The sequence below is a fragment of the Rhizobium lentis genome (genome assembly GCF_017352135.1).
Classification (GTDB): Bacteria; Pseudomonadota; Alphaproteobacteria; order Rhizobiales; family Rhizobiaceae; genus Rhizobium; species Rhizobium lentis.
The window spans coordinates 4,199,209-4,424,997 of sequence record NZ_CP071454.1 but is presented as its reverse complement, the minus strand read 5'-3'; the positions used below and the strand labels follow the sequence as shown (position 1 = coordinate 4,424,997).

Annotated in this window: 212 protein-coding genes, 1 tRNA gene, 9 pseudogenes and 2 riboswitches (2 of these 224 cut by a window edge); of the genes and pseudogenes, 108 read left to right on the top strand and 114 right to left on the bottom strand. The window is 61.0% G+C overall.

Annotated features, from left to right (window positions below; translation table 11 throughout):
• A protein-coding gene (locus J0663_RS21610; RefSeq protein ID WP_207242377.1) for an SDR family oxidoreductase crosses the window boundary here: on the top strand, positions 1-382 show its 3' portion. The gene continues 383 nt to the left of window position 1, outside the view; only the last 382 of its 765 coding nucleotides appear in the window; the start codon falls outside the window, past its left edge; the stop codon is at positions 380-382.
• A 303-nt stretch (positions 383-685) separates the two neighbouring features.
• Here the strand turns inward: J0663_RS21610 and J0663_RS21605 are convergent, their stop codons facing one another.
• From J0663_RS21605 to J0663_RS21585, 5 genes are all read right to left on the bottom strand, one after another.
• Positions 686-1,468, bottom strand: coding sequence for a glucose 1-dehydrogenase (locus J0663_RS21605; protein WP_207242376.1), 783 nt, complete (start codon positions 1,466-1,468; stop codon positions 686-688).
• Between the two features lie 180 nt (positions 1,469-1,648).
• Positions 1,649-2,437, bottom strand: a complete 789-nt coding sequence (locus J0663_RS21600; RefSeq protein WP_207242375.1) for an SDR family oxidoreductase — start codon at positions 2,435-2,437, stop codon at positions 1,649-1,651.
• 78 nt (positions 2,438-2,515) lie between these two features.
• Positions 2,516-3,994, bottom strand: a complete 1,479-nt coding sequence (locus J0663_RS21595; protein ID WP_207242374.1) for a sugar ABC transporter ATP-binding protein — start codon at positions 3,992-3,994, stop codon at positions 2,516-2,518.
• A gap of 132 nt (positions 3,995-4,126) precedes the next feature.
• The gene (locus J0663_RS21590) at positions 4,127-5,056 is read right to left on the bottom strand and encodes a sugar ABC transporter substrate-binding protein (protein WP_039620119.1); all 930 of its coding nucleotides are present in this window, start codon (positions 5,054-5,056) and stop codon (positions 4,127-4,129) included.
• A gap of 116 nt (positions 5,057-5,172) precedes the next feature.
• Positions 5,173-6,153, bottom strand: coding sequence for an ABC transporter permease (locus tag J0663_RS21585; RefSeq protein ID WP_207242373.1), 981 nt, complete (start codon positions 6,151-6,153; stop codon positions 5,173-5,175).
• Positions 6,154-6,363: 210 nt separating this feature from the next.
• On the opposite strand from J0663_RS21585, the gene J0663_RS21580 reads away from it, so the two are divergent.
• The 4 genes from J0663_RS21580 (at position 6,364) to J0663_RS21565 (ending at position 10,633) form a co-directional block, all read left to right on the top strand.
• A complete protein-coding gene (locus J0663_RS21580; protein ID WP_207242372.1) occupies positions 6,364-7,173 on the top strand; it encodes a transketolase in 810 nt (269 codons plus the stop codon).
• Entirely contained in the window at positions 7,173-8,129 is a 957-nt protein-coding gene (locus J0663_RS21575) for a transketolase family protein (RefSeq protein WP_207242371.1), read from the top strand. The genes J0663_RS21580 and J0663_RS21575 overlap by 1 nt, the downstream gene beginning before the upstream one ends.
• 65 nt (positions 8,130-8,194) lie before the next feature.
• Positions 8,195-9,661: an FGGY family carbohydrate kinase gene (locus J0663_RS21570; RefSeq protein ID WP_207242370.1), complete on the top strand. Its 1,467-nt coding sequence runs from the start codon at positions 8,195-8,197 to the stop codon at positions 9,659-9,661.
• Positions 9,662-9,682: 21 nt separating this feature from the next.
• Complete coding sequence (locus tag J0663_RS21565; protein WP_207242369.1) at positions 9,683-10,633, top strand: sugar-binding transcriptional regulator; 951 nt, start codon at positions 9,683-9,685, stop codon at positions 10,631-10,633.
• Positions 10,634-10,866: 233 nt separating this feature from the next.
• On the opposite strand, the gene moaA is transcribed toward J0663_RS21565, so the two are convergent.
• A complete protein-coding gene (gene moaA, locus J0663_RS21560) occupies positions 10,867-11,913 on the bottom strand; it encodes a GTP 3',8-cyclase MoaA (RefSeq protein WP_207242368.1) in 1,047 nt (348 codons plus the stop codon).
• Positions 11,914-12,101: 188 nt separating this feature from the next.
• Here moaA and J0663_RS21555 point away from each other — a divergent pair, with 188 nt between their 5' ends.
• Together J0663_RS21555 and J0663_RS21550 are read left to right on the top strand one after the other, a co-directional pair.
• Entirely contained in the window at positions 12,102-12,476 is a 375-nt protein-coding gene (locus tag J0663_RS21555; RefSeq protein ID WP_207242367.1) for a gamma-butyrobetaine hydroxylase family protein, read from the top strand.
• Positions 12,477-12,504: 28 nt separating this feature from the next.
• Positions 12,505-13,695, top strand: a complete 1,191-nt coding sequence (locus J0663_RS21550; protein ID WP_207242366.1) for a low temperature requirement protein A — start codon at positions 12,505-12,507, stop codon at positions 13,693-13,695.
• 76 nt (positions 13,696-13,771) lie between these two features.
• On the opposite strand, the gene J0663_RS21545 is transcribed toward J0663_RS21550, so the two are convergent.
• On the bottom strand, positions 13,772-14,239 hold the full coding sequence (locus J0663_RS21545) for a MarR family winged helix-turn-helix transcriptional regulator (protein WP_207242365.1): 468 nt from the start codon (positions 14,237-14,239) through the stop codon (positions 13,772-13,774).
• Between the two features lie 47 nt (positions 14,240-14,286).
• Here J0663_RS21545 and J0663_RS21540 point away from each other — a divergent pair, with 47 nt between their 5' ends.
• Positions 14,287-15,261 carry an alpha/beta hydrolase gene (locus J0663_RS21540; RefSeq protein ID WP_207242364.1) on the top strand — a complete coding sequence of 325 codons (975 nt, stop codon included), beginning with the start codon at positions 14,287-14,289 and terminating at the stop codon, positions 15,259-15,261.
• Between the two features lie 35 nt (positions 15,262-15,296).
• Positions 15,297-15,908: a pyridoxamine 5'-phosphate oxidase family protein gene (locus J0663_RS21535; protein WP_207242363.1), complete on the top strand. Its 612-nt coding sequence runs from the start codon at positions 15,297-15,299 to the stop codon at positions 15,906-15,908.
• A 56-nt stretch (positions 15,909-15,964) separates the two neighbouring features.
• On the opposite strand, the gene J0663_RS21530 is transcribed toward J0663_RS21535, so the two are convergent.
• Positions 15,965-17,032, bottom strand: a complete 1,068-nt coding sequence (locus J0663_RS21530; protein ID WP_207242362.1) for a GGDEF domain-containing protein — start codon at positions 17,030-17,032, stop codon at positions 15,965-15,967.
• A gap of 170 nt (positions 17,033-17,202) precedes the next feature.
• Between J0663_RS21530 and J0663_RS21525 the strand changes: the two genes are divergently transcribed.
• On the top strand, positions 17,203-17,547 hold the full coding sequence (locus J0663_RS21525) for a hypothetical protein (RefSeq protein ID WP_207244575.1): 345 nt from the start codon (positions 17,203-17,205) through the stop codon (positions 17,545-17,547).
• Between the two features lie 116 nt (positions 17,548-17,663).
• On the opposite strand, the gene J0663_RS21520 is transcribed toward J0663_RS21525, so the two are convergent.
• On the bottom strand, positions 17,664-19,271 hold the full coding sequence (locus tag J0663_RS21520) for a fumarate hydratase (RefSeq protein ID WP_207242361.1): 1,608 nt from the start codon (positions 19,269-19,271) through the stop codon (positions 17,664-17,666).
• A 257-nt stretch (positions 19,272-19,528) separates the two neighbouring features.
• Here J0663_RS21520 and J0663_RS21515 point away from each other — a divergent pair.
• Positions 19,529-20,354: pseudogene (locus tag J0663_RS21515) on the top strand (VCBS domain-containing protein).
• A gap of 227 nt (positions 20,355-20,581) precedes the next feature.
• Here the strand turns inward: J0663_RS21515 and fumC are convergent.
• Positions 20,582-22,036, bottom strand: a complete 1,455-nt coding sequence (fumC, locus tag J0663_RS21510) for a class II fumarate hydratase (RefSeq protein WP_246590411.1) — start codon at positions 22,034-22,036, stop codon at positions 20,582-20,584.
• A gap of 415 nt (positions 22,037-22,451) precedes the next feature.
• On the opposite strand from fumC, the gene J0663_RS21505 reads away from it, so the two are divergent.
• Complete coding sequence (locus tag J0663_RS21505; RefSeq protein ID WP_207242360.1) at positions 22,452-24,362, top strand: L,D-transpeptidase family protein; 1,911 nt, start codon at positions 22,452-22,454, stop codon at positions 24,360-24,362.
• Positions 24,363-24,584: 222 nt separating this feature from the next.
• Here the strand turns inward: J0663_RS21505 and J0663_RS21500 are convergent, their stop codons facing one another.
• Entirely contained in the window at positions 24,585-25,295 is a 711-nt protein-coding gene (locus tag J0663_RS21500; protein ID WP_207242359.1) for an HAD family hydrolase, read from the bottom strand.
• Between the two features lie 229 nt (positions 25,296-25,524).
• Between J0663_RS21500 and rpiA the strand changes: the two genes are divergently transcribed.
• The 3 genes from rpiA (at position 25,525) to J0663_RS21485 (ending at position 27,174) form a co-directional block, all read left to right on the top strand.
• Positions 25,525-26,223 carry a ribose-5-phosphate isomerase RpiA gene (gene rpiA / locus J0663_RS21495; RefSeq protein ID WP_207242358.1) on the top strand — a complete coding sequence of 233 codons (699 nt, stop codon included), beginning with the start codon at positions 25,525-25,527 and terminating at the stop codon, positions 26,221-26,223.
• 15 nt (positions 26,224-26,238) lie between these two features.
• Positions 26,239-26,796: a DUF2059 domain-containing protein gene (locus J0663_RS21490; protein WP_207242357.1), complete on the top strand. Its 558-nt coding sequence runs from the start codon at positions 26,239-26,241 to the stop codon at positions 26,794-26,796.
• 93 nt (positions 26,797-26,889) lie between these two features.
• A complete protein-coding gene (locus tag J0663_RS21485; protein ID WP_207242356.1) occupies positions 26,890-27,174 on the top strand; it encodes an acylphosphatase in 285 nt (94 codons plus the stop codon).
• Between the two features lie 39 nt (positions 27,175-27,213).
• Here J0663_RS21485 and J0663_RS21480 read toward each other — a convergent pair whose 3' ends face one another.
• The gene (locus J0663_RS21480; RefSeq protein ID WP_246590330.1) at positions 27,214-27,432 is read right to left on the bottom strand and encodes a hypothetical protein; all 219 of its coding nucleotides are present in this window, start codon (positions 27,430-27,432) and stop codon (positions 27,214-27,216) included.
• A gap of 201 nt (positions 27,433-27,633) precedes the next feature.
• On the opposite strand from J0663_RS21480, the gene gor reads away from it, so the two are divergent.
• Positions 27,634-29,019 (top strand): glutathione-disulfide reductase, encoded by a 1,386-nt coding sequence (gor, locus tag J0663_RS21475; RefSeq protein WP_207242355.1) that lies wholly within the window; start codon positions 27,634-27,636, stop codon positions 29,017-29,019.
• A 22-nt stretch (positions 29,020-29,041) separates the two neighbouring features.
• On the opposite strand, the gene J0663_RS21470 is transcribed toward gor, so the two are convergent.
• Positions 29,042-30,331: a vWA domain-containing protein gene (locus J0663_RS21470; protein ID WP_207242354.1), complete on the bottom strand. Its 1,290-nt coding sequence runs from the start codon at positions 30,329-30,331 to the stop codon at positions 29,042-29,044.
• Positions 30,332-30,552: 221 nt separating this feature from the next.
• Here J0663_RS21470 and J0663_RS21465 point away from each other — a divergent pair, with 221 nt between their 5' ends.
• Complete coding sequence (locus J0663_RS21465) at positions 30,553-31,926, top strand: class II 3-deoxy-7-phosphoheptulonate synthase (protein WP_207242353.1); 1,374 nt, start codon at positions 30,553-30,555, stop codon at positions 31,924-31,926.
• A gap of 57 nt (positions 31,927-31,983) precedes the next feature.
• On the opposite strand, the gene J0663_RS21460 is transcribed toward J0663_RS21465, so the two are convergent.
• From J0663_RS21460 to J0663_RS21420, 9 genes are all read right to left on the bottom strand, one after another.
• The gene (locus J0663_RS21460) at positions 31,984-33,822 is read right to left on the bottom strand and encodes an ABC transporter ATP-binding protein (protein WP_207242352.1); all 1,839 of its coding nucleotides are present in this window, start codon (positions 33,820-33,822) and stop codon (positions 31,984-31,986) included.
• Between the two features lie 177 nt (positions 33,823-33,999).
• Entirely contained in the window at positions 34,000-35,889 is a 1,890-nt protein-coding gene (locus tag J0663_RS21455) for a bifunctional sugar phosphate isomerase/epimerase/4-hydroxyphenylpyruvate dioxygenase family protein (RefSeq protein WP_207242351.1), read from the bottom strand.
• 145 nt (positions 35,890-36,034) lie between these two features.
• Complete coding sequence (locus tag J0663_RS21450; protein WP_207242350.1) at positions 36,035-36,763, bottom strand: ABC transporter ATP-binding protein; 729 nt, start codon at positions 36,761-36,763, stop codon at positions 36,035-36,037.
• Between the two features lie 2 nt (positions 36,764-36,765).
• On the bottom strand, positions 36,766-37,512 hold the full coding sequence (locus J0663_RS21445; RefSeq protein ID WP_207242349.1) for an ABC transporter ATP-binding protein: 747 nt from the start codon (positions 37,510-37,512) through the stop codon (positions 36,766-36,768).
• Positions 37,509-38,489, bottom strand: a complete 981-nt coding sequence (locus J0663_RS21440; RefSeq protein ID WP_207244564.1) for a branched-chain amino acid ABC transporter permease — start codon at positions 38,487-38,489, stop codon at positions 37,509-37,511. The genes J0663_RS21445 and J0663_RS21440 overlap by 4 nt, the downstream gene beginning before the upstream one ends.
• Before the next feature lie 2 nt (positions 38,490-38,491).
• Positions 38,492-39,370, bottom strand: a complete 879-nt coding sequence (locus tag J0663_RS21435) for a branched-chain amino acid ABC transporter permease (protein WP_207242348.1) — start codon at positions 39,368-39,370, stop codon at positions 38,492-38,494.
• Between the two features lie 58 nt (positions 39,371-39,428).
• Positions 39,429-40,565: an ABC transporter substrate-binding protein gene (locus J0663_RS21430; RefSeq protein WP_207242347.1), complete on the bottom strand. Its 1,137-nt coding sequence runs from the start codon at positions 40,563-40,565 to the stop codon at positions 39,429-39,431.
• An 84-nt stretch (positions 40,566-40,649) separates the two neighbouring features.
• The gene (locus J0663_RS21425; protein WP_207242346.1) at positions 40,650-41,477 is read right to left on the bottom strand and encodes a shikimate dehydrogenase family protein; all 828 of its coding nucleotides are present in this window, start codon (positions 41,475-41,477) and stop codon (positions 40,650-40,652) included.
• Positions 41,478-41,649: 172 nt separating this feature from the next.
• Positions 41,650-42,600, bottom strand: a complete 951-nt coding sequence (locus J0663_RS21420) for a LysR family transcriptional regulator (RefSeq protein ID WP_207244563.1) — start codon at positions 42,598-42,600, stop codon at positions 41,650-41,652.
• A gap of 170 nt (positions 42,601-42,770) precedes the next feature.
• On the opposite strand from J0663_RS21420, the gene J0663_RS21415 reads away from it, so the two are divergent.
• Positions 42,771-43,169, top strand: a complete 399-nt coding sequence (locus J0663_RS21415) for a GFA family protein (RefSeq protein ID WP_207242345.1) — start codon at positions 42,771-42,773, stop codon at positions 43,167-43,169.
• 18 nt (positions 43,170-43,187) lie between these two features.
• Here J0663_RS21415 and J0663_RS21410 read toward each other — a convergent pair whose 3' ends face one another.
• Entirely contained in the window at positions 43,188-43,718 is a 531-nt protein-coding gene (locus J0663_RS21410) for a DUF1003 domain-containing protein (RefSeq protein WP_207242344.1), read from the bottom strand.
• 187 nt (positions 43,719-43,905) lie between these two features.
• On the opposite strand from J0663_RS21410, the gene J0663_RS21405 reads away from it, so the two are divergent.
• Both J0663_RS21405 and J0663_RS21400 read left to right on the top strand, forming a co-directional pair.
• The gene (locus tag J0663_RS21405; protein ID WP_207242343.1) at positions 43,906-45,585 is read left to right on the top strand and encodes an NAD+ synthase; all 1,680 of its coding nucleotides are present in this window, start codon (positions 43,906-43,908) and stop codon (positions 45,583-45,585) included.
• A gap of 60 nt (positions 45,586-45,645) precedes the next feature.
• The gene (locus J0663_RS21400; RefSeq protein WP_207242342.1) at positions 45,646-46,473 is read left to right on the top strand and encodes a TolB family protein; all 828 of its coding nucleotides are present in this window, start codon (positions 45,646-45,648) and stop codon (positions 46,471-46,473) included.
• On the opposite strand, the gene J0663_RS21395 is transcribed toward J0663_RS21400, so the two are convergent.
• From J0663_RS21395 to J0663_RS21370, 5 genes are all read right to left on the bottom strand, one after another.
• Positions 46,470-47,534: a 3-deoxy-7-phosphoheptulonate synthase gene (locus J0663_RS21395; RefSeq protein WP_207242341.1), complete on the bottom strand. Its 1,065-nt coding sequence runs from the start codon at positions 47,532-47,534 to the stop codon at positions 46,470-46,472. The genes J0663_RS21400 and J0663_RS21395 overlap by 4 nt on opposite strands.
• Positions 47,535-48,138: 604 nt before the next feature.
• Positions 48,139-49,977, bottom strand: coding sequence for an esterase/lipase family protein (locus tag J0663_RS21390; protein ID WP_207242340.1), 1,839 nt, complete (start codon positions 49,975-49,977; stop codon positions 48,139-48,141).
• A 164-nt stretch (positions 49,978-50,141) separates the two neighbouring features.
• A complete protein-coding gene (locus J0663_RS21385; protein WP_207242339.1) occupies positions 50,142-51,098 on the bottom strand; it encodes a hypothetical protein in 957 nt (318 codons plus the stop codon).
• Between the two features lie 798 nt (positions 51,099-51,896).
• Positions 51,897-52,478: a hypothetical protein gene (locus J0663_RS21375; protein WP_207242337.1), complete on the bottom strand. Its 582-nt coding sequence runs from the start codon at positions 52,476-52,478 to the stop codon at positions 51,897-51,899.
• A 58-nt stretch (positions 52,479-52,536) separates the two neighbouring features.
• Positions 52,537-54,414 (bottom strand): methyl-accepting chemotaxis protein, encoded by a 1,878-nt coding sequence (locus tag J0663_RS21370; RefSeq protein WP_207242336.1) that lies wholly within the window; start codon positions 54,412-54,414, stop codon positions 52,537-52,539.
• A gap of 317 nt (positions 54,415-54,731) precedes the next feature.
• A riboswitch (cobalamin riboswitch) is annotated at positions 54,732-54,917 on the top strand.
• A 42-nt stretch (positions 54,918-54,959) separates the two neighbouring features.
• Here J0663_RS21370 and bluB point away from each other — a divergent pair.
• On the top strand, positions 54,960-55,649 hold the full coding sequence (bluB, locus tag J0663_RS21365; protein ID WP_207242335.1) for a 5,6-dimethylbenzimidazole synthase: 690 nt from the start codon (positions 54,960-54,962) through the stop codon (positions 55,647-55,649).
• An 8-nt stretch (positions 55,650-55,657) separates the two neighbouring features.
• Here the strand turns inward: bluB and J0663_RS21360 are convergent, their stop codons facing one another.
• On the bottom strand, positions 55,658-56,749 hold the full coding sequence (locus J0663_RS21360; protein ID WP_207242334.1) for a DUF2865 domain-containing protein: 1,092 nt from the start codon (positions 56,747-56,749) through the stop codon (positions 55,658-55,660).
• Positions 56,750-57,031: 282 nt separating this feature from the next.
• Here J0663_RS21360 and J0663_RS21355 point away from each other — a divergent pair, with 282 nt between their 5' ends.
• The 3 genes from J0663_RS21355 to J0663_RS21345 all read left to right on the top strand — a co-directional run bounded on the left by J0663_RS21355 (position 57,032) and on the right by J0663_RS21345 (position 59,079).
• The gene (locus J0663_RS21355) at positions 57,032-57,394 is read left to right on the top strand and encodes a YciI family protein (protein WP_207242333.1); all 363 of its coding nucleotides are present in this window, start codon (positions 57,032-57,034) and stop codon (positions 57,392-57,394) included.
• Positions 57,391-58,629 (top strand): RNA polymerase sigma factor, encoded by a 1,239-nt coding sequence (locus J0663_RS21350; protein WP_207242332.1) that lies wholly within the window; start codon positions 57,391-57,393, stop codon positions 58,627-58,629. Before J0663_RS21355 ends, J0663_RS21350 begins: the two co-directional genes overlap by 4 nt.
• A gap of 78 nt (positions 58,630-58,707) precedes the next feature.
• On the top strand, positions 58,708-59,079 hold the full coding sequence (locus J0663_RS21345; protein WP_207242331.1) for a VOC family protein: 372 nt from the start codon (positions 58,708-58,710) through the stop codon (positions 59,077-59,079).
• A gap of 112 nt (positions 59,080-59,191) precedes the next feature.
• On the opposite strand, the gene J0663_RS21340 is transcribed toward J0663_RS21345, so the two are convergent.
• Positions 59,192-59,788 carry a demethoxyubiquinone hydroxylase family protein gene (locus J0663_RS21340; protein WP_207242330.1) on the bottom strand — a complete coding sequence of 199 codons (597 nt, stop codon included), beginning with the start codon at positions 59,786-59,788 and terminating at the stop codon, positions 59,192-59,194.
• Positions 59,789-59,918: 130 nt separating this feature from the next.
• On the opposite strand from J0663_RS21340, the gene J0663_RS21335 reads away from it, so the two are divergent.
• Positions 59,919-60,452: a ribonuclease H family protein gene (locus tag J0663_RS21335; RefSeq protein ID WP_207242329.1), complete on the top strand. Its 534-nt coding sequence runs from the start codon at positions 59,919-59,921 to the stop codon at positions 60,450-60,452.
• A gap of 172 nt (positions 60,453-60,624) precedes the next feature.
• Here J0663_RS21335 and J0663_RS21330 read toward each other — a convergent pair whose 3' ends face one another.
• Entirely contained in the window at positions 60,625-61,266 is a 642-nt protein-coding gene (locus J0663_RS21330) for a GntR family transcriptional regulator (RefSeq protein ID WP_207242328.1), read from the bottom strand.
• Positions 61,267-61,441: 175 nt separating this feature from the next.
• Between J0663_RS21330 and J0663_RS21325 the strand changes: the two genes are divergently transcribed.
• From J0663_RS21325 to J0663_RS21295, 7 genes are all read left to right on the top strand, one after another.
• Positions 61,442-62,866, top strand: a complete 1,425-nt coding sequence (locus J0663_RS21325; protein ID WP_207242327.1) for a M20 family metallopeptidase — start codon at positions 61,442-61,444, stop codon at positions 62,864-62,866.
• On the top strand, positions 62,859-64,544 hold the full coding sequence (locus tag J0663_RS21320) for a M28 family metallopeptidase (RefSeq protein WP_207242326.1): 1,686 nt from the start codon (positions 62,859-62,861) through the stop codon (positions 64,542-64,544). Before J0663_RS21325 ends, J0663_RS21320 begins: the two co-directional genes overlap by 8 nt.
• 45 nt (positions 64,545-64,589) lie before the next feature.
• Complete coding sequence (locus J0663_RS21315; RefSeq protein WP_207242325.1) at positions 64,590-65,444, top strand: transporter substrate-binding domain-containing protein; 855 nt, start codon at positions 64,590-64,592, stop codon at positions 65,442-65,444.
• Between the two features lie 81 nt (positions 65,445-65,525).
• Complete coding sequence (locus J0663_RS21310) at positions 65,526-66,248, top strand: ABC transporter permease (RefSeq protein WP_207242324.1); 723 nt, start codon at positions 65,526-65,528, stop codon at positions 66,246-66,248.
• A complete protein-coding gene (locus J0663_RS21305; protein ID WP_207242323.1) occupies positions 66,248-66,988 on the top strand; it encodes an ABC transporter permease in 741 nt (246 codons plus the stop codon). Before J0663_RS21310 ends, J0663_RS21305 begins: the two co-directional genes overlap by 1 nt.
• Positions 66,985-67,752: an ABC transporter ATP-binding protein gene (locus tag J0663_RS21300; RefSeq protein WP_207242322.1), complete on the top strand. Its 768-nt coding sequence runs from the start codon at positions 66,985-66,987 to the stop codon at positions 67,750-67,752. The genes J0663_RS21305 and J0663_RS21300 overlap by 4 nt, the downstream gene beginning before the upstream one ends.
• A gap of 34 nt (positions 67,753-67,786) precedes the next feature.
• Entirely contained in the window at positions 67,787-68,644 is an 858-nt protein-coding gene (locus J0663_RS21295; RefSeq protein WP_207242321.1) for a transporter substrate-binding domain-containing protein, read from the top strand.
• Between the two features lie 79 nt (positions 68,645-68,723).
• Here the strand turns inward: J0663_RS21295 and J0663_RS21290 are convergent, their stop codons facing one another.
• Positions 68,724-71,036 carry an NADP-dependent malic enzyme gene (locus tag J0663_RS21290; RefSeq protein WP_207242320.1) on the bottom strand — a complete coding sequence of 771 codons (2,313 nt, stop codon included), beginning with the start codon at positions 71,034-71,036 and terminating at the stop codon, positions 68,724-68,726.
• Between the two features lie 249 nt (positions 71,037-71,285).
• Here J0663_RS21290 and J0663_RS21285 point away from each other — a divergent pair, with 249 nt between their 5' ends.
• Entirely contained in the window at positions 71,286-72,725 is a 1,440-nt protein-coding gene (locus tag J0663_RS21285) for an FAD-binding oxidoreductase (RefSeq protein ID WP_207242319.1), read from the top strand.
• Positions 72,726-72,944: 219 nt separating this feature from the next.
• Here J0663_RS21285 and J0663_RS21280 read toward each other — a convergent pair whose 3' ends face one another.
• Both J0663_RS21280 and J0663_RS21275 read right to left on the bottom strand, forming a co-directional pair.
• Complete coding sequence (locus J0663_RS21280) at positions 72,945-73,826, bottom strand: protein-L-isoaspartate O-methyltransferase family protein (protein WP_207242318.1); 882 nt, start codon at positions 73,824-73,826, stop codon at positions 72,945-72,947.
• Between the two features lie 202 nt (positions 73,827-74,028).
• Positions 74,029-74,778 (bottom strand): histidine phosphatase family protein, encoded by a 750-nt coding sequence (locus J0663_RS21275; protein WP_207242317.1) that lies wholly within the window; start codon positions 74,776-74,778, stop codon positions 74,029-74,031.
• Positions 74,779-74,817: 39 nt separating this feature from the next.
• On the opposite strand from J0663_RS21275, the gene J0663_RS21270 reads away from it, so the two are divergent.
• The 3 genes from J0663_RS21270 (at position 74,818) to J0663_RS21260 (ending at position 77,189) form a co-directional block, all read left to right on the top strand.
• Positions 74,818-74,976 carry a hypothetical protein gene (locus J0663_RS21270; RefSeq protein WP_207242316.1) on the top strand — a complete coding sequence of 53 codons (159 nt, stop codon included), beginning with the start codon at positions 74,818-74,820 and terminating at the stop codon, positions 74,974-74,976.
• On the top strand, positions 74,952-75,791 hold the full coding sequence (locus tag J0663_RS21265; protein ID WP_207242315.1) for a UDP-2,3-diacylglucosamine diphosphatase: 840 nt from the start codon (positions 74,952-74,954) through the stop codon (positions 75,789-75,791). Before J0663_RS21270 ends, J0663_RS21265 begins: the two co-directional genes overlap by 25 nt.
• 177 nt (positions 75,792-75,968) lie before the next feature.
• Complete coding sequence (locus J0663_RS21260) at positions 75,969-77,189, top strand: MFS transporter (protein WP_207242314.1); 1,221 nt, start codon at positions 75,969-75,971, stop codon at positions 77,187-77,189.
• Here J0663_RS21260 and dgcA read toward each other — a convergent pair.
• Positions 77,141-78,124, bottom strand: coding sequence for an N-acetyl-D-Glu racemase DgcA (gene dgcA / locus J0663_RS21255; RefSeq protein WP_207242313.1), 984 nt, complete (start codon positions 78,122-78,124; stop codon positions 77,141-77,143). The genes J0663_RS21260 and dgcA overlap by 49 nt on opposite strands.
• A gap of 99 nt (positions 78,125-78,223) precedes the next feature.
• Here dgcA and J0663_RS21250 point away from each other — a divergent pair, with 99 nt between their 5' ends.
• The 5 genes from J0663_RS21250 (at position 78,224) to J0663_RS21230 (ending at position 83,656) form a co-directional block, all read left to right on the top strand.
• Positions 78,224-79,393, top strand: a complete 1,170-nt coding sequence (locus J0663_RS21250; RefSeq protein ID WP_207242312.1) for an ABC transporter permease — start codon at positions 78,224-78,226, stop codon at positions 79,391-79,393.
• A 1-nt stretch (position 79,394) separates the two neighbouring features.
• Positions 79,395-80,240: an ABC transporter ATP-binding protein gene (locus J0663_RS21245; protein WP_207242311.1), complete on the top strand. Its 846-nt coding sequence runs from the start codon at positions 79,395-79,397 to the stop codon at positions 80,238-80,240.
• 8 nt (positions 80,241-80,248) lie between these two features.
• Positions 80,249-81,619 (top strand): MlaD family protein, encoded by a 1,371-nt coding sequence (locus tag J0663_RS21240; protein WP_207242310.1) that lies wholly within the window; start codon positions 80,249-80,251, stop codon positions 81,617-81,619.
• A gap of 24 nt (positions 81,620-81,643) precedes the next feature.
• Positions 81,644-82,255, top strand: a complete 612-nt coding sequence (locus J0663_RS21235) for an ABC-type transport auxiliary lipoprotein family protein (RefSeq protein WP_207242309.1) — start codon at positions 81,644-81,646, stop codon at positions 82,253-82,255.
• 147 nt (positions 82,256-82,402) lie between these two features.
• A complete protein-coding gene (locus J0663_RS21230) occupies positions 82,403-83,656 on the top strand; it encodes a sensor domain-containing diguanylate cyclase (protein WP_207242308.1) in 1,254 nt (417 codons plus the stop codon).
• 140 nt (positions 83,657-83,796) lie between these two features.
• Here J0663_RS21230 and J0663_RS21225 read toward each other — a convergent pair whose 3' ends face one another.
• The 3 genes from J0663_RS21225 to J0663_RS21215 form a co-directional block, all read right to left on the bottom strand.
• Entirely contained in the window at positions 83,797-84,672 is an 876-nt protein-coding gene (locus tag J0663_RS21225) for a D-alanyl-D-alanine carboxypeptidase family protein (RefSeq protein ID WP_207242307.1), read from the bottom strand.
• Positions 84,673-85,177: 505 nt separating this feature from the next.
• Positions 85,178-85,738, bottom strand: coding sequence for a cysteine hydrolase family protein (locus J0663_RS21220; protein ID WP_207242306.1), 561 nt, complete (start codon positions 85,736-85,738; stop codon positions 85,178-85,180).
• A gap of 126 nt (positions 85,739-85,864) precedes the next feature.
• Positions 85,865-92,956 carry an apolipoprotein A-IV repeat region-like domain-containing protein gene (locus J0663_RS21215; protein ID WP_207244562.1) on the bottom strand — a complete coding sequence of 2,364 codons (7,092 nt, stop codon included), beginning with the start codon at positions 92,954-92,956 and terminating at the stop codon, positions 85,865-85,867.
• Positions 92,957-93,420: 464 nt separating this feature from the next.
• Between J0663_RS21215 and J0663_RS21210 the strand changes: the two genes are divergently transcribed.
• Both J0663_RS21210 and J0663_RS21205 read left to right on the top strand, forming a co-directional pair.
• The gene (locus J0663_RS21210) at positions 93,421-93,804 is read left to right on the top strand and encodes an Hpt domain-containing protein (RefSeq protein WP_207242305.1); all 384 of its coding nucleotides are present in this window, start codon (positions 93,421-93,423) and stop codon (positions 93,802-93,804) included.
• Positions 93,805-94,059: 255 nt separating this feature from the next.
• Entirely contained in the window at positions 94,060-94,380 is a 321-nt protein-coding gene (locus J0663_RS21205; protein WP_003540151.1) for a 2Fe-2S iron-sulfur cluster-binding protein, read from the top strand.
• Between the two features lie 322 nt (positions 94,381-94,702).
• Here J0663_RS21205 and J0663_RS21200 read toward each other — a convergent pair whose 3' ends face one another.
• Complete coding sequence (locus J0663_RS21200) at positions 94,703-95,329, bottom strand: DUF922 domain-containing Zn-dependent protease (RefSeq protein ID WP_207242304.1); 627 nt, start codon at positions 95,327-95,329, stop codon at positions 94,703-94,705.
• A 102-nt stretch (positions 95,330-95,431) separates the two neighbouring features.
• On the opposite strand from J0663_RS21200, the gene folP reads away from it, so the two are divergent.
• Genes folP through folK form a run of 3 tightly spaced genes read left to right on the top strand, consistent with a single transcriptional unit; the run spans position 95,432 to position 97,174 of the window.
• On the top strand, positions 95,432-96,301 hold the full coding sequence (gene folP, locus J0663_RS21195; protein WP_207242303.1) for a dihydropteroate synthase: 870 nt from the start codon (positions 95,432-95,434) through the stop codon (positions 96,299-96,301).
• Positions 96,298-96,663: a dihydroneopterin aldolase gene (gene folB, locus J0663_RS21190; protein WP_207242302.1), complete on the top strand. Its 366-nt coding sequence runs from the start codon at positions 96,298-96,300 to the stop codon at positions 96,661-96,663. The genes folP and folB overlap by 4 nt, the downstream gene beginning before the upstream one ends.
• On the top strand, positions 96,656-97,174 hold the full coding sequence (folK, locus tag J0663_RS21185) for a 2-amino-4-hydroxy-6-hydroxymethyldihydropteridine diphosphokinase (protein ID WP_207244561.1): 519 nt from the start codon (positions 96,656-96,658) through the stop codon (positions 97,172-97,174). The genes folB and folK overlap by 8 nt, the downstream gene beginning before the upstream one ends.
• 79 nt (positions 97,175-97,253) lie before the next feature.
• On the opposite strand, the gene J0663_RS21180 is transcribed toward folK, so the two are convergent.
• The 4 genes from J0663_RS21180 to J0663_RS21165 all read right to left on the bottom strand — a co-directional run bounded on the left by J0663_RS21180 (position 97,254) and on the right by J0663_RS21165 (position 101,137).
• Positions 97,254-97,805 carry a hypothetical protein gene (locus J0663_RS21180; protein ID WP_207242301.1) on the bottom strand — a complete coding sequence of 184 codons (552 nt, stop codon included), beginning with the start codon at positions 97,803-97,805 and terminating at the stop codon, positions 97,254-97,256.
• A gap of 209 nt (positions 97,806-98,014) precedes the next feature.
• On the bottom strand, positions 98,015-99,097 hold the full coding sequence (locus J0663_RS21175; protein ID WP_207242300.1) for a YcjF family protein: 1,083 nt from the start codon (positions 99,095-99,097) through the stop codon (positions 98,015-98,017).
• On the bottom strand, positions 99,094-100,566 hold the full coding sequence (locus J0663_RS21170) for a YcjX family GTP-binding protein (RefSeq protein ID WP_207242299.1): 1,473 nt from the start codon (positions 100,564-100,566) through the stop codon (positions 99,094-99,096). The genes J0663_RS21175 and J0663_RS21170 overlap by 4 nt, the downstream gene beginning before the upstream one ends.
• A 76-nt stretch (positions 100,567-100,642) precedes the next feature.
• Positions 100,643-101,137, bottom strand: coding sequence for a SixA phosphatase family protein (locus J0663_RS21165; RefSeq protein WP_207242298.1), 495 nt, complete (start codon positions 101,135-101,137; stop codon positions 100,643-100,645).
• A 275-nt stretch (positions 101,138-101,412) separates the two neighbouring features.
• Here J0663_RS21165 and dksA point away from each other — a divergent pair, with 275 nt between their 5' ends.
• Entirely contained in the window at positions 101,413-101,832 is a 420-nt protein-coding gene (dksA, locus tag J0663_RS21160; protein WP_008525884.1) for an RNA polymerase-binding protein DksA, read from the top strand.
• Between the two features lie 90 nt (positions 101,833-101,922).
• On the opposite strand, the gene J0663_RS21155 is transcribed toward dksA, so the two are convergent.
• Positions 101,923-102,558 carry a DUF1062 domain-containing protein gene (locus tag J0663_RS21155; RefSeq protein ID WP_207244560.1) on the bottom strand — a complete coding sequence of 212 codons (636 nt, stop codon included), beginning with the start codon at positions 102,556-102,558 and terminating at the stop codon, positions 101,923-101,925.
• 393 nt (positions 102,559-102,951) lie between these two features.
• A pseudogene (locus J0663_RS21150) lies at positions 102,952-103,976 on the bottom strand (flagellar biosynthetic protein FliO).
• A 308-nt stretch (positions 103,977-104,284) separates the two neighbouring features.
• Here J0663_RS21150 and cckA point away from each other — a divergent pair.
• Positions 104,285-106,888 (top strand): cell cycle histidine kinase CckA, encoded by a 2,604-nt coding sequence (cckA, locus tag J0663_RS21145; RefSeq protein WP_207242297.1) that lies wholly within the window; start codon positions 104,285-104,287, stop codon positions 106,886-106,888.
• A gap of 259 nt (positions 106,889-107,147) precedes the next feature.
• Here cckA and J0663_RS21140 read toward each other — a convergent pair whose 3' ends face one another.
• Complete coding sequence (locus J0663_RS21140) at positions 107,148-108,074, bottom strand: pseudouridine-5'-phosphate glycosidase (protein ID WP_207242296.1); 927 nt, start codon at positions 108,072-108,074, stop codon at positions 107,148-107,150.
• Positions 108,075-108,162: 88 nt separating this feature from the next.
• A complete protein-coding gene (locus J0663_RS21135) occupies positions 108,163-109,107 on the bottom strand; it encodes a carbohydrate kinase family protein (protein WP_207244559.1) in 945 nt (314 codons plus the stop codon).
• A gap of 229 nt (positions 109,108-109,336) precedes the next feature.
• Here J0663_RS21135 and recA point away from each other — a divergent pair, with 229 nt between their 5' ends.
• Both recA and alaS read left to right on the top strand, forming a co-directional pair.
• Positions 109,337-110,425: a recombinase RecA gene (gene recA / locus J0663_RS21130; protein ID WP_207242295.1), complete on the top strand. Its 1,089-nt coding sequence runs from the start codon at positions 109,337-109,339 to the stop codon at positions 110,423-110,425.
• A gap of 153 nt (positions 110,426-110,578) precedes the next feature.
• The gene (gene alaS / locus J0663_RS21125; RefSeq protein ID WP_207242294.1) at positions 110,579-113,233 is read left to right on the top strand and encodes an alanine--tRNA ligase; all 2,655 of its coding nucleotides are present in this window, start codon (positions 110,579-110,581) and stop codon (positions 113,231-113,233) included.
• A gap of 90 nt (positions 113,234-113,323) precedes the next feature.
• Here alaS and J0663_RS31350 read toward each other — a convergent pair.
• A pseudogene (locus J0663_RS31350) lies at positions 113,324-113,600 on the bottom strand (hypothetical protein).
• Positions 113,601-113,788: 188 nt separating this feature from the next.
• Between J0663_RS31350 and J0663_RS21120 the strand changes: the two are divergent.
• Positions 113,789-114,640 carry an AraC family transcriptional regulator gene (locus J0663_RS21120; RefSeq protein WP_207242293.1) on the top strand — a complete coding sequence of 284 codons (852 nt, stop codon included), beginning with the start codon at positions 113,789-113,791 and terminating at the stop codon, positions 114,638-114,640.
• 29 nt (positions 114,641-114,669) lie between these two features.
• On the opposite strand, the gene J0663_RS21115 is transcribed toward J0663_RS21120, so the two are convergent.
• The 3 genes and pseudogenes from J0663_RS21115 to J0663_RS21105 form a co-directional block, all read right to left on the bottom strand.
• Positions 114,670-115,296 carry a glutathione S-transferase family protein gene (locus tag J0663_RS21115; RefSeq protein ID WP_207242292.1) on the bottom strand — a complete coding sequence of 209 codons (627 nt, stop codon included), beginning with the start codon at positions 115,294-115,296 and terminating at the stop codon, positions 114,670-114,672.
• Positions 115,297-115,376: 80 nt separating this feature from the next.
• Positions 115,377-115,823 (bottom strand): annotated as a pseudogene (locus tag J0663_RS21110) (GNAT family N-acetyltransferase).
• Between the two features lie 68 nt (positions 115,824-115,891).
• On the bottom strand, positions 115,892-117,103 hold the full coding sequence (locus J0663_RS21105; RefSeq protein WP_207242291.1) for an NADP-dependent isocitrate dehydrogenase: 1,212 nt from the start codon (positions 117,101-117,103) through the stop codon (positions 115,892-115,894).
• A gap of 476 nt (positions 117,104-117,579) precedes the next feature.
• Between J0663_RS21105 and J0663_RS21100 the strand changes: the two genes are divergently transcribed.
• The 10 genes and pseudogenes from J0663_RS21100 (at position 117,580) to J0663_RS21055 (ending at position 127,931) form a co-directional block, all read left to right on the top strand.
• Positions 117,580-119,619, top strand: coding sequence for an FUSC family protein (locus J0663_RS21100; protein WP_207242290.1), 2,040 nt, complete (start codon positions 117,580-117,582; stop codon positions 119,617-119,619).
• A 4-nt stretch (positions 119,620-119,623) separates the two neighbouring features.
• Complete coding sequence (locus J0663_RS21095; protein ID WP_207242289.1) at positions 119,624-120,451, top strand: RNA methyltransferase; 828 nt, start codon at positions 119,624-119,626, stop codon at positions 120,449-120,451.
• Complete coding sequence (gene murI, locus J0663_RS21090) at positions 120,432-121,232, top strand: glutamate racemase (RefSeq protein ID WP_207242288.1); 801 nt, start codon at positions 120,432-120,434, stop codon at positions 121,230-121,232. Before J0663_RS21095 ends, murI begins: the two co-directional genes overlap by 20 nt.
• Before the next feature lie 75 nt (positions 121,233-121,307).
• The gene (locus tag J0663_RS31820; RefSeq protein WP_207242287.1) at positions 121,308-121,754 is read left to right on the top strand and encodes a GNAT family N-acetyltransferase; all 447 of its coding nucleotides are present in this window, start codon (positions 121,308-121,310) and stop codon (positions 121,752-121,754) included.
• 149 nt (positions 121,755-121,903) lie between these two features.
• Positions 121,904-123,415: a helicase HerA domain-containing protein gene (locus J0663_RS21080; protein ID WP_207242286.1), complete on the top strand. Its 1,512-nt coding sequence runs from the start codon at positions 121,904-121,906 to the stop codon at positions 123,413-123,415.
• A gap of 225 nt (positions 123,416-123,640) precedes the next feature.
• Positions 123,641-124,258, top strand: coding sequence for a 30S ribosomal protein S4 (gene rpsD, locus J0663_RS21075; protein ID WP_009994534.1), 618 nt, complete (start codon positions 123,641-123,643; stop codon positions 124,256-124,258).
• A 71-nt stretch (positions 124,259-124,329) separates the two neighbouring features.
• On the top strand, positions 124,330-125,259 hold the full coding sequence (locus J0663_RS21070) for a glutaminase (protein ID WP_207242285.1): 930 nt from the start codon (positions 124,330-124,332) through the stop codon (positions 125,257-125,259).
• A gap of 59 nt (positions 125,260-125,318) precedes the next feature.
• Positions 125,319-126,191: a tRNA 2-thiocytidine(32) synthetase TtcA gene (ttcA, locus tag J0663_RS21065; protein WP_207242284.1), complete on the top strand. Its 873-nt coding sequence runs from the start codon at positions 125,319-125,321 to the stop codon at positions 126,189-126,191.
• A gap of 47 nt (positions 126,192-126,238) precedes the next feature.
• Positions 126,239-127,065: pseudogene (locus J0663_RS21060) on the top strand (inositol monophosphatase family protein).
• A gap of 41 nt (positions 127,066-127,106) precedes the next feature.
• The gene (locus J0663_RS21055) at positions 127,107-127,931 is read left to right on the top strand and encodes an inositol monophosphatase family protein (protein WP_207242283.1); all 825 of its coding nucleotides are present in this window, start codon (positions 127,107-127,109) and stop codon (positions 127,929-127,931) included.
• 60 nt (positions 127,932-127,991) lie between these two features.
• On the opposite strand, the gene J0663_RS21050 is transcribed toward J0663_RS21055, so the two are convergent.
• The 5 genes from J0663_RS21050 to J0663_RS21030 form a co-directional block, all read right to left on the bottom strand.
• A complete protein-coding gene (locus J0663_RS21050; RefSeq protein ID WP_246590410.1) occupies positions 127,992-128,453 on the bottom strand; it encodes a GNAT family N-acetyltransferase in 462 nt (153 codons plus the stop codon).
• A gap of 46 nt (positions 128,454-128,499) precedes the next feature.
• A complete protein-coding gene (locus tag J0663_RS21045; protein WP_207242282.1) occupies positions 128,500-129,777 on the bottom strand; it encodes a multidrug effflux MFS transporter in 1,278 nt (425 codons plus the stop codon).
• 35 nt (positions 129,778-129,812) lie between these two features.
• Entirely contained in the window at positions 129,813-131,018 is a 1,206-nt protein-coding gene (locus J0663_RS21040) for a multidrug effflux MFS transporter (RefSeq protein WP_207244558.1), read from the bottom strand.
• A gap of 137 nt (positions 131,019-131,155) precedes the next feature.
• On the bottom strand, positions 131,156-131,491 hold the full coding sequence (grxD, locus tag J0663_RS21035) for a Grx4 family monothiol glutaredoxin (RefSeq protein WP_011425564.1): 336 nt from the start codon (positions 131,489-131,491) through the stop codon (positions 131,156-131,158).
• Positions 131,492-131,659: 168 nt separating this feature from the next.
• Positions 131,660-131,884, bottom strand: coding sequence for a hypothetical protein (locus J0663_RS21030; protein ID WP_207242281.1), 225 nt, complete (start codon positions 131,882-131,884; stop codon positions 131,660-131,662).
• Positions 131,885-132,045: 161 nt separating this feature from the next.
• Here J0663_RS21030 and J0663_RS21025 point away from each other — a divergent pair, with 161 nt between their 5' ends.
• Complete coding sequence (locus J0663_RS21025) at positions 132,046-133,236, top strand: hypothetical protein (RefSeq protein ID WP_207242280.1); 1,191 nt, start codon at positions 132,046-132,048, stop codon at positions 133,234-133,236.
• Between the two features lie 99 nt (positions 133,237-133,335).
• Here J0663_RS21025 and J0663_RS21020 read toward each other — a convergent pair whose 3' ends face one another.
• The 4 genes from J0663_RS21020 to J0663_RS21005 are packed head-to-tail and all read right to left on the bottom strand — an operon-like array spanning position 133,336 to position 136,537.
• On the bottom strand, positions 133,336-134,055 hold the full coding sequence (locus tag J0663_RS21020; RefSeq protein ID WP_207242279.1) for a transporter substrate-binding domain-containing protein: 720 nt from the start codon (positions 134,053-134,055) through the stop codon (positions 133,336-133,338).
• 12 nt (positions 134,056-134,067) lie between these two features.
• Complete coding sequence (hpaI, locus tag J0663_RS21015; RefSeq protein ID WP_207242278.1) at positions 134,068-134,832, bottom strand: 4-hydroxy-2-oxoheptanedioate aldolase; 765 nt, start codon at positions 134,830-134,832, stop codon at positions 134,068-134,070.
• Positions 134,833-134,840: 8 nt separating this feature from the next.
• Complete coding sequence (gene hpaH / locus J0663_RS21010; protein WP_207244557.1) at positions 134,841-135,623, bottom strand: 2-oxo-hept-4-ene-1,7-dioate hydratase; 783 nt, start codon at positions 135,621-135,623, stop codon at positions 134,841-134,843.
• 20 nt (positions 135,624-135,643) lie between these two features.
• A complete protein-coding gene (locus J0663_RS21005; RefSeq protein ID WP_207242277.1) occupies positions 135,644-136,537 on the bottom strand; it encodes an intradiol ring-cleavage dioxygenase in 894 nt (297 codons plus the stop codon).
• A gap of 254 nt (positions 136,538-136,791) precedes the next feature.
• Between J0663_RS21005 and J0663_RS21000 the strand changes: the two genes are divergently transcribed.
• From J0663_RS21000 to J0663_RS20955, 10 genes are read left to right on the top strand one after another with little or no spacing between them, the layout of a single operon-like run.
• Positions 136,792-137,526 (top strand): GntR family transcriptional regulator, encoded by a 735-nt coding sequence (locus J0663_RS21000; protein ID WP_207242276.1) that lies wholly within the window; start codon positions 136,792-136,794, stop codon positions 137,524-137,526.
• On the top strand, positions 137,526-138,347 hold the full coding sequence (locus J0663_RS20995; protein ID WP_207242275.1) for a sugar phosphate isomerase/epimerase family protein: 822 nt from the start codon (positions 137,526-137,528) through the stop codon (positions 138,345-138,347). Before J0663_RS21000 ends, J0663_RS20995 begins: the two co-directional genes overlap by 1 nt.
• Before the next feature lie 48 nt (positions 138,348-138,395).
• Positions 138,396-139,064, top strand: coding sequence for an amino acid ABC transporter permease (locus tag J0663_RS20990; RefSeq protein WP_207242274.1), 669 nt, complete (start codon positions 138,396-138,398; stop codon positions 139,062-139,064).
• A 9-nt stretch (positions 139,065-139,073) separates the two neighbouring features.
• A complete protein-coding gene (locus J0663_RS20985; protein WP_207242273.1) occupies positions 139,074-139,724 on the top strand; it encodes an amino acid ABC transporter permease in 651 nt (216 codons plus the stop codon).
• 44 nt (positions 139,725-139,768) lie between these two features.
• The gene (locus tag J0663_RS20980) at positions 139,769-140,593 is read left to right on the top strand and encodes a transporter substrate-binding domain-containing protein (protein WP_207242272.1); all 825 of its coding nucleotides are present in this window, start codon (positions 139,769-139,771) and stop codon (positions 140,591-140,593) included.
• Positions 140,594-140,600: 7 nt separating this feature from the next.
• Positions 140,601-141,374: an amino acid ABC transporter ATP-binding protein gene (locus J0663_RS20975; RefSeq protein WP_281403856.1), complete on the top strand. Its 774-nt coding sequence runs from the start codon at positions 140,601-140,603 to the stop codon at positions 141,372-141,374.
• A 19-nt stretch (positions 141,375-141,393) separates the two neighbouring features.
• Positions 141,394-142,254: a shikimate dehydrogenase gene (locus J0663_RS20970; RefSeq protein ID WP_207242271.1), complete on the top strand. Its 861-nt coding sequence runs from the start codon at positions 141,394-141,396 to the stop codon at positions 142,252-142,254.
• 15 nt (positions 142,255-142,269) lie between these two features.
• Positions 142,270-142,638: a 5-carboxymethyl-2-hydroxymuconate Delta-isomerase gene (locus J0663_RS20965; protein ID WP_207242270.1), complete on the top strand. Its 369-nt coding sequence runs from the start codon at positions 142,270-142,272 to the stop codon at positions 142,636-142,638.
• A gap of 31 nt (positions 142,639-142,669) precedes the next feature.
• Positions 142,670-143,119, top strand: coding sequence for a type II 3-dehydroquinate dehydratase (aroQ, locus tag J0663_RS20960; RefSeq protein WP_064712615.1), 450 nt, complete (start codon positions 142,670-142,672; stop codon positions 143,117-143,119).
• A gap of 2 nt (positions 143,120-143,121) precedes the next feature.
• Positions 143,122-144,159: a Gfo/Idh/MocA family protein gene (locus J0663_RS20955; protein ID WP_207242269.1), complete on the top strand. Its 1,038-nt coding sequence runs from the start codon at positions 143,122-143,124 to the stop codon at positions 144,157-144,159.
• A gap of 233 nt (positions 144,160-144,392) precedes the next feature.
• Here J0663_RS20955 and J0663_RS20950 read toward each other — a convergent pair whose 3' ends face one another.
• From J0663_RS20950 to J0663_RS20935, 4 genes are all read right to left on the bottom strand, one after another.
• Positions 144,393-144,626 carry a BolA/IbaG family iron-sulfur metabolism protein gene (locus J0663_RS20950; RefSeq protein ID WP_004676237.1) on the bottom strand — a complete coding sequence of 78 codons (234 nt, stop codon included), beginning with the start codon at positions 144,624-144,626 and terminating at the stop codon, positions 144,393-144,395.
• Between the two features lie 19 nt (positions 144,627-144,645).
• Complete coding sequence (purL, locus tag J0663_RS20945) at positions 144,646-146,877, bottom strand: phosphoribosylformylglycinamidine synthase subunit PurL (protein WP_207242268.1); 2,232 nt, start codon at positions 146,875-146,877, stop codon at positions 144,646-144,648.
• Positions 146,878-146,997: 120 nt separating this feature from the next.
• Positions 146,998-147,576, bottom strand: a complete 579-nt coding sequence (locus J0663_RS20940) for an acyloxyacyl hydrolase (RefSeq protein ID WP_207242267.1) — start codon at positions 147,574-147,576, stop codon at positions 146,998-147,000.
• Between the two features lie 122 nt (positions 147,577-147,698).
• Entirely contained in the window at positions 147,699-149,117 is a 1,419-nt protein-coding gene (locus tag J0663_RS20935) for an aminotransferase-like domain-containing protein (RefSeq protein WP_207242266.1), read from the bottom strand.
• An 81-nt stretch (positions 149,118-149,198) separates the two neighbouring features.
• On the opposite strand from J0663_RS20935, the gene J0663_RS20930 reads away from it, so the two are divergent.
• Positions 149,199-149,456: a DUF1127 domain-containing protein gene (locus J0663_RS20930; protein WP_207242265.1), complete on the top strand. Its 258-nt coding sequence runs from the start codon at positions 149,199-149,201 to the stop codon at positions 149,454-149,456.
• A gap of 24 nt (positions 149,457-149,480) precedes the next feature.
• Here J0663_RS20930 and J0663_RS20925 read toward each other — a convergent pair whose 3' ends face one another.
• From J0663_RS20925 to J0663_RS20895, 7 genes are all read right to left on the bottom strand, one after another.
• Positions 149,481-149,879, bottom strand: coding sequence for a hypothetical protein (locus J0663_RS20925; protein ID WP_207242264.1), 399 nt, complete (start codon positions 149,877-149,879; stop codon positions 149,481-149,483).
• Positions 149,880-149,975: 96 nt separating this feature from the next.
• Complete coding sequence (gene purQ / locus J0663_RS20920) at positions 149,976-150,647, bottom strand: phosphoribosylformylglycinamidine synthase subunit PurQ (protein ID WP_207242263.1); 672 nt, start codon at positions 150,645-150,647, stop codon at positions 149,976-149,978.
• Complete coding sequence (locus tag J0663_RS20915; protein ID WP_207242262.1) at positions 150,644-151,198, bottom strand: RNA 2'-phosphotransferase; 555 nt, start codon at positions 151,196-151,198, stop codon at positions 150,644-150,646. Before J0663_RS20915 ends, purQ begins: the two co-directional genes overlap by 4 nt.
• 39 nt (positions 151,199-151,237) lie before the next feature.
• Positions 151,238-151,483, bottom strand: coding sequence for a phosphoribosylformylglycinamidine synthase subunit PurS (purS, locus tag J0663_RS20910; RefSeq protein ID WP_207242261.1), 246 nt, complete (start codon positions 151,481-151,483; stop codon positions 151,238-151,240).
• 15 nt (positions 151,484-151,498) lie between these two features.
• Complete coding sequence (gene purC, locus J0663_RS20905) at positions 151,499-152,263, bottom strand: phosphoribosylaminoimidazolesuccinocarboxamide synthase (protein WP_008526002.1); 765 nt, start codon at positions 152,261-152,263, stop codon at positions 151,499-151,501.
• Between the two features lie 250 nt (positions 152,264-152,513).
• Positions 152,514-154,826, bottom strand: a complete 2,313-nt coding sequence (locus tag J0663_RS20900) for a putative bifunctional diguanylate cyclase/phosphodiesterase (protein WP_207242260.1) — start codon at positions 154,824-154,826, stop codon at positions 152,514-152,516.
• Between the two features lie 80 nt (positions 154,827-154,906).
• Positions 154,907-155,461: an RBBP9/YdeN family alpha/beta hydrolase gene (locus J0663_RS20895; RefSeq protein ID WP_207242259.1), complete on the bottom strand. Its 555-nt coding sequence runs from the start codon at positions 155,459-155,461 to the stop codon at positions 154,907-154,909.
• 177 nt (positions 155,462-155,638) lie between these two features.
• Between J0663_RS20895 and J0663_RS20890 the strand changes: the two genes are divergently transcribed.
• Positions 155,639-156,442 carry a DUF2189 domain-containing protein gene (locus J0663_RS20890; RefSeq protein WP_207242258.1) on the top strand — a complete coding sequence of 268 codons (804 nt, stop codon included), beginning with the start codon at positions 155,639-155,641 and terminating at the stop codon, positions 156,440-156,442.
• Positions 156,443-156,568: 126 nt separating this feature from the next.
• Positions 156,569-157,027, top strand: a complete 459-nt coding sequence (locus tag J0663_RS20885) for a low affinity iron permease family protein (RefSeq protein WP_207242257.1) — start codon at positions 156,569-156,571, stop codon at positions 157,025-157,027.
• Between the two features lie 92 nt (positions 157,028-157,119).
• On the opposite strand, the gene purB is transcribed toward J0663_RS20885, so the two are convergent.
• The 5 genes and pseudogenes from purB to J0663_RS20860 form a co-directional block, all read right to left on the bottom strand.
• Entirely contained in the window at positions 157,120-158,427 is a 1,308-nt protein-coding gene (gene purB, locus J0663_RS20880) for an adenylosuccinate lyase (protein WP_207242256.1), read from the bottom strand.
• Positions 158,428-158,497: 70 nt separating this feature from the next.
• Entirely contained in the window at positions 158,498-158,983 is a 486-nt protein-coding gene (locus tag J0663_RS20875; protein ID WP_207242255.1) for a hypothetical protein, read from the bottom strand.
• Between the two features lie 2 nt (positions 158,984-158,985).
• Positions 158,986-159,711, bottom strand: a complete 726-nt coding sequence (locus tag J0663_RS20870) for a DUF2259 domain-containing protein (protein ID WP_207242254.1) — start codon at positions 159,709-159,711, stop codon at positions 158,986-158,988.
• Positions 159,708-160,385 (bottom strand): ribulose-phosphate 3-epimerase, encoded by a 678-nt coding sequence (rpe, locus tag J0663_RS20865; RefSeq protein ID WP_207242253.1) that lies wholly within the window; start codon positions 160,383-160,385, stop codon positions 159,708-159,710. The genes J0663_RS20870 and rpe overlap by 4 nt, the downstream gene beginning before the upstream one ends.
• Before the next feature lie 64 nt (positions 160,386-160,449).
• Positions 160,450-161,531, bottom strand: a pseudogene (locus J0663_RS20860) (branched-chain amino acid ABC transporter substrate-binding protein).
• A gap of 180 nt (positions 161,532-161,711) precedes the next feature.
• Between J0663_RS20860 and J0663_RS20855 the strand changes: the two are divergent.
• Both J0663_RS20855 and J0663_RS20850 read left to right on the top strand, forming a co-directional pair.
• Positions 161,712-162,206 (top strand): flavin reductase, encoded by a 495-nt coding sequence (locus J0663_RS20855; RefSeq protein WP_207242251.1) that lies wholly within the window; start codon positions 161,712-161,714, stop codon positions 162,204-162,206.
• A gap of 31 nt (positions 162,207-162,237) precedes the next feature.
• Positions 162,238-162,558, top strand: a complete 321-nt coding sequence (locus J0663_RS20850) for a TfoX/Sxy family protein (protein ID WP_207242250.1) — start codon at positions 162,238-162,240, stop codon at positions 162,556-162,558.
• Positions 162,559-162,635: 77 nt separating this feature from the next.
• Here J0663_RS20850 and J0663_RS20845 read toward each other — a convergent pair whose 3' ends face one another.
• The 5 genes from J0663_RS20845 to J0663_RS20825 all read right to left on the bottom strand — a co-directional run bounded on the left by J0663_RS20845 (position 162,636) and on the right by J0663_RS20825 (position 167,448).
• Positions 162,636-163,058, bottom strand: coding sequence for an NUDIX domain-containing protein (locus J0663_RS20845; RefSeq protein WP_207242249.1), 423 nt, complete (start codon positions 163,056-163,058; stop codon positions 162,636-162,638).
• Between the two features lie 7 nt (positions 163,059-163,065).
• A complete protein-coding gene (locus J0663_RS20840; protein ID WP_207242248.1) occupies positions 163,066-164,565 on the bottom strand; it encodes a DEAD/DEAH box helicase in 1,500 nt (499 codons plus the stop codon).
• Positions 164,566-164,722: 157 nt separating this feature from the next.
• Entirely contained in the window at positions 164,723-166,045 is a 1,323-nt protein-coding gene (locus J0663_RS20835; protein WP_207242247.1) for a peptidoglycan DD-metalloendopeptidase family protein, read from the bottom strand.
• 105 nt (positions 166,046-166,150) lie between these two features.
• Positions 166,151-166,978 carry a ferritin-like domain-containing protein gene (locus tag J0663_RS20830; protein WP_207242246.1) on the bottom strand — a complete coding sequence of 276 codons (828 nt, stop codon included), beginning with the start codon at positions 166,976-166,978 and terminating at the stop codon, positions 166,151-166,153.
• Positions 166,975-167,448: a peroxiredoxin gene (locus J0663_RS20825; RefSeq protein ID WP_207242245.1), complete on the bottom strand. Its 474-nt coding sequence runs from the start codon at positions 167,446-167,448 to the stop codon at positions 166,975-166,977. Before J0663_RS20825 ends, J0663_RS20830 begins: the two co-directional genes overlap by 4 nt.
• 125 nt (positions 167,449-167,573) lie before the next feature.
• Here J0663_RS20825 and J0663_RS20820 point away from each other — a divergent pair, with 125 nt between their 5' ends.
• Positions 167,574-170,972: a YhdP family protein gene (locus J0663_RS20820; protein ID WP_207242244.1), complete on the top strand. Its 3,399-nt coding sequence runs from the start codon at positions 167,574-167,576 to the stop codon at positions 170,970-170,972.
• A 13-nt stretch (positions 170,973-170,985) separates the two neighbouring features.
• Here J0663_RS20820 and J0663_RS20815 read toward each other — a convergent pair whose 3' ends face one another.
• Together J0663_RS20815 and tyrS are read right to left on the bottom strand one after the other, a co-directional pair.
• Complete coding sequence (locus J0663_RS20815; protein WP_207242243.1) at positions 170,986-172,647, bottom strand: alpha-amylase family protein; 1,662 nt, start codon at positions 172,645-172,647, stop codon at positions 170,986-170,988.
• A 534-nt stretch (positions 172,648-173,181) separates the two neighbouring features.
• Complete coding sequence (gene tyrS, locus J0663_RS20810; RefSeq protein ID WP_207242242.1) at positions 173,182-174,438, bottom strand: tyrosine--tRNA ligase; 1,257 nt, start codon at positions 174,436-174,438, stop codon at positions 173,182-173,184.
• Positions 174,439-174,568: 130 nt separating this feature from the next.
• Here tyrS and J0663_RS20805 point away from each other — a divergent pair, with 130 nt between their 5' ends.
• Positions 174,569-175,687: an anhydro-N-acetylmuramic acid kinase gene (locus tag J0663_RS20805; protein ID WP_207242241.1), complete on the top strand. Its 1,119-nt coding sequence runs from the start codon at positions 174,569-174,571 to the stop codon at positions 175,685-175,687.
• 44 nt (positions 175,688-175,731) lie between these two features.
• Positions 175,732-176,220, top strand: a complete 489-nt coding sequence (locus tag J0663_RS20800; protein WP_259665855.1) for a GNAT family N-acetyltransferase — start codon at positions 175,732-175,734, stop codon at positions 176,218-176,220.
• Positions 176,221-176,254: 34 nt separating this feature from the next.
• Here the strand turns inward: J0663_RS20800 and J0663_RS20795 are convergent, their stop codons facing one another.
• A complete protein-coding gene (locus tag J0663_RS20795) occupies positions 176,255-176,932 on the bottom strand; it encodes an alpha/beta hydrolase (protein WP_064705075.1) in 678 nt (225 codons plus the stop codon).
• A 217-nt stretch (positions 176,933-177,149) separates the two neighbouring features.
• Between J0663_RS20795 and J0663_RS20790 the strand changes: the two genes are divergently transcribed.
• The 8 genes from J0663_RS20790 to sufA all read left to right on the top strand — a co-directional run bounded on the left by J0663_RS20790 (position 177,150) and on the right by sufA (position 184,667).
• Positions 177,150-178,316: a cysteine desulfurase family protein gene (locus J0663_RS20790; protein ID WP_207242239.1), complete on the top strand. Its 1,167-nt coding sequence runs from the start codon at positions 177,150-177,152 to the stop codon at positions 178,314-178,316.
• A 168-nt stretch (positions 178,317-178,484) separates the two neighbouring features.
• Positions 178,485-179,954: a Fe-S cluster assembly protein SufB gene (sufB, locus tag J0663_RS20785; RefSeq protein ID WP_207242238.1), complete on the top strand. Its 1,470-nt coding sequence runs from the start codon at positions 178,485-178,487 to the stop codon at positions 179,952-179,954.
• Between the two features lie 60 nt (positions 179,955-180,014).
• The gene (locus J0663_RS20780; protein WP_207242237.1) at positions 180,015-180,356 is read left to right on the top strand and encodes a GIY-YIG nuclease family protein; all 342 of its coding nucleotides are present in this window, start codon (positions 180,015-180,017) and stop codon (positions 180,354-180,356) included.
• A gap of 100 nt (positions 180,357-180,456) precedes the next feature.
• Positions 180,457-181,215 carry a Fe-S cluster assembly ATPase SufC gene (gene sufC, locus J0663_RS20775; RefSeq protein WP_207242236.1) on the top strand — a complete coding sequence of 253 codons (759 nt, stop codon included), beginning with the start codon at positions 180,457-180,459 and terminating at the stop codon, positions 181,213-181,215.
• Positions 181,216-181,239: 24 nt separating this feature from the next.
• A complete protein-coding gene (sufD, locus tag J0663_RS20770) occupies positions 181,240-182,514 on the top strand; it encodes a Fe-S cluster assembly protein SufD (protein ID WP_207242235.1) in 1,275 nt (424 codons plus the stop codon).
• 12 nt (positions 182,515-182,526) lie between these two features.
• Positions 182,527-183,768, top strand: coding sequence for a cysteine desulfurase (locus J0663_RS20765; RefSeq protein WP_207242234.1), 1,242 nt, complete (start codon positions 182,527-182,529; stop codon positions 183,766-183,768).
• Between the two features lie 12 nt (positions 183,769-183,780).
• Positions 183,781-184,161, top strand: coding sequence for an SUF system Fe-S cluster assembly protein (locus tag J0663_RS20760; RefSeq protein ID WP_018854912.1), 381 nt, complete (start codon positions 183,781-183,783; stop codon positions 184,159-184,161).
• Between the two features lie 113 nt (positions 184,162-184,274).
• A complete protein-coding gene (gene sufA / locus J0663_RS20755) occupies positions 184,275-184,667 on the top strand; it encodes a Fe-S cluster assembly scaffold SufA (protein WP_064685465.1) in 393 nt (130 codons plus the stop codon).
• Between the two features lie 115 nt (positions 184,668-184,782).
• On the opposite strand, the gene J0663_RS20750 is transcribed toward sufA, so the two are convergent.
• From J0663_RS20750 to J0663_RS20730, 5 genes are all read right to left on the bottom strand, one after another.
• Positions 184,783-185,088 carry a flagellar basal body protein gene (locus tag J0663_RS20750; protein ID WP_207242233.1) on the bottom strand — a complete coding sequence of 102 codons (306 nt, stop codon included), beginning with the start codon at positions 185,086-185,088 and terminating at the stop codon, positions 184,783-184,785.
• A 206-nt stretch (positions 185,089-185,294) separates the two neighbouring features.
• Entirely contained in the window at positions 185,295-186,086 is a 792-nt protein-coding gene (locus tag J0663_RS20745) for an amino acid ABC transporter ATP-binding protein (RefSeq protein WP_207242232.1), read from the bottom strand.
• The gene (locus J0663_RS20740; RefSeq protein ID WP_097599285.1) at positions 186,083-186,751 is read right to left on the bottom strand and encodes an amino acid ABC transporter permease; all 669 of its coding nucleotides are present in this window, start codon (positions 186,749-186,751) and stop codon (positions 186,083-186,085) included. The genes J0663_RS20745 and J0663_RS20740 overlap by 4 nt, the downstream gene beginning before the upstream one ends.
• Positions 186,748-187,389, bottom strand: coding sequence for an amino acid ABC transporter permease (locus tag J0663_RS20735; protein WP_097599286.1), 642 nt, complete (start codon positions 187,387-187,389; stop codon positions 186,748-186,750). Before J0663_RS20735 ends, J0663_RS20740 begins: the two co-directional genes overlap by 4 nt.
• Positions 187,390-187,486: 97 nt before the next feature.
• Positions 187,487-188,320, bottom strand: coding sequence for a transporter substrate-binding domain-containing protein (locus J0663_RS20730; protein ID WP_375337259.1), 834 nt, complete (start codon positions 188,318-188,320; stop codon positions 187,487-187,489).
• A 222-nt stretch (positions 188,321-188,542) separates the two neighbouring features.
• Between J0663_RS20730 and hutC the strand changes: the two genes are divergently transcribed.
• From hutC to J0663_RS20710, 4 genes are all read left to right on the top strand, one after another.
• The gene (hutC, locus tag J0663_RS20725) at positions 188,543-189,250 is read left to right on the top strand and encodes a histidine utilization transcriptional repressor HutC (protein WP_207244555.1); all 708 of its coding nucleotides are present in this window, start codon (positions 188,543-188,545) and stop codon (positions 189,248-189,250) included.
• Positions 189,251-189,279: 29 nt separating this feature from the next.
• Positions 189,280-190,209: a LysR family transcriptional regulator gene (locus tag J0663_RS20720; protein ID WP_207242230.1), complete on the top strand. Its 930-nt coding sequence runs from the start codon at positions 189,280-189,282 to the stop codon at positions 190,207-190,209.
• 103 nt (positions 190,210-190,312) lie between these two features.
• Positions 190,313-191,668 carry an LLM class flavin-dependent oxidoreductase gene (locus J0663_RS20715; protein WP_207242229.1) on the top strand — a complete coding sequence of 452 codons (1,356 nt, stop codon included), beginning with the start codon at positions 190,313-190,315 and terminating at the stop codon, positions 191,666-191,668.
• Complete coding sequence (locus tag J0663_RS20710) at positions 191,665-192,183, top strand: flavin reductase family protein (protein WP_207242228.1); 519 nt, start codon at positions 191,665-191,667, stop codon at positions 192,181-192,183. Before J0663_RS20715 ends, J0663_RS20710 begins: the two co-directional genes overlap by 4 nt.
• On the opposite strand, the gene J0663_RS20705 is transcribed toward J0663_RS20710, so the two are convergent.
• Positions 192,180-193,343 carry an aminotransferase gene (locus tag J0663_RS20705; RefSeq protein ID WP_207242227.1) on the bottom strand — a complete coding sequence of 388 codons (1,164 nt, stop codon included), beginning with the start codon at positions 193,341-193,343 and terminating at the stop codon, positions 192,180-192,182. The two genes, J0663_RS20710 and J0663_RS20705, sit on opposite strands and share 4 nt — an antisense overlap.
• Positions 193,344-193,469: 126 nt before the next feature.
• Between J0663_RS20705 and J0663_RS20700 the strand changes: the two are divergent.
• Positions 193,470-193,720: pseudogene (locus tag J0663_RS20700) on the top strand (arginase family protein); the annotation flags it as partial.
• Here J0663_RS20700 and J0663_RS31335 read toward each other — a convergent pair.
• From J0663_RS31335 to gcvT, 5 genes and pseudogenes are all read right to left on the bottom strand, one after another.
• Positions 193,720-193,894: pseudogene (locus J0663_RS31335) on the bottom strand (IS481 family transposase); the annotation flags it as partial. The pseudogenes J0663_RS20700 and J0663_RS31335 overlap by 1 nt on opposite strands.
• Positions 193,884-194,924 carry a GH25 family lysozyme gene (locus tag J0663_RS20695; protein ID WP_207242226.1) on the bottom strand — a complete coding sequence of 347 codons (1,041 nt, stop codon included), beginning with the start codon at positions 194,922-194,924 and terminating at the stop codon, positions 193,884-193,886. The pseudogene J0663_RS31335 and the gene J0663_RS20695, both read right to left, overlap by 11 nt.
• Before the next feature lie 213 nt (positions 194,925-195,137).
• Positions 195,138-198,002, bottom strand: a complete 2,865-nt coding sequence (gcvP, locus tag J0663_RS20690; protein WP_207242225.1) for an aminomethyl-transferring glycine dehydrogenase — start codon at positions 198,000-198,002, stop codon at positions 195,138-195,140.
• Positions 198,002-198,364 (bottom strand): glycine cleavage system protein GcvH, encoded by a 363-nt coding sequence (gene gcvH, locus J0663_RS20685; RefSeq protein WP_207242224.1) that lies wholly within the window; start codon positions 198,362-198,364, stop codon positions 198,002-198,004. The genes gcvP and gcvH overlap by 1 nt, the downstream gene beginning before the upstream one ends.
• A 27-nt stretch (positions 198,365-198,391) precedes the next feature.
• Complete coding sequence (gene gcvT, locus J0663_RS20680) at positions 198,392-199,528, bottom strand: glycine cleavage system aminomethyltransferase GcvT (RefSeq protein WP_207242223.1); 1,137 nt, start codon at positions 199,526-199,528, stop codon at positions 198,392-198,394.
• A 157-nt stretch (positions 199,529-199,685) separates the two neighbouring features.
• A riboswitch (glycine riboswitch) is annotated at positions 199,686-199,778 on the bottom strand.
• Between the two features lie 158 nt (positions 199,779-199,936).
• On the opposite strand from gcvT, the gene J0663_RS20675 reads away from it, so the two are divergent.
• Both J0663_RS20675 and J0663_RS20670 read left to right on the top strand, forming a co-directional pair.
• Positions 199,937-200,317, top strand: coding sequence for a hypothetical protein (locus J0663_RS20675; protein WP_207242222.1), 381 nt, complete (start codon positions 199,937-199,939; stop codon positions 200,315-200,317).
• A gap of 71 nt (positions 200,318-200,388) precedes the next feature.
• Complete coding sequence (locus J0663_RS20670; RefSeq protein ID WP_207242221.1) at positions 200,389-201,405, top strand: DUF1775 domain-containing protein; 1,017 nt, start codon at positions 200,389-200,391, stop codon at positions 201,403-201,405.
• A gap of 72 nt (positions 201,406-201,477) precedes the next feature.
• Here J0663_RS20670 and J0663_RS20665 read toward each other — a convergent pair whose 3' ends face one another.
• Positions 201,478-201,744 (bottom strand): hypothetical protein, encoded by a 267-nt coding sequence (locus J0663_RS20665; protein ID WP_207242220.1) that lies wholly within the window; start codon positions 201,742-201,744, stop codon positions 201,478-201,480.
• Positions 201,745-201,864: 120 nt separating this feature from the next.
• Here J0663_RS20665 and crcB point away from each other — a divergent pair, with 120 nt between their 5' ends.
• From crcB to J0663_RS20630, 7 genes are all read left to right on the top strand, one after another.
• Positions 201,865-202,242: a fluoride efflux transporter CrcB gene (gene crcB / locus J0663_RS20660; protein WP_207242219.1), complete on the top strand. Its 378-nt coding sequence runs from the start codon at positions 201,865-201,867 to the stop codon at positions 202,240-202,242.
• Positions 202,243-202,336: 94 nt separating this feature from the next.
• Positions 202,337-203,335, top strand: coding sequence for an RluA family pseudouridine synthase (locus J0663_RS20655; protein WP_207242218.1), 999 nt, complete (start codon positions 202,337-202,339; stop codon positions 203,333-203,335).
• Positions 203,332-203,985 carry an HAD-IA family hydrolase gene (locus J0663_RS20650; protein ID WP_207242217.1) on the top strand — a complete coding sequence of 218 codons (654 nt, stop codon included), beginning with the start codon at positions 203,332-203,334 and terminating at the stop codon, positions 203,983-203,985. The genes J0663_RS20655 and J0663_RS20650 overlap by 4 nt, the downstream gene beginning before the upstream one ends.
• A gap of 10 nt (positions 203,986-203,995) precedes the next feature.
• The gene (locus tag J0663_RS20645; protein ID WP_207242216.1) at positions 203,996-204,781 is read left to right on the top strand and encodes an ATP12 family chaperone protein; all 786 of its coding nucleotides are present in this window, start codon (positions 203,996-203,998) and stop codon (positions 204,779-204,781) included.
• A 67-nt stretch (positions 204,782-204,848) separates the two neighbouring features.
• Positions 204,849-205,307 (top strand): calponin homology domain-containing protein, encoded by a 459-nt coding sequence (locus J0663_RS20640; RefSeq protein ID WP_207242215.1) that lies wholly within the window; start codon positions 204,849-204,851, stop codon positions 205,305-205,307.
• A 34-nt stretch (positions 205,308-205,341) separates the two neighbouring features.
• Positions 205,342-206,874, top strand: coding sequence for an acyl-CoA carboxylase subunit beta (locus J0663_RS20635; RefSeq protein ID WP_207242214.1), 1,533 nt, complete (start codon positions 205,342-205,344; stop codon positions 206,872-206,874).
• Between the two features lie 159 nt (positions 206,875-207,033).
• Positions 207,034-207,426 (top strand): DoxX family protein, encoded by a 393-nt coding sequence (locus J0663_RS20630; protein ID WP_207242213.1) that lies wholly within the window; start codon positions 207,034-207,036, stop codon positions 207,424-207,426.
• A 45-nt stretch (positions 207,427-207,471) separates the two neighbouring features.
• Here the strand turns inward: J0663_RS20630 and sugE are convergent, their stop codons facing one another.
• The 7 genes from sugE to lipB form a co-directional block, all read right to left on the bottom strand.
• A complete protein-coding gene (gene sugE, locus J0663_RS20625; RefSeq protein WP_207242212.1) occupies positions 207,472-207,786 on the bottom strand; it encodes a quaternary ammonium compound efflux SMR transporter SugE in 315 nt (104 codons plus the stop codon).
• A 161-nt stretch (positions 207,787-207,947) separates the two neighbouring features.
• On the bottom strand, positions 207,948-208,415 hold the full coding sequence (locus J0663_RS20620; RefSeq protein ID WP_207242211.1) for a YaiI/YqxD family protein: 468 nt from the start codon (positions 208,413-208,415) through the stop codon (positions 207,948-207,950).
• 10 nt (positions 208,416-208,425) lie between these two features.
• Positions 208,426-208,899, bottom strand: coding sequence for a GNAT family N-acetyltransferase (locus J0663_RS20615; protein WP_207242210.1), 474 nt, complete (start codon positions 208,897-208,899; stop codon positions 208,426-208,428).
• A 142-nt stretch (positions 208,900-209,041) separates the two neighbouring features.
• On the bottom strand, positions 209,042-211,051 hold the full coding sequence (locus J0663_RS20610) for an acetyl-CoA carboxylase biotin carboxylase subunit (protein ID WP_207242209.1): 2,010 nt from the start codon (positions 211,049-211,051) through the stop codon (positions 209,042-209,044).
• A gap of 108 nt (positions 211,052-211,159) precedes the next feature.
• Positions 211,160-211,864: a hypothetical protein gene (locus tag J0663_RS20605; RefSeq protein ID WP_207242208.1), complete on the bottom strand. Its 705-nt coding sequence runs from the start codon at positions 211,862-211,864 to the stop codon at positions 211,160-211,162.
• A 97-nt stretch (positions 211,865-211,961) separates the two neighbouring features.
• Positions 211,962-212,882, bottom strand: coding sequence for a DMT family transporter (locus tag J0663_RS20600; RefSeq protein ID WP_207242207.1), 921 nt, complete (start codon positions 212,880-212,882; stop codon positions 211,962-211,964).
• 79 nt (positions 212,883-212,961) lie between these two features.
• Entirely contained in the window at positions 212,962-213,675 is a 714-nt protein-coding gene (gene lipB / locus J0663_RS20595; protein ID WP_207242206.1) for a lipoyl(octanoyl) transferase LipB, read from the bottom strand.
• Positions 213,676-213,865: 190 nt separating this feature from the next.
• On the opposite strand from lipB, the gene J0663_RS20590 reads away from it, so the two are divergent.
• Positions 213,866-213,950: transfer RNA gene (locus J0663_RS20590), tRNA-Leu, on the top strand.
• Positions 213,951-214,293: 343 nt separating this feature from the next.
• Here the strand turns inward: J0663_RS20590 and J0663_RS20585 are convergent.
• The 6 genes and pseudogenes from J0663_RS20585 to J0663_RS31330 all read right to left on the bottom strand — a co-directional run.
• The gene (locus tag J0663_RS20585; RefSeq protein ID WP_311043605.1) at positions 214,294-214,608 is read right to left on the bottom strand and encodes an HNH endonuclease; all 315 of its coding nucleotides are present in this window, start codon (positions 214,606-214,608) and stop codon (positions 214,294-214,296) included.
• The gene (locus J0663_RS20580) at positions 214,595-215,143 is read right to left on the bottom strand and encodes a DUF1643 domain-containing protein (RefSeq protein WP_207242205.1); all 549 of its coding nucleotides are present in this window, start codon (positions 215,141-215,143) and stop codon (positions 214,595-214,597) included. The genes J0663_RS20585 and J0663_RS20580 overlap by 14 nt, the downstream gene beginning before the upstream one ends.
• Positions 215,144-215,510: 367 nt before the next feature.
• Positions 215,511-215,798: a hypothetical protein gene (locus J0663_RS20575; protein ID WP_207242204.1), complete on the bottom strand. Its 288-nt coding sequence runs from the start codon at positions 215,796-215,798 to the stop codon at positions 215,511-215,513.
• Between the two features lie 256 nt (positions 215,799-216,054).
• Positions 216,055-216,408: a hypothetical protein gene (locus tag J0663_RS20570; protein WP_207242203.1), complete on the bottom strand. Its 354-nt coding sequence runs from the start codon at positions 216,406-216,408 to the stop codon at positions 216,055-216,057.
• A 119-nt stretch (positions 216,409-216,527) separates the two neighbouring features.
• The gene (locus tag J0663_RS20565) at positions 216,528-216,869 is read right to left on the bottom strand and encodes an NIPSNAP family protein (protein ID WP_207242202.1); all 342 of its coding nucleotides are present in this window, start codon (positions 216,867-216,869) and stop codon (positions 216,528-216,530) included.
• A 537-nt stretch (positions 216,870-217,406) separates the two neighbouring features.
• Positions 217,407-217,571: pseudogene (locus J0663_RS31330) on the bottom strand (CopG family transcriptional regulator); the annotation flags it as partial.
• A 128-nt stretch (positions 217,572-217,699) separates the two neighbouring features.
• On the opposite strand from J0663_RS31330, the gene J0663_RS20560 reads away from it, so the two are divergent.
• Positions 217,700-218,344, top strand: coding sequence for a methyltransferase family protein (locus tag J0663_RS20560; protein WP_207242201.1), 645 nt, complete (start codon positions 217,700-217,702; stop codon positions 218,342-218,344).
• Positions 218,345-218,403: 59 nt separating this feature from the next.
• Here the strand turns inward: J0663_RS20560 and J0663_RS20555 are convergent, their stop codons facing one another.
• From J0663_RS20555 to J0663_RS20545, 3 genes are all read right to left on the bottom strand, one after another.
• Positions 218,404-218,769 (bottom strand): hypothetical protein, encoded by a 366-nt coding sequence (locus tag J0663_RS20555; RefSeq protein ID WP_207242200.1) that lies wholly within the window; start codon positions 218,767-218,769, stop codon positions 218,404-218,406.
• A 300-nt stretch (positions 218,770-219,069) separates the two neighbouring features.
• Positions 219,070-219,582, bottom strand: coding sequence for a BON domain-containing protein (locus J0663_RS20550; protein WP_207242199.1), 513 nt, complete (start codon positions 219,580-219,582; stop codon positions 219,070-219,072).
• Positions 219,583-219,652: 70 nt separating this feature from the next.
• Positions 219,653-220,147, bottom strand: coding sequence for a peptide deformylase (locus J0663_RS20545; RefSeq protein WP_207242198.1), 495 nt, complete (start codon positions 220,145-220,147; stop codon positions 219,653-219,655).
• A gap of 240 nt (positions 220,148-220,387) precedes the next feature.
• Here J0663_RS20545 and mgtE point away from each other — a divergent pair, with 240 nt between their 5' ends.
• Positions 220,388-221,800 carry a magnesium transporter gene (gene mgtE, locus J0663_RS20540; RefSeq protein ID WP_207242197.1) on the top strand — a complete coding sequence of 471 codons (1,413 nt, stop codon included), beginning with the start codon at positions 220,388-220,390 and terminating at the stop codon, positions 221,798-221,800.
• A gap of 65 nt (positions 221,801-221,865) precedes the next feature.
• A complete protein-coding gene (locus J0663_RS20535; RefSeq protein WP_011425479.1) occupies positions 221,866-222,258 on the top strand; it encodes a MerR family transcriptional regulator in 393 nt (130 codons plus the stop codon).
• Positions 222,259-222,284: 26 nt separating this feature from the next.
• On the opposite strand, the gene J0663_RS20530 is transcribed toward J0663_RS20535, so the two are convergent.
• Together J0663_RS20530 and J0663_RS20525 are read right to left on the bottom strand one after the other, a co-directional pair.
• The gene (locus tag J0663_RS20530) at positions 222,285-223,274 is read right to left on the bottom strand and encodes a heparan-alpha-glucosaminide N-acetyltransferase (RefSeq protein WP_207242196.1); all 990 of its coding nucleotides are present in this window, start codon (positions 223,272-223,274) and stop codon (positions 222,285-222,287) included.
• Complete coding sequence (locus tag J0663_RS20525; protein WP_207242195.1) at positions 223,274-224,038, bottom strand: DUF599 domain-containing protein; 765 nt, start codon at positions 224,036-224,038, stop codon at positions 223,274-223,276. Before J0663_RS20525 ends, J0663_RS20530 begins: the two co-directional genes overlap by 1 nt.
• A 244-nt stretch (positions 224,039-224,282) precedes the next feature.
• Here J0663_RS20525 and J0663_RS20520 point away from each other — a divergent pair, with 244 nt between their 5' ends.
• Positions 224,283-225,686 (top strand): L-serine ammonia-lyase, encoded by a 1,404-nt coding sequence (locus tag J0663_RS20520; protein WP_207242194.1) that lies wholly within the window; start codon positions 224,283-224,285, stop codon positions 225,684-225,686.
• Between the two features lie 60 nt (positions 225,687-225,746).
• On the top strand, positions 225,747-225,789 hold the 5' portion of the coding sequence (locus J0663_RS20515) for a DUF1489 family protein (RefSeq protein WP_207242193.1). The gene runs 395 nt beyond the window's last position; only the first 43 of its 438 coding nucleotides appear in the window; it begins with the start codon at positions 225,747-225,749; its stop codon lies beyond the right edge, outside the window.

The window sequence follows — 225,789 nt, the reverse complement described above, 5'->3', positions numbered from 1 at the left end:
GGCGATGGGCGAGGGCGGATCGCTGATTTTCACCTCCACCTTCGTCGGCTACACCGCCGGCATGCCCGGCATCGGCGCCTATGCGGCAAGCAAGGCCGGTCTGATCGGTCTCGTGCAGGTGCTTGCCGCCGAACTCGCGTCGCGCAAGATCCGCGTCAACGCCCTTCTTCCCGGCGGCACTGATACGCCGGCCAGCATCACCAATGCGCCTGGTGCGACGGCGGAAGTGCTCGCTTTCGTGGAGGGGCTGCATGCGCTGAAACGCATGGCGCAGCCGGAAGAGATCGCCAATGCCGCGCTCTTCCTGGCGTCCGACCTGTCGAGCTTCGTGACGGGGACGGCGATGCTGGCGGATGGTGGGGTTTCGATCAGCCGGACGTAGGGTTGGTGAGGGGGCATTTGGCTCAGGCAATGAAGGGTGTGCCGTGTGGCCCCCTCATCTGCCTGCCGGCATCTTCTCCCCGCTGGGGAGAAGCGGAATCGCGGCGGCGCCTCGCTCCATTTGAGACGTTGCGATAGGTGTGGCTACCGTGCGTCTTGCTCCCCCTTCGCCCCAGCGGGGAGAAGATGCCCGGCAGGGCAGATGAGGGGGGTGAGGAGCGGAAGCGACGAACGCCTTGAGCGGCAAGCGAAAGGCAAATGACGTCAAGGTTCCGTCCAATTTCAGTGCCGCCACCCTTCACGCTTACGACATAATCAACCCGCCATCGACATTGATCGTCTGGCCGGTGATGTAGGCGGCGTCGTCGCTGGCGAGGAAGGTGACCAGGCCGGCGACGTCCTCGCCGGAGCCGGCGCGTTTCATCGGGATGCCTTCGACCCATTCCTTCATCAGTTCGCCGGGGCCGTAATTGCCGAGCAGCTTGCCCCAGGCCTGGTCGTTATAGGCCCACATATCCGTCTCGATGATGCCGGGGCAGAAGGCGTTGACGGTGATGTTTTCGGTCGCGACTTCCTTCGCCAGGCTCTGGGTGATGCCGACCACGCCCATTTTCGAGGCGGCATAGTGCGGCGTGAAGATGAAGCCGTCACGGGCCTGGCCGGAGGCGGTGTTGATGATGCGGCCGCCGCGCTTGTGCTTGCGCATTCGCGCAATGGCCTCCTGGGCGCAGAGGAAGACGCCCTTGGTGTTGACGGCCATGACCTTGTCCCATTCGTTTTCGGTCAGGTCCTCGACGCGGGCGATGGTGATGACGCCGGCGTTCTGGATCGAGACGTCGACGGTGCCGAATTCCTTTTCGGCCGTATCGTAAAGCGCCGTGACGCTCGCCTTGTCGGTAACGTCGCCAATGAAGGAGATCGCCTTGCCGCCTTCGGCCCTGATCCCTTCGGCAACGCCGTGGACCAGATCCTCATTGGCCGAGACGACGAGATTGGCGCCTTCGCGCGCAAAGCGCCTGGCGACGGCGGCGCCGATGCCGCGGCTGCCCCCGGTGATGACGACGGTCTTGTTTTCGAATCGTTTCATGCTCTTTCCTCGTATTCTCACACAAACGGCAGATCCGGGCGCGAACGACGGCCCCCGGCGTGAAGGGCGGGCAGACGGCGATATCGCACGCCGTCCTGCCCGTTATTCCCTTCAGCGCCTCGGTCTCAGCCAGGGAGGGAGCGAGACCGTTCACTTTCCAGCTGCCGGCTACTCATCGCATCACCAGCAGCAGAAACCGCCGTCGACGAGAAGATCGACGCCGGTCACGAAACTTGCCGCATTCGACAGCAGGAACACCGCCGGACCGACCATCTCGTCGACAGTTGCCATGCGCTGCATCGGCGTCTGCTCTTCGAAGAGCTTGGTCTGATGCACCATCTCCGGGCGGGTGTTCATGGGAGTTGCCGTGTACCCCGGGGAGATGGTGTTGACGCGGATGCCGCGGCCGACCCATTCCATGGCCAAGGACTTCGACATATGGATGACGCCCGCCTTGGAGGCGTTGTAATGCGCCTGGCTCAGCCCCCGGTTCACGATCACGCCGGACATGGAGGCGATGTTGACGATGGAGCCGCGTCCATTCTTCAACATGGCGCGGGCCTCGGCCTGGCAGGACAGGAATATGCCCTTCAGGTTGATATCCATCAGCGTCTGATACTGATCCTCTTCCATCTCTTCCGCCGGATTGGCGTTGGCGATGCCGGCAGCGTTGACGGCAAGGGTCAGCGCGCCGAGATCCGCTTCGGTGCGCGCGACGGCGTCTGCAAGGGAAGATTTGTTCGTGACGTCAGCCGCGATCTGGATCGAGCGGCGGCCGGCGGCGCTGATGTGTTCAGCCGTCCTGGCCAGCCCGTCATCGGTCCGGCGGTCGAGCAGCGCGACGTCGGCGCCGCATTGCGCAAGGCCGATGGCAATGCGCTGCCCGATGCCGCTCCCGGCACCGGTTACAATGGCAACCTGGCCGCTGAGGTCGAAAAGCTTCGGGGCGTTCAGAGTGATGTCGGACACCGCTCTTCCTTTCTCTGTCTGTTTTGTTTTCACGCAATTCCTGACGCAAAACCGCTGCACACTTTTGCTGGAATTGCTTTAGATGGTCGCTAACTCCATGACCGAGACGTCGTTTGCCTGGTCACGATCGAGGATGCCTGCCTGCTTGCCCTGGGCAAGCACGAGAATGCGGTTGGAAACTCCGAGAACCTCCTCGAGGTCCGAGCTTACGACGATGACCGCCACACCCTGTTTGGCAAGGTTGACGATGATGTCGTAGATGCCGGCGCGGGCGCCGACGTCGATGCCTCTCGTCGGTTCGTCGAGGACCACGACCTTGGGATCGCGCAAGAGCCACTTCGCGATCACGACCTTCTGCTGGTTACCGCCGGAGAGATCGGAGGCGTGTTGCTCGGCGCGGCCCTTGACGCCGAACTTGGCAACTGCCTTTTCTGCGAAGGAGCGCTTGAGGCGCGGCGTGATCCAGCCACCGCCGAGTTTATCCAGATTGGCGTAGATGATGTTTTCGCTGATCCGGTGGCCGACGATGAGGCCCTGCTCCTTGCGGTCTTCCGGAACCATTACGATGCCTTTGGCGATGGCGTCGGCCGGATCGCGCAGCCTGAGTTCCTCGCCTTCCAGCCTGATCGAGCCGGCATTGATCGGATCCGCCCCCGAAATCGCCCGCACCAGTTCTGTGCGGCCGGCGCCGACCAATCCGGCGATCCCGAGAATTTCGCCTGCCCGCACCTCGAAGGTGACGTCACGGAACGAATTGTCCGGCGAGCTCAACCCGGAGACTTGAAGTACCGGACGATCCGTCGGAACGGGCAGGGTAGGGAACAGGCGGTCAAGCGGGCGTCCGACCATGCTCTCAACGATCGTTCGCACCGGGGTGGCGCTGTCCGAGAATTCCTGCACCCGCTCGCCGTCGCGAAGAACGACAATCCGGTCGGTAATCTGCTTGATCTCTTCCATGCGGTGGGAAATGTAGACGATGCCCACGCCTTCCGAGCGAAGCTTGCGAACCTGTTCGAACAGAGCTTCCGTCTCGGCGCCGCCAAGGGCGGCCGTCGGTTCATCGAGGATCAGGAGCTTGGCGTTGAGAGCCAGCGCCTTGGCGATCTCGATGAGCTGTTGATTTGCGGTGGAAAGGCCGGCGACCATCCGCGTTGCCGGTATATGGAGGTTCAAGCGCGCGAGCTGGTCCTGGGCCCGGCGGACCATCTGAGCCCGGTCGACGACGCCGTTCTTCATCGGCCAGCGTCCGATGAAGACGTTTTCCGCGATCGACAGCTGCGGCAGAAGCTGCAGTTCCTGGTGGATCAGCACAACGCCCTTGTCGATCGCTTCCCGCGGGGTGGCAGGGGCATAAGGCTGCCCCAGCCATGTCATCGATCCCTCGGAGGGTGTGCGTGAGCCGGCAATTATGCCCGACAGCGTCGACTTGCCCGCTCCGTTTTCCCCGAGAAGCGCAACCACTTCACCGGGATAGACGTCCAGGCTGACATTCTTCAGCACCTGGAGCGTTCCATACCACTTGGATATGCCCCTCAGGGAAAGAACTGGATCAGTCACGGGCACACCTCCTCAAGACCTCGACTTCATTAGAGCGCCGTGCGTCCGTTTGGACGCACAAAGGACGCTCTCACACTTTGAATCTACGCATCTTGCCTTCCGAAAATCGATTCCGATTTTCGGGCCGATGCGTTACGGATGGTTGGCGATGAAGCCTGCGACGTTTTCCTTGGTTGTCAGCGTGGCATCCAGGAGCTGTACGGGGGGTACCTTTTCGCCGGCGACAAGCTTGGCGGCATTTTCGACCGCGTCGCGGCCCATCTTCTGCGTCTGCTGGGTTGCCGTTACGTTGAAGACGCCCTTGCTGAGGGCTTCGAGAGCCGCGGTGTCGCCATCGAAGCCGCCGACTACGATCTTCTGCGAGGGGTTTGCGACCTTGATTGCCTGAGCGGCGCCAAGCGCGAGGCCATCGGCCTGTGCGAAGACGATCGAGACATCAGGGTTTGCCTGCAGCATGTTCTGCATGATCTGGAAGCCTTCGTCCTGGCTCCAGATGTTCGAATATTGCTCGGCGACAACCTTCACATCCGGATAGGCCTTGAGCGATTCAGCGCAGCCCTTGGAGCGGTCGACTTCCGGGGTCGTGCCCTTCTGGCCGTGGATGATGACCATCTTACCCTTGCCGCCGGCTTCTTTCAGGATGTAATCGCATACCGCCTTGGCCGATGCGACGGAATCCGTTGCGAGGAATGTATCGCCCGGCGCGCCCTCGGCGTTGCGGTCGACGTTGACTACCGGGATGCCGGCGTTCTTCGCGAGCTTGACCGGAACGGTCGCAGCGGCGGCACCTGCCGGAATGTAGATCAGCGCGTCGATCTTCTGGGTCAGAAGATCCTGAATCTGGTTGACCTGCGTCGGCCCGTCGCCCTTTGCATCGACCGTGATGACTTCGATGCCGCGCTTCTTGGCTTCGGCCTCGACTGATTGCTTGATCTGGTTGAAGAAGTTTGCCTGAAGGTTGGCGACGGCCAATCCAAGTTTCTTCAGCTCCGCCGCGTGGACGGGACCGAGCATGAGACCGAGCAGTGCAGCGGACGCAAGCATGGTGCGCGCAATTTTCATTGTAGTTCCTCCGTTTTTGATGGGACCCTAGGGTATGTCCTCCCCCTCGGGTGATTGCTCCGCCCCGAATTTCCGGGACGGAATTCCGTGCCCGCCAACGCGGCGGACGATGCGCGTCAGGCGCGACGCCGACGAATGGTCTCTGCGCCTACCGCAAGCACGATGACGATCCCGATGATCACTTGCTGCAAGAAGGGCGAGACGTTGAGAAGGTTGAGGCCGTTGCGAAGCACACCGATGATCAGCACGCCGATCAGCGTTCCGCCGATGCCGCCTGCGCCGCCGGAGAGCGAAGTCCCGCCGATGACGACGGCAGCGATGGTGTCCAGCTCATAGCCAAGGCCGCTGGACGGCTGGACGGAATCCAGGCGGGCGGCGAGCACGATGCCGGCAAGCCCGGCAAGGACTGCGCTCACGACATAGACGGCTATCGTCACCAGCGGGACGTTGATGCCGGCCAGCCGCGCGACTTCGGGGTTGCCGCCCACCGCATAGAGCATGCGGCCTTCGGACCGGAAGTGCAGGAAGAGCCAGGCCGCAAGAACGACCGCGAGCATGAGGAAGACCGTGGCAGTCATGACGCCGAAATGGCGATCGATTGCCAGCATCATGAACCAGTCGGGGAAGCCGACGATCTGCTGGCCGTCCGTGATCATGTTCGCAACGCCGCGCGCCGCCGACATCATAGCTAGCGTGGCGATAAAGGCCGGAACCCTGAACTGCGTCACCAGAAGCCCGACGATCAGGCCCGAAACGGCCGATGCGATCAGGGCAAAGGCGATCCCGACGGGCAGCGGCAGACCAGCAACGTTGGCGGTCCAGCCCATGACCATCATCGCCAGGGCGAGGGCCGAGCCGACGGACAGATCGATGCCGCCGATCAGAATGACGAAAGTCATTCCAACCGCCATGATGCCGAGGACGGTGATCTGGTCGAGGATATTGAGCCCGTTCCGGACCGAAAGAAACGTGTCCGTGCTGAAGCTCAGAAAGATGGACAGCGCCAGTAATCCCACGAGCGGACCGGTGGCTCCCTTGAGCTTGCCGAGCCAAGCTCCGGAGGAAAGCCTGTGTTCATTGATATCGAGCGCCACCATTGCTCCTCCCATGCTTAGGCATGTATCCGATATTTGTGCAAGCAAGAATAATTATTCACTAGTGCCGGAAAATTCATTAACAAGTTGCTTTCCGGCTGTCAACAAGATTTGCAGTAATGTACGCTTCCTTTTGCCCGGTTAAAGGGCTTGACTAATCGGTCGGTTATGCAAAAATATTGAGTAATGAATATTTATGCACATGAGGAGCCCATGGATACGACAGAACTTGAGCGCATCGCCCGCGAGATCCGATTGCGTGATCTCCAGGCGGTCTTTGAAGCGGGCGCCGGCCATATTGGAGGGGAGATGTCGGTCATCGACATTCTGACGGCGCTCTATTTTCGTGTGCTGAAAGTCTGGCCGGATCAGCCGAAGCATCCCGACCGCGACAGGTTCGTTCTGTCAAAGGGACATACGGCCTGCGCTCTCTATGTGACGCTCGCAAAGCGCGGCTTCATTCCGGAGGAGGAGATTTCCACCTTCCTGCAGCCGCATTCGAGGCTGAACGGGCATCCGAACTGCAACAAGGTCCCTGGCGTCGAAACGAATACCGGGCCGCTCGGCCACGGTCTTCCCGTCGCAGTCGGAATGGCAAAGGCCGCCAAGCTCTCCGGCGCTCGATATCACACCTATGTCGTCACCGGCGACGGTGAGATGCAGGAGGGTTCCAACTGGGAAGCGATCATGGCGGCAGCGCAGTTCAAGCTCGACAACTTGACCTTGATCATCGATCACAACAGGTTCCAGCAGGGCGCTGCGCTTGCCGAAACCAATGATCTGGCTCCGTTCCGTCCGAAGCTCGAAGCGTTCGGCTGGGAGGTCACCGAGATCGACGGCAACGCTATAAGCGAAATCGTTCCGGCTCTCGAACACCGGGGATCTGCGCCGCACTGCATCGTCGCCCACACCAACAAGGGCCACGGAATCTCCTTCATGCAGGACCGGGTCGAGTGGCATCATAAGGTGCCGAGCAAGGAACAATACGAAATCGCATTGGCAGAATTGTCGGAGGCACTGTGATGAACGCGCCAGTAAACCCACCCAAGCTCCACGATTGCCGCGACGCATTCGCCTCTACGCTCGAGCGGCTGGCCGGCGAAAATGAAACGATCGTTGCCGTCTGCAACGACTCTGTCGGCTCCTCCAAGCTCGGCGGCTTCAAGTCGAGGTTTCCGGAGCGCCTCGTCAATGTCGGCATCGCGGAGCAGAACATGGTCGGCGTCGGAGCAGGCCTTGCCAATGGCGGACGGCTGCCCTTCGTGTGCGGCGCTGCTCCGTTTCTGACGGGGCGGTCGCTGGAGCAGATCAAGGCCGACATTTCCTACTCGAACGCCAACGTCAAGCTGGTGGGGATCTCGTCCGGGATGGCATATGGCGAACTCGGTCCGACTCATCACTCGATCGAAGACTTCGCCTGGACGCGGGTGCTGCCCAATCTCCCGGTCATCGCGCCCTGCGACCGGATCGAAACCGCTGCTGCCGTGGCCTGGGCAGCGACCTACAGCGGGCCTTGCTTCCTGCGCCTGTCACGGGTCGGTGTGCCCGACCTTCTTGCGGAAGGTCACACGTTCGAACTCGGCAAAGCGAATCTCCTTCGCCAGGGTTCGCAAGTCACCCTGATCGCCAATGGCACCTTGACGCATCGCATCGTGAAGGCTGCCGAGATTCTCGCAGACCGCGGCATCGATGCCAGGGTGCTCAATCTCGCAACGGTTCGTCCGATCGATGAAGAGGCCATCATCGCCGCAGCCAGGGAAACTGGAGCGATCGTCACGGCCGAAGAGCATTCGATCTTTGGCGGGCTCGGCTCCGCGGTGGCCGAAGTGGTGGTCGACCATGCCCCGGTGCCGATGAAGCGCCTCGGCGTTCCCGGCGTCTACGCCCCGACCGGTTCGGCGGAGTTCCTGCTCGACGAATTCGGGATGGCGCCGCCCGCAATCGCCGACGCCGCGCAGTCGCTGATCAAGCGTAAGTAATTGGGATCACGTGACCGGCCGGGCGCCTTCGTCGCTCGGCCGCCACCTGATCTGGGGAGGGTAGAATGCGGGCAATTCTGGCAATCGACCAGGGCACGACCAATTCAAAGGCAGTTCTCGTTTCCGAAAAGGGAGAGATCGTCGGCAGAGGTTCGGCGCCTGTCGGCATCTCCTATCCGAAGCCGGGCTGGGTCGAGCAAGACCCGCGCCGGCTTTATGCATCGGTCTGTGAAGCCGTCGACGCCTGCCTGAAGGCCAGTCCTGATATCGCTATCGAGGCTGTTGCCATTTCCAACCAGCGCGAGTCGGTCACCGCCTGGGATGCCGATACCGGAGAGGCGCTTGGACCGGTGGTGAGCTGGCAGTGCCGCCGGACGGCCCAAGATTGCGAACGTCTCATTGCCGAAGGCCACCTTGACCGGGTGCAGGCGCTCACGGGCTTACCATTGGATCCAATGTTTCCAGGTTCGAAATTTCGATGGCTGCTCGACCGTGTTCCAGCCGGGCGATCGGTGCGGCTGGGGACGATCGACAGCTGGCTCATCCACTGCCTGACGGGCGGACACCGGCATGCCTGCGACGCTTCGAACGCCGCCCGGAGCCAGTTATTCAATCTTAGGGAGCAGAGATGGAGCGAGGAACTCGGCGGGATCTTCGGCGTCGACATCGCGCTCCTGCCCGAGGTCCTCGACAGCTCCGCCGATTTCGGCAGAACCCAAGGATTGCCAAGGGTGTCGGATGGCACTCCCATCATGGCCGCGATCGGAGACAGCCACGCTGCCCTGTTCGGTCATGGGGCATTCAAGCCAGGCGACGGCAAGGTGACCTTTGGGACCGGCTCTTCGGTCATGACGACGCTTTCGCGATTCATTCCTCCGCGTAGCGGTGTCACGACTACTGTCGCATGGCGTATCGGGGGAAAGCCGACTTTCGCTTTCGAAGGCAATATTCTCGTTTGTGCCGCCAGCCTCCCGTGGATGGCCGATATTCTCGGCCTTGCGGATGTGGCTGCCCTTGTCGAACTTGCGGCGAGCGCCGAGCCGGGCGGACCTGGCTTCGTGCCGGCGTTCGTGGGACTGGGTGCGCCTTACTGGAATGCCAATGCCCGCGCCCTGTTTTCCCAGATCAACTTCAATACGACGCGTGCGCAGATGGCGCGGTCGGTAACGGACTCCATCGCCTTGCAGGTGCATGACGTTATTGCGGCCATGCGGGCACAGAGTCACGGCGCGCTTGGTGCGCTCTATGTGGATGGTGGACCGAGCCAGAACCGCTTCCTGATGCAATGCGTCTCGAACCTCATCGAACATTCCGTGATCCAGTGCGAAGCACCAGAGGCGTCGGCCTTGGGCGCTGCCTATCTGGCGGGGCTGTCGCTCGGCATGTGGAGCGATCTCGACGTTGTCACGGCGCTGCCGCGAAACACTGAGATCATCGAGCCGCAACCCGTGGATCGGGCGTTACTTCTCGAGACCTGGAATGATGCGCTCGCCCGCTCGACGTCCCACGAAACACAGGCTAAAGGTGAATAAAAATTCAATCTGGGATTAGCGATGACTCGCCTCAACGAACTCCGCCTCATTTCAAGGGTCGCCCAGATGTACCACATAGAGGGGCGGCGACAGGCGGAGATCGCTCAGCACCTTCGCCTGTCGCAGGCCACCGTGTCGCGCATGCTCAAGCGCGCCGAGGCTGAAGACATCGTGCGAACCAGCGTGATCCCTCCCGTCGGCACCTACAGCGAGCTCGAGGGCGCCCTTCGCGAGAAATACGGCCTGCCGGAGGCGATCGTCGTCGAGTGTTCGGAGGATCGCGACGGCGCCATCATGGCCCGTATCGGCGAGGCGGCGGCTCATCTCCTGGAGGTGACGCTTGCACCGGGGGAGATCATCGGCGTTTCGAGTTGGAGCCAGACCATTTTCAAGATGGTCGAGAACATCCATCCGCAGAAGAGCGCTCAGGCGAAATACGTCGTCCAGACCCTTGGAGGCATGGGCGATCCTTCCGTGCAGACGCATGCGACGCAGTTGACTACGCGGCTTGCACGGCTGACGGGCGCCGAGCCGAAACTTCTGCCTGTTCAGGGCGTTACGTCGTCGAGAGAGGCAAAACTCCTGATGCAGGCCGACCCGTTCGTCCGCGAGACGATGGATCTGTTCGGCAGCATAACGCTTGCGATTGTCGGAATCGGAGCCGTCGAACCCTCCGAACTTCTCGCACGGTCGGGTAATATCTTTTCGTCCCGGGAACTGTCCGATCTTGCGGAGGCGGGAGCCGTCGGCGATATCTCGCTTCGCTTCTTCGATAAAAACGGCAAGCCGGTCAAGACACCTCTTGATGATCGGGTCATCGGGCTTCCACTCGAGGAGCTCGAACGGGTGGACCGGGTCATTGCGCTTGCCGGCGGGGCCAAGAAGACCGATGCCATTGCCGGCGCGCTCCGCGTGGGGGTCATCGACATGCTGGTTACGGACAAGTTTACCGCGCAGCGATTGATCGATTGAAGCGGCAACTGAGGTGAGTAGTGCACCGCGGGAGCGTTGAAGGAGCTGCCGCAAGGCTGCCTGGTGCCAGTCTTGCTTTGGGTGTCCAGCGCTCACCTCGTCCTTCGCGCGCCTCGCAGGTCAGGCTGAGGGAGTTTGCCGCACCGCATTCCGGCCCTTCGCGTGGGCTCAGGCGCTCGGCCCTACGATCGATTCGCTGGATCGATTGCTCGCCGCTTTGCGGGGACCGCGCCTCACCCACCCGTAACACTCATATGCCGCGCCACCGCCGGGCGGTTATGCGTGCGGTCGATGATGAAGTCGTGACCCTTCGGCTTGCGGGTGATGGCCTCGTCGATGGCGGCGTGGAGGAGGGCGTCGTCTTCGGTGGCGCGCAACGCCGCCCGCAGATCGGCGGCGTCATTCTGGCCGAGGCACATGTAGAGCGTGCCGGTGCAGGTGAGACGGACTCGATTGCAGCTCTCGCAAAAATTATGGGTCATCGGCGTGATGAAGCCGAGGCGGCCGCCGGTTTCCTCGACCCTGACGTAACGCGCTGGGCCGCCCGTCTGGTAGTCGATGTCGGTTAGGGTGAACTGCTGTTCAAGATCGGCGCGCAACTTCGAAAGCGGCAGGTACTGACCGGTGCGGTCTTCTTCGATCTCGCCCATCGGCATGGTTTCGATGACGGTCAAATCCATGCCGCGGCCATGGGCGAAGCGCAGGAGCTCCGGAATTTCGGCGTCGTTGAAATCTTTCAGCGCCACGGCGTTGAGCTTTATCTTCAACCCGGCTTTCTGTGCGGCGTCGATGCCTTCCATGACCTTTGCGAAATCACCCCAGCGGGTGATCTTGCGAAACTTGTCGGGATCGAGCGTATCGAGCGAGACATTGATGCGGCGCACGCCGCAATCGTAAAGCTCGTCGGCATGGCGGGAGAGCTGCGAGCCGTTGGTGGTCAGCGTCAGTTCGTCGAGGCCGGAGCCGATCTTCTCGCCGAGCCGGCGCACCAGATACATGATGTTCTTGCGCACCAGGGGCTCGCCGCCCGTCAGCCTGATTTTCTTCACGCCCTTGGCGATGAAGGCGGAACAGAGCCGATCGAGCTCTTCCAGCGTCAGAAGGTCCTTCTTCGGCAGGAAGGTCATGTTCTCCGCCATGCAATAAGTGCATCGGAAATCACAGCGGTCGGTGACGGAGACGCGGAGATAGGTGACCGCCCGCCCGAAAGGATCGGTCATCGGATGCGCATCTGCCACCAGCGGCGATGCATTGCCTATCGTTCCCACTCTCGTATTCACCCGTTCCTCCGCCTCAGACCTTTGCCTTCCGACTGTCGTCGCGAAGGTCTTGGCTGTTTCAAGCGATATCTTTCAGTGTGTGCATATGTGATTGCCCCGTCAAGGGAAACAGATTTCGCATACGCTAATTTGCGCTTGCCTCTAAAATGGCGAAAGCCTACTTCTCCAAGGCAAAGAGGGTGATAGAGATGAGCGATATCTGGCCGACCGAACTCCGCGTCTCGAAAGACAGGCAGCGGCTTCTGGTGAGCTTCAATGACGGGCAGAGCTTCGACCTGTCGGCCGAGCTCCTGCGTGTGTTGTCGCCTTCGGCCGAGGTGCAGGGTCATGGACCAGGGCAGAAGGTGACGGTATCGGGAAAACGCAACGTTGCGATCATCTCGATGACGCCGACCGGCAACTACGCTGTCAGAATCGGTTTCGACGATATGCACGACACCGGCATTTACACCTGGACTTACCTGCGCGAACTCGGCGAACGCGGGCCCGAACTGTTTTCGGCCTATGAGGACGAGCTCAGGGAGAAGGGCATGAACCGCGACACGGCGGAAAGGCCGCGCTGAACTTCAAAACATGGCCATCGGGGGGCACATGGCGAAAGCGAATAAAAAGAACTGGCTGCGCGCCAAGGGCAGTGCTGCCGGCAGCAAGGTGACCTTCCTCGAACTGTTCTTCGACCTGGTCTTCGTCTTTTCGATCTCGCAGCTTTCGCATGCGCTTGCCGCACATTATACGCCGCTCGGGGCTGTCGAGGCGGCCTTGATGACCTTCGCCGTCTGGTGGGTGTGGATCTTCACCGCCTGGGTGACGAACTGGCTCGATCCCGACAAGATGCCGGTGCGCGGCATGCTGGTGGCGCTGATGATGCTCGGGCTGGTGCTTTCCGCTTCCATTCCCGAGGCCTTCGGCGATAAGGGGCTGCTCTTTGCCGGCGCCTACGTGGCGATGCAGGTCGGCCGCTCGCTGTTTGCGACCTATGCGATGACACGCGTCGACCGGGCCAACACGCTGAATTTCGTCCGTATCACCGCCTGGCTCATGGTGGCAGCCGTCTTCTGGATCGCCGGCGGGCTCATGGAACATGAGGCCCGGCTGATCGCCTGGGTGATTGCGCTTGTTATCGAATATGCCGGGCCGGCCGCGGGTTTTGCCGTGCCGGGGCTCGGCCGCTCGACGCCGAGCGACTGGGACGTATCCGGTGCGCATATGGCCGAGCGCTGCGCGCTCTTCGTCATCATCTGCCTTGGTGAAGCAATCCTCGTTTCCGGCCGCACCTTTTCCGAGCTGCCGATCTCCGGTCTGACCAGTCTTATCTTCGTCACCGCCTTCATCGGCACGGTCGCCATGTGGTGGCTTTATTTCCGCTTCGGCCACGGGCGCGCCGCCCATCGCATCGAGCATGAGGAGACGCCGGGAGCCTTGGCACGGCAGGCCTTCACCTATGGGCATATTCCGATCCTGGCCGGCATCATCGTGCATGCGGTGGCGGTGGAGTTCATGTTCTCGCATCCGCATGAGACGGGAGATTTCGGTACCGCCGCGGCGGTGCTCGGCGGCTCCGGCCTGTTCCTTGTCGGCAATCTCTGGTTCAAGGGCGCGACCAGCGGACAGTTGCCTCTGTCGCATCTTGCGGGCCTCGTGCTGGTGATCCTGCTTGCCTTCGCGGCCCCCTTCATCGAGATCTATCTGCTCGGCATCCTGGCGACGCTGGTGCTGATCATCGTTGCTGCCTGGGAATACCGGTCGCTGAGCGGCACGTCGGCGGCACCCTCACTGCATTGATCGTCAAGCGCCTCGCATCGAACCCGGCTCGTGCAAGGCGCTTGAGGTCCTTGTTATGCATGTCGTCCGACATGCATCAATCGTCGTCGCTGAGGTCCTTTAGCAGCACGGTGATGATGCGTTCCATCGAGGTGGCGGTCGCCATGCATTGTTCGATCGGCTCCTCGGAGAGCGTGCGTTCGATAAGATCGGTCTGGATCACCATCGCCGCCTCGGTCAGCCGACGGCCTTCCCCGGTGAGATAAAGGCGCAGCACGCGCTTGTCGCGCTCGTCGCCGCGCCGCTCGATCAGGCCACGTTTTTCCATCTGCGGCAGCAGCATGCTCATATTGGAGCGGCCGACGAGAAGCTTGCGCGCCAGCTCCTGCTGCGAAATTCCCTCGAAACGATAGAGATTGACGAGGATATCGAGGTGCGGCGGCTTGATGTCTAGATCGGCAAGCGAGCGCGCCAGGGATTGTTGCATGAGCTGGCAGGCGCGAGCCACCGCGATCCAGCTGCGAAAACGCGGATGATCCCAGGGAAGGGATTGATTTTTGTTCATCGTTGTACTTTATTGTTCAGTGTTGAACATGTTTTTGGATTCCCACTATGGCAAATTTCGCACTCAAGGTCATCCGCCTGGGGTTCTCTGCTCTGCAGGCGGTTTCGCCGCGGCTGGCGGGCAGGGCGGCATTCCTGCTGTTCTGCCGCACGCCATCGCCGCGGCCGAAGGGAAAGAAGGCGAAGGCGGCGCATGCGGCGGGTGAGGCGCGGCTTGCCGGCGCGGAGCGCTTCGTCCTCAGGCTTGCCGGCGGCGCCAAGGCGCATGCCTATCGCCTGAATGGCGGCGCGATCGGCCAGCGCAAGCGCTATCTCGTCACGCATGGCTGGGGTTCGAGTGCCGTCTACATGGCCGATCTCATATCGATGCTGGCGGCAACGGGTGCCGAGGTGGTGGCACTCGATTTTCCCGGTCACGGGCGCGCGGGCGGACGCTTCCTGCATATGGGGCTTGCGGTCGAGGCAATCGCGGCAGCAGGGGAGCGATTCGGCACCCTCGATGCGGTGATCGGCCATTCCTTCGGGGGTGCCGCGCTGATGGTCTCGGCGGCGGGCCTGATTCCCGATGCGACGCCGGCCAGCTGCGAGCGGCTGGTTCTGATAGGTGCGCCGAGCGAGATGGCCTGGCTCTTTACCGATTTCGGCTGGATGATCGGGCTTCGCCCCGCGGCGCAGGCCGCGCTGGAAAATGAGGTCCATCGCGTCAGCGGACGGAGACTCGAGGATTTCGATGTGGGCGATACGGCCGGTATGATCGGTTCGCCTTTGCTCGTCATCCACGCCGAGGACGACAAGGAGGTGTCGCCGGCCCACGCCAGGCGTTATGGCGCGGCGGGCAAGAGTGTGCGCCTGGTCTGGGCGAACGGATTCGGGCACCGGCGCATCGTCAGCGCGGCTCCTGTGCTCGGCGCGATTGCGGCCTTTCTCGCAGGCGACGCAGACGAGGAGGCAGACGAATGCATCAAAAAAGATGCGGAGATCATTCCGTTTTTTGAGCTTCCGGCGAGGCGCGCGGCATTGTAGCGTCCGTGGCAAGATCAGTCGCGGCGGGACGCCTCATGAAAATCATCGACAGCATCGAAGAGCTCAATACGATTTACGGCGCCGGCCTGTCGGAGGCCTCGGTCGACAAGGTGACCAAGCGGCTAACGCCGCTCTATCGTGAGATGATCGAAATCTCGCCGTTTGCAGCACTTGCGACCGTTGGGCCGGAAGGGCTCGATTGTTCGCCGCGCGGCGATCTCGGCGGTGTGGTGCGCGTCGTCGACGACGAGACGCTGCATCTGCCGGATTGGCGCGGCAACAATCGGGTCGATTCGCTCTCCAACATCGTGCGCGATCCTCGGCTTGCGCTGATGTTCCTGATCCCCGGTTCGAACACGACGATGCGCATCAACGGCCGTGGCGTCGTCTCGAACGACGAGGCGCTGCTTTCGAGTTTCGATATGGATGGTAAGCATCCGCGCACCGTCGTTGTCATCTCTATCGACGAGGTCTATTTCCAGTGCGCGCGCGCCGTAATGCGAGCCGAGCTCTGGAATGCCGAGCACTTTGCCGATCCGGCGGGGCTGCCGACGCCGGGTCAGATGCTGAAGGCCGCGGTCGGCGATTTCGACCAGGAAACCTACGACCGGGAATGGCCCGGGCGCGCGGCGAAGACGATGTGGTAGGTGTGATACCTGGTGCCGTCACCTTACGGTGACAGCGTGCGCGGTCCGGACTGTGGTCAGGCCTTATAGATCAGCCAGCTCTTGCTGAAGTCCTTCTGCATGCCGTTCTCATAGAGTACTATGCAGTTGCGCCCGGCGTTCTTGGCGCCGTATAGGGCGATGTCGGTCTTGCTGTAGAGTTCGCCGGCATCCTCGGCATTCGAAGCCATGCAGACGCCGATCGAGACGGTAATCGGGCCATAATTGACCCGCGTGCGGGAATTCTTGAAAGGCGTGGTTTCCAGCGTGTGACGGATGCGTTCGGCGATCGCCGTCACCTCCTCGGCTGTGTTGCCCTCGATAATCAGCGCGAACTCTTCGCCGCCGGCACGGGCGACGAAGACGTCGCGCCGGACATTGCTGCGGATGACGGAGGCGACCGTCGCCAGGATCTTGTCGCCGACGGGATGGCCGTAGGTGTCGTTGATCTTCTTGAAGTTGTCGATGTCGGCGAGCATCAGCGCCGTCACCGGCCGCATGCCGGGATTGTTGAAGACGGCGGCAAGGCGATCGTCGAAGGCGCGGCGATTGGAAAGGCGCGTCAGCGAGTCGGTGTTGGCGATGCGCTTGTATTCGTCCAGTTCCTTGCGCACCTGATCCATCTCCTGCGAGCGCTGGACGACGTCCTCGACAGTGCGTTCGCCATGGGCCATGGTATCGCCGGTCGCCTGGCTCAGAAGTTCGATGGCGCTTTCGATCAGTTCGACGCTGGCATTGCTCTTGGAAGTGATGCGCTTGTGGGTCTCTCCGAGCAGCCTGGTATAGCTTTCGAGCGAGCTCTGCTCCTGCCTCAGGATCCGCAGCAGGCCATCGAGTTCGCCCGATATGCGCGAATGGGCGTCGTCGAAGACGCGGGCGGGGCTGTTGGTGAAATATTGCGCGCCGAGCGCGTCGAGTTCGGCCTGGGTCGCCTGGCTGCCGAGAGCTGCGAGTTCGCGGGTGAGCGCCGGATTAGAGCCGATATAGGCCTCATAGAAGAGTTCGTAATTGCGGGGTATCGGCGCGACGCCCATCGAGCGCATGGCATAGGTGATCTGGCCCGCTACGTCGGGGACCTGCACCTTAGGCGCGACAGCCGTATTCATCCGGCGAACTCCTCATATATTCGAAGGCAATATTTTATTTGTTAGCTTAAATTTCTTGGGAAAAGATTAAAGCGACATATACCAAAGATTACATACGACAAATTCGCAACGAGCCAATACTTTGATCAGGCCTATGATTCTTCATCGGAAAACGTATTTTGAGCGGGACAATGCATACCCGCACAGCGGGAATGGTGTTTAAAAAACTTGCAGTTCTTTCTCGCCGGGGATCGTATTCATCCTGTCGACAGTTGGTTTTGGTCGTCTACTATTTCAGCGCGATTATTTCGAAGCGATATTTCTCAGCGGCAATTCCGGCTGCTGCCAGCAAACTCCGGCGTGAGATCATGGAAAGGTCCCGTCCCATCTCTTTCGTCATCCTTGCTTTCATGCTCCTCGCAGGCGGCGCCTTCTTGCTGGAGCACACCGGCCTCTTTGCCGGTGCACTCCGGACGGAGATCCTGGCGCGGGTGGATGAGGGAGAGGTGGTAAAAGCTACGGGCATTCAAAAATAACCGCGCAAAGGGCGTGCTGTGCAGCAGCCCTTATCCGACACTACGGGCCACCGACCGGGTTGAAGGCCGTTGCTTCACAAACCTCTTCATCTGCCTTCAATGTCACGATCACACAACTATCCCAAATTCAGCTCCTGAAAGAAATCATTGCCCTTGTCGTCGATGACGATGAAGGCGGGGAAATCTTCGACCTCGATCTTCCAGACAGCTTCCATGCCGAGCTCATGATATTCGAGCACTTCGACCTTGCGAATGCAGTCCTTCGCCAGACGGGCGGCGGGTCCGCCGATCGAACCCAGGTAGAAGCCGCCATGTTTCTTGCAGGCCTCGCGTACAGCCCGCGAGCGGTTGCCCTTGGCGAGCATAACCATCGAGCCGCCGAAGGACTGGAACTGGTCGACGTAACTGTCCATGCGGCCGGCTGTCGTCGGGCCGAAGGAGCCGGAGGCATAGCCCGCGGGCGTTTTGGCGGGACCGGCGTAATAGACCGGATGGTTCTTGAGGTAATCGGGCATGCCTTCGCCCTTTTCCAGCCGCTCGCGGATCTTGGCATGGGCGAGGTCGCGGGCGACGATGATGGTGCCGGTCAGCGAAAGGCGCGTCTTGACGGGATGCCTGGAAAGTTCGGCCAGCACTTCGGCCATCGGCTTGTTGAGGTCGATATGTACGGTCGATTCCGACAGTTTCGCCTCGTCGATCTCGGGCATGTATTTCGACGGATCGGTCTCGAGCTGCTCGACGAAAATACCGTCGCGAGTGATCTTACCCTTGGCCTGGCGGTCGGCGGAACAGGAAACGCCGAGGCCGATCGGCAGCGAGGCTCCGTGGCGGGGCAGGCGGATGACGCGGACGTCATGACAGAAATACTTTCCGCCGAACTGCGCGCCGACGCCCATTTGCTGGGTCAGCTTGTGGATTTCCTTCTCCATTTCGACGTCGCGGAAGGCGTGGCCGCTCTCGGAGCCTTCGGTGGGCAGCTCGTCGAGATAACGCGTCGAGGCAAGCTTGACCGTTTTCAGGTTCATCTCGGCCGAGGTGCCGCCGATCACGATCGCCAGATGGTAGGGAGGACAGGCTGCCGTACCCAAGGTCAGGATCTTCTCCTTAAGGAAGTCGATCATCCGGTCGTGGGTCAGAAGCGAGGGCGTTCCCTGATAGAGGAAGGTCTTGTTGGCCGAGCCGCCACCCTTGGCGACGAAGAGGAAGTCGTAAGAATCCGTGCCTTCCTCGTAGATATCGATCTGCGCCGGCAGATTGTTCTTGGTGTTCCTCTCCTCGAACATCTTTATAGGTGCGAGCTGCGAATAGCGCAGGTTCTTCTTCTCATAGGCGTCGAGAACACCCTTGGACAGCGCTGCCGCATCCTCGCCCTCGGTCCAGACCCTGCGGCCCTTCTTGCCCATGATGATCGCCGTTCCGGTATCCTGGCACATGGGCAGGACGCCGCCGGCGGCGATATTGGCATTCTTCAGAAGATCGTAGGCGACGAAGCGGTCGTTGTCGGTTGCCTCGGGATCGTCGAGGATCGCGGCGAGCTGCTTCAGATGGCTGGGGCGCAGCAGGTGATTGATGTCGGCAAAGGCGGTTTCGGCAAGGAGACGCATGCCTTCCGGCTCGACAGTCAGGATTTCCTGGCCCTTGAAGGTATCGACCGAGACGTAATCACCGCTGATCCTGCGATAGGGGGTGGCATCCGCGCCGAGGGGGAAGAGATCGTCAGCCATCGAAGTGACCTTTCTGGAGGGCGAGCGTCGCTAGATTGGAAGCGGTCTAAATCTCCCGCGTGGCAAAAGCAATCAGGATGCGGCAGACTTTGGGGTGAGGGCATGTCGTGTCGCGTTTTGCTGTCGGCACGCTACACACGGTAAGCGAGTGAAAGGTAAGGTGAATTCGAAATCTGCCAGGAGACGGACGACTTCAGGTTGCCTTCTGTGTGAGGCAAGTTCATATTCCCCGCAGCGTTAACCTGCCGGGGCTTCCGATGACAAATGCAAAGCCAACTGCTGTCGACGACCTTCTCGTTTTTTTCGAACACGATTGGATCCGGGGGGATCTGCTGCGCCTCGCCAGCGATCCCGAGGGAGCGGACATGTATGCTCGCTTCGTCAATGGCGTGCGGATCGACGCCAAGCATGGGCCTGACCACGACGATCATAAGGGGCCAGTACGGAACCTTCAAGGTGAAACCCGACGGTCACTTCACGTACGAATTGGACTACACGCTCGACGTCGTGAAGAATTTAGGGAAATACGATCAGCTCATCGAGAAGCTGAGCTACAAGATGTCCGATGGCTCAGGGGGCACCGACCTCGGCGTACTGACCCTTGCGATCGACGGCGTCAACGAGGGCGAAAAATACCACGAAACCCTGGATTTCGACGATATGGGCGTCACGTCAAGGGCGGATAATTTCTCCCTCCCCAATTACCGGGGTTTTGCGCTCGCCGTAAACGGAAGCCACGAAGTGACCCTCCTGAATGGCTTCGTCTACGATACGATCCCGGGCGTGGATGCCATCACCGAGGATGGGTTCAGCGATACCGTTCTATCCCCAGGGTCGGCGCCCGTGACCTTGAAATTGCTCGATGGCGGAGAGTTCACCTTTCAGAGTGTTTCGATCGCCGAATTGTCGGCAGCGCCCTTCCACCTGACGCTCACTGCCCTGAATGACGGGCAGATCGTCTATCAGCAAGAGATCGAGGTCACGGGCCCTAACCTCGAAGTCAATCTCGAAGATATCGAAGAAATACGTTTCGACTTCATGGGCAATTCCGTCGTGATGGACAATTTTTCACTGTTGGTTTGAAGCTTGGCGTAGGGTGCGACGGGGTGCCCTCGGCCGTCCCGGCATGCGGCTGGGTTTATCCGCGTCGGCTGGAAGGAGAGACGGTTACCACAATCTCCCCCTTTCTGTGCTCGTCACAAGAACCCAGTGCGCCTAAGTCCTTGGGAGCGGGAGACCCTTTCCGTTGACGTATTACTTCATTCACGGCGCAGACGCTGCGTGGCTGGATTCCTGTGACATCCCTCGGATCAAGTCCGAGGACAGGAATGAGGGAGGAGAGGTAAGCGCCCCAGCGCCTCACCTCTGCTACCTTGCTTCGGCCCGATCATCGTTTCCGGGCGGACGATCTCGTCATACTCTTCCGACGTCACCAGGCCGCTGGCGAGCGCTTCTTCCTTCAGCGTCGTGCCGTTCTTATGCGCGGTCTTGGCGATCTTGGCGGCGGCGTCGTAACCGATCTTCGGGGCAAGCGCGGTCACCAGCATAAGCGAGCGTTCGAGGCCGGCCTTGATGTTGTCCTCGCGCGCCTCGATGCCGACGACGCAATTATCAGTGAAGGAGACGGCAGCGTCGGCGAGCAGCTGCACCGACTGAAGGAAATTATAGGCCATCATCGGATTGTAGACGTTGAGCTCGAAATGGCCCTGGCTGTCGGCGAAGGTCAATGCGGCGTGATTGCCGAAGATGTGGATGCAGACCTGCGTCAGCGCCTCGCACTGGGTTGGATTGACCTTGCCGGGCATGATGGAAGAGCCGGGCTCGTTTTCCGGCAGTGCCAGCTCGCCGAGACCGGCGCGTGGGCCGGAGCCGAGCAGGCGGATGTCGTTGGCGATCTTGAAGAGAGCGGCAGCCGCCGCATTGATGGCGCCATGGGAAAAAACCATGCTGTCATGCGAAGCGAGTGCCTCGAACTTGTTCGGTGCGGTGACGAAGGGCATGCCGGTGATCTCGGCGATCTCGTCGGCGACCTTTTCGGCAAAGCCAACCGGCGCATTGAGGCCGGTGCCGACGGCGGTGCCGCCCTGGGCAAGCTCGCAGAGACCGGGGAGGGTCATCTCGATGCGCTTGATGGCCGAGCCAACCTGGGCGGCATAACCGGAAAATTCCTGGCCGAGGGTCAGCGGCGTCGCGTCCTGGGTATGAGTGCGGCCGATTTTGATGATGTGGCTGAATTCCGTGACCTTCATGTCGAGGGCGGCATGCAGGTGCTTCAGCGACGGCAACAGGTGATGGGCGATCCGTTCGGCGCAGGCGATATGCATGGCCGTCGGATAGGTATCGTTCGACGACTGGCTCATGTTGACGTGATCGTTCGGATGCACCGGCTTCTTGGAACCCATGACGCCACCGAGCATTTCTATAGCGCGGTTGGAGATTACCTCGTTGGCGTTCATGTTGGACTGGGTCCCGGAGCCGGTCTGCCAGACGACCAGCGGGAAGTGTTCGTCGAGCTTGCCGTCGATCACTTCCTGAGCGGCGTCGACGATCGCCTTGCCGAGCGCTGGGTCGAGCTGACCGAGCGACATGTTGGCGCGGGCGGCGGCCTGTTTGACAATGCCGAGTGCACGCACGATCGACAGCGGCTGCTTTTCCCAGCCGATCTTGAAATTGCCGAGGGAACGCTCGGCCTGGGCGCCCCAATAGCGGTCGGCGGCAACGTCGATAGGACCAAAGGTGTCGGTTTCGGTGCGGGTCGCGGTCATGGTCTTGCCTTTCACACGCTGTTTTCTGGCATCTTCGAAAGATGAGGTCTTATAGGTTGGAAATCCGGACAAGAAAACCAGATGTCGCTCGAAATATGAAAGTGGCGTTCATGTTAAAGCCGGGTGGCGCGTGCCTTTTCGGTCACGCTGGAAATTATATGCATCGGACCGTTTTCGCCGCACTGGTCTGTCAGCGAAAAATCGGTAAAAAATTAACTAATAATTTCATAATTTTGTGTGAACTGCTGTGCGGCGCCGCGCCGGATTTCCGTCACACAGATTTGAGTCCGCCGGCGCTGGCGGCGAAGGCCGGTTTCTGATCAATGAGGCCCTACGCTACTTGAGTTTCGCGGGATTTGAGCTTGAGCCTTTGAGCTCGTGACAAGAACAGCATGACACCGGGACTGGAATATATATGACGTTCGTTTTGAAAGGCGCGGTATCCGCATTGGCAGTTTCCTGCGGTTTGGCAGTCATGAATGCTGCCCCCGCTCATGCCTATACGCTGATGGATATGCTGCGCGGCGACAGGCAGCGGACCCAGAGTACCATTTTCATGGATCAGACGCCCGGCCGACCGGTGCCGCGGGACGCTGCCGGCGGTTCGCTCGGCGGGGTCGATCCCGAGGCGCCGCTGCCGAAAGTGAGCGGACCGCGTTACTACACCTATAAGACCGAAACGCTGCAATTCGTCGATACCAGCAAGTTCGCCGATCCCGTCGTCACCGGTGCGGTTGCCGATGTTTCGCTAGGTGGCGATGCCGGCCAGGAGCCGGTCGTGCAGCGCCGCTTCCTGGCGCAGGCCAAGGTTCGCGCCAATGCCGACGTCGCCAAGGCGCTCGAAGCCTATTATGGCGATAGCCGCAATCCGCTCATCTGGGTCGAGGGCAACCAGATCAACGAGCGCGCCAAGTCGGCGATGGCGACACTTGCCGATGCAGCTTCTGTCGGTCTCGATCCGGCCGATTATGCGCTGCAGACGCCTGACATCGATCCGGCCAATCCCGATCCCGCCGCCCGCGACCGGGCGCTGACGCAATTCGAACTCGATCTCTCGGCTAAGGTGCTCGCCTTCATTCAGGACACGTTGCGCGGCCGCATCGATCCCAACAAGATTTCCGGCTACCACGATTTCCAGCGCAAGGTGGTCAATCTGGCGCCGGTGCTGAAGCTTATCCGCATGAGCCCCAATGTCGGCGCCTACATCGCCAGCCGCTCGCCCGACAGTCCACAATTTGAGGCGCTGAAGGCCGAGCTTGCCAAGCTTCGTGCCGCCGATGGCAGCAACGAGGAGCAGATCGTCATTTCGCTCCAAGGGCTGCTGAAGCCCGGCGACAGTTCACCCGAAGTTGCCAATATCGTCAAGGCGATCCAGAAGCACGGTTCCGAGACGCTGAGGACCGATCATGCGGCGACGCTTGCCGCATATGCCGGCAGCAGCGACTACTCGCCCGATATCGTCGCCCTGGTCGAGGGCTTCCAGAAGGAGCGCGGACTGAAGTCCGACGGCGTTATCGGCCAGGCGACGGTGCGTGCCATGACCGGCGGTGACACCAACGCGTCGAAGATCGACAAGCTCATCGTCGCCCTGGAGCAGGTGCGCTGGCTGCCGGAGGATCTCGGCTCGCGCTACGTCATGATCAACCAGCCGGCCTACATGGCCTACTACCACAATGACGGCAAGGAACAGCTGTCGATGCGCGTGGTGGTCGGCGGCAAGAACAATCAAACCTATTTCTTCAACGACCAGATCGAGACGGTGGAATTCAACCCGTTCTGGGGCGTGCCGCAGTCGATCATCATCAACGAGATGCTGCCGAAGCTGCGCTCGGATCCGAACTATCTCGACCAGCTCGGCTATGAGGTCGAGGTGAACGGCCATGCCGTCGCATCGTCCAGCGTCGATTGGTATGGCTCGACCGACAGTGTGTCGGTGCGCCAGCCGCCCAGCAGCGACAATGCGCTCGGCGAACTCAAGATCCTGTTCCCGAACAGCCATGCGATCTACATGCACGACACACCGTCCAAGAGCTTCTTCAAGCGGGACATGCGGGCTCTGAGCCACGGTTGCGTTCGCCTTGCCAATCCGCGCGCGATGGCCGCCGCGGTGCTCGGCACGACGGTCGACGATGTCGCCAAGCAGATAGCCAGCGGGCAGAACCATGCAGTGAAAGTTCCGCAGAAGATCCCGGTTTACGTCTCCTATTTCACCGCCTGGCCGAACAAGGACGGGGTTGTGGAGTATTTCGATGACGTCTACGGCCGCGACGCTTATGTCGAAAAGGCTTTTGACGCGACGACCAAGGCGCGTGGGGCGCAGATTTGACGTAAGGTTTATTCGCTTATGGAGCGGGCGGTCTTCGGGCCGCCCGTTTCGTACACAAGAAATAAGGGGGAGAAGATATGCCGTGTGGCCCCCTCATCCGCCTGCCGGCACCTTCTCCTGGGTAGAAGAAACGTTGCGGTAATGCCTCGCTCCTGATCAGGCGTTTCATGTGGCTGCAGCCGCGCCGCCACGATCGCAAAGACATCGGTCTGATCGCCAGCCTCAGACCGCGACCTTTGTCGCAAACTCCCGCAACAATCTCTCCACCAGTTCCGGCGTAAGTTCGTCGAAATGCATGATGATCTGATCCGGATCGAGGCTTGAGACCGGTACGTCGGAATAGCCGAAAGGCACGGCGATCGACGGAACTCCGGCATTCTTGGCGACAGCGATGTCGTTGATGCTGTCGCCGATCATCACGGTGCGGGCGATGTCGCCGCCGGCGCGGTCGACGGTGCCGGTCAAGTGGCGGGCGTCGGGTTTGCGGTATTCGAAAGTATCGCCGCCGGTGATAGCGTCGAAATATTGGGTGAGATCGAGCTTGTCGATCAGGCCGAGCGCCAGGCTCTCCATCTTGTTGGTGCAGACGGCGAGGCGGTAACCCGCCGAGCTTAGACGGTCCATCGCGGCGACCAGGCCAGGATAGGGTTCGGTACGGCCGGGCATGTTGCCGGCATAATGGGCGACGAAGCGCTCTACCAGCGGCGGCAGGGCGTCCGCCTCCAGTGGATGACCCCGCAGCCGGCAGGCGCGCTCGATCATCACGCGGGCGCCCTGGCCGACGAGATGGGTGAGGTCGTCATAGCTGACCGGTTCGAGGCCGAGGGCTGCGATCGTATGGTTCAGGCTCTCCACCAAATCCGAGTGAGTGTCGAGAAGGGTGCCGTCGAGATCGAAGACGACGAGCGTCGCGCGAGCAGGTGCAGGGGCCAAGATCTTGCCTCGTTGAGCTGTGGGTCGTCCCAGGTGGCGAAAGCTCATCTGGGGTGACAGGTCATTTCTGGGTAGGCGATCGCGCGGCGGAAAGCAACGTCCGGGTGAGGGCCGGGAAAGCCACAGGCGTTTGTTTCGGCTTTTCATTTTCCGTGATGATTTTGACTTTCGTTTGCCAGACGAGCCGTGTAAACAGCACATCCAACGCAACAATTGGAGCTGGCGGCGCATGGATGCCCGCGAAATGAAGATCAAGGCCGCCGAGGCCGCGCTCGGTCATGTCGAAAGCGGGATGCGTCTCGGCATCGGCACCGGGAGCACGGCGGAAGAATTCGTCCGCCTGCTGGCGGAGAAGGTCGCGGGCGGCTTCAAGGTCGAAGGTGTTCCGACGTCCGAACGAACCGCGCGGCTCTGCGTCGAGCTCGGTGTTCCGCTGAAGTCGCTTGACGAATTGCCGGCACTCGATCTGACGGTCGACGGTGCAGACGAGGTCGATCCGGCGCTCCGGCTGATCAAGGGCGGCGGCGGCGCGCTGCTGCGCGAAAAGATCGTCGCCGCGGCTTCGCAGCGGATGATCGTCATCGCCGATGAGAGCAAGCTGGTCGACACGCTCGGCGCTTACCCGCTGCCGATCGAGGTCAATCCGTTCGGTCTGGTCTCGACTCGGATCGCCATCGAAAAGGTTGCCGCCCGGCTCGGTCTTTCCGGCGAGCTTACCCTGCGCCAGTCCGGTGACGGAGAGTTTACCACGGATGGCGGGCATCACATCATCGATGCATCTTTTGGCCGCATTCCTGATGCAGAGGCGCTTTCGAGCGAGCTGAATTCCATACCCGGCGTCGTCGAACACGGGCTCTTTATCAATATGGCGGCACTTGCGATCATTGCCGGTCCTGCGGGTGCACGCACGCTGCAGGCAAACAGATAACAGGAGCATACACTCATGATGAACATTGCAGGTCTTGGCCGTCTCGCCGCTGCGACCCTCGTTCTTTCCGGGCTTGCCTTCGGCTCCGCCGTCAAGGCGCAGGAGGTCTCCGAGGAGCAGCTGAAGGCGTCTCGAGCCGCGATCGACGCCATCGGCGCCACCGCCCAGTTCGACAATATCCTGCCCGGTCTTGCCGAGCGCCTGAAGGCCGGCCTGATCCAGGATTCGCCGAACTACCAGGATATCATTTCGTCGACGGTCGACGCACAGGCGCTGAAGCTGGCGCCGCGCCGCGGCGATCTCGAAAAGGAGGCGGCGCTGACCTATGCCAAGACCTTCACGATCGACGAGCTGAAAGCGATCGCCGAGTTCTATAATTCCGACGTCGGCAAGAAGCTGCTGCGCGACGGCCCGGTCGCGTCCCGCGAAACGGCGAAGGCTGCCGACATCTGGGCGCAGGGCATTTCCCGCGACCTGGAAAAGCAGAGCAATGCCGAGTTGTCCAAGGTCATCAAGGCCCCGCCGCCGGCAACGGACAGCCCGGTTGCTCCGGCTCCGGCTGCCCAGCAGTAAGGCCTGCCCGTCAGAATTTGCGAAAGCCCGGCATCGTCCGGGCTTTTTTGTTATGATGGCCGGCAAATACCAGTGAAGCTTTGGTGAGGCTACATGTCCGATCATTACGAGGCTGTGCGAGTGCGGATATCAGGCAGGGTCCAAGGTGTCGGTTTTCGCATGTGGACGCGCGATGAGGCGTTGCGGCTGGGGGTAACCGGCTGGGTGCGCAACGAAGCGGACGGATCTGTCTCCGCCTTGATCGCTGGAGCGGATAGTGCGATCACGACGATGATCGAGCGTCTGAGGCGCGGGCCTGCAGGGGCATTGGTCTCAAGCCTCCAGACGGAAGCGGCTCAGCTCGGAAATATGCCGACGGATTTCCGCATCACCGGCTGACAGCGGCAAATCCTCGCGAGCGAAATACGCTCCTGGCGTTCAGTCCCAATCCTTCGAACTCTTGGCCAATTGCCATACACCAGTCTCATCCGGCTCTACGCGCTTGTTACCGCGGTAGAAGATCGGCAGTCCGGTTTTCTTGTCCATGGCAAAGCGGCTTGGCGCGAATTTCTCGCCCTCGTGGCCCTGAATGGCGAGGTTGAGGGCTTCCTTGAACTTGCCGGCTCTGCACAGGTTGGCGAAAAGGGTTTGATCCATCGTTTGCTCCGGCATCCTTTCAGTCTCGTGCATTGCCTGCCAGCCTCCGCCGACGGGGTCAACCGTAAACGGTGACCGAGTGAGCTTCCGATCAAGATTCGGCAACGGAGTACGGGAAGACTGAGGAGCGGGCTTTTGTTTTCACAACGATCGCCCCTATATCAGGAGCGTCCTTCCTGCGATTCCCTTCCGGAGCTCCTCATGTCTTCCTACGACTACGACCTCTTCGTCATCGGCGGCGGTTCTGGAGGCGTGCGGGCTGCACGTGTCGCTGCTTCGCTTGGCAAGAAGGTGGCGATCGCGGAAGAATACCGCTATGGCGGCACATGCGTCATCCGCGGCTGCGTGCCGAAGAAGCTTTTCGTCTATGCCTCGCAGTTCCATGAACATTTCGAAGATGCGGCCGGATTCGGCTGGACCGTCGGCGAAAGCAGCTTCGACTGGAAGAAGCTGGTGGCGGCCAAGGATGCCGAAATCGCGCGGCTGGAAGGCCTCTACAAGAAGGGCCTCGCCGGGGCCAATGCCGAGATCCTGGAAACGCGTGCAGAGTTGGTCGATGCGCATACGATTCGGCTCAAGGAGAGCGGACAGACGGTGACGGCAAAAACGATCGTCATCGCCACCGGCGGTAGGCCGAACCCGCATGTGGCTCTTCCCGGCCACGAGTTCTGCATCTCCTCCAACGAGGCCTTTCATCTCGAAGAGCTGCCGAGATCGATCGTGATATCGGGCGGCGGCTATATCGCCGTCGAGTTCGCCAATATTTTCCACGGTCTCGGCGTCGAGACGACGCTGATCTATCGCGGTGCCGAAATCCTCTCGCGCTTCGATGAGGATTTGAGGCGCGGTCTGCACGAGGCGATGGTCGCCAAGGGAATTCGTATCCTTTGCCACGATGCGCTGCAAAAGGTCTCCAAAGGCGAGGGCGGTCTCACTCTGGAGACGATGAACAATGGCACACTCCAGGCAGGCGCCGTCCTGCTGGCACTCGGGCGCGATCCGAATACCGAGGGCCTCGGCCTTGAGGCGGCCGGCGTCGCCGTCGATGAGCGCGGCGCCATTATCGTCGACGACTATTCCCGCACCAATGTCGAAAACATCTATGCGCTTGGCGATGTCACCAATCGGGTACAGCTGACGCCGGTGGCGATCCACGAGGCCATGTGCTTCATCGAAACCGAATACAAGAACAATCCGACACGACCGGACTACGAGCTGATCCCGACCGCCGTCTTCTCGCAGCCCGAGATCGGCACCGTCGGCCTCTCGGAAGAGGAGGCGGGCAAGCGCTATAGCGAGCTTGAAGTCTACCGCGCCCAGTTCCGGCCGCTGAAAGCGACGCTTTCGGGCCGGCCCGAACGGATGATCATGAAGCTGATCGTCGATGCGGCGAGCCGCAAGGTAGTGGGTGCGCACATCCTCGGCCACGATGCCGGAGAGATGGCGCAGCTGCTCGGCGTGACACTGAAGGCCGGCTGCACCAAGGACGATTTCGATCGGACGATGGCGCTGCATCCGACGGCCGCCGAAGAACTCGTCACCATGTATGCGCCGAGCTATCGCATTCGCGACGGACAGCGCGTCTGAACGCTCTTGGAGCAGATGTGCACTAGCTGGTGATGCGCGGTGCGCGAATGGCCTTGAGGAAAAGCGCCTTCATGGCGTCGGCGATACCTTCGGTCGGCGTCACCTCGAAATAGAGGCCGGGCGAGGCGCATGCCTGCATCTTCGTCGGGATCTCGCTTTGGAAGGGCTTGATCCAGGTGTTGTACCAACTGTTCTTTGGCAGCGGGAGATAGGTGGTATAGAGCACGGCGATCCGAACACCCTTATCCTTCAGCGGCTGGCAGAACGAGGTGTCGATCGGCTCCTGGCAGCGCTTGCCGGTGGGCTTTTTGGTGCAGGTCTTCGGCTTTTCGCTATCGCCGACGCCGTCCGAAACGAAGAACAGGATTTTCTGTGGCGTGGTCGAAGTGCTGCCGTCGCCGGGCGCCGTGATGATGGTCTTCATCTGGGTCAGCGCATTGTCGAAGCTCGTCTGTTGGTCGTTGTTGTAGCCCTGATATGGAATGGTCATCAGATCGACTGCATCGGTGTAGATGCGCACTTGGTCGAGATTGTCCGTCGGCTCGGATATGGTCGTCAGTTTGGCGTCTTCGGCCTTCGTGCCGAAGGTGTAGACGCCCATGCGGAACTGGTTGTTGGAAACGCGCGTGGTCTTGGCGGTCTGCGTCAGTTCCTTGGTCGCCTGGCGCACGACGTCGATGCGCATGCTGACGCCGAGTTTCTTGGCGAGATTGTAGTAATTGTTGCTGTTCTGCGTCTCGTGGCAGGCGAAGGCGCAGCTGTCGCTGGTATTCTTTTCCATCGTCGCGACGTCGCTCGCGGTGGCGCCGACGCCCATGGAAGGCGTGTTGTCGAGGAGGATGTAGAAATCCATGAAGGAGGCGGTCTGATACTCGGCCGTTGCAGTGCCGGAGATCGTGATCGAATCCTTGCCGAAAACCCGCATGAAAGTGGTGGGCATGGTTGCGCTGAAGGAAACCTGCGAATGCAGCTTATTGGTTGCCTTGGTGACGTCGATGCCGAGATCGACGTCAATCTCGGACAGCTCTCCCGACACCTGGGACATGAAGATATCGCGGGCATCGCTTTTCCCGAGCGAGATCGTGCCGTTACCGCTCATCGTCATGGCGGCTGCCACGGCGCCGGATTTTTCGGCGATCGAGCCGACGGCGGCGGCATCGGCGGCGGCGTAGAGCTGCGTCCTCAAGCTCAGTGCGTGGGCGAAATCTACTGCCATGCCTGCCGTGCCGAGGAGCGGCACCATCAGCAATGCGGTCATGATGCCGAAATTGCCCGAGCGGTCCGAGATGAAACGCGGCGGAAGGATCGCCATGACATGTCCCCAAAACGATGAAATTCCGCTCGGTTCTACATTCAAAGTCTAAAATATGGGGAAATCGACATGGTATATTCTGGTTTAACCGGGGGAATGCGGACTGTAGGGCGGGGCGATGACCTTCGGCGATTGGCCTTTGCAAGGCTGATCTAAAAGTCTATAAGCCGCCGGATATTAAGACAGGGCATCCTAGGGCGGATGTGAATGAGGTGAGTGAGATGGCAGAGAATTGGACCCCGAGCAGCTGGCGGCAAAAACCGATCCTGCAGGTTCCCGAATATCCTGATGCAGCCGCTTTGGCGGCAACGGAAGCCACGCTCGCCAGCTATCCGCCGCTCGTCTTCGCCGGTGAGGCGCGCCGCCTGAAGAAGCATCTCGCCAATGTCGCCGAAGGCAACGGCTTCCTGCTGCAGGGCGGCGACTGTGCCGAGAGCTTCGCTGAACACGGCGCCGACAATATCCGCGACTTCTTCCGCGCTTTCCTGCAAATGGCCGTCGTGCTGACCTTCGGCGCGCAGTTGCCGGTCGTCAAGGTCGGCCGCATCGCCGGCCAGTTCGCCAAGCCGCGTTCGTCGAATGTCGAGAAGCAGGGCGATGTCACGCTGCCGGCCTATCGCGGCGACATTATCAACGGCATCGAGTTCACCGAGGAGTCGCGCATTCCGAATCCGGAACGCCAGGCCATGGCCTATCGCCAGTCGGCCGCGACGCTGAACCTTCTGCGCGCCTTCGCGATGGGCGGTTACGCCAACCTCGAAAACGTGCATCAGTGGATGCTCGGCTTCGTCAAGGACAGTCCGCAGGGCGAGCGCTACCGCAAGCTTGCCGACCGCATCAGCGAGACCATGGATTTCATGAAGGCGATCGGCATCACTTCGGAAAACCATCCGAGCCTGCGCGAGACCGATTTCTTCACCAGCCATGAGGCGCTGCTGCTCGGCTACGAGGAGGCGCTAACCCGCGTCGATTCCACCTCGGGCGATTGGTATGCCACATCAGGCCATATGATCTGGATCGGCGACCGCACGCGCCAGGCCGATCACGCGCATATCGAATATTGCCGTGGCATCAAGAACCCGATCGGCCTGAAATGCGGCCCGTCGCTGCAGGCCGATGATCTGCTGCAGCTGATCGACATCCTGAATCCCGGCAACGAAGCCGGGCGTCTGACACTGATCTGCCGCTTCGGCCACGAGAAAGTCGCCGAGAACCTGCCGCGTCTCATCCGCGCCGTCGAGCGCGAAGGCCGCAAGGTCGTCTGGTCGTGCGACCCGATGCACGGCAACACGATTACGCTCAACAACTACAAGACCCGTCCTTTCGAGCGGATCCTGTCGGAAGTCGAAAGCTTCTTCCAGATCCACCGCGCCGAAGGCACGCATCCCGGTGGTATCCATGTCGAAATGACCGGCAAGGATGTGACGGAATGCACCGGCGGCGCCCGCGCTGTCACTGCCGACGACCTGCAGGACCGCTACCACACCCATTGCGATCCGCGCCTCAACTCCGACCAGGCGCTCGAGCTCGCCTTCCTGCTTGCCGAGCGCATGAAGGGCGGCCGCGACGAGAAGCGCCTGGTTGCCAACGGCTGAGACGGGGCCGGAAACGGATAAGGAAAACCCGGCGCGACGCCGGGTTTTTTATTGCCTCTAGATACTCGCCTGAACGCTGTGCAGGTTGGCGTAGACGCCTCCTTGCGCCATCAGGTCGTCATGAGTGCCCTGTTCGGCGATGCCGTCGGCCGTCAGGACCAGGATGCGATCGGCATGGCGGACGGTCGACAGGCGGTGGGCGATGACGAGGGTAGTGCGACCGTTCGCCAGGCTGAGCAGTGCCTGCTGCACCGCCCGTTCGCTCTCGTTGTCGAGCGCGCTGGTCGCCTCGTCAAAGATCAGGATCTCCGGATCTTTGAGGAAGGCGCGGGCGATGGTGATGCGCTGGCGCTGGCCGCCCGAGAGCTTGACGCCGCGCTGGCCGATATCGGTGTCATAACCGTGGGGCAGGGCCATGATGAAGTCGTGCGCGTTGGCAGCACGCGCAGCCGCTTCCAACTCGGCGTCGCTGGCGCCGGGTCTGCCGTAGCGCAGGTTTTCCGCAACGGTGCCGGCAAAAAGATAGACATCCTGCTGCACCACCCCGACATGGCGCCGGAGCGAGGCCAGCGTCACGTCGCGGATATCGGTGCCGTCAACACGGATCGCCCCCGCCTCGACATCGTAGAAGCGCGGTATGAGCGCGCAGAGCGTGCTCTTGCCGACCCCCGAAGGACCGACCAAGGCAACGAATTCTCCGGGGGCGATAGTGAGGGAAAGTCGCTCCAGCACCCGCGGACCATCGGCCTCGTAGCCGAAGGCGACGTCGGAAAAACTGATCTCGCCTTTTGGCGCCGGCATCGGACGGGCGTCCGGTCGATCGGTGATATCGGGATCGATTTCCAGGATCTCCATGGCCCTGATGAAGCCGGTATAGCCCTCCTGCCAGAGGCGCACAAAATTGGCGAGCCGCTGCACGGGATCGACCAGCACACCGACGCAGAGCAGGAAGGTCAGCATATCCGGGACGGTCAGGTCCGCCGTCAGGATGCGCAGGCCTCCCGCGACGATCACCAATATGGTGACGAGCTGGGCGAAACTTTCCGTGCCGACCGAAAACCAGGCTTCGCTGCGGTAGCCGTCGGCGCGGCTTTGCAGGAAGCGCTGGTTCTGCTCGGCGAAGCGCTCTCTTTCCAGCGCCTCGTTGGCGAAAGACTGGACGACGCGGATGCCCGCAAGCGCATCCTCGACGCGCTCGTTGACGGCGGCGATCTGCCGTTTGCTGGTTTCGAGTGCGCGGTTCATGCGCCGGTTGAAATAGAGCGCATAGATCACCGCTACGGGCGTGAGCAGCAGGATGAGAGTCGCCAACAGCGGGTCGATGAAGAACAAGACCAGCATGGCGCCGCCATATTTCAGTATGGCGATGGAGATATCCTCGGGGCCGTGATGAAAGAGCTCGCCCAGCCACAGGGAGTCATTGGTGATGCGGCTCATCAACTGTCCGGTGCGCTGGCGGTCGTAGAAGCTGAACGAGAGTTTCTGGCAGTGCTCGAAAAGTTCCTGCCGCACCGTCGCCTCGATGCGGGCTCCCATGACGTGGCCGCGATAATCGACGAAGAAGATCGCGACTATCTGGACGGCCAGAACGGCGAGCATCACACCGCCCATCGCAAGGATCTGAGCGAAAGCCTCCGGGGCATCCGGCAGAGCGAGAAGACGGCTGGTGACGATGTTGGCGCAGAGCGGCAACGCCACGGCGGTGCCGGCGACGAGGACGGCGCAAAGCAGATCCGCCAGCAGCAAAGGCAGATGCGGGCGATAGTAGGAGAGGAATTTGCGCATGCGCGACCAGCGCCGCTCGCGGCCGACGGCGTTTGAATCGTTGCGGAAGAAATTCAGGAAAAGGTTATGACGGCGCGAGCTTTTCCTCGCGCGGGAGAACCGAATATTCATGAGGCAGAATGTCCTTGTGGGCGATGTTTCCTTTCTGTTTGGACAGGGTCGCTCTCATGTCAGTCTCCCAACGGTTGAATAAATTGAGCCTGTAGTATCACCGATAACAGCTTCCGGTTCAACGCGGCGACGCGAGGAGATCGGCAGGTGTTGTCGAGGGGCAACAGCTTCGGGTCATCAAGCTTTCGGCATGCCGTCCGGCCTCAGGTGCTTCTTCTGGGCTGCGATTCGAAAAATCGCATTGGCCGCTCCGTAGCCTGCATAGCCCCGACGCTGTACGATCTCGAAGAAGAAACCCTCGCCGAACGTCGGGCTATAGAGCTGGAAATACTCTCCGTGCTCGTCCCGGTCGTACAGGATATTTTCCGCCTTCAGCCGATCGCTGAGTTGCGTATCCAATCCGAAGCGCGCTTCGAGGTCGTCATAGTAATTCGGCGAAATCGCGAGTGGTTTGAAACCGTTCTGCCGCAGGCTGGCTGCTGTCGCGAAAATATCGTCGGTATGGAACGCAAGGTGTTGCACGCCGGAGCCGAACGTCTCGGCCATGAAATGGCCAGCCAGCGTACGCCTGTTTTCCGCGCCGTTCAGCGTAATGCGCAGCAAGCCTGATGCATTTTCGACCACCTGACTGCGTACCACTCCGGCGGGATCTATGATGTCGACCATCGGCGTTTTCTGCGCTTCGAAGATCGCGGTGTAGAATAGGAGCCAGGTCGGCATCTCGTCATAGGCGACCGTCTGCGCAACGTGGTCTATATGGAGCAGATGGGCGGAAACGACCTCGGTTTCGTCTTCAACGGGCAAAAAATCGATTTCCGAAAACCGGCCGAGATTGCTTTTGTCATCTATCAGGTAGATCACCCCTCCGCCTACGCCGCGGATTGCCGGGATTTCCACCTCGCCCGGCACGACCGGTTGGCAGAAGGGCTCCGCGTCGAGGGCGACGGCCCGTTCGAGAGCATTCGTGGCATCGTCGACCACCAGCGCGAGCGCATAAGCGGACGTTCCATGGATGGCAAATGAGGAGCCGGCAAAACCATGTCGATCCGTATTGATGATGAGACGTATATCGCCTTGCCGGTAAAGGCTTACGTCCTTGCTCCGATGGACGGCCTCCTTTTGGAAGCCTAAGGTTTCCAACATGCGGACAAGGTCGGCTGCCTCTTCCTCGTCTGCCGAAAATTCCACGAAGGCAATGCCATTGACGATGGCGCGCGGTGGCATCGGCTGTATCGACAGATCTGGGACGGCGCGTGCACGCCGGACCTGATCGGCAAGATAGATCAGCGAACGATGTCCGTCCGTGGCGATCGAGCGCGTGGAGCCTCCGCGGAACTGGTCGTTGAATATTTCCAGAGAAAAGTAGCCGTCATAGCCAGTATCGGCGACGGCGGCTGCGAACGCCGCAACAGGGAGATCCCCTTCGCCTGGCATGTTGCGGAAATGCCGGCTCCAATAAAGCAGATCCATATCGATCAAGGGCGCATCGGCAAGCTGCACCATGAAGAGCTTTTCCTTGGGAATCGATCGGATCGAGTTGATATCGACCTTGCGCGAAAGCGTGTGGAAACTGTCGAGGATCAGGCCGACATTCGGATGATCGGCCCTGCGTACGATTTCCCAAGCATCCCGATGATCGTTGATGTGCTTTCCCCAGGCGAGGGCTTCGTATCCGACTTTCAAGCCACGCTTGGCCGCCCGCTCGCCGAGCTCGTGAAAATCTGCCGCTGCCCGATCGATGCCGCCGAGTGCGGCGGAAGAAACATTGGAGCAAACGAGGATTAATTCGGTTGCGAGTTGCTGCATCACGTCGAATTTGCGCTCGGCGCGGTCGAAGGTGCGGCTGCGGAGGGGCTCGGGCATGCCCTCGAAATCACGGAAAGGCTGAAAGAGCGTGATCTCCAGTCCGTGGTCGCGGACCATCCTGCCGACATCCGCAGGGCTCCCATCGAAGGCCAAGAAGTCATTTTCGAAGACTTCCACGCCGTCGAAGCCCGCTCTGGCGATCGCCTCCAGCTTTTCCGGGAGTTCGCCGCTGGTCGATACTGTCGCAATCGAAGTTTTCATGGGGCAACTCCACTAGCAGCCAATCACCTTGCCCTTCGGATCCTAGTTCCACAGCGTTGGAGCCAGGAAATCCATCCACCAAAGCCGCCGGCTCGCGCCGCACCGGATCGGGCAGTCACCCAAGCTTGCGACGACGCCTAGCGCTTCAATGTGCATGTTCGGTCTCGATGTGGCCGCCGAGGAAGAGCTGGCCGACGCGCGGGTCGGCGAGCAGGGCGGTCGCCTTGTCGTGCATGCGGGTCTGACCGAGCTCGAGGACGAGGCCGTAATCCGACATGGCAAGCGCCGATTTGGCGTTCTGCTCCACCATCAGGATGGTAACGCCCTGGTCGCGCAACCGGATCAGGGTCTGGAAGACCTCTTGCACGAGATTGGGCGACAGGCCGATGGAAGGCTCGTCGATCAGGATCAGCTTCGGGTCGAGCAGGAGGGCACGAGCCACCTCCAACTGCTTCTGTTGCCCGCCGGACAGTTCGATGGCCTTGCGGTTGCTGAACTTGCGCAGCATGGGGAACTGGTCCATCACCATGTCGATGCGCTGGCGCACTTTCGCTTGGTCGCTTGCGGTAATGCCGCCGAGCTCCAGATTGTGGTAGACCGAGAGCTGCGGGACGACGTTGCGTCCCTGCGGAACGTAGGTGACGCCGTGGGCGATCATCTGGCGCGGCGTTTGCCGGGTCACATCCTTGCCGTCGAGCAGGATCTGGCCCGAATGAATGTTCAGGAGGCCGAAAATCGCCTTGAAGACGGTCGACTTGCCGGCGCCGTTCGGCCCGATGACGGTTGTGATGGACGCCTTCGGGATCGAGAACGACACGCCGTTCAGGATGGTGATCTTGCCGTAGCCGCCTTGGATGTTTTTCAGTTCAAGCATTTTCAGCCTCCGAGATAGGCGTCGATGACGGTCTGGTTCGACCGGATTTCGTCCGGCGTGCCTTCTGCGATGATGCTGCCTTCGGCGAGAACGATGATGCGGGAGCACAGGCTCATTACGAACTCCATATTGTGCTCGATGACGACGAATGTCGTTCCGTGTTCGGCATTGTAGGCGATGAGCCGATCCTTGAGATTGGCGAGCATCGTCAGGTTGACACCGCCGGCCGGCTCGTCGAGCAGGACCAGGCTCGGCCCCGCCATGAAGGCCATGGCGGCGTCGACCAATTTCTGCTGGCCGTATGAAAGAGAGCCGGCTAGCGTGTCTTTCAGGTGACCGAGACGGAAGAAGGAGATCATCCTTTCAGCTTCCGCCGTCAGGCCGGCATCACCCGGTCCGAAGAGGCGCGACAGCATCGTGCCGTGATGTTCCTGTCCGGCAAGGATGATATTGTCCAGCACAGACATTTTCGGAAAGACCGAAAGCTGCTGGAATGTGCGCCCGACCCCGAGCTTGTTGAGGTCGGAGGCGCGCATGCCGGAGACGTTCCTGCCGTTGACGGCCACATCGCCGGTATCCGGGGTCAATTGGCCGAGGATGCAGTTGAAGAGCGTCGACTTGCCCGACCCGTTCGGGCCGATCAGCCCCAGGATTTCGCCTTTGCCGACTTCGAAGGAAACATTGTCGACGGCGCGGATTCCGCCGAAGCTCTTGCCGATATTGCGAACGGAGAGAATGGGCGCGTTCATTTCAGGCTTGCTCCTTCGGCCATGTCTGCACGGACCTGCTTTTTCGGCCAGAGTTTTGCGCGGATCCTGGCGCCGACGCCGATCAGTCCTGAGGGGACGAAAATGAGCATGACGATGACCAGCGCCGAATAGATGATGAGATAATATCCTTCGGTGAAGCGCAGGACCTCCGGAAGCAGAATGACGACGCCCGCTCCCACCAGCGGCCCAAAGAAATATCCCGCGCCGCCGACGATGACCATCAGCAGGATGCGTAGGGAATGCGCGAGCGCGAAGGAGCCGGGTTCGATGAACTGCACGAGGGGGGTGATCAAGGCTCCAGCCAGCCCGCCATAGGCTGAGCCGATCGCGAAGGCGAGCAGGGTGATGCGGCGAGTGTCGACGCCGAGGCTCTCGGCGCGTACGGGATTTTCACGCAACGCCTTGAAGGCGCGTCCCCACGGCGAGCGAACGATACCCCACATGGCGAGTGCTGCGAGCACCGTGACGGCAAGCGTGAAATAGTAGAACGGCAGCTGCTTCATCGTCGAGAACAGCCCGAAGTCCGGACGCGGCATGCCGACGAGACCAATGCTGCCGCCGGTCAGCCAATCCTCGTTCCTGAGGACGAGGAAGACGAGCGTGTTGAAGGCGAGCGTCACGAACGCCAGGAAGTGACCCTTGACGCGTAGCGCCGGATAGCCGAGCAGCAGACCGACGACGAAGCATGCGAAGAGAGCCAGCGGCATCGCCACGATCCAGTGCCAGCCGGCCAGCGTCAGCAGCGCGGTGATATAGGCGCCGATCGCCATGAACGAGGCTTGCGCCAGCGAAATCTGGCCAGCATAGCCGAGCGTCAAATTCAATCCCATGGAGGCGATGGTAAAGATCATCCACGAGGTCAGCACATAGATGATGTAGTTCTTGTGGCCGATCGGCGCGGCGATGGCGAGCGCCAAGAGCGCGATGATTATGAGCAAGCGCAATTTGGGAGTCATCATCAGACCGTCCTCCCTTCCGACGTTCCCAGGATACCTTGCGGCCTGACGAGGATGATGACGATCAGGAGAACCAGGGGCAGGGCGGCGCGGTACTCCGCGGTGACGTAGGCGGCTGTCAGGTTGTCGAGAACGCCGATTAGCAGCCCTCCGACCAGCGCGCCGCGAATCTGGTTGAAGCCGCCCACGATCGCCGCAATGAAAGCGATCAGGCCGAGCGTTTCACCATTCGAAAACTTGGCGAGATAGACAGGCGTGATCAGATAGGAGGCGAGGGCGGCGAGCGCGGCATTGATCAGGAAGGTATAGAGGATCATCCGCTTGACATCGACGCCGAGGATCTCCGCGACGCCGGGATTTTGCGCGGTAGCCTGCATGCAGCGCCCAGTGCGCGTGCGGTTCAGGAACAGCGTGAGGAGGACGACGATACCGAGGCAGAGTACGAGGTTGAATATGTCCTGCATCGAAAGGATCGCGCCCAAAACGTCGATGGGGTCGTTCGGGAACATGGCGGGGAACGGCTGGGCCTCCGCCGAGTAGAACTCCTTCACGCTTTCCTTCAGCAGGATGCCCAGTGCCATTGTCGCGATGATCAGTGTGATACCACCATGGGGAAGGATGGGCTCTACCATGAGCTTTTTGAAGAGGACGCCGAGAATGACCATCGACAGTACGAGGCCGGCCAGCAGGGCCATCCAGAACGGCATTCCGAGGATGCTCATGCAGGCCAGCACGAAAAAGGCAGGCAGCATCACGAACTCGCCCTGGGCGAAGTTAACGGTTTGCGCGGCCTGCCATACCAGCGTAAAGCCGATGGCGACGAGCGCGTAGATGGAGCCGGTCGCCAGACCGGACAAGAGAACCTGTAGGAATTGGGACATCGTGCCACTCTTTCGATGGCCGCGGCAGGACAGGCTGCCGCGGCGAAGCGGAGGTTGATCAGTTGGCGGGGACCGTGCCGATGACCGCAGCCTTGCCGTCCTTCACCTGCACGATGAAGCTCGGACGCGACATTTCTCCCTTCCCATCCCAGCAGGTGTCGAGAAGGATCTTCGGATAGTCCGCCGCCTTCAGGCACAGACCATGCATCTTTTCGGCGAAGGCTTCACCGTCCAGCTCGCCGACCATCTCGGTGACGTATTTGGTCGTCCACGTTCCGATATAACCCTTGATCGCGTCATGGGTGGGCTTGCGCTTGAAAATCTCTTCGAATTTCTTGTCGAAGGCGCCGATGCCCGGAACGTCCGTTGCCGCGGCGGTTAGGCCGACATGGGCGATCGCGCCATCGGCGGCCGGGCCGGCCAATTCCACCACCTTGGCTTCGGTAAGCGTAACCTCTCCGACGAGCGGCATGGCCAGGGACTGCTTCCTGGCCTCGATCAGGAAACGCGCCGATTCCTCCTGATTCATGTAGACGAAGACGGCATCCGGCTGGGCCTGCTTCAGTTTGGCGATATCGGCGGCGTAGTCGGCCTGGCCCTGTTCGGACGAGACGTCGGCGACGACCTCGATACCGGTTTTCTTCATCTCGCTTGCGAAAACATCGTGGCCGCCCTTGCCGAATTCATTGTTCACCCAGGCGATGCCAACCTTCTTGGCCTTGAGCGTGTCGGTGAAATAATTCGTCAGCGCGGGAATGCCTTTCTGGGAACCAGACGACGTGCGGAAAACAAAGGGATTGCCCTTCTGGACGATGCTCGGCGATTCCGACCCGACGAATTGCGGCGTGCTGTTTTGCTGTGCCACCAGCATGTTGACCATCGTCGAACCGGAATAGATCGTGCCGAGGATCGCATATGCTCCCTCATCGATCGCCTTCTGAACGAGCGCGCGCGAAACCTGAGGGTCGGTCTGAGTATCATATTCGCCGAGTTCGATCTTCTTGCCGAGGATTCCGCCTTCGGCATTGATTTCCTCGACCGCGATCTTGACGCCGTCACGCCAGTTGGTGCCAGCAGGAGCGCCGGCGCCGGACAATTCGACGACCATGCCAAGCTTCACGGTATCTTCGGCTCGGGCCGCGCCCGCTCCGATGAGCAGCGTGGACGAGATTGCGAGCAGATATTTACGGTACATGCAGTCCTCCCAGTAAAAACAGACCGGTTCTTAAGGGCGCCGTCTCCACGCGCCACCGGCCTTCACGTCAGCAGGAGACGAAAGTCAGTCTCGTTTCAAGCCTACTTCCCGTTCGCTCGGTCGCGTCAGCAGGAAGTCCACAAGCGTCGCGGCCTGCGCGTCGAACATTCCGGCACCCGTCATGGTTCGGCATCCGCGCCGCCGCGCCTCCTCGATCAGCGGCGGAACTTCCGGTTTTGTGACCACGCAGGCCACGAATTGTCGCGATTCCAGTTTGGATACGTCGATCGGCAGGGGATCCTCCGGCCGCATGCCGAGGGGCGTGGCATTGGCAACGAGATCGTAGCCTGCCGGATCTGCGCTGCCGACGACAAGCCGACCGCGATAATACCTGTCAAGCTTGGCGATGACGGCGTCTCGCCGCTCGCGGTCGATGTCGTGGATCGCAAGCAATGACGCCCCGCGTCTCATGATTTCGAGCGCGATAGCCGCTCCCGCCCCACCGCATCCGATCAGCAGGCATTTGCGGCCGGCAACGGCAAACCCCTGTCTTTCGATCCCGTCCAGATATCCCAACCCGTCGGTATTGTCTCCGTGCCAGCCGTCATCCAGCCGCCGCACGACATTGGCGGCTTCCACGAAAGCAGCGCGATCCGTCGCCGTTGCACATAAACGGAATGCCTCCTGCTTGTGCGGAACGGTCACGAGGATTCCGCCTATGTTGCGAACCGTATGCAGCGCCTGGAAAAGGGTAGGTAGATCGGCGGCGGCCACATGCATCGGTACGACGACGGCTTCTTCACCCTGGTCAACCAGAAGGCGGGTGAGGACGCTTGGCGATCGCACCTGGTCGATGGGATCACCCACCACTGAAAAAAGCCTTGTGCTTCCCGAAGGAATGAAACCTGTCATCGATCGTCCATCTCATCGCTGGAAGTCGAGCATCGACCCAGCGGTTGGCCGATCTAACTCCCGAGAAAAATCTAGCGATAGCTGGCCGGTAGATCGAGTATCATTTTTGCAGCCTTCCATAACATGATGTTAATGGCGTGCGTAAGCCATAACGAACGGATGGTCAGCGGCTTCATCTATCGCGATGTTGCTGAAGAGGTTTCCTTCGCTTCGAGGATCCGGCAGCCTTGATCGAACTCGCGCTTTTCATCTCGTGGCGCAAAAGCTGGCGAAAGTGCTCGGCATAAGCGGACAGGGGCAGGTCCCTGCGGTAGGCGATGTAGGTATGAAAGATACTGTCGGCGTCGATTTCGATGCTCTTCAATCCCCGAACCATGCCATGCGCCACGGTGAATTCATCAATGATAGCTATACCGAGACCGGCAGCGACAAGGCTGCAAACCGTCGTGCCGAAGCGGGCCTTGATGTTCATCCGGTAATCGATGCCGTTGTTGATAAACATTGCCGCCATGATCGCCCCATAGGGATCCTTGGGATTGATGCCGATCAGCGGATGGTCGGACATTTCCAGCGGCGTAATCTTGTCCTTTGCGGCTAAAGGGCTGGTCTCCGGAACGATGCATAACAGCCTGCCACTTGCCAGCGGCTCGAATTCTATCAGCGGATGGTCGAAGCGGGACGAGATGGCGACCAATTCGCCGCGTCCGAGGAGCAAGTAGTCTATCGCCTCCTCGATTTTGAGAATGTTGACGTCGAGCGAGAGATCCGGAAAGCGTTGCCGCAGCTTCGCGATGGCCCGCGGAACCATGACGTTGGCGATGCTCGGCACGGATGCGATGCAAAGCTCTTGGCTCTGGCCGCGGCCGAGGCCTGCCACGGCCGACTGCAGATCGTCGATCTTTCGATGGACGGTGTCGAGCAGATCGAAGATGTTGCGTGCCTGCGAGGTCGGTACGTAGCGTCCGGCACGCCTGTCGAACAGCCTGATGCCGAGGGAATCCTCGGTATACTTCATGAGGCGGCTGAGGCCGGGCGCCGAGACATTCAGCAGCCGCGCGGCGCCCGCGATGCTGCCGGTGACCATGATGGCCCTTATTACCTCAATTTGTCGTAAAGTCAGCATCGACAGCCAAGCCATGGTGAAATGCAAGAACGACCAGCATGCCTTACCGGCCAAAGCTTTCGCAAGAGTGGGATTGGTGCCTTCAAGAATCCTGATCGTTCGTTCAGGGAAACGGATTTGACGCCGTCTGCGATCGGCGGCACCCTGGCGCAAGCAAAGGGAGACGACCTATGAGCGAAGAACATACAGGCGGCTGTCTTTGCGGCGCCGTTCGATTTTCAATTCGGGGGAAGCCCGGACCCGTCGTCGGTTGCCACTGTTCGCAATGCCGCCGTCAGACGGGATTTTATTATGCCGCAGTCAACGTGCCGCGCACGGCGCTTTCGGTGGAAGACGAAAAGGCAGTCCGCTGGTATCGGTCAAGCGAAGAGGCGCGGCGCGGCTTCTGCTCGAATTGCGGCTCCGCATTGTTCTGGCAGGGTGACGGACGGTCGGAAGTCTCGGTGATGGCTGGAGCCTTCGACGAACCGAGCGGCCTTGCCTTCAGCCACCATATCTACTGTGCCGACAAGGGCGATTTCTACGAGATAACCGACGGCCTACCGCAATATGATAGGTATCCCGTCTAGTTGATTGCGTATGCCGCGTCAGGTCTTGGCTGCAAGCGCTGCGCTAAGACGGGCTACATCTTCGCGCAGCGCCGTCAGTTCGGTCAGCACGCTCATGTCGATCTTCTGGTGCAGCGACAGCACTTCGAGCTCGGCCTTGAGATTGACTTCGTAATCCTTGGCGGCCTCGAAGCGGTCGCGCTCGGCCTGGCGGTTCTGCGACATCATGATGATCGGCGCCTGAATGGCGGCGAGCATCGACAGGATGAGGTTGAGAAAAACGAAGGGGTAGGGGTCGAAGGCGCCGCTCGCCATGACGATGGTGTTGACCACCGTCCAGACGACGAGGAAGGCCAGGAAGCCGAGGATGAAGGACCATGAACCGCCGACACGGGCGATGCTGTCGGCGATACGTTCTCCAAACGAGGCCTCGGCAGAAAAGGCGGCGTTGACGTCGGTCGAGATGATCTTGCGCTCGTGCGCTTTCGCCAGCACGCGCTTTTCCGTGTCGCCGAGTTCGTCGGTCGGTTTGTCAAAATGATGGTGCACGAAGGTCGAGAAGTTATTCATGGCCTGTTTCCGATGACCGTTATCGATGCTGACGCTTTCGCGCGTCAGTATTCCGCTCCGCCGGCAAATTGCAATGCATCGGTGCCATAGCCCCCAGCGCTCTGTTCACAAAAAATTCGTGCGCCCGATGCAACCCTTTGGCCGCGAACGTGTTGCGGTAACGGGAGCCGCAGGCTAAACAAATGACATGACACAGGAAAACGCTCTCTCCGATATCTTTCGCATCGCTATCGGCCAGCTCAATCCGACGGTCGGCGATGTCGCCGGCAATCTTGCCAAGGCGCGGGAAGCCCGCGCCGATGCGGGTCGGGAAGGCGCGCATCTGCTCGTCCTGACCGAGCTTTTCATCTCCGGTTACCCGCCGGAGGATCTGGTGCTGAAGCCGGCCTTCATCCGCGCCTGCTGGAAGGCGGTCGAAAGTCTTGCAGCCGACACCGCCGATGGCGGGCCGGGCGTCGTCATCGGATTCCCCAGGCAGGACGAGACGGGGCGTTATAATTCCGTCGCCGTGCTCGACGGCGGCAAGGTGATCGCGGTGCGCGACAAGGTCGATCTGCCGAATTACGGTGAGTTCGACGAGAAGCGCGTCTTTCATCAGGGTGCCATGCCTGGGCCGGTGAATTTTCGTGGCATCAGGCTCGGCATTCCGATCTGCGAAGATATCTGGGGTGATCTCGGCGTCTGCGAGACGCTGGCCGAAAGCGGGGCCGAGATCCTGCTGTCGCCGAATGGTTCGCCCTATTATCGCGGTAAGGTCGATATCCGCCATCAGGTGGTGCTGAAGCAGGTGATCGAGACCGGCTTGCCGCTGATCTACGCCGCCCAGCTCGGCGGCCAGGACGAGCTCGTCTTCGATGGCGCGAGTTTCGCATTCAACGCCGACAAGTCGCTTGCCTTTCAGATGAGCGAGTTCGAAACGGCTCTTGCAGTGACGACGTGGAAGCGCGGTGATGCCGGCTGGCACTGCGCCGAAGGGCCGGTGGCACGTATTCCCGAGGGTGAGGAGGCTGATTACCGCGCCTGCCTGCTCGGTTTTCGCGATTACGTCAACAAGAACGGCTTCAAGACCGTCGTGCTCGGCCTTTCCGGCGGCATTGACTCGGCGATCTGCGCGGCCATCGCTGTCGATGCGCTGGGCGAGGAGCGGGTGCGCACCGTCATGCTGCCCTACCGCTATACGTCCGAGGATTCGCTGAAAGATGCGGCCGATTGCGCGAAAGCGCTCGGCTGCCGCTATGATATCGTGCCGATCGAGCAGCCGGTTACCGGCTTCAGCAATGCGCTGTCCGATCTCTTCGAGGGCACAGAGAACGGAATTACCGAGGAGAACCTGCAAAGCCGCGCGCGCGGCGTCATTCTCATGGCGATTTCCAACAAATTCGGCGCGATGGTGGTGACGACGGGCAACAAGTCGGAAATGTCGGTCGGCTACGCCACGCTCTATGGCGACATGAATGGCGGCTTCAATCCGATCAAGGATCTTTACAAGATGCAAGTCTATGCGCTGGCGCGCTGGCGCAACGAAAACGTGCCGCCGACTGCGCTCGGGCCGTCGGGCGAGGTGATCCCGCATAATATCATCGACAAGGCACCCTCGGCCGAGCTTCGCCCGGACCAGAAGGACCAGGATTCGCTGCCGCCCTATCCCGTCCTCGACGATATTCTCGAATGCCTGGTCGAGAAGGAGATGGCGGTCGAGGAGATCGTTGCGCGCGGTCATGACGTCGCGACCGTTCACCGCGTCGAGCACCTGCTCTATCTCGCCGAATACAAGCGCCGGCAGTCGGCGCCCGGCGTGAAGATCACCAAGAAGAATTTCGGCCGCGACCGGCGTTATCCGATCACCAACCGGTTCCGGGATCGCTGATGGCATCGAAATTGCCGATGCGATCGGACCGTTGGCGCGATCGGGTATCACGGAGGAAACATGCGCAGCTCGGTCGAGATCTATAATGTCGGGACGGGCAGGGCTCGCGAGGTCTGGCAGACCGACAAGCTGGTGGAGGCGCCGAATTTCTCGCCGGACGGTTCCTACCTGCTGTTGAACGGTGACGGGCTGCTCTATCGACTGCCGCTCGACGGCGGCGAATTGGTGAGGGTCGACACCGGCTTTGCCGTCAACTGCAACAACGACCACGGCATTTCGCCGGACGGTACTCAGATCGTTATTTCCGACAAGACGGAATTCGGCAAGTCGGCGATCTATACCCTGCCGATCGAAGGCGGCACGCCGCGCCTCGTTACCGAAAACCAACCGTCCTACTGGCACGGCTGGTCGCCGGACGGGCGTCAACTTGCCTATTGCGGCATTCGTGAAGACCTCTTCGACATCTATACGATTTCCGTCGATGGCGGCGCCGAGACGCGGCTGACGCATGGCGAGGGACGCAACGACGGACCGGATTATTCCGCCGACGGGCAATGGATCTATTTCAATTCCAGCCGCACCGGGTTGATGCAGATCTGGCGCATCCATCCCGATGGCACCGGCCTCGAGCAGGTAACGTCGGACAATCAGGGCAACTGGTTTGCCCACCCGTCACCGAGGAGTGACAAGGTGCTGATCCTGTCCTATGACCCCTCGGTTTTCGATCATCCCCGCGATCTCGACGTGCGGCTGCGTTTGATGGACATGGATGGCGGCAACCTCAAGACGTTGTTCGAGCTTTTCGGCGGGCAGGGCACGATCAACGTGCCCTGCTGGTCTCCTGATGGCGGAGAATTCGCCTATGTGCGCTATTTCCCGGCCGGCTAAGCCGCTGCCGCTTTGCGCCGCGCGCCAGCGGCTCTCGCCAGATCTTCCAGCGCTGTCACCGACATGTCCCAGCCAATGCAGCCGTCGGTGATGGATTGGCCGTAGACCAGCGGCTTGCCGGGAACGAGATCCTGGCGGCCGGTGACGAGATTGCTTTCGATCATCATGCCCTTGATATGCTGGTTTCCGGCGGCAAGCTGCGAGGCGACGGATCTGACGACGCGTGGTTGGTTCATCGGATCCTTGCCACTGTTGGCATGGCTGGCGTCGATCAGGATACGCGGGGTCAAGCCGAGCTTGACGGCTTCGGCGGCAACGGCCGCGACGTCGGTTGCTTCAAAGTTCGGCTGTTTTCCGCCGCGCAGAATGACGTGGCAGTCCTCATTGCCCGTTGTCGAGGCGATAGCGGCCTGTCCGTCCTTGGTGACGGCCGGGAAATGATGCGGCTGCGACGCGGCGGCGATGGCGTCGAGTGCGACCCGCGCGCCGCCATCGGTGCCGTTCTTGAAGCCGATCGGGCAGGAGAGACCGGAGGCGAGCTGGCGGTGGATCTGGCTTTCGGTCGTACGCGCGCCAATCGCGCCCCAGCTGACGAGATCGGCGATGTATTGCGGCGTAATAGTATCGAGGAATTCGACGCCGGCCGGAAGACCCATGGCATTGATGTCGAGCAGCAGGCGCCTGGCAATTCTCAGCCCTTCCTCGATGCGGTAGCTGCCGTCGAGATGCGGGTCGTTTATCAGGCCCTTCCAGCCGACGGTCGTGCGGGGCTTTTCGAAATAGACGCGCATGACGATCTCAAGATCGTCGATGAAACGGCGTCGCTGTTCCTCCAGCCGGGCTGCATAGTCCCGCGCGGCAATCGGGTCGTGGATGGAGCAGGGGCCGATAACCACGATCAGGCGATCGTCTTCGCCCTGAAGAATTTTATGGATCGCATCACGATTGCTGGTCACGGTCTCGGTGACGACAGCGTCGCGATGAATTTCCGCAATGACATCGGCAGGTTTGGTGAGCGGCGTGATCTCGCGGATTCGCAGATCATCAATGGTATCAGACACGGCATGGCTCCTGTTTGGTCATACCGTGCGGAATAAAAAAGCCGCCAGGTAGACTAGCGGCTGTTCGGGTTGTCGTCGCGTCGACTTCAGTTACGCATAGACCCGCATCCGCTGGGAGCAGCGGTAGCAATAAAATCGCGAGGCGTAGATTGAAGTCGTCGACATCAAGCGTATGTAGCGTCGCGGCCATCCATTGTCACGCAATATTTGCGGTCGGAAATCAGGAGTTCGCGGGCAGGTCGCTAAGGCCTGTGATCAGTTGCGATCTATGAGGTGACGCACAGTGCCGGCGGCCAGTCGATGGGCCGCGGAGCTCACGAAAGCCTGCAGATTCCCCAATCGCCAGAGATGTGATTCTTGAGGTGTCGGCGAATCAGCAGGCGCCGACCGAATGGCACGTCGTTATGCTTTGCGATCGGTTCAGGTTGGCGGATGGTGCGTGTGACGGCTGTCGTCCTGCCGTCTCCTTCGAGACTTGGGGATTTCAGCCATGCCAGGGGTGCGTTTCGCGCGGTCTTGGCCTGTCTCAGCGCTGTCCCCGTCGCCGATCTGGCAAAATTGGTAATTTGCCGGCCGAACCCATATATTGACGCGCGGCTGCGGCTCAGCCGAACTGCTCGACGCGGCGAGTCGTCGGCGGTGCTGTTGTTGCCCGCAGAGACCCCTTTGACGGTAGTTGCTGCAGCAGCCAGGCCGCGGTCTGTGCGGTGATCGTGACGTGCTTGTCGTTGTTGCTGCCGATCCAGGCAGTCAGATCCGACGTCGCATCGCCGACGCTGCCGATCAGGTCGTCGTTGCTGTACACGTCGAGCGAACTCAGGGACAGCGCGCTGATGGTCGGCACGAAACAAGCCGAGTCGTAATTGATTGTCGAAGGATAACCGCCGTTGTCGAGCTCGTAGCCGAGGGTGCTGAAGAACGTGTCCGTTCCACCCGGCGCCGATTCGTACTCGGGTGTTTGCTGACCCTCGCCACAAACAGTGACGAAGGTACCTCCGCCGCCGGGAAATTCGAGCTTGAGCTGGCACACAGCATTGGGGAACGTGGTCTTGTTTCCTTCATCATCGTACACGGTGGCGGTGAGCCCTGGTGACGTCATCACATACAGGGCCAAACTGGCCACTATCCCGCCTTCGGCCGAGAGCACGTAATCGGAAGCCGGCGTCCCGTTCAGCGAGCCGTCGGTCGCGCCGTTTGAAACGCCGAGCAATGTCGGCCGCTTGGGAAAATTGCCGTTCGCCGACAGATTGTTCGACAGGTTGGCGCGCAGCGGAGAGACGCCTGTGGTGATGTCGGTGTAGGTCGTCCCATTGACCCAGTAGATCAACATTTCCTGGGCAGCGTTGCTGTTCAGCAGCGCCGCCGGCGCCTCCACCGATGGATCCTGTGTATAGAGCCAGACAATCTGGATGAAGCCCTGCACGCCGACGGGCACGGATGCACCCAGGTGCGGCGTGTCATACGAAACGTAATAGCTGGTCTGGTGCGGAATGTTGTTGGTCTCCATGTAGGCGAGTGCGTAGCGGGCCACGAGGCCGCCCATGCTGGCGCCGCCGACGACGAGCTCGGTGTCGGACGAGGTCATGTTGATCGCATACTGAACCGCTGCCATTACAACGCCCGCATTGGCCTCGACATACGTCATGCCGTCGTCGAAGCCGATCAGTACCAGATCGTATCCCTGTGCGAGCAGATCCTGGGCCAGGTTCTGCTCGTTGAAGATATTCCACAACGTGTTGATCGAATAGCCGCCGGGGAAACCCTCGGCCATCAGCAGCGGATTTGTCAGTGTCGTGTTGCCGCTGCCGTAAAACACGTATGCATAGCCGGTCGCAGTTACACCCTGGAACGTGATCGGTGAATAAAGCGACCACGTCTCGTCCGGTATCGGTGCACTTTGCTTGGCAATGGTGAGCCGACAGCCAGTGGCATGGCGACCGGCTCCGGCCAGTCGCACACGAATGCACCGGTGACCGGCGCTCGGATACATAACATCCACGGGCTCGTCGAGCTTCACATTGCGATAGCCGGTACCGTCATCGAAATCGATTTCGAACTCCCGCGGCGTTAGACCTGTATTGTCAATCACGAGATCGCTTGGCACTACGTAGCGCATCTGTAGTCCGTCGTGGCGTTCGGGGAGCAGTCGAAGGATGTGGTATTCCTGCTTGCACAGCGGTGCGGCGAAGAATGCCGCCTTGTCCTCGAGCGATCCCGGTGCAGGTGTCGGCAACGAGCCGCCTGCACGCACAAAGCGCGACAGTTCGTCGGCGAAAGCTTGGCACGGCGTTCCGTAGCGAATATTTGCTATCGCCACCGGCATGAGACCGCACGCGCGGTGGCGCGCGGCGCGCCTCGATCTCCGCCGGCGAAGGCACTGGCGCACCCGCAATGGCGCCGCGATGCAATTCGGAGTAGAGCCACCGCCAATGCCGGGGTTCAACTGGGTCCCTCTGTACGCCGTCGAGCATCGATTCCACGTCGGGCCGGCGCATCAGTGGCCAGCGAAACACACCGCCATGCAGAATGCTGGGATCAGCGAACTCATGCATTCGCGAGCGAATCGTTCGCACTCGTTCGAATGCCGCTCTTGTGTGTCCGGGGGTGTCAGCCATTGCGTGCCTCCATCCGGGATTCCTTCGGTCTCGGGCCCAACTGGCGTGCCACGGCTGCGACGCCGACCGAAGCGGTGTCGCTCGACATGTTCTCGAAGCAGAGGCTTTGGTTATCCGAGAAATCGATCTCGACGCCCGGATACCAGCTTCCGCCGCCCTTGAAATTGGTAATTTTCACCCACCAGCCGTTGTCGAGGCTGCAGGTCAGCACCGGTTCGTCTCCGAATGTCGCCTGCCAGGTGCCCGACGCTGAGAAACCGATTTCCGAGAAAGGCGCGCCAATGACCGATGCCGTCACCACGCATGTGAGGGGACCTGACAGCGCGACTTCGATGCTGATGGAGCCTTCGCCTGATCCGATCGGAAAGTGATCCCACTGGAAGCCGCCCTGAACCAGTAGGGTGCTCGAGTTCATGGTGACCGTCGGGGTGGCGCCATTGTCGCCTTCATTATTGAGGCTGTGCCATGCGGAGACGTTGAAGAAATCGAATCGGCCGGTTGCCCCATTCTCCAGCCTTGGCATCAACGCCGGAATATCGACAGCCGTGTTCGTCGCCCAGAACGCCGCGCCCGAAGTGTCGTAGAAGACCAGGTTGGCGTCGACCTGGACTGTCAGATAACCCGGTGAGGCGTTGTTTGTGTTGGAAGCCCATAACAGATCTGAACCGTCATAAATGACCAGGTTGCCGTCGGTCTGCACTTCGAAGCGAGCGGCTACGCCAAGACTTGTTCCCGACGCCCAGTACGGAAAACCCTGGAAGCTTGAATTAGCTACAGGTGGCGGCCCTGCGACTTGGTACAGCACCAAGTTTCCGTCAGTCTGCATCACAAGGACGTACGACTCGTTTGCGCTGATTGCCCACTGGTTCGACTGCATGCTGGTTCCGACTGGTATTTCGCCGCGCGGCGCCGCGATCTGATCTCCGAGCGTGACTGTCAAAGGGTCCATCTAAGCCTCCTGCTGTATGCGATTGATCGAAGCCGTAGGCCATCACACGCCGTGTACCACGCCGGGAGCGTGTTTCCTAAAGCCGGTGAATCTACCTTCGGTTGATCCGACAATAGCCTAGGATGGCGCTGACGCCACCGCCCGCTCTTATTTATCGTAGGTTGTGGTTAATCGTTAATATCTACGCATGATAGAAGTTTGAATAAAGTACGCGGGCACAAAGCGCTTAGCGGACAGAAAAAACCAGCGCTCAAACAAAGAGACAGAGCGGCGAAGGCGGTTCCGAGTCCGCGTTTCGCAGGGCCAGGCTTATGCTATGGCTAGGGCCTGTGATCAGCTAAGGAGAATGATGGCGTTGTATGGCGCCGAGGAAGTTGGTTGCGCGCTTGTCGTAGCGGGTTGCGATGGGCCGGTACTGTTTGAGCTTTGCGAGGAAGTTCTCGATGAGATGCCGGGCCTTGTAGAGTTCTGTGTCGAGTTGCGTAGTTGTGGCCTCCACGGCCAGGCAGGAAATCTTTGATCCTTTCCATTGATCAACGCAGCAACGCATAACGACGTGCCATTTTGGTGCCTTCTGATTCGCCGACACCTCAAGAGGCACATCTCTGGCGATTTGGGAATCTGCAGGCTTTCGTGAGCTCCGCGGCGCATCGACTGGCCGCCGGCACTGTGCGCAACGTCATTGATCGCAACTGATCACAGGCCTTTAGTTCTGAAAACACAGCGCGTGTCGCCCAGAGGCGTGCCGCTTCCGGGCAATGCGATCTTTAATTGACGCGATAAACGCGGCTTTTCAGATCAGAGGGCGTCGACGTTCACGCCGATGGTGACGGCGCCGATCGGCGTTCCCGTTTCGTCGGAGATGGTGACGCTTGCCTGCGACTGGAGTGTCTGGGTCGATTCATCCTTTTCGATCTCATCGACGAAGACGGCATCCTTGCCGGCGCCGTAGGACTTCTGGAATTTCGCCTCGTCGCCCTGCCAATAGTCGGAAGTGACGTCGCTTTGACCGACGTTCAGCCCTTTTGCGTCCATCACAAAGATTTCGGTGATCTTGCCGCCCGACGCTTCTTTCTTCGCCTGTAGGAATTTCGACAGCGCATTGCCGAGCACGCCATCGATCATCGAGTGGTCGGAGCCATCGACCTCGGCGCGCCACTTCTTGTCGAGGGCCTCGATGTCGGCCTCGCTCAGCTTGGCGTTGGCAGCATCCTGCGCCTTGATGGCCTCGATGATGGTGGGATCGTTCAGCCAGGGCTTCACGTCGCTCTTCACGTAGTCGGCGATCGGGGCAAGCTTGGCATCCTCTGCCATCGATACGTCCATGGGCGCAGCGAATGCGGCAGAGGCCAAAAGCAATGCGGTCACAACTCTCTTCATAACTGTTCCCTTCCTGTGATCAGTTGCTGAGAAATAAGGCTATCGGGCGAGGACGACGTCAGAACTCCTCCCAGGCCCCGGGAGAAGCGGCAAGGGCGGCATTTCCTGCATGCCGCGGCGTGACGGCTCTCGATTCTGGACGTGCTTGACGGGCGCTCGGCTGAACGGGCTTGGGCTGGCTTGCCCCAGGCGCGCCGACGACGAAGCGGCCGGCCGAATCCTGCAGCTGGCGTCCCTGTGACAGCAGTTCCTGGCAGGCTGCGTTCGTTTCTTCAACCATCGCCGCGTTCTGCTGCGTCGCGTGATCCATCTGGTTGATCGCCCCATTGATTTCCTGCAGACCGGTCGCCTGTTCGCGATAGGATTGAACGAGGGAGGCGATACTGTCGCTGATGCGGTTGATCTGCTCTTCGATCTTCAGGAGAGCATCGCCGGTCTCGTTCACCAGCCCGACGCCCGCGGCGACCTCCTGGCCCGAAACATTGATCAGGTTCTTGATTTCCTTTGCCGCGTTCGCCGATCGCTGGGCGAGTTCCCGAACTTCCTGCGCGACAACCGCAAAACCCTTGCCCGCCTCGCCGGCGCGCGCGGCCTCGACGCCGGCATTCAATGCCAACAGGTTCGTCTGAAAGGCGATTTCATCGATGACGCCGATGATCCGGCCGATCTGGCTGGAGGAAGTCTGGATCCGGTCCATCGCTCCGATCGCGTCGCGCACCACCGTCGCCGAGATGTGAGCGCTGCGCTTCGTTTCTTCGACCAATTGTCCGGCGTTTTCAGCGCGCTGCGACGATGTCTTTACCGTCGTGGTCACTTCATCCAGCGCGGCGGCGGTCTGTTCCAGTGCTGCCGCCTGCTGTTCGGTCCGCTTGGCGAGCTGATCTGCCGAGGAGGCCAGCTCGCTCGACCCGCCTTCAACCGCGACGGAAGCTATCTTTATCTCTGTCAGCGCCGCCGCGACGGCCTGGACCATGTTGTTGAAATCCTGCCGCAGCTTATCGAATTCAGGACCGAGATCGGCAAGCTGTATCGAGAAGTCGCCGGCGGCAAGCTTTTCCAATGCGTTCGCAAGGGTGGTCATCACCAGCCGCTGCCTGTTGCTGGCTTCTTCCGTCAACAATGCGTTGCGGGCCCGTTCAGCGTCGAACGAGGCGCTCTGCTCGGCAGTGGCCTGGTCTCTTTCGACCTTTGCGATCGCCTCGTGACGAAAGATTTCCAGCGCACGAGCGAGAAAGCCGATTTCGTCGCCATTTTCCTTGTAGGTGACGGGGGAGGCGAGGTCGCCTTTCTGCAAAGCGCCGATACGTTCGCTGAGGATCCTGAGTGGCCGGCCAACGAGGCTGCGCATGGCAAGAAGAAAGGCGATGACGGCGAGGGCGGTGATGACCGACTGCGTGAGCAGCGAAACGAGAACCTTCTGGCGGACTTCCGAAGCGATTTTTTCGACAGACCAGTTCGTGACGATGTAGCCGGTTGTCTTGCCTGATTTGTCCAACGGCAGCGGCGCGATGATCGTGACCAAGTCGGCGGATATCTCGCCGTCGTAGATTGTCGTTTTATCGGGCTTCGCGTTGAGCCGCTTGGCCAGATCGGCCGGTGTGGGCAGACCGGAAATGCCATCGCGTGTCCAGACATCGACGGTGGCTGGCTCCGCGTTGAAGGCGGCAAACTGCACAAGGTCGAGCGAGGGGTCGTCGCGGTACAGCGAATAAGCCTCGCGAACGGCGTTCGCCTTGCCCCATTTGACGCCCCCGGCGGCCACGGACGCAAATTGTTCCGCATCCTTGGACCAGTTTGCCTTGGCGCCGTCGATCAGGGCCTGGGTTTCATACAGCCATGTGTAGGTGGCGAAAGCGGAAATGCCGCAGAGATTGACGGCAACGATTATCGCCGCCAGCTTGGCTGTCAGGGGCATCGTTCTCAAAAATCGAAGCATTCGCGGGGCCTGGAATTGCAGCTCGGTCCAGCATATTCGCGACCGGCGTATCAACAGGGCATCCACGCTGACGGTTACATCACGAGCATTCATGCCCATGTCAGAGTTGCAACCCAAAACGCGCAAAGGCAGTGTGTATTTGATGTGTGAATAAATCATAAAGTAAAAAAGGATGCCTAGGCACGCGCAGGCTATTCCCCTCCACACCCGACACATCGCCGAGCGGGGCTCCGCCCGTCGGCGATCCGCCTCGATAATCTGTTTTCGACGTCGGCTCGAGCTCGGTCTGCCCACACTTGCCGCCGCGCCGCTTTCCTGAAATAGATGCGCCGTCAGGTGCCCGCTTTCCGGCGGGAGAATCGGGAATCCGGTGCAAGACCGGGACGTGCCCAACGCTGTAAGGCCGACGCCTGCCGCTTCATCTGCCACTGGCTTCTGGCCGGGAAGGCTGCGGCAGACGGATGACGCCAAGTCAGAAGACCGGCCTGGCAAGATAGACCCAACCCGCGCGGACGGCGGGCGGTTGCGTTGTTGGGGATTTGACGATGCGACCCTTTGACGAGGATGGCCTTTCGGCGGCATCCGGTTTTTCCATGGCGGAACGTGAGGCCGTCTATCACGCGATCATGACGCGGCGGGACGTGCGCAGCCAGTTTCAGCCCGATCCTTTACCGGAGGATGTCGTGGAGCGGCTGCTGACGGCTGCCCATCACGCGCCCTCTGTCGGCTTCATGCAGCCGTGGAATTTCATTATGGTTCGAAGTGCCGAGGTCAGGGCGCGGGTGCGCGATGCCTTCATGAAAGCCAATGAGGAGGCGGCGCTGCTGTTCGAAGGCGAGCGGCGGCAGGCATACCGGGCGCTGAAGCTCGAAGGCATTGTCGAGGCGCCACTCGGCATATGCGTGACCTGCGATCCGACACGCAGCGGTAGCGTGGTGCTCGGGCGCACCCACAATCCGCGCATGGATTCCTATTCGACCGTCTGCGCCGTCCAGAACCTCTGGCTAGCGGCGCGAGCGGAAGGCGTCGGCATCGGCTGGGTCAGCATCTTTCATGAGGACGACCTGAAAGCGATTCTCGGCATACCCGATCATATCGAGGTAGTCGCCTGGCTCTGCGCTGGCTTCGTCGAGCGGCTTTACGACGAGCCCGAGCTCGCAGCCAAAGGCTGGCGGCAAAGGCTGCCGCTGGAAGAACTGGTCTTTCACGATGGGTGGGGACGAAGGGAACGTTGATGCCGCAGTCATTGCTGCTGGGGCTGTGGGCCAGGCGTTGCCGGGTTGGCAAGATCGATCGTGCCTTGGTCGCCGGCAAGGAATTGCGGGCCGACCTGGCGGACCTTGTTTTGCGTGGGGTCGTAAGGACGTTCCGGGACGGATGGCTGCGGCGGCGAGGCTGCCGCGCCATCTTTGGCCGACGGTTTGGCGCGGATGGTGGTGATCGAGCCCTGCTGCGGCGGTTGGCCGAGTGCCTGTTTGCCGCGCATCTCATCATAATAGGCGGTGAGATTGCAGGCGCAGGCGTTTTTCTCGCCGGGTGCGCGGTTCTTGTAGGCGAATGCGTTCTTCATGGCGCTGTAGGGCGTGCCTGTGGCGACCGAGATCATGTTGGAGGCTTCGGTGCTGGTCACATCGCGGTAGAAGAGCTCAGTTTCAATGCCGGGACACATCTTGGCGCAGGTCTCGGCGTCCCGGCCGAAATCGACCGAGGTGGCGTTCGAGCTGATGGGGAAGAAGCCGCCGTCGCAGCTGCGCACGCACATGGTGCTGACGGGTGAAAGCATCTCGGCCTGTGGCAGGCCGTAACGCGGATCGAACTCTTCACCGCCGCCGAGTGGAATGAAAGTGTCGCCGCGCATCGCCTGTTCCTCGATGCTGGGGGCGGGATCGTTGGCGCTGCGCTCGGACGGCGCATAGAAATTCTCGCTGTTGCAGCCGTTGCGCTCCAGAGCGGCCATCAGTTCGCGGCGCGCACCGTCATCCCCCTGGCTGCGCAGCTCATCGCGGCGATCCTGGAGATAGCGGATATTGTCGATCATCCGGGCTTCGGCCTCCGAGAGCTCCGCGCAATAATCGGCATTCTCGCCGCCGATCACGACCATGCTGCCCGAAGTGCAGCCGTAGCTGCGCATATCGTTTCGCACCTTGCGCAGCTCGAGGTTCTGCTCGGCCATGGCGCTGGCATATTGGCGTGCTTCCGGCCCGTTATTGTTGCCGATCGATCGCGGCAGGTCGGCCAGCCGGCCGCGCAGGTCGCTGCAGAGGCTGCCGGACTGCGCGGCGGCGGGGGCTGCCAACGCAAGCAGAAGAGCAAGAGACAGGTTTCGGCGTTTCACGGCGTCGTCCGGGAATGAGAAAGTGTCCATCAGTCAAAGGCGGCGTCCATCCGCCGCGCGTTGGGCTCTTAACGTGTTTCTCTTAATAAGCTCGGATAAATTCCTACCGCATTTTCGAGATCTTATCCAGAAGAAGCGGTGATCTTCCCTTAGGGGAAGTCGCGACTGCTTTGCGTCCGAAGCGCATACTGAAGCCATTAACGGCAGTTCCCTTCTCCACCCGAATTGTTATTCTTGCCGCTCGCTCCTGCGGGGGATTGGCCTTCATTGAGGATAAAGCTAATGCGCTACATGCTGATGCTGCATGCCGACGAAGCTGCCGGGAGGTCCATAGAGCCGGAGGACATGGTGCGCTTCATGGGCCAGATGTATGCCTATCAACAAGCGCTGGAGAAAGCGGCAGCATTCGTCTCCAGCAATGCGCTCGTCAGTTCCTCTGAGGCAAGTCTCGTTCGCGTCCAGGGTAATGAGATCAGCGTCCTGGATGGCCCCTATGCCGATGTTCGCGAACAGTTCGGTGGGTACTTTATCATTGACGTCGCCGATACGGACGAAGCCAACAAATGGGCGGCACGCTGCCCTGCCGCGACCTGGGGAACGGTGGAGGTTCGTCGTATCAGGGATTCATCGGAATATGCAGGATGACTGTTTCGGGTTCCACCGTTGGCCGCACCGCTGCAGAGCGGGTGGCGCGCGAGAGCTATGGCCGTCTCGTCTCCTATCTCAGTGGGCGCTTGGGTGACCTCGCGTCCGCCGAGGATGCGCTCGCGACGGCTTTCCTGACGGCCCTCGAAAAATGGCCTGTCGATGGCGTGCCCGACAACCCGGATGCCTGGCTGTTGACGATCGCGCGGAGGCGCAAGCTCGACGACTGGCGCAAGGACAAGGTGAAGGCGAAGAGTGCCGATCATCTCGCTCTCATCGCCGAGGAACTCTCGTCAGCGGCGAAAATGGATGGGGACATTGCGGACAGGCGCCTGGCGCTCATGTTTGCCTGTGCACATCCTGACATCGATGTCTCGGCGCGAACGCCGCTGATCCTCCAGACCGTGCTGGGCCTGACCGCGGCAGATATCGCCGCGCGGTTTTTCGTTTCGCCGAGGGCCATGGGACAGAGGCTTGTAAGAGCCAAGGCGAGGATCAAGGATGAGAAAATTCCGTTCCTCGTGCCGGAAAAAGAGGAACTGTCGCACCGCCTGCCGCCGGTGCTCGCCTCCATCTACGCCGCCTATACGAGTGGATGGATGGACATCGACGGGGCGCAAGCGCTTGGACAAGAGGCAATCTGGCTTGCAAGCGTGGTTGTATCCCTGCTTCCGCAAGAGCCTGAGCCGAAAGGTCTTCTTGCGCTGATGCTTTATAGCGAGGCGCGGCGGTCGTCCCGCAGAAGCCCCGATGGTGCCTTCGTGCCGCTGGACGGCCAGGATGTCGGACTTTGGGATCACAAGCGATTGCGCCTCGCCGAAGGCCTCCTGCGTGAGGCGAATGCAAACGGTCCGACCGGCCGCTACCAGATCGAGGCAGCCATCCAGTCGGCCCATGTCGCGCGCCGTTTGAGCGGCATCTCAAACTGGCACGCCTTGGTTTCCCTCTATGACGTGCTGGGCAGGATTGCTCCGTCGCCCGTCGTGACGCTCAATCGGTCCGTGGCTCTCGTGCGGATAGGCCAAGCAGAGGCGGCTCTTGGTCACATACATGCGCTTGCCGCCGATCCGCGGATGGCCGACTACCTGCCCTATTGGACGGCCCGCGCGCAGATTTGCGCCGATCTAGGCAGGCATGTCGAGGCGGCCGAAGCTTTCACGGTCGCCATCGGATTGTGTTGGTCCGAGGCAGAACGACGCCATCTCGAAGAACAGCGCTCAAACGTATTGTGTTGACCGCGAAGTTTTTTCGCGGCGCCTGTCGAAATCAAGAACTCCGGCACGACATCCATTTGTCAAACCAAGGAGTACGACATGACCACCACTTCAATAACTGTCCAGAGCATCTTCGCCTCCGCTACTGTTTCCAACTTTGACGAGGCGCTCATCTGGTATGAGAAGCTCATGGGACGTCCCGCAGATAGCAAACCGATACCGGGCATGGCTCAGTGGCGTAACATGGGCGGGGCCGGCCTGCAGGTCTGGAAGGATGACAAACGCGCCGGCAACGGGATCATAACGATCGTTGTCCCCGAGCTTGAGGTTGAGCTCGAAAGGCTTTCGCGTCAGGGCTTGCAACTCACCAACAGAGTGGAAGGCGACTTTGGGGCCGTGGCTCAGCTATTCGATGATGAGGGCAACCGGATCAACCTGGCCGAGCCTCCGAAGCGATTTGCGAACAACTGACTTCGCCGTCGCCATCTACAGATCATTAAAGTCTTTGGCCCGGAGCAATGGCGGCTTTGGGCCAAGCGGAGACCAGTGACGACTGAAAGGCATCAGAAGGGCAGCTAGACCACTAAGCCCGTCTGGTGCGCGCCATTTCGGCGCGCATCCAGCTTGAGTCTCCCCATGTCGAGAGCCAGATCATCAGGTCGGTGAGCGCGGCCACAACTGGCAGAAGCAAGGCGTGGCCGATGCCGCGTTTTGTCTGGTTTCTTTCAGCCTCCCTGAGGTGCGCCAATTCCTCTTCCTGGATCGCGGCAATGAGGCCGTGAAGCTGTGGATCGCGGTTCTTGAGGAAGGCCAATTGATCTTCAAGGTGGCGATGAACTGTGCTTTCGACCGCCTCGGTGCAGATCCAGACCACGTTGCGTCCGCCGAGGGCCGTCAGGAAGCCGAGCAGATAACCGCCGAGGCTCCAGAACGCCATGACGCGACATGGCTTGGCATTCCTGGATGGCATCGCGTCGCGAAACAGGCGGCAATGCTCGATCTCGTCGTCCCGCATGTCACGAAGTGCGGGCACGATCTCAGGAAACAGCCGGCGCGCCATCCAGATCTGTGCCCCGTAGATGCGAATTGCGCCGAATTCGCCGGCGTGATTGACCTTGAGAATACGGCGAACGGTCACGGCATGATCACGCTTGCCGGCACCGCTTAACGGATTGTCCATGACGCTGCCCCTCACAGTTTCACACCGGCAATAGGCGCTGTCGGCGCCACCGTCGTCAATAGTTGACACAAGGGGAAGCTGCAATTCCAATGTCCGCTTCGGGCGCGCGGATGTGAGAAGGGCGGCTAGAATGGCAGGCATTTCCAACGAACTACTCTCTCCCGCAACGACAGCCGGAATACCGGAAGCCAAACATGGTCTCCACGTCTTCGTGGACGGTTGTTTTGACCCCGGTTCGGGGCACGGAGGCTGGGCTTTTGTCGTCTATCGCGATGCTGCGGAAATCGCGTCCAGTTTCGGCGGGGTGCGTGATTCCGCCAATAATTCGATGGAATTGACCGCCGTCTTGAAGGCAGTCATGTGGATCAACAGCGAAGCAGTGGGCGAAGCCGCGACCATCTGGTCGGATTCCATCTATGCCGTCAAAGGCTGCAACGACAGGCGGCATATCTGGAAGAACAATGGCTGGAAGAAAAGCAATCCGAATGGGAATGCCCGAAGCCGGACGATCGCCAATGCGGCACTCTGGAAAGCGGTCGATCTTCAGCTATCCCGGAACGCTCTCGTAGCCATTGCCTGGTGCAAGGGCCATTCCGGCATATCAGGCAACGAACGCGCGGATGAGCTTGCGGATGGAGGACGGCTGTCGATACGGGGTGCGTGATATGGGGATATCAACCGGCTGCGGATGCTTGGGATGGCACGGCGTCAAAACTCCAGGCGGCGCCATTGCATCAGGGCACAAGGCCGCCGCCGGAGATGGTGAAAAATGCACACTCCAGCGATTTCCGGTTATGCCTAGTTCCAGCATCAGCTGCCGGCGTCACCGAGGCCGATCAGGCTTGAAGAATGTGCCTGCGCGTCAACTCCATCAGACCATCGGTGTCGCGTCTCTCTATCGCATCGACCATCTGCTGATGTTCGCGGCCGGATTGCTCGATGCGGGCGCGCGTTCGCCACTGCGACACCGGCGCTGCGGATGTCCGCTGCCGAATTTCGGTGATCAGCTCCACCAGTTCCTGGTTGCCGGCGAGAGCGAGCAGATGGCGATGGAAGGCGAGGTTGGCTTCGTAAAGTTCGAGCATAGTGCCGTTCAGCACCAGGTCGTCGAAGCGTGAAGCCAGAACCCGTAAGTTTGCAATATCCGCCTCGCTCGCATTCGCGACGATGCGGTCGCTGACGGCGACTTCGAGGATGACGCGAATGTCGCTGACCTCCTGGGCGCGGCGCCCGTCTTGCTCATGGACGTGGTAACCTCGATTGGGGATATGCTCTACCAGTCGCTTCTGCACCAATCTGTCGAGAGCCCTGCGGACCTCGGGTCGCGTACAGTTATACCGCCTTTCGAGATCGATCTGCTTCAACCAGGTTCCGGGCGGGAGACGGCCGGCGAGGATATCCTGGAGAATGAGTTCGGTCACATCGGAGGTTTGCGGCTCTTGTGCTTGCGCCGTCGCTCCGCTTTCCAGCGAATTCATGCAATCCTCCCCAGCCTAATTTCGGCGATGACTATCATAGCTCTCCCCCGGCCAACAACGACACCGATTGACAACGTCGAAAAATATTCCAGCTCATGGCTTGCGTGCCCGAATTAATTGGTGCATAAAATTGGCGCCAATTTGATTACCATTATATGAGACGAGTTGTAAATCCATGCAAAATTCCGATGCGGTTTGGGAAATCGTCGAGAGAAAGCGCGCGGCGTTCTTCGAGTTAAGCGACCGCATCTGGGATATTCCGGAGACGAATTACCTCGAACATCAATCGGCCGAAGAGCACGCCCGCATGCTGGAAAGGGAAGGCTTTCGTGTCGAGCGCGGCATTGCCGGGTTGCCGACGGCGGTCATGGGAGAGGCGGGCGAGGGTGGCCCGGTCATCGCAATCCTTGGCGAGTTCGATGCGCTGCCGGGATTGAGCCAGGAGGCCGGTATTGCCGAGCAGCGCCCCTTGGTCGACGGCGGCAATGGTCACGGCTGCGGCCATAATATGCTGGGCGCCGGATCCATGCTCGCTGCCGCTGCGGTCAAGGATTTCCTTGCCGAAAGCGGCTTGAAGGGAAGGGTGCGCTACTATGGCTGCCCCGCGGAGGAAGGCGGCTCTTCGAAGGGTTTCATGGTGCGCGCCGGCGTTTTCGACGACGTAGATATCGCGATCTCCTGGCATCCGGCAGCCTTTGCCGGGGTCAACAACCCCATCTCGCTCGCATGCAATGAGATCAACTTCCATTTTTCGGGGCGGGCGTCGCATGCCTCCGCCACGCCGCATCTCGGCCGCAGCGCTCTCGATGCAGTGGAACTGATGAATGTAGGCGTCAATTACATGCGCGAACACATGCCTTCCACCGCGCGCATCCACTATGCCATCACCGACGCGGGTGGTGGGGCGCCTAACGTCGTGCAGGCACGCGCGACGGTACGCTATCTCGTCCGCGCAAGGACCCTGCCGGAACTCCTGTCTCTGGTTGCCCGCGTCAAGAAAGTTGCCGAAGGTGCTGCGCTGATGACCGAGACGACCGTCCGTAGCGAAATCGTCAGCGGCGATGCCAACCTCGTTGGCAATACACCACTCGAAGAGTGCATGTTCGCCCATCTGCAGCGGCTTGGCCCGCCCGTGTTCGATGATGCCGACCGAGAAACGGCCCGCAAGTTCCAGCTGACCTTCAATTCAGAGGATATCGCTGCGTCCTATGGTCGTTTCGCGTTGAAACCGAAGGAGGATGAGCCGCTCTGCGAGGAGATTTTTCCGTTGAATGCCGGTGACGGAACCTTGGTCGGCTCCACCGATGTCGGGACCGTCAGCTGGGTGGTTCCGACCGTGCAGATGCGAGGGGCTACCTATGCTGTCGGCACGCCCGGACATTCCTGGCAGCTGGTTGCGCAAGGGAAGCTGCCGGCTGCCCACAAGGGAACCGAACACGCCGCCAAGGTGATGGCGAGCACGGCCGCCGATCTCATCGGTAACCCCGCATTGGTCGAAGCTGCCAAGGCCGATCACAGGGCGCGTCTGGAGCGTACGCCTTTCGTCAATCCGATCCCGGACGACGTTAAGCCGCCATTGCCGGAGAAGGCTGATGCCTAACCCGCACTTGCAGCCCGACCGTGAACGCCTGATGGCGCATATCCGCGAGTTTGCCCGTCGGGTGAAATTGTCTGGAACGCGGGAGGAGCTCGAGAGCTTTCATTATCTTCAGGCGCAGATGGAGAGCTACGGTTACGGGACGCAGCTGCTGTCGCATGATGCTTTCATCAGCCTGCCCGGCGCGGCGAAAGTCGAGGTCGAAGGCGAAAGTCTCCGTTGCATTACCCATTCGATGTCGGTTTCGACGGCCGCAGCGGGCATCAGCGGCGACCTTGAATATGTCGGCGACGGCAAGGAAGCCGATCTCGTCGGCAAGGACGTGGCCGGCAAGATCCTCCTGGTCGACGGGATTGCGACGGAGGAAGTCGCCGCGTTGGCAAGCGCGGCCGGCGCCCTCGGCGAAATCCATGTCAGCCCGAATGAACATCTCTACGAAATGTGCGTCTCGCCGGTCTGGGGCAGCCCTTCGCAACACACGCGCAGCCATCTGCCGAAAACTGTGATCTGCACCATCGCGCGGGAAGATGGAGTGCGCCTGCGCGACAGACTCGCGCTCGGCAAGAAGGTCCGTGCGACGCTCACGGCCGAGGTCGACACCGGATGGCGCAGGACGCCGCTGCTTGTCGCAGAGCTTCAGCCGGCAGGCGAGGACAAACCGTTCGTACTGTTTTCGGGCCATCATGACACCTGGCATTTCGGCGTCATGGACAATGGCGGCGCGAACGCGACGATGCTGGAGGCAGCACGCTTGCTTGCCCTTCATGCGGGTGATTGGCGACGCGGCCTGCGCATCTGCTTCTGGTCAGGCCATTCGCACGGTCGCTATTCCGGCTCGGCCTGGTATGCGGATGAATTTTTCGACGAGCTCGATCGCCGCTGCGCCGTGCATGTCAACGTCGACTCCACGGGCGGCGAGGGCGCAACCGTCCTCACCAATTCCGGTGTCAGCGACGAGTTGAAGCCGCTGGCTCTTGAGGTGATCGACGACGTCACCGGACAAAGGCATGCGGGCAGGCGGCATGGCAGAGCCGCGGATCATTCATTCTGGGGTGTCGGCATCCCCTCGATGTTCGGCAGCCTCAGCCATCAGCCGCCGGGCCCCGTCACAAGGCTGACGGCGCTCGGTTGGTGGTGGCACACGCCGCACGACACGGCAGAGCACATCGATCCCGACAATCTGAGCCGGGATACGCGAATCGTGCTGGAAACACTTTGGCGCCTGCTGACCTCGCCGGTCCTGCCACTTGACTATTCCGTCTACGCACAGGCTCTCAGCCAACAGCTTGCGCGACTGCAGGCTGAGCTTTCCGGTCGCATCGACATTTCGGCCCTCGCAAACGCAGTTGACGAGTTGGGCAGCAGCGCGAAGGCGGTATTGGAAATGAAGGACCTGTCTTCCGCAAAGACGGCGCGCGTCAACGCATTGCTGATGCGCGCCGGCCGCCATCTCGTGCCGCTGAATTATACGAGCGGCGAACGCTTTCATCATGATTCCGCCCTCCCGCACCCGGCCTGGCCGTCACTTGAGGGGCTACGGGCGCTGGCCGCTCAGCCCGTCGGATCGCCAGACATGCCTTTCTACGCCGTTCATGCTCGCCAGACGAGAAATCGCCTGGTCCATGGGCTGAGGGAAGCCAACGCGGCTTTGCATGCGGCCCTGGAGGACTCGCAGCCATAGCAGAGCTAACAAGCGGCGATTTGGCCGCCGAAAAGGGGAACAGAAATGAAGAATAGAAATCTGCCTGCCGTTTTGTTCGGCGCCATTGCCTTCCTGACTTCAATCACTGCCGGCGCCAAGGACTGGACACACGTCAAGGTCGGGATCGAAGGGGCTTTTCCGCCCTGGAACCTCATGGATTCGAGCGGCAAGCTGGCCGGCTTCGACGTCGATCTCATCAGCGACCTCTGCAAACGCGCCAAAGTCGACTGCGAGCTCATCGCAGGCGAATGGAATGCGATGATCCCCAGCGTCAATGCGGGAAAAATCGATCTGGTGATGACTCTCGGCATCAACGAGAAGCGGAAGCAGGTGGTCGATTTCACCGTACCCTACGCGAGCGGGGTCGCGAGCTTCCTGCTTCTGAAGGACGGGCCGGTGTCCCCTCTGCCGATGACCGGCGAACGGCTGAATTTGAACGACAAGTCCAAGGCCGATCCGGTGATGGCCGCAATCGGCGAAGCCCTCAAAGGCAAGACGGTCGGCGTCGTCCAGTCGACCAGCCAGGAGCAGTTGATCAACGCCTATTTCGGATCCGACGTAACAGTGCGCGCCTATAAGAATTCCGGCGAGCGCGACCTCGATCTGAAGGCCGGGCGCATCGATGCCGGTTTCGATAGCGGCGTTTATGAAACCTCCGTGCTCGGCAAGCCCGGCAATGACGATCTGATGATGTCCGGCCCGCTGGTGAAGGGCGCGATGTTGGCTACCGAAGTCGCACTCGGCATGCGCAAGGGCGAGACCGATCTGAAGGCCAAATTTGATGACGCAATCAGGCAAGCCGCCAAGGATGGCACGATTAGGCAGCTCTCGGAAAAATGGAGCAAGATCGACCTGACACCGACCTTTGACGCTCCCTAAGCGCCTTTTCGGCGCATCACGCTCAGCAGAGGCTATGACAATGTCAGTTGCTGCAAAAACATGCTCTTCCGGAGCAGCATCATGAGCCAGCCTGGTTTTTTTGAGCTTGCCGGCTTCGGCGCGGACGGCTGGGGCCATGCTCTTCTGGCCGGAGCGTGGATGACCATCCTTGTTGCAATCGCCGGCTATGCCGTCGGCGCCTGTATCGGGACGCTTGGGGCATGGGCTAAGATTGCTGGCAACGGCTTTGCTCGCGCGGCGGCCGATGCTTATACGACGGTGCTGCGGGGCATTCCCGATCTGCTGGTTATCTATCTCTTCTATTTCGGCGGCAGCGCCGTGGTTACGGCGGTCGGCCGGCTTTTCGGCGCCGAAGGTTTCCTCGGCTTTCCGGGCTTTCTGGCCGGCTCCCTCGCCGTTGGCGTCACATCCGGCGCTCAGTTCACGGAAGTGCTGCGAGGTGGCTTCAAGGCGGTCCATCCGGGTGAGATCGAGGCGGCTATTGCCTGCGGCATGCCGCGCTGGCTTCGCCTGCGGCGGATCGTTGCGCCGCTGACCCTACGTCACGCGCTTCCCGGTCTCGGCAATGTCTGGCAGGTCGTCCTGAAGGAGTCGGCACTGGTATCGATCACCGGTGTTGCCGAACTCCTGCGCCAGGCCCAGGTCGGCGCTGGATCGACCGGGCTGCCATTCGATTTCTACCTGATGGCCGGCGCGATCTACCTGATGATCTCGACAGTTTCGAGCCTCGTTCTCCAGCAGGCGGAGCGGCGCCTGTCGCGCGGCCTGGGGAGGAGGGGATGATGGATTGGCAGTTTCTCAACGAAACATTTGTGAGCCTGGTCGCCGCAATTCCGCTAACGATCGAGCTTGCCGTGACATCGATCTGCCTTGGGGCCATTCTGGCGCTGTTGCTGGCGCTTGCCCGCCTCTCCGGCGTTGCCGCGCTCGATTGGTTCGCGCGGCTCTATGTCTTCATCTTCCGCGGCACGCCGCTGTTGGTGCAGATATTTCTCATCTATTACGGTCTCGGCCAGTTTCCAGCCGTACGGCACAGCGTCTTCTGGCCGTTTCTCCGCGATCCTTACTGGTGCGCGGTGCTGGCGCTGACCTTGAATACCGCCGCCTACGCCAGCGAGATCATTCGCGGCGGCCTGCTCTCGGTACCGCACGGCCAAATTGAGGCTGCCCGCGCCTGCGGCATGCATCGCTTCCTGATGTTTCGCCGGATCGTTCTGCCGCTGGCAATCCGTCAGGCATTGCCCGCATACGGTAACGAGATGATATCAATGGTCAAGGCGACGTCACTTGCCTCGATCATTACGCTGATGGAGGTAACCGGAGTCGCCGCCAAAATCATCTCCGAGACCTACCGGGCAATCGAGGTCTTCGTCGTCTCCGGGGCCATCTACCTCGCCCTCAATTTTTTGCTGACGCGTCTCATTCAATTCGCCGAATACAGGCTTAGCCCGCATTTGCGCGCTCCCGTTCCCGGCAGCCGAGAGAGCAGCACTATGGCGACCCCTGCAGGAGAGCATCGATGACGGCCACACCAATCGCACTCAGCGTGCGCGACATGCACAAGAGCTTCGGACCTCTCCAGGTCATCAGGGGCATCTCGCTTGATGCCCTGGAAGGCGATGTCGTTTCCATTGTCGGCTCGTCGGGCTCGGGGAAATCGACGTTTCTGCGTTGCATCAATCTGCTGGAAACGCCGGATTCCGGTGAAGTGACTGTCGCCGGCGAAACGATCTCGATGCAGCGCAACGCCGGCGGCGCGCACCGCCCCACGGATCGAAAGCAGGTCGATCGTGTCCGCTCTCAGCTCGGAATGGTGTTCCAGAGTTTCAATCTCTGGTCTCACAAGACGGTCCTCGAAAACCTTATCGAGGCACCGATCCATGTTCAGCGCCGTTCACGCGCCGAATGCATAGAGGAAGCTGAAGCGTTGCTGGCCAAAGTCGGCATCGCCGATAAACGCGATTTCTATCCCGCTCATCTTTCCGGCGGCCAACAGCAGCGCGCCGCCATTGCCCGCGCGCTCGCGATGCATCCAAAGGTGATGCTCTTCGATGAGCCGACATCAGCGCTCGATCCGGAGCTTGTGGGAGAGGTTCTGCGCGTCATGCGCGCCTTGGCAGAGGAAGGGCGCACCATGCTGGTCGTCACACACGAGATGGGATTTGCGCGCGACGTCTCCAGCCGCGTCGTCTTTTTACACAAGGGCGTGGTCGAGGAAGAGGGCAAACCTCAGGATGTCTTCTCGAATTCGAAGTCGGAGCGCTTCCGCCAGTTCATCAATCAATAGTTCATCAAGCTCAATCAAGAAGGGGAACTCACGTATGAAATACCTGACCGCAATGATGGCCGCGATCACTATGGTCGCAACCTTAGCCGTTTCGACGGTGGCACGCGCCGAGGAGAAGAACTGGACCCATGTGACGATTGCAACCGAGGGAGCGTTTCGGCCGTGGAACTTCACCAAGGCAGACGGTAGCCTTGACGGTTACGAAATCGAGCTGATCAAGTATTTCTGCGCTCATATGAAGGTCGAATGCACGACCGTGATCCAGCCTTTTGACGGCATGATCCCGGCTCTCAACGCTGGAAAGTTCGACGCAATCATTTCGGGGATGTCTGCAACCGCCAAGCGCGAGGAGGTCATTGCCTTCAGTGATTCCTACGGCACGACCGGGCAGACCTTTGCGACATTGAAAGACTCCCCGCTTGCCACTCTGCCTTTGAAGGGAGAGGTGTTTTCGCTCGCAACGGACGAGGCCGGCGCTGTCGCTGCGCTGAAGCAGCTCGAGCCGTTGCTCAAGGGCAAGACAATCGGCGTGCAGACTGCATCGATCGCCGCGACCTTCCTCGACAAATATTTGAAGGGCGTCGTCGATATCCGTGAGTACAAGACGACGGAACAGCACGATCTCGATCTGAAGGCCGGTCGCGTCGACCTCGTCATGGCGTCGATGGCATATCTCTCGACAGCGGCGGCAAAGCCGGGCAACGAGGACTTGATCGTCACAGGCCCTCGTTTCCAGGGCGGCATGCTCGGGCGAGGCAGCTCGGTTGGTTTGCGTAAGGAGGATATAAAACTGAAAGCCATGTTCAACGACGCGATCGCAGCAGCCAAGGCGGACGGCACGATCGTCAAGCTATCGCAGAAGTGGTTCGGCTTTGACGTAACGCCGAGGTAAAACGCGGCAGGATGCCAGCACTTGCGAAATATCTCGGCGAGTGCTGGTTATCCGTGAATCTCCTGGTCGCAACGCCGGCTTATGCCGGCTGCGATGCCTCGACGACGGCGAGTGCGGCCATGTTGACGACGCCGCGGGAAGTGACCGAGGGAGCAAGAATGTGAGCGGGCAGGGCGGCGCCGAGCAGGATCGGGCCGACATGCAGTCCGTCTGTCATCGACTTCACCACGCCGAAGGTAATGTTGGCGGCGTCGAGGTTCGGGAAGACGAGCAAGTTCGCCTCGTCATGCAGCGTCGTATCCGGCATGACCCGCTTGCGCAGCGCTTCGGTGATGGCGCTTTCGCCGTGCATTTCGCCGTCGACTTCAAGATCGGGCGCGGTTTCACGAATGAGTTGCAGGGCGTTGCGCATCTTGGTCGCACTTTCGGATTCGCGCGAGCCGAAATTGGAATGCGAGACGAGGGCGGCGCGCGGCGTGATGCCGAAGCGGCGAATTTCCTCGGCCGCCATCACCGTCGCCTCGGCGACCTCTTCTGCGCTCGGGTTGAAGGTCACGTAAGTGTCGGTGAAGAAGGTGGCGCCGCGCTGCGAGATCATCAAGCTGAGGGCCGAGAAATCGCGGACATTCTTGCGCTTGCCGATGATCTGGCGGACGTCGCGCAGGTGCTTTTCGTAGCGGCCTTCGAGGCCGCAGATCAGCGCATCGGCTTCGCCGCGCCTCAGCGCCAGCGCGCCAATGACGGTCGTGTTGGTGCGCACGATGGTGCGGGCGGCTTCCGGGATGACGCCGCGGCGGCCGACGAGCGAGAAATAGAGATCGACATATTCGCGGAAGCGCGGATCGTCTTCCGGATTGATGACTTCGAAATCCTGCAGCGGCCGGATGCGCAGACCGTAGCGTTTGAGGCGCGTTTCGATGACCTGCGGGCGGCCGATCAGAATCGGTTTGGCCAAGCCCTCCTCAAGCAGCACCTGGGCGGCGCGCAGCACGCGCTCATCCTCGCCTTCGGAGAAGATGACGCGCTTGCGCTCGGCGGCCTTTGCCGCAGTGAAGATCGGCTTCATGACGAAGCCGGAGCGGAACACGAAGCGGTTCAGCTGGTCAAGATAGGCGTCGAAATCCTGGATCGGGCGGCGCGCCACGCCGCTCTCTTCAGCGGCTTTCGCAACGGCCGGAGCGATGCGCAGGATGAGGCGCGGATCGAACGGCGAGGGGATCAGGTAATCGGGGCCGAAGACCGGGGTCTCGCCGGAATAGGCCCTGGCGGCGACATCGGACGGTTCCTCGCGGGCAAGCGCTGCGATGGCGCGCACGGCCGCCATCTTCATTTCCTCGTTAATCGTTTCGGCGCCGCAATCGAGCGCGCCGCGGAAGATATAGGGGAAGCAGAGGACGTTGTTGACCTGGTTGGCGAAATCCGAGCGGCCGGTGCAGATCATCGCGTCGGGGCGGGCGGCGCGGGCGAGGTCCGGCATGATCTCCGGCGTCGGGTTGGCGAGCGCCATGATCAGCGGTTTGTCGGTCATCTGCGCCAGCAGCTCCGGCTTCAGCACGCCGGCGGCCGAGAGGCCGAGGAAGACATCGGCGCCGCCGATGTTTTCGGCGAGCGTGCGGGTGTCGCTCTTCTGGGCGTAGACGGATTTCCATTCGTCCATCAGCTCGGTGCGGCCCTCATAGACCAGGCCTTCGATATCGTGAACCCAGATGTTTTCGCGCTTGGCGCCAAGCGTCACCAGCAGATTGAGGCAGGCAAGGGCGGCGGCTCCCGCGCCCGAGGCGACGATCTTGACGTTATCGATGGACTTGCCTGCCAACTCCAGCCCGTTCAAGATCGCGGCGGCAACGATGATCGCGGTGCCGTGTTGGTCGTCGTGGAAGACCGGGATTTTCATCTTCTCGCGCAGGCGCCGCTCGACCTCGAAACATTCCGGCGCCTTGATGTCTTCAAGGTTAATGCCGCCGAAGGTCGGCTCCAGCGAGGAAACGGTCGAGACCATCTGTTCGACGCTCGCGGCGTCGATCTCGATGTCGAAGACGTCGATACCGGCGAATTTCTTGAAGAGCACGGCCTTGCCCTCCATGACCGGCTTCGAAGCCAGCGGGCCGATATTGCCGAGGCCGAGCACGGCGGTGCCATTGGAAATGACGGCGACGAGATTGGCGCGCGAGGTATATTCGGCTGCCATTTCAGGGTTGTCACGGATGGCAAGGCAGGGAGCGGCGACACCCGGCGAATAGGCGAGCGCGAGATCGCGCTGGTTGCCGAGCGGCTTGGTCGCCTGGATCTCCAGTTTGCCGGGGCGGGGGTAGCGGTGGAAGAAGAGCGCCTGCTCATCGAGATCGCCACCCGGTGCGTTCTTGTCCGTCTTGGATTTATCCTGGTGATCCATTGCCGCCTCCGTGCACGTCTTTTTCTGGAGTTCCCTCCATACATCAATCGGATACGGGCGACAGTATGGAAATGGGGAATGCGCGAAGTTTTCGTGAGGTAATCGCACGGCAACCGAGGCGCTCTTTTTGGCTGACGCATGTTCGGGTGGCTGCAGTTAGCTAATCCTTTTGAAAACTTGTTTGACAGAGGCAGCGGGCGCAAAATGCCGGCCGCGACGGTGCGGGGCGCCGGTCGCAGGGAGGAAATCATGGACAATTTGAACTTCACGACCCTGCAAAAGGGGCAGACGATGGTCAGTGACGTGGCCCTCGATACGTTTGCCGCCGGATTCCGAGGCAATCTCCTGACCAGCGGGGACGTGGCTTACGACGAGGCGCGGGCGATCTGGAATGCGATGATCGATCGCCGGCCCGGCCTCATCGCCCGCTGTGCCGGTGCTGCTGACGTAATCCGGACGGTGCGTTTTGCGCGGGACAACAATCTGCTCATTTCGGTGCGCGGCGGCGGACACGGTATTGCCGGCAATGCCGTCTGCGAGGGTGGTGTCATCATCGATCTGTCGCCGATGAAATCCGTGCGGGTCGATCCTGAGACGCGGCGCGCCAGGATCGAGCCGGGCGCAACTCTCGGCGATGTCGACAAGGAAACGATGGCCTTTGGGCTGGTGCTGCCGACCGGTATCAACTCTACGACCGGGATTGCCGGCCTGACGCTCGGCGGCGGGTTCGGCTGGCTCACCCGCAAATTCGGGCTGACACTCGACAATCTGATTTCAGTCGACGTGGTCACGGCCGATGGCGAGCTGGTCAGGGCGAGCGAGACGGAAAGGCCGGATCTGTTTTGGGCGCTGCGCGGCGGCGGCGGCAATTTCGGTGTCGTTACCTCCTTCGAATTCCAGCTCAATCCGCTCCATTCGGAAGTGCTGGCCGGATTGGTCGTGCATCCCTTTGCAGATGCGGAAAACGTGCTGAGGGAATATCGGCAGGCGCTGGAGGCGGCGCCCGACGAATTGACCTGCTGGGTGGTGATGCGTCAGGCGCCGCCGCTGCCGTTCCTTCCGGCTGAATGGCACGGCAAGGAGATCGTGGTGCTCGCCATGTGCTATTGCGGAGACATGGCGGCGGGTGAAAAGGCGGCGGCGAGATTGCGCGGGATCGGAAAGCCGATTGCCGACGTCGTCGGCCCGACGCCGTTCACCGGCTGGCAGCAGGCATTCGACCCGCTGCTGACGCCGGGTGCGCGCAATTACTGGAAGAGCCAGGATTTCGCCTCCCTTTCCGATGCCGCGATCGAGATTCTCATCAATGCGGTGCGGAAGCTGCCAGGGCCGGAATGCGAGATCTTCATCGGCCATGTCGGCGGTGCCGCCGGGCGTGTTCCGACCGAGGCCACCGCATTTCCGCAGCGCAGTTCACATTTCGTCATGAACGTGCATGCACGCTGGCGGGAAACCGGGATGGACGCAAGCTGCATCGGCTGGGCGCGCGAACTCTTCGAAGCCACCAAGCCGCATGCCGTCGGCACCGCCTATATCAACTTCATGCCGGAGGACGAGACCGACCGTGTGGAAATGGCCTACGGGACAAATTACGGCCGGCTTGCCGAAATCAAGCTGCGCTACGATCCCAACAATATGTTCCGGATGAACCAGAACGTGAAGCCGATGGAGGCGGTGCGGGCTGCGTGACGGAGTAGGACAAATCTGACCTCTGGGACGCGCGCTCGCTCGAGCGGCGTTGTCAGGCACGGGTATCGGATCGATGGGGGCGGGCGGTCGGCAAGCCCCCAAAGCCGAACCGCACCTTACATTGGAACGCTTCTTGTCGCAGGAAGCCGCTCGTTTGCAGCAGGTTTGCGACAAGAAGCGACCGAACTTCAGCGCTGGCAGCTTTCGCAAAATCGAGAATTACGCGGCAGCTGTGATTGGCGCGAGGGGTTCGTCCGAGAACCAGACGTCGCGGAAAATCGCAACTGCGCTTTCGTCGGGCTTGCGATCTCCGGTGAGCCAGACGGAGCGGATGGTCCGTGCGCCGGCGCGGTCGGGCACTTTGACGCTCTGGTAAGGGTCACTTGCGCCAATGCAGGGAATGAACCAAGCCGGCATTAACGGCCGCGCCGAGAGTTCCGTTTTCCCTCGAGTAATGAGCATCGTGACGGCAATATCCTCGCTCGGGCGCCAAGGAAAGATCATACGACCGCCTGGACGGAGGGATTGAAGCCAATGTACTGGCGGGGCCACAACGCCGGCATTCACGTAAATCAGGTCGGATGGTGGCAGCGTCAGCATAGTGGCGTCACCATGCGTAACTGAAACATCTTCGAAGGGAACGAGGTTCTCACGCGCCCGCTCAGCAAGGTCCTCGTCGATCTCAAAGGCATGCACGCTGCCGTTTGGCAGCGTCAGCATCGAGAGAATTGCTGTGTAGTAGCCGCTGCCTGCGCCGATATGGGTCACCACTTCTCCGCGCTGTGGATTCACACTGCCGAGCCAACCCGCATGCAACAGGGGCTCGCCGTTGTTGATGCCCTTCGCCCGATCAAGCGCGACCAGCACGTTTTGATTGACATGCACCGGATCGTCGCTCGGCGTTTCAATGTAGCGATGCCGATAGGATTTCTTCCAGGGATGGACGGCAATATGCCAGGGTCCGGGACCAAGGAAGGCCTCACGGGGTACAAGTTCGAAAGTGCGTTCAAACCGCCCATCTGGCGAACCTGTGGCCGCGGCCATCATCCGTGCGTTGAGCCGACGGACTGCTTCCAGTACGAGACTTGATCTCCTCGTCATTTCGGCATCTCTCCTTCATCGTCTCGGGACTGCCGTGCAGATGGCTGTGTTGAACAACTGACATTGCCAAGTTCAGAGTGTGTGCAGAAGGTAAAATGAACCACCTGCAACTCCATGTCGCAAGTTGCTTGTCACCAGTCTGTGCTTGAATTTACATTTGTCGGGGACCGGCCGCAAAACCTCCCCACAGGGTTGAGTGAGCTTATACGCCCGGCTTAGGCGTGATCGTCATGTCGGCGCCATAGGCATCGCGCAACTGGCTTTCCTGTCCCGGCCGGCGGTCGGCGGCCTGGTGCAGCAGGATCGTGTCATAGCCTTGCGGGCGCGTGCCCTCGACCAGCGTGACGTCGGCATTGCCTGGATTGTCCGAACGCTCGAACCAATCGACGGAGCGGTGCAGGAAGTTCATCTCGACCGCCCGGTTGGTGACGCCGTGGCCGACGATCGCGACATTGTGGTCGCCGCTTTCGGCCTCGCGCATGACGGTCTGGAGGAAGAGACGCACCCGCTGCGCCACATCGGCCCGGCTTTCGCCATCCGGCGGCCGCGCATAGAACTTGCCGTTGTTGCTGCGCAGCCTCGCCCATTTTTCGAATTCCTCGGGGAATTTCTGCTTCCGCTCTGCATGATCGTAAATTTCGGTAAAGAGACCGAAATCCTGTTCGCGCAGGAGATAATCTTCCCTGACATCGCCGATGACGCTTTCCGGCAGGGCTTCGAGCAGGGCGTCCTTGCTCTGCCGTGTCCGCAGAAACGGCGAATACCAGACGTGGAGCTTGCCTGTCTCTGCGCGCGGCAATGCTTTCAGGTAGGAAGCAATCGAGCCGCCTGCTTCCACCGCCTGCCGGTAGCCCCATTGCGTCAGCGGCACGTTGTGATCGCCGAACTGGCGGTAGGCCTGTTCGTTGATGTTGCCGAGGGATTCGCCGTGGCGCACGAGGAAGAGACGCATCATCCATCCCGCAGTGTCGAATGTGGAATCGCCGTCATCATGAACGCGCTGGATGCTGAGGGCAATATTGCCGCCAGCCGGCAGCGCTCGCGCAATGAACAGCTTTGCGAGGCTTTTCCCCAGCTTGTCATCTTCCTGAAACACGAGTCTGGTTTTGGAAGGCTAGATGAAAGATGGGGCATGAGCGGCAGCTCGTGAAAGACATGATGGAACCCAGACATTTCCGCACGCTCTTCATTTCCGATGTCCATCTCGGCTCGAAGGCCGCGAAGGCCGACTTCCTGCTGGATTTCCTGCGCTATCATGAGGCCGATACGATCGTGCTCGTCGGCGACATCGTCGACGGCTGGCGCCTGAAGCGCAGCTGGTATTGGCCGCAGGTCTGCAACGACGTCGTCCAGAAGCTCTTGCGCAAGGCGCGCAAGGGGACACGCGTCGTCTATATCCCCGGCAATCACGACGAGTTCCTGCGCGATTTCCCCGGCATGCATTTCGGCGGCATCGAGGTCGTCGAGCGCATGATGCATGACGGCGCCGACGGCAAGAAATATCTGATTCTGCACGGCGACGAATTCGACGTCGTCGTCCGCAACGCCCGTCTGCTCGCTTACCTCGGCGATTGGGCCTACGATACGGCGATCCGCATCAACATCCTGCTCGCGGCCGTGCGCCGCCGCCTCGGCATGCCTTACTGGTCGTTCTCGGCCTGGGCGAAGCTGCAGGTCAAGCATGCCGTCAACTTCATTGGCGAGTTCGAGCGCGTCGTCGCCGAAGAGGCGCGCAAGAGCGGCGCCGACGGCGTCATCTGCGGCCATATCCACCATGCCGTCATCCAGGACAAGGATGGGATCCGCTACATCAATACCGGCGATTGGGTCGAAAGCTGCACGGCCGTCGCCGAGCATCAGGACGGCACCTTCGAACTGATTACCTGGCGGACACTGGCAAGCACCGTACCGGCGCTGACCGCCGTCGAGCGGGAAGAGGCAGAACTGGCGCCTCAAGCTGCCTGATTTCGGCCGCATGTTTTCGGCGTTGGCGCGTCTGCGCTGGCGCAGCAGGAATTTAGCCGTCACCATCAGGCGACAGGCCCTAATTATTTCTTAAAACGTTTCAGGAGGGCTATTTCTCGCAATAGTCGTCCGACGGTCGGTATGTTAGGCAACGTCGAGTTTCCTTCAGGTCCACCGATGATTCCCGCTCAAAACTCACCGACGGGCGAGGCAGTGCCGCCGCGCTTCCGGCTGCTCAGCGCGCTTTCCTATTGCGCGCCGCTGCTCGTCAACGGCGTCGTCCTGCCATTCTTCCCCGTCTGGCTCGCAAGCCACAGCTTCAGTGACCATGAGATCGGCGTCATCCTTGCCATACCGATGGTGGTTCGCGTGCTGGTCGCGCCGGTCGTTGCCATGATCGCCGACCGGCTGAAGGAGCGCGCCGACGTGTTGCTCTGGTCTGGCGGCTTGTCGCTGCTGACGGCGGTCGCGCTCTATTGGACGACGACCTTTTGGCCGGTGGCGATCGTCTTTGCGCTGCAGGGCGCCACCTTCGCGCCCTATCTGCCCGTCGTCGAATCGATCGTCATCTCCGGCGTTCGCCGCTGGGGGCTCGATTACGGCTCGATGCGCGTCTGGGGTTCGATCGCCTTTATCGTCTCGACGCTGGTCGGCGGCCAAATGATCAGCCGATGGGGCGGCGGGATGGTGCTGCCGGTGATGGTGTTCGGCTTTACCATGACCGTCGTCATGGCACTCTTCTGTCCGCGCATTGGGCCGACGCGGCGACGCGGCCAGCCGATCAACATTCCCGTTGCCACCGGCAGCGGCCTGCGCGAGCCGCATCTGCTGCTGCTCCTGATCGGCGTCGCGATCCAGCAGTCGAGCCACGCGGTGCTCAACGCCTTCTCGTCGATCTACTGGCATGATCTCGGCTTTTCCGGTACCGAAGTCGGTATCCTCTGGAGCGCTGGTGTCGCTTCCGAGGTGACGGTGTTCTTCCTGTCTAAGCGTCTTAGCCGGCGCTTCAATGCCTGGACGCTGATCCGCTTCGGCTGCGCCGTCAGCGTCTGCCGCTGGATTCTGTTCCCGATGAATGCGAACTTTGCCGGCTTCCTCCTGCTGCAATGCTTTCACGGTTTTACCTATGCCTTCGTGCATACAGGCGTGCAGCGGCGGATCGTGGCGACGGTGCAGGAGACGCGGGAATCCTCGGCGCAGGGCGCCTATTTCTTTTATGTCGGCATGGCGATGGCGCTGATGACGCTCGCGTCGGGTTATCTCTACGCCTGGCTTGGCATCGCCAGCTACTATGTCATGGCGCTGGTCGCGCTCGCCGGCCTCGGCATTGTCATCTCAGCCTATTACCTTCAGCCCCAGAGGGCGCTTTCGGGCGGAAAGACCAGGGAAGCGGCGTAACGCAGCCCGGGTTCGCGGTCGCGGGCCAAGAGCAGCGGGCCGTCGAGATCGACGAAATCGGCGTTCTGGGCGAGCAGCACCGCCGGCGCCATGGCAAGCGAGGTGCCGACCATGCAGCCTATCATGATGCCGAAGCCGAGCCGCTCGGCTTCGGCCTTCATCGCCAAAGCCTCGGTAAGGCCGCCTGTTTTGTCGAGCTTGATGTTGATGGCGTCATAGCGGTCGGCAAGGCTTGCCAGATCGCCGGTGTGGTGGACGCTTTCGTCGGCGCAGACGAGGAGCGGGCGGTGGATTTCGGCAAGCAGGGCATCGCGGCCGGCCGGCAGCGGCTGCTCGACGAGGATGACACCCGCCTCAGCGGCGATATTGAGGTGGCGTTCCAGCACCGGTTCCGGCCAACCTTCATTGGCATCGAGAATGATCGCGGCCTCGGGCGCGGCCGCGCGGACGGCACGGATGCGGCTTTCATCGTCACCGGTGCCGACCTTGACCTTGAGCAAGTCGCGGCCGGCATGTTCGCGCGCCTGTGCGGCCATGACCTCCGGCTCGCCGAGCGAGATGGTATAGGCTGTGGTGAGCGGTTTGAGACTGTCGAGGCCAAGCCGGGCCGCAACGCTTTCCCCCGTCCGCTTCGCCTCCAGGTCCCAGAGGGCGCAATCGACCGCGTTGCGGGCGGCCCCCGGCGGCATCGCCGACAACAGGTCGAGCCGCGAGATGCCGGCCTCGATCAGCGGACGGGCGGCCTCGAGCTGGGCAAGAACGCTTTCGATCGTCTCGCCGTAGCGGCGATAGGGCACGCATTCGCCAAGGCCTCGCGCACCCCCTTCGCCCAGCACGCAGGTGATGACGTCGGCCTGCGTCTTTGCGCCGCGCGAGATGGTGAAGGTCCCGGCAATCGGAAAGGAATTCATCTGGATATCAAGGGTGCGCGGCATTATTGCTGTCCTGCGAGCATGGAAATTGCACGTTGCTTCTGTATATTACGCCGGGCGACGAACGATCCGCTTCGCGAGTCGGCAATGTCGCCGTAAGCCTTGAAAGACACAAGTATCTTGAACGCCGAGAATCGCAACGCCGCCTCACTGCAAGTGGATGACCGGTCAGATGGTTCGGCGCAGCGTGTCCGTCTTAGCGGCAACTGGCGCAGCGCCTATGTGCATCTTGTGCTGCGCGACTTCGAAACGCTCCTGCACCAGAATAAGGGCGATCTGACGGTCGATCTTTCCGAGATCACCGACATCGATACGGCGGGCATCTGGTTGCTTTGCCGGCTAAAGAAGGAAGAGGCGGCGGCCGGGCGTACGGTCCGTTTCGAAGGAACCAACCCGCATATCGACGAAATGCTGGCGATGTTCTCCGAGGAGCCGGCCAAACCGGAGCCGGAGCCGAAGGAAAAGGTCTCCCTTACCGCGCGGGTTCTCGCGCCGGTCGGCAAGATGACCTACGACGTGTGGGACAATCTCGCTGCCGCCATGTATATCCTGGGCTCGGCGGTGCGCGGTGCGCAGATGAAGTTCGGACGCGGCAGCGGAGTGTCGCCGGCCTCAATCGTCAATCAGATTGACCATATGGGGGTTCGGGCCGTTCCGATCATCCTGTTGATGTCGTTTCTGATCGGCGCGATCATCGCTCAGCAGGGCGCCTTCCAGCTTCGATATTTCGGCGCGGAAGTCTTCGTGGTCGATCTTGTCGGCATCCTGCAGTTGCGCGAAATCGGCGTGTTGCTGACCGCGATCATGATCGCCGGCCGGTCGGGCAGCGCGATCACCGCCGAAATTGGCTCGATGAAGATGCGCGAAGAGATCGACGCGCTGAAAGTGATGGGGCTGAACCCGATCGGCGTGCTGATCTTCCCCCGGCTGGTGGCGCTGACCATCGCGTTGCCACTTCTGACGGTGCTGGCGAACTTCGCCTCTCTCGCCGGTGCGGCGGCCGTTGCCTGGGGTTATTCCGGCATCACCTTCGCCAATTTCCTGGCGCGCCTGCACGAGGCGGTGACGCTGTCGACGGTGCTGTCGGGCATGATCAAGGCCCCGTTCATGGCGCTCGTCATTGGAATCGTCGCCGCCGTCGAAGGGTTGAAGGTCGGCGGCAGCGCGGAGTCGCTCGGTCAGCACGTGACGGCCTCGGTGGTGAAGGCGATCTTTGTCGTCATCCTGATGGACGGGCTTTTTGCGATGTTCTATGCAGCGATCAACTTCTAGCATGGCGGACCGCGTGAACGAGCAACCGATCGACAGCGAAGGACAGGGCAGGGATGTCGTGCTTTCGGCGCGCGACGTCACCGTCGGCTTCGGCTCCAAGGTGGTGCTCGACAAACTGAACCTCGATATCTATCGCGGCGAGATCCTCGGATTCGTCGGTGCGTCGGGCACTGGTAAATCGGTGCTGATGCGCACGGTACTGAGGCTCCTGCCGCGCCGCTCCGGCACGATCAAGATTCTCGGCCAGGATTTCGACGAGCTCAACGAGCCGCAGCGCAACGCCCTCGACATGCGGCTCGGCGTGCTGTTCCAGCAGGGTGCGTTGTTTTCGTCGCTGACGGTCAAGGAAAACATCCAGGTGCCGATGCGCGAATACCTCGACCTGCCGCGCTCGCTGATGGACGAACTGGCGCATCTGAAGATTCGCATGGTGGGGCTTGCGGCCGACGCTGCCGACAAATATCCCTCCGAATTGTCCGGCGGCATGATCAAGCGCGCCGCCCTCGCCCGCGCGCTGGCGCTCGATCCGGACCTCGTCTTCCTGGACGAGCCGACCTCCGGCCTCGACCCTATCGGCGCGGCCGAATTCGACGAACTGATCGCCAACCTGCGCGATAGTCTGGGACTGACCGTGTATATGGTGACGCACGATCTCGACAGCCTGTTTTCGGTCTGCGACCGTATTGCCGTGCTCGGAAAGAAGCGGGTAATGGTGGAGGGCACGATCGACGACATGCTGGCCTATGACGATCCGTGGGTGCAGGCCTATTTCAGGGGTAAGCGGGCACGGTCGATCGTGCCACAGAACAATGGCGCGCGGCACGGCAACGGCAGCGGCGGGAAGTGACCGGATAGATGGAAACCAAGGCCAATTATACGATTGTCGGTTTTTTCACGGTGCTGGTGATCGCGGCCGCCTTCGGCTTCGTCTACTGGATGGCTGAGTATGGCCGGGGCGGGCCGATGACCGAGCTGATCGTGCGTATTCCGGGCTCGGCCAACGGCCTCAGCGTCGGCTCGCCGGTGCGCTTCAATGGTATCCAGGTGGGCTCGGTGCAGACGCTGTCGATCGATGCCGACGATCCGCAATATTCGCTAGCCTTCACCCAGGTGCGCACCGATGCGCCGATCTACCCCTCCACCAAGGCCGCCCTTGAAATTCAGGGACTGACAGGGGCCGCCTACATCGAACTCTCCGGCGGCCGCAAGGGTGAGGAGAGTATCCTCAAACACGCGATCGAAAACGGCAAACGCGCCGTCATCGTCGCCGACCAGTCGAGCGTCACCAATCTTCTGGCGACGGCCGACAAGATCCTCGACCGCGCCAACGACGCAGTCGGCGAACTTCAGGGCTTCATCGAGGATTCGCGCGCTCCGCTGACCCAGACCTTCAAGAACGCCGAGACCTTCTCGGATGCGCTTGCCAAGAATTCCGGCAATATCGACTCCTTCCTGCAGAGCGTCGGCGAGCTCTCCAACACGGTGAAGGCGGTCTCGGGCCGTGTCGATTCGACGCTGCAGGCGGTGGAATCGCTGGTCAAGGCGGTCGACGCGCAGAAGATCGACAATATCATCTCCAATGCCGAGACGATCACCGCCAATGTCGCCGATGCCTCGGGCGACCTCAAGGGCGCGATCCAGAAGTTTGACGAGACGGCAACCACCTTCAACGATTTCGGCAAACAGGCCCAGGCCACGCTCGATCGTGTCGACACGCTCGTCGCCCAGTTCGACCCGGCACAGATCAAGGGCTCGGTCGACGATATCTCGCAAGCGACAAAAGATGCGCGCGCGGCCGTTGCCTCGATCCGTGATGTCGCCAACACGGTGTCGTTGCGCCAGAAGGACATCGACCAGACGATCCAGGACGTGTCGCAGCTTGCCAACAAGCTGAATTCGGCCTCGACACGGATCGACGGCATTCTCATCAAGGTCGATGCGCTGCTCGGAACCGAAAATACGCAATCAATGTTTGCACAAGCGCGCGAGACGCTGGAATCGTTCAAGAAAGTCGCCGACAATCTGAATTCGCGAATCGGTCCGATCGCCGATAATCTGCAGAAATTCTCGAGTGGCGGCTTGCGCGACGTTCAGACCCTCGTCAACGACATGCGCGGAACCGTGAATAATCTCAACAATACGATCAGCAATTTCGACCGCAATCCGCAACGCCTGATCTTCGGCGGAGACACGGTCAAGCAATATGACGGCCGGACGCGGCGCTAACAGGGATTTCAGGGGTAGCCTCATATGGTCGCATCGCATCTGTTGTCGCGCCGTTCGTGGATTAAGGGAACGGTGATCGCGCTGCCGCTGACGGCGTTGATCCTGTCGGGATGCGGCACTGCGGCCAAGAACGATACCTATGATCTGTCGGGCGCCGTTGATGGCGACGGACCGGCGGCCAAATCGCGCCAGATCCTGATTGCCAGCCCGACCGCGCTGAGGGCGCTCGACAGCGAGCAGATCGTTATCCGTGTCTCTTCCTCGGAAATTCAGTATCTCTCGCGAGCGCAATGGGGCGATAAGCTGCCGCGCATCGTGCAGTCGAAACTGGTCGAGGCCTTCGAGAATTCGGGCAAGGTCGGCGGTGTCGGCATGCCGGGGCAGGGGTTGGCGATCGACTACCAGATTGTCACCGACATCCGCTCATTCGAGATTGACGCTTCGAGCGGCAATCAGGCGGTGGTGGAAATCTCCGCCAAGATTCTGAACGACCGGAACGGATCGGTGCGCGCTCAGAAGCTGTTCCGCGCCGTGGCACCGGCTGGTGGCGACAATGTTGGCTTCGTCAAAGCTCTTGACCGTGCCTTTTCCACGGTGGTTTCGGAAATTGTCAGCTGGACGCTGCGCTCAATCTGAGATGGCGCCTCTTGAGCGCTGCGCCGACATCAGGGGTTGCTGATTGCAAAAATATCATGTCCCCAGGAGGTTGGGACAATCGCCGTATCAAATTTCTTCATAAATTTGTGGAACGCATCATGTTAACGCTGTCAGGAGGCATGCTGCATGGTGGTCGCGCGAGTATTCGGAAAGTCGTCAGCCGAAGCTGTTCAGCGTGAAAGAGACCGGCTGGCAGCGCTGCAGCAACTCGATCTTCTCGACACGCCTCGGGATGAGGGATTCGAGCGGATCGTCCGGCTGATAAAGGACGTGTTTTTCGTCGACATCGGCATCGTGTCGCTAATTGATGCTCATCGGCAGTGGTACAAGGCCTGCTCGGGCCTTTCGGCCGACGAGGTGTCGCTCGAAGACACGTTCTGCCGCTGCGTGGTGGATTGCGACGAGCCTGTTATCGTGCAGGATGCCAGCAAGGATGCGCGCTTTTCAAAGCATTCGGCGGTGACGGGCGAGGACCATATCCGCTTTTACGCCGGCGTGCCGCTCAGGACGAAGGCGGGCCACATGATCGGAACGGTGTGCGCGATCGATCGCCGGCCGAGGTCGTTCAGCAACAGAGAGTTGGGCATTCTCCAGGAGCTAACAGGGGCTGCGATGGACCGCATCGAGCTGATGCAGTCCGCCGCCACCGACAGCCTCACCGAGGCGATGACGCGGCGGGCCTTCAAGCAGGAAGCCGATCAGTTGATTTCGCTCGCCTTGCGGCACCAGCATGACCTTTCATGCATCGTTTTCGATATCGATCATTTTAAACACGTGAACGACACCTATGGACACGCCGCTGGAGACGGGGTTCTAAAGGCCGTCGCATCGATCTGCAAGTCGACCCTTCGGGCCGGTGACCTGTTTGGCCGCATCGGGGGTGAAGAATTCGCTGTCGTTCTCCCGCATGTCGATCGCGAAGGTGCGGTCGCAGTCGCTGAAAAACTCAGAGCCGCGATCGCCGCGCAGCCAATATTCGGCGATCACGGTACTCTGAATGTCACGGCCAGTCTCGGAAGCTCGGCGCTTTCGATCGTCAGCAAAGATATCGAAACCCTGCTGGCTCAGGCGGACGCCGCGATGTATCGGGCAAAAGACGGCGGCCGAAATCGCTGCGTTTCATGGAATTCCATTCACGCCGATCACGCCATCGGCGCTCGGCGGCGCGTGCTGAAGGCGGGTTCGATCCTGTTCAACGACCGGCGCTCGACCATCGACTGCACCGTGAAATCGATCGGTGCGGACAGCGCCGGCATTTCGGTCTCCAATACGGCAGGCATCCCCTCCGAATTCATTCTTGCCATCAAAGGCGAAGGTTTCGAAACCAGTTGCCGCGTGATTGGGCAAGACCGGCAAAACCTGGAAGTGGCTTTCAGGTAGTCGCACGGATGTGAGCCGAGGTGGATAACGTCAGGCTAAAGCGTCGCGATCTCTGCGTTTCGCTTGACACTCCAGCCTTGGATTTTTGCGCTTATTCTTGTCGCAAGCGCGGTGCGCCTTTTTGCGCGACAGGCGTTGCTCTACTTCGTTGGCTGCGCATCCGTCATTGTCGCTCCTGGCTGGATTAACGGCACAGTGGAAGCGGTTGCGGTCGATGCCGATGGCAGCGTTCTGTCGAGCAGGCCCGCCATCTTGTCATCGCGCAGGCCTGCAGTTTTCTCGCCCATGACGACACCCACGACACGGCGGCCGTTCTTCAGCGCGGAGGTCACCACATTGTAGCCCGATGCGTCGGTGTAACCGGTCTTGATGCCATCAACACCGTCATAGCGATACATCAGGTTGTTATGCCCGCGCAGCTTCATGCCGCGGAACTGGAAGCCGCGCATGGAGAAGAGCTTGAACTCGTCGGGGAAGTCCCGCATCAGCGAAACGCCAAGGGTTGCCATGTCACGCGCCGTCGTGACCTGCTCCGGATCGGGGAGGCCCGAGGGGTTCTTGAATACGGTGTCCGTCATGCCGAGCTTATGCGCCTTTTCGGTCATCGCCGCGGCGAAAGACTGTTCTGAACCGCCCAGCTGTTCGGCGATCGCGACAGCGGCGTCGTTGGCTGACAGCACGACGATTGCTTCGACCGCTTCACGCAGCGTCACCTTGCGGCCGGCGCCGACCGCAAGCTTGAAGGGCTCCTTGCTCTCGGCGTTTTCCGACATGGTGAGCTTCTGATCCCAGCTGAGGCGTCCCTCATGCAGCGCTTCGAAGGCGAGATAGAGCGTCATCATCTTGGTCAGCGACGCCGGATAGTTGAGATCGTCCTGGTTGGAAGCTTCAAGGACCTGACCGGACTGCACATCGACGACGATGCTTGCCTGGCCAGCCTCGGCCGGAATGAAAGCGCCCATCAGCAAAGTGGACGAGAGCGCGGTGGCAAGGAGCCGGGATGTCGTCTTGGTCATCGGATTGCTGTCTCTTTCGTTGGACGGCCGAGGAGCCGTTAGCTTAAACGCAAGCGCATCGAAAAAGTTTGTGACGGAATGAAGGACGGCGTGCAATAAAAACAGCCTATCCCCAAACGATATCCTTTGTCCCGCGACCTTCGGCTTTGACAATGGCGCGTATGGTCCGCAGACAATTCATCATGAGCCCGAAGAGCGCGCCTTTCTCCGATCATGATCGCACCTGCCTGCAGGTCGCGATTGCGCGCGCGCTTGGCGGACGAGGTCTCCGCGTGCTGCTGTGACGTCCGGGCGCGCCCAGTGTCTCCGGCGCGCCGCCGGATGGTAAAGCCCTTCGTCACGTCAATTCGCTCGTCCATTGGGAGGAGCACGAGATCCATCTGCGCGTTTTTCTCGAAATCGCCATCGGCCTCGACCGCTGCGTCCACAACTGGCGGGTGAGGGCGCAAACCCGGCGCATAGCTCCTCTGCCGTCCCTCAGGGAATAAACGCGGCTGGAAGCGCTTTATGAAAAGACGATGGCGACGGTTGGGCGGACCTCCACCGTCGCGTCGCCGGCGTCGAAACCGTCGAGCGTTTCGTTGTGGTGGGCGACAATATCGGAGAAGCTGAGGGTCGCCGTGTCGCCGGTCGTATGGCCGTCGGCGATCAATGTCACGTCATAGCCGAGCGAAACGGCCCGTCTGACCGTTGTGTCGACGCAGAATTGCGACATGCAGCCGCCGATGACGAGGTGGGTGACCGACCGTTCGTTCAGGCGTTCGGTCAGATCGGTCTCGAAGAAGGCGTCGGCGCTTTTCTTGCGGACGACGACCTCGCCTTGTCGCGGCGCAATCTCCTGGCGCAGAGCCCATCCTTCCGTGCCGACCGCCAATCGATGGCCGCTGTCGCCGTCATGCTGAACCAGCACGACCGGCGCACCGGCACGCCTTGCCTTTTCCTGGAGCGATGCGAGCCCGGCGATCGTCTCATCGAGGGCTGCATAGACATGCGGCTGGCGCTCCGGCGTGGCTTTTCCAGAGAGAATGGCATTCTGTACATCGATGATCAGCAGGGCCTTGGTCATTTCAGATGCCTCAAAATCATGACGGTTCTCGGTCGCACGCTCTTACGCCGAACAAAAGCCGCCCGACATATGCTGGGCGGCTTCCTGTTCAATTCGGTCTCATAAGCTCGGTTCTTACAGGCAGGCTCAGCGGAGCCTGCCTGCTGCATGGGCGAGCATTGTGTAAACCTTGCCCGTATCCGAGGTCAGGTAGGACTGTGTGACGGTCTGGTTCGGATCGGTACGGGCGACGTCGGCGAGCAGCTTTTCGAAATCACCGATATAACGGTCGACGGCGGTACGGAATTCCGGTTCACGGTCGTATTTGCGCTTGATCTCGTCGAAGGTCTGCTGGCCCTTCAGCGTATAAAGGCGGCGGGTAAAGACGTCGCGCTCGCCGCGCTGGTAACGGCGCCAGAGATCGACCGAGGCGTCGTGATCGATGGCGCGAGCAATATCGACGGAGAGCGAGTTCAGCGATTCCACGACATGGCGCGGATTGCGGCTGTCATTGCTGCGCGCGGCCGGTGCGGCGGTTTCCGCCGGGCGGGCGGGCGCACGGGCCGGCGTTTGGTCGGCAGCTTCTTCACGCGATGCCCCGCGCAGAAGATCGCTGATCCAGCCGCCGCTTTCCCGGGCCGGTTCCTGGCGGCCCAATTCCTGGCGGGTGGGCACCGGCTGCTGGGCGGCACGCTGAGGGGCGGCGGCCGGAGCGGACGGCGCGATCGTTCCGCGAAGACCCGCCGCTTCGATCGACGGGGGCGTTGTCGGCTGCGGCGGTTGGGCCGGCCGCGGCGTCGCCTGTGCTTGGGCAAGCGAGCGGGCTACGGGCTCGGAGATCTCAAGCTGCTGGCTGGAGCGGCCGACAAGCTGGGAGATATCCTGCAGCGCCTTGATCTGTTCGGCGACGGCGCGGCGCATCGCCGACGCGCTTTCCTTGGCCTCCTCGGGCAGGTCGAAGGCGCCGCGCTTCAGTTCGGCGCGGGTGGCGTCGAGCTCGTTGCGGATGTCCGCGGCGGAGCGGCGAATGTCCTCGGTAGCGCCGGAGAAGCGGCCGACGGCATCTTCGATCGCCTCGCGCAGCGATTCGCGCATGTGCTGGGCGGCGCCGTCGGAGGCACGGCCGGCCTCGCCGAGCATGCGCTCGACTTCCGACAGCGAGGCGGTGAGGCCGCCACGAATACGATTGGAGAGATCGCCGGAACGGCGCTCGACATTGGCGAAGGTGCTGTCGATCGTCGTATTGGCCTCGTCGCCGGCGCGGGTGATCGCCTCGCGCATCGTCTCGGCGGCTTCCTGGGCGCGTTTCTCGGTTTCCGTCAGAATGCGGCCGATATCGGCAAAGGAGGACTGCACGCCTTGACGCAGGCTGCTGGTGACCTGGTTGGAGCGCTGCTCGGCCCGCTCGAACACGGTCTCGATCATGCTGCCGAGACCGCGCATGGTCTTTTCGATCTCGTCGGAGCGCTGAACCAGGCTGACGGACAGGGCCTGCAGCGCGCCTTCACGCTCCTCGAGCGTCGAGGCGAGGTTCGACTGGGCGGCGCCCAGAAGCTGCGAGGCTTGGGTCAGAACCTTGGAATGTTCGTCGAAGCGGCCGATGATGCCGCCGACCTGGGCCAGCGTCTGGCCCGAAATGTCGGAGAGGCGGTCGACCTTGCCTTCGAGCAGCCTGGTCGAAGCGTTGACCATTTCGGCAGCCTTGGTGGCCGAGTCGGCAAAGCGCGTCGTGGTTTCGCCGAGGCGCCCGTCGACACTCGTCAGTTGCTCGGCGGCGCGGTTCATCATCATGGCCATCGCCGCGCTGCTTTCCGACATGCGCTGGACCAGGCCGTTGACGTTGCCGACCAGGCTGTTTTCGATGGCGCTGACGGCGTTGGCGACATTCTCGGTGCGGGCGGCAACGGCGCTGGCGAGCGCTTCGTTCTCGGCGCGCAGACGGTCGGCGCTCAGGTTGGCTGCGGCGGTGATGCGGGCAGCCGCCTGCTCGCCGGCATCGGTGTACCGGTCGATGATCGGGCGGGCCGTTTCGTCGAGGATGCGGGTCAATTCGACCGAGCGGCCTGACAGCATTGAGTTGAGGTCGCGGGTGCGTTCCTCCAGCGTCGAGCGGATCGAGTTGCCGCGCGCCTCGAGCGCCCGGTCGATGTCGGAGAGGGTGGTATCGATCTCGCGGACACGCTCTTCGAGATTGGAGCGGATGGCGCTGCTGCGGGCTTCGAGCGCCCGATCGACATCCGCCATGGTGGCGGAAATCTCGCTGCCGGCTCCCGACAGCGTCGTGCGGATGGCGTCGCCGCGCGCCTCGAGAGACTGGCCGGCGTCCGACAGGGCCTTGGAAATGGCATTGACCTGCGTGCCGACGATGGTCTCGGCCTCGGCGACCTTGTTGACGATGGCATTGCCGGCTTCAGAGAAGGTCTGGGCGACGGCGGCGGCCTGGGTTGCGAGGCGATTCTGAGCCTCGGCGACGCGCGTGACGATCTGCGACGAGCGCTCATCCATGGTGCGGGTGAATTCGTCGCTCTTGGCATTGAGATCCTCGGCGAATTGCTGGCCGGTCTTGCCGAGCAGTTCTGTGGTTCTCGTCGCTTCGCCTTCCATTCCTTGGGCCGCTTCAGCCACTGCGCTGCGCAGCGTCGAGGCGAGGCCGGCGGCCTTGCCTTCAATGGTGCGGTTGACCGCTTCGAGGCCGACTGTCAACGCCCGATCCATGGTGGAGAGACGTTCCTCGATGCGTTCGTTGCCGCGGTCAAGGGTTGCGCCGAGACTTGCCGTGCGGCCCTCGATGGCGTCCGAAAGCGTGGTCGTGCGGCTGTCCAGTGTCTCGGCGAGATTGGCGGTGCGGCTGTCGATTGCCTGCGTAAGATTGGCGGCACTGCCTTCGAGCGTCGCCGAGATGCGTTGGGTGGCGTCATCGCCGAGCATGCCGAGACGGGAAATGCCGTCGGCAAGGACCCCGGAGAGCTGGCTGCTGGCGGCTTCGACTTTTTCGGCAACGCCGCTGACGCCGTCGCGGATGCGGCTCTCGATGGCGGTAAGGCCGGATTCCATGCGAGAACCGGTTTCTTCGAGACGTCCCGCGAGGTTTTCCACCGACTGGTCGAGATGGGCGGAAAGGCTCTGGGCGGAGCTCGAAATCGCGTTCGCCGCCTCCTGGAAGCGGCCGGCGATCTGGCCGGCGCCAGCGCGCATGCGATCTTCCAATGTCTGGGCGCCGGCATCGATTGTCTGGCGGAGCGAGGCTTCCCGCTCTTCCAGCGACATCTCGAGCATGCTGACGCTCGTTGCGACCGACGTGCCGATGCTGGTTGCCTGTTCGGTCAGCGTATCGCTGATCTGTGCATGGGCCTGGCTCAGCGACAGCTCGATGGCATTGCCGCGATCCTCGAGTGTCGTGCGGATGCGCTCATGGGCAGAGGCGAGCCCGCCTTCGATGCGCGCCGCGGCCTCCTCGGCTAAGCCCCCGAGCCGCGCATGGGCGTCGCTCAGGCGGCCTTCGATGCGGCCGGTCAATCCGCCGACGAGATCCTCAAAGCGGGCACCGCCAGCATCGAGAACGCCCGAAAGGGCGGCGCTGTGCTCAGAGAGAGCCGATTCAAGCCGCCGCTGATTGTCGGCATAGGCGTTGTGAATGGCGTCGGTCTTGTCGGCAAAGGCGCCGGCGACGCGCGTCTCGGCACTGGCGACGGCCTCCATGATCGCATTGCTGCGGGCTTCGAGCGCGCTGTCGAAGCGGCTCTGGTTGTCATCGAGCGAAATGGCGAGCGCCATGGTCTTTTCGTCGAGCGCGTCGGTCAGCCGATCATTGCTTGCCGCCACGGCATTGATGATCGCGGCGGTGCGGTGTCCCAGGGCTTCCTCGAGCCGGACCTGCCCCTCTTTCAGCGAGGCGGCCAGCGCGCCGGCCTTCTGGTCGAGCACGCCATTCAGGCGTTCATGCGTGCCGGAGACCGCATTGGTGATCGCATCGGCGCCGTTGGTGAGCGTCTCCTCAAGGCGGCTCTGGCTCTCGTTCAGCGAGATGGCAAGAGCCATAGCCCGATCGTCGAGCGTCTCCGACAGCCGGTCATGAGTGGCGGAAACCGCATTGAGGAAGGATTCCGAGCGGCTGTCCAGCGTGTCCTGCAGTCGGCTCTGGCCTTCGTTCAGCGAGGCGGTGATCGCCGATGTCTTCTCGTCGAGAGTATCAGCGATACGCTCATGCGTACCTGAGACGGCCTTGAGGAAAGCTTCGGAGCGGGCTTCCAGCGTGTCTTCGATCCGCGACTGGTTCTCGTTGAGAGAGATCGCGAGCGCCATCGCCTTCTCGTCCAGCGTCTCCGACAGGCGTTCATGAGTGCCGGAGACTGCATTCAGCAGGGCTGCCGACCGGGTCTCCAGCGTGTCCTCGATGCGAGCTTGGCTTTCGGTCAGCGAGATGGCAAGCGCCATCGCCTTTTCGTCTAGGGTCTCGGCGAGACGATCGTGGGTGCCGGATACGGCATTCAGCAGCGCCAAAGAGCGGGTTTCGAGCGTATCTTCGATGCGTGCCTGGGTCTCGCTCAGCGAGGCGGCAAACGCTGCTGCCTTTCCTTGCAGTGTCTCGGCAAATCGGTCATGGGTGCCGGAGACGGCGTTCAGCATGGCTGCCGAACCGGTTTCCAGCGTTTTCTCGATGCGAGCCTGGCTCTCGTTCAAGGAAGCGGCAAGCGCCGTCGCCTTCTCATCGAGGGTTTCGGCAAACCGGTCGCTTGTGCCCGACACGCTGTTCAATAGGGCTTCGGCGCGCGTTCCGAGCGCGTCTTCGATGCGGGCATGGCGCTCGTCGAGCGAGGTCGTGAGCGCCGCCGCCTTCATATCCAGCGTTTCCGACAGCCGATCATGCGTGCCGGAGACGGCGTTGAGGAAGGCCGCGGATCGGGTCGCCAGCGTGTCTTCGATGCGGCTCTGGCTTTCGTTCAAGGAGATGGCGAGTGCCATCGCCTTTTCGTCGAGTGTTTCCGCAAGACGGTCATGGGTGCCGGAAACGGCGTTGCGCAGCGCCTCGGATCGGGTTTCAAGCGTATCCTCGATGCGGGCCTGGCTCTCGTTCAAGGTAATGGCAAGCGCCATCGCCTTTTCATCGAGTGTTTCCGCAAGACGGTCATGGGTGCCGGAAACGGCGTTGATGATGGCGTCGGAGCGCGTCGTCAGCGCTTCCTCGAAGCGGCCGTGATGGGTGCTCAGCGCATCGATCAGGGCTCCGCCGCGCTCCGCCATCACGCTGTCGATACGCTCATGGGCTGAGCCAAGCGCTTCCCGTATTTCTGCGGCCCGCGCTGTCAGCACGCCGGTCAGTTCCCCGGCGCGGCCGCCGAAGGCCGTCGTGACCTGTTCGGTGCCAGCGGCAACGGCGGCGGTCAAATCGGTAGTGGTTGTGCGCAGCGTGTCGCGGAACTCGGCCGAGCGGGCCTGGAGATTGTTCTGCAGGTCGGAAGTGCCCGATGCAAGCGCCAGCGCGATGTCGGACGTGGCGTTCTGCAGCGCCGAGGTCAGTTCGCCAGTGCGGCTGGTGAGCGCGGTGGTGATTTCGTCGGTACGGCTGTTGAGCGTGCTTTCCAGCACTTCGTGGCCGGTGGCAAGCGCAGTGGCGAGCGCCAACGACTGGTCGGTCATCGACGAGCCGAGGCGGTCGATGCCGGAATTGAGGATGCCGTCAATCGAATCTGATCCGCCGGTCAGCGTCTCATTGATGCGGGCGAGGCTTTCCATCAGCTTGGTATCGAGCGAGCCGGTGCGTTTGTCGAAAGCGCTGGTGAATTCGGCAACGCGCTCGTCGAAGGCGGTCGAAAGCTGGGCAACGGTCGTCTGCAGCCGCTCCTCGAAGAAGCCGGAGCGAAGATCGAGATCCATGACGGCGTCGTCGGCGGTGCTCTGCAGGCTCTGACGGAAGCTTGCGCCCTTTTCGTCAAGCGCGCTGTTCAGTTTCGACAAGACGTCGTCGAGTGTCCCGCTGATGGTGCGTTCGCCCGATGTCAGGCTCTCGTTGATCTCGCGGGTTCGGGCGATCAGGATTTCGTTGAGCTGATGCGTGCGTTCGTTCAGCGCCGCGTTCAGTTTTTCGGTGCTGCTATCCATGGTCGAGGCGCGCGTCTCGAACTGGCTGAGCAGCCTTTCGCCATGTTCATTGAGATTGACGGAGAGCGCTTCGAGACGATTGTCGAATTCGGTGGCAAGAGCAAAACCGGATGCGTTGAGTGTCTGGAGCAGGCTGTCGGTCTTGGCGGCGAGCAGGCTGCCCATCGACTGCAGGGCGCTGTCCGATTTTTCCAGGATTGTCGCTGCGCGCGTGTCGATCAGCGACGCGAAGGCTTCGCCCGATGTGGCGAGCCGCACGGCGATCTCTTCGGTCGCCAGCGATAGTTCTTCCTTCAACTGGTCATGGACGCTGCCGATCGAGGTGCGGATGCGGTCGGCATGATTGACGATCGCCTCGCGCTCCGAACCGAGTTCATGGACAAGGCCGCGTACGCGCAACTCGTTGTCCGCATAGGAGCGTTCGAGCGCATTGACTTCGGAATGGACCAGCGTTTCCAGCTCGGAAGCGCGCGCGATGGTGCGCTCGATGCCTTCGTTCATGGCCGAGACCTCGCGGCGCACCGCCTGGCCGACGGTCATGATCCGTTCCGAGGCGATGGTTTCCGGCTCTGCCAGGCGCAATGCCACCTCTGCCATTGAGCGGGCGGCGTTGCGCATGTCCTGGGCGCGGGAAATCATGATGGCAAAGGCATAGAACATCATCACCGGAATGATGATGCCGACGAGGCCGGCGATGACGCCGGGCAGGGCGACGAGATCGGCGATCGAACGGATCTGCCAGATCTGCGGCGCGTAAAGCAGTGACATCAGGCCGAGGCCGGCCATAACCCAAAGAACGGAAAACAGGGTGGCGGTGCGTACTGCCGAGCGGCTGGAGGCCCCGTCGAACGATTTCAGGATCGAGGCGGGGGTATTGCGGCTGGCATCATTGGCGGGCGCGAAGGCCGCAGCCCTGGAAGCCTGCTCGGCTCCGGCGCCGCGGCGGCTGCGGCGCTGTGCTTCTTCCTGGGCCTGCTGATTACGCGCATTCGATGGATCAGACACATTACCCTCCGGCGCCTGGGGCGCGTCGCCGCGGCGAGACGGCACATTGTCCTTGCCGAAGTCGATCTGGAGCGCCTCGTCCAATGCCTTGAACGCCTTGTCCTCGATCGACTCATTATATTTGTTATTCGCCATTCGGTTACGCCTCGTTACTGTCGGCCGGCCCGGCAGCGCATCCCCGGCTTCCGCCTTGCCCGGGAACAACTTCGCCATTGCGGCCCTCCATCCCAACCGCGGACGGATAAGCATGTCATTTCAGAGTAGATAGCCGCTTTTTCAAACGGAAGGTATCAAAACACTACCATTATCCACTCACTCGGCAAAGGCGCGTACCATAAACCCGCTCCACCAGTATCGTAGTGACACATCTGGGCTCTGCACACAATTAATGAAGGCTTGAGATTCGTCGCCCGTTAACCCGTTGTTAACACCTTTGAATCCGAGGCCCCGCTTAAAAACCAATAATTTAGGGATATTTAACAGACGTTAACCATATGGTGAGATTTCCGCGCCCGATGTGCCGGAATTTAACGCGATGGCCACTCTCCCGACGCAGAACTGTTGCAAGTGCGGACGACTTGAGACGGGAGAAATCGCAAATGGCGGCGCAGATGGCAGCATTGAACATCGTATTCGAGGCGCCGGACAATGCAAAGGGAGCGTGTCCCTCCAAGGTTCGGCCGATCGACCTCGTCCATCTCGCGAAGCAGACGATGGGCGACAAGACGCTGGAAATCGAAGTCCTTCAGATGTTTGCGCGTCAGGCGCGAGCGTGTCTCCAGGATATTGCAAGCGGCGAAAGCGTACGGGTCGGCGCGGCCGCACATCGCCTGAAAGGCGCGGCAAGCTCGGTCGGCGCATTCCGTGTGTCGCAGACGGCCGAGGTCGTCGAGGAGACCGGCGGCGATGCCGGCGCAATGGCGGCGCTGGGCGCTGCCGTGCTCGATGCCGAGAATTTCATTCTCAAGCTTTGCCGCGGCTGACCTTCACGTCTTGAGGCGATGCATGTCGTCGTCCCAAAACCGTCGCACACCTATGGCACAAGAGGTCGTTCGAAACGAGGCCCGTTGTTTCATTGCGAAACCACGGGTCTTTTTGCGACGTCCCGGATGACGCTTTGAAGACGGCGGGCGGAGGCCGGATCTGCGAGGTTAGGGCGAATTTCCCCGATGTTGACTGACGCGTCGAATTGTCGGAAGAAAATCCGCCCACCCATTTGAAGACCGGAAATAGTCCTGATGCCCAAACTTACCATCGTCGCCTTCGACGGCACGCGCTTCGACCTCGATGTCGACCAAGGCTCCACCGTCATGGAGAATGCCGTGCGCAATTCGGTGCCCGGCATCGAGGCCGAATGCGGCGGCGCCTGCGCCTGCGCGACCTGTCATGTCTATGTCGACGAGGAATGGACGGAGAAGGTCGGCCAGCCTGAAGCGATGGAAGAGGATATGCTCGACTTCGCCTTCGATGTGCGCCCGACCTCGCGGCTCTCCTGCCAGATCCGGATGAAGGCCGTCTATGACGGGCTCGTCGTGCACGTGCCTGAACGTCAGGCCTGAGACGCCCTGCGTTTCGCGCGGCGCCGAATAGCCGAGACCGTGTCCACAAAAAGACGCCTCGCGCGCTGGTGCGAGCGAGGCGAGGCGGGCGCATTACCTACGGATGAGGGAGGAACATCCGCGGCTTTGGAACGCGCCAGGAGAACCCAACGAGGAAAGTCCAGCTGCCGTACCTGAACTTTCGAATGTGTTCATATTAGCGCGTTACGGTTGAGTCGGCCAGGATGAAAAATGACCCTTAAAACGCTGGGGAGGGGGCAAGTTTCGCACAAGTTTCGTTGCGCAGCTAAGTTTTTCTGCTCGCAACAAAGCTGAAAAAGCCCTATTTTTCGCCGGCCCGGCCGTGGATTCGATTCTTCAGCAATCGCAGCATACGCTTCTGGAAATTGACCGCCTCGACCCGGTCGAATCGCGCCTGCTGCCGATCATGCTCCTCTATACCGTGAGCTGATTCGTTCGAAACCAACTCCTGCATCGCTTCGCAGCTACGCTGCGGTGGCAGGGTGCGGATGGCACGCTCCATAGCGCGGGCCTGGTCGCGGGCGATCTCGGCGTGACGCTCCTCGTGGCGCTTGATATCGCTCGAGAGCGCGTCCCATATCATCGACAACTCTTTGCTGGCACCCTTGCGGCTGCGCCAGCGTGGCAGGATGATCTGGGTATGGACGGTGACTTTGACGTTGCCGACGCGGCATCGGCCATCATCCTGGATATAGGTCGCCTCGCCGCCGAAGCGGATCTTGGTGGCGCCGGGATGGCGCGCCGACGAGCCGCTCGCCGTCGGGCCGCGCCGGCTCAGTTCCCGGTCGAGCTCATCGGCGGTTTTGCCGCGAATATCGAAATAGGAATAGCTTTTCGATGCGATCACTTCGGCTGCCGCCGGACTGCTGAGGGAAAGAGCAATGGAAAAGGCGACAGGAAGGCACATATAACGCATTGCAAGCGGCATTCTGAACGCAACCCATGTTGAAATCGACAGGAGCTTGGGGCATAGCCACCACAAGCGCAATATCGGATGGCGGCTTTTTTCGTCATCAATAGGATAAGTCTGGTGACAGGGCTCGAAGGCAGTTTCTGGCTTGTCGGCCATGGCCGGGAAATCGAACTCGGCCGTCGTTCGGCGATCATGGCGATCATCAATGTAACGCCGGACTCCTTCTCCGACGGCGGACGTTTTAAAACCGTCGATGCCGCCGTCGAACACGCATTGCAGGCGGTCAGCGACGGTGCTGCGATCGTCGACATCGGTGGTGAATCGACCCGGCCGGGCGCGGCATCTGTCAGTCCTTCGGAAGAGCAGGCGCGGGTTTTGCCCGTCATCGAGGCGTTGCGCGGTCGCACTCAGGCGCTGATCTCGATCGATACCTATCGTGCCGAGACGGCGCGGCTTGCGGTCGGCGCCGGCGCCCATATTATCAACGACGTTTCCGGACTGCGGAAAGATGCCGGTATCGCGGATCTGGCCGCGGCGACAGGGGCGGGGCTCTGCATCATGCATACCGGCCGCGACAGGATCAAACTAACCGATGTGATTGCCGATCAGGAGCTTTTCCTCGAACAATCGCTTGCGATCGCGGCTGCATCCGGTGTCAGCAGAGACCGGATCGTCCTCGATCCGGGTTTCGGCTTTGCCAAGGAGACGGCGGAGGAGAACCTGGAACTGATGGCGCGTTTTTCCGAACTTTCGCGCTTCGGCCTGCCGCTGCTCGCCGGTACTTCACGCAAACGCTTCCTCGGCGCAGTGACGGGGCGCGAGGCGGCGGAAAGGGATGTGGCGACAGCTGCGTCAAGCGCGCTGCTCAGGCTTCAGGGGGCTGCGGTTTTCCGGGTGCACAATGTCGCAATCAACAGGGATGCGCTTGATATCGCGGATGCTATGCTCCATGCGCGCCAGGAAATCGAGAGGAAGCGGCCGACATGACCACCTACACGATCACGCTGCAGAACTGCGCCTTCTTCGCGCGCCACGGCGTGCATGACGAGGAGGAATTCCTCGGCCAGCGCTTCTTCGTCGATGCCGAGCTCGACGTCGTCGCGGGCGAGGCGCTGGAAAGCGATTCGATCGACGACACCGTCAATTACGGCATCGCCTTTACGGTGATCGAGGAGATCGTCACCGGCAAGCGACGCTATCTGATCGAAGCCCTGGCGCTCGATATCGCCAAAGGGCTCTGTCAGACATTCCCGCAGGTGCGGCGGGCGAAGATCACGGTGCGCAAGCCGAATGCGCCGGTGCCCGGCGTGCTCGATTTCGTGCAGGTGAGCGTTGAACATTTTGCCTGAGGCTGCATCGCAATCCGCCACACTCGGCCTCGGCGGCAATATCGGCGATCCGGTCAAGGCGATGGCCGCAGCGCTGCAAAGGCTGGACGGGCGCGACGACTGTCGTGTCACCGCCGTCTCGCGGCTCTATCGTACGCCGCCCTGGGGCAAAACGGACCAATCGTTCTTTTTCAATGCCTGTGCCGCCGTCGAAACCCGGCTCTCTCCGGAGGTGTTGCTCGATGTCTGCCTTTCGATCGAGCGCGAGATGAAACGCGAGCGTATCGAGCGCTGGGGGCCGCGCACGCTCGATATCGACGTGCTGACCTATGGCGATGTCGTCCAGCAGGCGCCGCGGCTGGAGTTGCCGCATCCCCGTATGACCGATCGCGGTTTTGTCCTGATGCCGCTTGCCGATATCGCCCCGGGCCTTGTCGTCGGGGGGCGGACAATCAGCGACTGGTTACGCGATGCCGATGTCACCGGCATCGAGGTCGCCGACGACAGCGGCGACTGGTGGCGGAGCGCCTGAAGCGCGGATTCTACGAAAGCTCTAAAACGCGAAACGGCGGGAAACCCGCCGCTTCAGGAAAACCCGTCATGCGATCTGTCTACTGGATGGATCCGACGGCCATTTCGTCGACCTGACGGATCAATGTCAGGCCGATAACCGGAATCATCTGGCTTTCGACCTTGACCGAAACGGTAACGTTCATCGTCTTGTCGTCACGCACCCGGGCGATCATCGCGCCGTTCAGCTTGGCGCGGTTGATACCGACAACGACGGTATCCTCGGTTACGGCGCCGGAAACGACGTCAAGACCCTTGCCGGCGGCGCCGTCGAGGAACTTGCCCTTGTAGGTCGAGCCCGACTGCGAGATGACGGCGGTCATCGGCTGTTTAAAAACGCCGACGCGGCAGGTGCCGTCAAGCTTGATGCCGGCAGTGCTGTCGCCAGTGGGCTCGCCGGTCAGGTTGCAGGTAAATTTCGTACCCTTGTACTTGCCGGCGACGATCTCGCCGGGGCCTTTCCAGGAGCCGGTGACGGATTCGAAGAAGGCCTTGTCACGGGTTGCAGCCGTGGCTGCCGGAGCGACGTCTGCGACGGGAGACAATGCCGCGGCGGCCAGGCCGCATACGATGAGAAATTTGCGCGAATACATGGACTTTCCTTGGCAAACACCACTTACGAACTGATGCCAAGTTTTGCCGAATAATGGTTAATCCTTCCTTTCAATTGTGCCGAAATGCGAGGGCTCGCAGAGCAGCCATATCTGGCGGATTTTAGAATCCGGGCGCTACGATATTGAATCTGCTCATTTTTGCTAACTTGACGCCACGGGAGGTAAGGGCTGCGGAATCGTCTTGGCAGTTAAGGATTGTTGCCACGCGGTGACATGGAAGGGGTGAGATTGCCAATGAAATCACCGATTCCCGGTCGCTTCACCGCGCGAAAGGCAAGCGGGCGGCAGAGATCCATCGCCGCGATTCCGATGCGGGCGGTCATCAAGCCGTTGATAACGCCTTCGCCGAGTCGGGCCGAGAGCTTCGAGGCCAGCCCATGGCCGAGCACCTGTTGGATGAGACTGTCGCCGACAGCGATCGAGCCGGTGACGGCGAGATGCGCCAGCACGTCACGCAGCAGGCGGACCATGCCGAGCGTGCCGGGGCGGCCGCCGTAGAGCTCGGCCATGGCGCGGATGAGGCGCACGGCTTCGTAGAGCACATACAGCAGATCGACGACCGCGCGCGGGCTGACGGCTGTGACGATCGAGACGCGCTTGGAGGCATTGACGATGAGGGCGCGCGCTTTGCGGTCGAGAGGAGCGAGCAGTTCGCGTTCGGCCAAGGCGATCAGATGCGGCGGGTCGATGACCTCGCCCTCGGTCGCTTTCAGCGTCGCGCGGCCCTTCGATGTCTCGGCGTTGGTCGAAAGAAGCGTGGTGAGGCGCGCAACGACGACGCGCGCCTTCGCCGGCCGTGTTTCCAGGATCGCTGCCTCTGCTTCGGCCTTGATCGCCTGAACGGCGGCAAGGCGCATCATGCCCGCGGTCTCGCGGATAACGAGGGCAAGCACCGCAACGATGCCGACCGCCAGCACCCCAATAGCAGTATAACCCAGCCAGTCGGCGCGGGTGAAGAGGTCGCGGATCAGCCGGTCAGTCCAGAGACCGATGCCGAGCGACAGCAGGATGCCAAAGGCCGCGGCGGCGATCTTGCCGAAGGAGGTGCGCCGCCGCTTGCGCGGCGCTGCCACCGGCACGGCGCTCAGATCCCTGTCAGCATTGATGAAGGGATCCTCTTCGTCGGGCGTCAAGACGATCTCTTCCGAAAAGCTTTCCGGTTTGCGTGAGCCCCGCGGTTGCCGGCCGTTGTCACGAGGCCCTGCAGCCTCATCCTCATAAGCGAAGACGGCGGGCGGGCGGCGTGGCAGATCGGAGGGGGGCTTAGTCATGCGAGACGGTCTCCGAACAGGAACTGCATGGCGCGGTCGAGGCGGATATGCGGCACCGACAGCTTGATGCCGCTGCCGGTTTCCTCGAGATGCGGTGGTCGAAATCTGACGACATTGACGTCGGGCAGGGTGTCACCGGTCTCGGAGGCGATGCGATCGAACAGGCTTTCCGGATCCTGCGGCAGATCGCCGGGGAAAATCGCGGTCTTTCTCTGGCCATCGAAGCGCTCGCCGGCAATGGTTTCGCCCTCCATCGGCGTACCGACGATGACAGGCAGGTCATGGCCGTTGCGTTTGACCGATGCCTCGCGGGTGGCACGCACGGAGGCGAGCGCCATCACATCGATGCCGGCGCCGGCCATGCCGATGCGGGCGATGGCGCGATCGACGAGGCGGCGGGTCAGCGCGTCGAGCCGGTCGTGGCTTTCATGATGGAGATGGTCGGCTTTGGTGGCGGCGACCAGCACACGGTCGATGCGGCGCCCGAGCAGCGAGGAGAGCAGCGAGTTGGTGCCGGGGCGGAAGCAGGCGAGCACATCGGTCAGCGCGCGCTCCAGATCCTGCACGGCCTCGGGACCGCGGTTCATTGCCTGCAGCGCGTCGACCAGCACGATCTGGCGGTCGAGCCGGGCGAAGTGCTCGCGGAAGAAAGGTTTGACGACGACCGATTTATAGGCCTCGTAGCGCCGCTCCATCATTGCCCAGAGCGAGCCGCGGCCGGCATGCCCTTCCGGCGGCAAGGCGAGCGGCGCGAAGGTCAGCGCCGGCGAACCTTCGAGATCGCCGGGCAGAAGAAAGCGGCCGGGCGGCAAGGTGGAGAGCGAGCGTTCATCAGCCTTGCAGGCTCTGAGATAATCGGCAAAGGCGTTGGCGAGATCGCGGGCGATCATCTCGTCGGCGTCGGTACGGATATTGGCGGCGCGGGTGAGCGCCAGCCAGCCGCGCGACAGCTCCGAACGGACACCGGTTTCGGCAAGTGCGATCGTCTCCTCGCTGAAGGTGCGGTAGTCCTTGCCGAGCAGCGGCAGGTCGAGCAGCCATTCGCCGGGATAATCGACAATATCGATCGACAGCCGGCCGGGCGAAAACAGACGGTTCCAGCCGCTGGCGCTCTGATAATCCAGGGTGATACGCAATTCGGAAATGGCGCGCGTCGAATCCGGCCAGATGCGGTCTTTCACCAGCGCCCGGATATGATCCTCGTATTGGAAGCGCGGCACGGCGTCATCCGGCTGCGGCTCCAGCCGCACGGCTGAAACGCGCCCCGACTGCACCGGCTCGAACAGCGGCAGTCGGCCGCCATGCAGCAGATTGTGGACGAGCGAGGAGATGAAGACCGTCTTGCCGGAACGAGAGAGGCCGGTAACGCCGAGCCGGACGGTCGGATTGACAAGGCCGCTCGCCCGGTCGGCGAGATTGTCGAAGGCGATGCGGGCGTCGTCGGCGAGGGATGTCAGGCGTGGCGGCAAGGCGCGATTCCGGTTGATGACTGCCGGGCAATATAGGAAGGGAGCGCCGCGCGAAAAAGAAGCGGTGCGAAAGACTTCAGACGACCACGAAATCGGTGAGGCGCCAGACGGCGGCGGCAGCGTCGAAATCGATGACGGCAAGGCCTGCCGTCGGAAAGCCGTGGGGAAGGGCCTTGACCATCGCCTTTTGACCGATCAGCGCCTCGAGTGTCTGCTCCATGGTCGGGTTGTGGCCGACCAGCATGACGGCCGCCTCATCCTGCGCATCGACGATCTCGATATAATTGTCGACCGTGGCGTCATAAAGCACGTCGACATAGCGGACGTCGAGCGTGAGCCCCATCGCCCGATGGACGGCATCGGCGGTGTCGCGGCAGCGCAGCGCCGTCGAGCTGATCAGAAGATCGGGACGGTAGCCCTTGTCGGCGGCCTTGTCGGCGATGATCTCGGCATCGCCATAACCTTTTTCGTTGAGCGGCCGGTCGAAATCGCGCTGTCCGGGTTCGGCCCGGGCGGCCTCGGCATGACGCAGGAGGTAGATGCGATTGGGCGGAGGCAGCGGTACGGTCATGGGCAAATCCAGGATCGGCGGGTCTTTTCAGTAGCGGTTGCGATCGGCCGCCGTCAACCGCCAGCCATGTCGCAATGGCCCCACACGTGGCCGACAACACGGCGTTTTGAAGGCGAAGCAAAAATTGGCAGCGCGAATAATCAAGAGAAAATAGCCCGTTAGCCGAAAATTGTAACAGATTTAAAAATCTGTTTCGCTGTCGTATTTGGCTTGAATCGCGGCTAGCGCTTGGGATATACACCCGGCCAGATGAGATGTTCTTCAGGAGAATCGCGTTGAGTGAGAAGATCGATCTTAGCAATTACGTTCCCTCGGAAGAGGAAGAGTTCATGAACGTAAACCAGCGTGCCTACTTCAGGGCGAAGCTGGTTGCCTGGAAAAACGATATCCTTAGAGAAGCGCGCGAAACACTCGACCATTTGGCAGAGGAAAGCGCAAACCACCCCGATCTCGCCGACAGGGCATCGTCGGAAACCGACAGGGCAATCGAACTTCGCGCCCGTGACCGGCAGAGAAAGCTGATCTCCAAGATCGACGCGGCGCTGCAGCGCATCGAAGACGGCACCTACGGCTATTGCGAGGAAACCGGCGAACCGATCGGTCTCAAGCGTCTCGACGCCCGTCCGATCGCGACGCTGTCGATCGAGGCGCAGGAGCGCCACGAACGTCGCGAAAAGGTCTACCGCGACGAATGACGTTCCCATGCACGCATGAGGGATATTAGCGCCGCGATCTGTTCGCGGCGCTTTTCTTGTTGAGCACCTGCCCCGGCGTTTCGGGAGAGGTCATAGCGGGGCGCCTGTCGCCAACGCTTTCCAGAAGTGCTCCCGCTCGGCCTCCGTGGCGAGATCGATCATGACGAGGGTGCCATTCCTGATGCGCCGCCGCATGATGTCTGCCCGGTTGGGCTCCATTCGACAGACGCCCTGTTGGTGCAGCGCCTGCAGGCGGGAGCGCGACATCTTCAACTCGCTGGCCAGCAGCCGATCCAGGCGTGTGTTTGTCGGAAACGGAACCAGCAGTTCTATTTCCAGGCTTGTCCAACCTGCGGTCTCGTGCCGTATCTCCTTGGCGATGTCGCATTCGGCGAACTCATCCACCCGCTGCGACTTGCGCCGCAGCGCATCAAGATTGAACGTTTCGGCCCGAACCCAATCCGGATCGTTGGACTGCAGCGCGTCGAGAATCATCGGATCGATGTCACGAAGATTTCGGCGCTCGAAGATCGGCCGATTCCACGTGCTTTCGCAGACCAGGCATTTGTAGATAAGCCAGGCGTCGAGCTTGCGGCCGTTGGCGTTAAGGCGGATCTTGCCGCTGGAGCGGAAGGCTCTGAGGCCTCCGCATCCGCCGCACACAATCCAAGGCTGGGGCGCTATGGTGGGGATGATGGTCCATCGGACCCGAAGTGTTTTGCACATATCGTCTTGGTCTTCCGTTCGGAAGTCCACCAAGATGGTGCGTGAGAAAGGCCTTGCGGGCGCGGTATGGCGATGTTGTGGGCGGCTGAAGAGCTGAGACAGTGGAGCTGCACATGGCACATTGTAACAATGCCAAACCGGTCTCTCGCCACCACCCGATGAACATGTTCGCATGCCGCCCGCGGGTCGCTTGCGGCAGTACGGGTGAAACTGGTGTGAGACCGGTATTTACTTAGGCAAAGTCTACCTCGAATGCGCCAATGCTCTTCACCTATCATCGATAGCAAATGATCGGAGCGATAGGGAGCCCGCGAGGAAAAAAGCCGCGGCATTGCGGCTTTTATGCAACTTAATGACGAACGCTGAAGCGTAGCAACCGAATGTCGGTGTTCCTTACTTGTCGCGATTGACGCTCATTTCGCCGAAAATGCGGGCAACTTCCTTCTGCAGTTCGGTGTCGGCTCCGGTGATGGGGGCAAGCTCGGGATCGCGGCGTGGCAGGTTGGCCGGCTGCGGTGCGGCCTGGCGGGGTGCCTGGTTCGCCGGGGCCGGCACGATGCGCTCGGCCGTCAGGTTGTTCGCCATTTCCTGCTCCAGCACGCGCTGGAAATCACGGCGGATCGCCGCTGCCGATTGCGCTGCCGCATCGTCATCGGCCGAAGCGGGTGCGGTGCGCGGCGCCGGCATGTCCGGGGCGGAGACCTCGGGCTCGATGCGCTGCTGCGGCAGCACACGCTGGCGGGCGGCATCCAGGATTTCGGCGGCGCTCGCGGTATCGCGGAACGGTGCCGGTTGCGCGGCGGCGGGAGCGGAGGGCGCTCCGGCGCGCGCGATGGGGGCGGGACAGCGCGCGGGGAAAGGTCGCGTTCGGCCGATAAAGGTGCCGTGGCGGGTTCCGGCGGAAGAGGGCTGGTGGCCACCGGCGGCACGGCGGCCGGGGCCGACGGCTCGGCGCGCCGAGGCGGCTCCGGCGCGGCGGGCGCAGCGAAGGAGGGTTCGGCTGCCGGTTCGGCGCGGGTTGTGACAGGCGGATGGGCCGGGGAAACAGGCGGTGTTTCCGGCCGCCGCACCGCTACCGGCCGCTCCTCGGCCGGCTCAGGGCGATAGATGCTTTCCGGCTGTTCCGCCGCCTCGGGCAGGATGCGGCTTTCGATAACGATATCGGTCGGGCCGCCGATCATAATCAGATGCTCGACATCGTCACGGCGCACCAGCACCAGCCGGCGGCGGGCATCGACCGCTGCCGCATCCAGCACCTGCAGGCGGGGCTGGCGGTTGCGGCCGCCGCGCACGAAGGGCGAGGGGGCGCGTCCTCGGATCAGCCAGAGCGCCAGAATGAGCAGGAGAAGCGCCAGTCCGACGCCACCGGCCGCAAGCAGAAAACGGCTGCCGTAAGCTGCGACAAGATCATCGAACATGGTCACTCACTCCATTTCACATTCGGCACATATTGACGACTTTTCCGTTCCTTAGGCAAGGGCCGCCGGTCCTGTCCAGTCAAGCGCGAACGCGATTTCGTGTTATGCCGGATTGCGCCTGATGCCGGCCCATGCACGGGCAGCTGCGGCAGGCATCAGGCGCAGATGGCGCTCTTGCCTGTGAATTCAAGCGGTCTTGCAGGCGACCGGTGTTTTTGCCGGCGTGGCAAATTGCTAAGAAGGAAAGAGTGCCTGATTCCTGCTTCGTCTTCGTGCTACGAAATAGGAAGGGCTTATGCGAGGAATACATGACGAAACCGCGTCAGGCCGACGAGTATAACGCACCGCTTGTGGATCGCGGGGGGCGTTCTGGCACGGTTTTGCGCATTCTTCTCTTGGCGCTCGTGCTGATCGCGGCCGCCGGCGGCTTCATCGTCTTCAAACGATCGCTCGATAACGAGGTCGTGCTCGGTGGCCTCGGCGTGCTGGCCATGGTCGGCATCTTCTTCCTGGTGTCCTCGGTCATCGGCTTCATCGAGGTGATGCCGCAGCGCCAGTCCGACAGCCTGGCGCGCGCCTTCCTCAACAGCCATCCCGACGGCACGCTAATCACCGACGAAAAGGGCCGGATCATCTATGCCAACGCCGCCTATGGCGCGCTGACCGGCGCGCGCAAGGCGACCGAGGTGCAGACGCTGGAAACGCTGCTGTCGCGCCATCGCGAATCCAACGAGGCGCTCTACCGGCTGGTCAATGGTCTGCGCGAGGGCAAGGAGGGACGTGAGGAATTCCGCCTTCTGCGCGCCGTCGGGCCTGGCAGCAACAGCTCGGGCGCACATTGGTACCGGCTGAAGGCGCGGCTGCTGCAGCCGGAGGAGAATGGCGGCAAGCCGCTGCAGATCTGGCAAATCACCGACATCACCGCCGAACGCGACGACCAGGAGCGCTTCTTCAAGGAGCTGCAGAATGCGATCGACTATCTCGACCATGCGCCGGCCGGCTTCTTCTCCGCCGGCAGGAAGGGCGAGATCTTCTATCTGAACGCGACGCTTGCCGAGTGGCTGGGCCTCGACCTGACCAAGTTCCTGCCGGGCTCGATGTCGATCGGCGATCTCGTGGCCGGAGAGGGGTTGGCGCTGATTCAGTCGGTGCAGGCCGAACCCGGCCTGAAGAAGACCGTGACGCTCGATCTCGACCTGCGCAAGACCAACGGCCAGAGCCTGCCGGTGCAGATCATCCACAGCGTCACCTCGATGCGCGACGGCGCCCCCGGTGAAAGCCGGACGATCGTGCTGGCGCGCGAAAGGAGCAGCGAGAGCGGCCAGTCCGCATCGGCCGCCGCCATGCGCTTCACCCGCTTCTTCAACAATACGCCGATGGCAATCGCCTCGGTCGACGGCGACGGACGAATCCTGCGGACCAATGCGCCGTTTCTGAAGCTGTTCTCCGGCATCGTCTCGCGCGACGATCTGGAAAAGGCACCGCACCTCGAAACCATCGTGCAGGAGAGCGATCGTCCGCAGCTGGCCGCGGCGTTAGCGGCTGCCAAGGACCGGCAGGGTGACATCCCGCCGCTCGACACCCGCACGCCGACCGACGAGGCGCGTTATTTCCGCTTCTATGTCAATGCCGTCATTGACCAGAGCGACGAGGCGCCGGAAGAGGCAGCGATTGTCTACGCCGTCGAGGTGACCGAACAGAAGGCGCTGGAAGCCCAGATGGCGCAGACGCAGAAGATGAACGCTGTCGGAACGCTTGCCGGCGGTATCGCGCACGACTTCAACAATGTGCTGACGGCGATCCTGCTGTCTTCCGATCACCTGCTGTTGCAGGCGCGTCCTTCCGATGCGAGCTTTGCCGATCTGATGGAGATCAAGCGCAACGCCAACCGCGCCGCCGTGCTGGTGCGCCAACTGCTCGCTTTCTCACGCAAGCAGACGATGCGGCCCTCGGTGCTGAACCTGACCGACGTCGTCGGTGACCTGCGGATGCTGGTCGACCGGCTGCTCTCCGGCACCAATGTCAAGCTCGACGTGCAATATGGGCGCGATCTCTGGCCCGTTAAAACCGACCTTTCGCAGTTCGAGCAGGTGCTGATCAACCTTTGCGTCAATGCGCGCGATGCGATGCCCGAAGGCGGTACGCTGACGCTACGCACCCGCAATCTGACGGCTGACGATGTCTCCGCCTTCAACTATTCCTACATGCCGGCCGAGGACATGGTGCTGGTCGAGGTCACTGATACCGGCACAGGCATCGCGCCTGAAATCATGGACAAGATCTTCGAACCGTTCTTCACCACCAAGGAAGTCGGCAAGGGCACCGGGCTTGGCCTTGCCATGGTCTATGGCATCGTCAAACAATCGGGCGGTTACATCCAGCCGGAATCCGAAGTCGGCAAGGGCACAACCTTCCGCGTCTTCCTGCCGCGTTACATCCCCGAGCCGGCGGTTGCGGCCGAAGCCGGCGCGATCGACAACGCCATTGCCGCCGTTGGCACGCCGCCGGAGGCAGCCGCCGCGCAGCAGCCGGAGGACCTGACCGGCTCGGCCGTCGTCCTTCTCGTCGAAGACGAGGAAGCGGTGCGCCGCGGCGGCAAGCGCATGCTGGAAACGCGCGGCTACACCGTGCATGAGGCGGGCTCGGGCGTCGAGGCGCTGAGCATCATGGAAGAGCTTGACGGCAAGGTCGATATCGTCGTTTCCGACGTGGTCATGCCGGAAATGGATGGCCCGACGCTGCTGCGCGAGCTGCGCAAGAACTATCCCGACCTGAAATTCATCTTCGTCTCCGGCTACGCCGAGGATGCCTTTGCCCGCAACCTGCCGCCGGATGCGAAATTCGGATTTTTGCCGAAGCCGTTTTCGCTGAAACAGCTCGCCGTCGTGGTCAAGGAAACGCTGGACGGGTGAGGGTGTGCGTCAGAGAGGTCGTGCCGTGCCGCACCCTCCCTCTGCCCTGCCGGGCATCTCCCCCAGAGGTGGGGGGGATTACAAGCGGTGAAACCTTCGCGTCACATGAACGTTGCGCCGAGCTGTAATGGATATTTGCTTGGGGACGCCAGCACGCCAAGCCGATTCCCTCCTTGTGGGTGAGATACCCGGCAGGGCAGAGGGGTGTGGCACGGCACCGCCTATCTGCCAAGGTGCTTCCGGCCGCCCCCATCACCTCTCACTCACCAAGCGCCACGGCAATCTCCGCCGCCAGCCGCGCATTGTTTTCAACAAGCGCAATATTTGTCTTCAGGCTCTGGCCGTCCGTCAGATCGAAGATGGTCGAGAGCAGATAGGGCGTCACCGCCTTGCCGGTCACTTCGTCGCGCTCGGCGCTGTCGAGTGCCCGCTCGATGTAGATTTCCATCTCTTCGCGAGCGATCTCGTCGGCTTCCGGTACCGGATTGGCGACGAGCATGCCGCCGTCGATGCCGAGCTGTACGCGCACAGTCTGGAAATTGGCGATGGCGGCCGGGCTGTTCAGCGAGAGCGGGCTTGGTATGCCTGAGGAGCGCGACCAGAAGGCGGGGAATTCCTCGCTCTCATAGGTGACCACCGGCACACCGCGGGTTTCCAACACTTCCAAGGTTTTCGGAATGTCGAGGATCGCCTTGGCGCCGGCGCAGACGACGATGACGCCGGTGCGGGCCAGTTCCTCGAGATCGGCTGAAATATCGAAGCTTTCCTCGGCGCCGCGGTGCACGCCGCCAATGCCGCCGGTGGCGAAGACGCGAATGCCGGCGCGAGCCGCTGCGATCATCGTCGCCGCGACTGTGGTGGCGCCGGTGCGGCGCTCAGCGATCGCGAAGGCGAGATCGGCGCGCGACACCTTCATCACCTCCGTCGCCTTGGCGAGCTGCTCCAGTTGCGCAGCTTCGAGGCCGATATGCAGCGTGCCGTGGATGACGGCGATCGTCGCCGGCACGGCGCCCTGTTCGCGAATGATCGCCTCGACGCTGCGCGCCATTTCGATATTGCCGGGATAGGGCATGCCGTGGGTAATGATGGTCGATTCCAGCGCTACCAGTGGCGCGCCGCGCTGCTTGGCGCTGGCGACCTCCTTCGAATAGGCGATCGGCAGAAGAGGAGAAATGGGCTTGGTCATGGTCTTGTCCTGTCGTCGATAGAGCATGATGCCGACACCCGTCGGCAGTGTTCGGGCGACATCATGCTCAACTATCTAATGAGCCGCTTCAATGCAGAATTCCGACCGTGGGAACAAGGGCAAGCGCCTCATTCAGCATATCCGGGGTCAGATTTTCGTTGACGGCGTGCCGCGACTGAACGGTGAGCGCTGCCGCCGCCGCGCCGTGGCGGATGGCTTGCTCGAGCGGCAGGCCTGCCATCAGGGCCGCGAGCGTGCCGGCGGCAAGCGAATCGCCGGCGCCGGTGACATCGGCGACGGTGTCGGCGACCGGCGGCTGCAGCGTGACGGCGCGGCCTTCGGAAAACGCCACGAGCTCGTGCCGGCCGCGGGTAACGACGGCGCTCCTGATGCCGATCGCCTTCAGCAGCGGCGGCCAGCCGGCCGCCTCCTGCGGCTGTTGCCCGACAAGGGCGGCGGCCTCAGCCTCATTGAGGAAGAGATAGTCGATGGTCTCGATGCACGGCTTCAGCCTGATGACCTTGGCCGGCGAGATGGCGATGGCCGCGACGGGCTTGGCCAGAGAATGCGCCTTGGCGACGATCGCCGCGATCGTCTCTTCCGGCAGGTTGGCGTCGACGAGAATGAAGTCATGAGCGACGAAGGCCTCGCGCACCCAGCGGATGGAAAGGCGCCGCGGCACGAAAAAGCGGTAGAGATCCATATCGGCAAGGGCGATCACCAGGTTGCCATCCTTCTCGATGATCGCTGTGTAGCTTGGCGTCTTGCGGTCGAGGAAGACGAACGGCCGGTCGTCGATGCCGGCAAAATCGGCGGCTTCGCCGACCATTTCGCCGATGGCGTCGCCGCCGCGCGGCGAGATCATCGTCACGTGAAAACCCAATCTTGCAAGATTGCGCGCCGCGTTGAAACCGCCGCCGCCCGGTTCCTCGAACCATGTGCCGGGATTGCTGGCGCCCGGCGCCGTTTCGCCGGAGATGCGGCCGCGCCGGTCGATATGGGCGCCGCCGAGAACGAGAATCTTTTTCATCAACACACCCGCTCTCATAACGCGCAAAGGGCGAATCGATGCGCTTCGCCCTGCCGCGACAAAGGCGGCAGATATGGCCTAAGCCGTTGCTTTGCATCGATAAAACAAATATAGAACACGGACCGTTTTACCTTTTTCTTTCAATTGTTTGTTCGCCTATTGCGAGAGTGGAACAAATAGGGTACAAACTCGACATTGCTTGAGCGGCTTCAATAACCTAAAGGTGGATCGGATGTCTCAGAATTCATTGCGGCTGGTAGAGGACAAATCGGTGGACAAAAGCAAGGCGCTTGAAGCGGCACTCTCACAGATAGAGCGGTCGTTCGGCAAGGGCTCGATCATGAAACTCGGTTCCAACGAGAACGTTGTCGAGATCGAGACGATTTCGACGGGCTCGCTTGGTCTCGATATCGCGCTTGGCGTTGGCGGCCTGCCGAGGGGCCGTATCATCGAGATCTACGGGCCGGAAAGCTCGGGCAAGACCACGCTTGCACTGCAGACCATTGCAGAATCGCAGAAGAAGGGCGGCATCTGCGCCTTTGTCGATGCGGAACATGCGCTCGATCCGGTCTATGCCCGCAAGCTTGGCGTCGATCTGCAGAACCTTCTGATCTCGCAGCCGGATACCGGCGAGCAAGCGCTTGAGATCACCGATACGCTGGTGCGCTCCGGCGCCGTCGATGTTCTGGTTGTCGATTCGGTCGCCGCGCTGACGCCGCGCGCCGAAATCGAAGGCGAGATGGGTGACAGCCTTCCCGGCCTGCAGGCGCGCCTGATGAGCCAGGCGCTGCGCAAGCTCACCGCCTCGATCTCCAGATCGAACACCATGGTGATCTTCATCAACCAGATCCGCATGAAAATCGGCGTCATGTTTGGTTCGCCGGAGACGACGACGGGCGGCAATGCGTTGAAATTCTATGCCTCCGTGCGCCTCGATATTCGCCGCATCGGCTCGGTCAAGGAGCGTGAAGAGGTGGTCGGCAACCAGACCCGCGTCAAGGTCGTGAAGAACAAGATGGCGCCGCCCTTCAAGCAGGTCGAGTTCGACATCATGTATGGCGAGGGCGTGTCGAAGACAGGCGAACTCGTCGATCTCGGCGTCAAGGCCGGCATCGTCGAGAAGTCGGGTGCCTGGTTCTCCTATAACAGCCAGCGTCTCGGTCAGGGCCGTGAAAACGCCAAGACCTTCCTGCGCGACAATCCGGATCTCGCCCGCGAAATCGAGTTGGCGCTGCGCCAGAATGCCGGTCTGATCGCCGATCGCTTCCTGCAGAACGGCGGACCGGATGCAGACGATGGCGATTCTGCCGCGGAAATGTAAGCTTCACGCCTGAACTTATCGCATAGCTCAGCCGGCCGCATTCCTGATGAGAATGCGGCCGGTTCTGTTTGTCGGCTGGACAGTGGCGGAGGTGAACGTTAAAAGCCGATGGATTTGAATTTACCTGCCTCCGGCAGCATTGAAGGGCATAGAATGAGCGGCGTGAACGATATCCGGTCGACCTTCCTCGACTATTTCAAGAAGAATGGCCACGAAATCGTTCCGTCGAGCCCGCTCGTGCCGCGCAACGATCCGACGTTGATGTTCACCAACGCCGGCATGGTGCAGTTCAAGAATGTCTTCACCGGCCTTGAAAAGCGTCCTTATGCGACTGCGACAACCTCGCAGAAATGCGTGCGCGCCGGCGGTAAGCATAACGATCTCGATAATGTCGGCTATACTGCGCGGCACCTGACCTTCTTCGAAATGCTCGGCAATTTCTCGTTTGGCGATTATTTCAAGGAGAATGCGATCGAGCTTGCCTGGAAGCTCGTGACCGAAGGTTTCGGTTTGCCGAAGCATCGCCTGCTGGTGACCGTCTATTCCGAAGACGAAGAAGCCGCGGCGCTGTGGAAGAAGATCGCCGGCTTCTCCGATGATAAGATCATCCGCATCCCGACGTCCGACAATTTCTGGCAGATGGGCGATACCGGCCCCTGCGGCCCGTGCTCAGAAATCTTCATCGACCAGGGCGAGAACGTCTGGGGCGGTCCTCCCGGCTCCCCGGAAGAGGATGGCGATCGCTTCCTGGAATTCTGGAACCTGGTTTTCATGCAATTCGAGCAGACCGAGCCGGGCGTTCGCAACCCGCTGCCGCGTCCGTCGATCGATACCGGCATGGGCCTCGAGCGCATGGCCTGCATTCTGCAGGGCGTCCAGAGCGTGTTCGACACCGACTTGTTCCGCATGCTGACCGGCACGATCGAAGATGCCGTCGGCGTCAAGGCCGAGGGCAGCGCCAGCCACCGCGTCATCGCCGACCATCTGCGTTCTTCTGCTTTCCTGATCGCCGACGGCGTCCTGCCGTCGAATGAAGGCCGCGGCTATGTGCTGCGCCGTATCATGCGCCGCGCCATGCGTCATGCCCAGCTTCTCGGCGCCAAGGAGCCGCTGATGTACAAGCTGCTGCCGACGCTGGTGCAGGAGATGGGCCGCGCCTATCCGGAGTTGGTGCGCGCCGAAGCGCTGATCTCCGAAACGCTGAAGCTCGAAGAAAACCGCTTCCGCAAGACGCTGGAACGCGGCCTGTCGCTTCTGTCCGACGCGACTGCCGACCTTTCCAAGGGCGACATGCTGGATGGTGAGACCGCCTTCAAGCTCTATGATACCTACGGCTTCCCGCTCGACCTGACGCAGGATGCGCTGCGCGCCCGCGAAATCGGCGTCGATATATCAGGCTTTACCGATGCCATGGAGCGCCAGAAAGCCGAGGCCCGCTCGCATTGGGCCGGCTCCGGCGAGAAGGCAACGGAAACCGTCTGGTTCGAACTCAAGGAAAAGCACGGCGCGACCGAATTCCTGGGCTACGACACGGAAACTGCCGAAGGCGTGGTCCAAGCGATCGTCAGGGATGGCGCTGTCGCGACCGAGACCAAGGCCGGCGAGAAGGTGCAGATCGTCGTCAACCAGACGCCGTTCTATGGAGAATCCGGCGGCCAGATGGGCGATACCGGTGTGATCTCCTCCGATCACGGCAAGATCGAGATATCGGATACGCAAAGGAAGGGCGAAGGGCTCGTCGTCCATTCCGGCACTGTGGTCGAAGGTGTGATCAAGGCTGGTGACGCTGTCGCATTGACGGTCGATCATGCGCGCCGTTCGCGCCTGCGCGCCAACCACTCGGCAACGCACCTCCTGCATGAAGCGCTACGCGAAGTGCTCGGCACCCATGTGGCGCAGAAAGGTTCGCTGGTCGCACCAGAGCGCCTGCGTTTCGACGTTTCGCACCCGAAGCCGATGTCGGCCGAGGAGTTGAAGATCGTCGAGGACATGGCTAACGAGATCGTGCTGCAGAATGCGACCGTCACGACGCGGCTGATGAGCGTCGACGACGCGATCGCGGAAGGGGCGATGGCGCTCTTCGGTGAGAAGTATGGCGATGAAGTGCGTGTCGTTTCCATGGGCACGGGTCTGCACGGTGCCAAGGCCGGCAAGCCTTACTCGACTGAACTGTGCGGCGGCACACATGTGTCGGCCACCGGCCAGATCGGACTGGTGCGCATTCTCGGCGAAAGTGCCGTTGGCGCCGGCGTTCGCCGTCTTGAAGCCGTCACCGGCGAATCTGCGCGTGAATATCTTGCCGAGCAGGACGAGCGCGTGAAGACGCTCGCGGCATCGCTCAAGGTCCAGCCGTCGGAGGTCCTTTCGCGCGTCGAGGCCCTGATCGACGAGCGCCGCAGGCTCGAAAGGGAACTGGCCGATGCCAAGCGCAAGCTCGCCATGGGCGGCGGGCAGGGCGGCTCGGGCGATGCGGTGCGCGAGGTTGCCGGCGTCAAGTTCCTCGGCAAGTCGATATCGGGCGTCGATCCGAAGGATCTGAAGGGGCTTGCCGACGACGGCAAGACCAGCATCGGTTCCGGCATCGTGACGCTTATCGGCGTTTCCGAGGATGGCAAGGCAAGTGCGGTCGTCGCTGTGACGCCCGACCTCGTGGATCGTTTCAGCGCTGTCGATCTGGTGCGAGTCGCTTCTGCCGCACTTGGCGGCAAGGGCGGCGGCGGCCGTCCCGACATGGCGCAGGCCGGCGGCCCTGATGGCGCCAGAGCTGAAGAAGCTCTTGAGGCCGTTGCGTCAGCACTTGCAGGCTGACCATCGGCCTGGCGACGGTCTGACATGAGAGCCGGCTGTGAATCACGGATTTCGCAGCCGGCTTTATTTTTGAGTAGGAATCTCCGACGGTCAGTTTCGCGCCTGCAATGCGAGGCGGCAGGCGAGCCCGGCTAAGACAGCTGCCAGCATATATTGCGGCAACCTCGAATCAGCTGAGCGAGGCCAATCGCGTGCGGATCCGGCTTCCGAGATTAATGACGGCGCCGTTGACGATGAGACCGATGGGTGTTCAGCATGGTTGCAAGCGCCAGAATCTGCATCGTGATCGAGCCGCCTTGATACCGGTATAGGTCAGAAATCCCGCTGCGCGCCTTTGGCTGACGCTGCGCGAGGCGATCAGCAGCATGTCGGGAGCTGGCGTGGCTGTCAGCACCAGCGCCGCGGCGGCAATGTTGAACGATCCGGCATCAATCAGTCCTCTTGGGTTCGAGCCGGAATTCCGGCCTAGGCAGGATTCGCCAAGGTTCAAGTCAGCAGGATTTGTCAAATCGGCTTATGGTTCTCTGCAGTCGATCGATTTGTATGAGGTTCGACATGAATGGTGAAACGGCATGGGCGCTTTATGAAAGCCGTCTGAGACGGGTTTCTGCCTATATTCACGACCACCTCGACGAGGAGCTGGATATGGAGCGCCTGGCCGAGATTGCCTGCCTGTCGAGCTACCACTGGCACAGGATTTACCGGGCGATCTATGGCGAAACGCTGGCGGCCACCGTCAAGCGGCTGCGGTTGCATCGCGCGGCGGGCGAGATCGTCCGCACGGAGCTTGCGGTCAGTGAGATTGCAAAGCGATCCGGTTATCCCAACCTCCAATCGTTCAATCGCATATTCAAGTCGGTCTACGGCATACCGCCGGCCCGCTATCGGAAAGAGGGAAGCCACACTGCCTTCGAACTCTCACCTAACGGGAAGACCAAAGCCATGTTCAACGTTACCATTCGTGAGATCGAACCGACCGAGCTGATCGGCGTTGCCCATACCGGCTCCTACATGCAGATCGGCAAAGCCTTCGAGACACTGTTCGGCACGCTTTACGCCCGCGGCCTTGCCAGGCCCGATATGCGGATGATCGGCGTCTATCTCGACGATCCCGACATCGTGCCCGCGGAAAAGCTGCGTTCGATAGCCTGCGTCACCGGTACGTCGGACCTGCCGGCCGATCCGCCGCTCGAGCGGCGCACGATCGAGGGTGGACCCTATGCCGTGCTGCGCCATAAAGGCCCCTATGCCGACATGTACAAGGCCTACCAGTGGCTCTATTCCGAATGGCTGCCAAAATCGGGACGACAGCTGAAGGACAGCGTCATGTTCGAGGAATATCTCAACAATCCGCGCGACGTGCCGCCGACCGAATTGATGACGGATATTCATATGCCGCTCGCCTGAGAGCGCAGCCGCTTGGCCGCCTGCGACGGTCAGGCGGCCTGCATCGTCTTGCCGGCCTCGTCGTCCAAGGCGTTGGCGCGTTTATAGGCTTCACGCTCACTGACCCGGCCGAAATAATCGATGAAGGCCTGGCGTTTTTCGATGCTGCCGAAACCGAGGCCCCAGCCGATATGGGCACCGACATAGACGTCGGCAGCGGTAAAGCGCTCGCCGGTGACGTAGGTCGACTGGGAGACGGCCATCTCAAGTGTATTCATGACGTCGCCGAAGCCGCCGCAGCCGGCCATGCGCAGGCGTTCTGCCGGAATTTCGAAGCCGAGCGCCTTCATCGTCACGGCCGATTCGAGGGGGCCGGCGGCAAAGAACATCCAGCGATAGTAGCGGGCGCGTTCTTCCAGCCGCGGCGCAAGGCCCCTTTCCGGGAAAGTCTCTGCCAGATAGGCGCAGATCGCTGCGCATTCGGTAACGACGGTGTCGCCGTGGCGGATTGCCGGCACTTTGCCCATCGGGTTGACGCGGAGATATTCCGGCGCCTTCATGGTTTCACCGAAAGTTAGCAGTTCCGTGCGATAGGGCTGGCCGATTTCCTCCAGCATCCAGCGCGCGATGCGGCCGCGCGACATCGGGTTCGTATAGAATACCAGCTCTTCGGTCATGACGTCCTCCGCGTGCTCCCTTGGCTTTTCCATTGCCGTCGCCCGGAATCAATAGTGCGGCGAGACCTTTGTGCAAGGGGCTAAAGCGCCTTGCGGTATTGGATGAAACCCGAGCGCTCGGCGACCCTGTCATAGAGCTGCCGGGCCGCTGCATTCGTTTCTTGCGTCATCCAGTAGAGCCTGCCTGCACCGTTCGCGCGCACGAGGTCGGCGACGGCATCGATCAGTGCCGCGCCGGTACCGAGCCCGCGCTGGCTGTTCTCGACATAGAGATCCTGCAGATAGCAGGCCCACTGCGGCAGCCAGCAGGAGCGGTGAAAGATGGTATGGACGATGCCCACCAGGGCGCCGTCATCGTCGAAGGCGCCGAGCGCATGCATCGGCTCGTCGGGATCGAGAAAGCGGGCTCAAGTTAGATCCGTCGTTTCAGGCGGGATGACCACTTCGTAGAAACGCTGTTAGGCAGCCCATAAGGGTTCCCAGGCGGCACGGTCGGAAGGTTGGAGCGGGCGCACGCTTGCCGTCATTTTCAGCTCTCCCAATAAAAAACGGCGGGAGATCCCCGCCGTTTCAATGCTATTCCAAAAAGGCCAGCTTATGCCATGGCCTTCTGCAGGTTCTGATCGATCTTGTCGAGGAAGGCGGTGGTGGAGAGCCACGGCTGATCGGGGCCGATCAGCAGCGCCAGGTCCTTGGTCATGAAACCGGATTCGACGGTGTCGACGCAGACCTTTTCCAGCGTCGAAGCGAACTTGGCGAGTTCGGCGTTGTCGTCGAGCTTGGCGCGGTGCGCGAGGCCACGGGTCCAGGCGAAGATCGAAGCGATCGAGTTCGTCGAGGTTTCCTGGCCCTTCTGGTGCTGGCGATAGTGGCGGGTGACCGTGCCGTGAGCGGCTTCCGCTTCAACCGTCTTACCATCAGGCGTCAGGAGAACCGAGGTCATCAGGCCGAGCGAGCCGAAGCCCTGGGCAACGGTATCGGACTGGACGTCGCCGTCATAGTTCTTGCAGGCCCAGACATAGCCGCCCGACCACTTCAACGCCGAAGCGACCATATCGTCGATCAGGCGGTGTTCGTAGGTGATGCCGGCTTCCTTGAACTGATCCTTGAACTCGGTCTCGTAGACTTCCTCGAAGATGTCCTTGAAGCGGCCGTCATAGGCCTTGAGGATGGTGTTCTTGGTGGACAGGTAAACCGGCCATTTGCGCATCAGGCCGTACATCATCGAGGCGCGGGCGAATTCGCGGATCGATTCATCGAGATTGTACATGGCCATGGCAACGCCGGCGCCCGGCGCGTTGAAGACTTCCTTTTCGATGACGGTGCCGTCTTCGCCGACAAACTTGATGGTCAGCTTACCCTTGCCGGGGAACTTGAAGTCGGTGGCGCGGTACTGGTCGCCGAAAGCGTGACGGCCGACGACGATCGGCTGCGTCCAGCCCGGAACGAGGCGGGGAACGTTGCGGCAAATGATCGGCTCGCGGAAGATGACGCCGCCGAGGATGTTGCGGATCGTGCCGTTCGGGCTCTTCCACATTTCCTTGAGGTTGAATTCCTTGACGCGGGCTTCATCCGGCGTGATCGTCGCGCACTTGATGCCGACACCGTACTTCTTGATGGCGTTCGCCGCGTCGACTGTGATCTGGTCGTTGGTGGCGTCGCGGTTTTCGACCGAGAGGTCGTAATAGTCGATGTCGAGGTCGAGATACGGATGGATCAGCTTGTCCTTGATGAGCTGCCAGATGATGCGCGTCATTTCATCGCCGTCGAGATCGGCGACGGGATTGGCGACCTTGATCTTCTTCATGTATCTGCCTCGTTAAGCTTGGAAGGGACGTTGTCCCGGCTGGGTGATGTAATCCGGAGCGCTATAGCATTGTGAGCCGGGAACGCAAAGCTGCAACGGGCAGTGACATGACGTTTTTGCCGCCATTGCCAAGTGCTGGAAAATGGCTAACCTCCGCGGCATAAGCCCCCGCGTCCCGGACATTTACAACCATGAAGAAGATCGCCGTTCTGTTCGCCGGCCTCGTTGCCGCCGTGTCTGTTGCACCTGGCCGTTTGCTTGCGAGGTGATCGAGGAGAATGGCAAATCCGTCATCGATGACATCATGGTTCAAGGCGAAGAGGGGCAGGGCCGACCTCGCTCAAGGATACAATGGTCCTGATCGCCAAGGGCCAGTAAGCGCGGAGATCTGATCGGCTTTGGAGAGGATGGTCGTCGGCGGTTTGATTTCCGCTCGAGCGGCAGTATCTATCGATGCTTGATGGCATGAGGGGCTCATGCATTTGTTTTCCGGTTTTCAGTTCCGCGACTGGCTGCTTGCCAACGATCCGGCGCTTTCGCGCCTGCGCATGGGCTTGCGGGTGACCCTGACGATCGTTTTCTCCTTTTTGATCCTTCTCGCCATCCACAGGTTCATCCTGCCATTACCGACCGCGGCCTTCGGCCTCGGCATCGTGCTGTCGATCGAGGGCGGGGTAGCCGTGCGCGACAAGGGCAACAGCCGTCAGCTGGTGACGCGGCTCTTCGGCTGTGTCGCAAGCGTCGCCGTCGTCGCCATCGCGGCGGGGCTTGAGGATCATCGTTTCCTCTCTGATCTCGTCTTCCTGGTGGTAATCGCGCTCGCATCTGCGGGCCGCGTGTTTGGGCCGCGCGGCTTTGCAATCGGCATGTTCGCCTTCACCTCCTATTTCATGGGCGCCTATTTCCGGCCGTCGCTTGCTGAACTGCCTGATGTGGCGATCGGCCCTATTGTGGCGGTGCTCGTCGGCCATCTGGTGCGAGCGGCGCTTCTGCCGGACGATTGGCGGCGCGACCTGCTGCGTTCGCTTGAAAGCGTGCGCGGCCGGATCAACCAGATCCTCTTCAAGCTCGCTGCACTTGCCGGCAGCGCTGAGGTCGGTGAAGCAGACCGGCAGGAACTGCGCCAGCTGGAAGAGCGGTTGAAGGAGGTGGTCCTGATGGCTGAGACCTTCATTCCGCGCCCGCCGGCCGGCGTCTTCGACGGCGCGGCCGACCCCGCTGCCGAATTGGCTATTCGGCTTTTTGATGCGCATCTTGCCGCCGAGAGCGCAATTGTGGTGAGCTTTCAGAGCCTGCCTCCCTTTGCGCTCGTCCATGCCGTGATCGAGGCGGATGCGGCCGAACTAGCGCGATATGAGGCGATGGCCGAGGCCATCAAGGATCAGCCGCAGGGCGAAACCTTGCGGGCGCTTCTCTGGCTCGGTGAGGCGCGGCAGCAGCTGGCGCAAGCGATACACCAGGGGCAGGCCTCCGGCTTTTCCGGCATCAATCCGCTCAATGATGCGGCGCCGTCCCAGGGCATCGATTTTTCGCTTGCCAATCCGCTGCTGCGCTCAGCGCTGCAGATCACGCTCGCCTCGGCGATCGCCATGAGCTTCGGGCTGCTCTTGTCGCGCGAACGCTGGTTCTGGGCGGTGCTTGCCTCCTTCCTCGTCTTCACCAACACCAATTCGCGTGGTGATACGGCGATGAGGGCGCTGTCACGGTCTCTCGGCACCGTGCTCGGAATCGCCTTCGGTCTCGTGCTGGCGACGCTGATTTCAGGCGAGCCTGCTATCGCCATTCCCGTCGTCGCTATCTGCATCTTCCTGGCTTTTTACTTTCTGCAGGTTTCCTATGCGACGATGACCTTCTTCATTTCGATCGTGCTCTGCCTGGTCTATGGCATGACCGGCGTGCTGACGCTCGACCTGTTGAAGCTGCGCATCGGCGAGACGATGATCGGGGCGGCGGCGGGAACGGCGGTCGCCTTCGTCGTCTTCCCCACGCGCACCCGCGGCGCCGTCGATGTGGCGCTGGCGCGTTGGTTTCAGGCGCTGCGCGACCTGCTTGGCGCGGTCGGCGAAGGCAAGAACGGTTTCGAACTGATCGCTCTCTCTCAGAAGATCGATGCGTGCTACCGCGACCTGACGGTCGCGGCCCGGCCGCTCGGCTCGTCCTGGTCGGTGGTGACGCGGCCCGGGCAGATCCGCCAGACACTGGCAATTTTCCTGTCCTGCACCTATTGGACGCGCATCCTGGCGAAGAACTATGAAGCGCCTGCCGTCGACGATGTTCAAAAGCGGCTGATTGCTGCGAACCTGGCGCTGATCGACGAGGCGGCGCCGCGCGGATCGAGCTGCTTTTTCATCGAGCGCAAGGCATCGCGGACGACAGGGCGGCACCTGCCGCTATCGCGCGAAGGCACGAGGCTGGGTCTCGAAATGATCGGTTCAGCGCTGGAAAGGCTCTATCCGCAACCCGACGTCTTGCCGTTTGCGCCGGGCGAGGCTATTGCGCGCTCGAAACAGGGATAAGACCATGGCAGGCACGAACAGCGAGCGTCAACTTCTGGCCGAAGGGCCGGCCATCATTCTGGTCGAGCCGCAGATGGGCGAGAATATCGGCATGGTGGCACGCGCCATGGCGAATTTCGGATTGGCCGAGCTGCGCCTCGTCAACCCGCGCGACGGCTGGCCGAACGAGAAGGCGTTGGCGACCGCCTCCAAGGCCGACCATGTGATTGAGGCGACCAAGGTCTACGATACGCTCGAGCAGGCGATCGCCGATCTCAATTTCGTCTATGCGACGACGGCGCGCGAGCGCGACGGTTTCAAACCGGTGCGTTCGCCTGTCATTGCCGCCGAGACGCTCAGGGCAAAATTCCGCGTGGGCGAGGGTACCGGCATTCTCTTCGGACGCGAGCGCTGGGGGCTGACCAACGAAGAGGTGGCACTTGCCGATGAGATCGTCACCTTTCCCGTCAATCCGGCCTTTGCTTCGCTCAACATCGCCCAGGCGGTGCTGCTCATGTCCTATGAATGGATGAAATCCGGCATGGAGGATCTGGGTGCGGTGCCGTTCCAGGCGATGGGGCAGACGCCATCGACCAAGGAACAGCTCTTCGGCCTCTTCGACCAGCTGGAAGAGGCGCTCGACGCCCGCGGATATTTCCACCCCGCCGGGAAAAAGCCAAAAATGGTCGACAACCTTCGCGCTGTTCTATCTCGCCGGGCCTTCACGGAGCAGGAAATCAGCGTGTTGCGCGGCGTCATCTCTTCCCTCGACCGCTTCTCGCGCAAGAGTCCGCGCGGCGGCAGGTACCCAAAGGCAACGGAAACACCGCCAGATGACAGCGCCGACGCATGAGCTGAAACCCGTCCTTGTCTTCGATTCCGGTATCGGCGGACTGACCGTGCTGCGAGAGGCACGCGTGCTGATGCCGGAGCGCGGTTTTATCTATGTCGCCGACGATGCCGGCTTTCCCTACGGCGGCTGGGAGGAGCAGGCGCTGAAGGAGCGGGTGATCGGCCTCTTCGGCAGGCTGCTTCAGGAGCACGATCCCGAGGTCTGCATCATCGCCTGCAACACTGCCTTTACGCTTGTTGGCGCCGACCTCCGCGCGGCCTTTCCTCACATGACCTTCGTCGGCACCGTGCCGGCGATCAAGCCTGCGGCGGAGCGCACGCGTTCCGGCCTGGTTTCGGTGCTGGCGACGCCGGGCACGGTTAAGCGGGCCTATACGCGCGACCTCATCCAATCATTCGCGCAGCAATGCTACGTGAGGCTTGTCGGCTCGGAAAACCTTGCACGCATGGCCGAAGCCTATATCCGCGGCGATGCCGTCTCCGACGAGGCCGTGCTCGCCGAGATCGACCAGTGCTTCGTGGAGAAGGACGGGCACAAGACCGATATCGTCGTGCTGGCCTGCACGCATTATCCCTTCATGGCCAATCTTTTCCGCCGGCTTGCGCCCTGGCCGGTCGATTGGCTCGATCCGGCCGAAGCGATCGCGCGACGCGCCCGCACATTGGTGCCGCTGGTCGCCGATGCCGTGCATCCCGACAGTTTCGACTTTGCGGTCTTCACCTCAGGCCAGCAGGATTTCGCGACGCGGCGGCTGATGCAGGGGTTTGGGTTGCGAGCGTAGCGCTGAAGAACTGCGCGCGCCGCCGAATTGTGGCGAATATTGTTACTCGCAATCGCGCGGAAGAAGGGCAGAGGCATGTCAATTGTTATCCGAAAGATGCGGGCAAGCGACAGTCAGCTTTGGGCCGAGATGCGTTTCAAGCTCTGGGACAGCCTTTCTGTCGAGGAACACCTTGGCGATATAGGCAGAATGCTCGAAGACAGGAAACGAACCAGCTATCTCGCGCTGCGTCCAGACAATGCGCCCCTTGGTTTTGCCGAGATATGCATACGGGAATACGCCAACGGCTGCACCGCACAGCCCGTCCCTTTTCTCGAAGGCATCTGGATCGATCCCAAACATCGCCGGCAGGGAGTCGGTCGTAAGCTGGTTGAAAAAATGACCGCTGATCTGATCGAGCAAGGATTTCATGAGCTCTGCTCCGATGCAGGCATCAGGAACAGACGCTCTCACTGGGCGCATCAGAATTGGGGTTTTGCTGAAACTCAGCGGGTAATCTTTTTTCGCAAGATTCTTCGATAGGTTAAGACATTATCTCAGATCCCGGAATTGTCCTGTGGGTTGGCGAAATCCGGTCCTGAAAAACAGCGCATTCTTTGATAGACGGGGCGGTGCCGTTTCGGAAGAATGGCGCTTCGTTCATGTGAGTCTCTTCGTCGCGAGGATCAGCATTGCAGGTTGGCATCGATATGGGATTGGCGTCCGGCAGCCCGGCGACGCTCGATATCGAGGAGCTGCTGGCGACGCGTCTGCTCGTGCAGGGCAATTCCGGATCTGGCAAGTCGCATCTGCTTCGCCGTCTGCTTGAACAGTCGGCGCAATGGGTGCAGCAGGTCATTATCGATCCCGAGGGTGATTTCGTCACGCTCAGCGACAGGTTCGGCCACGTCGTCGTCGACGGCGAGAGGACCGAGGCGGAACTCGCGGGCATCGCCAACCGTATCCGCCAGCATCGCGTCTCCTGCGTCCTGACACTCGAAGGTCTCGACATCGAACAGCAGATGCGCGCCGCCGCTGCCTTCCTCAACGGCATGTTCGATGCCGATCGCGAATATTGGTATCCGGTTCTCGTCGTGGTAGACGAGGCGCAGATGTTTGCGCCGTCCGTCGGCGGCGATGTCTCGGAAGATGCGCGCAAGATGTCTCTCGGCGCGATGACCAATCTGATGTGCCGCGGCCGCAAGCGCGGGCTTGCCGGCGTGATCGCGACGCAGCGGCTCGCCAAACTCGCCAAGAATGTCGCGGCCGAAGCCTCGAACTTCCTGATGGGGCGCACCTTCCTCGATATCGACATGGCGCGCGCCGCCGACCTGCTCGGGATGGACCGGCGCCAGGCGGAAATGTTCCGAGACTTGAAGCGTGGCAATTTCGTCGCCCTCGGGCCGGCATTGTCACGCCGGCCGCTGCCGATCCAGATCGGCGCGGTGGAGACTTCGGCGCGCTCTTCCAGCCCAAAGCTGATGCCGTTGCCGGATGCGCCGCAAGATGTGGAAGATCTGATCTTCACGCCCGACCCGGAGGAATTCCAGCGGCCGATCGTGCGTCGCGCGCCACCGGCGCCGCGGCCGACAACCGATATCCTGGCCGAGCTCTCGCGTTCGACGCCGACCGCATCCCCGGCGCCGGTGGAGGCGAGGGCGAGCCAGATCGAGATCTCGCCAGAGGAGCGGGAGGCGCGTCTTGCCGGCGTGCTTGCGGAGATCCTTGACGATCCTGCCTCCGCTTTCCGCACGGATTCCGTGCTCTACCAGGATTTTCTCGTGCGGCTGCGCATGCGCCGCGTGCCGGGACCGCCGATCGCGCTGCCGGATTTCCGCCGGCGCGTGGCGATCTCCCGCTCGGGCGTCGATGCGGCGACAGCCGCAAGTGAGGCGTGGGAGACGGCATTATCGCTGTCGGCAGGCGTCACCGACGACTTGCAGGGCGTCTTCCTGATGCTTGCCAAGGCCGCTGTCTGCGGCGAACCGTGCCCTTCGGACGCGCGCATTGCTCGCGCCTACGGTACCCATTCCGCTCGCCGCGCCCGCCGCCTGCTCGGCTATTTCGAGGAGCAGGGGATAGTCGTCGTGCACACGGATTTCTCCGGCAAGCGCATCGTGGCCTTCCCCGATATGAATTGCCAGACGGCGCCGGGCGACGCGAACGCACCCGATACCGGTGATCAGCCGTTGGCTGCGGAATAGTGATGCTTTCGGGCTTTGGCGCAGTTGACATTTTCATGACGGCCCTCTAAAGACCGCGCCAAGCACCGGGCAGCAATGTCCGGTGTTTCATTTGACATGTCCCGTGGATCGTTTCTGTTCGCGTAACCGGAACATCCTGTCAGGTCTCGGAAGAGGTCAGAGGAGGGCGTGTTTCCTTCGCGCGGTTTGGCAACAAGCCGCCATAAACCTTTGAAAGGAAATACGATGAGCAAGCGCGAATCGTCCAAGTACAAGATTGACCGCCGTATGGGCGAAAACATCTGGGGCCGTCCGAAGTCCCCGGTGAACCGCCGCGAATACGGCCCCGGCCAGCACGGCCAGCGCCGCAAGGGCAAGCTGTCGGACTTCGGTGTACAGTTGCGCGCCAAGCAGAAGCTCAAGGGTTACTACGGTGACCTGCGCGAAAAGCAGTTCCGCGCGATCTTCGCAGAAGCTTCCCGTCGTAAGGGTGACACCTCCGAAAACCTGATCGGTCTGCTGGAATCCCGCCTCGATGCGATCGTTTACCGCGCCAAGTTCGTTCCGACGGTCTTTGCTGCCCGTCAGTTCGTCAACCACGGCCACGTGACGGTCAACGGCGTGCGCGTCAACATCGGTTCCTACCGTTGCAAGGCCGGCGACGTCATCGAAGTGCGCGAGAAGTCGAAGCAGCTCGTGACGGTTCTGGAAGCCGTCAGCCTCGCCGAGCGCGACGTTCCCGACTACATCGAAGTCGATCACAACAAGATGGTCGCCACCTACGGCCGCGTTCCGACGCTGAGCGACGTTCCGTTCCCGGTTGTCATGGAACCGCATCTGGTCGTCGAATTCTATTCGCGCTAAGAAGACCCAGGCGTTTTGCATATGGAAAAGCCGCTCTTTCGGGCGGCTTTTTTGTTATTCGGAGAGAAGCGATGGCGGATTTGCAGGCGACCCTCGATAGTATCTACAGCGATATCCTGCCGCGCATCGGCGAGGGCAGGGTCGCCGACTATATTCCGGAGCTCGCCAAGGTCGATCCGCGGCAGTTCGGCATGGCGATCGTCACTGTCGACGGCAAGGTCTACCGTGTCGGCGATGCCGATATGGCCTTCTCGATCCAGAGCATATCGAAGGTATTCATGCTGACGCTGGCGCTTGGCAAAATCGGCGAGAGCCTGTGGAAGCGCGTCGGGCGCGAACCTTCGGGGTCGGCTTTCAATTCGATCGTCCAGCTCGAGCATGAGAGCGGTATCCCGCGCAATCCTTTCATCAATGCCGGCGCAATCGCCGTCACCGACGTCGTGATGGCCGGCCATGCACCGCGCGAGGCGATCGGCGAGCTGTTGCGTTTTGTGCGCTATCTTGCCGATGATGAGACGATTACCATCGATGACAAGGTGGCGCGGTCGGAAACGCAGACGGGCTATCGCAACTTCGCGCTCGCCAATTTCATGCGCGCCTACCGCAACCTCGACCATCCGGTCGACCATGTGCTCGGTGTCTATTTCCATCAATGTGCGCTGTCGATGAGCTGCGAACAGCTAGCCCGCGCCGGGCTCTTCCTGGCGGCGCGCGGCAGCAATCCGATGACCGGTCATTCGGTTGTTTCGCCAAAGCGGGCGCGGCGCATCAATGCCCTGATGCTGACATGCGGCCATTACGACGGCTCCGGCGACTTTGCCTATCACGTCGGTCTGCCCGGCAAGAGCGGCGTCGGCGGCGGCATTTTCGCGGTGGCCCCTGGCATCGCTTCTATCGCGGTGTGGTCTCCCGGACTGAACAAGGTCGGTAATTCGCAGCTAGGCGCCGTGGCGCTGGAAATGCTGGCGGCGCGAACCGGCTGGTCGGTTTTCGGTGATTGAGGCTGGGTTGGCGAAGGGCTTTCTGCTAAGGCAGACGTAATCTTCGATGGGATGAAGCAATGAATATCGCAGCCAACATCGCCGATGATCTGGAGACGGCCGAAGCCAACGACGGCGTCGGGCCTGCGCTGTTTGCCGATGCGCCTCGTTCGGTCTCTTTCAACAAGCTACGCAAACGGCTGCTCAGGCAGGTGCGCCAGGCTTTCGACGATTTCGACATGCTGAAGGGGCAGAAGCGCTGGCTGGTCGGCCTTTCCGGCGGCAAGGATTCCTACGGTCTGTTGGCGCTGCTGCTCGATCTCAAATGGCGCGGGCTGCTGCCTGCCGAGCTTATCGCCTGCAATCTCGACCAGGGTCAGCCGAATTTTCCGAAGCACGTGCTGCCCGACTATCTGACAAAGATCGGCGTCCGGCACCGGATCGAATATCGCGACACCTATTCGACCGTGAAGGAGAAGGTGCCCGAGGGCGCGACCTACTGCTCGCTCTGTTCGCGGCTGCGGCGCGGCAATCTCTACCGCATCGCGCGGGAGGAGGGCTGCGATGCGCTGGTGCTCGGCCACCACCGTGAGGACATTCTCGAAACCTTCTTCATGAACTTCTTCCACGGTGGGCGCCTCGCCTCGATGCCGGCGAAGCTTCTGAACGACGAGGGTGACCTGATGGTTTTGAGGCCGCTTGCCTATGCCGCCGAAGACGACCTCGCCAAGTTCGCCGCCGCCATGCAGTTTCCGATCATCCCCTGCGATCTCTGCGGCTCGCAGGACGGGCTGCAGCGCAACGCGATGAAGGAGATGCTCGCCGATATCGAGCGGCGCATGCCGGGGCGCAAGGACACGATGCTGCGAGCGCTTTCGCATGTGAACCCCTCGCACCTGCTCGATCCCAAACTCTTCGACTTTTCCAGCCTCGGCGTCACCGATCCTTCATGAAAGGCCGGCTATGCAGGCTGTTCATTGCATGAAGGACAGATTTTCGCATGACTATTTCTGACACGGATATTCTTTTTCTCGGCGAGTGCGTCAGGGAGGCGGCGCGCATCGAAATCATGCCGCGTTTTCGCAATCTCGGCGCTGCCGACGTCGCGGAAAAGACCTCGGCGACCGATCTGGTGACGCAGGCGGATCTGCTCGCGGAACACAGGATCACGGCCGCCCTCAAGGATCGCTTTCCCGCGGCGCTTATCGTCGGGGAGGAAGCCTATGATGCCGACAAATCGGTGGTCCCGGCACTTGCCGATGCGGAGCTTGCCTTCGTCATCGATCCAGTCGACGGCACGTTCAATTTCGCCGCCGGGCTTCCCGTCTTCGGAACGATGCTCGCGGTGACCGTCAGGGGCGAGACCGTCGGCGGCATCATTCACGATCCAGCTCTCGGCGATACGGTGACGGCGATCAAGGGGCAGGCACCTTCCTGACGCGCCAGGACGGGCAATCGAGCAGGCTCAAGGTGGCCGAGCCCGCCACCTTGGACCAGATGGTCGGCGGCATGTCGTGGGGCCATATGGAAGAGCCCGATCGCTCACGCATCTGCGCCAACATGGCAAAGGCGCGGATGACCTTCGCTTTCAATTGCTCGGCCTATGAATATTGGATGGTCGCGTCCGGCAAGCTGCATTTCATCGGTCATTCGAAGCTGATGCCCTGGGATCACCTGGCCGGCGTGCTCGCCCACCAGGAGGCCGGCGGCCATACGGCGAAATTCGACGGGACGCCCTATCGTCCGGGCGAGACGACGGGCGGCATCATCTCCGCGCCCGATAGGGAAAGCTGGCAACTAATCCGACGCGAGATCGTCGGCCACTGATTTAAGGCCATTGCAAAAGGCCTGACCGAAAGGAGTCTGACATGACTGCGACTGTCGATGTGACCGTGCTTGCCGATCTGCTGCGCCGCGCGGCACAGGCGGAGATCTTGCCACGCTTTCGCCGGCTTGGGCACGAGGACGTGCGCGCCAAGAGCGAGGCGACGGATCTCGTCACCGAGGCCGACGAGCAGGCCGAGCGGATGATGAAGGCGGAAGCCGAGCTGCTCTGGCCTGATGCGCTCTTTCTCGGCGAAGAATCGGTCGCGGCCGAACCGGTGCTGCTCGCACGGCTCGCGGATGCAGATCTTGCGATCGTGGTCGATCCCGTCGACGGTACGTTCAACTTTGCGTCCGGCATTCCGGCCTTCGGCGTCATGGCTTCCGTCGTTTCCGGCGGCGAGACCGTCGCCGGGATCATCTACGATCCGATGGGCGACGACTGGGTGATGGCGGAAAAGGGCGGCGGAGCATGGCTGCGACGGCCGGGTGGCGAGGAGCAGCGGCTGCGGACCGCCGAACCAGTGGCGCTCGACCAAATGGTCGGAATGGCCTCCACCGGATATCTGCCGCAAGAAAAGCGGGCCGAGATCCTCGGCAATCTCGCCAAGGTGCGTTTCCTTACCAACTACCGCTGCGCGGCCCATGAATACCGCACTTTTGCCGGCGGACACGTGCATTACCTGATGTATAATAAGCTGATGCCCTGGGATCACCTTGCCGGTACGCTGATTTCGCGGGAGGCCGGCGCCCACGCCGCGCGTTTCGACGGCTCGCCCTACCTCCCGCACCACCTCGACGGCGGGCTGCTGATTGCGCCCGACAAGGCGTCCTGGGACGTGCTGCGGCGTGAGGTCTTTACGGTCTGACGAACTGACTGTTGCAAAGGCTGGTCGCAGACCTTGAATTTGCGGCCGGCTCTTGTGAGGTCATACGTAGAGCTTTTCCATCAGGAAGTTCTCCAGCCTCTGCCCACGCTTCTCGACGATTTGTCGGGTTATCACGCGGAACCCTTTGCGTTCGAAAAACGGTCGGGCGGTTCTGCTTGCTTCCGTGTAAATTCGCCCGCACACCAGCCTGAGTGCCTCTTCTTCGACCCTGCGCAACAGGCGGGTTGCCACGCCAACTCTCTGAAACTCAGGGTGCACGAACATCATGTCGAGGCACCCGTCGTTGGTCAGGTCCGAAAACCCCACGGGCTTTCCGGCGATCTCCGCGATCCAGGCAGGCCTGCTTATCCGTCGTTCCGCCCAGAGGCTGCGATCCTCCACCTTTGCCCAGGCTTCGATCTGGGCCGCGGAATAGTCTTTCGACGAAACTTCCCGGATGGAGCGCAGAAAAATCTTGATCGTCGCGTCCACGTCACCTGACGCATAAGGCCTGATCAGAATTCAGTCGTTCATCGAGAATTCCTTGAAACGATCCGACGCGCTTGCTTCAGAAGTGGGCCGCACCCGGTTCGAGCTGCGGACTATCGCCCGGATGGGTGAAGAGCTTGCCGTTCTCGGCCCAGAGCGTGGCGGCGATCGTCAGCAGGCCGAACAGCGCGAAGCCGCCGAAGAGCGGCTGCACCGTGCCGTTGAACATCTGGCCGACCAGGCCGCCGAGGATGGCGCCGAAGGTCGTCGAGACGAATCCGGTGACGGCGGTCGCCGTGCCGGCGAGATTGCCCATCGGCTCGAGGCTGATGGCGGTGAAATTGGTGGCGATCACCGCAAACATCATCAGAACGATAGTGAAGATGCTGTAGGCAGTGGCGAAATCCGGCCTGCCCGCCAAGGCAACGACGAAGCCGAGAGCTGACAGTGCCGTGAAGATAAGAAGGGCGGCGTGCGAAATCCGACGCATGCCGAATTTGCGAACGAAGAAGCCATTGGCGAAATTGGCGACGGCGATGCCGCCGGCGGTGGCCGCAAAGGCGATTGGCAGCCAGTCGCCGAGGCCATAGACCTCGCCGAAAACCTGCTGCACCGAAATCACATAGGCGCTGATGACACCCGTGAACATGGTCAGACCGATCATGTAACCGCAGGTGATGCGGTTGGTGAGCACGGTCTTGAAACCGTCCATGACAGAGCCGACCGACAGGGGCAGGCGTTCTTCCGGGGGCAGCGATTCCTTCAGTCTGAGAAGAGCCCAAACGAACAAGATACTGGCGACGGCGCCGAGCAGGATGAAGATCCAGTGCCAGTTGGCGTAGAGGATGACGAGCTGGCCGACCGAAGGGGCGACGATTGGCACGATCATGAAGACGATCATGACGTAGGACATGACCCGGGCCATTTCGCGGCCGCCGAAGCAGTCGCGGACGATCGCCATGGTGGTAATGCGCACGGCCGCGCCGCCGACGCCCTGAACGAAACGCATGAGCAGCAGCATTTCGAAGCTGCCGGTTGCGGCGGCTGCAAACATTGCGACGACATAGCAGGCGAGGCCGCCGAGCAGGATGTTGCGGCGGCCGAAGGTGTCGGAAAGGCTGCCAAAGAATATCTGCGACACGCCGAAGCCGAGAAAAAAGACGCCGATGATGAGCTGCGCGTCGTTGGTGTTGGTGACGCCAAGGGAATGGCCGATATTGGGCAATGCCGGCAGCATGCTGTCGATAGCCATGGCAATGCTGGCGGTCATGACGGCGATGGTGACGACGAATTCGCCGAAACCCATGCCGATGCGGCGGGACCCCTGGTTTTCCTGGTGCGGTTTATGCGGCGTCATGCGGTGAAATCCTGGATGCGGAAGGGACCGGCCGTTCACACGGCCGGATTGTGCTGATGGAAGAGCCGGCCCTTCTCGGCGATCAGCACGAAGATAAGGCCGATGATCGAGACGATGAAATAACCGGCGACCATCGGCAGCGCCGTGCCGTCGAAAGCCTGGCCGATGCCGGCGCCGATAAGGGCGCCGCCGACTGTGCTCATGAAGCCGAGAACGGAGGAGGCGGTACCGGCAACGTGTCCCAGCGGCTCCATGGCAAGCGAATTGAAGTTCGAGCCGATCCAGCCAAACTGGAACATCGCCAAGCCGAAAAAGGAGATAAACAGGGCGAACGGCATCGGCTCGGAGCTCGCCATCTGGACGATCAACCAGATGGTGTTGATGGCGATGAAGCCGAGGAGCGAGCCGTGCGACAGGCGGCGCATGCCGAGCTTGCCGACAAAACGGGAATTGAAGAAGGACGACAGCGACATGAAGATCGCCACCCCGGCGAAGGCAAAGGGGAAATAGACACCGAGGCCGTAGATGCCGACATAGATCTGCTGGGCGGAGTTGATGAAGCCGAACAGCGCACCGAAGATGAAGGTGCTGGCGATGGTGTAGCAGAGCGCCACGCGATTGGTCAGCACCAGCTTGAAGGCGCCGAAGATCGAGCGGGCGGTGAAGGGGCGGACATTCTGCGGATGCAGGGTTTCCGGCAGGCGAACATAGGCCCAGAGGCCGATCGCCGTAGCCATCGTGGCGATGAAGAGAAAGATCAGGTGCCAGTTGCCGAAGAACATGACGATCTGTCCGGTGCCGGGCGCAATCACCGGCACGATCATGAAGACCATCATGATGAGCGACATGACCTCCGCCATCTGCCGGCCGCCATAGATGTCGCGGACGATGGAGATGGTGATGACACGGGTGGCGGCCGAGCCGACGCCTTGGATGAAACGCAGGACCAGAAGGCCGGCGAAGGAGGGAACGAAAACGATTCCGATGGCGGACACGATATAGACGCCGAGGCCGATCAACAGCGGCGTGCGGCGGCCGAAACGGTCGGACAGAGGACCGTAGAAAAGCTGGGCGCAGCCGAAACCGAGCAGGTAGGAGGAGACGACGAACTGCCGGTGGTTCTCGCTTTCGACGCCGAGGCTCGCGCCGATCTGCTGCAGGGCCGGGAGCATGATGTCTATGGCAAGCGAGTTGATGGCCATCAGGAAGGCGGCAAGCGCGATGAACTCACGCTTGCCCATGGGCAGGCGGCCCGCGGACACGGCTTGTGATGAATCTGTCACAATGAAATTCCCATAAACAGGCCAAGGCGCTGCTCACCGCAGCGCCTCGGACTCGAGAAACAGATTTGGAAACCGGGCGGACGTCCGGTGACCGGTCAGGCGGCGCCGCGAACGGTGACGCCGTTTTCCTGGAGATGCTGCTGCAGTTCACCGGCCTGGAACATTTCCCGGACGATGTCGCAACCGCCGATAAACTCGCCCTTTATGTAGAGCTGCGGGATCGTCGGCCAGTTGGAATAATCCTTGATTCCCTGGCGGATTTCCGAATCGGCGAGCACATTGATGCCCTTGTAGTCGACGCCGATGTAATCGAGAATCTGCACGACCTGGCCGGAGAACCCGCACTGCGGAAACTGCGGCGTGCCCTTCATGAAGAGGACGACGTCGTTGCTCTTGATTTCGTTGTCGATGAATTCGTGAATGCCGCTCATGGGATCTGATCCTTTCAACAGGCGAGTTAAAGGCCCGCCGTTTCAATCGTTTTCCTTAGATAGCATGTGACAACAGGAATTCCAGCCGCCCGATCCAAAAAAACCAATGTGGTGAGATCACTTCGGGATTGTTGCCGTCGCGTTACGGCCGAAGTGTTGCCGCGCGTCTCAGACGCGACCCTGACGGCTGCGGCCGGCGGCGGTTCGGCGCCTGCTGATCTGCTTGCGGGCGGGCTTGCGCTTGGGGGTCTTGCGGGCAGCCGTCGTGGTGGCGGCAGGGCGCGCCTTGCGCCTCCTGCGCTTCGTCGTGGCGCGGCCGGTGGTTTTCTTCAGAATTTCCTTCAGTACGCTATCGACGACGCCCGATATCAATTCTTTGACAAGATCAGCCACAAAACCCCTCCATTCGCCGCGAAAACAACGTGGCTGCTATTGAATTCCAGAAGAGTTCCGTTAGCAAGGCGCCTTTGAGACCATGCCTGCTTTTTGCGGACATCAGCGACCGGCAGCCGGATCGCAGCAATAGACCGGCCTTGGCCGGGCGGAACAGCGAAATGAAATTGATAAAGAAGCGGGTCGTCCTGCATTTCCCAGGCTTCGAGCCGCTCGACGGTCTTGCCCACAGAGCGCGGTACGAACGCTCAGCCAGACAGAGTGCTGCCGTCTGGGGCTACTCCGTCGAGACCGGCGCGCCGGATCCGGCTAGCGATCCTTTCAGCTTCGAGGTCACGACGGGCAGCGCGGGAGCCGGTGAAACGGCGCCTGCGGCGGAGACCAGTTCCGCTGCCTGGCGGACGAGGAGCCGGATCCACATGGTCGATCACGATGTGCTCGTACGTCGGCTGCGCGGCCGCAACACGCTGAGCCGGATCATTGCTGGGTTTCGAAGCTGCGCCGAGATCATGCTGGAAGGTGGCATGCGGGGTTATTTCAAACATGCATGGCGCTTCGGTCTGTTCTTCCTCTTCCCGTTCCTGCTGACGACGCTGGCAATCGTGCTGACGGCTGAGATCGCCATCCTGCCCTACAGTCTCGGCTTCTCCGCCTTGCACCTGCTCTGGAGCGGGCCACTGGCGCTCTGCTTCTTCATCGCCGCTTTCCTGCCGTTTTCCGAGCGTTTCCATACGCTGCATCTTTTTGCCGATTGGGAAATGGCAGTGGCACTCGGTCGCATGGATCGGGAGGACTTCAACGAATGGCTTGAAGAGCGGGCGACGGCGGTGCGCAAGGCGCTGACCGAGGAGGCGGATGAGTACGTGATCTCCTCGCACAGCATGGGATCGAGCGTCGCCGCCCATGTCATCGGCATACTGCTTGAAAGGGAGCCGGAGGTTTTCAGGGGTAAGCGTGTGGTGTTTGCCACGCTCGGCAGCGCCATTCTGCAATGCGCCCTGCTTTCGTCGGCAAGCCTGCTTCGCGCCCGCGTTGGCCTGATCGCCCGCTGTCCGGAGATCTTCTGGCTCGACGTGCAATGCCTGACGGATTCGATCAATTTCTACAAGGTGCCGGTTGTTGCCGTCTCGGGCCATGCAGATGCCCCTCCCGCGAAGATCCTTCTTATCCGCGTCAAGCAGATGCTGACGAGCGAACATTACCGAAAGATCCGCCAGGACCAACTGCGGGTCCATCGGCAATATGTGCTCGGCCCCGATCTCAAGGCGCCCTTTGATTTCACGCTGATGACGTCAGGACCGATGCCGGCCTCGGTCTTTGCCTTCCCGGAGCAGAGCAGGCTGCCGGCTTGAAGGCTGAGCTCCAGCGGTATTGGCCTGTTGGGATATTGCCGTTCTGATCCGCCAAGGCCCCCCACGCGCCCAACAGCCGAGGACATTACTTTACGGCGCTCAAAATGGGGCGAGTGCGGCACCATCGCCGGCCACGTCATGATATCCTCCAGCACTTGCGTTCAGACGGCGTACGAAGTCCGCAAAGAAGGCTGAGGCATGAATGGATCTTCGGTGAACGGCTATCGTCTGGGGGATTTCGGAGAAAGCTCCGTCCACCAGCCGGAAGCCGGAAATTCGCTCGGAAATCCGAACGAGGAATTCAGTCAAACCTGCAGCCGCGTCGCACTGCGACCCGACAAGGAGGTCGATTGCAGCTGCCGGGCTGTCAGTATGCGAGACAGTGGCTTCTTGAAGAATTCGCTCGAGCTGCTTCGTATAGGCGGCGCTTCTTGCGGAGGCTATCCGCACTCCTTCAGAATCGACGTCTTCGACGGTTCGGAACGCCGAGTCCTCCGGCACCAAATAGGTCGCCCTGACGGAGATGTAGGGAGGTGAAAAGGAGAACCGGTCGGTTCTCGACGGATCCGAGGCAATAAAAGCAATGTCCCACTCGCCGCGATCCGCGGCGGCGAGGATGTCGGCGGCTGAGCCGTACTGGGTCATCGACAGGCCGCAATCCAGTTGCTCGGCAATCTTGTGACCGATCTGAGCGCTTGGACCGACCAAGGCGCCGGCCTGATCGTCCCAACGGACCAACGCTGCATTCGACATGTTGACGGCGGCCCGAATTACGCCCGTCGACGCTATCTCGGACAGAACTTTCTCTCGCGTCGACATCGGGGCGAACTCCTAAGATGCAAACCGGGCTGCGAGCGCCTCCGAACCTCTTGCAAGGAGGGCGACGTCTACGCCAACAGCGGTAAACAACGTTCCGAGCGAAATGCAGCGGGCTGCGAACGTCTCGTCGGGCGTGAGGATGCCTGCCGGTTTTCCAAGTACTTTCAGGCGTCCGATCGCGTCTTCGATCGCCGCGACCACCTCGGGGTGTCCCGGTTGTCCAGGATGGCCGAAGCTAGCCGCCAGATCAGCGGGGCCGATGAAGATGCCGTCGACGCCGTCGACCGCTGCGATGGCCTCTAGCCGACCGAGTGCCTCGCGGGTCTCGATCTGCAGAAGCAGACAGATCTCCTGTTCGGCAATCCGCGCGTAATTCGGCACACGCCCGAAGCGGGTGGCGCGCGTCAAGGCGGAGACGCCGCGCATCCCGCGCGGCGGATACCGTATGGCGGCGACCGCCGCCTTCGCTTCGTCTTCGTTCTGCACATAGGGAATGAGGAGCGTCTGGACGCCGATGTCCAGAAAGCGCTTGATCAGCACGGGATCGTTGAATGCCGGGCGTACGACTGGGGAAACGTCGTAAGGCGCGACCGCCTGCAATTGCGGTAGGACAGTAAGGACGTCGCTTGGAGAGTGTTCGGTATCGAACAGCACCCAGTCGAAGCCCGACGGCGCGACGATTTCTGCCGCGTAGCTTCCGGGAAGGCCGCACCAGAGACCGATCTGGCTCTGACCGGCTATCAATTTCCGTTTGAAGTGATTGATGGGAAGTTCCATGGGAGCGCTCACACGAACGAGACGCCGATCGAGCCGACCGGACCATAGTCGGCTTGGATGACATCGCCTTTAGCGATGTCCACCGGGCGAGTAAACGAGCCTGCAAGAACGATCTGGCCCTTCTTCAACCCGGCTCCGACGGCATGAAGCTTGTTCACAAGCCAGGCGATTCCGGCAGCCGGATGCCCCATGATAGCTGCTGAAACGCCCGATTCCTCGATGATGCCGTTTTTTGAAAGGGTTGCGCCGACCCAGCGGATGTCAATATCCATCGGCCGGATGATACGACCACCTACGACCATCGCTCCAAAAGCAGCGTTGTCGGCAATCGTATCGGTGATCGCTCTGGGCACCTCCGTTCGGTAATCGATGATCTCAAGCGCGGGGACGATAAACTCCGTCGCGCGCATGACATCATAGATCCGAGTGCCCGGTCCCTCGAGATCCTCACCCATCACGAAGGCAAGTTCGACTTCGAGGCGAGGCTTGATGAAGAGCTCCGCCTTGATCTGCGCTCCGTCGTTAAATAGGGCATCGTCGAGAATGACGCCGTAGTCGGGCTCCGTCATTTTCGAGGCCATCTGCATCGCCCGCGATGTCAGTCCGATCTTATGACCCGCGATCCGTGCGCCCTTTGCAATCCGGGCTTGCGCCCAGAGTGCTTGGATCTTGTAAGCGTCTTCAAGTTCCAAATTCGGATATGTCCTGCTTGGCTGGACGATGGGTTTGCGTTCGGTTTCTGCCTTCAGCAGTGCGTCGGCTGTCGCCTGGCGTTCCTTTTCCGTAATCATGATGTGGCTCTGCTGTTTCGTTATTTGATCGGGGGACGCGGCAGGACGGCCTCGCCCGGCTCCATGACGTAGGTGTAGTCGAGCGAGAACCACGGGCCACTAACGTCCGGGTCGGATGGGTGCGGCTCGTCATGACGGACAAAGTCGCCTGTCAAAGCCGCAGTGACGCCGAACTGCACATCGGAATCAATATTCGGATCGCTCGGGTCGAAGACCTGGGAGATGAGGGTTTTGTATCCCTCTTTGAAGATCAGGGCGTGCAGATGCGCCGGTCGGTAAGGGTGGCGGCCTTGCGCTTTAAGAAGCCGACCTACGACCCCGTCGACAGGGATGGGATAGCCCACCATCTTGACCGTTCTAAACCAGAACCGACCCTCGTCGTCCGTAGTGAACTTGCCGCGCAGGTTCATTTCTGCCTGATCAGGATCCTGGTTCTCGTAAAGGCCGACAGGAGAGGCGTGCCATACGTCGATCTCGGCGCCTTGGATGGGCTTGCCTCCCCGATTAACCACCTTCGCGTGGACGAACAGGGGTGTTCCCGGCGTTTCCGAGCGGATGATGGTTCCGCCGTTCTCCACCCGCGGTGAGTTGAGCCGCCAAAAGGGCCCGAGCAGCGACTGTGACGTCTCGGTCTGCCCGTTGTCGCCGTTGTTGAGCAGGCACACGAGCGACGAGACGCCAAGCGATCCGGCCATGAGCACGAACTCATTGTGGCTGTCGGTCTGCAGTTGCCCAATTTCGTTGAGAATGGCGGTCGCTTCGCGAAACTCGACTTCCGACAGCCTGACCTCCCGCACGAATGCGTGGAGGTGCTTTACTATTGCAACGAGTATCTCCCGGAGCCGTGGATCTTCGGTGCGGTTCATCACGGCGAGAACGGCAGGCGTCAACTCGCTTTCGGTTCTAACTACCATAAGGCTACCTCCCAAATAATGTTCGACTACCAGAATAATCGATTATTTGTCAACCAGCGACGGGGCGCTCAATGCTATTGGCGGAGGAGGGGATGTGGTTGGCGTTAATCAAATGATTGAAATTACGTTATATTTTTTGATCTTCTCGAGCGAATACGCAGACATCTCGTGTTTTCTGACGTATTCAAGTTGACATCAATAATCGTTTATCATATCGATTATCGAAACTTTGGCAGGTGTCTTTGGGAGGAAGGATGAACTCGGCCGACGACAGCTTCCTTGGGTCGTTGACAGACGACGGACCGTCAGCCGGCTTCCTCGACGATGGCAAGAACACCATCGGCAGCCAGCTCGCATCGCGCCTTCGGGAGGCGATCATATCCGGTGAACTGGAAGCGGGCAGCAAGATCAATCTCGACAAGGCGCGGAAGACTTTCAATGTCAGTCTGAGTCCGTTGCGGGAGGGCTTAGCCAGACTCATTTCAGACGGTCTGGTCGAGTTTCAGGACAACAGAGGCTATCGCGTCGCGCCGATCTCCCTGGCTAATCTCGAAGAGGTCACCAGCCTCCGCGAGGAACTTGAAGTTTTCGCGCTGCGTGAATCCATGCGTCTTGGTGACGTCGATTGGGAGGGCAACGTCATGCGTGCGCTTCATCGTCTAAACCGCACGGAGCGCGACGCCGCACATCCCGAGACGCTGGAGCACTGGGAAGCGCTTCACCGCGAGTTCCACCTGACGCTGATCTCGGGCTGCGGGAAACCTCTGCTACTTCATTTCTGCAGTCTTCTGCTCAATCTCAACGACCGATATCGCCGCGTCTTCCTGATCCGTACGTCGGGCGATCGCAACGTCGGGCAGGAGCATAGCGAGATTGCCCAGGGCGCAGTCGCGCGTGATGTCGACTATGCCTGCGATAAGCTCCGCCAGCACATTCATCGCACCGGCACCAATCTGCGCAACCATCTCGCGACGAAGGGAATCGTGTGATGGCCGCCGCAACATCGAAATCGGCGCCCCCGATAGGCGTCGCCCACTTCTCATCAATATTGCTGCCTCCCGCGGAGTTTGCGAAGGCCGCAGCGCGCGCGGGGTTCTCCAGGATCGGGCTCAGGCTGCATCCGGCGTTCCCCGGTGCGCCTTACTACGAGCTGCCTGCCGGTGGTTCGGCTGCAGGCGAGCTGAAATCCGTGCTTGCCGGTGAGGGCGTCGAGGTTTTCGATATCGAGTTCTTCGTAATCGACCCGTCGTTCGAGGCGTCGTTGATGGAAGCCACAGTCGCCGCGGCTGCGAACATTGGAGCACGCCGGCTCAGTGTCTGTGGAGATGATCCTGATCAATCCAGATTGGTATCGAACCTCTCCGATCTCTGCCGCCTTGCGGACCGCTACGGCTTGGCTGTCGATGTCGAGAACATGGGTTGGAGAGTGACCAGAACCTTCCAGGACAGCGTCAGTCTTGTGAAGGCGAGTGGTGCCCGCAATGCCGGCGCCCTCGTCGACGGAGTACATTTCTTCAGGAATGGCGGCAAACTTGCCTCGCTCCGGACCGAGACGCTCTGGGTGAAGCACGTCCAGTTGTGCGATGTCGCTGGGCCGGCGCCGGTGACACCAGAGGAAATGATCGCTGAAGCTAGAGGCGGGCGGTTTGCACCGGGAGAGGGCGAACTGCCGTTAAAGGAACTCATCGCAGCAGTCGATGGCTGCGCTGCAATCTCGGTTGAGGTGCCACTCACGGGGGCCGCCCCGCCTGAGGTGCATTTGAAAAATCTGTACGACAAGGCCGAAGGGTTATTCGGGCCGGATTGCTGATCCGGCGCCGGCGAGGCGTGAGCCGCGTCGGAGGGAGGAAGTCAACATATGGGTTATACTTTCGATTTTGGTGCGGTCTTCGACCGCGCCCCAGAATTGTTTTGGGGCTCGCTTGGGACGCTCGGTCTTGCGGTTGCCGGCATGATCCTTGCGCTCGCCATCGGTATTCTCGGCGTCGCTGCAAGAACATCCAAGAACAAACTCGTTCGATCTCCCGCGATTGCCTTCGTCGAGATTGTCCGAAACACACCGTTCCTGGTGCAGATATTCTTCATCTACTTCGCACTTCCACTCATGGGCATCCGATTGAATCCCACCGCTACCGCTGTCATCGCGCTGGGGATCAATGGCGGCGCTTATGCGATTGAGATCATTCGAGGCGGCGTGGAAAGTGTGAACAAGGGACAGGTTGAGGCAGGCTTTGCCTTGGGCTTGCACAAGGCCGATGTGTTCCGGCTGATCGTTCTGAAGCCGGCTCTGCGGGCGATTTATCCGTCCCTGACCAGCCAGTTCGTGATGCTGACCTTGACGACTTCGGTCTGCACTTCGATCGCCGCCTACGAGTTGACCTCGGCGGCTCAACGGATCGAATCCGATACTTTCCGAAGCTTCGAGGTCTATTTTAGCGTGACCGCAATCTACCTCGTCATCTCGAGCCTGATGATGGGCATCTTCGCCCTTATCTCCCGTTATTACTTCAACTACCCGACCCGATAGGAGGCGTTCATGGGTCCCATCGGCGAAAACGAGCTGTTCTTCCTCTTGCAGGGTCTGAAGTGGACCGTGCTGCTGGCCATCATCGGCTTCGTCGGAGGAGGTGTATTCGGAATCCTGATCGCTCTGGTGCGCACGTCGAAGAACGGCTTCGCACGTTTCGTGTCGTCGGGCTACATCGCGCTCTTCCAGGGCACGCCGCTCCTGATGCAGCTCTTCGTCGTCTACTACGGCGTCGCGCTATTGGGCGTCGACGTCAACGCATGGATCGCTGTGGCAATCGCGTTCACCCTCCATGCGAGCGCCTTCCTGGGCGAGATCTGGCGCGGTTCGATCGAAGCCGTTCCGAAGGGCCAGACCGAAGCCGCGAACGCACTCGGGCTGCATTACATCTCCCGAATGAAGGACGTTGTCCTGCCACAGGCGCTGAAGATTTCGATGCCCGCAACCATCGGATTTCTCGTTCAGCTCATCAAGGGCACATCGCTTGCAGCAATCGTCGGCTTCATCGAGCTGACCCGTGCCGGACAGATCATTTCGAACCAGACCTACCGCCCACTGCTCGTCTTCGGGATCGTCGGAATGGTCTACTTCATCATTTGCTGGCCTCTCTCCCACATCGGGAGCGGCCTCGAAAAACGGATGGCGAAAGCCGTCCGCTAACCTTGCTTCGCCCGAAGCAAAGACCACAGAGGAGGAGAATGGAAATGCATAACAATCGCAGACAATTTCTTGGAATGGCCCTGGCTACCGCCGCCTTCGCCACAGTAGGGGCCGCAGCGGCTTCCGCGGCGACCGTCGAGGAGATCAAGGCCAAGGGCACGATCGTCGTCGGCATTCAGGGCGACAACGCGCCATGGGGCTTCGTCGACTCGAGCGGCAAGCAAGACGGGTTCGACGCCGATGTTGCGACACTCTTCGCCAAGGAGCTCGGAGTTAAGGTCCAGTTCCAGCCACTCGCCGTCGCCAATCGCATTCCGGCCCTGACCACCGGAAAGGTCGATATCCTGTTCGCCACGATGGCAATGACGGAAGAGCGCGCCAAGTCGATACAGTACAGCAAGCCATATGCGGCAAACACGATCTCGCTTTATGCGGCAAAGGCCGATACCGCGAAAACGCCTGCCGATGTTGCCGGATGGGAAATCGGCGTGCCGAAGTCCAGCTCGCAGGACAAGGCCATTACTGACGCTGTGGGATCGACGGCGACCGTCCGCCGCTTCGACGACGACGCCTCTACCATTCAGGCGCTGGTCTCCGGACAGGTCAAGGCCGTTGGAGGCAACATGTTCTACGGACAGCGGCTGGATGCCGCCAGCCCAGGCACCTATGAGCGCAAGATCGACTTCCTGACGACTTACAATGGCGTCGGAACACGACTGGGCGAGAAGGACTGGAACGAGGCCGTCAATGCGTTCCTCGACAAGATCAAGGCCAATGGCGAACTTGCAGCCATTACCAAGAAGTGGATGAAGATCGATCTGCCGACGTTCCCGGAATCCATCCCCAACATCCCGTTCACCGTCAAGTAAAGCATACATGGAGGGCGCCGTGCTCAGTTCCGCTAATGATCAGTCGACATTGATATCCCTTGAGAAGGTGGAGAAATGGTACGGCTCCTTCCATGCGTTGAAAAACATCAGCCTATCGGTTCGCAAAGGTGAGAAGATCGTCCTTTGCGGGCCTTCGGGTTCCGGCAAGTCGACTTTGATCCGCTGCATCAACGCTCTCGAGTTGATCCAGGAAGGCAAGATCGTCGTCGATGGGCAGTCGCTCGATGGCACGACCAAGGCGGTTGACGCCATTCGGCGCGAAGTCGGGATGGTGTTCCAGAACTTCAACTTGTTCCCCCACATGACCGTTCTGCAGAACTGCGCGCTTGCGCCGATGAGGGTCCGCGGAACCAGCCGGGCTGACGCCGAGAGACTGGCGAGAAAATACCTCGAACGGGTTCGAATCCTTGATCAGGCGGAGAAGTATCCCGCGCAGCTCAGCGGAGGGCAGCAACAGCGTGTCGCCATTGCCCGGGCGCTCTGCATGGAACCCAAGGCGATGCTATTCGATGAACCCACATCGGCCCTCGATCCGGAAATGGTCAAGGAAGTGCTGGACACGATGATCGGTCTCGCACGCGACGGCATGACCATGATCTGCGTGACCCATGAAATGGGTTTTGCCCGCCAGGTCGCAGACAGGGTCATCTTCATGGCTTCAGGCGAGATCATCGAAGAGGCCGAGCCCGAGGTCTTTTTCAGGTCTCCGAAGCATGAGCGCACCAAGGCCTTCCTTGGAGAGATCCTCGCACATCACTGAGCCGATTGGTTTTATCGAGATGAACAGCAACACATTCCTCGTCGGCCTCATTGGGGCCGACATCCAGATGTCGAAGTCTCCCGCGCTTCATGAGACCGAGGCGCGGAACCTGAAGCTGGATTACCGTTACGAGCTCGTCGACCTCGCCGAGCGCGGTCTACCCGCTTCTGCGTTGTCCGGGCTGCTCGCAGAACTTGAGGACCGTGGCTTCGCAGGAAGCAACATCACGCATCCGTGCAAGCAGACGGTCATCGCGCATCTTACCAGCCTGTCCGAGGACGCCGAGATGCTCGGAGCGGTGAACACGGTCGTGCTTCGGGACGGAAAGCGGATCGGGCACAATACGGACTGGTATGGCTTCTATAAGAATTTCGAGCGAGGCATGCCCGACGCAGCCAAAACGCATGCCGTCCTGCTCGGTGCAGGCGGCGCGGGGGTCGCCGTCGCGCACGCGGCCATCAAGCTCGGTATCGAGATGCTCTCGATCTTCGACCAGGACACAAATCGCGCCGCCGCGCTTGCCGATCAGCTCAACCGACGCTTTTCAAGAACCTGCGCGCAGCCGATCGCGAACGTCGGCGCGGCGCTCGATTCTGCTGATGGGCTAATCCACGCTACCCCGACGGGCATGCGAAGTCATCCGGGTCTCCCCATCAACCCGGAATGGCTTCATCCACGTCACTGGGTCGCCGATATCGTCTACATGCCGCTGGTGACCGAGCTTCTGGCCCTGGCCGAGAAGAAGGGGTGCAGGACCTTGCCCGGCGGCGGCATGACCGTGTTCCAGGCCGCGGCGGCCTTTGAACTGTTCACGGGTGTAAAACCGGATGCGGAGCGCATGTCGCGCCACTTCGAAGAATTGTGTCGAGCCACAGCCTGACCGGGAGGACATGCCTTGCCGCACATCATTATCGACTATAGCCGGGGTGCTGCCGAACGGGTGGCGATCGATGAATTGACCAGAGCGGTCCACCACCGGGTGCGCGACGGAGGCCTGGTGAAGCCCACCGCCGTGCGGACCTTCGCCAGGGAGGCGACCTTCTCCTGCGTCGGCGACGAGCACCCGGAAAATCACTTCATCCAGATCATCGTGCGCATGGCGCCTGGCCGGCCGGCAGAGACGAAGCGGGAGTTGTTGAAGGCGGTGCTCGAAGCTGCGCGCGATGTCGCAGCCCCGGCGCTGCAAGCAGGCCGGCTGGGGCTGCGGGCTGATCTCTACGAGTCCGACCCCAATTTCGCATTCCAGGAAATAGCGTTCGCCTGAGTTTGGCAACGCCCGCACAAGGAAAATCGCAATGAGCCTGATCTACGTTCTTAATGGCCCAAACCTCAATTTGCTCGGCAAGCGTCAGCCTCACATCTATGGTCACGAGACGCTGGCCGATGTCGAGGCAGACTGCCGGAAGCTGGCCTCAGAGCTCGGCCACGAGATCCGTTTCCACCAGAGCAACCGCGAATATGAAATCATCGACTGGATCCACGAAGCGCGCGAAGACGGAGCCGGTATCGTCATCAACCCGGCCGCATTCACACACACGTCGCTTGCAATCCTCGATGCCTTGAACACGTTCGAGGGTCCCGTCATCGAGATTCATATCTCCAACGTGCATAAGCGTGAAAGCTTTCGTCATCATTCCTTCGTTTCCCACCGCGCCGACGGCGTCATCGCCGGACTTGGTACGGAGGGCTATCAGCTCGGAATTCGCCGCGTCGCGACGATGCTCAAGGCGCCGAAGAAGGATTGACAATGGCTCCCGCGGTCAAACTGGCGGTCCTCGGAGCGGGGCTTATCGGAAGGCGTCACATCAAGCACGTGCTGGACGAACCGATGGCGGAGCTTGTCGCTGTTGTCGACCCGAGCCCGGTTGGAGGGGCGATCGCAAGCGAGGTCGGCGCCAAATGGTTTTCGAGCTTCGCTGAAATGGTCGCCGTAGCGCGCCCTGACGGCCTCATCATCGCGACGCCCAACCAGATCCATGTCAGAAACGGTTTTGAGGCCGTAGAGGCCGGCATCCCGGCATTGATCGAGAAGCCGATCGCCGACGATATTGCCGCTGGCGAGAAGCTTGTTCAGATAGCCGAGACGAAAGGCGTCCCACTGCTGACCGGGCATCATCGCCGACATAATCCGATGATGCAACGAGCTAAACAGATCATCGAAAGCGGAAAGCTCGGGCAAATATTGATCGTGAATGCAATGTTCTGGCTATTCAAACCGGAAGAATACTTCGACACTCCCTGGCGCCGCGAACGCGGCGCGGGACCAGTCTTTCTCAATCTGATCCACGACATCGACAACCTGCGCTATTTATTCGGGGATATCACGGCGGTCCAGGCGCTCGAATCCAACGCAGTTCGCGGAAACGCCGTTGAGGAGACCGCGGTGATCCTCATCGAGTTCAAGAATGGAATTCTCGGCACTGTTTCCGTTTCGGATTCCGTCGTCGCGCCGTGGAGTTGGGAGATGACGACCGGCGAAAACCCCGCTTACCCCAAAACTGATGAGGCCTGCTATATGATCGGCGGCACGCACGGTTCGCTGGCAGTGCCGTCGCTCGAAATGTGGAGCAATCCTGGCAAGCGGAGTTGGACGGAACCATTCGAATCCAATCGCGCGGAAGTCGAGAATGAAGATCCACTCATCTTGCAGATACGCCAGCTTTGCAGGGTCATCAGGGGCGAGGAAGCGCCTCTGGTCAGTGGGCGCGAGGGACTGGAAACCCTGAAGGTTATCGACGCCGTGAAGCGATCCGCCGCAGCGGGCCAGCGCATCAGCCTGATTTAAAAGGTTGCGCGCCAGCTCAAGGCGGTCGCAACTCGCGCGAACGATCTTAAGCGCCATCTCGCGCGCGAGGTGATACTGGACCTGGGATCTCTGGAGCAAAGCCACCGGTCCGTTTCAACGAGTCCGGACACTGTGTCATGGGAAGCGCCTTGAAATGAAACAGACCCGGCAGAAGGAATCCTTCCATCCGGGTCTGTTTCACTTCAAAGCTTCAACCGGCCGAAGCCGGCATGTCAATCCGGCGCGGAGGTCTGCAGGGCGAGAGCATGCAATACGCCGCCCATATTGCCCTTCAGCGCCTCGTAGACCATCTGGTGCTGCTGTACGCGGCTCTTGCCGCGGAAGGCTTCGGCAACGACTTCAGCGGCGTAGTGGTCGCCGTCGCCCGCCAGATCGCGGATCGTCACCTTGGCACCGGGAATCCCAGCCTTGATCATGTCTTCGATATCGCCGGGTTTCATGGCCATGATCGTTACTCCTTGCGCATTATTCCGCGGCAAGTTCGCCGCGGCCTTCCATGAAATCAGGGAACCACGATTCATGGGCATCGCGCAATTGCTGAATCGGCAGTGAAATAAGATCGCCGACAATGAGTGCGTCTCCACCGACGGTACCGAGGCGTCGGAACGGAACGCCGGCGCCTTCTGCATTGACGCAGACGAAATCCGCCACATCGGCCGGCACCGTCAGCACATAGCGCGCCTGGTCTTCGCCGAAGAGCAGCGCATGCGGTGCGCCTTTGCCTTCGCCGAGATCGATCGTCAGGCCCTTGTCCGAAGCCATGGCCATTTCGGCGAGAGTCACGGCAAGGCCGCCCGACGATATGTCGTGGCAGGCAGTCGCCTGGCCGTTGCGGATGACGGAGCGGACGAAATCGCCGTTACGGCGCTCGGCGAAGAGATCCACTTCCGGCGCCGGACCTTCACGGCTGGAGAGCACGTCGCGGAGGTAGACGGATTGACCGAGATGGCTGCCGTCGAGGCCGATCATGATCACCTTGTCGCCGTTGTTGGCGCTGCCGATGCGGACCATCTTGCGCCAGTCAGGCAGCAGGCCAACGCCTGCGATCGTCGGGGTCGGCAGAATCGCGACGCCATTGGTCTCGTTGTAGAGCGAGACGTTGCCGGAGACGATCGGAAAATCGAGCGCGCGGCATGCTTCGCCGATGCCCTTCACCGCCTGCACGAACTGACCCATGATCTCCGGTTTTTCGGGATTGCCGAAGTTGAGATTGTCCGTGGCGGCGAGCGGTTCGGCGCCTGTCGCGGTGATGTTGCGCCAGCATTCGGCGACCGCTTGCTTGCCGCCTTCGAACGGATCGGCCTCGACGTAACGCGGCGTCACGTCGGAGGAGAAGGCAAGCGCCTTGCTGTGATGGCCGTCGACGCGCACGACGCCGGCGTCGCCGCCGGGAAGCTGCAGCGAATTGCCCTGGATCAGCGTGTCATACTGCTCGTAGACCCAGCGGCGGCTCGACTGGTTGGCGGAGCCGACGAGCTGGAGCAGTGCCTGGCCGTAATCTTTAGGAGCGGCGACAAGATTGGCGGGCAGGGGGGCAGGCTTGCCGGATTCGCGCCAGGGGCGGTCGTATTCCGGCGCCTGATCGCCGAGATCCTTGATCGGCAGATTGGCGACCTCTTCGCCCTGATGCATGACGCGGAAGCGCAGATCATCGGTCGTCCTGCCGACGATGGCGAAGTCGAGACCCCATTTGACGAAGATCGCCTTGGCCTCTTCTTCCTTTTCCGGCTGCAGCACCATGAGCATGCGCTCCTGGCTTTCCGACAGCATCATCTCGTAGGCGGTCATCCGCTCTTCACGGACCGGCACCTTGTCGAGTTCAAGCAGGATGCCGAGGTCGCCCTTGGCGCCCATTTCGACGGCCGAGCAGGTGAGGCCGGCTGCACCCATGTCCTGGATCGCGATGACGGCGCCGGTCTGCATTAGCTCAAGGCAGGCTTCGAGCAGACATTTTTCGGTGAAGGGGTCGCCGACCTGAACGGTCGGGCGCTTTTCCTCGATCGATTCGTCGAATTCGGCCGATGCCATGGTCGCGCCGCCGACGCCATCGCGGCCCGTCTTGGCGCCAAGATAGACAACCGGGAGGCCGACACCCTTGGCTTCGGACAGGAAAATGGCGTTCGATTTGGCGATGCCGGCGGCAAAGGCGTTGACCAGGATGTTGCCGTTATAACGCGCGTCGAATTCGACTTCGCCGCCGACCGTCGGCACGCCGAAGGAATTGCCGTAACCGCCGACGCCGGAGACGACGCCGGAAACCAGGTGACGGGTCTTGGGATGATCCGGCTCGCCGAAGCGCAGCGCGTTCATTGCGGCAATAGGCCGTGCGCCCATGGTGAAGACGTCGCGCAGGATGCCCCCGACACCGGTCGCAGCGCCCTGGTAAGGCTCGATGTAGGAGGGATGGTTGTGGCTCTCCATCTTGAAGACGACGCAATCGCCATCATCGATATCGACCACGCCGGCATTCTCGCCCGGTCCCTGGATGACGCGCGGCCCTTTGGTCGGCAGCGTGCGCAGCCATTTCTTCGAGGATTTGTAGGAGCAGTGCTCGTTCCACATGGCCGAGAAGATGCCGAGCTCGGTAAAGGTCGGTTCGCGGCCGATCAGATCCAGAATGCGCTGGTACTCGTCCGGCTTCAGGCCGTGGCCTGCAATGAGTTCCGGCGTGATCGGGATGGTGTTTGGAATGGTCATGAGCGGAAAATCCCTGGCGCGTTTTGCGCTGTCTTTAGCCTATGTAGCGGCGGCGCGCGACAGGAAAATGCCCGCCGTCAACAGAGGGCGGGCTGGCTTTTTCGCAAAGGGGGCAATCGATCAGAACTTGTAGCCGATCTGGATGCCGGCGCGTGTCATGCCGTCGTTCGGGCCGTCACACAGATTGGCATGCGAAGAGTGGGCGATCTGGGCCATCACGTTCCAATGAGGCGTGAAACGGTAGCCGGCGCCTACATATTCGTGGAACAGAACGCGACAGCCGAGCCCCGGGCCGTCACCATCGTCATCGAGATCGCCGGTATGAACGACGCCGCCGAAACCGGCTTCGGCGAACAGTTTCTCGTTGAAATCGACAGTCCACGTGAAGCCGGTGAAAAACTGCGTGGCTTCGCCCGAGGTGCCGATTGAGGTGCCGACATGGACACGGGGTCGCAGGAATTGTTGCCAGCCGACCGTCTCATTATAGCCGAAGGGATCGAAGAGGGCCGTAATTTCGGGATAGACACCGTTTTCCCTGGAATGTCCCGATTGTACCGAGGCCGAAACGCCGAAGCGCAATTCGTCGAATATTTGTTCACCTGCACTTGCGGAGCCGGTCATGGCCAAAAAGCCGATTACCGCTGCCGCCGACGCTGCACCCAAGAAGCGCAGAACGACCTTGCCGAAGTCGATCTTCATCTGCTGTCCTTTGATTCTCCCACTCGCGGGATAACCAAGAGGTAGCATGGCAGTCCGGCCGATAAAGCATCGCAGTTTCGCGCCGATATTTTTTTGGAACTATGACGTGTATTTGCAACAGGTCATATTTCGCCGTCATAGGTGGAGCCGCCATTTTCCAACAGACGGCGCAGGATCATCAGACCCGCGATCAGTTCCTGTCCCGTCTTCGGCGAGGAGAAGCCAACGCGAACACGGTGATAGGTCTTCTCACCCCGCGCCGTCTTGAACTCGTCCTCGTCGTCGACGAGCACGCCGTCGCGGAAAGCGGCGTTCTTGAAGGTGCCGGACATCCAGGGCTCCGGCAGCTTCAACCAGAGGAAGGGTGCGTGCGGATGCGATTCGAAATCGAAACCCTGCAAATGCTCTCTCGCAAGCTGGGTACGACGGGAAAGTTCTTCGACGCTCGCCTTGCGGATATCGTGGGCGGCGCCGCTTTCGACGAGCCGCGCACAGGTCTCTGCCAGAATGAAGGGCAGGCCGCCGGTGATCATCCTGTGCGTTACCTTGATGCGCTGGGCAAAATGCGGCGGGCAGGCAACCCAGCCGCCGCGCACGCCAGCGGCAACCGATTTGGATAGGCCGTTGACCAGGAAAGTGCGGTCGGGCGCCAGCGCGGCAAGCAGAGGCGTATCGTCATCGGCCATGCCGCCGTAGAGATCGTCCTCGATGAGCCAGACCCCATGCTTCCTGGCGATGCCGGCGATTGCCGCGCGCCGCTCTTCCGGCATGATGGCGACCGTCGGATTGTGAACAGTCGGCATCAGGAAGGCGAGCTTCGGATGCTGCTGCTGGCAAAGCCGCTCGAAATCATCGGGGATCACGCCGAATTCATCGGAATCGACCGTCACCGTGCGGCGACCAAGAAGGCGCGCGCTGCGGCTGACCTGCGTATAGCTGAGATTTTCGAAGACGATCTTGTCACCCGGTGCCGAGACGGCGGCGATGACGGCGACCGCCGCCGCATGGGCGCCAAGTGTCGGCGCGATATTTTCGACGTCCGGCGTCCAGCCGCTTCGGGCAAGCCAGCGGCGTCCGGCTTGGAACCAATTCGCCGGGAAACTTCTGGAATAGGAGGAGATCTCCGCGAGATGCTGCTCGCCGATCTCCGCCAGAATGCCGGCGATGATCTTGCCCTGGCCGAGATCGGGCGCGGCGGTGGTGTCGAATCGGATCTTGTTTGCAGGCGCATCCTGGAAGCGGGTGCCGGCAAGCGAAACGGTCAAGGGATCGCTCTGTTCGCTGGGCGGCGTTTCGGAGCGGTTCAGCACATAGGTGCCGCGCCCGACTTCACCTGCGACCAGGCCGCGTTCGTGCACCAGCGCATAGGCGCGGCCGATCGTGCCGATCGTTACGCCGATGTCATAAGCAAGGTTGCGCTGCGGCGGCAATTTGCTGCCGGCGGGCAGGGCGCCGCTCGCTATGGCGGATTCGATGCTGTCGGCGAGCCGGAGATAGACCGGCCCGGAGCCGCGTGAAAGATCAGGTAGCCAATTTGTCATGGTGACAATTGCCTATATTGTCAAATTGTTCCTGTCAAGATTATGAGTCAATTCCAAGGTCACCGCGAGAGGATTCCTGGAATGTCTGCCTTACCTGAGATCAAAATGCCAATTGTACCGATTGTCTCCTTCGAGGGCCGGAGGCAAATTGTCGTGCCGGCTGCGCCTGCCGAGACGACGACGCGCCTGGGCCGGATCTGGGCGGCCATTCTTCTCTGGCATCAGAAGCGGGAAGGTCGTCGAGCACTCAGAGGCCTGACGGCGAGCGAGCTCAAGGATATCGGCGTGTCGCAATCCGAGGCAGCGCGTGAGGTCGGCAAGTCGTTTTTCTTGGATTGATCCGCAGAGGATTGATCACGGCAATCAGCTGCAGGCCTTGTTGCCAGCCGACCAGCGATTGACGTCGCCGGCAATACGCCCGGCGACCGGCTCTTGCATCATCGGGCCGAAGGCCTGGAGACGCGCCGGGCTTCCCTCGGCCTGCACGACGAGCAGCGGACGGCTTTCCGGGCTGCTCTTGTGAACGAGGAGAATGCGCGGCCGGCCGGTGAAGGAATTGAGTTCGGGTGCAAGTTTGTAGGCGGCAAAGGCCGGATCGCCGGATTTGAACCAGCAGGCATTGGCGCCAAGCGCCACGCGCTCCATCGTCGGCAACGCAGCCCGGTTCGGACCTGCTGCCGGTGCCGCCGATTGGCAGGCTGCCACGGCAGCGGCGAGAGCAGTCAACAAGGCGGCGATTGCGACGGAGAGGCGAGGGCGCATTGATCGTGCTCCAGTAATCCGGATGAAGGTCTTTTCGGGTGCATGCCGTTGCGCTGGCCATGGCCGGCCGGCGGGCGGCATGCTTTGAAGGCAGGTTCAGGCGGCGACGACATCGAGCGCCGAGGCGAAGAGGCCGCGGCCGTCCGAACCGCCATGGGCGGCCTCGATCAGATTTTCCGGATGCGGCATCATGCCCAGCACGTTGCCCTTTTCGTTCGTGACGCCGGCGATGTCGTTGAGCGAGCCGTTCGGATTGGTGCCTTCGGCATACCGAAAGACAACCTGGCCATTGCCCTCGATTTTCGTCAGCGTCGCTTCGTCGGCGAAATAATTGCCGTCATGATGGGCAACAGGGCAGCGGATAAGCTGGCCTTGCGCGTAGGCGCGGGTGAAGTCCGTCTCGGCATTGACGACTTCGAGCTTGATCTCCCGGCAAACGAACTTCAGCGAGGCATTGCGCATCAGTGCGCCCGGAAGCAGACCGGCCTCGACGAGGATCTGGAAGCCGTTGCAGACGCCGAGCACCTTCACGCCCTTGGCAGCCTTTTCGATGATCGCCTGCATGACCGGCATGCGGGCGGCGATGGCGCCGCAGCGCAGGTAATCGCCATAGGAAAAGCCGCCGGGGATGACAATCAGGTCGACATCGGGGATCTCGGTTTCCGTCTGCCAGATCGTCATCGGCGGCTTGCCGGAGATCTTGGTCAGTGCGGCGATCATGTCGCGGTCGCGGTTGAGGCCCGGAAGTTGAACGACGGCTGATTTCATGGAGTCCCCGCGTCTGGCGAAAGAAATTGAACTGGAACGCTTTCGGTGAGCCATACTCCATTGTCGGAGACAAAGAAAGAATGACCCTCTGAAAACATGCGGGCCGCATCCACCCGCAGGATAACATACTCACCCTTGCGGCGCATTGCGACGATCCTCGCCGTTTCGACATCCGCGGAGAGATGAACGTGGTGCCGCTGCATCTTCTTCAGACCTTCACGGGCGATCGACGACCAGCTCGCCAGGGAGGTGCCGTGAAAAAGAGCGGCGGGCGGTTCAACCGGCTTCAAGGCGAGATCGACGTCGATGCTATGACCTTGATTGGCACGAATTCTGTTATCGGCAAGCGTGAAACGCTTCTTCGGGTTGTTTTCGACGATTTCGATAATGTCTGCGCGGGAGACGTCATATTTCGACGCCAGCGCCTTTTCGAGTTCGTCGAAGGATACCCAACCCTCGCCATCAAGCGTCAGACCCGCGGCTTCAGGCGCATGACGCAAAACATAGCTCATATATTTCGAGACTTCCGTCTCCAGCTTTGCCTTTGTCATGACGCCCAACCTCACATTCCGCCGGCCGACGGTCTGTGATCATCCGTCGATCGCGATTGCGTAATTCTCGATCACCGTATTGGCGAGCAATTTTTCGCACATGGCTTTAAGCTCGGCCTCGGCCTTGGATTTGTCGGCGCCTTCGAGCTCCAGGTCGAAGACCTTGCCCTGTCTTACATGGCCGACGCCCGAAAATCCGAGAGCGCCGAGAGCGCCTTCGATGGCCTTGCCCTGGGGATCGAGAACGCCGTTTTTCAGCGTGACGGTGACACGAGCCTTGATCACTTTGTCTTTCCTGCCCTACTTGACGAGAACCGGGCCGGTGCCGCGCACAGGCTCGTTTTCATTGATGATGCCGAGACGGCGAGCGACTTCGGAATAGGCTTCGAGCAGTCCGCCGAGATCGCGGCGGAAGCGGTCCTTGTCCATCTTCTCGCGGGTTTCGATGTCCCAGAGCCGGCAGCTGTCCGGCGAGATCTCGTCGGCCAGGATGATGCGCATTAGATCGCCCTCGAAGAGGCGGCCGCATTCGATCTTGAAGTCGACGAGCTGGATGCCGACGCCCAGGAAGAGACCGGTCATGAAATCGTTGACGCGGATGGCGAGCGCCATGATGTCGTCGAGCTCTGCGGGATTGGCCCAGCCAAAGGCGGTGATGTGCTCTTCGGAGACCATCGGATCATCGAGTGCGTCGGACTTGTAGTAGAATTCGATGATCGAGCGCGGCAGAACGACGCCTTCCTCGATGCCGAGGCGCTTCGCGAGAGAACCGGCAGCGACGTTGCGCACGACGATCTCCAGCGGGATCATCTCCACTTCCTTGATCAGCTGCTCGCGCATGTTGAGCCGGCGGATGAAGTGGGTGGGGATGCCGATCTTGTTCAGATGGCTGAAGATATATTCGGAAATGCGATTGTTGAGGACGCCCTTGCCGTCGATGACTTCATGTTTCTTCTTGTTGAAGGCAGTGGCATCGTCCTTGAAAAACTGGATCAAAGTGCCCGGTTCCGGACCCTCATACAGAATCTTTGCCTTGCCCTCGTAGATACGGCGGCGACGGTTCATCGTGGTCATTCTCTGTTGTTGGCGCTCTTGGGATAGCGCGAGTGGATGGATCTCGTGGCGTCCCCTTAAAGGAAAAGAGAGAGTTTCACAATCCGCCTGTCGTTCCTTCCCCGGTTTCCGGTTTCCCGGCCCGGCTTCCGGATTTTACGGAATACCGCCAGGAGAATCGAATGAATTCGCAAGACCAATCTTAGCGTCTTTTCCCCTACGGTGGAATGAAGGCGAATTGGCGGGCCGCTTATACAGGTTTTTATTTGGCGGCTTTTGCCGGCAGCGCACGGCGCAGATGCGTCTGCATGGCGCGGGCGGTCGTCTGGCCTTGGCGCCAGCTTCCACTGCGGATGAAGGAGGGAAGCTGCATGGCCGGCATCGGCCGGGCGAGCGCGTAGCCCTGCAGCATGTCGCAGTCGAGTTCTTCCAGAATACGGATATGATCCGCCGTCTCGACGCCCTCGGCGATGACGAGAATGTTGAGCGAGTGGCCGATATCGATAATCGAGCCGACGAGTTTGCGCTGCTCGGCCGATTGCGGCAGCATCCGGATCAGCTCGCGGTCGATCTTCAACGTCTTCGGGCTCAAGCGCAGCAGGCTGACGATTGAGGCGTGACCGGTGCCGAAATCGTCGATCTGGATGTCGATGCCGAGCTTGCGCAGTTTTTTGAGGTTGGCGGCCACCGCCTCGTCGCAGTCATCGAGCGAGATCGATTCCAGCAATTCGAAGGCGATGCTGCCGGGTGCGATCTTCAGGGCGCGGAGCTTTTTGCCGAGATCGGGATCGGCCAGCCGCCGGGCAGAAACGTTGACCGAGATTTTCGGAATCGACAGCCCGTCCTTGATCCAGGCACGGCGGTCGGAAAGCGCGCGCTCCAGGATCAGGGCGTCAATCGTCGAAACGACATCGAGATCCTCGGCGATATCGAGAAAGCGGTCAGGCGTCAGCAGCCCGTGCACCGGATGCTGCCAGCGGGCGAGCGTCTCGACGCCCGCGACATCAAGCGTGCGGGCATCGAACTGCAATTGATAGAAGGGTACGAATTCATTGCGCTCGAGGCCGGTCAGGATCTCGTCGCCGAGCTGCTTGGCGGAGACGATGTCGCTGCGGGCTGATGCCGAGAAGAATTCGAAGCGGTTTCGGCCGAGACCTTTGGCGCGGTAGAGCGCGATGTCGGCGTCGAGCAGCGTCTGTTTGGCGTCGAGCTCGGCGCCGCAATCGACGGCAATGCCGATGCTGGCGCCGAAACGGCAGTCGTGCCCTTCATATCTGACCGGCTTGCGCAATTCGCGGATCAGGCGCTCGGCAAGGCCGGCGGTCTTCTTCGAAGCGGGATCGACAGTGCAGAGAATGACGAATTCATCGCCGCCGATCCGGGCGACGAAATCGGCGGCACGGACGGAATTTCTGAGCACAGTTGCCGCGTGCTGCAGCATCGCGTCGCCAGCCCGATGGCCGAGCGTGTCGTTGATCTGCTTGAAGCGGTCGAGATCGATATGCAGGATAGCCAGGGCAAGGCCGCTCGTCCGACATTGCGCCGCGCGGTCCTCCAGCATCTTGTCGAGATAGCGGCGGTTCGGCAGGCCGGTGAGGTAATCGTGCAGCGCCAAGTGCTCGATGCTCTCCTTGGCGGCCTCGAGTTCGCGGTTACGGGCCTCCGCCAGATCCTTGGCGCGCTGCAGCTCGTTGCGGAGCGCGACTTCCTCGGTGACGTCCCAATTGGCGCCGACCAGTTTGCGTTGGCCGTTGCCATCGACGAAGAAGGCCGAGCGGGCTCGGATGATGCGTTCGACGCCGTCGCCACGGATGATGCGGTATTCCTGCTGGAAGTCGCTGCCGCTTTCGACGCTGCGGTCGGCAAGGCCAAGCACGCGCTCGCGGTCGTCTGGGTGCAGGCTTTTCGCCCAGGCGTCGCCACCGATCTTGCGCGCCGCGCCCTGCAACCCGTAAATGGCAATCAGGCGATCGTCCCATTCGACGATGTCGTTTTCGAGATCGGCCTCGAAGACGCCGATTCGGGAAACTTCCAGCGCCAGGTCGAGCCGGCGCGACAGGCGCGACAGCGTCTCCTCAGCTTCCTTGCGGGCGGTGATATCGATGTCCGTTCCGACGATGCGTGTCGGCACGCCATTCTCGTCCCACTCTACGCACGCGCCGCGGCAGTCGATCCAGACCCAGTGGCCATCCCTGTGGCGCTCACGATATTGGAAGATCTGATAATCCGGATCGCCGGCATTCTGCCGCTCGATCGCATGCGCGACGAAATCGCGGTCGTCGGGATGGACGAGCTGAAGCCAGGCCTGATAGTCGCCGGCGACGTTCTCGTCGGGCGCCATTCCGCGGATGGTTTTCCACGTCGGCGAATAATATTTTCGATCGAGACGATAATTGTGATCCCATACGCCGAGCCCGGAGCCGACCAGCGCATGGTTCCATCGGCTCTCGCGCTCGGCCAGTTCCGAGAGGTCGGTCGGCCCGTCGCCGACGCCGGCCTCAGCCGCTGCGCGATCGCCATGCGGTTCATCAGCCTCTGGGCGGGCTTTCTTCACGGGCGTTCTCGCTGATTTCATCTCGGCGCAGTCTGCGGTCTTTCCATTAAGAAAGACTTAGAAAGCAATCGCTCACATGTCGGGTGGCGAGGTTTTCCCGGTCAGGGAGCGAGGCGGCTGAGGAACTGGGCGAAGACCATCGTTCCTTCGGGCCAGGGGCCGTGTCCGGAATCACCATTGATGTGCCCCGCTTCGCCTGCATCGACGAGGAAGGATCCCCAGCTGCTGGCGATCTCGTCGGCATGGTCGTAGCTGCCGAACGGATCGTTGCGGCTGGCCACGGTGATCGAGGGGAAGGGCAGCGGATCGCGTGGATAGGGCCCGAAGGTCATCAGGTGCTTCGGGCGAATGTCCGGATTGGCGACATCGGGCGGAGCAACGAGGAAAGCGCCTGCCACCCGCTTGCGGAAATGCGGAATGGCATGGATTGCCGCGGGTACACCGAGCGAATGGGCGACGAGGACGACAGGGCGGGTCGAGGCGTTCACCTCCTCGGCGATGCGGGCGATCCAGTCCTCGCGAACGGGTTTTGTCCATTCGGCCTGTTCGACCCGCCGCGCCGTGCTGAGCTTTGCCTCCCAACGGCTCTGCCAATGGCCGGGGCCGGAATTGGTATAGCCGGGGATGATGAGAATATCTGCGTCTGAGGCTTTCATAGTGCCGCCGATGTGAGAAAGCTTGGCCGAGATGTCAAGAGGGGGATGGCAAGGGAGAGAGCGACACGGGCTTTGAAACTTGTTATATTGCTCCAGTGCCGGTTGCGGATTTCGTATCGGCTTACCCGCCGATGCATGTCCGCCGCCGATCAGGTCTCGGCTGAGGAGGAGAAAGCCATGGCGGCATTTCATGTCATGACGGGTGCCAGTGAAAGCTTCGCGCGTCCCGTCGTCAATCGCATCAGTATCGCCGACGTCTTCGACGCACTGAAGCGCGGGTTCGACGATTTCAAGGAGAAGCCTTCCCATTATGTGTTCCTGTGCTTGATGTATCCGATCGCCGGCATCTTCCTGACGCTGTGGACTTCCGGCGCCAACCTTCTGCCGATGGTCTTCCCGCTGATGTCCGGTTTCGTGCTGATCGGCCCGATTGCGGCGATCGGTCTTTATGAGATCAGTCGCCGGCGCGAGGAAGGCCTCGATACGTCATGGAAGCACGCGCTCGAGGTACGCCATTCGCCGGCGCTGCCGTCGATCGTCGCGGTTGGACTGATGCTGTTTGCCCTTTTCGTCGTTTGGCTGGTGACGGCGCAGACGCTTTACACCAATCTTCTCGGCGAAGTGTTTCCGCGCACCATGACGGACTTCACCCGTCAGGTCTTCGGCACGGCCCAAGGCCTGCAGCTGATCATCTGGGGCAACCTCATCGGCTTCGGCTTCGCGCTCGTCGTGCTGGCGATTTCGGTCATCACCTTTCCGTTCCTGCTCGACCGCGACGTCGGGGCGGTTGCCGCCGTCGTGACCTCGATCCGTGCGACGGTCATCAATCCGGTGCCGGTGCTGCTTTGGGGCCTGATCGTTGCGGCCCTCCTCGTCATCGGCACGATCCCGGTGTTTGCCGGTCTTGCACTCGTCATCCCGATCCTCGGCCATGCGACCTGGCATCTCTACCGCAAGCTGGTTGCGCGGGAAGCCGTCTGATCGCAGCTTTCCGGGGATCGTGAACCGTCGCGATCCCCGCAATTGCGCTGCCTGGGTTCCGGAACCTCAAGACCTCTCCCGGCGTTATTCAGCACCGGATTCGCGGGAGTATTTCCAGAGGTAACGATGAAGCATCTGTTCGCCCGCTTCGCTAGCAAGACATCGGAATGGGCGGGCAAACCCGCCGTCTTCATCCTGGCGCTGACCGTCGTCATCATCTGGGCCATGCTCGGCCCCTTCTTCGACTATTCAGAAACCTGGCAGCTGATCATCAATACCGGCACGACGATCATCACCTTCCTGATGGTTTTCGTGCTGCAGAACGCCCAGACGCGCGACACGCGGGCGATCCAGGCCAAGCTCAACGAAATCATCCTGACAAGCCATGCGGAGAACCGCTTCATCGGCATCGAAAATCTCGACGAGGATGAGTTGAAGCATCTCGATCAGTTGGTGGCCAAAGCCGCCAAGGGACGGGCTGACACGGAGGCGTGCAGCACGTCGGAGGCAGAGAAAACCGAGGCGCCGAAAAAGGCGGAGGGGCGCAAGCGACGCGTATCAGGCAAGCCGGCGAAGCAGAGATAGGCAAGTGACAGCTTACCTTTCCTGCATCGCTTCGGAGCTGAACTCTGCGAGCTGAGTTTTGAAATGTGCCGTCTCTGCTGGCAGATCCGCGCTCAGGCCTCGCCAAACACCCGCCGAAAAATCGTATCGACATGCTTTGTGTGATACCCAAGATCGAACTTCTCGCGAATATCTTCTTCCGAAAGCGCCGCGCGCACCTCTGAATCGGCGAGCAGCTCTTCCAGAAAATCCTTGCCCTGTTCCCACACCTTCATGGCGTTGCGCTGCACCAGGCGGTAAGCGTCTTCGCGGGAGGTGCCGGCCTGGGTCAGTGCCAGGAGGACGCGCTGGGAGTGGACGAGGCCGCGGAATTTGTTGAGGTTCTTTTCCATGTTCTCGGGATAGACCAGCAGCTTTTCGACCACGCCGGCGAGGCGCGAGAGGGCGAAATCGAGCGTCACCGTGGCATCCGGGCCGATCATCCGTTCGACCGAGGAGTGGGAGATATCGCGCTCGTGCCAGAGGGCGACGTTTTCCATGGCCGGCATGGCGTAGGAGCGGACCATGCGGGCAAGGCCGGTCAGGTTTTCGGTCAGCACCGGGTTGCGCTTGTGCGGCATGGCCGAAGAGCCCTTCTGGCCGGGGGAGAAGTATTCTTCCGCTTCGAGGACTTCGGTGCGCTGCAGGTGGCGGATCTCGGTTGCGAGCCGTTCGATCGACGAGGCGACGACGCCGAGGGTGGCGAAATACATGGCGTGGCGGTCGCGCGGGATGACCTGGGTCGAGACCGGCTCGGCCTTCAGGCCGAGCGCTGCGGCGACATGTTCCTCGACGCGCGGATCGATATTGGCGAAGGTGCCGACAGCGCCGGAGATGGCACAGGTCGCGACTTCCTCGCGGGCGGCGACCAGGCGCTGGCGGCAGCGCTCGAATTCGGCATAGGCAAGCGCCAGCTTGACGCCGAAGGTGGTGGGCTCGGCATGGATGCCGTGCGAGCGGCCGATGGTGACGGTGTCCTTATGTTCGAAGGCGCGGGTTTTCAGAGCCTGAAGCAGCCGGTCGACATCGGCGATGAGAATATCGGTGGCGCGCACCAGCTGAACGTTGAAGCAGGTGTCGAGCACGTCTGACGAGGTCATGCCCTGGTGGACGAAGCGCGCATCCGGGCCGACGATCTCGGCGAGATGGGTCAGGAAGGCGATGACGTCATGTTTGGTGACGGCTTCGATCTCGTCGATGCGGGCGACGTCGAAGGTGGCGGCGCCGCCTTTCTCCCAGATCGTCCGTGCCGCCGATTTCGGGATCACGCCCAATTCGGCCAGCGCGTCGCAGGCATGCGCCTCGATCTCGAACCAGATGCGGAACTTGGTTTCGGGAGACCAGATGGCGACCATTTCGGGCCGGGAATAACGCGGGATCATGGGCGGCTGCCTTCACTTCAAAGAGGAGTCATCGAGGTTAGCGCCCGTGTAGCAAAGACTGGCGGCAATCTCAACGCATGCGTTTGGCAAGATGATAGCTGCTAACGACAAGGCAGACGAGGCCGAGCGGCAGGAAGAGGCGGAGACCGATCACCAGAAACTGGTAGACGGCGCTGATGCTGGTGAAGACGAATTGGAAAGCCCAGGCGAGGCTGCCGAAGGGCGCGTGCCAGCGCGAATAGAAGATCCGGTATTCCATCGCAAAGAGAAAGGCGGTTATCAGGATCGTCGCGAGCGTCAGCGTCACGAAGAAGGCCGCGAACCGGGCTTCCGGCGGCCTGTTGAAAGCGAGGAAGCGAGCGACCGGCAAGGCGAATGGCCATGAGAGCAGGCCGCCGAGGAAATAGAGTGCGGCGACCTCGGCAAGGCGGCTCGTCTCCAGCCCATTGCGGAGGTAAAGGCCGAGCATGGCGGAGACAAGCATCTGTACGCCCCAGGCGAGGGCGCCGGCAATCAGATCAGGGTGGGGCGGCTTTGCCGCCCGAAAGCGCTCCATTCTCAGGGATGGACCGGAACGGCAATCCAGCGTCCGTTCCTCTCAGCATCGAAGGCAAGGACGAGGGCGATGTGAACCTGGTTTCCGGCTTCCGGCTGATAGACCACCGCGCCGCCGATCCTGTATTCGACGGAGCACGTCCGTTCCGCCGGAACAGCGGTTGCCTGCCGCGCCGCCTGGCGGTTTGGAGCGCCTTCCTTCTCGATCACCTGCAGGGAGAAGCCGATGACGCGCTTGTCGACTGCGGTGCACTCCTTTGGCGTCGACACCGGCAGTTCGCCGAGCGAAAGCGTGTAGGGGGCCTTCGGCGGACCGTCGGCCGCAAGCGTGGTGTAGCGGAGCGTCTTCGTGGGAGAACCGAGTTCAGTCGGCGGGTTGAAGGCGGCAATGAGGCCGGGATTGGTCAGGAGATCGTATTTGTCCATCTGGCTGCGCGCCGCCGTCAGGTTCTGTCGACGCGCCTTGGAAAGATTGGCATCCTTGTCAGTCAGTTCGGTGCGGAAAGGCGTGCCCTCGAGATACTGGCCGCTGTCGGTATCGATGAAGTAGGTCTCGGAATAGGGAGCTTTGTCACTCTCCTTGATGCCGAATTCCTGGAAGGCAAAGACCTTTCCGTCGGCGGAAAAGCCGATGGGCTGGATGCTGGCGATGTCGCCGGCCAGTGATATGCCCGGCAGGCCGGCAACTGCGGCAGCAAACATGCCGCCGATGATGAGCCTCTGTTTCATGTGCGTGCCCCCTCGGCTGCCTGACGCAGATCGGCGACGGTCTTGCGGTAGCTATCGATCGTGCCACCCTTGAAAATTGCCGAGCCGGCGACCAGCACGTTACCGCCGGCGCGCGCGATATCAGGCGCCGTCTCCACCGTGACGCCGCCGTCGACCTCGAGTTCGATCGGCCGGTCACCGATCAGTGATTTTGCAGCCGCGATCTTCGCCGCCATGGCCGGGATGAACTTCTGCCCGCCGAAGCCGGGATTGACCGACATGATCAGAATGAGGTCGACGTCGTCGAGCACGTTTTCGATCGCGCTGAGCGGTGTCGCCGGGTTGAGGGTCACGCCGACCTTCTTGCCGAGGTTGCGGATGGTCTGCAGCGAGCGGTGCAGATGCGGTCCGGCTTCGGCATGGACGGTGATGCGATCGCAGCCGGCCTTGGCGAAGGCCTCGAGATAATCGTCGACCGGCGAGATCATCAGATGGCAATCGAAGGTGGCTTCTGTATAGGCGCGCAAGGATTTGATGACATCGGGGCCGAAGGAGATATTCGGCACGAAATGCCCGTCCATCACATCGAGATGGATCCAGTCGGCGCCGGCGGCCGTGACGTTACGCACCTCCTCGCCGAGCCGGGCGAAATCCGCCGCGAGGATCGAAGGGGCAATGCGAATGGGCAGCGTCATCAGGTTCTCACTCCGTAGAAGGCGCCAGGACCGCGGCGCCCGAATTCAAGGCTTGCGGCACCGCTTATTGCGTTGGTGCGGCAGGTGGAAAAAGCCATTGCCCCGCCACTCGAGCAGGCGGTAGGGGTTTTGCGAAAGCTCGTGCGCGCCCGTGAAGGTGACGGGGCCGACCGGCGTCTGGAACGTCGTGCCGACAAGCGCCTCCGGCAGCGGTTTGCCGGCCGCGGCGGCGGCTTCGCCCGCCTGACCGGCAATCAGGGCCGCCGCCAGCGATGGCAGGACATAACCTTCAGGCTCGGTGCCTTTGGCGCGCAGTGCGTCGGCCGCGGCTGCACCCTCCGGCAGAAGGGCATATTCGGGCAAAGCGACGGCGCGCACGCCGGGCGTAAGCGGCAGCGGCTGGTTGGCGGCGCGCAGGGCGTCGCCGCCGAGGATCGACAGCGGAATGTTCTCCGTCCTGGCGTCGCGGGCGATCACCGCGATATCGTTGCGATCGCCGCCAACGAAGACCCTGGTGGCGCCGGCCCGTTTCAGCCGACGCACGAGGGCGATCTGCTGCTCCTGCCCCGGACGATAAGTGTCGTTGAAAACCGGCTTCAGGCCGTTCTGCTCCAGGGCGTTGCGCACCGCTTCCGTCAGTTCGCGGCCATGAATGGTGCCATCCTCGATCAGGGCGATCGGATCGGCGGCCCAATCTTTCAGGATCACTTCGATGATCTTTGCCGCCTCAGTGCCGTCGGCGGGCGCCAAACGGAAGAGCGGCCAGCCATTTTTCAGCGCATCCTCCATCAGGATGCGGGCGCGCACCGAGACAGTGATCGCGGGAATGCCGGCATCCTTCAGCTTCGGCAGCGCGCCTTCCAGCGTCTCACTGCAGAGAAAGCCGACGGCAATCTGGACCTTGGCATTGACAAGCGCGTCGGCGACCGCCGCGCCGCTATTGTCCTCGCAAGTCTCGTTGATGGCGACGAGGGTGTTTCCCGACTGCCGGATTTCGAAACCGGCGCCGGCGGCAATCTGGGCGCCGAGCAGGGCGAGCGGGCCGTTCTGGGGAGCCACGACGCCGATCGTCACGCCGGCAGCATGGCCTTGCGCCGCCGCTACCAGCAGCGTCAGGCAGGCTGCTATGCCACGCAGGTTGATCATGAAAGGCGGAGATCCCTAGCCATCGTCCATGCCCTTTTATCCGCAAGGCCACGATCGTCAAAGAAAAACAAACGCAACACAGTGCTTTTCACCGCTCCTATTGTAGAAAAGGTAACCGATGCTCGCCATATTGGCGCGGTAACAAGACGATCCAGGCAGAGAAGCGGACGGGAGAAGCAAGTGTTGAACAGGCAGCATATCGACCCCGGCCTTTATCGCGATGCCATGAGCCGTTATGCCGGCCATGTGCAGCTCGTGACGACGGTGATGGAAGGTGTGCGGCGGGGCGTCACCATCACCGCCGCCTGCTCGGTCTCGGACAATCCCGCGTCGGTGCTGATCTGCCTCAACAATACCAATGCGAAGAATGAAATCTTTTTCCGCAGCGGTATCTTCGTGCTGAACACGCTCGGCGCCCATCATCAGGCTGTTGCCGACGCTTTCTCCGGGCGCACCGCGCTTGCCGATGACGAACGTTTCGCCAGTGCCCGGTTCGACACGCTCGTCACCGGCGCGCCGGTCCTTGCCGATGCACTCGCCGCCTTCGATTGCCGGGTGACCGACATCAAGGAAATGCCGACGCATAACGTCATCTTCGGCGAAGTCGCCGCCGTCCGCTTCAGCGAGAAGCATCCGGCGCTTATTTATTTGAACCGGGATTATCACACGCTGTAATCCGGCTGGCGGACATTCGAGGAAACAGAGCATGGACAATGCCGGGATCGAGGAAATGTTTCAGGGGCTCGGCCCCGTAACGATCAAGCGCATGTTCGGCGGCAAAGGCATCTATCATCTCGGGCGTATCGTTGCCGTCGAAGTGCGCGACGAGATGCTGCTGAAGGCCGACGAGACGAGCGCGCCGGAATTTGCCGCGGCCGGCGCCACGCAATGGGCCTACGAGGGCAAGAAGGGCAAGCCGGTGAAGATGCCCTACTGGTCGATCCCCGACGAGGCCTATGACGACCCCGACCTGATGGCGAAATGGGTGCGGCTGGCCTACGAGGCGGCGCTGCGAGCCGACAGTTAGTGCATTTCCGTTTTTCTTCGAATCACGGAAATGCTCTATCTCTTTGTTTTCACGCAATTCCGGACGCTGGAATTGCTCTAGGCGCTTTGGCCGGCCGGCAGAGCAGCGATCGCGGCCTTGGTGAAGGCAGACAGCGGCGTAGGCAATTCGGTCAGCGGAAACCAGCCGAAATCGGAAAGCTTGTCGGGTTCGGTCAATTGCGGCTCGCCCTCGATGTCACGGGCGAGATAGAGGATGGAAATCCAGTGCTGGCGATCGGCGTCGATGATCTGTTCGGTCATGCCGATGCGTTCGATCCGGCCGATCGTCAGGCCGGTTTCCTCTTCGGCCTCGCGTCGCGCGGCCGTTTCAGCCGGCTCCATGTGATCGACCTTACCGCCGACAATGTTCCAATAGCCGGCTTCAGGCGCATTCACGCGTTTGTAGAGGAGGATTCTGTCGTCTCGCAGAATCACCAGGCCGACGCCGAGGCCCGGAAAATCGATGCCGGGCCTGCCCATCGGAGGGTCAGATCTTGGCGCTGCCGGCGATCAGCATGAAGGCGGGAATATCGTCGCCAAAACCGACCGGGGTCGGGCCGTCGTCGTGATCGCGATGACGGCGGCGGTCGCGGCTGTCGTCGTTTGCCGGGTAAGGCCGATTGTTGCGCGCATTGTTTTGCGGCTTCTGCTCTGCTTTGCGCTCGTTCTTCAAGACTTCGGCCCTTGCTGGTGCTGCTTCGATCACTTGGACGTCATTATCCTGTATGTCGTTATCAGATTTATGACTCGCAGCGCTGCGATTGCCGCGTCCGCGTCCGCGATCCTTTTCGCCACGCTCGCGGCCGTTGCGGCGCGGGCGTTCGCTGTCCTTGCTCTCTTCCACTGCCGGCAGTGCATTCAGATCGCCATTCAGCCACTCGACCTTTTCGCCGATCAGCTTTTCGATGGCGTCGACGAATTTCGTGTCACGCTTGGTGACGAGGGTGAATGCGGCCCCCGAGCGGCCGGCGCGGCCGGTGCGGCCGATGCGATGGACGTAATCTTCCGAATGGATCGGCACGTCGAAATTGAAGACGTGGCTGACATCGGGAATATCGAGGCCGCGGGCGGCGACGTCGGAGGCGACCAGGAGCTGGAGATTGCCATCGCGAAAGTTCTGCAGCATCGTCGTGCGGGAACGCTGGTCCATATCACCATGGAGCGCACCGACGGAGAAGCCGTGGCGTTCGAGCGAACGGAAGAGATCGGCGACATCCTTCTTGCGGTTACAGAAGATGATGGCGTTCTTGAGCTCGGTCTGGGCGCGGACGAGTTCACGCAGAACCGCGCGCTTCTCGTAGTCCTTGCTGTGCGAGGCGACGAAGCGCTGCGTCACGGTCTTTGCGGCCGAAGCGGGCTTTGCCACTTCGATGCGCTCCGGATTCTGCAGGAAGCGGTCGGCAAGCTTCTGGATCTCCGGCGGCATGGTGGCCGAGAAGAACAGCGTCTGGCGGGTGAAGGGGATAAGCTTGGCGATACGCTCGATGTCGGGAATGAAGCCCATGTCGAGCATGCGGTCGGCCTCGTCGATGACGAGAATCTCGACGCCGCTCATCAAGAGCTTGCCGCGCTCGAAATGGTCGAGCAAGCGGCCGGGCGTGCAGATCAGCACGTCGGCGCCGCGCTCGAGCTTGCGGTCCTGGTCCTCGAAGGAAACGCCGCCGATCAAAAGGGCGACGTTGAGGCGGTGATTCTTGCCGTATTTCTCGAAATTCTCGGCGACCTGGGCGGCGAGTTCGCGGGTCGGCTCGAGGATCAGCGTGCGGGGCATGCGCGCACGCGCGCGGCCCTTCTCCAGAAGCGAAAGCATCGGCAGAACGAAGGATGCCGTCTTGCCGGTACCGGTCTGCGCGATGCCGCAAATATCGCGGCGCTCAAGCGCAAAAGGAATGGCTCCCGCCTGAATAGGCGTGGGGATCGAATAGCCCGCATCGGCAACAGCCGATAGCACTTTTTGGCTCAAGCCAAGGTCAGCGAATGTCGTCAAAGGGAAAACTGTTTCCGTTCCGGTTCGGCCGAGCTCTGAACGAGTCGGCGGGATTGCATGCCGCAATGCAGCGCGACATAGCCCCGAATGGCCGGCAAGTCAAGAAATAGAGAGGCCGCATCCCGCGCAGAGTGAAGCTTTGGTTACCGGGCGGGTATTACTTGATGTAGGTGGCGAGTTTAAGGCCGGCATTCATGAAATATACTGGATCGACCGCCTGGCCGTTCTGGCGCACTTCATAATGCAGATGCGTGCCGGTCGAACGGCCGGTGCTGCCGGCAAGACCGATGACATCGTTGCGGTCGACCGTGTCGCCGATCTTGACCAGCACTTCGGACATATGGCCGTAGCGTGTCGAGATGCCATTGCCATGATCGACCTCGACCATATTGCCGTAACCCCCGGTCCATCCGGCGGAAATAACCTTGCCCGGCGCCGCCGGACGGATTTTTTCGCCCGGCGAAAAGCGGAAGTCGATGCCGGAATGCAGCGCCAGCCGGCCGAGGAAAGGGTCGCGGCGGTTGCCGAAGGGGCTGGTCATTTCCTTGCCGATGGCCGGGTTGCGGAAGGGCAGGGATTCAGCAGTGTTGCGCACGGTTTCGAGCCGGGTCAATGCTCCATCGAGAGCAGCCAGCGAATTGTTGAAGTCGTCGTTGCTTTCCGGTTCGAGATAGGGCCCGCCGACGGCGCTCTCGTCCTCCTGTCTGGCGGCGGCCTCCTCAGGCACCGGGATCTTGAAACGGGTCAGCACGCTCTCGATGGCGTTTGCGGCGTGGCCGGCGTCATTTGTCAATTGCTCGATGCGGTTGCGCTGGTCCTGCTCGACATCCTTCAGGGACAACGTCACTTTGGAGAAGATCCGGTCGGCGCGATCGCCGACCGTCTCCGCGGCCGGCACATAGGCAAGCGTCGAATTGTCGGGCGTCGCATCGGCGGGCGCGCCGCTTGCAAGCTGCTTCTCGATCGCCTCGATGCCGCCTCCGGTCAGCGAAGCGCGCTTGCCCTTGATATCCGGCGCAAAGGAGTGGACGGGCGACGACGGCGCGGGCCGGGCGCTGTCCTTTTCCGTCAGGCCGGAGCTTTCGGCCCTGTCGAGCAGATTATCGAGCTTGCCGTGGCGAGAGGTCAGCGCCATCTGCTGCTCCATCAGCTTGTCGACCTTGTCTTCCACCACCTGCTGGTCGAGAAGCTGGCGGGAGGTGATGCGGTCGACCTGCGCGCGAAGGGCGGCGATGCGGTCCTCATAGTCGTGCTGCATGCGGGCCTGGCGCGCCATCGTGGCGCCGATCAGGTCGTCGCGCAGCACGAGGTAGGAGGTCGCGAGGAGATAGCTGATCGAGAAGACGCCGATGAAGCAGAAGGCGAGGGCGGCCATCCACGGCCGGATCGTCATGTGGCGGACCTTGTCGCCGGTTGCCAGGATGAGGATATGCTCCTGCGCCCGCCTGCCAAATACCCGGTGCTGATGTCCGCTGTTCACGCAGGCTCTCCCGATTGATGCTCTACGCCTCTTTCGGAAAATTAGACACGTTTATGGTTAATGAATGCTTTCCTTGTCGCCATTTGCGTTAGAAAATCAATCATCTCAGGCATGGCTGATCGATGCCAGCGAGCGGTAGAAAGACGGCGTCAGCCCGGCCTCGGCGCGGGCGAGATCGTTGAAGGGTGGCTTCAGAGGTCCGCGGAAATTGGCGCGCACCAGCTCCTGGAAGGCCTTTGCCGGATCGCGCTTCTCGCGGGCGCAGAGGAAACGGAACCATTTGGCGCCGACGGCGACATGGCCTTTCTCGTCGTTATAGATGACATCGAGGACTGCGGCACTTTCGAGATCGCCGGTCTCGCGCATCTTTGCCTGCAGCGACGGGGTCACATCGAGGCCGCGGGCTTCGAGAATGAGCGGCACGACGGCCAGCCTTGCCGTCAGATCGTTGCGCGTCGAATGGGCGGCCTGCCAGAGCCCGTCATGGGCGGGAAGATCGCCGTAATCGGCGCCGAGATCGTTGAGGCGGGCGCGCACCATGCGGAAATGCTTGGCCTCCTCGAAGGCGACCTGCATCCAGCCGTCGAAGAAGGAGTTCGGGACCTGCTCGCTGGCGAATCGCGCGACGATATCGAGCGCCAGATCGACGGCGTTGAGTTCGATATGGGCAATGGCGTGAAGCAGGGCGATCCGGCCTTTCAGCGTGTGCAGCGAGCGTTTCTCGACTTGGGTCGGCGGGATCAGCACAGGTTTTTCGGGGCGCCCGGGCCTCTCCGGCAGAGCTGCATCGAGCGGCGAGCGCAGCGACACGCGGCGGGCGAACCAGCGGGTGGCGCTTCCCTGGGCAAGGGACGTCTTGCGGTCGAGGTCGGCGGCGCGGATGGCATCGATTGCGCCGCCGCGCAGAGAGGTTATTGGCAGCTCCGCGGTCACGCTGCCAGATTCCTGACGGCCTCGAGCACGGTCTCGGCATGACCCTGCACCTTCACCTTCTGCCAGATCGTCGCGATCGTGCCATCCTGGCGGATGAGGAACGTGGTCCGCTCGACGCCCATGAAATTGCGGCCGTACATGCTCTTTTGTTTCCAGACTCCATAGGCCTGCAGCGTCGTTTTCTCTTCATCCGAGGCGAGCGCGACGGAAAGACGATGCTTTCTGATGAACTTGTCGTGGCAGGCAGCCGAATCGGGCGACATGCCGATGACGGCAGCGCCTGCCGCCTCGAACTCTGGCGCAAGCGCTGTGAAAGCCAGTGATTCGGCGGTGCAGCCTGTCGTGTCATCCTTGGGGTAGAAAAACAGGACGAGCGGCTTCCCGTGAAAATCGGAAAGCGAGACGCGGCCGCCGCCATCGCGGGGGAGGTTAAAATCAGGGGCCGGGGCACCGATGCCGGGAACCGCCATTGGGAAAACCTTTCTTTTGCCGGGTTTGTGGATGACACTCTCTCTCCCCGAATTATATAGTGGACGGAAACCCGTCCAGCACGGCCGGGTTCAATTCTTCGATTTCAGGGAGAGCCCGAGGGCGCATGTCAGCCATCCGCGGCGAAAAGGTCACGTTTCGCAAGAAGGATATCGTTGCGCTGGACCGCTTGCCGTCCGCCCAGACCGAGGATCCGATCATCGTTCATTGCCCGCCGCCGCGTTCGCCGATGCGTCGCACGGCGAAGCTGACGTCAGTATTTCTCGGACTGATTCTCCTTATTCTAGCCGCCATCGTGTTCACCATCGAGAGCGGCATGTTCGACAAGCCGCTGTCTCAGCAGGCGCAGGCGGCGCTCGACGGCGTGGCCGGACCGCGCTACCGCGCGGAAGTCGGCTCTACCGTCATCCGTTTCACTTCTGATTTTCGACTGGCGTTGGAAGCGCGCAACGTCAATATGATCGACCAGAAGAGCGGCCAGCACCTGTCGACCACGGGTTCGGTGCGCCTGGGGCTCGATCCACTGCAGCTTTTCCGCGGCCGTATCGCCGTCGCCGATATCGCAGCGGAGGATATCGCGCTCGATACCGCGCTTCTGCCCGCCGGCAACCCGGTCAAGCTGGACGATCTGCGCATCGACGCCATCCCGGCGGCAATGGAGACGATCTTTTCGCAGTTCGACATGTTCGACAGGATCGTGACGCGCGGCTCGACCAATTCCGTGCGCATCTCCGGAATCGACATCAAGCTCGCCGATACCGTGAACGGCCCGCTGTCGCTCGTCGTCGACAATCTCGTCTTTGCCCATGCCGGGCCATCCTCGCTGCAATTGAAGGGGGAGGTGGCGCTGAACGGCGAGGTGGCGGAGCTCGACGTGCTGGCCGAGAAGGACGGCGGCCAAGTGTCGAAGGTGGTGGCGACGCTCAAACATGCGAACCTCACGCCCTTTGCGTTGAAACGTAACGATCAGGGCGTGATACGACAGGGGCTTAACGCCTTTGCCGACCTGACGGTGTCGGCGACCAGGGAGCGCGACGGGGTGCAGCCGGCGCTTGCAGCAACGGTCGATGTTCATCCCGGCCTGATCTATGCGGACGGCGATCCGCAGGAACTATCAGGCGGGCAATTCAATCTCGCCTTCGACTTCGCCAAGCAGACGTTAGAGATCGCCCGGTCGAACGTCCGGTTCGGCGCGACCACGCTTCCTCTCAACGGCGCGCTGATCGATCTCGACAAGCTCGATCCGACAGCCGGCAAGGGTTTCGGCATCGATCTGCTCGTCAGCGGCGGCACGGCAGCGCCCGGCAGCTCCGGCGAACAGCCACTCGCCTTCGACATCCAGGCGACCGGACGCTACATGGTCGCCGGCCGGGAATTCCTGTTCCCCAACATGACCGTCTCCAGCCCGCTCGGCGCCCTTTACGGTGCTTTGCATATCAAGCTCGGCGACAAATCCCCTGAAATCAGCTTCGCTGGCCAATCCAGGGAGCTGCAGACGACGGCGATCAAGCAGCTCTGGCCGTTCTGGATGGCGCCCAAGGTGCGCACATGGGTGCATGGCAACCTCTTCGGCGGCACCGTCACCAACGCTTCCATTTCCGTCTTCATCCCCTTCGGGAGACTGGACGAGGCAGCCGGCGGCAAGGGATTGAAGCTCGACGCCAACCAGATCCGCATCGGCTTCGACATTGCGGGCGCGCGGATGAACGTCGCCGGCGACATCCCGCCGATCCGCGATACGACGGCGCATTTCGACCTGACCGGCCCCGTTGCAACGATTTCGATCAAGAGCGGCGCCTCCTACTTCCCCTCCGGCCGGTCCGTCGGTCTCGGACAGGGGACGTTCATCATCCCTTCCGCCTACGACAAACCGCTGATGGCCGATATCGATCTTGCTGTATCAGGTGCGGCGGACGCCATCGGCGAACTCCTCACCTATAAGCCGATCCGGGTGCTGCAGCGTGCAGGCTTCACGCCCGACGATTTCAAGGGGCGCATCGAGGCGAATGTGAAGGCGCATTTCGGGCTGCTGTCCTCGCAAAACCCACCGCCGGCCGATTGGAAGGCCGCGATGAAGCTCAGTGACGTCGATCTTGCCAAGCCGTTTTCCGGCCGCACGATCAGCAATGTCAGCGGTGTGCTGAACGGCAATCCGAAAGAGATTACGCTCGACGCCAAGGGCGAGATCGACGGCATCCCCGCCGATATCGCTTTGACCGAACCGGTCGAGGCATCCTCCGGCGTGGAGCGGCAGCGTGTGATCACGGCGACGCTCTCCGACGAGCAGCGCAGCAAGGTGATGCCCGGACTTTCCGATATTGTCCACGGCAATCTGAAGATGGTGCTGACGCGGATCGATGACGACCGCCAGAACGTTCAGCTCGATCTCACCAAGTCGATGCTCGATCTCCCCTGGATCGGCTGGTCGAAAGGCGGCGGTATTGCCGCATCTGCCGAATTCGAGATGTCCGGACCGCCTGAAAATACGCAGATTAGGAATTTCCGGCTGAAGGGCGACGGTTTCGGCGCCACCGGATCGCTGAATGTTGGCAAGACCGGCCTTATCTCCGCGGATTTCGACAGCGTGCGGCTCTCGTCGCTCGACGATTTCTCTTTGTCGGTAAAGCGCAGCAAGGGCAATTTCGACGTCTCGGTTTCCGGCGACAGCGCCGATGCGCGACCTGTCATCGCGCGATTGAAATCAGGCTCGGACAGCGACGAAGGCGGCAACGGCGACAATATGGGCGTATCGGTGCGCGCCAAGCTGAAAAACGTCATCGGTTTCAACGACGAGAAGGTCGGCAATTTCCAGGCGCAGGTGTCGCTGCGCGGCGACAAGCTGCAGGTGCTGAATTTTTCCGGCATCACCGGCAGCGGCGAGGCCGTTGTCAGCCAGATGAAGGACGGCGGAGTCATCAATATCACCAGCGGCGATGCAGGCGCCGTATCGCGCTTCGCCGATCTCTATCAGCATATACAGGGCGGCTTGCTGAACCTTGCGATCCGGCTTTCGCCGCAGGGCGGATGGGACGGCTCGCTCGATGTGCGCCGCTTCTCGATCGTCAATGAACAGCGCCTGCGTTCGATCGTCTCGACACCTGTCGGCAACGAGCAGCGCAGCCTTAACGAGGCCGTCAAACGCGACATCGACACCTCGTCGCAACGCTTCCAGCGCGGCTTTGCCCGCATCGTTTCGCGCAATGGCATGATCGGTATCGAGAACGGCGTGCTGCGCGGCGATCAGATCGGCGCGACCTTTCAGGGCGTCGTGCGCGACCGCAAGGGCAACATGGATATGACCGGCACCTTCATGCCGGCCTACGGGCTCAATCGCCTCTTTGCCGAACTGCCGCTGATCGGCGTCATCCTCGGCAATGGCAGCGACCGCGGCCTGATTGGTATTACCTTCAAACTTACCGGCAAGTTCGACCACCCGAACCTGCAGATCAACCCGCTGTCGATCATCGCCCCGGGCGTCTTCCGGCAGATTTTTGAATTTCAGTGAGGCGGGGCGAGACTTAGATCTCCCTTCGTCTGAGGAGGTAATCGAGGCCGCCGACTCGATACCAGCGGTAGCCATAGCCATCGAGCATGACTGTATGACGTCCTCTTTCATCAGCTTCGCTACTTGCGCTATCGGCAATATCGATCAGCAATCGCCCGTGGTCGCCAACGTCGGGATCGAAGGTCACTTCCGCCGGGTGCGGATGCAGGTTGTGCAGGATCAGCACCGTGTTGCCGCGCCAGTCATAACGCAGTGCCAGTACGCCGTCGTTACCCGTGTCGACGGCTGAGAAATCGCCCCAACCGATCTCAGGAGCCTCCTTGCGCATTCGGATCATCCGCTCCGTCCAGTTCAGCAGCGAATTCGGATCGCGCCGCTGGACGGCGACGTTGATGTGCTCGAAGCCATAGGGGCCGTCCTTGATGACTGGCGAAATGGGCTTTTTGCTTTTGGTGAAGCCACCTTCCGGTTCTGTCGACCATTGCATCGGGGTGCGCGCGCAGTTGCGCTCCGGCAGGCACAGATCATCCCCCATGCCGATTTCATCGCCGTAGCGGATGACCGGTGTTCCGGGCAGCGAAAACAGCAGGCTATAGGCCATCTCAATCCTGCGACGGTCGCCGCCGAGCATCGGCGCCAGGCGACGGCGAATGCCCCTGTCATAAAGCTGCATGCCCTTCTCGGGTCCGAATGCCGCAAACACTGCGTTGCGCTGCTTGTCCGTCAGGCGACCGAGATCCAGTTCATCGTGGTTGCGAAGAAACAGCCCCCATTGCGCGGTCGCGGGGCGCGGTTTGGTGGCCTCCATCGCCTTCTTTAGAGGGCGCGTGTCGGCCGTGGCGAGAGCATAAAACAGAGTCTGATTGACCTGGAAATTGAACATCATCTGCATACGGTCGCCATCGTCGCCGAAATACTCAAAATTGTCCTCGGGCAGGACATTGGCCTCCGCCAGCACGATGGAATCGCCCAGGCGCCATTGCAGGAACTCGCGAAACTTCCTTAGCATATCGAACTGCTCGACCGGCTTGGTGACCTCGGCGCCCTTCGTGGCGATGATGAAAGGGGCGGCGTCCATCCGGAAACCCGAGACGCCGAGCTGGATCCAGAAGCCCATGATCTTGAGGATTTCCGCCTGCACCTCGGGATTGGACGTGTTGAGATCAGGCTGATGATCGTAGAAGCGGTGGAAATAATAGGCCCTGGCTTTTTCGTCATAGGTCCAGGTCGTCTTCTGGACGCCAGGGAAAACCATGCCCTGATCAGCGTTTGCAGGCTTTTTATCCGACCAGACGTACCAGTCGCGATAGCGTGACTGTGGATCGCTTCTGGCGTCTTCGAACCAGGGATGATCCTTCGACGTGTGATTGATCACCAGATCGATCAACACTCGGATGCCCCGCTGTTTGGCACCATGGGTGAACTCGACGAAATCGCCGAGCGAGCCATAGCGCGGATCGACATTGTAGTAATCGGAAACGTCATAACCGTCGTCCCGACCGGGCGAGGCCTGGAACGGCATGAGCCAGATCGCCGTCACGCCGAGCCCGGAAAGATAGTCGAGGCGCCGCATCAGCCCCTGGAAATCGCCGACACCGTCGCCGTTCGCATCCATGAAGGTCTCGACGGACAGGCAGTAGATGACGGCGTTCTTATACCAGAGATCGTTGATCATGCCGGCGCTCCAAATGTATCTGGTCGCAAATCCCGTCGGGCGGAAAAGGTTCCGCGAGAGGCGGTCAGTTGGATGATGCCGACCTATACCTGCAGGCAGGGCATTGATGCTTTGCTTATTTTAGATAATTCTGATGTAATGTGGGATCACAGCTGCAACAGCGGTCGGTGCAATGTCGGAGGATGCCATGCAGTGGGCTCGGACAGTCTCTTTCCTATCGACAATCATGATGGCCGTGACAGTTGGCGAGGCCTCGAATTCTGCAGAAAAGGGCGAACGTCTGAAGCCGGTGAAGAGTATCCCCTCCGAGCATGTCCTGCTGGTTCCCCTAGAGGCAAAGATGACACGGCCGATCTTCTCGATCGGTTGGTGGTCGCGCGTACGACCTGCTTCGGAGGTCAATCCGCCCGGACCTCTCCTTCGACAGACGAAGCAAGGCGACGCCGAGTATCGATGGCGGGCCGACTGATCTCGCGCCAAAGGAAAAGCCGGCGCGGGGGCGCCGGCTTCAATATCGTTGGGCTTGATGCGACCCTAGGCCGCGCGGCGGATCAGGATGTGCTTCTTCTTGCCGAGCGAGAGCTTGATGACGCCGTCGGCGGTAATTTCGCCGCTGCCGATCAGGCGGCGTTCGTCGCTGACGGCCTCGTCGTTGATGCGCACTGCGCCGCCCTGAACGTGGCGCCGGGCCTCGCCGTTGGAGCCGGCAAGGCCGGCGCGGACCATTAGCGATAACAGGCCGATGCCGCCGTCGAGTTCGTTGGCCGGGATCTCCACCGAAGGCAGGTTTTCGGCGACGCGGCCTTCCTCGAAGGTAGTGCGGGCTGTCGCTGCGGAGGCTTCGGCCGCCTCGCGGCCGTGGACGATTGCGGTCGCTTCCGTGGCGAGAATCTTCTTTGCCTCGTTGATTTCGGCGCCGCCGAGCGCTTCGAGCCTTGCGATCTCGGAAAGCGGCAGGCGGGTGAAGATCTTCAGGAATCGGCCGACATCGGCATCCTCGGTGTTGCGCCAGTACTGCCAGAAATCATAGGGGCTGAACACGTCCTCGTTCAGCCACACGGCGCCGGAGGCGGTCTTGCCCATCTTGGCACCCGAGCTCGTCGTCAAAAGCGGCGTCGTTAGCGCATAAAGCTGCGGCGTACCCATGCGGTGACCGAGATCGACGCCATTGATGATGTTGCCCCACTGATCCGAACCACCCATCTGCAGGCGGCAACCGTAGCGGCGGCTGAGCTCGACGAAGTCGTAGCCCTGCATAATCATGTAGTTGAACTCGAGGAAGGAAAGCGACTGCTCGCGATCGAGGCGCAGCTTGACGCTATCGAAGGAGAGCATGCGGTTGACCGAGAAATGCCGGCCGACGTCGCGCAGGAATTCAACGTAATTGAGCTTCATCAGCCAGTCGGCGTTGTTGACCATGAACGCATCGGTCGGACCGTCTCCGAAGCGCAGGATGCGCGAGAAGATCTTCTTGATGCCCTCAATATTGGTGGCGATTGCCTCCGGCGTCAGAAGCTTGCGCTGCTCGTCGCGGAAGGAGGGGTCGCCAACCATCGACGTGCCTCCGCCCATCAGCGCGATCGGCCGGTGGCCGGTCTCCTGCAGCCAGTAGAGCATCGTAGCGGAGATCAAATTGCCGATATGCAGGCTCGTCGCCGTTGCGTCGTAGCCGACATAGGCCGTCACGACCTCCTTCGCGAACAGGTCGTCGAGGCCGCGTTCATCGGAAACCTGATGAATGAAGCCGCGCTCTTTCAGCGTGCGGAGGAAGTCGGACTTGAACTCGGACATGGCTTTCGTCTCTTGGTGTCTGCGCTCGACCGCGGGGCTTCGCGCAACTTCGTTGTTGTTGATCTGTCGCGGCGCGTTTAGCACTGTTTTTATCAAAGTGCATCCGGGAATCGCATGGAAGGCAAGCCTCATGGATGTGATCAGAACCGCGATCGGCCTGATGAGCGGCACGTCGATGGACGGAATCGATGTCGCGCTCATCAGGACCGACGGCCGCGGCTTCATCGAGCGCGGGCCGTTCCTGGGCGTCCCTTATGAGGCAGATTTTCGTGAGCGGCTCAAACGGGCGCTGGAATTGTCGCGGCCGCTGACCGACCGGCGCGAGCGGCCCGCCGAGCTCCGGGAAATCGAACTCGAGCTGACCGAGTGGCATGCCCTCGCCGTTACGGCATTCCGTCAGCGTTTCGGACTTTCTGCCGATGCCGTCGACGTTCTCGGCTTTCATGGTCAGACCGTGCTGCATCGTCCTGACGAGGGGCTGACCATCCAGATTGGCGACGGCCCGCAACTGGCGCGCCGGACCGGTCTGCCGGTGGTCTACGACATGCGCGCCAACGACATGGTGCACGGCGGGCAGGGCGCGCCGCTGGTGCCGGCCTATCACGCAGCGTTGGCGGGAAAACTGCAGCAGGCGGGCGAGGCGGTGTGCTTCGTCAATATCGGTGGCATCTCCAACCTGACCTATATCGGCGCGGACGGCCGGATTGCCGCCTTCGACAGCGGTCCGGGCAATGCGCTGATCGACCAATGGGTCGAAATGCAGACCGGCAGAACCTATGATCCCGGCGGCGAGATCGGTGGACGCGGCAAGGTGATCCCCGCCCTGGCGGCGCGTTATCTGGAAAGCCCGTTCTTCCGCGGCAATGTCCGCCGTTCGCTCGATCGCGGCGATTTCGCGCCGCTTCGGCCGGAGGAGGCGAGCCTCGAAGACGGCGCCCGGACGCTCGCGCATGTCGCCGCCGCATCGATCGTCAAATCCGCCGGGTTCCTGCCCGAGAGCCCGTCAACCTATATCGTCTGCGGCGGCGGGCGGCTGAACGCCACCTTGATGGCTGAGTTCTCGGCGATGGCCGAAGGGCTGGGATCGAGGGTGCTGAGCGCCGAGGCGGCAGGCTTCGACGGCGATGCGCTGGAAGCCGAGGCCTGGGCCTATCTCGCCGTGCGCTCGTTGGAGGGGCTGCCGCTGACATTTCCCAGCACGACGGGAGTGGCCTCGCCCGTCACTGGCGGAGTGCTGGCAACGCCGTGACACGGGAAAGGCTGATATTGAAGACGCCGCGACTGCGCTTTGTCATGTGGGACGATGGCGACGCCGCCCTGTTGCAGAAACTGCATTCAACGACAGCGACGACGCGCTATCTTCCCGGTAACGCTCCCTGGAGTCTCGATAAGGCCGCGGCGCGGCTGCGCGGTTGGTTCGAGGAGCAGGAGCGGGATGGCACGACCAAATATAAGCTTCTCGCCGAGGACGGCAGCTTCATCGGCCGTGCCGGCATTTCGCGGTTCAGGCGCGAAGAATTCGAACTCGGCTATTCCTTGCGCGAAGAGGCGTGGGGCAAGGGCCTGGCGACGGAGGCGGCAAGCGCACTGGCCGGCTGGTTCTTCGAAAAGCAGTTCGCTTCGAGCCTCATCGCCTTCACCCACCCCGAAAACATCGCCTCGCAACGCGTCCTCAAGAAGATCGGCATGCGTGAACGCGCGCCGATCCTGATCGATGGAGTGCTCGACATGGCTTTCGAGCTGATCGCCGGGATGCGGTCGGCAAACCCCGGCGCGCCGTGACGATGGCGGTGGGCAGCCGTTGGCGCTATGAGGATCAGCGGATACGCTTTGCCGCCGGCTCCGGCACCAACTCGCCATTGAGGCGGCGGTCGAGATAGTCCTCACATTCGCTCATCAGCGTCTCCACCTGACCATTGAAGAAATGATTGGCGTTGGCAACGGTGCGATGGGTGATGAGGATGCCTTTCTGGGTCTTCAGCTTTTCGACGAGGCCGTTCACATCTTTTTCCGGCGCAACCTTGTCGGCTTCGCCGTTGATGATCAGGCCGGACGAGGGGCAGGGCGCCAAGAAGGAGAAGTCGTAGGTATTCGGCTGCGGAGCGATCGACATAAAACCTTCGATCTCCGGTCGGCGCATGAGAAGCTGCATGCCGATCCAGGCGCCGAAGGAATATCCGGCGACCCAACAGGTCTTGGAATCGGGGTGCAGGCTCTGCACCCAGTCGAGCGCGGAGGCGGCGTCGGACAATTCGCCGGCACCATGATCGAATTCGCCCTGGCTTCGGCCGATGCCCCGGAAATTGAAGCGCAGCGTCGTGAATCCGCGCTTCTGAAACATGTAGAAGAGCTGGTAGACGATCTGATTGTTCATCGTGCCGCCGAACTGCGGATGCGGATGCAGGATGAGCGCAATCGGCGCGCTTTTTTCCTTGGAGGGCTGGTAGCGGCCTTCAAGACGGCCGGCTGGGCCGTTGAAAATAACTTCGGGCATTGGTACTCCGGGTTTTATTTCGCGTTCGCGCTGCGTTGGACGACAACATGACTTGACTAATGTTGTCAGCTTTTCTAAAACGCAGTTTAGAACAATTCGAAACTTACATGGCGATCCACGCTTCGTGGAACGTGTCATAAGGCAAGCCCGGCGGAAATTTCAAGAAAAATGCACCGCCGATGCTGAAGCAAGCTCGTCAAGCGCAGGACTGAAGATCATGGCGCCGCCACGCCTTTATCTCGACTGGAATGCCACAGCGCCGCTGCACCCCGCAGCGCGCGAGGCGATCATGCGCGCGATCGACATATTCGGCAATCCGAACAGCGTGCATGGAGAAGGCCGCGCCGCACGCGCAGCCATTGAAGGCGCGCGGCGCAAAGTGTCCGCATTTGCCGGCACTGATGCCGCCAACGTGGTCTTCACCAGCGGCGCGACGGAAGCGGCCAATCTGGTGCTGACGCCGGATTTCCGCATGGGCCGCACGCCGCTCCAGCTTGGCCATCTTTATGTCTCGGCAATCGAGCATCCGGCGGTGCGCGAGGGCGGCCGCTTTGCCAAGGAGAAGACGACGGAGATCCCGGTGACGGAAGCCGGCATCGTCGATCTCGATGCGCTCGCCATGTTGCTTGCTGCTCATGACAAGGCCGCCGGCCTGCCGATGGTCGCCATCATGCTCGTCAACAATGAAACGGGCATCATCCAGCCGGTCGAGGCGGCGGCAAAGATCATCCATGCCCATGGTGGGCTCTTCGTCGTCGACGCGGTGCAGGCGGCGGGGCGTATCCCGCTCGACATCGAGCGGATCGGTGCCGATTTCATGATCGTTTCGTCGCACAAGATCGGCGGGCCAAAGGGAGCCGGCGCGCTGATTGCGCGCGGCGAGGCGTTGATGCCGCGGCCGCTGATCCAGGGCGGCGGGCAGGAACGCGGTCACCGATCGGGGACACAGAATTCGCTGGCGCTGATCGGGTTCGGCGCGGCGGCCGAGGCGGCCGCGGGCCAGCTCGAGACACGCAATGCGGCGATCGGGGCGCTGCGCGATCGGTTGGAGGCCGGCATGCGCAGGCAGGCATCCGACGTGATCATCCATGGTGAGGGCGGCGGGCGTGTCGCCAATACGATTTTTTTCACCTTGCCGGGGCTGAAGGCAGAGACCGGGCAGATCGCCTTCGATCTCGAAGGCGTTGCGCTTTCGGCAGGATCGGCCTGCTCGTCCGGTCGGCTCGGCGAAAGTCATGTGCTGACGGCGATGGGACGCGACGCCAAACTCGGAGCGCTGCGCATATCGCTCGGCTTTTCGACGACGGAAGAGGACGTCGACAGGGCGATTGCCGCCTTTGCGAAGATCGCCTGCCGGCGCAGGTCGGCGGGCGAGGCGGCCTGACCGCATCATAAACTTGCGGAAACGCAAATTTCCGCTTGCCAATCGGGCTGAAAAGTCCCTTTTGGCCACTTACATACTGGGCAAGCAATTGCCCGACATGAGGGGCAATTGAATTGCCCATACGCTACAAGCTGCCGGACCTTGTATCCGGCGAGATTGGAGAACGAAATGGCTGCCGTGCAGGAAACGATCGACCAGGTGCGCCTGATCGATGTGGACCAGTACAAATACGGTTTCGAGACCGTCATTGAAATGGACAAGGCGCCGAAGGGCCTGTCCGAGGATATCATCCGCTTCATTTCGGCCAAGAAGCAGGAGCCGGAATGGATGCTGGAGTGGCGTCTCGAGGCCTATCGCCGGTGGCTGACGCTGGAAGAGCCGACCTGGGCGCGCGTCAACTATCCGAAGATCGATTTCAATGACATTCATTATTACGCTGCGCCGAAGAGCGCGCCGGGTCCGAAGTCGCTCGACGAAGTCGATCCGGAATTGTTGAAGGTCTATGACAAGCTCGGCATTCCGCTGCGCGAACAGGAGATCCTGGCCGGCGTCGATAAGCCGAAGATCGCCGTCGATGCCGTTTTCGACAGCGTCTCGGTCGTCACCACTTTCAAGGCGGAGCTGAAGAAGGCCGGCGTGATCTTCATGTCGATCTCGGAGGCCATACGCGAGCATCCGGATCTCGTCCGCAAATATCTCGGCTCGGTCGTGCCGACCTCGGACAATTATTATGCGACGCTGAATTCGGCGGTCTTTACCGACGGCTCCTTCGTCTTCGTGCCGAGGGGGGTTCGCTGCCCGATGGAGCTTTCCACCTATTTCCGCATCAACGAAAAGGGCACCGGCCAGTTCGAGCGCACCTTGATTATCGCGGAAGAGGGCGCTTACGTCTCCTATCTCGAAGGCTGCACAGCACCGCAGCGTGACGAAAACCAGCTGCATGCGGCCGTGGTCGAACTGGTCGCGCTCGACGATGCCGAGATCAAGTATTCCACCGTCCAGAACTGGTATCCCGGCGACAAGGAAGGCAAGGGCGGCATCTACAACTTCGTCACCAAGCGCGGCGATTGCCGCGGCGATCGCTCTAAAATCTCATGGACGCAGGTCGAAACCGGTTCGGCGATCACCTGGAAATATCCGTCCTGCATCCTGCGCGGCGACGACAGCCGCGGCGAGTTCTACTCGATCGCCGTCTCCAACGGCCATCAGCAGATCGACAGCGGCACCAAGATGATCCATCTCGGCAAGAACACGTCGAGCCGCATCGTCTCCAAGGGTATCGCCGCCGGTGTTTCCAACAACACCTATCGCGGCCAGGTCTCGGCTCACCGCAAGGCCTCGAACGCGCGCAACTTCACCCAGTGCGACTCGCTCCTGATCGGCGACAAGTGCGGTGCTCACACCGTGCCCTATATCGAGGCGAAGAATTCGACGGCGCAATTCGAGCACGAGGCGACCACCTCGAAGATCTCCGAGGATCAGCTGTTCTACTGCCTGCAGCGTGGGATTCCGACCGAGGCGGCAATCGCGCTGATCGTCAACGGCTTCGTCAAGGAAGTCCTGCAGGAACTGCCGATGGAATTCGCCGTCGAGGCGCAGAAGCTGATCAGCATCTCGCTGGAAGGGAGTGTTGGCTAAGCGGTTTTCCGTCATCCTCGGGCTTGTCCCGAGGATCTAAGCACAACTGCGGAGGATCGGGTGAGCGGGTTTGTCTACATGATGTCCGACAAACCAAGAGGTGTAATCTACACCGGCGTCACCAGCGATCTGCAAGGGCGCGTATGGGAACACGGCAACAAAATCCACAAGGGTTTTACGGAGAAATACAGAGCGAAAAACCTCGTCTGGTTTGAGAGCCACCCGAACATTGTGCTGGCGATCCAGCGAGAGAAATCTCTAAAACGCTACCTGCGTGAATGGAAAATCAAGCTCGTCGAGGAGCTCAACCCGACTTGGATGGACCTTTACGAGCGCATCGACGAAATCGAGAATGTCTATCGGCCGCATGAAGATACGCGGCAGTGGAGCGATTACAATTGAAGGCTTAGATCCTCGGGACAAGCCCGAGGATGACGATCGAGACCGGTGAAAACGGTCAATTGGGCGGCCCTTGAAGCCGCTTTAGAATAGGAAAAACAAGATGCTTGAAATCAGAAACCTTCATGCCCGCATCGCCGAAGACGGCACCGAGATCATCCGTGGCCTGAACCTGACGGTAAAGGCCGGCGAAGTTGCGGCGATCATGGGACCGAACGGTTCCGGCAAGTCGACGCTCTCCTATGTGCTGTCCGGCCGTGAAGACTATGAAGTGACCGAGGGCGACATCCTTTATAACGGCGAGAGCATTCTCGAGCTCGATCCGTCCGAACGCGCCGCCAAGGGCATCTTTCTCGCCTTTCAGTATCCAGTCGAAATTCCCGGCGTCGCCACCATGCAGTTCCTGAAGGTCGCGATGAACGAGCAGCGCAAGGCGCGTGGCGAGGACGAACTGACGACGCCGGACTTCATGCGCCGCGTCAAGGAAGCTGCAGCCAAGCTGCAGATCAACACCGAAATGCTGAAGCGGCCGCTCAACGTCGGTTTCTCCGGCGGCGAGAAGAAGCGCGCCGAGATACTGCAGATGGCGCTGCTGGAGCCGAAGCTCTGCGTGCTCGACGAAACCGATTCCGGCCTCGACATCGACGCGCTGAAGATCGTTGCCGACGGCGTCAATGCGTTGCGTTCGCCCGATCGCGCCGTCGTCGTCATCACCCATTACCAGCGCCTGCTCAACTATATCGTACCCGACACTGTCCACGTCCTTTACAAGGGCCAGGTGGTCAAGTCGGGCGACAAGACCTTGGCGCATGAGCTGGAAGCCAATGGTTACGCCGACATTATCGGCGCAGCCGCGGCCTGAGTTCGGGTGGAAAGGACGACGTCCATGAACATGCAGACGACGAGCCGTCTTACCGCGGCCGAAACGGCGCTGATCGACGCCTTCAACCATCAGATTGGCGACCTGCCCGGCAATGGTGCAGTGACGGCGTTGCGCGACCGGCTTCTCGATGATTTAAAGAAGGCCGGCCTGCCGACGCGCCGTATTGAGGCCTGGCATTACACTGATCTCAAAAACCTCCTGCGCGCCGTGCCGCCGCAAGTGGGTGATGCTGGCTCCAACGCGCTCGACCCGGTTGTCGCCGGCTCCACGGTGCTGGCGGTGATCCAGGGCCATGCCAATCAGAAGGCGGTCGCCAATGGCCTCGGGCTTTCCGCCTATTCCGAGCGCTTGATCGACGGCTCCGCGGCTGATGGGCTCGATGCACTGGGCAGCGACGATGCTGTCGGCCGGATCAATGGCAGCTTCGTGCGCGACGGCTATGTGGTCGATGTGCCTGCCGAGACCGAGCTTGAAAATCCGCTTGAAATCCAGTTCATCCACGCTGGCGGACAGACGCATACGCGCCTTCCCGTTTCCTTTGGCGCCGGCGTCAAGGGAACAGTCATCGAGCGTCACCTTGCGGTGACCGGCGATGCCGCCTTCGTGTCCCACATCAGTGACATCGCGGTTGGCGAAGGCACGGAACTGACCTGGATCATCCTGCAGCAGCAGGGCGCCGAGGATACGCATCTCGGCCAGATCCGCGTCGATCTCGGCGCCGACGCCAAGCTTCGCCTGTTCGTCATCAATGCCGGCGGTAAGTTGGTACGGCAGGAACTGCATATCAAGGTGACGGGTGAGGGCGCCGATCTGACGCTGCGCGGCATCAATCTGCTCGGGGCCGAAAGCCATACCGACGTGACGATGGTGCTCGGCCACGACGTGCCGCATACCGGTTCGACCGAAGTGATCCGCAACGTCGTCTTCGACCGAGCCAAGGGTGTGTTCCAGGGCATGATCCGGGTGGCGCCCGATGCGCAGAAGACCGATGCCAAGATGGCTTGCAACACGCTGCTGATGTCCGACGATGCCGAGTTTTCGGTCAAGCCCGAGCTCGAGATCTTCGCCGACGACGTCCAGTGCGGCCATGGCGCGACGGTGACCGATATCGACGCCAATCATCTCTATTACATGATGGCGCGCGGCATTCCGGAGAACAAGGCGCGGGCAATGCTCGTCAACGCCTTCGTCGCCGAAATCGTTGAGGAACTGGAAGACGAGGCCCTGGTCGAAGCGCTGGAAGGCGTGATTTCGGCCTGGCTCGAAAAGCACGCCTGATCGGATATATCGATGGACAAGATAGCAGCGGCCACACAATACGACGTAGAAGCCATCCGCCGGGATTTTCCGATCCTGGCGGAGAAGGTGCACGGCAAGCCGCTGGTCTATCTCGACAATGGCGCGTCGGCACAGAAGCCGCAGGTGGTAATCGACGCCATCTCGCACGCTTATGCCCATGAATATGCCAATGTGCATCGCGGCCTGCACTACCTCTCCAATGTTGCGACCGATGCCTATGAGGCGGCGCGCGAGAAGGTCCGCCGCTTCCTCAATGCACCTTCCGTGAACGACATCGTCTTCACCAAGAATTCGACGGAAGCGATCAACACCGTCGCCTATGGCTGGGGCATGCCTGAGATTGGCGAAGGCGACGAGATCGTGCTGACGATCATGGAGCACCATTCCAACATCGTGCCCTGGCACTTCATCCGCGAGCGGCAGGGCGCCAAGCTGGTCTGGGTGCCGGTCGACGACGAGGGCGCCTTCCATATCGAGGATTTCGAAAAGAGCCTGACAGAACGCACCAAGCTTGTCGCCATCACCCATATGTCGAATGCGCTCGGCACGATCGTTCCCGTCAAGGAAGTCTGCCGCATCGCCCATGAACGCGGCATTCCCGTGCTGATCGACGGCAGCCAGGGCGCCGTGCACCTGCCCGTCGACGTGCAGGATATCGATTGTGACTGGTATGTGATGACCGGCCACAAGCTCTATGGCCCGTCGGGCATCGGCGTGCTGTACGCCAAGAAGGAGCGGCTATCGGAGATGCGCCCATTCCAGGGCGGCGGCGAGATGATTTTCGAAGTCGCCGAGGACCTTGTCACCTACAATGATCCGCCGCATCGCTTCGAGGCCGGCACGCCGCCGATCGTCCAGGCGATCGGGCTCGGCTATGCGCTCGACTATATGGAGAAGATTGGCCGTGAGGCGATCGCCCGCCATGAGGCCGACCTTGCGGCTTACGCGGCCGAGCGCCTCAGATCGATCAATTCGCTGCGGATGTTCGGGACGGCGCCCGAGAAGGGGAGCATCTTCTCTTTCGAACTCGCCGGCATCCATGCCCATGACGTCTCGATGGTGATCGACCGCCAGGGGGTTGCCGTGCGAGCCGGCACGCATTGCGCCATGCCGCTCTTGAAACGCTTCGGCGTCACCTCCACATGCCGTGCATCCTTCGGCATGTACAATACCCGTGCCGAGGTCGATACGCTGGCCGATGCGCTGGAATATGCGCGCAAGTTCTTTGCCTGAGGAGTATCGTTGATGAGCCTGGACGAAAGCGAACAAAAGATCGACGTGCGCGAAGGCATCGTGCATTCCAGCATCCCGGCCGATGAGCTGGCGCGGCTCAGCGACGACGTCATCAGCGCGCTGAAGACCGTCTACGATCCCGAAATTCCCGCCGACATCTTCGAACTCGGTCTGGTCTACAAGATCGACATCGAGGACGACCGGATGGTGAAGATCATGATGACGCTCACCGCGCCCGGCTGCCCGGTTGCCGGCGAAATGCCCGGTTGGGTCGAAAACGCCGTCGGCGCCGTCGAGGGCGTGTCGGGCGTTGAGGTCGAAATGACTTTCGACCCGCCGTGGACGCCGGACCGCATGTCGGAAGAGGCCCAGGTCGCCGTCGGCTGGTACTGAGCAGGCGATGGTACTGGCGCAGTACCACGGTATTGATCCGATTACCTCGGGCGACTACATTTGATTCATGAAGCACCGGATCTTGACCCCGGTTGTGGAAGGAGATGGAGCCGATGGGCTTTGCAGTGATGAGCATGACGGACGGGGCTGCGGCCCGCGTCAAGGCGATCGTCGAAAACTCCGGCCCGGAGGCGAAGGGCGTTCGCGTTGGCATCAAGAAGGGCGGCTGCGCCGGGATGGAATATACCATCGACCTGGTGACCGAGCCGAATGCCAAGGACGATCTGATCGAGCGCGACGGCGCCAAGGTCTGGGTCGAACCCTCAGCCGTGCTCTATCTTCTCGGCACAGAAATGGGCTTCGAGCAGACGACGCTCCGCTCCGGCTTCACCTTCACCAATCCGAACCAGACATCGGCCTGCGGCTGCGGCGAATCCGTCGAGCTGAAACCTGCCGATCTCGCGGCCCTTGCCGCGCAGCGTCAGAGCGAGCCGGCACATTCCTGATAACCGTCCCCCTTTAGGCTGATGGGGAATGCTCCATTGGCCGATCCCAACAGGCGGATCGGCACGTGGATGATAAAAATAGAGTAACGAATAGCGCCATGGCTTTGAGGGTTGCCTAGTCGCGCTTGATGCTCATCAGCATTTCCCAGATGTCGGCGCCGGTCTCGAAGAACATGGCGTTTGCCTTGTAGCTTTGCTCGGCTTCGATCAGGTCGGTGAGTTCGGTGGCCGGATCGACATCCGAGTCCGTCGGACCGTCGATGGCCTCTACGCTGCCTGAGGCAACAGAGGTGAGGCTGGTGTTCAGCCTGTTATAACCAGGGGTGCTGCTGTTTGCGACGTTGCTGGCGATCGCGCTGATCCGTGTCGTCTGTGCCCGCATTCCCAAAAGAGCAGTGCCTGCAAGACTCGATATGCTCACCAGCCGTTTCCCCAGAACTGGATAGCCGTCTTTTACCCGGAAGGATTTAGGGAATGCTGAAGGCGTTGCGTTAGCGAAGACCTATGAGTACGCAACCATGCCGTCAGATGTGCTTCGCAATGGCACGGCGCGCAGCCATATCGGGATCTCCACGGGGACAAACCTACAGAACCAAACCGTTTGGACGGATCAAGTAACGACGCGCATCACAGCAACATCGAGGCTCCGCGATCGATATAGGTATCAAGAAACTGCTCGAGGCGCGGGTTTCTCGGTCGCTTGAAAACCTCTTGGGGCGAACCGGTGAACAGCACCTTGCCGTGATCGAGAAAGATGATCTGCTGGCCGACCGTTGCGGCAAACCCGATCTCGTGGGAAACGACGACCATTGTCATGCCTTCGGCGGCGAGATCGCGCATGACGTTCAGCACTTCGCCAGTCAGTTCGGGATCGAGTGATGAGGTTGGTTCGTCAAAGAGCATGATCTTCGGGTTGAGAGCCAGGGCCCGCGCGATAGCAACACGCTGCTGCTGTCCTCCCGAGAGCTGTGACGGATAGTGGTTTGCCCGACCCTCGAGACCGACCTTGGCGAGTTGAGCCATTGCCCGCTCCTCTGCGTCCTTGCGGTTCGTTTTGTGAACCGTCTTCAGCGCCTCGCTGACGTTGCCGAGCGCGGTCATGTGCGGCCAGAGGTTGAACTGCTGAAAAACCATGCCGATCTGGGCGCGAATCCGCCGATTGGCGGCAGCCGGCAGCCGCTCCCTTACGCCATTCGCATTTTCCGCAAAGCCGAGCACCTCGCCATTGACGGCAATGGTCCCCTTTGTAGATTCTTCCAGAAACGCCATGCAGCGCAGCAGCGTGCTCTTGCCGGATCCCGACGGACCGATCACGCAGGAAACCTGTCCCTGCGCGATATCAAGATCGATACCGTTCAGTACGGTGGAATCGCCAAACGTCTTGACAAGATTTTTGACTGCTATCGCGGGAACACTCATATGTTGAAAAACCTGAATCTGGTGAGTTTCGTTTCGGCGAGACGACCGAGCCAGCCGGTGATTTCGACCAGCGCCCAGTAGAAGAGGGCGAGGACAAAAAGCGCTTCGACAAATGCATATTGCTGCGATCCGATGGCGCTCAGTGTTGCCGTCAGTTCCGGCACGGTGATGATCGACAACACGGCCGTCTCCTTCATGAGGATGATCGTCATGTTGAGCGATGGCGGCAGCACCAGCATGGTCATCTCAGGCAGCAATATGCGCCTGACGATTTGCGTGTGTGTCAGGCCAACGCATAGACCCGCTTCGATATGCCCCTTCGGGACGGCGGCAAAGCCCGAGCGGAATATCTCGCTGAAATAGGCCGCGCCGTAGATGGACAGGCCAACGACGCCTGCCGGGATCGGATTGAGCGACAATCCGATGAAGGGGCCCCCGTAGTAGACGAGGAATATCTGAATGAGGAAGGGCGTGCCGCGCAGCACTGCGATGACAATGCCGAACGCCCTGTCCAAGAGCACCCCGCCAAAACGCCGCGCGACAGCGACAAGGAAACCCAGAACGGCAGCGGCAAGAGCGGCGACGATCCAGATAACGATTGTCACGAAGGCACCGCTGGCGATCTCCGGCAAATGGCTGAAAATCACATTGATATCGAACGTCATCGCGGTACTCCCGGCAGGGATCGTTCGATCAGACCGCCGGCAAGTGCTACGATCCAATTGATGGCGAGGTAGATCAGACCGGCGGAAGCGAAGATTTCGAGCGGCAGAAAGGTGCTGCCGGCAAGGTCTTGGGCCATGCGCGTCAGCTCGACGATCCCGACAACGGAGACCAGCGAAGAAGCCTTCAAAATAAGGATCGCTTCGTTGACGAGCGCCGGAAAGGTCAGCCGCAGAGCGATTGGCGCCTTGATCCGGCGGAAAATCTGCATGGGCGTGAGACCGACCATCTCGGCGGACTCGACAAGGCCCGAGGGGACGCTGGCAAAACCGCCGCGCAGATTTTCAGCCTGATAGGCAGCCGTGCACAGCGAAAGGCCAACGATGGCCGCAACGATACTCGGCACGTTGATGCCGATCACCGGCAGAAGGTTATAGATCAGTAACAGCTGCACCAGCAGCGGCACGCCGCGAAAGAAGCTAATGAAAATCTTCCCCGGCAACACGAAAAGCCGTTGCCGCGAAAGGAGCATGGCGGAAACAATGATCGCGATCGCAAAGCCGATCAGAATTGAAACCACGCTGATCGTGACCGTGTAGATCGAAGCTTGCAGAAGAAGTTCGAAAAGTTTGGTGGACATGGGCGATGCTTGCCTGCGTGCTGCGGCCGTGACGTCTGTTCCCACGGCAAATTGCGCCCCGACCGATGGCGGGGCGCGTGCATTTCACCAGCAATGATTAGAATGCCGGATCCTTGACAGCGTCCGGTGTATCGAAAGACGCACCGAACCACTTCTTTTGCAGCTCTGCCATACGCCCGTCTGCCTTGATCTTGAGCATCGCGGCATCGATCGCGTCCATCAGCGGGGCGTGATCGGCGTCCTTGAGACCGATGAAGCCGAAATAAGACTTCTTTCCGAAAGGCGGCAGGACGACTTCGAAAGTGCCCTTTCGCTGGCTGGCGACAAAGGCGATGTTCGGGAGCGAATTGGCAACGCCGGCAATACGGCCGGCTGCGAGATCGGCGTAGGTCTCAGTGAAGGCAGGATATTCGCGCACATCGACTTTGGTCGGCAGCGTGTCGGAAAATTCCTTCAGCTGGTCGAGCTGGGCAGTTGCCTTGCCGACACCAATCGTCTTGCCGGCAATGTCTGCCGGTTTGCTGATCGTCGTGTCGCCGGCCTTCTTAAGGATGGCAATCGTCGCTTCGGCGATCGGCGGCGTGAAGCGATAGCGCTCCATGCGCTTCTTGGTGATCGTGGCAGGACCTGCGACGATATCGAACTTGCCAGCCTCAAGCGCGGGGAAGACGCCGTCCCAGGGAAGTGCCACCCACTCGATCTTGACGCCAAGTTCCTTTGCGATCTCGGCAAAAAGGTCGACGTTCAGGCCCGTATGTTCACCGGCATCGATATAGTCAAACGGTGCGAAGGCCGTTTCGGTGCCAACCTTGAGCGTGCCGGCTGCCTTGACGGCCGCCAGCGTATCGGCTGCGTGGGCGGAAAAGGCTGCTCCTAACAGGAACGCAGCGCCGACCAGACCCGTCAGCAGTGACTTTGCCTTCATCATCATCTCTCCAGTTTTATCCCTCCAACGGAGGAGTTTTGTTCCCGATTTTGATTTCAATGCGCGAATTTTTATGCTCCGCTTTTGACTATACAAATAGATATAGGCTGGCTTAGAGTGTCAATGTAAAAGTCGAGGAACGCAAAAATTGTGCCGGGTGGCGGCAATCTTTGCCGGTGTGATGCGACCGCTCCGGCACTTGGTCGTGACGCCCAACGAGGTGTGGACTTGGTGTCGATTTATCAGCGTATTTACATGGATATCGAGGCGAAGATCATCAGCGGCGATTGGCGGCCCGGCGACCGTATTCCCGTAGAACATGAACTGGTCGCGGAATATCAATGCTCGCGCATGACTGTCAGCAAGGCACTGTCGGCTCTGGTCGAACGCGGCATGATCGTCAGAAGGCGCAAGACCGGTTCGTTTGTTGCGTCGCCCCAGATCGACCGCACGGTAATGGATATTCAGGATATCAGCACCGAAGCGGAACTGGCCGGGCACGAACACCGCTTCGAGCTTCTCACCCGTAAAGTCGAACGCCTTGGAGAAACGGACGCACAACAGCTGTCGGAAGCTCCCGATGCGGAGATACTCAGGCTTCAATGCCTACATATCGTGGACGGCAGACCCAATGCCATCGAACGGCGGATCATCATGCTCGACGCCGTCCCACGTGCGCGCGACGAGAGCTTCGCCTCGATCCCGCCCGGCAAATGGCTGCTTGCGGAAGTTCCCTGGTCCAAGGCCAAACACGTCATCCGCGCCGTCTCGGCCGATACGGCGACGGCGCGAATGCTGGAGACAGAAAGAGGCCAGGCGTGCCTTAGCCTCATCCGGCAGACCTGGCAGAACGGCCGGACAGTGACATATGTCGAGATTATCCATCCAGGCGACCGGTTCCAGTTCGCAGGGACGTTTCATCCGATGGCAAATTGAGTTGGCGCACACCACTGGAGGTTCTGCAAGTGATCGATGAGCGCTTCAAGACGATCCCGCTCAAGGGTCTGCAAGCCTTCGAGGCGGTGGGGCGCTGCGGCGGCGTGACGGCTGCGGCACTGGAGCTCAAGGTCTCGCCGGGGGCAATCAGCCAGCAAATTCACAAGATCGAAAGTTTTCTTGGAGTTTCCTTACTGGAGCGGAGCGGGCGAACCGTTGAGCTGACCGCATGGGGCCGGCTCTATCATCAGGAGATTTCGAAGGGATTTGAGCAATTTGCGTTCGCTCAGCAGTTATTGGAAAGGGCACGCAACGAGACGCCGCTGGTCCTTAGCGCGCTTTCTTCCGTCGTCAACAAATGGATCGGCAGGCGAATCTTCGACTGGCAGGCCCTACACCCCGATGTTCAAGTGAGAATTATTGGACGGGACAAGGAGCCCAGGATCGGTTTCGACGATGTCGATTTCCGCGTAAGCTACGGGTCGGACGTCCTTCAGCACGACCATTATACTGAACTGTTTCGCGATTGGGTCGTGCCTGTCTGCTCGCCGTCGCTAATGCAGGATCGCGCGCACGTGGCCCGGGATCTCTTCGAGCAGCCGCTTCTGCATGTCGAGTGGGAAAGGCACTTCACGCCTTACCCAAGCTGGGCGGAGTTCGCGGCCATGGCCGGTATACCGTTCGACGCCTCGACGCCCGGCCTCTCCTTTACCCTGTCGAGCAGCGCGATCGATGCAGCCGTCAACAAGCGTGGCGTCGTCCTCGCGCAGATGTCGATGATTACCGATGAGCTCGAGGCGCAGACGCTCGTCACTCCCGTCGACATGCGGATTCCGCTGCGCGAAAGCTACTTTCTCGCCTGGGACCGCGCGGCACTGCAAAAGCCGCGCGGCCGCGAATTCCGCGACTGGCTCGTCGCCATTTCCCGTCAGCAGGCTTTGGTGTCAGCCCCCAAGTGAACGTTTTAGAAAATCTAAAACGGACCTTAGCGCCGCGATGTTGATGAAAATTTGCGCCTGGTGATAATTTGCGCGGCCACAGCATGCATAAGGGGAGAGCTCAATGGCGCGAACCGACAAGATGAAACTTGGGACCTTCGTCTACACTTTCGGCTTTCATCCGGCCTCGTGGCTGCATCCGGCCAGCGATGTCGGCGGCGCCAATGACTTCGCCCATCTGCTCGGTGTCGCCAAACGATCCGAGGCGGCCAAGTTCGATTTCATGTTCATGGCGGATTCTCCGGCTGCCGCCGTCGGTGATCCGAATGCGCTTGCCCGCATTCCGACCAAGATGAATCGCTTCGAACCCCTCTCACTGCTATCAGCATTGGCGGTCACGACCAGCAATCTCGGTCTCGTTGCGACGGTGTCGACAAGTTATTACGAGCCATACAATGTCGCCCGCCTGTTCGCCTCGATCGACCATCTGAGCAACGGGCGCGTCTGCTGGAACGTCGTCACCTCCGACCATGACGAAACCGGCTACAACTTCAATCGCGAGGGACTTGATCCGCACGCGCTCCGCTATGAGCGCGGCAATGAATTCGTCGATGTCGTTTTCGGCCTGTGGGACAGCTTCGAGGAAGGTGCTCTGCTTCTCGACCGCGAAAACGGTGTCTATTATGACAAGGACAAGCACCACACGCTCAATCACAAAGGCAAGCATTTCCAGGTCCGCGGACCCCTCAACATTGCGCGAACACCCCAAGGCCGTCCCGTCATCGCCCAGGCCGGCGGTTCGGAACCCGGAATGGACATGGCGGCGCGCACTGCCGAGATCGTCTTCAGCCTCGCGTCGAATATCGAGCGGAACAGGGCCTTCTACGAAAACGTCAAGAGCCGGATGCCGGCCTATGGGCGCGATGCCGACGACCTGAAGATCATGCCGGGCATCGTTCTCAACGTCGGTGAAACGGAAGCCGAGGCAAAAGCGAAGGTCGACTATCTGATCGACAAGATGCATCCTGATGTTGGCCGGTTGATGCTTTCCGAATTCCTGGAAGCGGACTTGCGCGACGTGCCGCTCGATAAACCCTTCCCCATGGATCGGCTTCCGGCGGCGCCGAAGGGTTCACGCGCCTTGTTCGACGAACTGGTCGGTTTCGTCAGGAGCGGCCATACCGTCGGCGAGCTCATCCGGCACTATGCCGAGAAGCATACCGGAAATGGCATTACAGGTACGCCCACCCAGATCGCCGACTTTATGGAGGAATGGTTCGAGACGCGGGCTGCCGATGGCTTTATCCTGATGTTCCCGACCCTGCCGTCCAGCCTCGACGATTTCGTGGGGCTCGTCCTGCCCGAGCTTCGCCGCCGCGGTCTGTTCCGCGAGGAATATGAGGGAAGGACCCTGCGCGAAAACCTCGGTCTTTCAATGCCGGCAAACCGTTTTGCCAAAACGCAGACGCCGGCCCGATGAGTGCAGCGGCTTTGATCAGCGGAGCAGATTTCAAGCTTTCGATGCGTCATCTGGCGGGTGCGGTCAGTGTGATCACGGTAGGCGACGGACAAGACCACACCGGCTTCACCGCAACCTCGGTCTCTTCATTTTCGGCGGAGGTGCCCTCCGTTATCGTCAGTGTCAACCGCGCATCTTCCTCGTGGCCGGTATTGCAGCGGTACGGCTGTTTCTGTGTCAACGTGCTCGCGGCCGACCAGCAGCAGGTGGCGCAATCCTTTGCAGGTTTCGACGGACGCAAGGGCGTGGAACGCTTCGGTAATGCGGGATGGTATCGCCTCAGGACTGGCGCGCCCGTTCTCGAAAACGCTCTTACCGTGCTGGACTGCAAGCTCGAAACGGCATTCCACCATCATTCCCATGCGATTCTGATCGGACATATTTGCGCCATCCAAGTCCGACAAGGCATAGGGCCGCTCATCTACTGGCGCGGCGGCTATCGTGAACTTCCGGCGGAGGTCGATTGCCAGTTCTAGCGGAGCCGCTCCGACAATAGCCCTATCGATGCAACATCCGCATTGGCAAAGGCAAGTCTGAGGTAATGCTCTTGTCCTTCGCCGAAATAGGCGCCGGGCAAACAGACAATGCCCGATTCCCTGGCGAGTCTTTCGGCGATCTCTGAAGATGATCGATCGGCGAAAGGGTGGCGGACGAAGGCGAAATAGGCGCCGATCGCTCCTATTTCCCAATCATGCAAGCTGGAAAAGACCAGCTTCAACGCATCCGCCCGGCGCGCGATTTCCAGCCGGTTGCTGGCCCGCCAATCGGCAAGCGCGGGGATAGCCGATGCAACGGCGATCTGAGCCGAGCGCGGCGCGCAGATCTGCATATTGTCCATCACCTTGGCGATCTCGGCGACGAGCTTGGGTCCTGCCGTGATGGCACCCAGCCTGTGGCCGGGGATGCAAAAGGATTTCGAAAAACTGTAAAGAAGGACGACCGTGTCCTCCCAACCCGGCTCGGACAGGAGTGAGTGCGGCCGGCCGTAATCCTCGCCCAGGAAATCGCGATAGGTTTCATCAAGGATCAGCCAGGTGCCATGCTTCCGGCAAAGAACAAAAAGCTCGTGCAGCAGGCTTGGCGGATATACCGCTCCGGTGGGATTGTTGGGTGAGACGACTGCCAGCACCTTGGCGCCGGCCGCAAGTGCTGCTTCGATCGAACTCAGGTTAGGCAGAAAACCGTTGGCAGGATCGCACTCAACCAATCGACGTCCGATCCCCAGCATCGACAGCGTCGTATCGTGATTGAAATAAAAGGGATTGGTGAGAGCCACGGTATCGCCCGCGCCAGCAAGGGCGATCGCCGCGCACATGAACGCCTGATTGCAGCCGGCGGTGATGTGGATATTGCCTTCGGAAAGGTCGGCGCCGTACAGCGCGGCGAGATGTGCTGCATAGGTCTTGCGTAACAGGGGCTCGCCTTCGATTGGACCGTAGCCTGTCATCGCCTGTTGTCCGGCCGCCTCGGCAAGCCGGCGAAGCATCTCCGGATGGGCGGGATAGCCGGGTACGGCTTGCGATAGATCGATGAGCGGCCCCTTGTTCCCTTTATATTCGCGGCTCCAGGCAATGACGGAAGGAATGGGCGGGGCAGAGAGTCGGGAAACACGTAAATTGGGTTTTGCAGCGATCATGTCGATTTCTCATTGATAGCAATTGCTACAACGATACCAATTACCTTCTCAACCCCTTTGTCGGCTGAGACGGGACCGAAGCTAAGACATATGCGCATGGTGTGGGACAAAAACCGACTCGAATAGTTGCGCGCAGATTTCGCGGACGCCAATGGTGGTGCGATATTCGGTGAGAGGTTTCGGAAAGAACGGCACGAGACTGGCGCCATACGTCGGCATACCGACATTCCTCAGCGCACCTATATGCAGGTCGCAGCCGATGAGCCGTACGTGGGCAATCTCAAGTTGCGATCACCGGGATACCCATGGATCTCGGCGTCACCAACCGCCCGGGCTCCCGTTTCGCACCGAGAGCGCTTCGCGCCATAGAAGGGATCCCCCTAATGAGCTGGTGCGGATTTGATTTTGAAGATTGAGGTGTCTTTTGTCCAGGCATCGCAGATTGCCTGGTAGGGCGTTCGCCACCGCAAAGCCTTGAGGTCCTTTGCACAGTTATAGGCTGTGACGAAGGCAAGGACATGGGCGTTCAGGCTTTCGAGATTAACGCGATGCTACCCAGTCGTGCCAGTCGCTTTCGCTTCCGTTGAAGACGTTGAGGTCAATCTTGCCGTCGACGCCGTCGGAGAGGCCGGAGCCGGAATACTGCCAGAACACCCACTTGCGGCCGGGATAGACCTTGGAGGGGTGGGCGGCGACCGAGCGCAGCCAGAAGGGATAGTCGAGCATTTGGCCCTTCAGATTGTCTCGATAGAAGTCCGGCGCGGTGTAGATGATCGGGCGCTGACCATAATGGCGCTCGAGCTTGTCCATGAAGACCTGCATCTTTTCCCGGACGCGAGCCGGGGAGATGCGTCGCTTGCAGCTCGATTCGCCGTTCCATTCGACGTCGATGACGGGCGGCAGAGCGTTTGCTTCCTTCGGCACATTGCGGATGAACCAGTCGGCCTGCTCGCCGGCTGTGCGGCACCAGTAGAAGAAGTGATAGGCGCCATGTTTCAGGCCGGCTTCCTTGGCGCGGCGCCAGTTCTTCCTGAACATCGGATCGAGGTGATCGCCGCCATCCGTCGCCTTGATGTAGACGAAGTTAGCCCCCTGCTGGCGCAAAGTCTCCCAGTCGATCTCGCCCTGCCAACGCGAGACGTCGACGCCATGTACGGCAAGCTTTCTCGGTGAGGTCCTGCCGAAGTTGATCGGCTTTGCATCCCGGAAGCGGTGGCTGTAGATTCGCGAGCGTGCCGGCGATTTCCTGTCCGCATCGGGATCAACATCCGGGGCGTCGGGCATCATCATCGCAACCGGCCTTTCCGTCGGCATCGGCATGCCGACAGGTCTTTCAGCCGGCACCAGCGCCTGCGGCTGAGGAACCGGTCCGGCCCAGCTCAACGGTTGCTGCGGTGGGCTTGACGGCGAGGCGGCATCGCCCACGGCGGCGGCCGGTATCGGGCCGCTCGTCTCGGCGATGGCACTGGTCGTTTCTTTCGACGCTACAGGTGTGAGTACATCTTCAGCGCCGGAGCTTGTGGAGCATCCCGACAGGATCAGGGTGGCGAGGAGAATTGCTGGCACAGCCGATCGACGCATAAGAACCCGCACGCAAAACAGAGATCAACGGCAACATCCATGATGAATGGAAACCGCCCATTTCGAATTGCTAACAGAGACTTGCTAAGAAAGGTTAAATTTGAATCCTGTGCCTCGCGATGGCCTGCGCCGCGTCCGGCCCTTGCGGCGCATGGAATGGTGAAGCATGGGTAGCCCCTCCCGAACCGGCGGGAAGGGCTTGCCAACGTCATATTACTCCGCGGCCTCCGCATAGCTTTCGACGGGCGGGCAGGTGCAGATGAGGTTGCGGTCGCCGTAGACATTGTCGACGCGGTTGACCGGCGACCAATATTTGTCGACGCGGAAGGCGCCGGGCGGGAAGCAGGCTTGTTCGCGCGAATAGGGCCTATCCCATTCGCCGACGAGGTCTTCGACCGTGTGCGGGGCGTTCTTCAGCGGGTTGTTGGCCTTGTCCATGCGGCCTTCCTCGATGGCGCGGGCTTCCTCGCGGATCGCCAGCATCGCCTCGCAGAAGCGGTCGAGTTCGGCCTTGGTCTCGCTCTCCGTCGGCTCGATCATCAGCGTACCGGCCACCGGCCAGCTCATCGTCGGCGCATGGAAACCGCAGTCGATCAGGCGCTTGGCGACGTCGTCGACGGTGACACCTGCGCTGTCGACCAGCGGGCGGGTGTCGATGATGCATTCATGCGCGACGCGGCCGGTCTTCGACTTGTAGAGCACGTCATAAGCGCCCTTCAGCCGGGCGGCGATGTAATTGGCGTTGAGGATCGCCACCTTGGTCGCCTGCGTCAGGCCTTCGCCGCCCATCATCAGGCAGTAGCTCCAGGAGATCGGCAGGATCGAGGCGGAGCCGAAAGCGGCTGCCGAAACCGCGCCCGAGCGCCCGTCGGTTTCCGGGTGGCCGGGCAGGTAGGGTGCCAGGTGCGCCTTGACGCCGATCGGGCCCATGCCGGGGCCGCCGCCGCCATGCGGAATGCAGAAGGTTTTGTGCAGGTTGAGGTGGGAGACGTCGGAGCCGATGTCACCGGGGCGGGACAGGCCCACCATGGCGTTCATGTTGGCGCCGTCGAGATAGACCTGGCCGCCATGCTTGTGCACCAGATCGCAGATTTCCTTGACCGTTTCCTCGAACACGCCGTGTGTCGAGGGATAGGTGATCATGCAGCAGGAGAGGTTGGCCGCATGCTCCTCAGTCTTGGCGCGGAAATCCTCCATGTCGATGTCGCCATTCTCGCGCACCTTGACGACCACCACCTTCATGCCGACCATCTGGGCGGAAGCAGGGTTGGTGCCGTGCGCCGAGGTCGGGATCAGGCAGACGTCGCGATGGCCGTCGCCATTGGCGATGTGATAATTGCGGATCGTCAGCAGGCCGGCATATTCGCCTTGCGCGCCGGAATTCGGCTGCATGGAGAAGGCGTCGTAGCCGGTGACGGCGCAGAGCTTGTCCGTGAGGTCGTCGATCATCTCGCGATAGCCGAGTGCCTGGTCGGCTGGGGCGAAGGGATGAATATCCGAAAATTCCGGCCAGGTGATCGGCAGCATTTCCGCCGTCGCGTTGAGCTTCATCGTGCAGGAACCGAGCGGGATCATGGCGCGGTCGAGCGCCAGATCGCGGTCGGAGAGCCGGCGGATGTAGCGTGTCATCTCACTTTCCGCACGGTTCATGTGGAAGATCGGATGCGTCAGGTAATCGCTGGTGCGCAGCAATTCCTTCGGCAGCCGGTAGGACGGCTCGAAATCGGCGATGGCGAAATTGCCGCCAAAGGCGCGCCAGACGGCTTCCAGCGTTGCCGGCCGCGTGCGTTCGTCGAGCGACATGCCGATCTTTGTTTCGCCGACCTTGCGTAGATTGACGCCTTCGGCGACGGCGGCGCGCAGGATGAGGCCCTGCATATGGCCGACATCGACGGTGATCGTATCGAAAAAGCTCTCCGGCTCGACCTTGTAGCCGAGTTTTTCCAGGCCTTTGGCCATCAGTACGGCCTTCTGGTGGACCTGCTGGGCAATTGCCTTGATGCCTTTCGGGCCATGGAAGACGGCGTACATCGAGGCCATGACGGCGAGCAGCACCTGGGCGGTGCAGATATTCGAGGTCGCCTTTTCGCGGCGTATATGCTGTTCGCGCGTCTGCAGCGACAGCCGGTAGGCGCGGTTGCCGCGGGCGTCGACGGAGACGCCGACGAGCCGGCCGGGCATGGAACGCTTGATGGCATCCTTGACCGACATATAGGCCGCATGCGGACCGCCATAGCCAACCGGAACGCCGAAGCGCTGCGACGAGCCGACGGCGATATCGGCACCCATTTCGCCCGGCGATTTCAAGAGCGTCAGCGCCAGGATATCGGCGGCGACAACAGCGATGGCGCCGGTCTGGTGCAGGCGGGAGATCAGGCCGGTGAAATCACGCACATGGCCGTGCGTACCGGGATACTGGAAGATCGCGCCGAAAACATCGACCGGATCGAGGTCGGTGAAGGGATTGCCGACGATGACGCTCCAGCCGAGCGGCTCGGCGCGGGTGCGGATGAGGGCGATGGTCTGCGGATGGCAGTCGGCATCGACGAAGAAGGCTTTTGCCTTCGACTTGGAGACGCGCTCGGCCATCGCCATGCCTTCGGCGGCAGCGGTCGCTTCGTCGAGCAGTGAGGCATTGGCGACGTCGAGGCCGGTCAAGTCACAGATCATCGTCTGGTAGTTCAACAGCGCTTCCAGGCGACCCTGGCTGATCTCCGGCTGATAGGGCGTATAGGCCGTGTACCAGGCGGGGTTCTCCAGGATGTTGCGCTGAATGACGGGCGGCGTGATCGTTCCGTAGTAACCTTGACCGATCAGCGACACCAGCACCTTGTTCTTGTTGGCGGTGTCGCGCAGCTTGTCGAGCGCCTCGCGCTCGGTCATCGGTGCGCCCCAGACGAGCGGCGCCTTCTGACGGATCGATGGTGGCAGCGTCGCATCGATCAGGCTGTCGAGGCTGTTATAGCCGATCACCTTCAGCATGTCGGTCATTTCAGCCGGCGAGGGGCCGATATGGCGTCGATTGGCGAAATCGTAGGGCTGATAATCGGTGAACTGGAATTCGGTCGGCGTCGTCATTACGCGATGAGCTCCTTGTAAGCTGCCTCGTCGAGCAGAGCGTCGGCATCGGAGAGGTTCTTGAGCTTCAGCTTGAAGAACCAGCCGGCGCCTTGAGGATCGGAATTGACGAGCGAGGGATCGGCGACGATCGCCTCGTTGACCTCGGTGATCTCGCCATCAAGCGGACAATAGACTTCCGAGGCGGCCTTGACGGATTCGACGGTCGCCGCGTCGTCGTTCTTGGCGAAGCTCTTGCCGACTTCCGGCAGCTCGACGAAGACGAGGTCGCCGAGCTGCTCGACGGCATAGGTTGTGATGCCGACTGTTGCAACGTCGCCGTCGAGCTCAAGCCATTCATGTTCAGCGGTAAATTTCAGCATGGAAATATCCTCTCGGGAAAACAGGGTTCAGCGTTTGTAGGTCGGTGTAACGAAGGGCAGGGTGGAGACGGAGACGGGCAGGAACTTGCCGCGCACCTCGGCATAAACAAGGGTTCCAACTGCGGAATGGGAGACAGGCACGTAGCCCATGGCGACCGGGCCTTCGACGCTCGGGCCGAAGCCGCCCGAGGTTACTTCGCCGATTTCGACCTTGCCCTCGGCATCGGCATAAAGCTTGGCATGGCCGCGCACCGGCGCCTTGCCTTCGGGCTTCAGTCCGACACGGCGGCGCGAGGCGCCGTTTTCGAGCTCAGACAGGATGCGGCCGGAGCCGGGGAAGCCGCCGGCGCGCGCGCCATTACCGCGCCGCGCCTTCTGCATGGCCCATTCGAGGACTGCTTCGACCGGCGAGGTCGTGGTGTCGATATCATTGCCGTAAAGGCAGAGGCCGGCTTCGAGCCGCAGTGAATCGCGCGCGCCGAGGCCAATCGCCTGGACGTCGGGATGCTCGAGCAGCCGCATGGCGACATCCTCGGCCTTGTCGACCGGAACCGAGATTTCGAAGCCGTCCTCGCCGCTATAGCCGGAGCGTGAGACCAGGCAGGAAATGTCGTGGAGGCGGCAGTGGCGCACGTCCATGAATTTCATCGCCGCGACGTCGGCCCAGAGTTCGGCGAGAACCTCGACCGCGCGCGGCCCCTGCAACGCGATCAAAGCGCGGTTCAGAAGGGTGATGTCGCACTGGTCGCCGATATTGGCCTGCAGATGGGCGAGATCGGCCTCCTTGCAGGCGGCGTTGACGACGACGAAAAGGTGGTCGTCGACATGGGTTATCATCAGATCGTCAAGAATGCCGCCGGTATCGTCGGTGAAGAAGCCATAGCGCTGTCGACCTTCGGCGAGGCCGAGAATATCGACCGGCACCAGGCTTTCGAGCGCCAGCGCCGCATCCTCGTAACTGCCCGACTTCGCCTTCACGATGATCTGGCCCATATGCGAGACGTCGAACAGGCCGGCCTCGCTGCGGGTATGAAGATGCTCCTTCATCACGCCTGCGGGATATTGCACCGGCATGTCGTAGCCCGCAAACGGCACCATGCGGGCGCCGAGCGACAGATGCAGGGCATGCAGCGGGGTTTTCTTAAGGGCAGCAGTATCGTCCAAACGACGCCTCCGGGGTTTGCGCCTTGTTGAAAAGGCGCGGGCTCAAATCTGAAGGCGCGGCTGCGCGCTTCTCTCCTGAGCCCCCTCTGTCCTTGACGCCTGAGATTGTTATCCCTTCGGCGAGCGTTTCGAGAACGCTTCTCTCCAGAGTTCCGTCTGCCCCTTGCTGGTCCTTTGGCCTGAGAGTTTCCGGGGCGGTTGCTCCTTCGGCACCGGTGGCGAAAGCACCGGATTCTCCCAACAGGGTTGGCGCAATTATCCGGCGGGTGTGGCGCTTGGCAAGACCAAATGTCGTGACCTGACAAATTTTTGTCGCCATAGTCAGGTGCAGGCCGCGATTTGCGGCAAATCTGCTTTTGCATTCGGCAAGGAAACCGGCTATCGCGACATGTAGTTGAAGGGGATCTCATGCGGCGGACCGGACTGAAAGTGACGCTCTTCCTGCGCATGCTTTGCGCATTGAGCCTGCTTTTGCTCGGCTTTGCCCATCAGGCGTCACAGGCCGCCGCTTCCGATGATTATGATGCAGCCGCCTATATGCTGCCCGACGGCAGCCTTGCCTCGCTCTGCGTCACGGTGAAGGAGGCCGACGGCAAGACTGTCGCCTTCAAGCCAAGCTGCGAAGCTTGCCGGCTGTCTGCCTCTGTGATCCTGCCGACTCCGGATGTGGGCTCCTGGCTCGAGCGCAGGTTCGCCTCGCTTCTCAATGCACCGATCGAAACCGCTGCCGTTGCCGACGCCGGCGCCGTCACCCGGCCGAATTCCCGCGCGCCTCCCATCCTCGTCTGATCTGCCTCCGTAACCCATGACGCAGCATGCCGGTTCGCCAAAGAAGTTCGCAGCCGGCGAGGAGATATCCGATGAAAACAATCAAGACATTCGGCAAGACGTTTGGGCTTGCCGCCCTGCTTTCCGCAACCGCCTTTGCCGGCGCCGAAGCGCATGTGAGCTTCCTCGACAAGCAGGCGACGCAGGACAGCACCATTCTTGCCACGCTGCAGGTGCCGCATGGCTGTGACGGCAAGTCGACCACGGAAGTGCGGGTGAAACTGCCGGAAGGCTTCGTCTTCGCCAAGCCGCAGCCGAAGCCCGGTTGGGAGCTCGAGGTGATCAGGGGTGATTACCAGAAGTCCTACGACAATCACGGCGACAAGGTGAAGACGGGCGCCGTCGAGATCCGCTGGAAGAACGGCAATCTCTCCGACGATTTCTACGACACTTTCGTCATTCAGGGGAAGGTTTCCGGCGTCGAGGCCGGCACTTCGCTCGCCTTTCCGGTGACGCAGATGTGCGGTGATGCGGTCGAAGCGTGGGATCAGGTGGCGAAAGACGGCGGCGATCCCCATGGCCTCAAAAGTCCTGCGCCGCTCTTGAAGATCGTCGCCGGCGAAGGCCATGGCCACGACCATGACGACATGGCCGGCATGGACATGACCGATAAAACCGGCATGGACATGGCTGGCATGACGGCTGCGGCGTCGGCCGGAGAAACCATCAACACGGGCGATCTTGAAATCTCCGGCGGCTTCGCCAAGGCAATGCTGCCCGGCCAGCCGGTCGGCGGCGGCTTCTTCACGGTGAAGAACAACGGCAAGACGGATGACCGCCTAGTCTCGGTGTCCTCGCCTGCATCAGGCGAGGTTCAGATCCACGAGATGGTGACCAAGGACAATGTCATGCGGATGCGCCAATTGAAGGAGGGCCTCGCCATTGCCGCGGGCCAGACGGTCAAGCTCGAGCCCGGCAATCTGCATCTGATGTTCCAGAAGGTGAAGACGCCGTTCAAACAGGGCGATACAGTGCCGGTGACGTTGACCTTCGAAAAGGCCGGCAAGGTTGATCTGGTGCTGCAGGTGCTGTCTGCCCAGGGTAAGTAAGCCGAGGCTGGTTAAACAGAGAGTCTGCGGCTGCCATTGCCGTCGCAGACTTTTTGTCTTGTGCGGCTTGTCTCAGAAATCCTCGTAGGATTGCAGCGCCTGCCTGAGGCCGGCCTGTGGCTGCTGGTTGCCCTTGGCCATCAGGTCGAGCGCCACTTCCGTCGACTGGATGATGCTGGAGGGCTCCTCGGCCTGATCAGACGTTCCGTCGTTCAGTTGCCGGTCGGCAATGCGCTTTGCATCCCGCGCCGCCGTGCTCGTTGCGACGCGCTGGGGGATCCTCAGCGATTCGAAGGCAATGGCGGCGGTGTTGGCCGATATGGACAGGAGCTGCGTCATGTCGCCACGGTATCGGCATGGTCTTGGTGCTATCGTAACAAAATCATCGGCATTTTACCGAGTGGCAAGAATTCGCGCGGTTCCATTGGAGTCGTCGCCGAATTGAGGTAAATCCGGCTCATGATTCAGGCTTTCCTTGTCGCGCTGGGCGGCGCGATCGGTTCCGTCCTCAGATATTATGTCGGCCAGTGGGCGCTGAGGCTCATGGGGCCGGCGTTCCCCTGGGGCACGCTTGCCGTCAATGTCGCCGGCTGCTTTGTCATCGGTGTCTTTGCCGAGCTGATCGCGCGCAGGTTTAACGCCTCGATCGAGCTACGCCTTCTGCTGATTACCGGCTTCCTTGGCGGTTTCACCACCTTCTCGGCCTTCTCGCTGGATGCAATCTCCTTGTTCGAGCGCGGGGAGGCGGTGGCCGGCGGGATCTACATCGTTGCAAGCGTCGGGCTTTCAATGGCGGCTGTCATCGCAGGGCTCGCCGTCATGCGCGCTTTCGCCTGATTTCGATTCCGGTTTCCGTTTTTCATAAAAATGCTCTAAAGGCTGCGGCGAGAACGCCGGCTCGGCCCGTGCTGCAATTTCCGAAAGATCGTTTATGGTTGGCATTGAACATATCAAGGTTGAACCCGACGAAGCCGGTATGCGGCTCGATCGCTGGTTCAAAGTGCATTTTCCCGGGCTCGGCTTCGGGCCGCTGCAGAAGCTGTTGCGCTCCGGCCAGGTGCGCGTCGATGGCGGACGCGTCAAATCGGACGCACGCGTGCAGCCCGGCCAGATGGTGCGCGTGCCGCCGCTCGATGTCGATGCAAAGCTGAAAACCGGGCCGATCGCCGGCAAGGATCTCAAGCATTCCACGGATTTCGAACTCCTGTCGCGCATGGTGCTGCATGAGGACGACAAGGTGATCGTCCTCAACAAGCCGCCCGGCCTTGCCGTGCAGGGTGGCTCAGGCGTGACCAGGCATATCGACCAGATGCTCGACGCCTGGACCAGTCCGAAGGGCGAGAAGCCGCGGCTCGTCCACCGTCTCGACCGCGACACCTCGGGCGTTCTCGTCATCGCCCGTACCCGCGGTGCCGCGCAGAAGCTGACGGCCGCCTTCCGCGAGCGCGATACCAAGAAGACCTACTGGTCGCTGGTCAAGGGCGTGCCACGCAAGCACGAGGACAAGATCTCGACCTGGCTGGTCAAGGAGCAGACTGCCGACGGCGATCGTATGCGCATTGCCAAGCACGGCGAAGACGGAGCCGATCACGCGGTATCTTACTACCGCGTTGTCGAGACGGCAGCCCAGCGTCTGGCATGGCTGGAGATGGAGCCCTATACCGGCCGCACGCACCAGCTTCGTGTCCATGCGCTCCATATCGGCCATCCGATCATCGGCGATCCGAAATATTTCGACGAGGATCCAAATTGGGATTTCCCTGGCGGCGTTCAAAAGCGGCTGCATCTGCACGCCCGCCATATCGACATCCCGCATCCCTCAGGGGGACGCCTGCGCGTTACCGCGCCTTTGCCGCCGCATATGGTGCAGAGCTGGAACCTGCTCGGCTTCGATGAAAATTCGGCTCCCATTCTGGACGACGAAGCATGAAACTCGCGCTTTTTGATTGCGACGGAACCTTGGTCGACAGTGCCGGGCTTATCCATGAAACCATGCGGCGCACCTTCGAGAAGTTCGGCAAGGCGGAGCCTCGATTTGAGGACACCAAGGCCATCATCGGCCTGTCGCTGGATATTGCCATCGCCCGCATGCAGGGCAGGCCGCATGTCGAGCAGGAAGACATCGAAATGACAGCGCATTACAAATCGCTGTTTACTATCGTGCGTCAGGATCTCGACTATCGAGAGCCGCTGTTTGCCGGCATCCACGAGATGATCGATTCGATCAGCGGCCGCGAGGATCTGCTGATCGGGGCGGTGACGGGAAAATCCCGCCGCGGGCTGAAGCTCGTGATGGAAACGCACGGCTTCGACAGGCATTTCGTCGTCGCGCGCACCGCCGACGACTGCCCCTCCAAGCCGCATCCGGCCATGGTGACGGAATGTTGCGACGAAACCGGGATGAATGCCGCCGACACCATTGTCATTGGCGATGCGGTTTACGATATGCAGATGGCAAAGGCTGCCGGCGCAAAAGCGATCGGTGTAGCCTGGGGCTATGCCAGCGTGGATGAGCTGATCGCCAACGGCGCCGATGTGATCGCCTACCATCCGAACGACATATTGCGCCATTTTTCCTGAGGGTGAGCCCATGCGCGATCTGCTGAACGATCTTTCCGAGGGCCTGAGCCATCCCGATCCCATTCGTCGGGCCCAGATCCAGATGAAAAAGCCGCTGCCGAAGCGTTTCTATACCGAGGTGGCGGTCGCCGAGCACGAGGGCAGCTTCGCGATCACACTCGACGGCAAATCCGTGCGCACGCCGGCACGCCAGGTTCTCGCCGTGCCGACCGAGGCGCTCGCCCGGCTCGTCGCCGCCGAATGGCGCGGGCAGGGCGAGGAAATAGATCCGGCCACCATGCCGGTGACCCGGCTGGTCAATACCGCGCTCGACGGCGTGGCAACCAATACGCAGGCTATCTTCGAAGACATTCTCCGCTTTTCCTCGTCCGACCTCCTCTGCTACCGCGCCGACGGGCCGGAGCTGCTGGTCGAGCGTCAGAGGGAACGTTGGGACCCGATTATCGACTGGGCAGCCAACGATCTCGGCGCCCGTTTCATCCTCGTTGAAGGGGTGATGCATCATGAACAGCCGCGTGAGGCGACCGCCGCCTTCGCTGTGACGCTGGCGCGGCATCAGAGCCCAATGGCGCTCGCCGCTCTCCATACGATCACCACGCTGACCGGCTCGGCGATCCTGGCGCTTGCCTTTGCCGAGGGACGGGTGACGCTGGAGGAGACATGGTCGCTTGCCCATCTCGACGAGGACTGGACGATCGAGCATTGGGGGCGCGACGAGGAAGCCGAGGAGCGGCGAGCCAAGCGCTTTGCGGATTTCAAGGCGGCAGTGGATGTTTTTTTCGCCCTAAGCACCTGAAACATATTGCCTTCCCAGACATTATGACGAAATCTGCGACTCCAACGGGGTGGTGCGGGATTTTGTAATGAATTGGCTGAGGTCGTGTTTTTGCCAGGCCGTACTCGTCTGTGTCGCGCTCACGGCCTGCGTCAGCCTCTCGGCCAGGAAGCCGGAGGCGCCGCTTTACGATGTGCGAAGCGCCGTCGTTCTCTCCGGCCCCAACATCCCGGGCGTTCTGCTTGCCGGGATCAGCGACCGCGTCAATGCTGCGATCAACGCCACCGTGCGGGATACCGTGCTGCCGCGGGTGGTGCTGACGATCCGCGTGGTTTCCGTAGAGAAGGGCCTCGGCTTCCAGAAGGACCGCAACGTCGCCAAAATCAGCGTCGACGCGGCTTCGGTCGAGGACGGTTCGGTCATCGCGGTCAGCGCCTTCGACGTGACCAGCATTGCCGCCGACCCGAAGCTTGCCGACGACATCATCGCGGAGGATGTTGCAGCCAGGATACGCTCGGTTTTCTCGCTCAGCGGCCGCAGCCGCTAGCGCCTATCGACACGAGAGCGGCGAGGGAGATCGCATGAAGGAAATTCTCGAAGAACTGGAACGCCGCCGCGGCGTCGCCCGCCTCGGGGGCGGCAAGGCGCGTATCGATGCCCAGCACGAGCGCGGCAAGCTGACGGCGCGCGAGCGCATCGACCTCTTTCTCGACGAAGGCTCCTTCGAGGAGTTCGACATGTTCGTCGAGCATCGCTCCACCGATTTCGGCATGGATAAGAGCCGGATCGCCGGCGACGGCGTCGTCACCGGCTGGGGGACGGTCAACGGCCGCACGGTCTTCGTCTTCGCCAAGGATTTCACCGTCTTCGGCGGCTCGCTTTCGGAAGCGCATGCCGAAAAGATCATGAAAGTGCAGGACATGGCGCTGAAGAACCGCGCCCCGATCGTCGGTATCTATGATGCCGGCGGCGCCCGCATCCAGGAAGGGGTCGCTGCCCTTGGCGGTTACGCCGAAGTCTTCCAGCGCAACGTGCTTGCCTCGGGCGTCATTCCGCAGATTTCGGTGATCATGGGTCCCTGCGCCGGCGGCGACGTCTATTCGCCTGCCATGACCGATTTCATCTTCATGGTGCGCGACACCTCCTACATGTTCGTCACCGGTCCCGATGTGGTGAAGACCGTGACCAACGAGACGGTTACAGCAGAAGAGCTCGGCGGCGCAGTGGTGCATACGGTGCGCTCGTCGATTGCCGACGGCGCCTATGAGAATGATGTCGATACGCTGTTGCAGGTGCGCCGGTTGATCGATTTTCTGCCGCTTTCGAACACGTCGCCAGTGCCTGAGATTGAATGTTACCAGTCGGTGACGGAGACCGATGCGTCGCTCGACACGCTGGTGCCGGCGAATGCCAACAAGCCGTACGATATCAAGGAACTGATCCGAAAGGTGGCGGACGAAGGGGATTTCTTCGAAATCCAGGAGAGCTTCGCCAAAAACATCGTCTGCGGCTTCGGCCGCATCGAAGGCTCGACTGTTGGCTTCGTCGCCAATCAGCCGATGGTGCTGGCCGGCGTGCTCGACAGCGACGCTTCGCGCAAGGCGGCCCGCTTCGTGCGCTTCTGCGACTGCTTCAACATTCCGATCGTCACCTTCGTCGACGTGCCGGGCTTCCTGCCGGGGACGGCGCAGGAATATGGCGGCCTCATCAAGCATGGCGCGAAGCTGCTTTTTGCCTATGCGGAGGCAACGGTGCCGAAACTCACCGTCATCACCCGCAAGGCTTTCGGCGGCGCCTATGACGTGATGGCGTCAAAACATCTGCGCGGCGACTTGAATTATGCCTGGCCGACGGCGCAGATCGCCGTCATGGGTGCCAAGGGCGCGGTCGAGATCATTTTCCGCAAGGATATTGCCGATCCGCAGAAGATCGCCGCCCACACGAAGATGTACGAGGACAGGTTCCTCTCGCCCTTCGTCGCCGCCGAGCGCGGTTATGTCGACGAGGTGATCATGCCGCATTCGACCCGGCGGCGACTGGCGCGCGGGCTAAAGATGCTGCGCAACAAGGACCTCGCCAATCCGTGGAAGAAACACGACAACATCCCGCTTTGACTTTCGTAGGTGAATAAAATCGTTTGCTCAGGTGTTTACCTGCTGTCGAACAGGTCTTTCGCGCTGTCGAAAAAGTGAACGGTCGTCAGTGATCCGTGTCTTCAAACCTTACCGGGGACAAGCTAACGCTCGGCTCTTATTCTTCAAAGGAGCGGTTCAATGTCAAGTTTCGAGCGTCTTTCCGCCTATCGCCCCTACGCGCTGGCCGCTCTCAGAATCATCACCGCGCTCTTGTTCATCGAGCATGGCACGATGAAGCTTTTCGGTTTCCCGGCTTCGCAGATGGCGGGCCCACTGTCGCCGCTGATGCTTTTCGCAGCGCTTCTGGAGTTGGTCGGCGGCCTTCTCATCCTCGTCGGCCTGCTGACGCGCCCCGTCGCCTTCCTACTGGCCGGCGAAATGGCGGTCGCCTATTTCATGGCGCATGCTCCGAGCAGCTTCTTCCCGGTCGTCAACCAGGGCGACGCAGCGATCCTGTTCTGCTTCGTCTTCCTGTATCTGGCCTTCTCTGGTCCCGGCGCTTTTGCCATCGAAAACCGCAAGCCGGCCTGAATGCAACAGCGTGGGGCGCGCCCGGCGTTCCGCAGACCTTTTTGATCAGGCGGTGAGCTTGAGACCGGCGATGCCGCCGACGATCAGCATGATACAGGCAAGACGGGAGACGCTTGCCTCGTCACCGAGCAGCCAGATGCCGAGAAACACGGTGCCGACCGTGCCGATGCCTGTCCAGACCGCATAGGCGGTGCCGATCGGCAGGTGCTTCACCGCCAGGCCGAGCAGCACGATGCTCACCACCATTGAAATGACGGTCAGCGCCGTCGGCAACGGCCGCGTGAAACCTTCGGTATATTTGAGGCCGATTGCCCAGCCACATTCGAAAAGACCGGCGAGAAAAAGCAGAAACCAGGCCATACGCCTCTCTCCTTGTTCAAGAGCGAGGCCGTCCCCGCGACGTTGGATCCATGGGATGCCGCAGTCGTCTGCGATCAAGCCTATATGCGCGAGGGGCCGGCTGACTTCAAGGTAGGAACCGCCACGGCCTGCATGCCACCCGTTTCTTGACGGGCGGGGAATTACGGCTGCCGGCCGGTCTCTGCAGACAGGGTCTTGGCGCGGCGGCAGAGACGGTCGAAGGTTTCGAGGAACCGCGAGCGGTCTTTCGGGCCGAAGGCAGCGTTGTAGCCCTTGCTCTCACCGGTTTCGCGCAGATGCGCGCCGAGATCGCGCATGGCGCTCGCCATGCCGATATTGGTCTCATCGAAAACACGGCCGGTCGGACCGCTGACGAAGGCGCCGGCAGCGACACAGCGCACGGCGAGCGGCACGTCGGCGGTAACAACGACATCGCCCGTGCCGGCGCGTTCGGCGATCCAGTTATCGGCGGCGTCGAAGGCATTGGAGACGATGACGTTGTAGACCATCGGATCGCGAGAGGGGCGCAGGCCGGAATTGGCGACGAAGGTGACTTCGAGGCCGTGACGTTCGGCAACCTTGAGGACTTCCGGCTTCACCGGGCAGGCATCGGCGTCGACATAGATCACAGCAATATCCTCATGCCGATTGGGTGGCCGGCTGTCTGACCATATCAATATGGGGAATGCCATCTTCCAGATACTCCAGAGATGTGCCGACGAAGCCGAAGGATTCATAAAAGCGGCGCAGATGGGCCTGCGCCGACAGGGCGATCGGATTTGCCGGATAAAGCCGCTCGCAAAAGATGATCGCTTCGCTCATCAATGTCTCGCCCAGACGTTTGCCGCGATGGGCCGGCGATACGACGACGCGGCCGATCTTTGACGGATCCTCGGCAGTGAAGGGCTTCAGAAGCCGCGCGGAGGCGAGCAGTTCACCGCCGTCCAGCAGCCGCAGATGCAGGGCATCGATGTCCTTGCCGTCAAGTTCCGGATAGGGGCAGTTCTGCTCGACGACGAAGACGTCGACGCGCATTCTGAGGAGGTCATAGAGCTCCCGTGCGGATAAGTCGTCGAGGCCCTTGAGGTCGGCCGTGTAAGGAATCGAAGTCATAGCTGGAACCACGTCGCCGATGCTCTTGCCGGAATGCTGAGCTAAGAGCTTTCCGTATATGGACGAAGGGGGCGGCGACTTCAACAACTGATATGGCTGGTCGGCGTCCGGCCGGTCTATCCGCAGACCGGCCCGGCCGAGCTCAGGCGAATTCCATGATGATCGCGTCGACGGCCAGGCTTTCGCCGGCTGCGGCATTGATCTTCGAGACGACGAGATCGCGCTCGGCGCGCAGCACGTTTTCCATCTTCATCGCCTCGACGATCGCTAGCGTCTCGCCGGCCTTGACCTCCTGGCCCTCGGTGACGGCAATTGATACGACGAGGCCGGGCATCGGGCAGAGCAGCAGCCTGGAGGTATCGGGCGGCAGCTTCACCGGCATCAGCCTGTCGAGTTCGGCATGACGCGGCGAAAAGACCTTGGCGGTGACGGACAGTCCCTGCCAGTCGATGCGCAGACCGTTGAGAACGGGGCGGATCTGCGCGGTAATATCCTCACCTCCGACCTTGCCGCTCCAGACCGGATCACCCGGTCTCCAATCGGTGACAACGCTCCGGCTTCCGCCCTCGATCTCCATCTCCATATCGAAGGGAATGGTGACAAGGCCATCGAGCAATCTGACAGCGACGTAGCTCCCGCCTGTTTTGACCACCCAATCCTCCCGCAGTGCGGCCGATGCGGCGCGCAGGCGATCGGCGAAACGTTCGCGGCGGTTTCCTTCGATGAGCGAGGCAGACAGTGCTATCGCGGCAAGCGTGGCCTCCTCCTGCCGGTCCGGTTTCATCGGCGCGAAGCCGTCGGGATATTCCTCGGCAATGAAGCTGGTGGACAGCCGGCCCTCGCGCCAGCGCGGATGTTTCATCAGCGCCGACAGAAAGGGAACATTGTGCTCGATGCCGTCGACGACGAAGCCGTCGAGCGCCCGGCCCATCGCGTCGATCGCCTCGTTGCGCGTCGGCGCCCAGGTGCAAAGCTTGGCGATCATCGGGTCGTAATACATCGAAATCTCGGCGCCTTCGAAGACGCCGGTATCGTTGCGGACGACCACATTGCCGGTCCTGCCTTCGGCCGGCGGGCGGTAGCGCGTCAGGCGACCGATCGAAGGCAGGAAGTTGCGGTAGGGGTCTTCGGCATAAAGCCGGCTTTCGATCGCCCAGCCGTTGAGCCTGATATCGTCCTGGGTGAAGGAAAGAGGCTCTCCGGCCGCGACGCGGATCATCTGCTCGACAAGATCGATGCCGGTGATGAGTTCGGTGACGGGATGCTCGACCTGCAAGCGGGTGTTCATTTCGAGGAAATAGAAGTTGCGGTCGCGGTCGACGATGAATTCGACGGTGCCGGCGCTCTGGTATTCAACGGCTTTCGCCAGCGCCACCGATTGCTCGCCCATGGCCTGGCGGGTCTTTTCGTCGAGGAAAGGCGAGGGCGCCTCTTCCGCCACCTTCTGATTCCGCCGCTGGATCGAGCATTCGCGCTCGCCGAGATAGACGACGTTGCCATGCGCATCGGCCAGCACCTGGATCTCGATATGGCGCGGCTCGACGACGAATTTCTCGATGAAGACGCGCTCGTCCCCGAAGGAGCTTTTCGCCTCCGAGCGGGCGCGCTCGAAGCCGTCGCGCACCTCCGCCTCGTTCCAGGCTATGCGCATGCCCTTGCCGCCGCCGCCGGCGGAGGCCTTGATCATGACGGGATAGCCGATCTCGCCTGATATCGTTTCCGCATGCGCGGCATCTTCGATGACGCCGAGATGGCCGGGGACCGTCGAGACGCTGGCTGCATTGGCGAATTTCTTCGATTCGATCTTGTCGCCCATCGCCATGATGGCCTTCGGCTTCGGGCCGATGAAGACGATGCCCTGTTTTTCCAGTTCGGCGCAGAAGGAGGCGCGCTCGGCGAGAAAACCGTAGCCGGGATGCACCGCCTCGGCGCCTGTCGCTTTGCACGCTGCGATGATCTTCTCGGCCACCAGATAACTTTCCGATGCCGCGGCGGGGCCGATATGCACGGCCTCGTCGGCCATTTCGACATGCAGCGCATCCCGATCCGCGTCCGAATAGACCGCAACGGTCGCAATGCCCATGCGGCGCGCAGTCTTGATCACGCGGCAGGCGATCTCGCCGCGATTCGCGATCAGGATTTTCTTGAACATCGAGACTCCACCCAGAAATGCGTTCCGGAGTTTTACGCATAAAATACCGGAACGCACAATCGGGCTTGAGGCCGGCACGCCGGAAGCGTGGGATTATGCCGCCGACTGTCAGGCGACCGCGACTTCCGCGATCGGCTCCTCGTCGACGATGCGCAGCCAGCGGCTGCGCCGCGGTTCCGGGCGGTCGCGCAGCTCGACGGCAGCCATGATTCCGGTCCAGTGCGGATGGTTGGCGCCGGGCAGCGTTGCCTGCTCGATCTGCTGGAGGACGCCATATTCGGCTGGCGAGACCGCGATGACGCCGCCTCCGGCGATGCTTCTGAAGATGCGCATCGCAAAGTCGACGTCCTGGCGCGTGATGCTCGCGCGGTCGACAGCACGCGACGGCTTGTAGCCGCCGATACCGTCGGTGATCGCCAGCCGAAGCTGGTCGAGGGCAAGCGCTCTCAACTCACCCGGCACGTCGGCCGAAATCTCCATGACATGGAGAATGACCTCGAGCTCCAGCGCCGAGTTGACGACGCCATCGGTCGTGAACATGCGCATGATCCAGGCAACGTTGATTTCATCGAGCGAGCCATGCGGGTAGCTGTGGTGAACGACGAAACCGGCGAGCTGCTCCACGAAGAAAGCGTTCCACTCGGCACATTTTTCGGGACAGGAATTGTTGAGCGCCAACATTGCAACGACATCCTGGGATGTCCGTATCCCTTCCGGGAAGGCATGTTTGCGCAACAGCACGATATCTTCGGCCGTCAGCCGATGCTTGCCGGCCACGACACAGGCCGGAAAAGCGAGACGGAATTCGCTCATGTTTTAACTCCAGGCTTCATCATGAAGCCGGAAACAGTTTTACCGGCCGCGAATTGACGATCCCTCAAGAAGAGGAGTTAACCCGATGCTTGCGAAATCAAGACGATTTTAGCGATTGTGCCTGCAAGCGCTCGCGCCAGATGATGAAAAGGCCCGATGCGACAATGATGAAAATGCCGATCCATTTGGAAAAGTTCGGGAAGTCGTTGAACAGCGCATAGCCGAGCACGGTGGCCGAGATGATCTCGAAGTACTGGAACGGGGCAAGCAGGGACAGTGGTGCAAGCCGGAAAGCCCTGACCACCAGCATATGCGCATATCCGGAGATCGAGCCGAGTGCGAGAAGCAGCACAAGACCGAGGCCGGAGGAGGGCAGGGAAATGGTGAAATCGGCATTACCTGCGCTGCTGCCGGCGAGAAGGGCGGCCGCCATGAAGACCGTTCCTCCGATACCGGCCATCGTCTGCATGGTCAGCGGCGAATCGGCTTCGCCAATCGCACGATTGAGGAAAAGATAGAGTGAGAAGAGAAAGGCGCAGGCTACCGGCAGCAGCGCCTTAAGGCCGAAAATCTGATAACTCGGCTGAATGACGATCATCGCGCCGCCGAAGCCGACGACGATCGCCATCCAACGCCGCCAACCGACCTTCTCTCCGAGAAACAAGGCCGACATGGCCGTCAGCATGAAGGGCTCGACGAAATAGATGGCAAAGACGTCGGCAAGCGGCATGTATTTGACGGCGACGAAGAAAAGCAGGCTGGCAGCCCCGTGCAGCACGCCGCGCAGCAGATTCATCCACGGACGTCTTGCCGACAGCGCCTTGTGCCCAGAAATGGCGAAGAGAATCGGCAGGGTGCAGGCGATCTGGAAGAAGAAGCGATAGAAGGTGACCTGACCCGGGGACATCGCCTCGAACGTCGCCATATATTTGGCGATGGCATCCATGGTCGGCAGGATGAACATGGCGCCGGACATGATGGCCATGCCCTGCAGGGAGTTTTGATGGGGCTCTGACATGGCTGCCGATTCTCGTGGAAACGGCGCCCATCAATCACGGGGAAGCCGGGCAAATCAAGCCGTGAAACCTCCGAAGCCGTCAGGTGTCATTCGCCGTTTCACCAAAAACCGTCTCGAAGGCGGCGCGCAGCCTGACATCGACATCCGCCATCATGACGGGAAGGCCGAGATCGACGAGGCTGGTCACACCATAGGCCGATATCCCGCAGGGCACGATGCCGCTGAAATGATCGAGATCGGGATCGACATTGAGCGACAGGCCGTGGAAGGTCACCCATTTGCGCAGCCGAATGCCGAGGGCGGCAATCTTGTCTTCGGCCATCGTACCATCGGCCAGCAACGGTTTTTCCGGACGGCGCACCCAGACGCCAACGCGATCCTCGCGTCGTTCACCGCGCACGTTCATCATGTCGAGCGTGCGGATGACGACATCTTCGAGAGCGGCGACGAAGGCGCGCACGTCCTGGCGCCTCCGCTTCAGGTCAAGCATGACATAGGCGACGCGCTGACCGGGGCCGTGATAAGTGTATTCGCCGCCGCGTCCCGTCGCAAAGACCGGAAAGCGGTCGGGCTGGACAAGGTCGTTGGCATTGGCGCTGGTGCCGGCGGTATAAAGCGGCGGATGCTCGACGAGCCAGACAAGTTCGTCGCCGCCTTCCGATATCGCGGCCACCTCGCGCTCCATCGTCGCCACCGCTTCCTCATAGGCAACGAGCCCGTCGGCGATGCGCCAGCGCACCGGGCGAGTATCGAGCTTCGGGAGCATGGAGAATTCGAGATCGGTGCGAAGCATGGCCTTTCCTTGCCGCTTGCCCCCGAAATACCGGACGAAACAGGGGCGGCAGGGGACTTATATGGACCCGTTTTTCGGCCAATTCAAATGCCGTGACAGGTTTTCAAAAAAACTGTCATATCGCCCTTGTGCACCCCAAATGCTTTTGCTACATGCTGCCCCGCCGACGCAAATCGGCACCTACCACGATGCGGTCGTGGCGGAATTGGTAGACGCGCAGCGTTGAGGTCGCTGTGGGGCAACCCGTGGAAGTTCGAGTCTTCTCGACCGCACCATTGACAAGGCTCAAAGCCTTGTCTTCTGGGGAAGAGTGTCCCAAATCAATCCCATGCATGGGACACATTCACCCTTTCTCCTTGAGGAGCCCTGGATAATCAACTTTCACTTCGGGCCTCACCACTTTTCGAGGCCCCCATCATCCCGGTCGTCTCTACTGCCCTCAACCGCGCCGCAGCGGATCTCAATTTGTCCACCGGTTATCTACAGCTTGTCCACAGACAGGCCGCAGGCTTGAATTGCCTTTAGAGCAACCCAGATGGCGCGTTCGCTGGCACGCACATGCTTCACTTCGCACGACTGAGGCAGGCTCATGCTTCCCTCGTTTTTCTAAAGCCAGCGCTACGGATTTTGGCTTTCGATTGCGGCCAGATGCCGAGATGCTTCTTGCGGATCCTGTCGCACTTCGCCTGCTCGGTGCTCATCGCCGGATTTCTCGCGGTGCTTTTCGCGCAATGCCGGGTGAAGATTGCTTTCCCGGTGTCCGCCGCCGCGCCAGATCGCCTTGATGTGATCAATGTCCCACTCGTCGCCCGGCATGATCTTCCGGCTGGAAAGCTGGCAGATGCCGCCGAACTTTTCGAACACGCGAAGGCGGACGCGAGGCGGCACCTTCTCGTCGTCGGTCTTGCCGATCCACTCTTCAACGGTTCGCATTCGCGCCTCCGTTCCTTTCGAGGGCGTGCGGCGGCTGCCAGGGGACGAGCGGCGTTGCGTAGGGAAGCATGAGGGGATGGCGAGGCTGACCATCTTGGGCGGCTCCCCAGCACATCGGCTTAGCCCCGGCATTGGACAGAACATCCACCACCGATCGCCACCGGTTGCGCAAGGGCTTCGGAAGCTTCGATAGCGGACCCCATCCAACGATGTGGATGTCTGCGCCAAGAATCGCTTGCGCGATATAGGCGTCGTTCTCCGGGCCTACCGGATCTAGCGCGTCGCGAAGTTCGCGAACGTCCTTGGCGATGAGCGCGAATGGGTTCCAGACTTTGACCTTCCTCGCCCTAAGGCGAATGGCGAACCCGTCGACCTTCGTCATGGTATGGTCGTTTTTTTCGCCGTCAGCAAAGGATGGGTTGACCATTCCGAGCGAGATGATGGGGCCGTCACCGCCGAAATCGTGCTCGAGCAGGTATCGGTATAGGCCGCAGTCTGAAAATACTGCTCGCCGTGTCATGAGGAGATCGGTCATTCGCCGCTGTCCTCCGTTGCTTGCCCAAGCGCAACGCGCAGGGTGTCGAACACCTGCTGCTTCTTGGCGTCGTATTCCTGCCAAGACCAGTCAGAGGCGAATCGTTCGGCGCCGGGAGCCTCCTTGCCATCCTCGGTGTTTCAGCAATCCTTTTCAGGTTCGCAGTTGACGGAGTCGACGGCTGATGGTGAAACGCTTCTGCGCATCGCCTGCGATAACCTGCAGGAAATCGCGCTCGCGAAGAAACCGCAGATCACGCGGTCCCATCAACATCGCCATCTTCGTGCAGCTCATGCACCGGCAGATCATATAAGGGGCTGCGCGAGGTGCAGGATAACGCGGCCGTCTTTGACTTGAAAGGGCAAGGCTAAATAGTTCCCGCCAAGCCTAAAACTATGAAAATCAACATAACAGAGGTCACCACCACGAAAGAAGGTCCGGCGATAAAGAACTTCTCTTTTGGCTTCATCAACACGCAATCATCATCACCTCCGCGATCGGCCCAGTAGGCCTCGGGCCCGAAATCTTCGGTGAAATTGAAGCCGTTTCTACTGTAGAAGATGATCGATCTGATGAACCAATACCAGTAGTAGGCGCAAAAGGGGCCGACAATGCAGAGGGCAATCCATAGCTGAATTCGATCTTCGCTCGTCATGGCTTCAATCTACCGCTGTCATTGGGCACTCCGCAGCGAAATCGTGTTTATCCACGATTTGCTGCTGGAACGGACATCCGGCCCAGGCGTGAGGGTATGGATATGCGCAGCCAATCATTTCTTTGATACAAACCTCTGTCCTGATTTGGAAATACCTGGCCTGGACGCTTGACGGGAAGCTTCGGCATGCGTCGTAATAAGAGGCTTCGGGACGAGCAGGACGATGGCAATTTACTGCATCGAATGATGTCGGGACCTAGCCTTCGAAGGAAATTAGTTTCGGAGCGGCAGCGTACATCAGCGGCTCCCTGACAAATCCTGCAGCCACTGTCGCAATCAGCCAATCCGCGGGCGCAAGCTTTTTGGCATCGAGGCCTTCGAGTTTATCCCAAACATCCATCAGCAGGTCGTTTACGGCAGCAGACGTTGGGCCACGTTCACGACAGGGATGGGCAAGAAAATCACCAAGCTCACGCAGTGTGCTATTTTTCGGCACACGCTCTCGCAACCACATGATGATAGTGGCGAAATGGGAGTAGTCAAAATCGCGTGCAACGATCCGTTTAACGCGACTTCTGATGGCTTCGGGTCGATCTAAATCAATATCCATGCCCGCAAATTGTCAGAGATGAAATGTGCGGACAAGTCATGCGGCTCGCGAAATATCTGCGATCCGGCAGGCGGCGTCTTCGTCGGGCATGGTCATGGGGGCTTGGCCGACCGTGACCGTTATTCCGACGGTTTGGAGAAGCCGCGGTAGAAGCGTGTCGGCTTCAGCAGCGAACTGGTGATGTTGGCGACGATCGGCCCATCAGCCTCGCTCTTCGCCTTCGCTTCCTGCCACTCACGATCAGCGATGAATTCGGCCCATTTCTGCTCGCGCTCCGCCAGCGACCGCCATTCGAGCAGATAGATCAGATCGTTGCTGGAAGAGCCGATTATCGTCGTCCAGAAGCCGAGTGAGCGGATGCCGAGGCGTTCCCAGATCGCCAGTGTCGCGGTCTCGAAACGCTGCTGCAGTGCCGGAAGCCTCTCCGGCAGACATGTATAGATGCGCAATTCGTGGATCATCGTATGCTCCTCATGCTGGATGCCCTTTGGAGCGTCCTCAAACCGGAAATGAGGGGCAGCTTATAAAATTCATTAAGGTGATCAATAGTCCATTCAGCATGACGGGAAGCTGCGACCTCATACAAGGGCTGAGGGAGGAGCTGACGACGCGGTGGTTTATGACCATACTCGGGTCAACCAATGATTCGCGAAAGGTATTTTATGCGACGCCTCATTGCCAATGTAGTTCGAACCCTGCGGCCGCCGAAGCATATGTCGTTGGGGTTCTCGACCAAATGCGAGTTGCCTCCGACATGATGGCATACACTCTTAGGCACGATGACCCGGAGGCAACGGTTATCAGCTCCGGCCGATATGAGATCATTGCAGGACGTAACTGCGTACCAGAAAGCGCAACTGCCGCCGATGCACGAGAAGCAGTATGCGGGTTTCTAGCCGACGAAAAGGCGACGCGAATATACTCCGCCCCCTAGCTATCCGGAAGGCGACCTACAACACCTGGAGCTGCGTAAAAGCCAACGATTAAGGCAGCGGCCGCTATAACTGGCTGTTATATGCTTCCCGATTAACTTCGCCATCTTCGTCCAGCTCTTGCACCGGCAGATAGGTGTTCTTCTCCATCCACTCCCGGACGATATACCTGATAGCGTCCTCGCGCGTCAGCACCAGCTCGCTCGAGACATTCCGTAGGGCCTCTTCGATTCGCAATTTTTACGCCGATGCGCTCGAATCGCTCTGCCTGCGAGAATGATGGCGACGGCTTAATTCTTAATTAGCTTCAGAAAATATATAGATGTGACGACGTTACAGCTGTGGAAGCCCTGGAGATAATGGAAAAGAAAGAAGCGGCAAACTGGTCGTTCCTCGATGTGTATTTCGTTCTCGACATTATCGAGAAGGTGGTCATCGGCTATCTTTTCGTCGCGATAGTCATGCGCGTACTGCCGCAGATGCAGGACAATCGGGCGATCATTGATGGTCTGCTGCTCATTTCGGAAGGAGCCGCGGCCTTTCTGATTCTCACGCGCCGGCCGACGCGCAACGCCTCGCTGCGCCTCTTCGACTGGACGGTCACCGCGATCGGCACGCTCTTCCCCCTGCTGGTCACGCCGTCGGCGGCGGCGCCGCTCGCACCGCTCTTGCTCTGCTTTCTGACGATGTCGCTCGGTTTCCTGCTGCAAATATCGGCAAAGCTGGTATTGCGGCGGAGCTTCGGCCTGGTGCCGGCAAATCGCGGCGTCAAGATCGGCGGACCCTACAGGTTTGTCCGCCATCCGATGTATGCAGGTTATCTGCTGACGCATGTCGGTTTCTTCCTGGCCCATCCGAGCTTCTGGAATTTCGCCATTTATGCGACGGCTCTTGCCGCGCAATGTCTGCGCCTCCTGGCGGAAGAACGCCTGCTCAAGGAGGATCCCGCCTATGCGGCCTTCATGACTAAGACGCGTTACCGGCTGGTTCCATTCGTGTTCTGAGTTCAGCCAAGAGCGGAATGGAAAAGGGGCCGATTTACCGGCCCCTTGTTGTTGTTCAATCAGTGCGTTGCACGGCAGGCTTCGGTGCGCGAAGCGCCACTGTCGGCACCCTTGGTATGGGAGCCGCTCGGGCCGACCATGCTGTGGCATGGGGGCAGGGGCTTGATGCTGGCAGTCGCGGTCTTGTCGACAGCGGGGGCCGCCATCGCCGACGGGGCGAACCCGTCGCTGTCATTGGTATAGTCGCTGGAATAGGCCGGAGCCTTGCGGTTGCTGTAGTGGACCGGGGCAGGTTTGGCTACCGCACTCGGGGCGAAACCGTCGCTGTCGTTGGTATAGTCGTCGGAATATGTCGGCTGAGCGAATGCCGCGCCGGCAAGGCTGACGGCAAACAGGGATGCGGCGAGGGCAAATTTGATGCGCATGGTGCTTCTCCTCAATCAGTTGTTGAATTCAACAACATAAGCCATCCCCGGCGGAAGATTTTCGCGCGTCGATTCAGGCAATTTTGTGAACGTAAAGCGCTGGGCCCTGCGACCTTTTGTTCAAATGGAATCACAGTCTTGTCAATGATTATGACGTTTGCGTTGCGGCAGCCGCCTAACAAAGGACGCGGATAAATCGCCCCTCCTCATACAATCGGAAATTGTTAACTTTTGGTAATGTTGGGGAGGGCCAAACGGGAGGCGGCAGTCCGCCTCCTGTTGATGATCGTATTCTTTCCGTCAGTCTTCGTTCGGGATATGAGCGTCTACGCCGGTCAGCTGCAGATTGTTGCGCACGTGGTGGACACCGTCGACCGAAAGCGCCCCAAGTTCGACCTTGCGGGCAATGCCGATCGTCTCCACCGACCCCTCGAGGGTGATGACGTGACCATCCGCGTGAACCTCGATGCTGTTGATATCGACCTCGGGAATGTTTTCGAGCGCGTCGTTCACCCGCGCCTCCAGCTCGTCGCTTTCATCGCGGTCGATCGCACCGGCGCGCAGCGAATCCTTCAGGCGGTTTTCATTGCCGTCTTTATCTGTGCCATCGATTCGGAAGCCTGTGTTGGGATCGCTGTCGAAATTGGCCGCAGTCTCGCCATAGGGGCGGTTTGCCGGGGCGCCGGCAGCCGTGCCGTCAGCATAGGGCCAGCCGTCGTCGAGATTGCGCTCCTCGAGATCGCGATAATCTTCTTCACGGGAAAGCTCGGGGGCCGCGCGTGAAATCGGGGTCTTGTCACCGATCCTTGCCATAATAGTCGCTCCTTGTTTCTCTGCGGGAAAACGCCGACAGGAGCGAATGGTTCGGCGCGACAGCGATTTGTTAGCCCTGCGTCTTCTCCCATTTCTTGACGAGGCGGTCGCGCTTCAGCCGGGAAAGCCGCTGCAGCCAGAAGATGCCGTCGAGCTGGTCGACCTCATGCTGGATGCAGATGGCGAGAAAACCTTCGGCCGCTTCCTCGTGCATGATGCCCGCGACATCCTGATAGCGAAAGCGGATCGACCGCGGCCGTGTAACCTCGTCGGTCGCGCCGGGCATGGAGACGCTGCCCTCGGCATGGTTCATTGTCTCCTGCGACCGCCAGGTAATCTGCGGATTGACATAGAGACGTACACCGTCGGCCCTGTCGAGCTCCAGTACCGTCAGCCGAAGGAAGACGCCGATATGGGCGGCGGTGATGCCGACGCCGGGGGCTGCACGCATCGTCGCCAGCAGGTCGTCGGCAAGCGCGGCCAGCGACGCATCGAAGGCCGTCACCGGCGCGCAGACGGTCTTCAGGCCCGGATGCGGGTAGCGGAGGATCGGACGGATGGGCATGAAACGGGCTTCCTGTCTTTGAGCGACGGGGAAACTATCGCCGGCCGCAGGCATTGTCATCACGAAGCATGGTTTGGCGCTTTACGACAAGGATGCTTTGAGTTAGCAGGGGCCAAGAATTCCGACTGCGGGAGCCCGCGCGGGATTCGCTTATCCGCTTGTTGACAATGTGTTTTCCACCGACATTTCCAAATGCGGCGTGGCAGTCGTTGAAATTCGAACCAGGTGCGAGGGCGGCAGATGACGACGACCGACACGGAAGACCGCATTCGCCGGCGCGATGACGAGGATGCGGATATTTACGACGAGGATGGCAATGTCCGCGGCGACTTCCTGGCGCTCGTCGGCGCTGCGATCGCCGATCGCGATACGCTGTTCCTGCGCGGGAACGTTGCCCGCCTGCATGAATCCGAGATAGGCGATCTGCTGGAATCGATCCAGCCGGATCAGCGCCTGGCGCTGGTGCGCCTGCTCGGCGAAGATTTCGACATGACGGCGCTCACCGAGGTCGACGAAGCGATCCGCCGCGAAATCGTCGATCAAATGCCGAACGAGCAGATCGCCGCGGCGATCGGCGAACTCGATTCGGACGATGCCGTCTACATTCTCGAAGACCTCGACAAGGAGGACCGGGAAGAAATCCTCGCCCAACTGCCGTTCACCGAGCGGGTGAGGCTGCGCCGGGCGCTCGATTATCCGGAAAGCTCGGCCGGGCGCCGCATGCAGACCGAGTTTGTCGCCGTGCCGCCGTTCTGGACTGTGGGCCAGACGATCGACTACATGCGCGACGAGGAGGATCTGCCCTATTCCTTCTCGCAGATCTTCGTCATCGATCCGACCTTCAAGCTGCTCGGCGCCGTCGATCTCGACCAGATCCTGCGCACCAAGCGGCAGACGAAGATCGAACAGATCATGCGTGAGACCAACCATCCGGTTCCGGCCGAGATGGACCAGGAAGAGGCCGCCCAGCTCTTCGAGCAATACGACCTTCTTTCGGCCGCCGTCGTCGACGAAAACGGCCGCCTGGTCGGCGTGCTCACCATCGACGACGTCGTCGATGTCATCCACGAAGAGGCGGATGAGGATATCAAGCGCCTCGGCGGCGTCGGCGACGAAGAACTGTCGGACAATGTGATCTCGACGGCGCGCTCGCGTTTCCTCTGGCTTTTGATCAATCTCGGCACGGCGATGCTGTCGGCCAGCGTCATAGGCCTGTTCGACGCCTCGATCGAGAAAATGATCGCGCTCGCGGTGCTGATGCCGATCGTCGCCTCGATGGGGGGTAATGCCGGCACGCAGACGATGACGGTGACCGTACGGGCGCTCGCCACCCGCGACCTCGACATCTACAATGCCGGGCGCATCATTCGCAGGGAAGCCGGTGTCGGCGTCCTCAACGGCGCCGTGTTTGCGACGATCATGGGCGCGGTTGCCGGCATCTGGTTTGACGACTACCAGCTCGGCGGAGTGATCGCAGCGGCGATGATCATCAATCTGATGGCGGCCGCCCTTGCCGGCATCCTGCTGCCGCTGCTGCTCGACAAGATGGGAGCGGATCCGGCGATCGCCTCGTCGGTGTTCGTGACGACGGTAACCGATTGCACCGGCTTCTTTGCCTTTCTCGGCATTGCCACGTGGTGGTTCGGGATCTGACGGCTCGCCGAAATTGACTATTACGTAAAAGTCAATATTATTGCCGGTTCGACGACGGGGAACACATGCCGGTGAACAAATATTATAGCATAACGGAGCTGACGCGCGAATTCGGAGTCTCGACGCGCACGCTCCGCTTCTACGAAGACGAGGGACTGATCCATCCGGAGCGGCGAGGGCGCACCCGTCTCTTCCGGCCAGCTGACCGGCGGCTCATCGGAGAAATCCTGCGCGGGCGGCGGATCGGCTTCACCATCGCGGAGATCCGCGAGATCATCCAGGTCTATAAGGAGCCGCCGGGCGAGCTCGGCCAGTTGAAGCTGCTGATGAAACGCGTCGACGAGAAGCGTGAGGACCTGCGCCAGAAGCGCAAGGACATAGACGACACCCTGACGGAACTCGACAATATCGAGGAGGCCTGCCTCGGCCGTCTTGCCGAAATCGGCGTCACCACCTGAGAATTGCCGCAGACGGTTGCGGGTCCTTATTGCGCCTCGGCGCTGCATTCGCCGGCGATCGTCTGGACCTGGTCGTTGTTCTCCAGATTGATCTTGCCTGCTTGCAGCGGCGTGAGCAGATCCTGGGCCTGCAGTCTGTCGAGCGTGCACTGGCAGAAGCCGCGGCAGAGGGGCTCGCCTTGCTGCTTGACGCAAGCGGCGTTGCATTGCCTTAGGTAAGTTTCGACCGGATCCGGCTGCTGCGGAGGGACGACGAGGGAAAGTCCATAAGCGATCGCGATCAGCACCGGCTGGTGGATGAGGTAGAAGGCAAGGCTATGGCGGCCGAGCCGGGCCGGCCACCAGGAGCCTGTGCCGATAGCGGCAAGCCGATGTGGCAACTTGGTTCTGACGGCGATCGAGGCGACACTCAGCCCGACAAAGAACGGCGTTGCCCAGGGAAACAGCGGTGCGTAATCATTGGAGCGTTGCGGCATTTCAGCAAGGCCGATCCAGGCGAGATATCTTGGATCGAAGAAGGATGAGCGGAGCAGGCTCGGTGGCCCGAAATTATCGAGAATCCAGGCGGCAAGAAGCGCGGCTGTGACAAGGAGCGTCAAGGCGAGCGGCAATCGGACAAAAATGACGCCGATTAGCGTGAGCACCGCGATGCAATGCAGGATACCGAAATAGATCCACGTATCCGGCATAGCGATACGGGTGGCGATCGAAATGACTGCGGCGGCTGCGGCAATCATGCCGAAGCGCTTCCAGAAGGACGGCCAGCGAATCGTGGGGGTGCTGGAGAGCACCAGGCTGATGCCGACGATGAAGAGAAAAGTCGTGGCGATCGCGCGGGCATAGATCTTCAGCCAGCCGATCTCGGCCGTGCCCGGCGCGAGATAGTCCATGAACTCCATATCCCAGGTGAAGTGATAGCTCGCCATGGCGATCAGCGCGAGGCCGCGCGCCGTGTCCAATAGACCGATGCGCGGCGGTCTTGCCGCCGCATCGGCTTGCACTACCGGCATCGTCATCAAAGTCCCCCGGTCGATTGATCTCCGTCGTTCGACGGCGTGTCGCGGCGAAGAGCAGAAAGGTGAAGATTTGATGGCGGGCTTGCATCCATGATCGCCAGCCGCGCCTCCGAAAAGAATTGCCGCCGTGTCAGCACAAAGATGACGACCGCGGTCGTCAGCATGAAGACATAAGGATTGATGAACCAGCCGAGATAGCCGATCGACAGGAATATCGCCCTGAGACCCTCGTTGAAATTGCTGCCTGCGATGACATTCATGCGGATGACGCGTTCCGCCGCCCGCTCAGCGGCGATAACGTCGCTCTCGGTGTCCCGCATCATTGGAATGGAACCGAAAAGAATGGTGCAATAGTTGAACAGCCGATAAGCCCAGCCGAACTTGAAGAAGGCATAGCCGAAAAGCGTCGCCAGCCCGCCGACCTTCATCTCGAAAGCGGCATGGCCGCCATGGAGCGCGAAGGGCAGATCGGCAAAGATGGCATCGACTTTCTCCGTCGCGCCGAGCAAGGCGAAGCAGCTGCCGATCGCGAAAATGGAGGTGGAGGCAAAAAACGCCGTGCCGTTCTGCAGGCCAGCCATGATCTGCGTGTCGATCATCTTCAGGTCACGCCGCAGCGAATTGTAGATCCATTCCCGTCGCCGTTCGGTCATCGCATGGGTCAGACTGGTGCGGCCGAAGAAGGTGCGGCCTTTCAGCAGCCAGGAATAACCCGCCCAGACACAGGCAAAAAAGGCCAGAGCGATATAATCCGCCGTCGTCATCAATGATTCAGCCTCCGCGTGAATGCGGCCACCTTACATATGCGCTGCGATGCTGCAATGACCGGTTGGCGGAGCCGCTGAGATTAGAGCGCTACGCGATATATCGCTTTGAAAAGCGATTCCGATTTTCAAGGCGCTGCGTTAGTGTGAAATGTCGCACCGACTCCATGCGATGTCGGTTCGCCGCTTGGATCGGAAACCGGCGGCGTTTAAATTTGGATTCCAGTGTTCAGAAGGCGCATCCATGTTTCTATCGGTATTCGACGTGTTCAAGATCGGTGTCGGACCGTCGAGCTCGCACACGATGGGTCCGATGTCGGCCGCCAATCGTTTTCTCGACCTCGTTCTGTCGAACGAATGGCCGCGCCCGTCATCGGGTGCTCAGGTCGTCGCGATCAAGGTCAGCCTGCATGGCTCGCTTGCCCATACCGGGATCGGCCATGGCACCGGCAGGGCTGTCATTCTCGGGCTGATGGGCGAGGCGCCCGATAGCGTCGATCCCGACAAGATGGACGGCATCATCGATACGGTGGAGCGCAGCGGCCGAATCACACCGGCAGGCCATCCGACCTACCAGTTCCAGCCGAAGACCGACCTGATCTTTGACAAGAAACAGCCGTTGCCCGGCCACGCCAACGGCATGATCTTTTCCGCTTATGACAGGGACGGCCGCCTGCTCCTCAAGCGCATCTATTATTCGGTCGGCGGCGGCTTCGTCGTCACCGACACCGAGCTGGAGCAGATGCGGGCGAAGAAGAATACCACGGGCGGCCAGCGCGTGCCCTATCCCTTCGCGACCGCCAAGCAGATGCTCGAGATGGCGGAGCGCTCCGGGCTTTCGATCGCGCAGATGAAGCGGGCGAACGAGGAGAGCCAGCGCTCGCGCGAGGAGCTCGATCAAGGGCTCGATCGAATCTGGGATGCGATGCGCTCCTGCATCGAGCGGGGCCTCAAGGTCGAGGGCGTCATGCCCGGCGGCCTCAATGTCAAGCGCCGCGCCCGCCGTATCCACGACAAGCTGCAGGAGGAATGGCGCAGCAATCGCGTCAATCCGCTGCTCGCCAATGATTGGCTCAGCGTCTATGCGATGGCCGTCAACGAGGAGAATGCAGCCGGCGGGCGCGTCGTCACCGCGCCGACCAACGGCGCGGCCGGCGTCATTCCGGCAACCATCCGCTATTACGAGCATTTCCACGAGGACTGGGACCAGAACGGCATCCGCGATTACCTGCTGACGGCCGCGGCCATCGGCGGCATCATCAAGCACAATGCCTCCATCTCAGGCGCCGAGGTCGGCTGTCAGGGCGAGGTCGGCTCGGCCGCGGCGATGGCGGCTGCTGGCCTGGCGGCCGTGATGGGCGGCACGCCGGAGCAGATCGAAAACGCCGCCGAGATCGCTCTCGAACATCACCTCGGCATGACCTGCGACCCGGTCGCCGGCCTGGTGCAGGTTCCCTGTATCGAGCGCAATGCGCTTGGCGCGGTCAAGGCCGTCACGGCGGCATCGCTTGCCGTCAAGGGCGACGGCCAGCATTTCGTGCCGCTTGACGCCTGTATCGAGACGATGCGCCAGACCGGCCACGACATGAGCGAGAAATACAAGGAAACCTCGACTGGCGGCCTGGCCGTCAATGTCGTCGAATGCTGAGCGTGTGGACGCTTTCGCTTCGCACTTGACGCCCGCTGCCAAAAGGATTTCAACGGCGGCATGGCATTGCATCTCATCAAACTCTGCGTCGGCGCCGACTCTA

Bases quoted from the DNA above. Each gene is read 5' to 3' on its own strand.
- J0663_RS21605 (WP_207242376.1), bottom strand. From the start codon at position 1,468: ATGAAACGATTCGAAAACAAGACCGTCGTCATCACCGGGGGCAGCCGC.
- J0663_RS21590 (WP_039620119.1), bottom strand. From the start codon at position 5,056: ATGAAAATTGCGCGCACCATGCTTGCGTCCGCTGCACTGCTCGGTCTC.
- J0663_RS21585 (WP_207242373.1), bottom strand. From the start codon at position 6,153: ATGGTGGCGCTCGATATCAATGAACACAGGCTTTCCTCCGGAGCTTGG.
- J0663_RS21580 (WP_207242372.1), top strand. From the start codon at position 6,364: ATGGATACGACAGAACTTGAGCGCATCGCCCGCGAGATCCGATTGCGT.
- J0663_RS21575 (WP_207242371.1), top strand. From the start codon at position 7,173: ATGAACGCGCCAGTAAACCCACCCAAGCTCCACGATTGCCGCGACGCA.
- J0663_RS21570 (WP_207242370.1), top strand. From the start codon at position 8,195: ATGCGGGCAATTCTGGCAATCGACCAGGGCACGACCAATTCAAAGGCA.
- J0663_RS21565 (WP_207242369.1), top strand. From the start codon at position 9,683: ATGACTCGCCTCAACGAACTCCGCCTCATTTCAAGGGTCGCCCAGATG.
- J0663_RS21555 (WP_207242367.1), top strand. From the start codon at position 12,102: ATGAGCGATATCTGGCCGACCGAACTCCGCGTCTCGAAAGACAGGCAG.
- J0663_RS21550 (WP_207242366.1), top strand. From the start codon at position 12,505: ATGGCGAAAGCGAATAAAAAGAACTGGCTGCGCGCCAAGGGCAGTGCT.
- J0663_RS21545 (WP_207242365.1), bottom strand. From the start codon at position 14,239: ATGAACAAAAATCAATCCCTTCCCTGGGATCATCCGCGTTTTCGCAGC.
- J0663_RS21540 (WP_207242364.1), top strand. From the start codon at position 14,287: ATGGCAAATTTCGCACTCAAGGTCATCCGCCTGGGGTTCTCTGCTCTG.
- J0663_RS21535 (WP_207242363.1), top strand. From the start codon at position 15,297: ATGAAAATCATCGACAGCATCGAAGAGCTCAATACGATTTACGGCGCC.
- J0663_RS21530 (WP_207242362.1), bottom strand. From the start codon at position 17,032: ATGAATACGGCTGTCGCGCCTAAGGTGCAGGTCCCCGACGTAGCGGGC.
- J0663_RS21525 (WP_207244575.1), top strand. From the start codon at position 17,203: ATGCATACCCGCACAGCGGGAATGGTGTTTAAAAAACTTGCAGTTCTT.
- J0663_RS21520 (WP_207242361.1), bottom strand. From the start codon at position 19,271: ATGGCTGACGATCTCTTCCCCCTCGGCGCGGATGCCACCCCCTATCGC.
- fumC (WP_246590411.1), bottom strand. From the start codon at position 22,036: ATGACCGCGACCCGCACCGAAACCGACACCTTTGGTCCTATCGACGTT.
- J0663_RS21505 (WP_207242360.1), top strand. From the start codon at position 22,452: ATGACGTTCGTTTTGAAAGGCGCGGTATCCGCATTGGCAGTTTCCTGC.
- rpiA (WP_207242358.1), top strand. From the start codon at position 25,525: ATGGATGCCCGCGAAATGAAGATCAAGGCCGCCGAGGCCGCGCTCGGT.
- J0663_RS21490 (WP_207242357.1), top strand. From the start codon at position 26,239: ATGATGAACATTGCAGGTCTTGGCCGTCTCGCCGCTGCGACCCTCGTT.
- J0663_RS21485 (WP_207242356.1), top strand. From the start codon at position 26,890: ATGTCCGATCATTACGAGGCTGTGCGAGTGCGGATATCAGGCAGGGTC.
- J0663_RS21480 (WP_246590330.1), bottom strand. From the start codon at position 27,432: ATGGATCAAACCCTTTTCGCCAACCTGTGCAGAGCCGGCAAGTTCAAG.
- gor (WP_207242355.1), top strand. From the start codon at position 27,634: ATGTCTTCCTACGACTACGACCTCTTCGTCATCGGCGGCGGTTCTGGA.
- J0663_RS21470 (WP_207242354.1), bottom strand. From the start codon at position 30,331: ATGGCGATCCTTCCGCCGCGTTTCATCTCGGACCGCTCGGGCAATTTC.
- J0663_RS21465 (WP_207242353.1), top strand. From the start codon at position 30,553: ATGGCAGAGAATTGGACCCCGAGCAGCTGGCGGCAAAAACCGATCCTG.
- J0663_RS21460 (WP_207242352.1), bottom strand. From the start codon at position 33,822: ATGAATATTCGGTTCTCCCGCGCGAGGAAAAGCTCGCGCCGTCATAAC.
- J0663_RS21455 (WP_207242351.1), bottom strand. From the start codon at position 35,889: ATGAAAACTTCGATTGCGACAGTATCGACCAGCGGCGAACTCCCGGAA.
- J0663_RS21450 (WP_207242350.1), bottom strand. From the start codon at position 36,763: ATGCTTGAACTGAAAAACATCCAAGGCGGCTACGGCAAGATCACCATC.
- J0663_RS21445 (WP_207242349.1), bottom strand. From the start codon at position 37,512: ATGAACGCGCCCATTCTCTCCGTTCGCAATATCGGCAAGAGCTTCGGC.
- J0663_RS21440 (WP_207244564.1), bottom strand. From the start codon at position 38,489: ATGACTCCCAAATTGCGCTTGCTCATAATCATCGCGCTCTTGGCGCTC.
- J0663_RS21435 (WP_207242348.1), bottom strand. From the start codon at position 39,370: ATGTCCCAATTCCTACAGGTTCTCTTGTCCGGTCTGGCGACCGGCTCC.
- J0663_RS21430 (WP_207242347.1), bottom strand. From the start codon at position 40,565: ATGTACCGTAAATATCTGCTCGCAATCTCGTCCACGCTGCTCATCGGA.
- J0663_RS21425 (WP_207242346.1), bottom strand. From the start codon at position 41,477: ATGACAGGTTTCATTCCTTCGGGAAGCACAAGGCTTTTTTCAGTGGTG.
- J0663_RS21420 (WP_207244563.1), bottom strand. From the start codon at position 42,600: ATGCTGACTTTACGACAAATTGAGGTAATAAGGGCCATCATGGTCACC.
- J0663_RS21415 (WP_207242345.1), top strand. From the start codon at position 42,771: ATGAGCGAAGAACATACAGGCGGCTGTCTTTGCGGCGCCGTTCGATTT.
- J0663_RS21410 (WP_207242344.1), bottom strand. From the start codon at position 43,718: ATGAATAACTTCTCGACCTTCGTGCACCATCATTTTGACAAACCGACC.
- J0663_RS21405 (WP_207242343.1), top strand. From the start codon at position 43,906: ATGACACAGGAAAACGCTCTCTCCGATATCTTTCGCATCGCTATCGGC.
- J0663_RS21400 (WP_207242342.1), top strand. From the start codon at position 45,646: ATGCGCAGCTCGGTCGAGATCTATAATGTCGGGACGGGCAGGGCTCGC.
- J0663_RS21385 (WP_207242339.1), bottom strand. From the start codon at position 51,098: ATGGACCCTTTGACAGTCACGCTCGGAGATCAGATCGCGGCGCCGCGC.
- J0663_RS21375 (WP_207242337.1), bottom strand. From the start codon at position 52,478: ATGAAGAGAGTTGTGACCGCATTGCTTTTGGCCTCTGCCGCATTCGCT.
- J0663_RS21370 (WP_207242336.1), bottom strand. From the start codon at position 54,414: ATGCTTCGATTTTTGAGAACGATGCCCCTGACAGCCAAGCTGGCGGCG.
- bluB (WP_207242335.1), top strand. From the start codon at position 54,960: ATGCGACCCTTTGACGAGGATGGCCTTTCGGCGGCATCCGGTTTTTCC.
- J0663_RS21355 (WP_207242333.1), top strand. From the start codon at position 57,032: ATGCGCTACATGCTGATGCTGCATGCCGACGAAGCTGCCGGGAGGTCC.
- J0663_RS21350 (WP_207242332.1), top strand. From the start codon at position 57,391: ATGACTGTTTCGGGTTCCACCGTTGGCCGCACCGCTGCAGAGCGGGTG.
- J0663_RS21345 (WP_207242331.1), top strand. From the start codon at position 58,708: ATGACCACCACTTCAATAACTGTCCAGAGCATCTTCGCCTCCGCTACT.
- J0663_RS21340 (WP_207242330.1), bottom strand. From the start codon at position 59,788: ATGGACAATCCGTTAAGCGGTGCCGGCAAGCGTGATCATGCCGTGACC.
- J0663_RS21335 (WP_207242329.1), top strand. From the start codon at position 59,919: ATGGCAGGCATTTCCAACGAACTACTCTCTCCCGCAACGACAGCCGGA.
- J0663_RS21330 (WP_207242328.1), bottom strand. From the start codon at position 61,266: ATGAATTCGCTGGAAAGCGGAGCGACGGCGCAAGCACAAGAGCCGCAA.
- J0663_RS21325 (WP_207242327.1), top strand. From the start codon at position 61,442: ATGCAAAATTCCGATGCGGTTTGGGAAATCGTCGAGAGAAAGCGCGCG.
- J0663_RS21320 (WP_207242326.1), top strand. From the start codon at position 62,859: ATGCCTAACCCGCACTTGCAGCCCGACCGTGAACGCCTGATGGCGCAT.
- J0663_RS21315 (WP_207242325.1), top strand. From the start codon at position 64,590: ATGAAGAATAGAAATCTGCCTGCCGTTTTGTTCGGCGCCATTGCCTTC.
- J0663_RS21310 (WP_207242324.1), top strand. From the start codon at position 65,526: ATGAGCCAGCCTGGTTTTTTTGAGCTTGCCGGCTTCGGCGCGGACGGC.
- J0663_RS21305 (WP_207242323.1), top strand. From the start codon at position 66,248: ATGGATTGGCAGTTTCTCAACGAAACATTTGTGAGCCTGGTCGCCGCA.
- J0663_RS21300 (WP_207242322.1), top strand. From the start codon at position 66,985: ATGACGGCCACACCAATCGCACTCAGCGTGCGCGACATGCACAAGAGC.
- J0663_RS21295 (WP_207242321.1), top strand. From the start codon at position 67,787: ATGAAATACCTGACCGCAATGATGGCCGCGATCACTATGGTCGCAACC.
- J0663_RS21290 (WP_207242320.1), bottom strand. From the start codon at position 71,036: ATGGATCACCAGGATAAATCCAAGACGGACAAGAACGCACCGGGTGGC.
- J0663_RS21285 (WP_207242319.1), top strand. From the start codon at position 71,286: ATGGACAATTTGAACTTCACGACCCTGCAAAAGGGGCAGACGATGGTC.
- J0663_RS21280 (WP_207242318.1), bottom strand. From the start codon at position 73,826: ATGACGAGGAGATCAAGTCTCGTACTGGAAGCAGTCCGTCGGCTCAAC.
- J0663_RS21275 (WP_207242317.1), bottom strand. From the start codon at position 74,778: ATGCGTCTCTTCCTCGTGCGCCACGGCGAATCCCTCGGCAACATCAAC.
- J0663_RS21270 (WP_207242316.1), top strand. From the start codon at position 74,818: ATGAACGCGCTGGATGCTGAGGGCAATATTGCCGCCAGCCGGCAGCGC.
- J0663_RS21265 (WP_207242315.1), top strand. From the start codon at position 74,952: ATGGGGCATGAGCGGCAGCTCGTGAAAGACATGATGGAACCCAGACAT.
- J0663_RS21260 (WP_207242314.1), top strand. From the start codon at position 75,969: ATGATTCCCGCTCAAAACTCACCGACGGGCGAGGCAGTGCCGCCGCGC.
- dgcA (WP_207242313.1), bottom strand. From the start codon at position 78,124: ATGCCGCGCACCCTTGATATCCAGATGAATTCCTTTCCGATTGCCGGG.
- J0663_RS21245 (WP_207242311.1), top strand. From the start codon at position 79,395: ATGGCGGACCGCGTGAACGAGCAACCGATCGACAGCGAAGGACAGGGC.
- J0663_RS21240 (WP_207242310.1), top strand. From the start codon at position 80,249: ATGGAAACCAAGGCCAATTATACGATTGTCGGTTTTTTCACGGTGCTG.
- J0663_RS21235 (WP_207242309.1), top strand. From the start codon at position 81,644: ATGGTCGCATCGCATCTGTTGTCGCGCCGTTCGTGGATTAAGGGAACG.
- J0663_RS21230 (WP_207242308.1), top strand. From the start codon at position 82,403: ATGGTGGTCGCGCGAGTATTCGGAAAGTCGTCAGCCGAAGCTGTTCAG.
- J0663_RS21225 (WP_207242307.1), bottom strand. From the start codon at position 84,672: ATGACCAAGACGACATCCCGGCTCCTTGCCACCGCGCTCTCGTCCACT.
- J0663_RS21220 (WP_207242306.1), bottom strand. From the start codon at position 85,738: ATGACCAAGGCCCTGCTGATCATCGATGTACAGAATGCCATTCTCTCT.
- J0663_RS21215 (WP_207244562.1), bottom strand. From the start codon at position 92,956: ATGGCGAATAACAAATATAATGAGTCGATCGAGGACAAGGCGTTCAAG.
- J0663_RS21210 (WP_207242305.1), top strand. From the start codon at position 93,421: ATGGCGGCGCAGATGGCAGCATTGAACATCGTATTCGAGGCGCCGGAC.
- J0663_RS21205 (WP_003540151.1), top strand. From the start codon at position 94,060: ATGCCCAAACTTACCATCGTCGCCTTCGACGGCACGCGCTTCGACCTC.
- J0663_RS21200 (WP_207242304.1), bottom strand. From the start codon at position 95,329: ATGCCGCTTGCAATGCGTTATATGTGCCTTCCTGTCGCCTTTTCCATT.
- folB (WP_207242302.1), top strand. From the start codon at position 96,298: ATGACCACCTACACGATCACGCTGCAGAACTGCGCCTTCTTCGCGCGC.
- J0663_RS21180 (WP_207242301.1), bottom strand. From the start codon at position 97,805: ATGTATTCGCGCAAATTTCTCATCGTATGCGGCCTGGCCGCCGCGGCA.
- J0663_RS21175 (WP_207242300.1), bottom strand. From the start codon at position 99,097: ATGACTAAGCCCCCCTCCGATCTGCCACGCCGCCCGCCCGCCGTCTTC.
- J0663_RS21165 (WP_207242298.1), bottom strand. From the start codon at position 101,137: ATGACCGTACCGCTGCCTCCGCCCAATCGCATCTACCTCCTGCGTCAT.
- J0663_RS21155 (WP_207244560.1), bottom strand. From the start codon at position 102,558: ATGTGCAAAACACTTCGGGTCCGATGGACCATCATCCCCACCATAGCG.
- cckA (WP_207242297.1), top strand. From the start codon at position 104,285: ATGACGAAACCGCGTCAGGCCGACGAGTATAACGCACCGCTTGTGGAT.
- J0663_RS21140 (WP_207242296.1), bottom strand. From the start codon at position 108,074: ATGACCAAGCCCATTTCTCCTCTTCTGCCGATCGCCTATTCGAAGGAG.
- recA (WP_207242295.1), top strand. From the start codon at position 109,337: ATGTCTCAGAATTCATTGCGGCTGGTAGAGGACAAATCGGTGGACAAA.
- alaS (WP_207242294.1), top strand. From the start codon at position 110,579: ATGAGCGGCGTGAACGATATCCGGTCGACCTTCCTCGACTATTTCAAG.
- J0663_RS21120 (WP_207242293.1), top strand. From the start codon at position 113,789: ATGAATGGTGAAACGGCATGGGCGCTTTATGAAAGCCGTCTGAGACGG.
- J0663_RS21115 (WP_207242292.1), bottom strand. From the start codon at position 115,296: ATGACCGAAGAGCTGGTATTCTATACGAACCCGATGTCGCGCGGCCGC.
- J0663_RS21105 (WP_207242291.1), bottom strand. From the start codon at position 117,103: ATGAAGAAGATCAAGGTCGCCAATCCCGTCGCCGATCTCGACGGCGAT.
- J0663_RS21100 (WP_207242290.1), top strand. From the start codon at position 117,580: ATGCATTTGTTTTCCGGTTTTCAGTTCCGCGACTGGCTGCTTGCCAAC.
- J0663_RS21095 (WP_207242289.1), top strand. From the start codon at position 119,624: ATGGCAGGCACGAACAGCGAGCGTCAACTTCTGGCCGAAGGGCCGGCC.
- murI (WP_207242288.1), top strand. From the start codon at position 120,432: ATGACAGCGCCGACGCATGAGCTGAAACCCGTCCTTGTCTTCGATTCC.
- J0663_RS31820 (WP_207242287.1), top strand. From the start codon at position 121,308: ATGTCAATTGTTATCCGAAAGATGCGGGCAAGCGACAGTCAGCTTTGG.
- rpsD (WP_009994534.1), top strand. From the start codon at position 123,641: ATGAGCAAGCGCGAATCGTCCAAGTACAAGATTGACCGCCGTATGGGC.
- J0663_RS21070 (WP_207242285.1), top strand. From the start codon at position 124,330: ATGGCGGATTTGCAGGCGACCCTCGATAGTATCTACAGCGATATCCTG.
- ttcA (WP_207242284.1), top strand. From the start codon at position 125,319: ATGAATATCGCAGCCAACATCGCCGATGATCTGGAGACGGCCGAAGCC.
- J0663_RS21055 (WP_207242283.1), top strand. From the start codon at position 127,107: ATGACTGCGACTGTCGATGTGACCGTGCTTGCCGATCTGCTGCGCCGC.
- J0663_RS21045 (WP_207242282.1), bottom strand. From the start codon at position 129,777: ATGACGCCGCATAAACCGCACCAGGAAAACCAGGGGTCCCGCCGCATC.
- J0663_RS21040 (WP_207244558.1), bottom strand. From the start codon at position 131,018: ATGGGCAAGCGTGAGTTCATCGCGCTTGCCGCCTTCCTGATGGCCATC.
- grxD (WP_011425564.1), bottom strand. From the start codon at position 131,491: ATGAGCGGCATTCACGAATTCATCGACAACGAAATCAAGAGCAACGAC.
- J0663_RS21025 (WP_207242280.1), top strand. From the start codon at position 132,046: ATGAAATTGATAAAGAAGCGGGTCGTCCTGCATTTCCCAGGCTTCGAG.
- J0663_RS21020 (WP_207242279.1), bottom strand. From the start codon at position 134,055: ATGTCGACGCGAGAGAAAGTTCTGTCCGAGATAGCGTCGACGGGCGTA.
- hpaI (WP_207242278.1), bottom strand. From the start codon at position 134,832: ATGGAACTTCCCATCAATCACTTCAAACGGAAATTGATAGCCGGTCAG.
- hpaH (WP_207244557.1), bottom strand. From the start codon at position 135,623: ATGATTACGGAAAAGGAACGCCAGGCGACAGCCGACGCACTGCTGAAG.
- J0663_RS21005 (WP_207242277.1), bottom strand. From the start codon at position 136,537: ATGGTAGTTAGAACCGAAAGCGAGTTGACGCCTGCCGTTCTCGCCGTG.
- J0663_RS21000 (WP_207242276.1), top strand. From the start codon at position 136,792: ATGAACTCGGCCGACGACAGCTTCCTTGGGTCGTTGACAGACGACGGA.
- J0663_RS20995 (WP_207242275.1), top strand. From the start codon at position 137,526: ATGGCCGCCGCAACATCGAAATCGGCGCCCCCGATAGGCGTCGCCCAC.
- J0663_RS20990 (WP_207242274.1), top strand. From the start codon at position 138,396: ATGGGTTATACTTTCGATTTTGGTGCGGTCTTCGACCGCGCCCCAGAA.
- J0663_RS20985 (WP_207242273.1), top strand. From the start codon at position 139,074: ATGGGTCCCATCGGCGAAAACGAGCTGTTCTTCCTCTTGCAGGGTCTG.
- J0663_RS20980 (WP_207242272.1), top strand. From the start codon at position 139,769: ATGCATAACAATCGCAGACAATTTCTTGGAATGGCCCTGGCTACCGCC.
- J0663_RS20975 (WP_281403856.1), top strand. From the start codon at position 140,601: ATGGAGGGCGCCGTGCTCAGTTCCGCTAATGATCAGTCGACATTGATA.
- J0663_RS20970 (WP_207242271.1), top strand. From the start codon at position 141,394: ATGAACAGCAACACATTCCTCGTCGGCCTCATTGGGGCCGACATCCAG.
- aroQ (WP_064712615.1), top strand. From the start codon at position 142,670: ATGAGCCTGATCTACGTTCTTAATGGCCCAAACCTCAATTTGCTCGGC.
- J0663_RS20955 (WP_207242269.1), top strand. From the start codon at position 143,122: ATGGCTCCCGCGGTCAAACTGGCGGTCCTCGGAGCGGGGCTTATCGGA.
- J0663_RS20950 (WP_004676237.1), bottom strand. From the start codon at position 144,626: ATGGCCATGAAACCCGGCGATATCGAAGACATGATCAAGGCTGGGATT.
- purL (WP_207242268.1), bottom strand. From the start codon at position 146,877: ATGACCATTCCAAACACCATCCCGATCACGCCGGAACTCATTGCAGGC.
- J0663_RS20940 (WP_207242267.1), bottom strand. From the start codon at position 147,576: ATGAAGATCGACTTCGGCAAGGTCGTTCTGCGCTTCTTGGGTGCAGCG.
- J0663_RS20935 (WP_207242266.1), bottom strand. From the start codon at position 149,117: ATGACAAATTGGCTACCTGATCTTTCACGCGGCTCCGGGCCGGTCTAT.
- J0663_RS20930 (WP_207242265.1), top strand. From the start codon at position 149,199: ATGTCTGCCTTACCTGAGATCAAAATGCCAATTGTACCGATTGTCTCC.
- J0663_RS20925 (WP_207242264.1), bottom strand. From the start codon at position 149,879: ATGCGCCCTCGCCTCTCCGTCGCAATCGCCGCCTTGTTGACTGCTCTC.
- purQ (WP_207242263.1), bottom strand. From the start codon at position 150,647: ATGAAATCAGCCGTCGTTCAACTTCCGGGCCTCAACCGCGACCGCGAC.
- J0663_RS20915 (WP_207242262.1), bottom strand. From the start codon at position 151,198: ATGACAAAGGCAAAGCTGGAGACGGAAGTCTCGAAATATATGAGCTAT.
- purC (WP_008526002.1), bottom strand. From the start codon at position 152,263: ATGAACCGTCGCCGCCGTATCTACGAGGGCAAGGCAAAGATTCTGTAT.
- J0663_RS20900 (WP_207242260.1), bottom strand. From the start codon at position 154,826: ATGAAATCAGCGAGAACGCCCGTGAAGAAAGCCCGCCCAGAGGCTGAT.
- J0663_RS20895 (WP_207242259.1), bottom strand. From the start codon at position 155,461: ATGAAAGCCTCAGACGCAGATATTCTCATCATCCCCGGCTATACCAAT.
- J0663_RS20890 (WP_207242258.1), top strand. From the start codon at position 155,639: ATGGCGGCATTTCATGTCATGACGGGTGCCAGTGAAAGCTTCGCGCGT.
- J0663_RS20885 (WP_207242257.1), top strand. From the start codon at position 156,569: ATGAAGCATCTGTTCGCCCGCTTCGCTAGCAAGACATCGGAATGGGCG.
- purB (WP_207242256.1), bottom strand. From the start codon at position 158,427: ATGATCCCGCGTTATTCCCGGCCCGAAATGGTCGCCATCTGGTCTCCC.
- J0663_RS20875 (WP_207242255.1), bottom strand. From the start codon at position 158,983: ATGGAGCGCTTTCGGGCGGCAAAGCCGCCCCACCCTGATCTGATTGCC.
- J0663_RS20870 (WP_207242254.1), bottom strand. From the start codon at position 159,711: ATGAAACAGAGGCTCATCATCGGCGGCATGTTTGCTGCCGCAGTTGCC.
- rpe (WP_207242253.1), bottom strand. From the start codon at position 160,385: ATGACGCTGCCCATTCGCATTGCCCCTTCGATCCTCGCGGCGGATTTC.
- J0663_RS20850 (WP_207242250.1), top strand. From the start codon at position 162,238: ATGGACAATGCCGGGATCGAGGAAATGTTTCAGGGGCTCGGCCCCGTA.
- J0663_RS20845 (WP_207242249.1), bottom strand. From the start codon at position 163,058: ATGGGCAGGCCCGGCATCGATTTTCCGGGCCTCGGCGTCGGCCTGGTG.
- J0663_RS20825 (WP_207242245.1), bottom strand. From the start codon at position 167,448: ATGGCGGTTCCCGGCATCGGTGCCCCGGCCCCTGATTTTAACCTCCCC.
- J0663_RS20820 (WP_207242244.1), top strand. From the start codon at position 167,574: ATGTCAGCCATCCGCGGCGAAAAGGTCACGTTTCGCAAGAAGGATATC.
- J0663_RS20815 (WP_207242243.1), bottom strand. From the start codon at position 172,647: ATGATCAACGATCTCTGGTATAAGAACGCCGTCATCTACTGCCTGTCC.
- tyrS (WP_207242242.1), bottom strand. From the start codon at position 174,438: ATGTCCGAGTTCAAGTCCGACTTCCTCCGCACGCTGAAAGAGCGCGGC.
- J0663_RS20805 (WP_207242241.1), top strand. From the start codon at position 174,569: ATGGATGTGATCAGAACCGCGATCGGCCTGATGAGCGGCACGTCGATG.
- J0663_RS20800 (WP_259665855.1), top strand. From the start codon at position 175,732: ATGTGGGACGATGGCGACGCCGCCCTGTTGCAGAAACTGCATTCAACG.
- J0663_RS20795 (WP_064705075.1), bottom strand. From the start codon at position 176,932: ATGCCCGAAGTTATTTTCAACGGCCCAGCCGGCCGTCTTGAAGGCCGC.
- J0663_RS20790 (WP_207242239.1), top strand. From the start codon at position 177,150: ATGGCGCCGCCACGCCTTTATCTCGACTGGAATGCCACAGCGCCGCTG.
- sufB (WP_207242238.1), top strand. From the start codon at position 178,485: ATGGCTGCCGTGCAGGAAACGATCGACCAGGTGCGCCTGATCGATGTG.
- sufC (WP_207242236.1), top strand. From the start codon at position 180,457: ATGCTTGAAATCAGAAACCTTCATGCCCGCATCGCCGAAGACGGCACC.
- sufD (WP_207242235.1), top strand. From the start codon at position 181,240: ATGAACATGCAGACGACGAGCCGTCTTACCGCGGCCGAAACGGCGCTG.
- J0663_RS20765 (WP_207242234.1), top strand. From the start codon at position 182,527: ATGGACAAGATAGCAGCGGCCACACAATACGACGTAGAAGCCATCCGC.
- J0663_RS20760 (WP_018854912.1), top strand. From the start codon at position 183,781: ATGAGCCTGGACGAAAGCGAACAAAAGATCGACGTGCGCGAAGGCATC.
- sufA (WP_064685465.1), top strand. From the start codon at position 184,275: ATGGGCTTTGCAGTGATGAGCATGACGGACGGGGCTGCGGCCCGCGTC.
- J0663_RS20745 (WP_207242232.1), bottom strand. From the start codon at position 186,086: ATGAGTGTTCCCGCGATAGCAGTCAAAAATCTTGTCAAGACGTTTGGC.
- J0663_RS20740 (WP_097599285.1), bottom strand. From the start codon at position 186,751: ATGACGTTCGATATCAATGTGATTTTCAGCCATTTGCCGGAGATCGCC.
- J0663_RS20735 (WP_097599286.1), bottom strand. From the start codon at position 187,389: ATGTCCACCAAACTTTTCGAACTTCTTCTGCAAGCTTCGATCTACACG.
- J0663_RS20730 (WP_375337259.1), bottom strand. From the start codon at position 188,320: ATGATGATGAAGGCAAAGTCACTGCTGACGGGTCTGGTCGGCGCTGCG.
- J0663_RS20715 (WP_207242229.1), top strand. From the start codon at position 190,313: ATGGCGCGAACCGACAAGATGAAACTTGGGACCTTCGTCTACACTTTC.
- J0663_RS20710 (WP_207242228.1), top strand. From the start codon at position 191,665: ATGAGTGCAGCGGCTTTGATCAGCGGAGCAGATTTCAAGCTTTCGATG.
- J0663_RS20705 (WP_207242227.1), bottom strand. From the start codon at position 193,343: ATGATCGCTGCAAAACCCAATTTACGTGTTTCCCGACTCTCTGCCCCG.
- J0663_RS20695 (WP_207242226.1), bottom strand. From the start codon at position 194,924: ATGCGTCGATCGGCTGTGCCAGCAATTCTCCTCGCCACCCTGATCCTG.
- gcvP (WP_207242225.1), bottom strand. From the start codon at position 198,002: ATGACGACGCCGACCGAATTCCAGTTCACCGATTATCAGCCCTACGAT.
- gcvH (WP_207242224.1), bottom strand. From the start codon at position 198,364: ATGCTGAAATTTACCGCTGAACATGAATGGCTTGAGCTCGACGGCGAC.
- J0663_RS20675 (WP_207242222.1), top strand. From the start codon at position 199,937: ATGCGGCGGACCGGACTGAAAGTGACGCTCTTCCTGCGCATGCTTTGC.
- J0663_RS20670 (WP_207242221.1), top strand. From the start codon at position 200,389: ATGAAAACAATCAAGACATTCGGCAAGACGTTTGGGCTTGCCGCCCTG.
- J0663_RS20665 (WP_207242220.1), bottom strand. From the start codon at position 201,744: ATGACGCAGCTCCTGTCCATATCGGCCAACACCGCCGCCATTGCCTTC.
- crcB (WP_207242219.1), top strand. From the start codon at position 201,865: ATGATTCAGGCTTTCCTTGTCGCGCTGGGCGGCGCGATCGGTTCCGTC.
- J0663_RS20655 (WP_207242218.1), top strand. From the start codon at position 202,337: ATGGTTGGCATTGAACATATCAAGGTTGAACCCGACGAAGCCGGTATG.
- J0663_RS20650 (WP_207242217.1), top strand. From the start codon at position 203,332: ATGAAACTCGCGCTTTTTGATTGCGACGGAACCTTGGTCGACAGTGCC.
- J0663_RS20645 (WP_207242216.1), top strand. From the start codon at position 203,996: ATGCGCGATCTGCTGAACGATCTTTCCGAGGGCCTGAGCCATCCCGAT.
- J0663_RS20640 (WP_207242215.1), top strand. From the start codon at position 204,849: ATGAATTGGCTGAGGTCGTGTTTTTGCCAGGCCGTACTCGTCTGTGTC.
- J0663_RS20635 (WP_207242214.1), top strand. From the start codon at position 205,342: ATGAAGGAAATTCTCGAAGAACTGGAACGCCGCCGCGGCGTCGCCCGC.
- J0663_RS20630 (WP_207242213.1), top strand. From the start codon at position 207,034: ATGTCAAGTTTCGAGCGTCTTTCCGCCTATCGCCCCTACGCGCTGGCC.
- sugE (WP_207242212.1), bottom strand. From the start codon at position 207,786: ATGGCCTGGTTTCTGCTTTTTCTCGCCGGTCTTTTCGAATGTGGCTGG.
- J0663_RS20615 (WP_207242210.1), bottom strand. From the start codon at position 208,899: ATGACTTCGATTCCTTACACGGCCGACCTCAAGGGCCTCGACGACTTA.
- J0663_RS20610 (WP_207242209.1), bottom strand. From the start codon at position 211,051: ATGTTCAAGAAAATCCTGATCGCGAATCGCGGCGAGATCGCCTGCCGC.
- J0663_RS20605 (WP_207242208.1), bottom strand. From the start codon at position 211,864: ATGAGCGAATTCCGTCTCGCTTTTCCGGCCTGTGTCGTGGCCGGCAAG.
- J0663_RS20600 (WP_207242207.1), bottom strand. From the start codon at position 212,882: ATGTCAGAGCCCCATCAAAACTCCCTGCAGGGCATGGCCATCATGTCC.
- lipB (WP_207242206.1), bottom strand. From the start codon at position 213,675: ATGCTTCGCACCGATCTCGAATTCTCCATGCTCCCGAAGCTCGATACT.
- J0663_RS20585 (WP_311043605.1), bottom strand. From the start codon at position 214,608: ATGCGAACCGTTGAAGAGTGGATCGGCAAGACCGACGACGAGAAGGTG.
- J0663_RS20580 (WP_207242205.1), bottom strand. From the start codon at position 215,143: ATGACCGATCTCCTCATGACACGGCGAGCAGTATTTTCAGACTGCGGC.
- J0663_RS20575 (WP_207242204.1), bottom strand. From the start codon at position 215,798: ATGACGAGCGAAGATCGAATTCAGCTATGGATTGCCCTCTGCATTGTC.
- J0663_RS20570 (WP_207242203.1), bottom strand. From the start codon at position 216,408: ATGGATATTGATTTAGATCGACCCGAAGCCATCAGAAGTCGCGTTAAA.
- J0663_RS20565 (WP_207242202.1), bottom strand. From the start codon at position 216,869: ATGATCCACGAATTGCGCATCTATACATGTCTGCCGGAGAGGCTTCCG.
- J0663_RS20560 (WP_207242201.1), top strand. From the start codon at position 217,700: ATGGAAAAGAAAGAAGCGGCAAACTGGTCGTTCCTCGATGTGTATTTC.
- J0663_RS20555 (WP_207242200.1), bottom strand. From the start codon at position 218,769: ATGCGCATCAAATTTGCCCTCGCCGCATCCCTGTTTGCCGTCAGCCTT.
- J0663_RS20550 (WP_207242199.1), bottom strand. From the start codon at position 219,582: ATGGCAAGGATCGGTGACAAGACCCCGATTTCACGCGCGGCCCCCGAG.
- J0663_RS20545 (WP_207242198.1), bottom strand. From the start codon at position 220,147: ATGCCCATCCGTCCGATCCTCCGCTACCCGCATCCGGGCCTGAAGACC.
- mgtE (WP_207242197.1), top strand. From the start codon at position 220,388: ATGACGACGACCGACACGGAAGACCGCATTCGCCGGCGCGATGACGAG.
- J0663_RS20535 (WP_011425479.1), top strand. From the start codon at position 221,866: ATGCCGGTGAACAAATATTATAGCATAACGGAGCTGACGCGCGAATTC.
- J0663_RS20530 (WP_207242196.1), bottom strand. From the start codon at position 223,274: ATGACGATGCCGGTAGTGCAAGCCGATGCGGCGGCAAGACCGCCGCGC.
- J0663_RS20525 (WP_207242195.1), bottom strand. From the start codon at position 224,038: ATGACGACGGCGGATTATATCGCTCTGGCCTTTTTTGCCTGTGTCTGG.
- J0663_RS20520 (WP_207242194.1), top strand. From the start codon at position 224,283: ATGTTTCTATCGGTATTCGACGTGTTCAAGATCGGTGTCGGACCGTCG.